Below are 227,429 nucleotides of genomic sequence, written 5' to 3' on the forward strand. Positions count from 1 at the left end.
CTTCTCTGCTCAACAAGGTGATGAGCGCGGCAGATGCCGCAGCCCTGATCCAGGACGGCATGACCGTCGGTATGAGCGGCTTTACCCGTGCAGGCGAAGCCAAGGCTGTGCCTCAGGCACTGGCCGAGCGCGCCAAAGTGTCTCCGCTGAAAATCAGCCTGATGACCGGCGCCAGCCTCGGCAATGACCTCGATAAACAATTGACCGAAGCCGGTGTGCTGTCCCGTCGCATGCCGTTTCAGGTCGACAGCACCCTGCGCAAAGCAATCAACGATGGCTCGGTGATGTTTATCGATCAGCATCTGTCCGACACCGTTGAGCAGTTACGTAACCGCCAGATCAAAGCCGTTGACCTGGCTGTGATCGAATGCGTGGCCATCACCGAAGAAGGGCATCTGATCCTGAGTACTTCGGTGGGCAACTCAGCCAGCTTCGCCATTCTGGCCAAAGAAGTGATCGTCGAGATCAACCTTGCTCAGCCACTTGAGCTGGAAGGCCTGCACGACATCTACATCCCAAGCTACCGTCCAACCCGCCTGCCGATCCCGGTACTGAAGCCTGACAGCCGCATCGGCAGCCACGCCGTGCAGATCGACCCGGCGAAGATCATCGGCATTGTGATCAGCAATCAACCTGACTCGCACTCGACAGTCCTGCCACCTGACGAAGAAACACAGGCTATCGCCAGCCACTTGGTGGAGTTTTTCAAAAGCGAAGTGCGCGCAGATCGGTTGACCAACAGCCTGATGCCACTTCAGGCAGGCATTGGCACCATCGCCAACGCAGTGATGCACGGTCTGCTGGACTCACCGTTCCATGACATGACCATGTACTCCGAAGTGCTTCAGGATTCGACATTTGACTTGTTCGACTCCGGCAAACTGATCTTTGCATCTGGCAGCTCCATCACCTTGTCTGCCGCCAAGCACGACGAAGTGTTCAACAAGCTGGAGCACTACAAGCCACAGCTGGTGCTGCGTCCACAGGAGATCTCAAACCATCCTGAGGTCATTCGCCGCCTGGGGATTATCGGCATCAACACCGCACTGGAATTCGACCTGTACGGCAACGTCAACTCCACCCACGTCTGCGGCACGCGGATGATGAATGGCATTGGCGGTTCGGGAGATTTTGCCCGTAACGCGCACTTGGCGATTTTTGTCACCAAGTCTATTGCCAAGGGCGGTGCGATCTCCAGCGTTGTGCCGATGGTCAGCCATGTCGATCACACTGAACATGACGTGGATATCCTGGTGACCGAGCAAGGCCTGGCTGACTTGCGCGGCCTGGCACCACGGGAGCGCGCACGGGTGATTATCGACAACTGTGTGCACCCGGATTATCGCGAAGCACTCAACGCCTACTTCGCGGCAGCCTGCAAAATAGGTGGTCACACTCCACACGTACTGCGCGAAGCACTCAGCTGGCACATCAATCTGGAAGAAACAGGGCGCATGCAGCCTCTCTGATTTTGGAGTGGGTAGCTGACAACGATTTTTTCGTGCTGTCAGCTACCCCAATGTTTCCCTTAAATCAGAAAACTGTACTGCTGTACCGGTCATTTCCAGGCTTTCAAATCGAAAAAACCCCCTGATTAGCACGAAAATGCGCCATTAAAGTGCGGACCAGTACAGTTACCCCAAATACGAACAAAACAGTCCCTATAAACAGTTAACTGGACCAGCACAATTGAAGTGAACTGTGTCTGGAGGGACTGGCCAAGAGGGAGGAAGATTGGCACCAGTCAAGCCACTATCTAAACCCGCCACAAGCGGAAGGAAGTCATCATGGAACGTACACTCAGTTCCGACCTGTTCTACGAAAATACCGCTTCAACCGCTAAAGCTGCATGGCCTCTTCGCGCTTTCGCCAACCTGATGCTTTGGCAGCGTCGCATCTCCAGCCGCCACCAACTGGCTCGTCTGGACGCACGTTTGCTGGCTGACGCCGGGATTAGCGAATCGCAACGTTACGAAGAGTTGAGCAAGCCGTTCTGGCGCTAAGCTAGCGCTCGCTGGTCTCAGACCATAGGTCTCCCTCCAGCAACCCGAATTGCTCCATACAAGACCCGTCGCAGGTAACTGCCGACGGGTTTTGTCATTTCAGAGATCCGGAATCAGGCTGAGAAACGAACGACCAGACAGTCTACAAGTACAGTTTGCAAATCACTTCAATCCACCGCTACAGTTGTTTTCTGCTTACTTCTCAACCACATAACACCCCCACAGAAGCGCCGATTGTCGCTAACTATGCACTGGAGCTGACGCAGGATGGTGCGTACAGCGCCGCTGCGATAGGCTTGGGCGTGCTTAGCTCACCTCTTTCAGTCATTGGAGTTCATCATGTCCCGCCTACGCCTACTTAGCGCTGTAGTCCTGCTGGCTGTCGCTACCGGCGCCAGCGCTTCGAGTTTTGTCGTCACCACCGATGCTGTAGTCCGCGCGCTCGATGCCTCCAGCAATGCAACGTCCAAAGTCTCGTCGTCGCTCAAGGATGACAAAATCGTTCTTGCGGCACGTGACGACGCGGCCAGTTTTGTCGCCAGCCAAGGTGACATCCGTGGTGTACACCTGGAAGGCGCCCTGGCGCATATCCGCCAACAGGCTCCTCAGCTCAGCGCCACCGATACTCAGCTGGCGCAAGCGATTCTGGCCCTCTAACGAGCGTCGTTCGAGGCTAATCGGCTAGCCCGCAACTGTCGGGCTGGCTCTGCTCCGGGCATTACGCTAGCCTTCGCCGCTCGAATTATTGGCTATTTCGACCCATGCGTTTTCTGTTGCTTCTGTTCGTTGCCCTGACTTGGAGTCTCCAGGCCCAGGCGTTTGACCTGACCACACAAAATCTGGTCGCCAGCGGATTTGTCACCAGCAAAGTGACCTCCGCCCCCTTCGACAATAAACTGATACTTGCCGCCCAGGATGATGCTGCAGCGTTTATAGCCAGTGATGGCCAACTGCGAGGAGCACAGCTTGAATCGGCGTTGGCTTTTTTACGTGAAGAGCACCGTCAGACCCAGCCAGAATTTCGTGCCAGTGATCTTGAACTGGCGCAGGCAATCCTCGTCCAATAATCATGTTGTATCTTTTGTATTCCGGAGACATTTCATGCGTACCCCGCTCATTGCTACCGCCCTCGGCCTCTTGTTGTTGGCCGGTGTAGCTCAAGCTCAAACTGTGAAGGCAACCAGTAACATTGTCGTCCGCGCCTTCGGCCGCAGTATTGATTTCACCTCTGACACCACCACCTCGACCCGCGACTCAAAAGTCGTGATCCAGGCCAAAGATGATGCTGCCAGCTACGTTGCCAGCAAAGGCGATATTCGCGGAGTGCAGCTTGAGGCCGCGTTCGACACCTTGCGTGCTCGCCTGCCTGAAGCCCGAGACGCCAGTGACCAAACGCTGGCCGAAGCCATTCTTGCTCTGTGAGGCGCCTCACAGGTTGGCTGCTGGCCTCAATGCTGTTGCTGGTCGGCAACAGCGCCGCAGCCGCATTGAGTCTGTCGCTCAACGCTGACAGACTCACTCCGGCGCAGCAACAAGCCAGCCAGACACTGCTCGATGAAGCCCTGCAGGCCTTGCCGCCGCGCTTTATCGAGCAACTGGACCGCCGTATCGACGTTCGTTGGTCTGCAGACCTGCCGAGCAACGCATACGGACAAGCGTCAGGTCCCTATCAGCTCGACTTGAACAGCAATCTGCTGGCCGGTCTGACCGATGGCTCAGCGGCCACCCAGAAAACCAATCGCCCCCACGGCACCGTGCGCCGGGAAATGCTCGCCACTGTGCTGCATGAACTTACCCATATCTATGATCGCGCCACGCTATGGCCGGGTGCCGAGCGTTCGCTGATCCTCAATTGCCAGCGTCAGGCCAATAGCCTGGGCAAGATTGGTTTGCCCGACCGCTGCCGTGGTCAAACGGCCCGGCGCTTCACCCTCAGCGACGATCCGAGGCTGCTCGACCTCGCCGGCTGGCAGCAATACGTCGGCCGCAGGGGCGAGCGTGAGGAACACAACCGCCAGGTCGCCCGTAGTCCGGACATCTACGAAATCAGCAACCCGCGTGAGTTCGTCGCGGTCAACATGGAGTATTTCCTCCTCGATCCGGACTACCCCTGCCGTCGTCCCGCGCTGTACGCGTACTACAAAGAACATTTCGACTGGGCCCCCTCAGCCAGGAGTGAGTGCCGGACGTCCTTCCCGTTCCTTAACGCCGGCAGCGACTTTGGCCGTCAACCTCTGGGCACAATCGACCCCGAGCGTGTGTACGCCGTCGACTACCTGCTGGCCGAGGCCAACCAGAACTGGGTCAGCCGCTGGGGTCATAGCATGTTGCGGCTGGTGATCTGCAAACCTGGACGCCCTCGTGGCCCGGATTGCCGTCTGGACCTGGATCAACACCTGGTGTTGTCTTACCGCGCCTTCGTCGGCGACGTGCAGCTTTCCAGTTGGGACGGTCTGACCGGCGTGTACCCGTCGCGCTTGTTCGTCCTGCCGCTGGGCCAGGTGATCGACGAATACACCAAGACCGAACTGCGCAGCCTGGCCTCGGTGCCGATGAATTTGTCCCGGCCGCAAATCAACGACCTGGTCGAGCACGCGGCCGAGATGCACTGGAGTTACGACGGCAACTACTACTTCATATCGAACAACTGCGCTGTGGAAACCCTGAAACTGCTGCGCAGTGGCACCGATGACCCACGCCTCAAAGGTCTGGACAGCATTATCCCCAATGGGCTGCTGGAAGTGCTCAATGCACGTGGATTGGCTGACACCAGCGTACTGAAAGACCCGCGAGAGGCATTGCGCCTAGGGTATCGTTTCGATTCCTATCGCGACCGCTATCAGGCGATGTTCGACGTGCTCAAAAAACAGTTGCCGATCAAACAGACCACGGTAGAAGACTGGTTGGGGGTGCCCTCCAAGGAGCGGCGTGAGTGGTTTGCCAGTGCCGATTTGCGCACCAGCGCAGCGATGCTGTTGCTGGAGCAAGCCAGCTTGCGTCGAGAACTGTTACTGGCCCAGGAGGAGGTCAAGCAACGCTACCTCAGTGCCAGGGAGCAGAAGGATGGCGGCGTCTCCAAGGCGACCGGCACCTTGCGGGAAATTCTCGCCAGCAGCGGCTTCCTCAGTCGCCCGGCAGAATTGCTCGACAGCGGCGGCTACGGCTTGCCCCAAGCCAGCGAATGGCAGCGCCTGGAAGACGAAAGCAGCCAGCGTCAGAAGCAATTGCAGCGTTTGACCGGTGATCTGGACAAAGAAGTCCGCGCATTGCTTGAACCCGAACGCGCCGCAGAAATCGCCGCCAACGAAGACAACCTCAAACAGATCAGCGACCACCTGCGCACGTTGCACAAGGCCGCAGGTGGGCTGGAACTGCCTTAGTCCTGCAACATAGGCGTTAAACCTACAACGACTCCTCACGCTCTTCGGGCAAATGCTCATCCAGATGCAACCACGGCAATCGATTGGCGGTCCAGATATGCCGAGCTGCCGGGGCCTGCTCCGGGTGATCCAGCGTGGCGACCGTGACGTCCATGCTGTCCGGCGTTTTGCGGGTGAACAACGCCAACTGTGCGCCGCAGTTGGCGCAGAAATAACGCACACAGGTCGGACCAGAGTCGTAAGACGCCGGGCTGCCCACCAGCCACTCGAACGACGTGAGCGGCACCGTAATCCAGGTCGTCACCAGCCCACCTGAAACCCGTCGGCAAATAGAACAGTGACAGTGGGCGATGTCCTGCAGCGGGGCGTTGAACTGATAACGCAGACTGCCGCAATGGCACCCACCGGTGTGAGACTGACTCATCAAGCGTGCTCCTTCTCAGATCACATGAAATTGAAACCCTTGTGGCACGCCACGGTTGCGTCTTCAACGAAACGGCAACGCGTCAGATGTTTGTTCGACGAAAGCTGGCTGAAAGCTTACCCCTTTAGGATCGCACCACCACCGGCAACAGACCGGTCAGCCAGGGCATGCGTTTTCAACGTCACCCGGCCCAGTAAACAACAATAAGCGTTAACAACCATGGTGATTCTCATGCCCTCTACTACCCCTCTCTTCGCACCATTCCCCCTTGTACTCCACGCGCCGCCCACCCAGCGCTGATTCGCTCGGTTCGCCTTCCTCACGTCGCGCTACATCTGGAGTATCTCTATGTTGACCTTCCTCGGCTTCGCCATGGTCGTCACGTTCATGTACCTGATCATGAGCAAACGCCTGTCAGCACTGATTGCGCTGATCCTTGTACCTATCGCATTTGCCTTGTTCGGTGGTTTCGCTACCGGCATCGGCCCGATGATGCTCGAAGGCATCACCAAGCTAGCGCCAACCGGCGTGATGTTGATGTTTGCCATCCTGTATTTCGCCTTGATGATCGACTCGGGCCTGTTCGACCCGGCAGTGCGCCTGATCCTCAGACTGGTCAAGGGCGATCCGGTCAAAGTCTCGGTGGGCACCGCCGTGCTGGCGCTGGTGGTGTCCCTCGACGGTGATGGCGCGACGACATACATGATCTGCGTGGCCGCCATGCTGCCGCTGTACGCCCGCGTGGGCATGAGCCCGCGCATCATGGCGGGCTTGATCATTCTGGCTGGCGGCGTGATGAACATGACCCCGTGGGGCGGCCCAACCGCGCGTGCTGCCAGTGCGCTGCATGTCGACCCTTCGGATATCTTCGTACCAATGATCCCGGCCATGCTGGCAGGTGTGGTGGCGATCCTGCTGATTGCTTATGCCTACGGTAAACGCGAGCGCGCTCGCCTGGGTGAACTGCACCTGTCGGACGATGACGTCGACCACAGCGAAATCAGCGTTTCGCAGTTCCCGGAAGCGCGCCGGCCCAAGTTGATCTGGTTCAACGGCGCCCTGACCCTGGCCCTGATGGCGGCCCTGATCGCCGGCCTGCTACCCCTGCCTGTGTTGTTCATGGTCGCGTTCAGTATTGCCATGATCGTCAACTACCCCTGCCTGCAAGCGCAGAAAGACCGCATCGCCGCACACGCGGGTAGCGTTCTAGCGGTGGTTGGGCTGATTTTTGCGGCAGGCATCTTCACCGGTATTCTGTCGGGCACCGGCATGGTCAACGCCATGTCCAAAAGCCTGTTGGCCGTCATCCCCGATGCCCTCGGCCCTTATCTGGCCGTCATCACCGCGCTGGTCAGCATGCCGTTCACATTTTTCATGTCAAACGATGCTTTTTATTACGGGGTGTTACCGATTCTCGCTGAGGCAGCCAGCCATTACGGCATTAGCCCAGTGGAAATGGCCCGTGCGTCTATCGTTGGCCAACCCGTGCATTTGCTCAGCCCGCTGGTGCCTTCAACCTACTTGTTAGTGGCACTGGCCGGCATCGAATTCGGTGACCATCAGCGCTTTACCTTGAAGTGGGCAGTGCTGGTCTGCCTGTGCATAATGTTTGCCGCCTTACTGATGGGGATTTTCCCGCTCTTCAGCAGTCTATAACGCACTCGATTCATCCCGTTGTTACCCCTCACCACCGGGGTTGGCCCGTGAGGCGGGGTAACATAGGGGTATTAACCGCATAAAGGAATACCTATGGAATGGCTGACCAACCCGGAAATCTGGGTTGCCTTTTTCACGCTGACTGCCCTGGAGATCGTCCTGGGCATCGACAACATCATCATGATCTCGATTCTGGTCAGCCGCATGCCCAAAGCCATGCAGCCGCGCACCCGAATTTTCGGCCTGGCGCTGGCCATGATCACGCGTATCCTGCTGTTACTGTCGATTGCCTGGGTCATGCGCCTTACCGCAGATCTGTTCGAGGTCTTCGGCAAGGGTTTTTCCGGCCGTGACCTGATCCTGTTCTTCGGTGGCCTGTTCCTGCTGTGGAAAAGCTCCCAAGAGATCTACCACGGCCTGGAAGGTGAAGACGAAGTCGTCGACGAGCCCAAAGGCAAGGGCGGCCAGTTCTTCTACACCATCATCCAGATCGCGATCATCGACATCGTGTTCTCCCTGGACTCGGTGATCACTGCGGTCGGCATGGTCTCTCACGTGCCCGTCATGATTGCTGCCATCGTCGTCGCCGTGCTGGTGATGATGGCGTGCGCAGGCGCCATCAGTAACTTCATAGACAAGCACCCATCACTGAAGATGCTGGCGCTGTCCTTCCTGACGGTGGTCGGTACCGTGCTGATTGCCGAATCGTTCGGCGTGCATGTACCTAAAGGCTACGTGTATTTCGCCATGGCGTTCTCGCTGGCGGTAGAAGCCATCAACATCAAGATGCGCACCGAAATGGCGAAAAAGAAGAAACAAAGCGAGCCGGTCAAACTGCGCAAGGACATCCCTGGTCAGTAACTGCACCGCTTGAAAACAAACGGGGCATTGAGTGCCCCGTTTTTTTATGAACTTTCAATCTACTGATTTATGACGGTTTTGTTTCAAGGCGCGTATTGCCTATGCGATGCTGGCGCCAAGGCCATAAGCCGACTAAAGCTTAGGTGAGCGCTAAAACGCTTCGGTTACATCGCTTCGTTCGCTACACGCTGCACTTTTAATCCTCACCCGGCTTGGGTGACCTCAGGGGGCCTTTGTATGCTAACCCTGCTCAATTTGCTTTCTGCCGTTGCCTTGCTGATCTGGGGCACGCACATCGTCCGTACCGGCATCCTCCGCGTATACGGCTCCCAATTGCGTCGCGTACTTAGCCAGAACATGTCCAGGCGCCCGTTGGCTTTCGTCGCCGGGATCCTCGTCACTGCGCTGGTGCAAAGCAGTAACGCCACGGCGATGCTTGTCACTTCCTTCGTCGGCCAAGGGCTAATGGCCTTAACCCCGGCACTGGCAATCATGCTCGGTGCGGACGTCGGCACCGCGCTGATGGCGCGGGTGCTGACGCTCGATTTGTCCTGGTTGTCGCCACTGCTGATTTTCCTCGGCGTGATCTTTTTTCTGTCGCGCAAGCAAACCCGAGCCGGGCAACTCGGGCGGGTGGGTATCGGCCTTGGCCTGATCATTCTGGCCCTGCAACTGATCGTCACGGCTGCGTCGCCCATTACCCAGGCAGCGGGCGTGAAGGTACTGTTCGCCTCATTGACCGGAGACCTCCTGCTCGACGCCCTCATCGGGGCAATGTTCGCGCTGATTTCCTACTCCAGCCTTGCTGCCGTGCTGTTAACTGCGACCCTGGCTGGCGCGGAAATCATCAGCCTGCCAGTCGCGATCGGTTTGGTGATCGGGGCAAATATCGGCAGCGGCCTGCTGGCATTCCTGAGTACCAGCATGCAAAACGTCGCCGGGCGCCAGGTTGCGCTTGGCAGCTTGCTGTACAAGCTGATCGGCCTGCTGCTGATCATTCCCATACTGGACCCGCTGGTGAAGTGGATGGATACGCTGAACTTCAGCGCCCAGAGCCTGGTGATCAGCTTCCACCTGACCTACAACACCCTGCGCTGCCTGCTGATGTTACCCAGCGTCAGCCCCATGGCCCGGGTGTGCACGTGGCTATTGCCTGAACGCCCCGACACCAACGGCGTGGCAAAACCCCGGCATCTGGACGCCACGGCGTTGGCAACGCCAAGCCTGGCGCTGACCAATGCCGTGCGCGAGACCCTACGCCTGGGCGATCTGGTCGAAAGCATGCTCGACGCCATGCACGGGGTGCTGCGCGGTACGCAAACGGCGGTCACCCTGGAAATGCGGCGCCTCAACGACGATGCCGAAGCGCTGTACAACGCGATCAAACTCTATCTGGCGCAGATGCCTCGGGAAGACCTGGGCGAGCAGGACAGCCGACGCTGGGCAGAAATTATCGAGCTGGCGATCAACCTCAAGCTGGCCAGCGATCTGATCGAACGCATGCTGCGCAAGGTCCAGCAACAGAAGACCTCGCAACGCCGCTCGTTCTCCGAGGTAGGCCTGGAAGAACTGACGGGGCTGCACAGTCAATTGCTGTTGAACTTGCGCCTTGGCCTGTCAGTCTTCGTCAGCGCCGACCCCGAAAGCGCCCGCCAATTATTGCGTGAGAAGCGCCGCTTCCGCGCTCAGGAGCGACGTCTGGCACATGCCCACGTCAGTCGCTTACAACGCAAAGTGGTGCAAAGTATCGAAACCAGCTCGCTGCACCTGGAGATGATTGGCGACATGAAACGGCTCAACTCGCTGTTCTGCAGCAGCGCCTATGCCGTCCTCGAAACCGCGGAAACGGGTGCACTGTCCAGCGAACCCTTGCCCGACCAACCAATGTGAACGACCTCGGCTCATTGAAGTCTGTTAAACATATCGGCCCGCAAGGAAGCTCGTTTTATGCGTTGTCTGCTGTTTGTTTGCCTGCTTCTGACTGCCAGCCCGTCAATAGCCTTCGACCGTTATCAAGTCGAAGGCTACGACCTGCCCAATGGCCTGCAATTACTGCTCAAGCCGGGCAATGAAAAAGGCCATGTCGCTATTCGACTGGTCGTCGGTATTGGCTTCGATGACTTCAATTGCGCCAACAAGGAATTACCGCACCTGCTTGAGCATCTTTTGTTCAGCGGTATTGATGATCAAGGGGAAGGGGGGCTTGAGGAGCGCATGCAGGCGCTGGGCGGTGAGTGGAACGCTTTCACCAGCAGTGCCGACACGACCTTTGTGATCGAAGCGCCCGCGAGAAACCAGCGTAAGGTTCTTGATTTGTTGATGGCCGTATTGACCCGCAGTCGCATCGATGAAAATGCCCTGAACACCGCCAAACGTATCGTCGAGCGCGAGGACGGCGGCCATTACTCGCACCTGCAACGCTGGCTCGATCATCAAGACCTCGGTCACAACGCCAGTAAACAACTGGCGGTCGAGTTGGGCCTCAAATGTGCCGAACGACCCGATGTCGAGTCGCTGACCCTCAAGCAGGTCGAGAAAATACGCAACAGTTGGTATGCCGCGAACAACATGACGCTGATTATCGTCGGCGATCTGGACCGGCTCCTGCCGGCCTATCTGGTGCGCACCTACGGCCAACTCATCGCAGCCGAACCGAGCGAACACATCCCGCTCGCGCACATCAGCCATACCGCAGAAACCGAACGCAGCCTGATAAAAGGCTGGGTGGGTGAGGGCGCGCGTCTGCACTGGTTTTTCCCTGAGCCGCAGCTTGAACAGCAGCACGATGAGACCTGGGAGCTGGTCAAAAGCTATCTGGATTGGGCGCTCTACCGCCAGTTGCGGCTCGAGCACAGCCTTTCTTACGGACCCTGGAGCGAACGGGAAGTCTTCGGCGACACCGGTTTTCTCAGCCTGAACGCGGACCTTGGCCGTGATGATGTCGATCAGGCAGAACGCGTAATGCGTGAATTGAGCGAGCACCTGCAAAAAGACGGGCTCGACCCCGCGACCTTCTCCCGCCTGCAACAGGCTGCCATCGACAAACAGGCGTGGGCTGCCCAGGGCAATAGCGCGCTGGCCGATTACTATTGGGGATCGTTGAACGACTACGAGGATGGGCACCTGACAGACCCAGCAAAGCAGATCAGGGCCGTCAGTCTCGATACCGCCAACCGGGCGATGCGTCAATTGCTCGCGCAGCCGGGCTATGTCCGCGTGGAAAAACCGTTGCTGGGTTACAACGGATTGTATGAGATGGTGGCGGGGACCCTTGTTTTGTTTACCCTGATGCTGTTGTTGTGGCGATACCGGGCGGTCCGCGCTCGCGAATGAATTCGCTGACGGGGATTGAGCCTGGAGTTTTCACACAGCCTGCACGGGGATGACCGCTAACCGAACAGCATTGGTATCCTGTCGAGGATTTTTCCTACATACACAGTGAACTGCCGAATGCCTGACTGGAACCATTACGTAACGCGAATACTGGATTTGATGAAGCGCTATCCAGGGTTGATTGCGCTCTTCGGTTTTGCTTCAGGTATCAGCAGCTTCATTTTGGTAGATCGTCAAGAAGCTCTGGCCACCTGGATTGCGGTCATCATGCTGGTCAGCTGGCTGTGGCTGATGTTCGAGAACAGCGTGATGCAGCTGTTCACTAAAATCTTCAAACGCGAAATTCCGCCGCCGCTGTTGCGCTATGGCACTCAGATGATCCACCAGGAAAGTCTGTTTTTCGTATTGCCGTTTTTCTTCATTACCACCACCTGGAACAGCGGCCAGCTGGTGTTCACCAGTCTACTGGGCGCGGCGGCACTGATTTCGATCACTGACCCGCTGTATTACAAATGGCTGGCGCCCAAGCGCTGGTTGTTTCTTGCGCTGCACACGCTGACCTTATTCGCCGCGCTGCTCACCGCGTTACCGATCATTCTGCACCTGACCACCGCCGAGAGTTACAAGCTGTCATTGGGTATCGCCATGCTGCTGTCATTTCCCAGCCTGGTGTCGAGCTTCCCGATCAACCATTGGCGGCGCGGCGTGTTATTACTGGCAGTGACGCTGGTTATCGGCGGCGCTGGCTGGTTTCTGCGTTCGTGGGTACCACCGGCGACCTTGTGGTTGACTGAAGTCGCGGTCAGCACTGATTTTGATAACCAGAACCGGACGCCGGGTGAAAGCCTGAAAGAGGTCAGCGCCCGCCAGGTACGCAACAGTGGGTTGTATGCCTACACCGCAATCAATGCACCGCGCGGGCTGGATGAACGGATTTACCATGTCTGGCGACAAAACGGTAAAGAGGTCGATCGAATCGCCCTGGATATCCACGGTGGGCGCAAGGAAGGCTATCGTGCCTGGACCCGCAAACAGAATTTCCCGGCCGACCCCACCGGGCGCTGGCAGGTGAGGGTGCTGACTGAAGATGGTCAGATGATCGGTGTGCTGCGGTTTCTCGTCACAGACACCGACCAGGCACCTGTCACGCACTCGGCTGGCGACCCTCTGGGTATAAAACCCTCAGCCGATGATCCAGCGCAATCCAATCCAGGGCAAACCTACTAAGCTCGGAGCTTATGACCACACCCTCTCTGGCCGGCAGTGCGCCGTCTTCGGCTGGCATCGCCCTCGTTGACACGTCGAGCAGCCCCCCGAGCCTGCGAATCTCGGGCGACTGGACGCTGGCACATTACCGCGACCTCAAGCAGCAGACGAGCGCGCTGTTCGGGCAGTACGACGCCACGACCCCCGTCGACCTGACTCTGCTGAGCGCCCTCGATACCGCAGGCGCTTCGTTGTTGGTGGAGTTGCTGGGCGCAGACCGGCTGGGACAACTGGCCGTGGACGCCCCGGAACTGCCAACCGCCAGCCGCGCCTTGCTGCAAACCATTCAGTCCTCGATGCATGATTTTTGTATACCTGCCAAAGAGCCGGAAGAGGCGGTGGGCATTCAGTTACTCATGCGCATTGGCAAGGCGGTGGATGCGGTTTGGCTGGACACCCTGCAACTGCTTGGTTTTGTTGGCCTGGTTCTAGAGACACTGGTGCTGAATTCATTTCGCCCAAAACGCTGGCGGATGACCTCGGTGATCTCGCACATCGAGCAGACCGGCCTTGATGCCGCGCCTATCGTGGCGCTGCTGACCTTCCTGGTCGGCGCCGTGGTGGCGTTCCTTGGCGCGACGGTACTGCAAAAATTCGGTGCCAGCATCTTTACCGTGGATCTGGTGGCGTTCTCTTTCCTGCGTGAGTTCGGCGTGTTGTTGACTGCGATCCTGATGGCCGGGCGAACGGCCAGTGCCTTCACCGCGCAAATCGGTTCGATGAAGGCCAACGAGGAAATAGACGCTATCCGTACCCTCGGTCTGAGCCCTGTCGAGCTGCTGGTGGTCCCTCGCGTATTGGCACTATTGGTTTCGCTGCCGATCCTGACCTTTCTCGCGATGCTCTCCGGGATTATCGGCGGTGCCGTGGTGTGTGCAGTGTCGCTGGATATATCGCCAGCGATGTTCCTCTCGCTACTGCAATCGGACATTAGCGTTCGGCACTTCCTGGTGGGTATGGTCAAGGCGCCATTCTTTGCCTTCCTGATCGCCTCCATTGGGTGCCTGGAAGGCTTCAAGGTCAGTGGCAGTGCCGAATCAGTCGGGGCTCACACCACATCCAGCGTGGTGCAGTCGATCTTTGTGGTCATCGTGCTGGATGCCGTGGCCGCGCTGTTCTTCATGGAGATGGGCTGGTGACCCCAATGACAAACCCTGTTGCAAGCCCGACCCCAAGTACGCCGCACGAAGTGGTGATTGAGGTGCGCGGCCTGTGCAACCGATTCGGTAGCCAGATCGTGCATGAGAATCTCGACTTGGACTTGCGGCGGGGCGAAATTCTGGCCGTGGTCGGAGGCTCGGGCAGCGGCAAGTCCGTATTGCTGCGCAGCATTGTCGGACTGCGGCGGCCGAACGAAGGCACGATTCGGGTATTTGGCCAAGACCTGCGACACCTGTCAGACAAACACCGCTCCCTGGTCGAGCGACGCTCCGGTGTACTGTTCCAGAAAGGCGCGTTGTTTTCTTCATTGACGGTGACCGAGAACGTCGCGCTGCCGCTGATCGAGAACGCAGGTCTGAGCCGCAATGACGCGGAACACTTGGCGAGCGTGAAACTGGCGCTGGCCGGACTGCCGTTGTCGGCCGCACACAAATACCCGGCGACGTTGTCTGGCGGCATGATCAAACGCGCCGCGCTGGCCAGGGCTCTGGCCCTGGACCCGGACATTTTGTTTCTCGACGAGCCGACTGCGGGTCTCGATCCGATTGGCGCCGCCTCGTTCGATCAATTGATCCTGACCCTGCGTGACGCGCTGGGCCTGAGCGTATTTCTAGTCACACACGATCTGGACACCCTCTACACCATCACTGATCGGGTCGCGGTGCTGGCGCAAAAGCGTGTATTAGTGGTCGATCAGATCGATAAAGTCGCCGCCACGAACGATGCCTGGATTCATGAATACTTCCATGGCCCGCGCGGCCGAGCGGCCTTTTCAGCCGCCACACAGCAGAACGAGGTCTAACGATGGAAACCCGTGCCCATCATGTGCTGATTGGCTTATTCACCGTGATAGTGGTCGCCGCAGCGCTGCTGTTCAGCCTGTGGCTGGCAAAATCCAGTGTCGACACCGAGTTCAAAGAGTATGAGGTTGTGTTCAACGAGGCCGTGACGGGCCTGTCGAACGGCAGTGGCGTGCAATACAGCGGAATCAAGGTCGGCGACGTGGCGCAGTTGCGCCTGGACCCAGAGGATCCGCGGCGAGTGCTGGCGCGGATCCGTATCGCGGGCGAAACCCCGATCAAGGAAGACACTCAAGCCAAACTGGCCCTGACCGGGATTACGGGCACCTCGATCATCCAGCTCAGTGGCGGCACGCCAGAAAGCCATGTATTGCGGGGCGTCGACGGTAAACTTCCTGTTATTTTCGCCAAGCCCTCGCCCATCGCCCGACTGCTGAACGACACCGGCGACCTGATGAGCGGCGTTAATGAATTGCTGCACAACGCCAACCAGATGTTCTCGCCCGACAACGCGAAAAGCCTCAGCCTGACCCTCCAGCATCTGGAACAAACCACCGGCGTCATCGCCGAGCAGCGCGACGATATACGCCAGGCCCTCAACCAACTGGCGCAGGTCGGTAAGCAAGCGAGTGCAACGCTGGAGCAAACCGCCTTGTTGATGCGCAACGCTAACGGCTTGCTCAACAATGACGGCAAACAGATGTTCAACAGCGCCGAACAGGCGATGAAATCCATCGAGCAAAGCAGCCTGACCATCAGCAACCTGCTCAAAAATAACCATGATTCGCTCGACAGCGGCATGCAAGGACTCAGCGAACTAGGCCCGGCCGTGCGCGAATTGCGCGACACGCTGACCTCGTTCCGGTTAATTTCCCGCCGCCTGGAAGCCAATCCGAGCGGTTACCTTCTGGGCCGCGACAAGAACAAGGAGTTCGAGCCATGAGGCTTGCCCATCACTCACTCGGTCGTTTCGCCGTTGCCGGAGCATTGTTGCTGTCGAGCGCGTGCTCGATCCTGCCACAAGCTGAACCGTCCGATGTCTACCGATTGACCACGTCGCAATCAGCACCGCAAGCCGCCCACGGAGCACCGCTTGCCTGGTCGCTAAGGGTGGCCCGACCCAGAGCCAGCGAGGCGCTGGACAGCCCGCGAATCGCCGTCGTGCCTCAGGGGGATCTGATCAGTAATTACAAGGGCGCGCGCTGGAGCGATCCGGCCCCGGTGGCACTGCGCAACCGACTGCTTGACGCCTTTACGCGCGATGGCCGCGTGCAGTCGCTCAGCACCGATGACAGTAACCTGCAGGCGGATTTTGAGTTGAGCGGCGAGCTACAGGCGTTCCAGAGCGAATACCATGGACAGGTCATCGACGTGGTCGTCCGTCTCGATGCGCGACTGGTCAGTGAGGACAAACGCATCGTCGCCAGCCGTCGTTTCGACGTACACCAACCCGTCACTGACAAACAGGTACCTTCGGTGGTGGCGGGTTTCAGTCAGGCCAGCGATACGCTAGCGGCGCAACTGGTGCAATGGACCCTTGAGCAGGGTCAAAAGCATTACGCCATGGCGCCGAAGAACCAGTAGCAAACGAGGATGGCCGCAACGACCCCAGCCAGTTCCGCCAGCAGTGCGCAACCCACCGCATGCCGCGCACGCTGGATACCGACAGACCCGAAGTAGACCGCCAGCACGTAGAAGGTGGTTTCAGTGCTGCCCTGAATCGTCGCGGCCACCAGCGCCGGAAAGCTGTCGACGCCCTGAGTCTGCATGGTCTCGATCAGCATCGCCCGTGCGGCGCTGCCAGAGAACGGTTTGACCATTGCAGTGGGCAGGGCATCGACGAAGCGGGAGTCTATCCCCACCCATTGCACCAGATGCCGAATGCCATCAAGGCCGAAATCCAGCGCACCTGACGCACGCAATACACCGACCGCGCAGAGCATCGCTACCAAATAGGGCAGTAGGTTCTTGGCGACATCGAAGCCTTCTTTCGCGCCCTCGACAAAGGCCTCGTACACCTTCACTTTCTTGAACGCGGCAATGAGCAGAAACACCATGATCAGGCCAAACAACGTCAAATTACCGAGGATCGACGACAGGCTTGCCAACGCGGTAGCCGACAGCCCGGCGAGCAGCGTCATGAAACCGCCCAGCAGCAGTGCACCGGGAATCAAATACGCCAGGACCACCGGGTCCCACAACCGCAAGCGTTGCATGAACGCTACCGACAGCAATCCGACCAGGCTGGAGGCGCTGGTCGCCAGCAAAATCGGCAAGAACACCAGCGTCGGATCCACCGCGCCTTGCTGAGCCCGGTACATAAAGATCGTCACCGGCATCAGGGTCAGGGACGAAGCGTTGAGCACAAGAAACAGAATCTGCGCGTTACTGGCCGTGGTCTTGCTGGGGTTCAGCTCTTGCAGCGCACGCATGGCCTTGAGACCAATAGGTGTGGCGGCGTTGTCCAGACCCAAGCCATTGGCAGCGAAGTTGAGGGTGATCAGCCCCAGCGCCGGATGACCAGGCGGGACGTCAGGCATCAGATGGCGGAACAACGGACCCAGTACCTTGGCCAGCCAATCGACGATCCCGGCCTTCTCCGCAATGCGCAGAAACCCTAACCAGAGGGTGAGGGTACCGAACAGCAGGATCATCACATCGACCGACAACTTGGCCATGGCGAAAATGCTTTCCACCATCGCTGCAAAGATCCCGGCATTCCCGCCAATCAGCCACTGCGCCAGCGCCGAGACCGCCGCCACCACAAAAAAGCCAAGCCATAGGCCATTGAGCATCAGTAAGTCCCTCAGAAGATGCGGCGATGATAGCGGCGACAGGGGTTAACAACAAATGGGGCTGGCCGTATTGCGGCAGGAACGTCAAAAAGACAAAACCCCGGAAATCCGGGGTTTGTCAGTGCGGCGCGTCAGTGATCAGTCAATGACGGTTTCACCCGCTGGCAGCGGCTCTTTGCTGCGCCAGTGCGGAAGGGAGTTCCAGTAGCGCTCGCCCTTGGCATCGTCATACATGCCTTCCCAGCGCGAGATCACCAACACCGCCAAGGCATTGCCGATCACGTTCAGCGCCGTACGGGCCATGTCCATGATCCGGTCGACACCGGCGATAAAGGCCAGACCTTCCAACGGAATACCCGCGCTACCCAACGTTGCCAGCAACACCACGAAGGACACGCCCGGCACGCCCGCGATCCCTTTGGACGTGACCATCAGGGTCAAGACCAGCATCAATTGCTGCCCTATCGACAGGTCAATGCCATAAAGCTGAGCAATGAAGATCGCCGCAATGCTCTGATACAGGGTCGAGCCATCAAGGTTGAACGAGTAGCCGGTTGGCACCACGAAGCTGCAAATAGCCTTGGGTGCGCCGTAGGCTTCCATCTTCTCGATCACACGCGGCAGCACGGTCTCGGAGCTGGCGGTGGAGTAGGCGAGGACCAGCTCATCTTTAAAGATGCGCATCAGCTTGATCACCGAGAACCCGAACAGGCGGGCAATCAGACCCAGCACCATGAAGGCAAAAAAAGCGATGGCGAAGTAAACCAGGATCACCAGCTTGGCCAGCGGCAGCAGGGACGCAAAACCGAAGTTAGCGACCGTGACCGCGATCAAGGCAAACACACCTATCGGGGCGTAGCTCATGATCATATGGGTAACTTTGAACATGCTTTCCGAGACGCCCTGAAACATCTTTACCAGCGGCTCACGCAGGTCTGATTGCAGGCTGGACAAGCCGAGGCCGAACAATACCGAGAAGAAGATGATCGGCAGCATGTCACCGCGAGCGATGGCGGCGAAGATGTTCGACGGGATCAGGTTGAGGATGGTCTCTATGAACGCATGCTCGTGCCGCACCTCGGAGGCCGTCTGCTGGTACTTGGAGATATCGACGGTGCCCAAGGTACTCATGTCGATGCCTGTGCCCGGATGGAACACATTGGCCAACACCAGGCCTACCAGAATGGCGATGGTAGTGACGACTTCGAAATAGAGAATGGTTTTGAGGCCGATGCGTCCCAGTTTTTTAGCATCACCCACACCCGCGATACCAACGATCAGTGAAGACACCACAATCGGGATCACGATCATCTTGATCAGGCGGATGAATATGTCACCCGCTGGTTGCAGAACGTTGCTGATCCACCAGGCTTTTTCAGCACTGAAATGGTTGAGCAGTGCCCCGATTGCAATCCCCAGAACCAGACCGATGAGGATCTGCCAGGCGAGGCTCAGCTTTGCCTTCTTCATGTCATTACCCTTATATCAAGTGGCGTGGACATCCCCCATCAAGGCATTTGACTTGGCTTTTTTTGAAGGCCGCATCGAGGACAAAGATGGCTTGAGGGCTGTCCAGTAGAAGGTTTCCGCAGTTGGGCGTCCCAGCTCTTTAGCAGGCGAAAAAGGGCGCAACTATTCCGAGGACAAGACGCGACGTCTAATGCCGTAAACGCCTACCTCATGCCGAATCGGCATGAGGTACGTCAAATGAAACCCAGGTTTCAGATTGAACAAGGTCATTTACGCGGCGGGAATAAATACCGTTTTTCGGCGCCAGACTGGCTAAAGCGTCGCCTGTAGCGAAAAGAGATTTAAAAATCCAACCCGGGGCATGAGCGAATAAAAAGGTAATTCGGTATTAAAGCGGGGGAGTTTTCTGCTGGAAATTTTTAGATCGATGGTCGAAAAATAAAGCGCTCGGCAAGTCCGCGAAATTCATTTCTGAATGAAAATCACGGACTTGCATCACAGCGCTCTCCTGATTAGACCCTGATTGTGTCGCGGCATACAGGCGTGAAAAAGCGCGTCAACCTCGACCGCGACGACCGAAGAAGAACGAAGCGACAAAAAGCACCAGGAACACGATAAAGAGAATCTTCGCGATACCCGTAGCGGTGCCAGCGATACCACCGAAGCCCAATACGGCAGCGACGATAGCAATGATCAAGAACGTGATTGCCCAACTCAACATGGTGATTCTCCTTACGTTGCGTTTTTTCTTGCGTATATTTCAGGCTTCCAGGACAACATGCCTAGAACACCCAGCTTTGTGGATGAGGTCGTTCACTGACAGAGGCTTCCCCCTCGACCGGTTGCAAGCTCAGGGCAACGTCTTTCGGGGCTGCGGCGCTCACGTTGGTGTAGGTGCTGCCGGTCATGAAAGGCTGTTTGATCTGATGCACATTCCGGTGACTGTCCCAACGCTCAAATTGTTGTCCGACAATCAAAGTGACGAGCAGCGCCAGGCTGACAAACAAACCCTGCTGAATAGGCAGAGGCGAAATACGCAGTTGAGCGATACGCGGGCTGTTCATCCTGAAACTCCTCCACCTGAGTGGCTGTTCGATCTTGTTGGGCGAGCGTACTGCTCAGCCTTTGTTACGTAACCTTCTGCAGCCTGCATGCCAGCTTCTTTATCTATAAAAAACCTTACTTATCAAGTATTTAAATAAATAACAGCCGCATACTTGCAAGCATCCTGCACGACGGCCCCATGGGCATCGTGCGTTCTGCACGATGGGACTAACCCGCCGTCCGGGTGATGACTTTCAACGCGTCGGCATCAACACCGCGTACGCCACGAATATTCCGCGCGATTTCGACCGCCAGTTGTTTTTCGGCGTAATTGGCGACCACACCGCTCAGGCTGACCATGCCATCCTTGGTATCGACTTTGATGTTCAATCCATCAAGGTTACGGCTGTAGATCAAACTGGATTTAACCTTGCTGGTAATCCAGAGATCGCTGATCACTTCGCCGGCGTTAGTTGCGCCAGGCTGGACCTTGGGCACCGAGGGGTCACTGGCACTCAGGCTGATCAGGTTATTAACCTCTGTCACCCCATCGGTGTTGCTCGCCAGCCTGCCAGCCAGCTCCTTGGCTTCGGCGCTTTGGGCCTGGCCTTTAAGCGTGACCACCCCGTCTTTGCTATCCACTTGAATACTCAGCGCCTGGGTCACGCTGTTCCACAGCAGTTTTGATTTCACCGTCGCGGTGAGTGTTGCATCTTCAAAACGCTGAGCGATTTTGGCTTTAGTGCCTGGCTCAGCAGCGACATTTGGGTCTACCTCCAGCTGGTTATCGACCTTGTCTATGCCTTTGGTGTCGAGCGCTATCTGTTCAGCCAACTCACGATCAACGTCATTTTCAACCTTGCCCTTGAGCACCGCAGTCCCTTTCTCGACCGTGACGTCGATCTTGAAAGGGCTCAAATGGCGGTTAAGAGCGAACGCGGTCCAGATCGAACCTTCCTGCCGCGCCTGGGTCAGCTGAGGAGCCAGATCTTCCTGAGCGGCCTGCGCAAACATAGGGGTCAACCCCAGTACTGCGGTCGTAGCGGTGGCCAGGGCAATCTTCTTCAGCGGGTGCATAACGATTCTCCATCAATGTCTGCGCAGGTTGTTTGTGACGATAGTCGCGGGAGTGTCGCAAGCCTCGTGCCAGCACGTTTGAGACGCTAAAACGCATATAAATCAGGCCGATGACGACATCACTAACAGATAGCTACCATGCAGACCGCCGAATCAAGCAGAATTAACCATGCAACTTGCCCGATTTTTCCGGGACTAACTAAGAACAGTCTTAAAGGAGCGTAGGAATATGGACACAGCCACTGAGCATCAAGGCCGTATTCTTTTAGTGGATGACGAGTCCGCGATCCTTCGCACCTTTCGCTATTGCCTTGAAGATGAAGGCTATACCGTCGCCACCGCCAACAGCGCGGCCCAGGCAGAGGCGTTGCTTCAGCGCCAGGTATTCGACCTGTGCTTTCTGGACCTGCGCCTGGGTGAAGACAATGGCTTGGACGTGCTGGCGCAAATGCGCATCCAGGCGCCGTGGATGCGCGTGGTGATCGTCACCGCCCACTCAGCCGTCGATACCGCCGTCGATGCGATTCAGGCGGGCGCGGCCGACTACCTGGTAAAACCTTGCAGCCCGGATCAACTGCGACTGGCCACCGCCAAGCAACTTGAAATCCGTCAACTGTCCGCGCGGCTCGAAGCGCTGGAAGGTGAAGTGCGCAAGCCCAAGGACGGCCTGGACTCTCACAGCCCGTCGATGATGGCCGTATTGGAAACCGCGCGTCAGGTCGCGAATACGGATGCGAACATCCTGATTCTCGGCGAGTCCGGCACTGGTAAAGGCGAGCTGGCGCGTGCGATTCACGCATGGAGCAAACGGGCGAAGAAGTCCTGCATCACGATCAACTGCCCCTCGCTGACCGCCGAACTGATGGAAAGCGAGCTGTTCGGCCATAGCCGTGGTGCATTTACCGGCGCCAGCGAAAGCACATTGGGCCGGGTCAACCAGGCCGATGGCGGCACCCTGTTCCTCGACGAGATCGGCGATTTCCCGCTGACGCTGCAACCTAAACTACTGCGTTTCATCCAGGACAAAGAGTACGAGCGCGTTGGCGACCCGGTCACGCGTCGAGCCGATGTGCGAATTCTGGCGGCAACCAACCTCAACCTTGAAGACATGGTGCGCGATGGCCGTTTTCGCGAAGACCTGTTGTATCGCTTAAACGTCATTACCCTGAATCTGCCGCCGCTGCGTGAACGTAGCGAAGATATTCTGGCCCTCGCCGACCGGTTTCTTGCCCGCTTCGTCAAGGAGTACGCCCGTCCCGGACGCGGTTTCAGCGAAGAGGCGCGGGCAGCCCTGCTCAATTATCGTTGGCCCGGCAACATTCGGGAACTGCGTAACGTGGTCGAACGGGCCAGCATCATTTGCCCTCAAGAACGCGTGGAGGTGAGTCATTTGGGGATGGCCGAGCAGCCGACCAATAACGCACCACGGATCGGCGCTGCGCTGAGCCTGGACGAATTGGAGAAAGCCCACATCGGCGCCGTTCTGGCGACCAGCGACACGCTTGACCAAGCCGCTAAAACCCTGGGTATCGATGCCTCGACGCTGTACCGCAAACGCAAGCAGTACACGCTATGAATCTCAATTCATGAAGTTCACGATGAAGTTGCGTACCCGGTTGTTCCTGAGCATTTCGGCGTTGATCACGGTCGCGCTGCTGGGACTGCTGCTCGGGCTCGTCAGCGTGATGCAGATGGCAAAAGCCCAGGAGTCGCTGGTCCAGCAAAACTTCATCACCCTCGACTTGGGCCTGAAGTTGCGCAAGAACCTCGGCGATCAATTGGTCATGATGCTCAAAGGACAGTCCGATAGAGCCGCCGTCTTGCAGGCTCGCCAGCAGTTTCAAGCGCTGTTGGCCCAAGGCATCGAAAACGAAGCGCAAAGCAATCTGCAAAACGGTTTTACTCAGGCCCGCATCGATTATCAGCGGTTTATTCAGGATTTCGAGCAATCGCAACGTCAACCCGCCGAGGTCCGCGATAATGTCGCGCTGACTAACAGTTTCGATGTCCTGCGCAACGGGTTGATCGACGCCCATAGGCAAGCACTGGAAAACATCAATCAAACCCAGAGTACGGCCCGAGAAAGGGCTCTCTGGATTGCCGCCCTGCTGGGATTGGTGGGCATTGCCGTCTTGTGTATCGGTTTTATTACCGCCCACGGTATTGCTCAGCGTTTCGGCGCACCTATCGAGGCACTGGCCAAGGCCGCCGACAATATCGGCCAAGGCAATTTCGAGGTCACGCTGCCGATTTCTTCGGCGGCGGAAATGAACCTGCTGACTCGACGTTTCGGGATCATGGCCGAAGCCTTGCGCCAGCATCAGGCGACGAATATCGATGAGCTGCTCGCGGGTCAGCAGCGCCTGCAAGCAGTGCTTGACAGCATCGATGACGGGTTGCTCATGATTGACCGGCAAGGCCGTCTGGAGCACCTTAATCCAGTAGCCCAACGCCAACTGGGCTGGGACGAAAACCGACTCGGTCAAGGGTTGGGCGAGGCCTTGCAGCGCCCTGAGCTGGACGAACAGCTGTACCTGACGCTGCGCGGCGGAAGTCTGGATCGTGTCCCCGACGACCTGGCCATTGAGGTCGATGGCGAGTCACGGCTGCTGACCTACAGTTTGACGCCCGTCAGCCATACCAAGGGCCATATCCTTGGCGCGGTGATGGTGCTGCGCGACGTGACCGAACAACGTGCATTCGAGCGGGTACGCAGCGAGTTCGTACTGCGCGCTTCCCATGAATTGCGCACCCCCGTGACCGGCATGCACATGGCGTTCGGCCTGCTTCAAGAGCGCGTGCACTTTGCCGCGGACTCGCGTGAAGCCGACCTGCTTAATACGGTCAATGAAGAAATGCAGCGTTTGATGCAGTTAATCAACGATCTACTGAATTTCTCGCGTTACCAGAATGGTCTGCAAAAACTCAGCCTCGCCCCCTGCGCCCTTGATGATCTGCTCGAGCTGGCGCGCCAGCGTTTCGCCGAACAAGCCGATGAGCAGAATATCGCGTTGCTGGTCGAGATTCAGGAGCCGCTCCCACGCGTGAACGCCGACAAGACGCAGCTTGAGCGCGTACTGGATAACCTGTTGGATAACGCGCTACGCCATACCCCGCAGAACGGGCTGATTCGCCTGCAGGCACGGCGCCACGGCGAGCGTGTCATCGTCAGCATCGAGGACAACGGTGAAGGCATCGCTTATGGGCAGCAAGGGCGGATTTTCGAACCCTTCGTTCAGGTCGGGCGCAAGAAAGGCGGGGCAGGGCTAGGTCTCGCACTGTGCAAGGAAATCGTGCAATTGCACGGTGGCCGGATGGGCGTCTATTCGCGACCGGGGCAGGGCACTCAGTTCTACATGGCATTGCCGATCTAGGCGTGAGGTCTCAGGCCTCATCATCGTTGCGGCGGGAGAGTGTTCGCCGCCCGCCGGTAACCAGTTCGGAAAATTTGGCTGCGCTCAATGGCCGCGCAAACAGCCAGCCCTGGCCATAGCTCACGCCTTCACTGCTGAGCAGCACGGCCTGCGCTTCTGACTCTATCCCTTCGGCGATCACGCGCAACTGCAGGGCGTGAGCCATGCGAATGATGTGCGGCGCGACACCGCTGCTCGCCGCATCGTGCCCTAGCGCGTCGATGAATGCCTTGTCGATTTTCAGGCAATCCACAGGCAGGGTTTGCAGGTACGCAAGGCTGCAATAACCGGTGCCAAAATCGTCGATCAATACCTGATGGCCGACGTCGCGCAGTGCTTGCAGGTGATCGCGTGCCACCACGACATCAATCAACCCGCGCTCGGTCACCTCGAACGCAATCTGACGCGCGGCCACCCGATGCAGCGTCAGCAATCTGGCCGCTACCCGACCAATGCGTGGGGCCATGACATCACATGCGGCCAGGTTCACCGAGATGTACAAATGCGGATTCGCGCGCAATAACTGGCCTAACTGTTCCAGTAATTGTTGAAGAACAAAGTCGGTGATTTGCCGAATCTGCCCGGTGTTCTCCGCCAGTGGAATGAACAGATCCGGGCTGGTCAAACTGCCATCCGGCCGACGCCAGCGCACCAAAGCCTCGGCACCGACGCAGCGGCGACTGTTGAGATCGAATATTGGCTGATAAAGCACCTGCAATTCGCCCCGACGCAACGCGCCATGAAGCTCGCCGCCCAACGACTGGCGCTGACGCACCAATTGCAACACCAATCCACCGATGCACAGCGCAATCAGGAGACTGGCCGGGATCAGCAACCACCAGGCACCCCTCGTTTGCGGCTGTAGCCCTGTGCGCGAAGTGATGAGTACAAGCTGGTATTCCGGGCTCTGCGTGGGCATCCGGTAAATAAGCTGAGTGGGGGTGGTGACCAAGGTTTGCAGGGTGTCGGCCGACCAGTCCGGTGTCGGTGGCCATGCCTGCGCAGGCCCCAACACCGGTATGGCCCTGGCGCCTTTATCAAGCACCACCAACAGACTGCCATCGACGGGCAGATCAACCACATCGGTGAGGTGCCCCCGAGAGGTCAACACCCGGAAATCGCCTCGTCCCAGCATCAACGCAGCCAGATTGTCATCGGGCTGGGCAGACGTATTGAGCCAATAGTCATAGGTAGGCCCGCGAATATCCGGAGCGCGCGGGGAATCGACCAGGTTTTGCCCCCCCCGACTCGAACACGGCTGCGACCCACCGACAAACGAGGCGTCATACACGAACCGATAGCTGACGCTGACCTGACGCAGCAGTTCCAGCATTTGCGGGCTACAGCTGCGCAAAGGCTGGGCCTCCAGCTGATCGAGACCTTCGCGCAATTGGCCGAACATTTGCTCCAGACGCACCAAAAAGCGCTCGCCCTGAGCATTCATCTGTTCTCTTTCATCCTGCCTGGCTTGATGCATGACCAAGCCAAAGCTGCCGACTAACAACAAGACAGCACTGATCAATGCCGCCAGTAAGGCCAGCAGCCAGGGACGAAAGATCAGAGTGCGTGCAGCAGCCATCGACATCAATGTCTATCCAAATGAATATCACTGAGGTATAGCAACAACTCAGAAAATAACCTGCCCTATCAGACGGGCCGGCTGTTTTTAGCGTTAATGATTGAGCACTTGCAGGATAGCTGCACTCTGCACATCCGGCTGACCATCGAATCGCTCCGGCCGATAGTGCATCTGGAACGCCGCTAACACGTGACGTGTAGCTACATCCAGCTCGCCCGTTTGGGGAGTCACATAACCCAGCTGCGCCAACTGCTGCTGAAACCAGGTAACGCTCGGCAGGTTGTCCATCATCGACGCCTGGCGCTGAGCCACCCTCTGTGCATCCGGCCAGATACCCAGCCCTTCATCCGCAAGACGCTTCCATGGAAACAATGGGCCCGGATCGAGCTTGCGCAGAGGAGCGATGTCGCTGTGTCCAATGATGTGTCGAGGATCGATGTTATTGCGTTTGACGATGTCTTTGAGCAATACGATCAACGCCTGGACCTGGCCCTCTGTATAGGGGTACCAAAGCCTGCCAGTGGGCGTATCGCGGAAACCCGGGTTGACTATTTCGATTCCGATGGAGCTGGAGTTGAGCCAGGTTCGGCCCTGCCACTCGCTTTCGCCGGCATGCCAGGCGCGAAGGTTTTCATCGACCAGTTTGTAGACCGTGGGGCGCGACTGATCGCCGATCAGGTAATGGCTGCTGACCTCGCCATGGGTCAATAGCGCCAAGGAACGCTCCAACGACGCATTGGTGTAGTGCACGATGACGAACTGGACCCGACTGTCATGGTTGGCGGAGGGGTGACTGGTGTCGAGCTTCGGACCACTGCTGGTGCACGCGGTCAGGAAGATGAACAAAACCAAAGCGGTGAGCAATTTCATGGAAGGTCGGAACACGCATAGGCAAGTAATGCAATAGCATAACGTAATGCTGACAAAACGCTTTAGTAAAGCAGCGTTACGCAATATTTAGTCATTACTCGACACGGGGCCTGTCAGCCGCATTCGATGCGGTTTCTGCCTTCATCCTTGGCGCGGTATAACGCTTCGTCCGCTCTCTTCAACACAAACTCGCTACGCTCACCCACCCCAAAAGCAGTGATCCCCACAGAAATGGTGACCGTTACCGGCTCGCCCTTGAAGTGAAACGGGCAGGCCTCGATGGCCCTGCGCAGCTTGTCCATCAACGCCACACCATCAGGCATGGGGGTATGCGGGATCAATAGAACAAACTCTTCACCGCCAAAACGGGCGATAAAGTCGCCGGGCCGCAGACGTTTGCGCAGTTCTGTGGCGATGATCTTCAGCACCTTGTCGCCCGCCAGGTGGCCGTAGTTGTCATTGATCCTTTTGAAGTAATCGAGATCAATCATCCCCAGCAGCAGCTCATTGCCATTTTTTTGCCGAAGACCGACCTCCTGCTCCAGCCGTTCACTCCAGGCGGCACGATTGGACAGGCCCGTCAGCGGATCGACCAAGGCTTTCTGCCGCTGCTCCTCAAGGTGCACGCGAAAGCCCTGAGCCTCTTGTTCCATGGTCGCGACCCGGTTCGCCAGGCCTTGCAGCCGTGCAGCGACTTCCTGCTCCCGCTCGTCATGCTGCTGCTGATGCTGATCCATCGTGCCCAGCAGGCCCTCCAGACGATTCTCTAGGACCTGCTTGAGGCTGTTCAGGTCGGCTGCGTCCTGCACGCTGCTTTGCAGGCCATCGACCTGTTCACGCAGCTCACTTTGCATGTCGCGGGCAACAGAGCAGCTGTCGGCCTGGCCCTCACTGGCGGCCTGCAAGCTGCTCTGAAATGACTCAAGCCGCTCGTTGAGTTGCTTGAGGTACACCTCGAACTCATGCTGTCCGCTGTCCGTGATCGCCAACATCAGCACGACCAGGTCATCTAGAAGCGGCAACAATTCGTACCAGTTCAGGCCCTTGGCCAAACGTTCTCGCATCGACTGTGCTTGAGGCTGGTGACGCTCCGGCAAGGTCAGGTCGTCAAGCAGGCCCAGCAGTGTTTCTTCAATATGTGTCGCCACAGAGCTGTAAGTTGGCTCTGGAGTAGCCGGGAGGTCGTAGGTGACGTCTTGCTCGACATTCTCTTGATCGAGCTGCGGCACGCTCTCAGCCACCGGCTCAGCGGCCAGCGCGCCGCTATCGACGGCGTCTGGAAGGCGCTCAGGCAGCGCGACTGGCAATTGCTCAATCAGCTCCGGTGCGACAAACACCTCTTCGACAACGAGCGCAACCTCTGCGGCAACTGGCGCCTCGGTTGGCGCACGGGCATCAAGGACTGCAGGCGCCGCGACCGTTGGCGTCGAGCTGACAGCCGCAGGCACTGGCACCGTTATCGCGGCAGGCTCAGGCGCCTCTTCTACCGGGTCATCAACACGCTGACCGGTTGCAGGAGCGGCAGGCACGGGTGAGGCGACCTGCACCACTTGAGCGTGCTCAGGGACCTTTGTGCTTTCAATCCGCGTTTCGGCAGGCAGCATCACCGACTCGACAGACGCCAATACCGAGCCCATCGCAGCCTCGGGCATCGGCTCCGTGCCGGTATTGGCAGCCTCGCGACCACCAAACAACCGCTGCAGGAGTCCCGGCCGTGAGTTTGTCTCTTCAGAGTTTTCCAGCAGGGTCAACGCTTTGCCCTGCAACGCGCTCAATTCGGCGAGCAACAGTGGCAGTTCACGCGCCTGAGAAACGCGCTCATCCAACTGCTTGGCAAAACTCTTGAGCGGGCGACTCACCTCTCGAGGCAAGGGCAGACTCTGCAACTGGGCAACTAATGAGTTCAAGGCCGTGCCCATCTGCCCGACTCTGGTTTCGCGGCGCTGCTCCGAATCGAGCACGGCTTTTTCCAGCCGGGGGAGAAGCGCGGCGAGGGCGGCATCCATGTCATCCTTGCGAACGACCTCACGCATTTCTTTCATGCAGTGATCAACGGCGCGATCACTGCCTTCAGCGGCCAGGCTGCTGCGCACCAGGCCACGCCGCAGCAGATCGAGTCGCGCATTCCAGCGATTTTCAAGCTTTTCCTGTTGTTCGAGACTTTTCAGGTACTTTTCTTTCCAGCGTTCTGCTTCTTCGCTCATCCAAGGGTTCCACGAAGAGGCGTGCTGGCCACAGGCAGCGAATCACCCGTTAACGATGCAGGCAGGCGGATCTCCACGGCAACGGGCAAATGGTCGGAGATGGGTTGAGCCAGGACCTGCACTCGCTCCAGCGTCAGGCTGGGGCTGAGCAAAATATGATCAAGACAGCGCTGAGGGCGCCAACTGGGGAACGTCGCTTCGATCTGCGGCGCCAACAGGCCCAAGTCCCGAAGCGGTGAGTTTTCCAGCAAGTCGGTGGCATGAGTGTTCATGTCGCCCATCAACACCTGGTGGCGATAATCACCAATCAACTCGCGAATGTAAGCCAGTTGCCGGGTGCGAACGCGTGCGCCCAGTGCCAGGTGCATCATCACCACGATCAATGCTTCCGGACCTTCGCCAAAACGGACCAGGATGGCCCCGCGCCCGGCAGGACCTGGCAACGGGTGATCTTCTATCGCCCACGGCCGCAAACGGCTGAGCACACCGTTGCTGTGCTGGCCAAAACGCCCGAGGTTACGATTGAGTTGCTGATACCAGTACGGGAAGGCCCCGAGCTGGGCAAGGTGTTCGACTTGATTGATATAACCTGATCGCAGGCTGCCACCATCGGCCTCCTGCAGCGCGACCAGATCGAAGTCGCCGAGCAGATCACCGATCTTTTGCAGGTTGCCTGCTCGCCCGGTATGCGGCAGCAGATGCTGCCACCCGCGCGTCAGGTAGTGCCGGTACCGCTCGGTGCTGATACCGACCTGAATGTTGAAGCTGAGCAAGCGCAACCGACCATCGGCCGGCAAGCCGCTTGTTTCCAGGTGGTCTTCGTTGACATGCGCATCGTGCCTGCCAACAACGCGTTCTGTTCCCCAGCGTCGCATGGCTAACGCCTCTTATTTGCCAGCAACAGCAGCGCGCTCTTTGGCGATCAACTGGTCGGCGACTTGCAATGTTTGCTCAGGACCGCCAGCAGAACCCAGGTCAAAGCGGTATTTGCCGTTGACGATCAGGGTTGGAACGCCAGTAATTTCATACTTCTTGGCCAGTTCTTTTGCTGCTGCGATTTGGCCCTTGATCGCGAAGGAGTTGAATGTGGCCAGGAACTTGTCCTTGTCAACGCCTTGAGTCGCGACGAATTCAGCCATTTCGTCTGGAGTGGTCAGTTTTTTGTGTTCTTTCTGGATGGCATTGAACACGGCAGAGTGAACCTTGTTTTCAACGCCCATGGACTGCAGGGTCAAAAACAATTGGCCGTGAGCGTCCCACGGGCCGCCGAACATGGCGGGGAGACGCACGAAGTGCACATCGGCAGGCAGTTTTTCTGCCCATGGGTTGATGGTCGGCTCGAAGGCATAGCAGTGTGGACAGCCGTACCAGAACATTTCAACTACTTCGATCTTGCCAGGCTCGGAAACAGGAACAGCGCTGCTCAGCTCGACATACTGTTTACCGGCTTCGATAGGCTCGGCAGCCTGAGCGGTCATCCCGAACAGGCTGGCGGTAACGAGAGCGGCGCTGAGAATCAAATTACGCATGCTTTACTCCTGGGCAAATAAAGTCGCCTTGGCGCGACCAGTGTTGGACCGGGCGGACAGGCTTGAGTTCGCTAGTGTAACGCTGGCAGCCACGAAAAAGGGCAGCCGTAGCCACCCTTTTTGACCCTGCGTCCATGCAGGAGAGCCTCAAATCATTGCGAAAAGTGTAAGCCGTTCGCAGACTGATCAGGCCGCGATCAATGCAGACCTTGAATGTAGGCCGACAGCGCTGCGATGTCCTTGTTGCTCAGCTTCGAAGCAATGGTACGCATTACCATGGTATCGCCGTCGTTGGTGCGATCACCTTCACGGAACGAGGTCAGCTGTTTTGCCACGTAAGTAGCGTGCTGACCACCCAGGTGCGGGAAGCCGGCAGCCACGTTACCTGCACCATTGGGTGAGTGGCAACCGAGGCAGGCAGGCATGCCCTGTTCCAGTTTACCGCCACGGAACAACGCTTCGCCTGCAGCAACCAACTTCGGATCAGCAGCACCTACGCTGCCTTTCTGGCTGGAGAAGTAAGCTGAAATATCAGCCAGGTCCTGGTCTTGCAGGTTGGTCAGCAGACCGGTCATTTCCAGGACCGTACGCTTACCATCCTTGATGTCATGCATTTGCTTGAGCAGATAGCGCTGCCCCTGACCTGCCAATTTCGGAAAGTTAGGCGCCATACTATTGCCGTCCGGGCCATGACAAGCGCCACACACAGCCGCTTTTGCCTGACCGGCAGCAGCGTCGCCAACAACACCGGTAACAGCACCGGCGGCCTGGGCCATACCAGAGATGCCCAAGGTCAACAGCAGACTCACGATTAATTTGTTCATCAGCTAATCCAACTACGGCTAAGGGTGAAAGAGTTATGTATCGGGGTTACTCGCTCATCCACTGGATGATTGCGCGGTAATCCTCGCTACTGCAGTCCATGCACAATCCACGCGGCGGCATTGCCTTGAAACCCTGGGTAACGTGTTGCACCAGCGTATCCATACCCTGCAACAGTCTAGGCGCCCAAACTGCCCGGTCGCCAGGTTTCGGCGCCATTGGCAGTTGACCGGCATGACAAGCCACGCAAGCACGGTTGTACATAGCTTCCGGATCCTGTGTAGCCTGAGCGCTGAAAAACGGCATCAAGACACCGGCAGCTAGCAGCCATTTCTTCATAAAACGACCTTTTCAGGGTTGGGAACGTGCTGCGTTCTAATGCGCAATTCAAACCACTCGTTCCCGTGAACTTCATCCTACGGTGGGACAAAGCGCACACAAAATCTGCGGCATTATATACTGGCGCTACTGAAACGGAAACGACACTGCTTGCCGCGCTCTTGCCGGCACCGCCCTCATCGGAAATCCCATGCAACTCAAGAACCCCATCCTCGGCCTGTGCCAACAGGCAACTTTCATGCTCAGCGCGGCCAAAGTCGATCAATGTCCCGACGACGAAGGCTTTGAAGTGGCCTTCGCAGGACGTTCCAACGCCGGTAAGTCGAGCGCACTGAACACCCTGACTCACGCCAGCCTGGCCCGTACATCGAAGACTCCAGGGCGTACACAGCTGCTGAACTTCTTTAGTCTCGACGATCATCGTCGCCTGGTGGACTTGCCCGGTTACGGCTACGCCAAGGTGCCAATCCCGCTTAAATTGCACTGGCAGCGTCACCTGGAAGCCTATTTAGGCAGCCGCGAAAGCCTCAAAGGTTTGATTCTGATGATGGATATCCGTCATCCAATGACCGATTTCGACCTGCTGATGCTCGATTGGTCCGTCGCCAGCCACATGCCTATGCATATTCTGCTGACCAAAGCCGACAAGCTGACGTACGGCGCAGCGAAAAATGCCCTGCTCAAAGTGCAGGCCGAAATTCATAAAGGCTGGGGCAATGCAGTGAGCATCCAGTTATTTTCAGCCCCTAAGCGCATGGGCCTGGAAGACGCCTACACTGTATTGGCGGGATGGATGGAGCTGGCGGACAAGGGTGCCGAGCCGTCTGCAACGTAAAATCGCAGGCAAAAAAAACCCCGGACTTCTTATGGGGAGGGGGAAGTTCGGGGTTTAAGATCCAGACCATTAGGGCGTGGTCCAGATATCTGCCAACACTTAACACAACATTAGGAGCTTGAAGGGCTTCACACCCATTCCCAATCTCTGACTGGGAATTCTCCGATTTAGTTCCTGAGCATCTAGATGCGGTTCGCTATAGCGGTGCTTCATTTCAGGAATAAGCTGAGAAACCGGGGCGAAACACCTGCTGGACTGCGACTTTAAGTCGCAGTCCAGGCACGTTTATTCAGCACAATCAGTGTGCTTCGTCCCAGTTGTTGCCAACACCTACTTCGACGAGTAGCGGCACATCGAGTTTAGCTGCCCCACTCATGTAGTGCCGAATCTCCTCACGCACCTGCTCAACGAGGTCTTCGCGCACTTCCAGCACCAATTCATCGTGGACCTGAAGAATAACCCTGGCATCCAGACCGGAGTCAGCCAGCCATCCATCGACCGCAATCATGGCTTTCTTGATAATGTCGGCTGCAGTGCCCTGCATAGGCGCATTGATCGCAGTACGCTCCGCACCTTTGCGCAAGGCCTGGTTCTTGGCATTGATATCCGGCAGATAGAGCCGACGGCCGAAAAGAGTTTCTACAAAGCCCTGCTCGGCCGCTTGCGCGCGCGTGCGCTCCATGTAATCCAGCACACCGGGATAGCGCGCAAAATAGCGGTCGATATACGCCTGCGACTGTTTGCGGTCGACACCGATCTGTTTCGCCAGACCAAACGCACTCATGCCGTAGATCAAACCGAAATTGATCGCCTTGGCCTTGCGGCGCATGTCGGTGGTGACGTCCTCCAACTCGACGCCAAACACTTCGGCAGCCGTCGCACGGTGCACATCCAGGTTGTTGCGGAAGGCATGCAGCAACCCTTCGTCCTTGGCCAGGTGCGCCATGATTCGCAGCTCGATCTGCGAATAGTCGGCGGCCAGCAGCTTGTAGCCCTTGGGCGCGACGAAAGCCTGACGAATCCGGCGCCCTTCGGCCGAGCGGATCGGGATGTTCTGCAGGTTAGGATCACTGGACGACAAGCGCCCGGTCGCCGCAACCGCTTGATGGTAGGACGTATGAACGCGCCCGGTGCGTGGGTTGATCTGCTCCGGCAAACGGTCGGTGTAGGTACTCTTCAGTTTGCTCATGGAGCGGTACTGCATCAGCACTTTAGGCAGCGGGTAATCCAGCTCAGCCAACTCGGCCAACACCGCTTCTGCGGTAGACGCCTGGCCTTTGGCCGTTTTGCTGAGGACCGGAAGACCGAGCTTTTCGTACAAAATGACCCCGAGCTGCTTGGGTGAGCCGAGGTTGAACTCCTCGCCGGCGATAGCAAACGCCTCTCGCTCCAGGGCGATCATTTTCTCGCCCAGTTCGACGCTCTGAATACCCAACAATTTGGCATCGACCAACGCACCCTGACGCTCTATTCGCGCCAACACCGGTACCAATGGCATTTCGATGTCGGTGAGTACCGGCACCAGGCTTGGTGTAAGGGCGAGCTTTTCCATCAGGGCTTCATGCAACCGCAGGGTTACATCCGCGTCTTCGGCGGCAAAGTGCGCGGCTTGCTCCAGCGCGATCTGATCGAAAGTCAGTTGTTTCACGCCCTTGCCGGCAATGTCTTGCAGGCTGGTGGTCGTGTGGCCCAGGTATTTGAGGGCCAGGCTGTCCATGTCGTGCCGGGTCGCAGTGGAGTCGAGCACATAGGATTCGAGCATGGTGTCGAACGCCAGGCCCCGCACGGTGATACCTTGGCGCTGATCACCGCCAATGGCGCAGTTGGCGAGGATGTTGATATCGAACTTGGCGTGCTGACCGACCTTGACCTTCCCGGGGTCCTCAAGCAGCGGCTGAAGCGCCCTGAGCACGGTGTCTCGATCCAATTGCTGGGGCACGCCCATGTATGAGTGGGTCAGCGGGATATAAGCCGCTTCGTTGGTCTTGACCGCAAACGACATGCCGACCAACTGCGCCTTTTGTGCGTCCGGACCGTTGCTCTTGGTGACGAAGGCAAACAGCTTGGCGTCGCTCAACTTCTTCAACCAGGCCTCGAACTGATCCTGTTCAAGAATGGTTTCGTAGCGCGCTTCGGTGACCACCGGCTCCTGTGCAACGACGATTTCCTCACCGGCGCGCTTGGCTTCGCGCTGCAATTCGTCAATCCAGCTTTTGAACTCCAGTTCGGTGTACAGCTCGACCAGCTTCTCGCGATCCGGTTCGCCGCAGTGCAGGGCGTCCAGCTCGACGTCCAATGGCACGTCGATTTTGATCGTCGCCAGCTCGTAGGACAGGAACGCCATGTCCTTGTGCTCTTCAAGCTTGGCCGACAGGGTTTTCGCGCCACGAATCGGCAGTGCGGCAACCTTGTCCAGGTTTGCGTACAGCTCGACAAGACCACCGCCGATACCGACCAACAGGCCGACCGCGGTTTTTTCGCCAACACCGGGCACGCCCGGAATGTTGTCGACTTTGTCCCCCATCAGCGCCAGATAATCGATGATGTGTTCAGGACCGACACCAAACTTCTCTTTCACGCCAGCCACATCCAGCACGCTACCGGTCATCGTATTGACCAAGGTAATGTGCCCATCGACCAGTTGCGCCATGTCCTTGTCGCCGGTAGAGATAATCACCGGGCGGTTGGCGGCCGCGCTGCTGCGGGCCAGCGTACCGATCACGTCATCGGCCTCGACGCCTTCGACGCAGAGCAGCGGGTAGCCCAGACCTTTGACGCAGGCGTGAAGCAAATCGACCTGCACCCGCAGATCGTCGGGCATGCTTGGGCGATTAGCCTTGTATTCGGCAAACAACGCATCGCGGAACGTGCCGCCTTTTGCGTCGAAAACCACGGCAAACGGGCTTTCAGGATACTGCCGACGCAGGCTTTTGAGCATGTTCAGCACACCCTTGACCGCCCCCGTAGGCAATCCCCTGGACGTAGCGAGTGGCGGTAGCGCGTGAAAGGCACGGTAAAGATATGAAGAACCGTCCACCAGGACGAGGGGTGCTTGGTTCATGAGCAAGATCAACCTTTTCAGCGGGGTCGGCGCTAGAATGCGAGGACCAATGACGACAAAAGGACAAGGTTATCATGCGCACAACAAATCGCCTGTTGCTGGCCAGCCTGTTGGCACTTTGCCCGCTGGTTGCAGTTGCTGCTGACACTGGGGCTCCTTCTGCGGATCCAGACGTTACCATCCGCACCGAAGGCGACAAAACCATTCAGGAATACCGCCAGAACGGGTTTCTTTACGCAATCAAGATCACACCCAAAGGCGGTAAACCGTACTTTCTAGTACGCTCCGATGGCACTCAGGCCAACTTCATTCGTTCGGACCAACCGGACATGCTGATTCCCGAATGGAAAATCTTCGAGTGGTAGTGCCTAACATTCACTTTGTTTACTGGCAGTCTTGACCATGTCCGTATTTACCCCCCTGGCTCGACCTGAGCTGGAAACGTTTCTCGCCCCTTATGGGCTTGGCCGTCTACATGATTTTCAGGGCATTGCTGCCGGCAGCGAGAACAGCAATTTCTTCGTCAGCCTGGAGCAGGGCGAGTTCGTCCTGACCCTGGTTGAGCGCGGGCCAGTCAAGGATCTACCGTTTTTCATCAAGCTGCTCGACGTACTGCACGACGCCAATCTGCCGGTGCCTTACGCCCTACGCACCACCGACGGCCACGCATTACGCGAGCTGGCGGGCAAGCCGGCACTGCTGCAGCCAAGGCTCCCGGGCAAACACGTTAGCGAACCGAACACCCAGCATTGCGTACAGATCGGCGAATTGCTGGGGCATTTGCATCTGGCCACGCATGAGCATGTGCTGGAGCGCAAGACTGATCGGGGGCTGGACTGGATGCAGGCCGAAGGCGCGACGTTGATGCCGCACCTGGACACGACGCAAAGCGCACTGCTGCAGGCGGCACTTGAAGAGTTCGAACGGCTCGCGCCGAGAATCATGGCCTTGCCACGCGCCAACCTGCACGCCGACCTGTTTCGCGACAACGCCTTGTTCGAAGGCACGCACTTGACCGGGCTGATCGATTTCTACAACGCCTGCTCCGGGCCAATGCTTTACGACCTGGCCATTGCCCTCAATGACTGGTGCTCTGAAGAAGACGGTCAGATCGACGGTGCGCGCGCCCGTGCCTTGCTCGGTGCCTACGCCGGTTTGCGTCCGTTCACCGCCGGCGAAGCCGAACTGTGGCCGACCATGCTGCGCGTAGCCTGCGTGCGTTTCTGGCTGTCACGCCTGATCGCGGCGGAATCCTTTGCCGGGCAGGACGTACTGATCCATGACCCTATGGAGTTTCAGCAACGTTTGGCCCAGCGCCAGCACGTGCATACGCCGCTGCCGTTCGCCCTGTAGTCAGCGGCGTACGCTTCACGAATGAGTTCGCTCTCAATCTGTGGGAGCGAACTCACTCGCCTGAAAAGCAATGACTCAGACACCGCCCCATCAAAGCGACTCCAGACACCCTGCCAAATCATTACCCAGCTTTTCCACCATCTGCTCATAACCCTGAGCGGTGGCAGGGGTGTAGCCGCCCAATCCATCGAGTTCCGCCAGTTTGACCGGCAGCCCCGCAGTCAGGGTTTCGGCCAGACGCGGACGCATCGGCGGCTCGCTGAACACGCAGGTCTTGCCCACTTCGCTCAACCGCGCGCGCATGGCGGCAACATGCTGCGCGCCGGGCTGCACTTCAGCGGCGACGCTGAACACCCCCGTATGCTTGAGACCGTAGGCATCCTCGAAGTAATCGAATGCTTCATGAAACACGAAGAACGGTTTTCCTGCGACGTCCGCAACCCGCGCCTTTACCCGCGCATCCATGGCGTCGAGGCGTTCATCGAACACCTTCACATTGCTTTTATAGCGCGCCGCGTTGGTGGGGTCGGCCGCACTTAAATCAGTGGCCATACGCGCAGCGATCACCCGCGCATTGACCGATGACAGCCATAAGTGGGCATCCAGACTGCCGGGGCGATGGTCGTGGTCATGCTCGGCGGGATCGGCAGCCTCATGGGACTGGCTGTCCGCCGCGAAGTGACGCAGGCGCAACTCCGGCAACGATTGCACCGTCACCACCGGCAGCGTTCGGCTTTGCAACACACGAGGCAGGAAGCTTTCCAGGTCTGGACCGATCCAATAAAACAAATCGACTTCACGCACGCGCCGTACGTCGGACGGGCGCAAGGCGTAGTTATGCGGCGACGCACCGGGCGGCAAGAGCACCTCTGGCGAGCCCACGCCGTCCTGCACCGCAGCGGCAATCAGCTGCAACGGCTTAATGCTGGTCAGCACCCGAACCTCGGCGTGAGCGGGGCTGATCACCAGCAAACTGGCACTTAAAGCAATAAAAATGGCAAAAAGACGGAACACGATGACCACTCAAGGAGGCAGGAACAGGTAACATAATAACGTCTCTCACAAAAGTCGTCGCCGCCCATGCTCAACACACCGCTGGCCAGTCGCCCCCATGATCACTCACATTGCGTGCACACAGCGCTCTCCGAGGCTGATGCGCTGTGCGCGAGCCAAGGTCTGCGCCTGACCGCTCTGCGTCGCCGCGTGCTGGAACTGGTCTGGCAGAGTCATAAACCGTTGGGCGCCTATGACATTCTCGCGGTCCTCAGTGAAGAAGACGGCCGCCGCGCCGCGCCGCCCACCGTGTACCGCGCGCTGGATTTCCTTCTGGAAAACGGCCTCGTCCACCGCATCGCATCGCTCAACGCCTTTACCGGCTGCAATCACCCGACGCACGCGCACCAGGGCCAGTTTCTGATCTGCCGGGAGTGCCATGCCGCTATCGAGCTGCAACACCCCGCCATCAGCAAGGCAATCATCGCCGCTGCGGCGGAGGTGGGTTTCACCGTAGAAGGGCAAACGGTCGAAATTGTTGGCCTGTGTTCGGGCTGCAAGGCGGCCTGATGAGCACTGCATTGATCCGTCTCGATCAGGTCACCGTTACGTTTGCCGGGCAAAACGTGCTGGAAAACATTCAGCTCAGCGTAAAACCGGGCGAAATCGTGACCCTGATCGGGCCTAACGGCGCAGGCAAGACCACGTTGGTGCGGGCGGTTCTGGGCCTGCTCAAACCGAACTCGGGCAGCGTCTGGCGCAAACCGAAGTTGCGTGTCGGCTACATGCCGCAAAAGCTGTATGTGGACCCCACATTACCCCTGTCGGTGCTGCGCTTTCTGCGACTGGTCCCCGGCGTTGACCGGCCACGAGCGCTGGCGGCGTTGATCGAAGTAGGTGCCGAGAAAGTCATCGACAGCCCGCTGCAAGGGATATCCGGCGGCGAGATGCAGCGCGTGCTGCTGGCCCGGGCATTATTGCGTGAACCCGAGTTGCTGGTCCTTGATGAGCCCGTGCAAGGTGTCGACGTGGCTGGCCAGACTGAGCTGTACAGCTTGATCACCCGCCTGCGCGACCGCTACGGCTGCGGCGTGCTGATGGTGTCCCATGACCTGCACCTGGTCATGAGCACCACCGACCAGGTAGTTTGCCTGAACCGGCATGTGTGCTGCTCAGGCCACCCGGAGCAAGTCAGCAACGATCCGGCGTTTGTCGAATTGTTCGGCAAAAACGCGCAAAGCCTGGCGATCTATCACCACCACCACGATCACGCCCATGACTTACACGGCGCAGTGGTCGAAGAGGCTGCATCAGCGCCCGGCACGCCCCCTACTCATGTCCACGGAGACAACTGCAAGCATGGCTGACTTTTTACTCTATGCCTTGCTCGCGGGTCTGGCGCTGGCAATAGTTGCAGGCCCTTTGGGTTCGTTCGTGGTCTGGCGGCGTATGGCTTATTTCGGCGACACCCTGTCCCATGCGGCCTTGCTCGGCGTGGCATTGGGCTTTGTGCTGGATATCAGCCCGGCGCTGGCGGTTACCGTCGGTTGCCTCCTGCTGGCGATCCTGTTGGTGACGCTGCAACAGCGCCAGGCGCTGGCATCGGACACGCTGCTGGGGATTCTCGCGCCCAGTACGTTGTCACTGGGGCTGGTAGTCCTCAGCTTCATGCACAACGTTCGTATTGACCTGATGGGTTATCTGTTTGGTGACCTGCTGGCGATCAGCCCCACCGATCTGGCCTGGATTATGGGCGGCAGCGCGGCGGTACTGACGCTGATCGTCGCCCTGTGGCGACCATTGCTGGCCATTACGGTGCATGAAGAACTGGCGACCGTCGAAGGCTTACCCGTCGCGGCCTTGCGCATGACATTGATGTTGCTGATCGCGATTGTGATTGCGGTGGCCATGAAAATCGTTGGTGTCCTGCTGATCACCTCGCTGCTGATCATTCCTGCCGCCGCCGCGCAACGCCACTCACGTTCCCCCGAGCAAATGGCTTTGGGCGCCAGTGCGCTTGGCGTGGTTGCAGTCTGTGGCGGGCTGGCCTTATCGTGGTTCAAAGACACCCCGGCTGGACCGTCTATAGTGGTATGCGCCGCCGCGTTGTTCTTGTTGAGTTTTGTCCTCCCCCGGCGAGCGGTGTAGACTTGCTCGTTTTTTGCGCAATTAGAGAATCGCAGGAATGAAGCTGTTCGCCTCCCGTTATCTGCTCCTTGCCGCATTTTCCATCCTGTTGGGCGCCTGCCAAAGTGCGCCGACAGTCGAAACGCCCGCGCCTGCCGCCGCGCCCACGGGCTTTGAGCAGCTTGAGCAAAGTATCGCCAGCAGCGAACTGGCCACCGCTGAAGACCAGTTGCAGGCTCTGCAAACGCAGATGCCAGACGACCCGCGCATCGAGCAGTACCAACACCAGTTGGCAGAGGCGTACTTGAAGCGCAGTCAAATCGTCCTGCAAAAGGGCGATGTGAACGCTGCGGCCACCGCATTGAGCCGCGCCCGAGCGCTCATGCCCAAGGCCCCGGCGCTCACTAGCGGCGTGAATGGTGCAATTACCCAGGCACGCAAAGCCGAACTGGAAAAAGCCGAAGCCGAGCTGAAAGCTGCGGAAGCCAAACGTATCGCGAAGGTAATCGACCCCACCGTCGAAAGCACCACCATCGCACTTAAAATCGGCGATATGACGCAGTTACGTCGCCAGTTTGACGCGATTGCCGCAGACGTGACCGCTTTCAACTGCCAAGTGATCCTGCAAGTGCCACGCACTGATGATTACCCATGGCTGGCAACCTTGCTGACCAAACGGGTCATCAAAATCAATCCTGATTTTGAATTACAGCTGGAGCGGCAGATCGATCGCAGCCAACCTGCGCATATCGTTCTCAAACCCGCGAAACTGTAGGAGCGCGCTTGCCCGCGAAGCGGTCCCAAAAACGCTGACGGTTTATGCGATTTTGCAAGCGCGCTCCTGGAGTTACAGTCGACCGTGTGTAATCACGCCGGAACAGCCTTGGTTTTAGGCTCACGCGCCCACACCCGATGCTGGGCCATCGCCGCGAAAAACGCCTTGAACGCCTTGCTGTCATTACCGCCAACCAGCAAGCCTTCATCAGCTGACAGATGCAGCACGTCCAGCAATTGTTTTGCTTCCCCATTCAACGCAATAGCCTTGAGGTGCTTGTAGGCCTCGAGCACGAAATGCAATGCCACGCCATTGGCGCTCAGTGCTTTCACCGACTCGGCCCCGCCCGCCACAAACACCGCGTCGAAAGCGATCGACGGCATGCCTTCCATAGAAGCGTCCACCGCGAGGTGCTTGCCATCCGCCGTGGTGACTGGCGCCGAGGTAGGGCCTAGCAGCCTGGCGTGCGCACCTTCGACTTCCAGGGCCTTCTTCAGCGCAGCGATGGCAGCACCATCGACGCCGTTGGCTGCAAGGATGGCCACTTTGCGCGAAACAATAGTGCCAGACAGCAAGTTGACCTGGCTCAGCGCAGGGGATTGAGTCACCGCCGCCGCCTTTCCGGGCACGGTACCGGCAGTCGGCGCAGGCAAACCGAGGTTTTGCGCCACGCGCGCGGCCAGCTCCAGGTCGATATTGGCCAGAATCTCATTCACCTGACGCTCACGAATCCAGGTGCGCTCCACCTTGCCCAACTCAAAGCTGTAGGCCGCGATGATGTGTTCTTTCTCATGGTCGCTCATGCTTTGGAAGAACAGGGTCGCTTGTGAAAAATGGTCGGCGAACGATTCACTACGACGACGAACCTTGTGCGCTTCGAGGCGCTCTGGATAGGTCTCGAAACCCCCATCCTGAGCCCCGGGCGGCGTCTCTTTCGGCCAGCCACCGTCAATGGAGTTAGGCTCGTAAGACGCGCGCCCCTTGTCGAGGGTGGTGCGATGTTGCGCGTCACGTTGCCCGTTGTGGTTGGGTGCGACAGGGCGGTTGATCGGAATCTCGTGGAAGTTCGGTCCGCCCAGACGGCTGATCTGCGTGTCGGTGTAGGAAAACAGTCGACCTTGCAGCAGCGGATCATTGGAGAAGTCGATGCCCGGCACGATATGCCCAGGGCAGAACGCAACCTGCTCGGTCTCGGCGAAAAAGTTGTCCGGGTTGCGGTTAAGCACCATTTTGCCCAACGGCGTCACCGGCACTAACTCCTCGGGGATGAGCTTGGTCGGGTCGAGCAGGTCGAAATCGAATGTATGCTCATCCTCCTCCGCGATAATCTGCACACCGAATTCCCATTCGGGGTAATCGCCGGTTTCAATCGACTCCCATAAGTCTCGACGGTGGAAGTCCGTGTCCTTGCCAGCCAGCTTCTGCGCCTCGTCCCAGAGCAGCGAGCACACGCCAAATTTGGGCTTCCAGTGGAATTTAACGAAGCTCGACTTACCGTCCGCGTTGATCAAGCGAAAGGTGTGGATGCCAAACCCCTGCATGGTCCGCAGGCTTTTCGGGATGGCCCGGTCGGACATCGTCCACAGCACCATATGCGCCGACTCCGGCACCAGCGAAACGAAATCCCAGAACGTATCGTGAGCGGAACCGCCCGTGGGCATTTCATTATGAGGCTCGGGTTTTACCGCGTGAACGAAGTCCGGGAACTTGATCGCGTCCTGAATGAAGAACACCGGCATGTTGTTGCCGACCAGATCGAAGTTGCCTTCATCGGTGTAAAACTTCACCGCAAATCCGCGCACGTCACGCACGGTATCGCCCGAGCCACGCGGCCCCTGGACGGTGGAAAATCGCGCGAACACTGGGGTCTTTTTCCCCGGGTCCTGGAGGAAACCGGCCTTGGTCAGGGCGGCATGGTTTTCATAGGTCTGGAAGTAACCGTGCGCCGCCGTGCCCCGCGCATGCACGATGCGCTCGGGAATGCGCTCATGGTCAAAGTGGGTGATTTTTTCACGCATGATGAAATCTTCAAGCAAGGACGGACCCCGATCACCGACCTTGAGCGTGTTCTGGTTATTGGAAATTTTTACGCCCTGATTGGTGCGTAGCGCCTGCTCGGTGGCATCGGAACGGAACGGCTCCAGGCTGTCCAGCTTGGCGTTGGTATTGCCACGGTCCAGGGTGTCAGTGCCTGCCAGCTGGCTGTGGCTGACATTGGAACTGGCGCGGGTCGTGGCAGTGGTTGTGGTCTTCTTGGTAGCCATCAGACTAAAACTCCTCGGTTGCGGGTGGCCCTGGCGCGGGTTGAATCGCGGGGCCTGATCGGCAAAACCTCTCCTGGTACGGCACTCAGGAAAATCGAGACGCTTAATTACTGACTGAGACTTAAAACAGCCGTTCCGTGTTTTTCATGACCTTTGGTCTAACCAACAGGCAAACCACTCCGATCTGCCGCCACCGACCCCGTTATTGCCGTTTCGCAGGTTTGCCATCAAATAAATGCTAAGAACCTCTGGCCGGACAGGCTAAAATGCGCGCCCGGCTTATCCAGCCGGTGTCCGCTGGTAGTAAGAACGCCTGAGCATCCGGCCACTTCCACCACCCTTTCTTACCGCGCCCCCACAAGGTTCGCTACGTGATCGAGTTTCATAACGTCCATAAAACCTATCGGGTCGCAGATCGGGAAATTCCCGCCCTGCACCCCACCAGCCTGCGTGTCGAAGACGGTCAGGTCTTCGGTCTGATTGGTCATTCTGGCGCGGGCAAAAGCACGTTGCTGCGCCTGATCAATCGCCTGGAAACCCCGAGTGGTGGGCAGATCATCGTCGACGGTGAAGATGTCACCGCGTTCGATGCCAACGCTCTGCGAGGCTTCCGGCAACAGGTCGGGATGATATTCCAGCACTTCAATCTGCTGTCCTCCAAGACCGTTGCCGATAACGTTGCCATGCCGCTGACCCTGGCCGGTGATATGTCACGCAGCCAGATCGATCAGCGCGTGGCCGAACTGCTTGAACGCGTCGGCCTGTCCGATCAGGCGAAGAAATACCCGACCCAGTTGTCTGGCGGCCAAAAGCAGCGGGTGGGTATTGCCCGTGCGCTGGCGACCAAACCGAAAATCCTGCTGTGCGATGAAGCCACCAGCGCCCTTGACCCGCAAACCACGGCATCGGTCCTGCAATTGCTGGCCGAGATCAATCGCGAGCTTAATCTGACCATTGTCCTGATCACCCACGAGATGGACGTGATCCGCCGCGTCTGCGACCACGTTGCCGTCATGGATGCCGGGAGGATCGTCGAGCAGGGCAGCGTGACGGATGTGTTCCTGCATCCCAAGCACCCGACCACCAAGCGTTTCGTGCAAGAAGACGAGCAAATCGACGAAGGTGAACTGCGCGATGATTTCGCCCATGTGCAGGGCCGCATCGTGCGCCTGACGTTCCAGGGTGATGCCACCTACGCACCGCTACTGGGCACTGTCGCCCGGGAGACCGGGGTCGATTACAGTATCCTCGCCGGGCGCATCGACCGAATCAAAGACACCCCCTATGGGCAACTGACCCTAGCCATTACCGGTGGCGACATGGAAGCAGCCTTCGCCCGCTTCACCGCCGCAGATGTTCACATGGAGGTGCTGCGTTGATGGATGCCCTGACCCACCTGTTTTCCAACGTCGACTGGTACGAAATCTGGATCGCCACGGGCGACACCCTGGTGATGCTCGGCGTGTCCCTGGCCTTTACTGTGCTCCTTGGGCTGCCGCTGGGCGTGTTGATGTTCCTGACCTCGCCGCGCCAGTTACTGGAGAACGACCGTCTGTATTCCGGCGTGGCATTGATCGTCAACCTGCTGCGGGCGTTGCCGTTCATCATTTTGCTGATCGTGATGATGCCACTGACCGAAATCATCACCGGCACATCGCTCGGGGTCCTCGGCACCTTGCCGCCACTGGTGGCGGGCGCCACGCCCTTCTTCGCTCGCCTGGTCGAGACCGCATTGAGGGAAGTGGATCGCGGCATCATCGAAGCGACCCAGGCCATGGGTGCCACCACTCGGCAAATCATCATCAAGGCACTGTTGCCAGAAGCGCGGCCCGGCATTCTGGCGGCCATAACCGTCACGGCTATCGCACTGGTGTCGTTCACCGCGATGGCCGGTGCAGTCGGTGCCGGAGGTCTGGGCGACCTGGCTATTCGCTATGGTTATCAACGCTTCCAGAACGATGTGATGTTTGTCACGGTCGTATTGTTATTGGTGCTGGTACAGATCCTGCAAACCATCGGCGACAAGCTGGTGACGCACTTCACCCACCGATAACAGCAATCGCTAAACACAATGGCGGGTCGCCGATCCGCCAAGGCCCGACCGGCCAGAGCCGTCCCGTCAGCAGGCGGCCGTTTCAACGGAGTTGGTGCATGAAAAAGCTACTCGCCGCATTGGCTGCAGTTGTTGCTCTGGGCGCGCACGCCGATGAAACTTTGACCGTCGGCGCCTCGGCTGTGCCCCATGCGGAGGTTCTTGAGTTCATCAAGCCGATGCTGGCCAAGGAAGGGATCGACCTGCAAATCAAGGTATTCAGCGACTACATCCAGCCCAATGCGCTGCTCGCGGATAAAAGCCTCGACGCGAACTTCTTCCAGCATCAGCCGGCCCTGAATGAGTTCAACAAAAGCAACGGCACCGACCTGATTGCCGTGACCAAGGTTCACGTCGAGCCCATGGGCGCTTACTCGAACGGCCTACTAAAAAAGATCGACGACCTGCCCGATGGCGCCAACATCGCCTTGCCCAACGAACCCGCCAACGAAGGTCGAGCCTTGCTGTTGCTGACCAAAGCCGGGCTGATCACGCTTAAAGATCCGGGCAACATCTTGTCAAAGCCTCAAGACATCGCCGAGAACCCGAAAAACCTGAAATTCCGCGAGCTGGAAGCGGCCACACTGCCGCGCGTGGTTACCCAGGTTGACCTGACGCTGCTCAACACCAACTACGCGATGAGCGTCAAACTGGACCCTGCCAAAGACGCGTTGCTCATCGAAGGCAGCGACTCGCCTTACGTGAACATCCTCGTAGCACGTCCGGAAAACAGAGACTCGATTGCCATGCAAAAACTGGTCGTCGCCTTGCACAGCCCGGAACTGAAGCAATTCATGCTGGAAAAATACCAGGGTGCAATCGTTCCGGCATTCTGATCAAACACCCCCACGCGCCATTAGCCTAGACTCAGGACACTTTCACTCCCTGAACGAGGATGCTTGTCATGGCGCTGCCCCCCTTCCACTTGGCGGTACCGGTCTATGACCTGGCGGCTGCCCGGCATTTCTACGGCGATGTATTCGGTTGCAGCGAAGGCCGCAGCAGCGAGCATTGGGTCGACTTCAATTTCTTCGGCCACCAGTTGGTGATTCACCACCAAGCAAAAAGCACGTCGCAGGAGCAAGCCCTGAGCAATCCGGTGGACGGCCATGATGTGCCCGTGCCGCATTTCGGCGTGGTGCTGGAATGGGATCAATGGGAAGCGCTGGCCGATCGACTCCAATCCCGGGAAACCGCGTTCGTTATCGAGCCATACATTCGCTTCAAGGGCCAGGTGGGCGAGCAGGCGACCATGTTCCTGCTCGACCCGTGTGGCAATGCGCTGGAGTTCAAAGCCTTCAAAGACATTGGCCAGTTGTTTGCCAAGTGATGTCGCCTTCATTCGCGAAACGGCCATCAGCGTCCGGTTACTCCCGGACCAACAACCCCGGCAATTGCGCGATCATTTTCTGGTTATTCAGCGGCGACCGGATAAACCCGCGCTGGGTGCCGTCCGGACCAAGCAGGGCGAGGTTGCCGCTGTGGTCGACGGTGTAGTTGGGCTTACTGGTGTCGGCAGGGATGAATGGAATGCTCACGGCGTTGGCGAGTTTCTGGATGTCGTCGACGGGCGCGGTCACGCCCTGGAACTCGGGGTCGAAGTAGCCCAGGTATTGCTTGAGCTGCTGCGGTGTATCGCGATTGGGGTCGACGCTGACCAATACGATTTGCAGCTTGCCCACAACGTCCTTGGGTAATTCGCTTTTGATCTGGCGCAGCTGGGCGAGCGTGGTTGGGCAGATATCCGGGCAAAAGGTATAGCCGAAAAACAGCATCGTCCATTTACCCTTCAACTCATTCATGACGACCGGCTTGCCATCCTGATTGGTCATCTTCACGTCAGGCAGACTGCGGCTGGTAGGTAGCAGGATGATGCCTGCATCAATCAGCGCCGTCGGATCGCCCTGTCCTCTGCCAGACAGCACCTTGTTGACGGTAAGGCCCAGGACCAACGCCACCAGGGCGACCAGAATAAAAACGGTTTTCTGAACTCGAGTCATAGATTCAACAATAAGTAGTGGTCGACAAGCAGCGCGATAAACAGCAGGAACAAGTAGTAAATAGAGTACTTGAAGGTGTTGATCGCCGCGTGCGGCTTACTGCCACGGTACAGCACCCAGGCCCATTGCAGAAAGCGCGCACCCAGCCCCAGGGCACACAGCAGGTACAGCATGCCGCTCATGTGAATCACGTAGGGCATGAGGCTGACCGCGAGCAGGACGAAGGTGTACAGCAGAATATGCACCTTGGTGTAATGCTCGCCGTGGGTGACGGGCAGCATCGGGATGTCTGCCTTGGCGTATTCCTCTTTGCGATGGATCGCCAGCGCCCAGAAGTGCGGCGGGGTCCAGGCGAAGATGATCAGCACCAGCAGCAGCGGTTCGGCGCTGACATGCCCGGTGATGGCAACCCAACCCAGCAGCGGCGGCGCGGCCCCGGCCAGGCCGCCGATCACAATATTCTGCGGTGTGGCGCGCTTCAAAAAGCCGGTGTAAATCACTGCATAGCCGAGCAACGAGGCCAGCGTCAGCCACGCCGTGAGCGGGTTGGTGAACGCCAACAGCAAGGCTTGCCCGGCCACCGCCAGCAGCAAGGCAAAGGTCATGGCCGACGCAGGTGACACGCGTCCTTCAGCGATTGGTCGCTTGTGGGTGCGTGCCATCACGGCATCAATGCGTCGATCCACCACGTGATTGACCACCGCCGCGCCGCCCGCGCAAAAAGCGATCCCCATGTTGCCAAACACCAGTACCGTCCAAGGCACTCCAGCGCGTGTGGCGAGGAACATGCCGACCAGTGAGGTGATCAGCATCAGCACCAACACTTTGGGCTTGGTCAGTTCGAGGTAGTCACGCCAAATGGCCTGGCTGTGTCGCTCGCTGATTAGAGTAGCCATGGCGTCTCTCCTTCTCGTTATTATTCTGTGCCAGGTTATTTGCCGGGTTGAAGCTGCCCGTGAGCCGATCCTTGCACTTCAAAGCGGTGTCGGCGTTTCGTCTTGGTCGCCCAACCAAGGGCTGAGCGTGTGCGGTAATTCACCAGGGTCAGGGTCAACATCAAGGCCGCACCACCAGCGTTATGGGCCACGGCAATCGGCAGCGGCAGATGAAAAATCACGTTGCTGATACCCAATCCCACCTGAGCCGCCAGGGCCAGCAAAACCAGAGAAGCCATGCCTTTGAGCCCGGCTCGCTGCAGTTGCCAGGCCAGCGCCAGCAGTACCAAGGTCACCACGACTGCGCCGACGCGATGCGTCAGGTGGATCGCGGTGCGGGCATCACTGTCCAGTTGCCCCCCCAGATAGTTCGGGCCTATGTGCTGCGTGAGGTGAAAGCCATTGGCGAAGTCTGCTTTGGGCCACCATTCGCCATGACAGGTGGGCAAGTCGATACAGGCCACTGCGGCATAGTTGGAGCTGACCCAGCCGCCGAGGGCGATTTGCCCAATCACCAGCACCAACCCCAACGCCGCCAGAAGGCGTAATCGAGAAGGTAGCTGCGGCAAGGGTGCAAAGGCCCCGGACAAACGCAGCGTCAGCAAAAACAGCAGGCTCAAGGTCGCGACGCCGCCGAGTAAATGCGCCGTAACCACCTGCGGCCATAGCTTGAGGGTCACCGTCCACATGCCAAACGCGGCCTGAGCGATGACCACGCAGAGCATCAGCAGCGGCAATTTCAGCGGCTGCCCACCGTTATGGCGACGACGCACGGCCTGGGCCGCCAGCGCCATGATCATCAGCGCCAGCGTGCCCGCGAAGTAACGGTGGACCATCTCGTTCCAGCCCTTGCGGGCTTCTACCGGTGCCTCGGGAAAGTGCAATTCGGCATGCGCCAGTTGCGTCTCGCCGTTGGGCACACTGATAAAACCGTAACAGCCAGGCCAGTCCGGACATCCCAACCCTGCGTGGGTCAGCCGGGTGTAGGCACCGAGCAACACCACAACCAGCGCAAGCAGCGTGGCAAACAAAGCGAGGCGAAATCCAGGTCTGGCCATGACGATGCCCTATCCGATGTTCGACAGTTTCAACAGTTGGCGTAGATCGTTGAGCAGGTCCTTGCCGTCGACCTTGGCGTCGTAACGCAGCACCAGGTTGCCGTGGGGATCGACGATCCAGAGGTGTGGCGCTTCAACGCCGGGTGCAAGGGTGTTGTACCGCGATAGATCCAGCGGATAGCGCTGCAACTGCGGGTATTCGCGCGTCAGCTTCGCCGAGTAATTGGCCTCCAGCGGTTGTGCGGTAGCCAGCGCATGGCTGGCGCGAGTCGCATCACGGCCAAGACCGATCTGGACCTGCCGCGCCAGATAGACCAGCTGTTGGCAATCTGCCGCACAGCCCTGCGGCGCACTGACCAGCAGTTGCCAACGGGGCTCGTCGGCCGGCACCCCGAGGTCGGCGCGACCTTGCCCGTTACCGATCAGCTCGCCGTGGTAGCTGCGGCCGTCCGGCACCCAGAACTGCAACTTGTACATGCCGGTCGCCAGAAGGATCGGGCCGAGGGCCACCAGCAACACCAGAATCAGTTGCAAACGTCCCTTGCGGCGACCCTGCGGCGCGCGTGTTTCAGACATGTTGAGTGGATTCATGGCCGCTCCCATGGTTTTTCTCCTTGGCGTTGTGTAATCCGAGGTACAGATAAAGGCCGAACAGCGCCGCCGCCATGGCGAACCACTGAACGGCGTAACCGAGGTGTTTTTCCGGGCCCATCGCCACCACCTGCCAATCGAGTTGATACGCAGCAACGCCCGGCTCAAGCCGCAATTCATCGGCATACCCCTGGCGTCCCAGTTCGGGCCAGAGCGTTGTCGGATCCACCGCCGTGACCAAACGCGGCCATGGGGCACCCACAGGGTCGGGCGCTAATTGGAAGGTGGCGCCAGACGGCACATACACCCAGGCGTTGAGGTTCAAGACTTGGCTGGGGGTGTTGAATACCGGCGGCGTGCGACGTTCCGGCCAAGGCAGCCAGCCACGATTGACCAGCAGCCACAACCCGCTGGCCTGATCGTGAAACGGTTGGATCAACTCGACACCGGGCCTGCCGCCACGGGTGCTGTTGTCCAGGAGCAGGGTGTGTTCGGCGTCGAACTGGCCGCGCAACTGCACGCGACGATAGGCGGGGTCGACTGTTTGTTCGAGGTGGGTGCCCGGCATCGGTTCAGCCGCGCGGCGCTCGGCGTAATGGGTCAGCAATACGCGTTTTTCCTCGCCTCGATCAAGCTGCCAGAAGCCGAGAAAAATCAGCAGCGGCAGTAACAGAAACACCACCACTGTCGGTGCCCGGCCAGGTTGGAAGCGCTTCATGACATGCCCCCATTGTGGGTAGCTATACTGCAATACATCGCCTATACCTCCCCCAACGTCATGGAGTTTCATCATGCTCAAAGCGGCGATTGTTCTACTGCTTATTGCCACGATGATCAGTCTATTCAGCGGCCTGTTCTTTCTAGTCAAAGACGACAGCGGTTCCACCCGAGTGGTAAGGGCCCTGACCGTGCGTGTCAGCCTGACCGCCATCACCGTCATCCTGATTGCGTGGGGCTTCTACAGTGGTCAATTGGTCTCTCACGTCAGCTGGTAAGCCTTGCCTCTACAAGACGTAGACAAAGACAAACAGGCCGATCCACACCACGTCGACAAAGTGCCAATACCAACTCGCCGCCTCGAAGCCGAATTGATGCTCGGCATCAAAGTGCCCGCGCATCACCCGCATCAACATCACAAACAGAATGATCGTGCCAATGGTGACGTGGGCCCCGTGAAACCCGGTGAGCATGAAGAAGGTTGCGCCATAAATGCCTGAGCCGAGGGTCAGCCCCAGCTCGTGATAGGCCTCGATGTATTCGGTAGCCTGCAACGCCAGAAAACCCAGCCCCAACAAGACCGTCAGTGCCAGCCAGATTTTCAGGGCGCCGCGATGGCCTTTTTTCAACGCATGGTGAGCGATGGTGACCGTGACACTGGAGCTGACCAGCAAAAGGGTGTTGATCAGCGGCAAATGCCACGGATTGATGATCTCTTTAGGACCCGGGAAAAGTTTTGGATCAGGGGTATTCATCAGCGGCCAGGCGTACTGGAAATTAGGCCAGAGCATGTGTGAGATGCCCTTGGAGCCCTCACCGCCCAGCCAGGGACCCGACAGGTTGCGCACGTAAAACAGGGCACCAAAGAAGGCGATAAAGAACATCACTTCAGAAAAAATGAACCAGCTCATACCCCAGCGGAACGAGCGATCCATCTGCGCACTGTACAGACCGCTGCGGCCTTCCTTGATCACGGCACCGAACCAGCCAAACAGCATGTAGGCCAGTAGCAGGCCGCCGACGAAAAAGATCAGTGGCCCGTGGGAATCAGGCCGTCCTGCCTTCATGTCGTTGAACCAAGTGCCCAGGCCGAACATCGTGACGAACATGCCAACCGTGGCGATGATCGGCCATTTGCTTTGCGCGGGAACGTAGTAATGCTCGTAAATTGCCATCTTATTGTTCTCCTTATCGGGCGCCCTGGATGAATCCAGGTCCTAACCGCCATTGCTTGCCACTTTTGCAGCCGGTGGTTGGCGAGCGGTGATATCGAACAGCGTGTAAGCGAGCGTCAGTTCTTTCTGGCTCTTGGGCAGGTCGCGATCAACGATGAATCGCACCGGCATTTCAATGCGTTCCCCCGGCTGCAGCACTTGCTGGGTGAAGCAAAAGCATTCGGTCTTGTGGAAGTAAACCGCGACGTCGCCCGGCGAAATGCTGGGGACAGCCTGCGCCGTCATCGGCTTGTTGGTCGGGTTATGGGCCACGAACAGCATCTCGTTGACCGCACCGGGATGCACAATCAGTTCCTCCGCCTTGGGGTAGAAGTCCCAAACCATGTCGACGTTGTTGCTCGAGACAAACTGCACCCGCACCTGACGATTCAGATCAACGACCTGCGACCCTTCATATTTATCGCCGGTCTTGCCGTTGATACCGAGCGTTTTGCACATCACGTCGTACAGCGGCACCAAAGCAAAACCGAAGGCGAACATCACGACCACCAGCAATAACAGGCGGATCACCAGGCGTTTGATCGAGCGCGCTTCGCTCATGTCATTTCACTTCCGGAGGTGTCGTGAAGGTGTGATAGGGCGCAGGCGAAGGAATACTCCACTCCAGGCCCTCAGCGCCGTCCCACGGTTTGGCCGGTGCTGGCGGACCACCACGAATGGTTTTGATCACGATGAACAGGAAGAAAAGCTGCGTCGCGCCAAAGGTGAAGGCACCGATGGACGACACCATGTTGAAGTTGGCGAACTGCAGGTTGTAGTCCGGAATCCGGCGCGGCATGCCCGCCAAACCAAGGAAGTGCATCGGGAAGAAGGCCATGTTCATGCCCACGAACGACAACCAGAAATGCAGCTTGCCGAGGGTTTCGTCATACATGTGCCCGGTCCATTTCGGCAGCCAGTAATAGGCCGACGCGAAGATCCCGAAGATCGCACCCGGCACCAGTACATAGTGGAAATGCGCGACCACGAAGTAGGTGTCCTGATACTGGAAGTCCGCCGGGGCTATCGCCAGCATGAGCCCGGAGAAACCGCCAATGGTAAATAGGATCACGAACGCCACCGCGAACAGCATCGGTGTCTCGAAGGTCAGCGACCCCTGCCACATGGTACTGACCCAGTTGAACACCTTGACCCCGGTGGGCACGGCGATCAGCAGGGTGGCATACATGAAGAACAACTCGCCCACCAGCGGGATACCGACCACGAACATGTGGTGGGCCCAGACGATGAACGACAGGAAGGCGATACTCGCCGTGGCATAAACCATCGACGTGTAGCCAAACAGCGGTTTGCGCGAGAAGGTCGGGATGATCGAGCTGACCGCGCCGAATGCCGGCAGGATCATGATGTACACCTCAGGGTGCCCGAAGAACCAGAACACGTGCTGGAACAACACCGGGTCACCGCCGCCCGCCGCACTGAAGAAGCTGGTGCCGAAGTGGATGTCCATCAACATCATGGTCACGCAACCTGCCAGCACCGGCATCACCGCAATCAACAGGAAGGCCGTGATCAGCCAGGTCCAGACGAACAGCGGCATTTTCATCAAGGTCATGCCGGGCGCACGCAGGTTGAGAATGGTCGCGATCACGTTGATCGCGCCCATGATCGAGCTGATGCCCATCAAGTGGATGGCGAAGATGAAGAAGGTCACGCTTTCCGGCGCGTAGGTGGTCGACAGCGGGGCGTAGAAGGTCCAGCCGAAGTTCGGCCCACCACCCGGCATGAACAGCGTCGACACCAGCAACAGGAACGCAGCCGGGAGCAACCAGAAACTGAAGTTGTTCATCCTCGGCAGGGCCATGTCCGGTGCGCCGATCATCAACGGGACCATCCAGTTGGCGAGGCCGACGAACGCGGGCATCACTGCACCGAACACCATCACCAGCCCGTGCATGGTGGTCATCTGGTTGAAGAAGGCCGGCTCGACGATTTGCAGACCCGGCTGGAACAGCTCGGCACGAATCACCATGGCGAAAGAGCCGCCCAGTAAAAACATGCAGAAGCTGAACCACAGGTACAGAGTGCCAATGTCTTTGTGGTTAGTCGTCAGCACCCAACGCATCAGGCCTTTTGCGGGGCCGTGAGCGTGGTCATCATGGCCGGCGTGGCCATGGTCATCGATCACTGCACTCATGTCCTGTCTCCTGCAAAACGGGGAGCGAAGCACGCCAGGGCGAAACGAGAGGAATAGGCAATTGAAGGGATCATTTGCTGTCCGCCTGTTTCAGAGCCAGCACGTCTTTGGGGGTGACCATGTCGCCTTTGCTGTTACCCCATGCATTACGCTCGTAGGTCACCACCGCCGCGATATCGACCTCGGAAAGCTGTTTGCCGAACGCCGCCATGGCCGTGCCTGGCCGACCATGGAAGACCGTGCTCAAGTGGTCTGCCTTAGGCCCGGTGGCCACCTTCGAGCCTTTCAGCGCCGGGAACATCGGTGGCAAACCCTGACCCTCGGCCTGGTGACACGCCACGCAGGTGGTGTGGTAGACCTTGTCGCCGCGGGCGACCAGCTCATCCAGTGTCCAGTCTTTGCTGGTCAGTTCTTTTAGTTTGACCGTCTCGGCTTTGCGTCCCGCCAGCCAGGTATCAAAATCGGCCTGGGACTTGGCCTCGACCACAATGGGCATGAAACCGTGGTCCTTGCCGCACAGTTCAGAGCACTGACCGCGATAGATGCCAGGCGTATCGACGCGGGTCCAGGCTTCGTTGACGAACCCCGGAATGGCATCGCGTTTAACCGCAAAGGCCGGCACCCACCAGGAGTGGATAACATCGGCTGCGGTCACCAAAAAGCGTATTTTCACACCCACCGGGACCACCAACGGTTCGTCGACTTCCAGCAGGTAATTTTCGCCCTTGGCTTCTTTGTTATGAATCTGAGCCGCCGGGGTCGCCAGGTTGCTGAAGAACTCGACGTCTTGCCCCAGGTATTTGTAATGCCATTTCCACTGATAACCGGTGATCTGAATATCAAGCGCCGACTCACTGGTGTCGTACATCTTGATCAGGGTTCTGGTCGCCGGAATGGCCATTACGATAAGGATCAGGAGGGGCACAATCGTCCAGAGAATTTCGACGGTCGTGCTCTCATGAAACTTGGCTGCCACCTGACCGGTGGAGCGACGGTGGACGATCATCGACCAGAACATGGCGCCAAATACCACAACGCCGATCACCACACAGATCCAGAAGATGGTCATGTGCAGGTCGAATACTTCGTGACTGACTACAGTCGCTCCCGGCGCCATATTCGTGGTCCAGGCGGCTTGTGCCTGGCTGAATACCGACCACAACAGGAGGCCCATCCAGACATGTGGATGTCGCATCATTGCGGGTTCCCCTTATCGTTCTTGTTATCCCGCCGGCTTTCACCTGCGGCCAAGGGAGCGACGGCCAAGAATGGGGACTTGGCGGTCGGGGCCAGGGCTGCAAATGCAGTCGGGCGTCACCAGCTAATCTTCCTTCAGCCCCGAGTATAGACAGCGACTCAGACCTCGCAATGCGATGTGGCGAAACTAGTTAGCTGGCTAAATTGTCGATTCGGGGCTATATCGGGCGCGAAATGTGTAACGCAATTGGACACGCCTTAGATCTCATTCACATAAATGTGAATTTGTTATGACAAATGCGTCTTATAAAATTTTATAAGCACGCTACCGTATGACTTCGTTTTCTTTTCAATCCTGCTTCACTGCTTTCAGGAGCCTTCATGAACACCGCCGCTTTGCGCGAGCAGATTCAACGTGCACATCAACACGAGGCCGAAACCGGCCAATTGTCACGTCAGCTGGAAACTCAATTGCCACACCTTCACCCTGCCATTCACCTGCCTGAACTGGACGCAAAGGGTGTTCTGACACGTTTTGTTGCAGCTTATATCGAGTTGGTTCCGGACTTGCTCGACGCCGCCCACGAGGTCGCGCTCGAAGCCGGTATCGAGGATCAAATCAAACCCGTATTGAAGATCGCCGAACACTTTTTTCTTCAGCCGCCGACAATCATGGACGGCCACGAGGGTCTGGACAGCCTGCTGGATGAAGCCTATCTGGCCCATCGTCTGGTCGAAGAAGTGAATGACCTCTACATCAAGCACTTCGGCCAACCGCTGATTCCATCGAATACCACCGTGGCCAGCGTGATTGCCCACCAGTTGATTGGCGAAGCGTTCGCCAATCAACTGGACGAAGCGGTCCATCATGCCGTAGACGAAATGCTCGACGATGAAAGCTTCGCGCTCGATTCCGTCGAAGCCTATCGCGACCGCCTGATCAGCCCGGACACCGAAGCCGCATGGAAGCGCTGGCCGTGTCTGTCGCGCCAGCTGGGCGTCGGGCTTGATCTAGAGCAAACCCGCGCCGTCTGACACCACGGCTTGCAGCGCACCGCCACACCGCGCACGACTCAGGCCGAACCAAGGCCTGCCGTTGTGCGCAATCTCCCCTCCAGTCGACGCTTAAGGCCACGAGGCTCGATGATCAACCGCGAGCCTGTGGCCGCATTGGCGCGTCCCCACTCTTCAAGCAGCTCAAGACACGAGTGGTCGATATAACTCAGGTTATTGAGCGGCACATGCACCGTGCTGCCGTGCGGAACGGTCCCCAGAATCCGGGTCAACATCGGGACTTTGAGAAAGGTCGCAGCGCCCATCAATCGCAACTCCATTTCCCCCTCGGCTTCGAGATCAACCAGACTGACCTTCAAACGCGATGCTTTCCAGGCCAGTTTGGCCAAGGTCATACCGAAACCGATCAACACTCCGGTCAACAGATCCGTAAAGATGATCGCCACTGCAGTTGCGGCGTAGGTGAACATCGGCATCCGGCCATAGCGACCCAGCCCGCGAAAGGCCTTGAGGTCGACCAGTTTCAACCCGGTATAGACCAGAACGCCCGCCAGGCTGGCGACCGGAATGCTTTGCAGCACACTGGACAGCAGCAACACGAAGGCCAATAACCAGACGCCGTGAAAAACCGCTGACAGCCGTGTACGAGCACCGGCCTGGACGTTGGCCGAGCTGCGCACAATGACCCCGGTCATCGGCAGGGCACCGAGCAAACCGCAGAGCATGTTGCCCACTCCTTGGGCGGTCAGTTCCCGGTCGAAATCCGAACGCGGGCCATTGTGCATGCGATCCACCGCAGCGGCGGACAACAACGTCTCGGCACTGGCGATAAATGCCACCGCGAAGGCCGCGATCAAAATACCCGGATCCGCCAGACTCAGCAGGTCGGCGGGGCGCAACCAGTCAATGGCCTCAGCAAGATTGGCCGGCACCTCGACGCGCTTGATTTGCAGGGCGAACGCCAGGCTGACAACGGTGGCAAGACCGACACCCAGCAACGCCCCTGGTACAAAGCGCAACGCCGTTGGTCGCCATTTGTCCCACAGCCACATCACCACAATCGTACCCAGCCCAAGCATCCCGGCCTGTAAGCCGGTGCCCGGTCCGATAGCCTGGATCAGGGTCGCGGGGAACCCGATCAGGTTATCCAGCCCGGACGGTTTGGGTCCGCCATCAAACATCACATGCACTTGAGACAGGACGATCAGCACGCCAATCCCGGCGAGCATGCCGTAGACCACCGCAGGCGCGGTGACCCGAAACCAGCAGCCAAGCTTGAAGCGCCCCGCCAAAACCTGCAGCAGACCCGCCAGAAGCAGGATCGGCCCCAACATCGCCATCCCGTGTTCGCGCACCACTTCAAAGACCAGGACCGCCAAACCGGCGGCCGGACCGCTGACCTGCAACGGCGAGCCGGCCAGCCAACCCACCACCAGACCACCGATAATGCCCGTGATCAGCCCTTTGGCAGGCGGCATGCCCGAGGCAATGGCAATACCCATGCACAAGGGCAGGGCGACGAGGAACACCACCACGGAAGCCAATAGCTCCCGAGGCAAAACGGATTTCAGTTCTGCAGTACCCATGACGACTCTCCGGGATTCTTCAGACGTAACAAGGCCCGCCAGCGCATAGAAAGCACTGCCGTTAAAGGCCCAAGAAGGATTTTATGAAAGTCAGCTGTGAATCAGACGCGAGCGTCTAAAACCGCGCTCTGGGTGTTGCCACCGGTATCGGATGGGTGCCGTCGAGCGGCAGAAACCGGTCTTGCGAGGCATCGTAAGCCAGGATTTCGCTGGTCTCGATGCTGTAGACCCAACCGTGGATGAACAAGTGACCACTGGCCATCTTCGACGCTACCGAAGGGTGCGTGCGCAAATGCTGCAACTGGGCGATGACGTTTTCCTGGGTCAACACGTGCATGCTTTCCTGTTCATTGGCGCAATGACAGTTGTCTTCGACCACCGTCTTGGCGACTTCGGCATGCCGCAGCCATGCCTTGACCGTGGGCATTTTCTCCAGAGTTTGAGGGTTGAGGACGGCGCGCATGGCGCCGCAATCGGAATGCCCGCAAATGATGATGTGCTGCACGCCCAAGGCGATGACCGCGTATTCAATGGCGGTGGAAACGCCGCCATTCATCTGACCGTAAGGCGGCACGACATTCCCGACGTTACGGGTAACGAACAGGTCGCCGGGGGCGCTTTGGGTGATCAGCTCGGGAACGATGCGTGAATCGGCGCAGGCGATGAACATGGCCCGAGGACGCTGAGCCGTGGCGAGCTTCTTAAAGAGTTCTTCCTGCTGCGGGAAGATCTCATGACGAAAATGCAAAAAACCGTCAACGATATGCTGAAGCGCTGCCTCGGCATTTTCCGTCTCTGGCGAGGCGCTGGCCGACGCAGCCGGAGGCTGTTTATCCATGTCACTCATGTCTGGTTCTCTCTGACGGATTGATGTGGATTTTCCTGCTGCTCCTGGAGCGCGACTGATCAGTCACTCCAGGGTCGACAGTAGCCGTCCAAGCTTAATTGAAACTTAATAAAACGCCCTAGGCCGAGGTTCCCGGGGCCAATGGGGACTGCCTCACTACAACAACGACATCTGCCCCCCTGGCGGACAAAACGCGTCGCAATCCAGATCAAAGCCTTCGCGCCGGTTCAGGCCCAACCGCTTGATCGCCACACTGTAACGCCGGGCCAGCAAATCGGCGAATGGTCCTTCACCGCGCATCCGTACGCCAAAACGACTGTCATACACCTCGCCGCCGCGACTCTGCCGAATCAGGCTCATGACATGCGCTGCCCGCTGTGGATAGTGCGCCTGAAGCCACTCCTCGAACAACGGGGCGACCTCCAGCGGTAAACGCAGCATCACGTAGCTTGCGCTCAATGCACCGGCCGCCTTGGCTTCAGCCAGCAAGCTTTCCAGCTCACTGTCGTTGATCATCGGGATCATGGGCGCGCACAACACGCCAACGGGAATGCCCGCCTCACGCATCACCCGAATCGCCCTCAGCCGCGCCTTGGGCGCCGCCGCACGAGGCTCAAGGATACGTTTGAGCTCATCATCAAGGGTCGTCAGGCTGATAAACACCGACACCAGCCGCTGCTTTGCCAACTCGGCGAGCAGATCAAGGTCACGCAGAATCAACGACCCCTTGGTGATGATCGTCACCGGATGACGATAGCGCAACAACACGTCCAGGGTCGCGCGGGTGATTTTGTATTCACGCTCAATCGGCTGATAAGGATCGGTATTGGACCCCAACGTGATCGGCGCGCATCGGTAGCCCGGCTTGGACAGTTGCTGCTCCAACACCGCAGCAGCGTTGGTCTTGGCGATCAGCTTGGTCTCGAAATCCAGCCCAGGCGACATGTCCCAATAGGCGTGGCTGGGCCGCGCATAACAATAAATGCAACCGTGCTCACAGCCGCGATAAGGATTGATGGAGCGGTCGAAAGGAATGTCCGGCGAGGTGTTGCGCGTAATAATGGTTTTCGCCGTCTCGCTACGCACCTCGGTGCCTTGGGTCCGCGGTACTTCCTGATACCAGCCGTCATCCTCCGCGACCGAACGGTTGGGCGCGAAGCGATTGTGTGGATTACTCGCGGTTCCGCGTCCGCGCGGGGGCAGAGCAGTGGGCATTAGGGTTCTCCGGATACTGTCTATGCATACAGTATCCGCGACCAACCCTTTTGCCTAGCGTCACCGGGCGAGCGGTCCCTCACACATTAATCAACCGGCCTTGCGGATGCTTGCGACATCCCCAGCCTTCACCGTTCCCGCCTGATTCCCCCAACTGCTGCGGATGAAGTTGACCACATCAGCCACTTCCTGATCCGACAGACGCCAGGCGTAGGCGGGCATGGTGAAGGTCGACGGCGCGGTATGGGTCGCCGCCAGCGTGCCGCCTTTGAGGACGATGTGAATCAACGAGGTCGCGTCTTCGGACTGCAACACCGGGTTGCCTGCCAGTGCCGGGAACACGCGGGTATAGCCGTGGCCATCGGTGCGGTGGCAGGCGGCGCAGTTATCGATGTAGACCGCAGCGCCGGCTTTGCTGTCATCGCCTTTCCACAGCGCTTTGGCGACCTGCTCATCGTATTGATGGGGCTGATCGTCAAGGTTGTTGGCAGGCAGGGTTTTCAGGTAACGGGCGATGGCGGTCAAATCTTCATCGCTCATGTATTGCATGCTGTGCACGATCACGTCGGTCATACCACCGAACACTGCGCTGCGGTCGCTGCGGCCGGTTTTGAGGAACTGAACCAGCTGCGCCTCGGACCAGCTCCCCAGGCCATCTTTATGATCGCCACGCAGGCTTTTGGCGATCCAGCCTTCAAGCGGTGCGCTGCCGGACAGGAATACGCTGCCTTCATTCGCGCTCAAGGCTTTTTCCTGCATGCTGATGGCCCGCGGTGTGTGGCACGCGCCGCAATGGCCAAGGCCTTCAACCAGGTACGCGCCACGACTGACCACTGCATCTTGCGCGACTGGTGCCCGATAGGCCTCGACCTTCGGCGCGAACATCCAGCGCCAGCCCGTCAACGGCCAGCGCATGCTCAATGGCCAGGGGATGTCGACGGCCTTGTTGTCCTGAACGACGGGCTCTACACCTTTCATGAAGTACGCGTACAACGCTTGCATGTCGGCTTCGGTCACTCGCGCATACGATGGATAGGGCATGGCGGGGTACAAGGTGCTGCCGCTTTTGGCGACACCCTGACGCACAGCGTTGTCAAAGTCCTCGAAGCTGTAGGCGGCTATGCCGGTCTTGTCCGGGGTGATGTTGGTCGAGTAAATCGTGCCAATGGGCGTTTCCATAGGCAGCCCACCGGCGAATGGCTTGCCATCCTTCGCGGTGTGGCAGGCCACGCAGTCACCGGCACGCGCCAGGTATTCGCCCTGTTTGATTAACCCCGAGTCCGGGTTATCAACAGCGAAAGCAGGGGCACCAAAACACAGGGCCAAGGTCGCGATAAGCAGATTTTTCATGATCATCGCTCCTTATGCCTGAACCAGCGGGCCTGGGTTTTTCAGGTACTGCTCGCGAATTGCCTTGGCCGACCAGTAGGTCAGCGCAGCCACCAGACCTGTCGGGTTATAACCAAGACCTTGTGGGAAAGCTGACGCCCCCGGGACGAAAACGTTATGCACGTCCCAGCTCTGCAGGTAGCGATTGATCACACTGGTTTTCGGGTCGGTGCCCATGATCGCGCCGCCGTTCAGGTGGGTGGTCTGGTAGGCAGCTGTGTTGAAGTGCTCGCCCACTTTTTTGCCCAACACGGCGATGGCTTTGGGGTTCATGGCTTCGGCAATTTTGCTCAGTTTCGAGACCATGAACTGGTTCATCTTGATGTCGTTTTCCTGCCAGTCGAAGGTCATGCGCAATAAAGGCTGGCCGTAGGCATCGTGGTAGGTCGGATCGAGATCCAGGTAGTTACCCCGGTAGGACTGATGCGCACCGTGAGCGTCCATCGACACCTGATGCGAATAAAAATCGGCGGTGGTGCGCTTCCAGGCGCTGCCCCAGGCCGGCGTACCCGGAGGGTTGGACGTACCGGCGATTGGCCGGCTGCCCGCCTGGTTGACCCACATCGGTGAGCCCCCGACGAAACCGTGCGGCCCGTGATCGAAGTTGTCCGCGTTGAAGTCATCAATCGCAACGCCCGCGCCACCCGCACCGATGAAGTTGTTGGTGTACACGTCTTTGTCGAAGAACGCCTTGATGGTTGCCATGTTCTGGTAGGCGAAGTTTTTGCCGACCACGCCTTCTCCGGTTTTCGGGTCGTAAGGCTTACCAATCCCGGAAAGCAGGAGCATGCGTACGTTATTAAACTGGAACGCACCGAGGATCACCAGATCGGCCGGCTGCTCGATTTCCCGGCCCTGCGCATCGACGTAAGTCACGCCGGTGGCCTTGGTTTTGCTGCTGTCGAGGTTGATTCGCAGTACATGGGAATTGGGCCGTAGCTCGAACGTCGGGGTCTGTTTGAGCGCGGGCAGAATATTCACGTTGGGTGAGGCTTTGGAATACATGTAGCACACGTACCCGCTGCAAAATCCGCAGAAATTGCACGGCCCCATCTGCGCGCCATAAGGGTTGGTGTAAGGCCCTGAGGTATTGGCCGAGGGCAGGTCATACGGCTTGTAGCCCGCGACGCCGGCAGCTGTATGAAACAGCTGCGCGGAGTAGGTTCTTTTCTGCGGCACCAGGGGGAAATGATCGGAGCGATCGGGCGCATATGGATTGCCACCTTTGCCCTGGCCGACATTCTCGCCCTTGACCGTCCACGCCTGACCGGAGGTGCCGAAGACTTTCTCGGCGAAGTCGAAGTGCGGCTCCAGCTCTTCATAGCTGACGCCGAAATCCTGAATGGTCATGTCCTTGGGGATAAAGCTTTTGCCATAGCGCTCTTCGTAATGACTGCGCATGCGAAGCTCGATTGGGTCGACCCGAAAATGCACGCCGGACCAATGCAAACCCGCGCCGCCCACACCATTGCCGGGCAGAAACGCACCGAGTTGGCGGTTAGGCAGGGCCACGTCATTGACGCTGTGACGGATGGTCACGGTTTCCTTGGAGATGTCCTGAAACAGCTTTTTGCGCACGCTGTAGGTCAGTTCGTCGATTACCTGAGGATAGTTACCGTCCGGGTAGGTGTCTTGCATCGGTCCGCGTTCAAGGGCGAGCACATTGAGCCCGGCCTCGGTGAGTTCCTTGGCCATGATTGCGCCGGTCCAACCAAAGCCGATGATCACTGCATCGACCTTCTTCATGATGGTTGCCATGCTCAAGCCCTCTCGCCGCGAATAGACACTGCCGGGAACGGGTAGGGCTCGTTGCGTTCGACCCAATCCATGAAATCGGCGCGAGCGCCTGGGAAACCGACCATGGTCCAGCCAACCAGGCCCTTATTGCCACCGTGGATCGGGTCGCAGAAAAAACCCTCCTTGGTGTTTTGCAGCAACAGATTGAAAAACAGACTCGGCGGCACGCTGTCGAACGTCGCCTTGCCTGCTTCCAGCTGCTTGAGTGCCTCGTCCTGCGCAGACGGGCTCAACTCGGCGAAGACCTTGCCGTATTGCTGTTTGCACCAGATGTCGCAGTCAGCGATGCCCAGACGGTAGATGTCCTTGGGCACCAGCTTGCTCTGCCAACCCATTTCCTTCGGCGCGTCGGCCACGAAAGGCCCTTGCATGAACCACAGTGCACCGCTGGCATACGGCGTGTTCATCTGCCGATCAATGTATTCCGGCGCACCGGCTTCCAGGGCGCCAGGACCTTGTTCGTCATCCGGAATCAGGCGCGCGACCGCCGCGTTGATGAAGGCCCATTCTTCAGCCGTGAAATAATTCGGCTCGTACACCCCATGACTGGCAGGGGCTTCGGGTGGCGGTGTGGCGGTGGTCACGACCGGTGGTTGGGCCAACACGACGCTACTGCCCAGACCGAAACCAGCACTGGCAACCGTCACCACGGGGATCAACGTCAGGGTTTTGCGCAGAAACTCACGCCGCGGATTGTCTTGCTCAGACATGGGAGACCTCATCTTGCGATCACGGTTAAGGAGCCGCTCTTGGACGGCCAGTCTTTTCGGGGCTGTTGGGTCGCACAGACAAGGTGTCACGACTTTGATTACAGAACACGCCGGCAAGCTTTAGTTACAAATGGTAGCAGGCTAACAATAAGAAAAATCGTTTCAGCATCAAAAATCAGATCATTCCGACAAATGAAATCGGTATCAGATTCGAAATAACCGTTCGTTTAGGCGAAAAAAGACCATTCCCGTCTCTGGCGAGCGGTTATGTTTTGGAGGGGATATCGGGGAAATACCTGCAGGAGGCCCCGCCCCGTCGTCGATAGCGCGGCGTCGACGATGGGATGGCATCTCCTGCAGGGGGAAACCAGCGATCTAGCTTGGATCAACCGGCTTTTTCAGCTTGGGATTAGGGAAAAACTGCACGCCCTGCACCTTTGGATCGGCCGCTTTTACCACTGGTTTGTTGACCCGCGTGCCGAGTTCTTTGGGCACGGACAGCCCCTGCTCGTTGAGGGTGTCGGAGTAACCGCAGCCCACACATTCGCGATGAGGGACGTCGTTCTCGCTCCACATCATCAACTTGTCAGGCTCGCTGCACGCCGGGCAGACAGCCCCGGCAATAAAGCGTCTTTTGGTGATCGTTACCGGTGCCTCAGTCATAGTGCCGCTCCCTCACTCAAGCCTGAATGGCGCAAGAGTGCGTCAATCGTCGGCTCACGTCCGCGGAAGTCGACGAACAGCACCATCGGCTCCTGTGAGCCGCCGCGCGCCAGAATCGCTTCGCGGAACGCGCGACCGGTGTCGGAGTTGAACACCCCTTCTTCCTCGAACTTCGAGAACGCATCGGCCGACAACACTTCAGCCCACTTATAGCTGTAGTAACCCGCCGCGTAACCGCCGGCAAAGATGTGCGCGAAGCTGTTGGGGAAGCGGTTATAGGCCGGCGGACGCATCACCGACACTTCATCGCGAATGCCCTCAAGCACTTGCAGCACACTGCGACCGTCGCCATGGGTGGCGTGCAGTTCGAAGTCGAACAGCGAGAATTCCAGCTGGCGAACCATCATCAGTCCGGACTGAAAGTTCTTCGCGGCGAGCATTTTTTCCAGCAAGTCCTGCGGCAGCGCATCGCCGGTTTCGTAATGCGCTGAAATCAGCGCCAGGCCTTCAGGCTCCCAGCACCAGTTCTCCATGAACTGGCTCGGCAACTCGACCGCGTCCCACGCCACGCCGTTGATACCCGACACGCCCGCGTGTTCGACGCGGGTCAGCAGGTGATGCAGGCCATGACCGAATTCGTGGAACAGGGTGGTCACTTCATCGTGGGTCAGCAGCGCAGGCTTGCCGCTTACCGCAGGGGTGAAGTTGCACACCAGGTTCGCCACCGGATTTTGCAGCAGACCTTTAGCCGTACGACGACGATCCCGTGCGCCGTCCATCCAGGCGCCGCCACGTTTGTTGGCGCGAGCATAGAGGTCGAAGAAGAAGCGTCCGACGTGTTGGCCGTTTTCTGTGATTTCGAACAGACGAACATCCGGGTGCCAGGTGTCAAAACCTGTTTGCTCGGCGATTTCAATGCCATACAGGCGCTGCACGATAGCAAACAGGCCGGTCAGCACTTTATCGATGGGGAAGTAAGCGCGCAGGGTTTCCTGGGAGACGCTGTAGCGTTGCTCACGGAGCTTTTCCCCGTAGAAACCGCTGTCCCAGCTTTGCAGGTCGGCGCAGCCTTGCTCGGCGGCATAGGCCTTGAGCTGTTGCAGGTCTTGAACGGCGAACGGCTTGCTGCGTTTGGCCAGATCGCGCAGGAAACTCAACACGTGATCGCTGGTCTCAGCCATTTTGGTCGCCAGGCTCAACTCGGAGAAGCTGGCAAAACCGAGCAGCTGGGCCAATTCACGGCGCAGGTCGAGGATGTCTTCCATGACCGGACCGTTGTCATTCTGACCGGCATTCGGGCCCTGATCGGAAGCTCGGGTGCAGTAGGCCGCGTAAATTTCTTCACGCAGGGCGCGGTCTTCGGCGTAAGTCATTACCGCGTAGTAGCTCGGGAATTCCAGGCTGATCAACCAGCCGTCGAGGTCCTTGGCCTTGGCTGCGGCGGCCATCTGCGCTTTGGCCGAGTCCGTTAGGCCGGCGAGGGCGGCTTCGTCGGTAACGTGCTTGGTCCACGCCTGCGTCGCATCGAGCAGTTGGTTGGAGAAGCGGCTGCCCAGCTCAGACAATTTGCTCTGCACTTCGGCATAACGCTGTTGCTGTGCAGGCGGCAAGTCGATACCCGACAGGCGGAAATCACGCAGCGAGTGTTCGAGAATGGTTTTCTGCGCCACGTCGAAGCTGGCGGCTTCCGAGCTGTTGGCCAATGCCTCGAAAGCCTGGAACAGTTCGCGGTTCTGGCCCATCTCGGTAGAGTAGGCACTCAACGCTGGCAGGCAAGACTCATAGGCCTCGCGCAATTCGGCGCTGTTGCACACGGCATTCAGGTGGCTGACCGGGCTCCAGGCCGCGCCCAGGCGGTCATTGAGCTCGTCCATGGCCAGGATCAGACCGGCCCAGGTCGGCTGTTTGCCCTGGGTAACGAGGATCTCGGCAATCGCGCTACGGTTGTCGGCAAGGATCTGGTCAATCGCCGGTTTGACGTGCTCGGCGCGGATCGCCGAGAAGGGTGGCAAGTCATACGGCTGCAAAAGAGGGTTGTTCGCGCTCACGGTTTAGCACCTTGGCTGGAAGAATCACTGGCACATCTTAATTACAATCGACGCTGACCGCAGCACTCAGACCCATCTATAAGTCTCAGAGAAGGAACCTATCGTGGCTATTCGCAAGTATCAGCACCACATTCCAGTGCTCGCCGAGCGCGCATTTGTCGACTATTCGGCGGTGGTGATCGGCGATGTAGAGATTGGCACCGACAGTTCGATCTGGCCGTTGACCGTAATTCGTGGCGACATGCACCGCATCCGCATCGGCGCGCGCACCAGCGTCCAGGATGGTTGCGTGCTGCATATTACCCATGCGGGCCCGTTCAACCCGGACGGCTTTCCCCTGCTGATTGGCGATGAAGTGACCATCGCCCATAAAGTCATGCTGCATGGCTGCACGGTCGGTAATCGCATCTTGATCGGCATGGGCAGCATCGTCATGGACGGTGCGGTGGTCGAGGACGAGGTGATCATCGGCGCTGGCAGCCTGGTACCGCCGGGCAAGCGATTGGAGAGCGGCTTTCTGTACGTTGGCAGCCCGGTGAAACAGGTGCGGGCGCTGACAGACAAAGAGCGCGCATTCTTCAGCTACAGCGCCAGCAACTACGTGAAGCTCAAGGATCAACACCTGGCCGAAGGTTACGATCAGCCGCTGTGAGCTGATCCCCTGTAGGAGCTGACTTGTCTGCGAATAAGCCCGGCACGGGCTTCCGACGGGTTTGGGTTTGACCCTGCCGCCATGATCGGGATCAAGGGGCAGCCGGTGGGCCGCGTTGAATGGTCTTCGCAGCTCCTACAGTCATGTGTCTGATCCCGCCAGCCTCCGCAACGCCGCCTTGCGCTGTTCCATCGGCAGCGCTCCCAGCTTTTCCACTGCGCCGTAGAACGCGGGCCAGTCACCGTTGACCTGCTTGAACAGCGCGGCAAATGCCTGCACCCACTGGTCGTAGAGTCCAAAGGGCAGCAGTTTGGCGTTGTTCATCGGCGCATTGATCCAGGGATCGAAGCGTTTATCGCCTGCCCACTGCGTATCGCGCATCTGCCGATAATCACGGCGCAACCGCTCGAACTCCGCCGCTTTGCGCTCACGCATCATCTCGGCCGCGAGTGGCTGATCGTACAGTGCCTTCAAGCGTTCCCGAGTATCCAGAACCAACTGAATAAACTGATCATTCTGTTTCGAGGCCGCCAGGCTTTGCGGGGCCAACCCTCGTGCCGCCCGCCATTGGCGGGCGCCTTCCTGCTCGACGAAGTTGGCATAGGACTCGTTGAACTCAGTGTCGTCCTTCACATAAAAACGCTGATGCGCCAGCTCGTGAAAAATCAACGCGGCCATGCGCTCATCACCCCGACTGAGCATCGAGCTAAGAATGGGATCGTCGAACCAGCCCAGCGTGGAATATGTTTCTACCCCACTGACGTAGACATCCATGCCTGCCTGACGCTGCAACGCGGCCTCGCCTCTGGCTGCGCCCTGGCTGTAATAACCGCGATACGCGACGCACCCGGCGACTGGAAAGCAATGGGTGACCGGGTCCAGCGAGAACGCCCCTGTCGCGAACACATTCCACACCACATAAGGTCGGCCGATATCGACATACAGGCGGTAGCTGGGGTTATCCGGCAGGTGCAGTTGATGGCTGGCGAAAGCCCGAGCCTGCTGCGATTTGATCAGATGCTCGCGCAATGCCGGGGCGCTATTGGGGTCGGCGATGACCTCGGCCACCGGTTCACGGGCATGCAGCAAGCGCCATTGACCGCTGGCCAGTTGGCTGTAGTAATCGATGCTGGAGCAGCCGCCAAGCAAGAACAACGTCAGTAGCGCAAAACCACGGCTGAGAAACAGCCTGTCGTGTCGAATCATGCTCCGGCCTTAATCTCTTATTGAATAAGCGTTATGCCGGACAGTCCGCCCCTGACGCAACTATCATTAACACGTGTTCGATCACGGAGCCTGCCATGCGCCAGCCATTATTGATATCTGCCCTGATTGCCCTCGCCGGGTGCGCCAGCCCTATGCCGCCTGCTGACCCGCAACAGGCGTGGGTCGAGATGTTCACCTACACCGGGAACCTGGTGATGGCCGACAAGCTCGACGGTAAGCGACTGGACGACGGGCGTTACTTTCAGGTGCCGCCCGGCAGCCACGAGTTGCAGATGCGGTATGACTACGAGATCTACGGCGGCGGGTTTGGCGGAATGTTCGAGAGCTCGCAACGGACGTGTTACATCGTCCTGCGTTATGACCACTTCGCCCCAGGGCAACGTTATCGTCTCGAAGGACGCTCGGCTGGCATCACCATCAGCGGCCGTTTGTATGACGCCCAGCGCCAGATGGTCGCCGAAGACCGCGAGGTCACCTGTCTGTGATCACTTGTCGTTCTTTTGGTAGATGATTTTTTTGCTGCCGCCCTCGCATGTGCCGACGACCATGTTCTGGTCATGCACTTCGTCATTGCTGACGATTTCCAGGGTGTAGGAACTCACATTATTGGCCTGGATTCGGGACTCGATCTCGGCCTTGAGTTCTTCGCAGGGTTTGACTGCCGCCAACACGCTGGTGGCCGATACGGTACAGATAACAGCTAAAACGAAACGTTTCATACTCGACTCCTTCGATACGGCGCACAGAGTACTGCGCTAACGCTGCAACGATCCATTCGACTTTCATTACGTCGGCCACGTGTGACGTCAATAGCGGCTGAATACGGAGGGCAGAGCGAGTGAACAGCCCGCACAGGCTGAGCTGTGCGGACCTAGTCGTGGCAACGAGGTCGATTAGCTGACCAGCGTTGCGTCCAGGGTGATTTTCGCGTTCAGCACTTTGGACACCGGGCAGCCTTCCTTGGCTTTCCTGGTCAGTTCGTCGAACTGCTGCTGCGTGGCGCCCGGGATCTTCGCTTTAAGGATCAGGTGCACGGCAGTGATGGAAAAACCTTCAGCCAATTGCTCCAGGGTCACTTGGGCTTCAGTATCGATGCTGTCGGCTTTCAGATTGGCTTCGCCGAGAATCATCGACAGCGCCATAGAGAAACAGCCCGCATGAGCCGCGCCAATCAGCTCCTCCGGATTGGTGCCCTTGCCGCCTTCGAAGCGCGCCTTGAAGCCGTAGGGTGCTTTGTTAAGGACATTGGTTTCGGTGGAGAGGCTACCAATACCGCTCTTCAGATCGCCTTCCCAATGTGCCGATGCTTTCTTGATAATGCTCATGGTCTCTCCTCATGACAGTGTGCGAGGGGGTTCGCACAGGGACTAAGGTTCTGAGGATGGCCGTCTCGATAAAGTTCAACTGCCGGTAAAACCTAGTAATTCAGTAGGACTTTTCCGGCCCAGCCATTGAATCTCAGATATCTGCCCACATTCTTTATAAATCAGGGTAGGTTTTGGTCATCCTCAGGCGTCATAGGCCAAGCCTGCACAACGCACTCCAGAGGCTATTTAGCGGCTTATGAAACGTTTAGCGGATATCAAAATCTCAACCCTCGATCTGGTGCCCGTGCGCCAGGATGCCGGCCCGGCGCAGTCTCTGCGTAATTCGCTGGATTTGGCGCAGCATGTTGAAAAACTCGGTTACAACCGTTTCTGGGTCGCTGAGCACCACAACATGGACGGCATCGCCAGCTCCGCGACAGCGGTGTTGCTCGGCTATCTGGCCGGTGGCACCTCGACGATTCGGGTCGGGGCGGGCGGGGTCATGCTGCCCAACCATGCACCGCTGATAATCGCAGAACAGTTCGGCACCCTCGCCAGCCTGTACCCGGGGCGGATCGACCTGGGCCTGGGCCGCGCACCAGGCTCCGATCAAATGACCGCTCGCGCCCTGCGTCGTGAGCGATCCGGCAGCGCCGACGATTTTCCTGAAGACGTCACCGAGCTTCTGCGCTATCTCGGACCGCGCACACCTGATCAAAAAGTGATCGCTGTGCCGGGTTCGGGCACTAACGTTCCGGTCTGGTTGCTGGGTTCCAGCTTGTTCAGCGCGCAACTGGCAGGGGAGCGCGGTCTGCCATATGCCTTTGCCTCACACTTTGCGCCGCGTTACATGCACGAAGCCATTCGCGTCTACCGCAATCATTTCAAGCCCTCGGCCTATTTGGAAAAGCCGTACGTCATGCTCGGCGTGCCATTGGTGGCTGCCGATACCGACGAACATGCGGATTACCTGGCAACCTCGGTCTATCAGCGGATTCTGGCGTTGATGCGCGGCCAAAGCCTGATGCAGCGTCCACCGGTCGACACCATGGACGCCCTATGGTTACCCCATGAGCGCGAAGCGGTCGCGAGTTTCCTCGGCCTGGCGATGGTCGGCGGCCCGCAGAAAATCCGCGCCAAACTGGATGTGCTGCTGGAACAGACCCAAGCCGATGAGTTGATCTTCACCTGCGACCTGTATGAACACACGGATCGACTGCGCTCGTATGAGATTCTGGCGCAAACCGTGCTGGGCTGAGGCTCACCCAAAAAAAGAGTGGCGAAAACCCCGTCACTGGACATAAAAAACCGACGCCATGTGCGTCGGTTTTTTATGAAACAGCGATAAGTCAGCCGCGTTTGTACACGATTTCCTTGGTACCGCGTTCACAGGTACCGACTACTTTCCCGTCGGCCGCACTGCCTTTGGCGACGACTTCCAACGTGTAGGTCGAGGCGCCCTTTGCCTTGATCTTCGCGTCGATTTCCGACTTCAAATCATCACAGGACTTGCCAGCTGCCATCGCAGTTCCCGCAATGCTTAACAAACCAACTGCCAGTAGAATTTTCTTCATTGGTCACACTCCCTCGTTAAATTAACCAGGTTGAAAAACAACCCAAGTCCTTGACCGCGCCAACCGTTTCTAGACAGCGGGTTCTCTTGTGTGTAGCGGAAATTATGGCAATCGGCCAGTGCGAAAGTTCAGCGCAGTCAGCTATTCTCAATCCGGAAGCCGACGTTCAGGGTGACCTGATAGTGTGCAACCTTGCCCTCTCTGATGTGCCCTCGGGTTTCCAGCACTTCGAACCACTCCATGTGCTTGATGCTCTTATTGGCTTCAGCGATTGCATTATTGATGGCGTCTTCAATCGTTGTGGACGATGAGCCGACTAACTCGACTTTCTTGTAGGTATGGTGATCAGTCATGACGGTTCTCCTGAAGGTGTCGATAAGAGCGTAGCAGTGAAATTGCACCTTACTCCCTGAGCGAAAATCATCTGAAACGTTAATACGCACCGCACTTTCCTCAAACCCCGCAGTCGGAAAGAACACACGCCTCTCATCAATGCAGGAGATCCACCATGGCCAACACTTCTTTACGTAAAGCCTCGTTGCAAAGCATGGAAGCCGAGATCGAAAGCCTTCTCAAGTCCCTTGAGAGCCTTAAGTCCGACGCCTCGGAAGAGTCGCACAAAACCCTGAAAGCCTTGAAAGCCAACGCCGAAAGCGCACTGAGCCATTCACGCCACCTGCTCAGTGATGTGTATGAAGACGTCAAGGAAAAGACCCGCGAAACCGGTGTCGCTACCCGTGATTACGCTCAAGAACACCCGTGGACCACCGCAGGTGTGGCCGTAGGCGCTGTCGGTCTGCTGGCAGCTTACCTATTGTGCAAACGCACTCACTGATCAGCCGCTGGCAGCACGCTCAAGCTCAGTCTTGAGCCACTGCGCCAACTGCTGAGCACGCCCGTCTGCGGCGCGTTTAGGTACCCATAACGCCAGCTGCGCCGGGGTTTCACTGAAACCCCAAGGCGCAGCCAGGCGTCCGGCGCGCAAATCATCGGCGACCAGGGGTTCCGGGGCAATGGCGATGCCCAGCCCGGCGACGGCTGCCTCCAGCAAATAATACAAATGCTCGAAACCCTGCCCGTAATGCAAGGCAGCAGGCTCGATGCCGTTTTGTTGTGCCCAAAGAGGCCAGGCTTGCGGACGCGACGTCGTTTGCAGCAACGCCTCACTCAGCAGCGCTTGAGCTGGTGCCTGGCGCAGGTGCTCGAAACGCGCAAACCGTGGGCTGAGGACCGGGCCGATACGCTCGCTGGCCAGTTCATAGACCTGCATGTCCACAGGCCATGGTGGCTCGGCGAAGATCAGCAACGCGTCCAGACCCGGTCGACGCGGGTCTAGATCGCCTTCGCCCGCCGACAAGTGCAGACGAAGATCCGGCAGTTCGGCATTCAGTCGGCCCAGGCGCGGGATAAACCAGCGTGCCAGCAGGCTGCCCGAACAGCCGAGAACGAAAGGCGCATCAGCCTTATCGTGGGTCAGCTCCGCACACACGGTACGCAACCGCTCAAACGCCTCGGCACTGGCATCACGCAAACGAATGCCGGCATCTGTGAGTTTAAGGCCGCGCCCATCCTTGACGAACAAGGCCAGCCCCAGATGCTCTTCAAGCACTTTAAGCTGGCGACTGACCGCCCCGTGGGTGACGTGCAGCTGCTCGGCAGCCTGACTGACGCTGTTCAAGCGCGCCGCCGCTTCGAAAGCGCGCAGGGCGTTGAGGGGAGGGAGATCGCGGCTCATGGTATCTGTGAGTTTTCCTGACAGGTTGCGTTGATCTTATCGGTTTTCATTGATGCTCGTGCTGGTTAAAGTGAGCTCATTGCCTGATTGGCTAATCCTTTTCTTCAAACCACCTGGAGGTCCCATGACCCAGACTAACTTCAGCAGCGGCCCTGATGCCAATGGCCTGTTTGGCTCATTCGGCGGCCGCTACGTGGCTGAAACCCTGATGCCACTGGTACTCGACCTGAACCGCGAGTACGAAGCCGCCAAGATTGATCCTGAATTCATCGAGCAACTGGCCTATTTCCAGCGCGACTACATCGGCCGTCCAAACCCGCTGTATTTCGCGGAACGCCTGACCGAGTATTGCGGCGGCGCGAAAATCTACTTCAAGCGCGAAGAGCTGAACCACACCGGCGCGCACAAGATCAACAACTGTATTGGTCAGGTGTTGCTGGCCAAGCGCATGGGCAAGAAACGCCTGATCGCTGAAACCGGTGCTGGCATGCATGGCGTGGCTACCGCCACCGTCGCTGCCCGCTTCGGTCTGCCGTGCGTGATTTATATGGGCGCCACCGACATCGAGCGTCAACAGGCCAACGTGTTCCGCATGAGGCTGTTGGGCGCGGAAATCGTCCCGGTCACCTCCGGCACCGGCACCCTGAAAGACGCCATGAACGAAGCCCTTCGCGACTGGGTGACCAATGTCGACGACACCTTCTACATGATCGGTACCGTGGCTGGTCCACACCCGTACCCGGCGATGGTGCGCGACTTTCAGTCGATCATCGGCAAAGAAACCAAAGTACAACTGCAGGAAAAAGAGGGCCGCCTGCCAGACAGCCTTATCGCATGTGTCGGTGGCGGTTCCAACGCCATGGGCCTGTTCCACTCGTTCCTCAATGATGCCAGCGTCAAACTCATCGGCGTCGAAGCCGGTGGTCACGGGGTTCATACCGGCAAGCACGCCGCCAGCCTGAACGGCGGTGTTCCCGGCGTATTGCACGGCAATCGCACCTATCTGCTCCAGGATGCCGACGGCCAGATCACCGACGCGCACTCGATTTCAGCTGGCCTGGATTACCCTGGCATTGGCCCTGAGCACGCTTACCTGCATGAAGTGAAGCGCGTTGAGTACGTCAGCATCACGGATGACGAAGCCCTCGAAGCCTTCCACCACTGCTGCCTCCTGGAGGGCATCATCCCCGCTCTGGAGACCGCGCACGCCTTGGCCGAAGCCATGAAACGTGCAAGCAACCTGCGCGATGACCACTTGATGGTGGTCTGCCTCTCGGGCCGTGGCGATAAAGACATGCAAACCGTGATGGACCATATGGCCGCCGATGCCAAGACTCAGGAGAAACTGGTATGAGCCGCCTGGAACAACGCTTTGCCGAGCTGAAAACCGAAGGCCGTGCGGCACTGGTGACCTTCGTCACCGCCGGCGACCCTGGCTACGATGCATCGCTGGCCATTCTTAAAGGCCTGCCAGCAGCGGGTGCCGATGTGATTGAGTTGGGCATGCCGTTCACCGATCCAATGGCCGACGGCGTGGCGATCCAGCTGGCGACCCTGCGCGCACTGGACGCTGGGCAGACACTGGCGAAAACCCTGAAAATGGTTGGCGAATTCCGCGTCAATGACCAGACCACCCCGATCGTGCTGATGGGTTACTACAACCCGATCCACCGCTTTGGCGTCGAAGCGTTCGTCGCTCAAGCCAAAGAAGTCGGGGTCGACGGTTTGATCATCGTCGACCTGCCACCAGAGCATGACACCGAACTGGCAACCCCGGCCCAGGCCGCAGGCATCGATTTCATTCGCCTGACCACACCGACCACCGATGACGCGCGCCTGCCACGCGTGCTGGAACGCAGCTCCGGCTTCGTTTACTACGTGTCGGTCGCGGGTGTCACCGGGGCCGGTTCCGCGACCTCGGATCAAGTTAAAACCGCCATCGAACGTCTGCGTCGCCACACCGATCTGCCAATCAGCGTCGGTTTCGGTATCCGTACTCCAGAGCAGGCGGCCGCGATTGCCAGACTGGCTGACGGCGTTGTAGTGGGTTCGGCACTGGTGGACAAGATCGCCACCGCCGCGTCACCGAAGCAGGCAATCGACGACGTGTTGAGCCTGTGCTCGGCCTTGGCCGAAGGCGTGCGCAAGGCCCGTGTCAAGTAAGAGTAAAGATTGGGTGAGCGAGGAATTTAAACCTCGGCAGACACACCAAGTAACAAGCGAAAGGGGTTTAGAGCCGATGGCTTAAACCCCTTTTTGCTGACCGAATTTCGAGGAACGAGAAATGAAACTGCCAACCCGTTTGATTGCAGGCCTGGGTATCTTGATGATCAGTGCCAGCCCGTTGTTGCATGCTGATGAACGCGATCAGCGTGGCGGCCAGGATGGCGGCCGTCAGGGCGAAAATCACCAAGGCAATGGCAACCAGGAAAATCGCGGCCACGATGAGCGCCATGATCGTCGTGACGATCATGGCCCACGTCGCCCGCCAGAAAATTTTGACGAGGCGCGACGGTCCTTTCATGATCACCGCGAATTCATCGGTCGTGGCCAACCTCTGCCTCCAGGCTTCCGTATTGAGCGCGGCCGTCCACTGCCCTACGGCTACGGCGAGCGCCTGGACCCGCGCGCGATTGAGCAATTGCCGCGTTACGACGGTTACGAATGGCGTCGAGTGGGCCCCGACATAGTGTTGATCGCGCTGACCACCGGGGTGATCTACACCATCCTTGAGGGCGTGCTGAACTGATTGATTCTCTGCAGGAGCCAACCCGACTGCGCGTCCCGGTTTCTCCTGCAGATTCGTCACGCTGACTAACCCTCTTACCGCTTGAACATCGAAACGTCCAGATCCCGAACCGCCCCCATCCAGATCGCATGCTCCGTGTGGTCCGCCAGGTCATCGCCCGTCAGCGGGTGCAGCAACACCACCAACCCCTTGCGATTAAGCGCCAGCCAGAGCACCACATCCGCCAACTGGGCGTGATCAAACGCCAGCTGGCAGCTCCAGTTCGGGTGCGGACCTACCGGTTTTTCATGCATCCGCCCCATCTTTACCCCAAAACGCCGCGCAACCTCTTCGCACAATGCACGGGCCTGATCGATGGTCTGCTCGTCGAAATAAACGTGGGCGTGGTAGCCCTCAACACCGTGCATTGCTCAATCTCCAAATAACCGCTGCGCGGACGCGAACTGCTGCGGGATAAAAAGGGTCAGAACCTTAGAGAGACGTTATCCACAGACAAGGATTACTCGCTATGAAAAATGCCGAAACTCCGGTTCTGAAACTGGTTTTGTACGGTGCCATCAGCAGTTTTGGCAGCGCCTTGATGGCAGAATTCCTGCGGCGCCAGCATGAAGTCATCGCCATTCTCGATGATTTGAACGCCTTGGCGCCGCGTCCGGGATTGCGCACCAAAGTCGGCAACCTGTTCGACGCCGAGCGCGTCAGTCAAAGCGTAGCTGGCTGCTCGGCGGTCATTTGCCTGCTGGACGCCCACGTATTGCCCGTGGGCAGCGGTGAAACGCGACCCGCGATAACGCCGGGGCCAGTAGATCAAATCAGCGCCACCCAGAACTTGATCCAAGGCATGCAACGCATGGGTATCAAGCGACTGGTGCTGGCGGGCAACTTCGCCGTGCTTGACGAGGCGCCTGAAACTGACGAGCAACAGCGAAACGCGGCGGAAACCATCGTCGAGTTATTGCGCGACAGTGACCTGGACTGGACGTTGGTCAACGCTCCCCAAGGCGTACTCGGGCTGAGCATCGAGCACTTTAGCCAGATCAGCGACACCCTTGAACCGGGCCTGGCCGAACCCCTGGAGCGGCTGGCTCGAGTGGCCGCAGGCATCGCGGATGAATTGCTCTTGAACCTGCATGTGCGAGAGCACGTGAATTTTGTGTGCTAAATGAAATGTGTAGACGACTGCCGGATCACACCGCAATCGAGGGCAACGGCCTGCCCGTCAGCAAGTCCCCACTCTGCGCCTGCTCGGTCGCCAGCCAGTCGACGAATTGCTGCACCAGTTGCACTCGCCGTTTTCGCTGGGGCAGTACGACGTAATAACCGTGGGCCGAGATGGCGGTGGCGGCGATGGGGCGACAGAGCAGCCCTTGCTCCAGCAGCGCATCGACCAGATGCCGCCAACCGATGGCCACGCCCTGACCGGCAATTGCAGCCTGGATCAGCAGGGTGTAATTGTCGAAGCGCAATTGGCCGGGGGCAGGTGCCTGCTGAATATTCAGCGCACGAAACACGCCGCTCCAGTCGAACCAATTGCTGCTGCCTTCGCCCCGCAAGTGCAGCAGTGGAAGCTCCAGCAGCGCATCAGTGGGCAAGGGCAGGGAACGCCCGGCCAGCAATTGCGGGCTGCACACCGGGAACACTTCTTCGCTGAACAACCAACGGCTTTCACCCTGCTTGAAACGCCCATCGCCGAACAGCACCGCGACGTCGACATCGGCGCGCAACATGTTGTAACTACGCTCACTGGTGACCAAGCTGACGTCCACATCCGGATTGGCCTGGTGAAACCGATGCAGACGCGGCATCAACCAATAGGCGGCAAACGCAAAGTCCGTGGCGACCTGCAGCACCTCATGTTGGCGCTGGGCGGTGACGGCATTTAGCCCGCCCTCGATGGACTGCAACCCGGCTTGCACATAACCGAACAGCACCTCGCCCGCCTCTGTCAGCTCGATGCCCCGATAGATGCGGTCGAACAACCGTGTAGCAAGCTGTTCTTCCAGGCGTTTTATTTGCTGGCTGACGGCAGGCTGCGTGGTGCCCAGCTCAACAGCCGCCGCGGTAAAGCTGCGCTGTCTCGCGGCGGCCTCAAAAGCACGCAGCAGATCCAGTGAAAGATCACCAAGAGCTTCATACATAAGCTGAGCTTATCCTAGGTATTGTTTTGCATGGGCTTTACCACTAAACCTGTGGGTCGCATCCTCAAGCGCAGCACTCTCGCATAAATATCCACTATGGAATGCCGCGAATACATGAAGCGCAAGAACATTCTTTTCATCATGGCCGATCAAATGGCCGCGCCGATGTTGCCGTTTTACGCCTCATCTCCTATCAAAATGCCCAATCTGAGCCACCTCGCCGCCGAAGGCGTGGTATTCGATGCTGCCTATTGCAACAGTCCGCTGTGCGCGCCCTCGCGTTTCACCCTGGTCAGCGGCCAACTGCCGAGCAAGATCGGCGCCTATGACAACGCCGCTGATTTCCCGGCCGATGTACCGACCTATGCCCATTACCTGCGTCGCCTCGGCTATAAGACCGCGCTGTCCGGCAAGATGCACTTTTGCGGGCCGGACCAGTTACACGGCTATGAAGAACGCCTGACCAGCGACATTTACCCGGCTGACTATGGCTGGTCAGTGAACTGGGACGAGCCGGATGTGCGGCCAAGCTGGTATCACAACATGTCGTCGGTGCTGCAAGCCGGTCCCTGCGTGCGCACCAATCAGCTGGATTTCGACGAAGAGGTGGTGTTCAAGGCCCAGCAATATTTGTTCGATCACATCCGCGAAGAGGGTGATCAGCCGTTCTGCCTGACCGTGTCCATGACCCACCCTCACGACCCGTACACCATCCCGAAAACCTTCTGGGACATGTACCGCGACGAAGACATCCCGCTGCCGCGACCGCATGCCGATCAAGCCGGGCAAGACCCGCACTCGCAACGTCTGCTCAAGGTCTACGACCTGTGGGACAAGCCGATGCCTGTGGATAAGATTCGCGATGCGCGCCGCGCCTATTTCGGGGCGTGCAGTTACATCGATAGCAATGTCGGCAAGCTCCTGCAAACCCTCGAAGACACCGGTCTGGCCGACGACACCATTATCGTGTTCTCGGGCGACCACGGCGACATGCTGGGCGAGCGCGGCCTCTGGTACAAAATGCACTGGTTCGAGATGTCAGCCCGCGTACCACTGCTGGTCTACGCGCCGGGGCAGTTCACGGCGGGTCGGGTCAGCGCTGCGGTGTCCACCGCCGACTTACTGCCAACCTTCGTTGCGCTGGCCGAGGGCGAACTGGAAGCCGGCCTGCCGTTAGACGGTCGCTCACTGGTCCCCCATTTGCGGGGTGAGCCGGGGCATGACGAAGTGTTTGGCGAATACATGGCCGAAGGCACGATCGGTCCGTTGATGATGATTCGACGTGGCGCCTATAAATTCATCTATTCGGAACAGGACCCTTGCCTGCTGTTTGATGTGAACAATGATCCGCAAGAACGCGAAGAGCTGAGCCAGTCACCGGCGCATCAGCAACTGTTCGCTGATTTTCTGGCCGAAGCACGGGCCAAGTGGGACATACCGGCGATCCACCAACAAGTGCTCGCCAGTCAACGTCGGCGGCGCTTTGTCGCGCAGTCGTTGGCCATCGGCAAGCTGAAGAGCTGGGATCACCAGCCGCTGGTAGACGCCAGTCAGCAATACATGCGTAACCACATCGACCTTGATGACTTGGAACGCAAAGCACGTTATCCACAACCCTAACCCTGCCAAGACTAAAAAAACCAAAGGGGCACACTCATGATGAAGTTATCCACAACACTTGCGGTCGGTTTCATGGCATTGGGCAGCGTTTCCGCTTATGCCGAGCAGAGTTGCAGCACGGTAAAAATGGCGGATCCGGGCTGGAGCGATATCGCCGCGACCAACGCCATCGCCAGCGTCTTGCTGGACGGCATGGGTTACAAGGCCAAGGTCGACACGCTCGCGGTACCGATTGCATACGGTGGGCTCAAGGATGGCCAGGTGGATGTCTTCCTCGGCAACTGGATGCCTGCGCAACAAGGCTTTTACGACAAGTTCGTGGCCAATGGCGATGTCACACAGTTGGCCAAGAACCTGGACGGCACCGAATTCACCCTCGCCGTGCCGGACTATGTCTGGGACGCGGGTGTGCATAACTTTGCCGACCTGAACAAGTTTGCCGACAAGTTCGGCAAGAAGCTGTATGGCATCGGCTCCGGCGCACCGGCCAACCTGTCGCTGCAATCGATCATCAAAAAGAACGAATTCGACCTGGGCCAGTGGAAACTGGTTGAGTCCAGTGAGCAGGCGATGTTGGCTGAAGTCAGTCGCAACGTGAAGAAACAAAGCTTCGTGGTGTTCCTCGGCTGGACCCCGCACCCGATGAACGTGCAGCTGAAAATGCACTACCTCAAAGGTGGCGAGGCTTATTTCGGTGACACCGGCAGCGTTTATACCCTGACCCGCAAGGGCTACAGCCAGGCCTGTCCGAACGTAGGCAAGTTGCTGACCAACCTGAGCTTCACCCAGGAAATGGAGAACAGCATCATGGCCGAGGTGGTTAACAAGAAAATCACCAACACTGAAGCGGCCAAGGCCTGGATCAAAGCCAACCCGGCAGTCCTGGATAAATGGCTCGACGGGGTGAAAACCCTCGACGAGAAGGATGCACTGACGGCGGTAAAAGCCACGCTTTAAAGCCCTTTGGGCTTATCGCGGGCAAGCGCGCTTCTACAGTAGATCGCATTTCCCTGTAGAAGCGCGCAGCGGTCACCTTCACTTGCGCCCACATCGCTAAAACCTCACCCTTACGCCTCTGCAAAATTACCGAGAGTTTCATGGGTTGGCTCAATCGCCACAAATTTTTGCCGTTCCTCGAATGGCTGCCCCGGCAGACCCGCGCCAGCGTCGGTCGTGATGCCGTGGTGGGGCTGAGCGGAGCGATTCTAGCGCTGCCGCAATCCATCGCTTACGCCCTGATCGCCGGCTTGCCGCCTGAATACGGTCTGTACGCGGCCATCGTTCCGGTGCTGATCGCCTGCCTGTGGGGCTCGTCGTGGCACTTGATCTGCGGCCCCACCGCGGCGATCTCTATCGTGCTGTACGCCAGCATCAGTCCCATGGCGGCTCCGGGCAGCCAGGACTACATCACCTTGATCCTGTTGCTAACCTTTCTCGCCGGGATCTTTCAATGGCTGCTGGGGCTGCTGCGCTTTGGCGCTGTGGTGAACTTCGTTTCACATTCGGTGGTGCTGGGCTTTACCTTGGGCGCCGCCGTGGTGATTGCGTTGGGGCAACTGCCTAATTTGTTCGGCCTGGAACTCAGCGGCCAGACTACCGCGCTTCGAAGCCTGATGACGCTGCTTGAGCATCGGGGCGAGATCGACCACCCCTCGTTGATGCTAGGCGCCATAACCCTGGGCCTGGGCGCGTTTCTGAAATACCTGGTGCCCCGTTGGCCGACGCTACTGATCACCCTGGTGGCCGGGAGTGTGTTGGTCTGGCTGTGGCCCGCGATGTTCGGCCACGTTAAGTTGGTCAGCGCCTTCGTTGGGCATTTGCCGCCGTTCAGTGCATTACCACTGGACCTGGAGCTGGCTCTGAAACTCCTGCCCAGTGCCGTGGCAGTAGGCATGCTCGGGCTGGTCACCAGCTTGTCGATTGCCCGCTCGCTGTCCGCACGCTCGCAACAATTGCTCAACGCCAATCAAGAACTTCGCGCCCAAGGCCTGTCCAACATGGTGGGCGCCTTGTTCTCGGGCTATCTGTCCTCCGGCTCCTTTACTCGATCAGGCCTGAGTTACGAAGGCGGCGCTCGCTCGCCATTGGCCGGGGTATTTTCGGCGCTGTGGGTGGCGTTGTTCGCGGTGGCCGGGGCGTCGTTGATCGCACACATCCCGATCCCGAGCATGGCAGCATCGATCCTGTTGATCTGCTGGGGATTGGTCGACCATCGCGGCATTCGCTCGCTGTTCCGCGTCAGTCATCCAGAGTTCCTGGTGATGGCACTGACCTGCCTGGCGACCCTGTTGCTGGAGCTGCAAACGGCGATTTACGCGGGCGTGCTGGCGTCGCTGTTCTTCTACCTCAAGCGCACCTCACAACCACGGGTCCAGCAGTGGCGCGATGGCGACGACGATATCCTGCGGGTCGGCGGCTCGATCTTTTTCGGCGCCAGCCATTACCTGCAAGTCATTCTGCAACGCAGTAAGGGGCCGCGCGTGGTGATCGATGCGCAACACATCAACTTCATCGATTATTCAGGCGTTGAAATGCTCCATCAGGAAGCCCGCCGCCTGCGTGCCCATGGCCGCAGCCTGACCCTCAGGCGCGCCCGGCCCCAAGTGATCGAGGAACTGCGCAAGCTCGAAGGACCAGAGAAATGCCCGATTCTGTTCGAGGATTAACGGTGACCGGGCGGGCGCCCAGGCATCAGGCGCTGGCCAACTGCCGTCGTAACTCAGCCAGCACAGGCCCCGTATCCGGGCGAACGCCGCGCCATAGATAGAACGCCTCCGCAGCCTGCTCGGCGAGCATGCCCAGACCGTCCAGCACGTGGGCCGCGCCGTGCTCGGTGGCCCAGCGGCAGAATGGCGTCGGCTCTTTGCCGTACATCATGTCGTAGCAGACGGTGTGACCCGGCAGAATTAGGCTTGGCGAAATCGGCGGCAGCTCACCCGCGAGGCTGGCGGAAGTGGCATTGATGATCAGGTCTACCGGCTCTGCCAGCCAACTGAAACCAGCGGCGGACACCGGCCCCAGGTCGGCGAATTGATGGGCCAGCAACTCGGCTTTTTCCACGGTGCGATTGGCGATCACCACCGCCAGCGGTTTTTCAGCCAGCAGCGGCTCCAGCGCACCCCGTACCGCACCACCCGCGCCGAGCAGAAGGATGCGTTTGCCCTGCAAGCTGACGCCGGCATTTACCTTCAAATCCCGCACCAACCCCGCGCCATCGGTGTTATCGCCGAGCAGTCGACCATCGGCCCCCTTACGCAACGTGTTCACGGCACCCGCACGCTGTGCGCGCTCGGTCAGGCTGTCGGCCAAGCGAAAGGCCTGCTCCTTGAACGGCACGGTGACGTTGGCGCCCTGGCCGTGCTCAAAGAACGCCTGAGCGCAGCCGATGAAATCGTCCAGCGGCGCCAGCAAGGTGCTGTAATCGAGCTGCTGACCGGTCTGCTCGGCGAACAGACGATGGATCAACGGCGATTTGCTGTGGCCGATGGGGTTACCGAAAACGACGTAGCGGTCCATGGGGATTCCTGAATTTTGACCCGGTATCAGGCCTGCGCCAACCAATCGCGATCCTGCAAGAAATACTCGGTCAGACGGGCTTCTTCGGTGCCGGGCTCGGCTTTCCAGTCGTAGCCCCAGCGCACGTGCGGCGGCAGTGACATGAGGATCGACTCGGTACGCCCACCTGATTGCAGGCCGAACAGTGTGCCACGGTCGTAGACCAGATTGAACTCGACGTAGCGGCCGCGACGAAACTCCTGAAACTCCCGCTGTTGCGCGGTATACGCCGTGGCCTTGCGGCGCTGAACGATCGGCAGATAGGCCTCGATGTAGGCATCGCCAATCGCGCGCAGGAAGGCGAAGCTGGTGTCGAAATCCCACTCGTTCAGGTCATCGAAAAACAAACCGCCAATACCGCGTGGTTCGTTGCGATGTTTGATGTGGAAGTAGGTGTCGCACCATGCCTTGTAGCGCGGATAGACATCGATCCCAAACGGCGCACAGGCCTGCTCGGCGACACGGTGCCAATGCACACAGTCTTCTTCTACCCCGTAATACGGCGTCAGGTCGAAACCGCCGCCGAACCACCAGACCGGCTCTTCGCCTTCTTTTTCGGCGATGAAAAAACGCACGTTGGCGTGTGAAGTCGGTACATGCGGGTTGTGTGGGTGGATCACCAGCGACACGCCCAACGCCTCAAAACCTCGCCCGGCCAACTCGGGCCGATGGGCGCTGGCTGACGGTGGCAGGCCGGTGCCGAATACGTGGGAGAAGTTAACCCCACCTTTTTCGATCACTCCGCCATTCTCGATGACTCGGGTACGCCCACCGCCGCCAGCCGGGCGAGTCCAGGCATCTTCGACGAAGCGGGCGCTGCCATTTTCGGCTTCCAATGCGTTGCAAATCCGGTCTTGCAGGTCAAGCAGGTAGGCTTTAACGGCCTCGGTGCGGGTAGTCATCGGGTCACCTTGAAACATCACTGAGCCACCGGGGTTACGGGGGGTGGCAAATTGGCGCGTAGCATACCACCGGCGTTATGGCCGCCGCAGTTGACGAAGATCAAGGGAGAGCGTTCGATGGCCCTTTTCGTAGTAGTCTTTTTCCGTATTTTTTGTTTCCACTCATCACCGGAGATGAACAGATGGCAAAGCGTATCCAATTCAGCACCGTGGGTGGCCCTGAAGTCCTTGAGTATGTGGACTTCGAACCTGCCGAACCGGGCCCACAGCAGGTCTGCGTGCGCAACAAGGCGATTGGCCTCAATTTCATCGACACCTATTTCCGCAGCGGGCTGTATCCGGCGCCATCCATGCCGTCAGGCCTGGGGACCGAAGGGGCGGGTGTGGTTGAAGCGGTCGGCAGCGAAGTCAGCCAGTTCAAGGTCGGCGACCGCGTGGCATACGGCGTTGGTCCACTGGGTGCATACAGTGACATCCACGTGATTCCCGCCGCGAATCTGGTGAAGTTGCCGGAGTCAATCAGCTTCGAAGACGCTGCAGCGGTGATGCTTAAAGGCCTGACCGTGCAATATCTGCTGCGTCAGACGTATGCGGTGAAGAGTGGTGAAACGGTGCTGTTCCATGCCGCTGCTGGCGGCGTCGGTTCGCTGGCTTGCCAATGGGCCAAGGCCCTGGGTGTGAAACTGATCGGGACTGTCAGTTCGCCGGAAAAAGCCGCTCATGCCAAGGCACTCGGTGCATGGGCGACCATCGATTACAGCAAAGAAGACGTGGTCAAACGGGTTCTGGAATTAACCGACGGCAAGAAATGCCCGGTGGTATACGACGGTGTGGGGCAAGACACGTGGCTAACGTCGCTCGATTGCGTGGCGCCGCGCGGTTTGTTGGTCAGCTTCGGCAATGCATCAGGGCCCGTGGCCGGGGTTAACCTGGGAATTCTCGCGCAGAAAGGCTCGCTGTACGTCACTCGCCCAACACTGGCTACTTACGCCAACCCCGAAAACCTGCAACGCATGGCCGACGAGCTGTTCGCGATGCTTACCAGCGGCAAGGTCAAGGTGGGTGACGTCCAGCGCTACGCCTTGAAAGACGCAGCCAAGGCGCAAACCGAGCTCAGCGCCCGGCGCACCACAGGCTCAACGATTCTGATTCCATAAGCCCAAAACCCTAGCCTGGACGAACAACCTCGCCGGTCGCCAGGTCACGGATCAGACTGGGGTGCTTGCGCCCACCCAGCAGGCCGCCGAGCACCCAGTCGATGTCCCCACGGAAATACTGCTCAACCCGAATACGCGTCCGGGCAGCCGGACGCCCGAGCGGGTTGGCGGATGTCGAGATCAGCGGTCCGACCAGCGAACACAGTTCACGCACCTGCGGGTGATCGCTGACGCGCAATGCCACCGTGTCGTGAATACCAGTGATCCATTCGGGCAGCAGGTTCTGATGCGGCACCAGCCAGGTATTGGGGCCTGGCCAAGTGCTGGCCATACGATCGATCCAGACTTCAGGAAAGTCCTCCATGAGAAAGTCGAACTGGCGGATGTTGTCGGCCACCAGAATCAGGCCTTTGTCCACAGGACGGGATTTGATTGCCAGCAACCGATACACCGCCTCTTCATTCCAGGGATCACAGCCCAGCCCCCATACCGCCTCGGTTGGGTAGGCAATCACCGCACCGGCTCGAATCTCTCGTGCGGCTTGCTGCACACGCCAACTGCTGACCATTGTTCTCTCTCCGGGTAAACGCTACGGGCAGTTTAACCTCAGCGCGCATGGCCAAACCATCGTCCTGCCTCACTGCTGATGCGCCCATCCAGTTCCAGCTCGGTCAACGCTGCTAATACTTTTGGCAACGGCCAGCCGCTCGACAGTGCCAACCCTTCGCTGGTGTGTGGCGCAGCATGCAACAAATCAAGCAGGGGATGTCTGGCAGCGGTTGTTGACGGCAAGGGCGCGATAGAGGCGGCCGCAGGGCTGGCAATGTTCTGCCAACCGCGCAGGGTTTCAAGAATGTGTTCGACGGTTTCGACCAGCACCGCACCGTCACGAATCAGTTGATGACACCCGCGGGCACCGGGGTGATGAATCGAGCCTGGAATCGCGTACACCTCGCGGCCCTGTTCCGCTGCCAGCCGTGCGGTGATCAACGAACCGCTGGCGACGCTGGCCTCGACCACCAACACACCCAGCGACAATCCACTGATGATTCGATTGCGGCGTGGGAAGTTGCTCGCCTGCGGCCCGGCGTCCAGAGGGAACTCGGAAACCACGGCACTGCCTTGGGCACTCATGGTCGCTGCCAACTGACGATGGCGCTGTGGATAAAAATTTTCGATGCCCGTGCCCAAGACGCCAATTGTCTGCCCACCAACGTCCAAAGCACCTTGATGCGCGGCACCATCGATACCCAGCGCGAGGCCGCTGGTGATGACAAAACCGGCGCCCGCCAGGCTTCGGGCAAAGGCTGTGGCCGTATCCAGTCCAGGCTTGGAAGCGCGTCGACTGCCGACCATTCCCAACTGCGGACGCTCAAGAATGCTCGGGTCACCGGCCACAAACAGCAACGGCGGTGCATCGGCAATTTCAGCCAGCAGTGCAGGGTAGGTGGGGTCGTCCCACATCAGTAAATGCTGACCGGGACGCTCAAGCCAAGCCAAAGCAGCACTGGCGCCATCGCGGACTTGTGGGCTGCGCCGGGCTTCGGCGCTGGCGCTTGGCAAGCCCAAGGCACGCCAGGCGCTGGCAGGAGCGCTGAGTGCGGCCGACGCCGAACCAAAGGCATTGATTAGCTTATGAAAGCGTTTTGGCCCCACCTCAGGCAGACGATGCACACGTAAGCGCGCTTCAAGTTCGGCAGGTGAGGACGCAGCAGTATCGAACAGCGGCATAGATCTTCCTTGATCTGTAGCGCCCCGTTAACAGCCGGACAACCTGTGGATAACTCTGTTAGTAACTATTTGATAAGTTCATGTCCGGTGGACAGACATGACCCTATTTCGACACATAGCTTTACGGGTTCCGCACCTTGTCCATGACCGCTAAAGAACGCGTGGCATTGAGTACCAAACCATAGCTGAGCTTTTCATAAGTGCGAAAAACCATCACCAATCCCGCGCGCTCATCCGGGACCTTCACTTGCTCACCCGTCACCCGATCACGAACGACTTCGCCGGTCTTGTAAATAGCCAGCACATTGCCTTCGGCCAGCCCATCGCTCTTACCCCGATCCAGCGTCACCACATCGAGTTCACCGATCTGGGTCACTCCGCGCGGCACATCGATGATCAGGCCGTTAACTTCGGTCTGAGGTGAGCTGGGCATGAAAGTCGAGTTGATTGGCCGCTCTTCGCTGATGAATAGCCGGTCGCCGAGACGCACTTCCTGGGTCGAACGCTGCAACACCAGGGTCGCGACATCGCCTTCGTGGGCAACGATTTCACCGCTGCCGATGTCATCGGCGTTAATCCCGAGAAACTGCCCGGTCAACGGGTCCGTGTAGGTTTTGCCCTGACGGAAGAGGTTATAGGCGGTGTGCTCAGGGTCTAATTTGCCCCGCGCGTAGATCCGGTCACCCATGCCGCTGAGCACGCGTTCGGCGTTACCGGCGACGATGTACGGGGCTTTCTGGAAATCGGCGGGGTCATCGATGATGCGGTTGTTGAGCAGAAAACTATTGATCGCGGCCAGCGGAATGCTTGGGATCGCTTCGGCCATCGGCGTGGTACGAATCCGGGGCGACAGCTTGATGGTGCCACGTGAAGCACCACGGTTGAGTACCATCCGCGGCTGGCCATCGACATACACCAGGGACAATAAGTCGCCCGGGTAGATCAGGTCAGGGTTGGCGATCTGCGGATTGGCCTTCCATATCTCCTTCCACTTCCATGGCTCGCGCAAAAATTTGCCGGAAATGTCCCAAAGCGTGTCACCTTGGACGACGGTGTAATTCTGTGGATGTCCTTCCCTGAGCTGCACTTGCGCCTGACAAAGGCCGGTAGAGGCCAACAGCAGCAGGGCGAGTAGTGATTTCCTCATGCGGTGAATCCCTTTATCATATGGCTTCGCGTGAAACACTAAGAGCCCCAGAGGCTCAGGTTTTGCAAGGTTGCCAGCTCTAACCGGCGAAACCCGGCAGCCGATTTTGGACTTTACCCTACAAGTGCAGCTCTAACGTATATGGCTATTTTAAACATCCTCGAATTTCCCGATTCGCGCCTGCGCACCATCGCCAAACCTGTGGCAGTGGTAGACGACGGCATTCGCCAGTTGGTCGACGACATGTTTGAAACCATGTACGAAGCGCCAGGCATTGGTTTGGCTGCAACTCAGGTCAACGTGCACAAGCGTGTCGTGGTCATGGACCTTAGCGAAGATCGTAGCGATCCACGGGTGTTCATCAACCCCGAGTTCGACATCCTGACCGACGAGGTGGAGCAGTATCAAGAAGGCTGCCTCTCAGTGCCAGGCTTCTATGAAAACGTCGACCGCCCACAGAAAGTCAAAATCAGGGCTCTAGGCCGGGACGGTCAGCCCTATGAGCTGATCGCAGAGGGTTTGCTGGCGGTGTGTGTCCAGCATGAATGCGATCACCTGAACGGCAAGTTATTTGTCGATTACCTGTCCACCCTCAAGCGCGACAGGATCAAGAAGAAGCTGGAAAAACTGCACAAGCAGAACGCTTGATCCGATTCAAATCCTTCAACCTGTAGGCGCTGACTTGTCTGCGAACCAGGCAACATGGTCCACATCAGGCACACCGGGTTGCGGCCTTCGCGGGCAAGCCCGCTCCTACACGTCTGTGTATTTCCTTTATCGAGAAGCCCATGACTGAGCCACTGCGCATCGTCTTCGCCGGCACCCCGGAATTTGCCGCCGAACACCTCAAGGCTTTGCTCGCCAGCCCCCATCAAGTGATTGCGGTCTACACCCAACCTGATCGCCCGGCTGGCCGTGGGCAAAAGCTGATGCCGAGCCCGGTCAAACAGCTGGCTGAGCAGCACGGTGTCGCCGTATTGCAACCGCCAACCCTGCGTGATGCTGGCGCTCAAGCTGAGCTGGCCGCGCTCAAGCCCGACTTGCTGGTGGTGGTCGCCTATGGCCTGATCCTGCCGCAAGTGGTGCTCGATATTCCCCGCCTGGGCTGCATCAACAGCCACGCTTCGCTGCTGCCACGCTGGCGTGGTGCCGCACCGATTCAGCGTGCGGTAGAAGCCGGCGATGCCGAGAGCGGCGTGACGGTAATGCGTATGGAAGCAGGCCTGGACACCGGGCCAATGCTGCTCAAAGTCACGACCCCGATCACTGCCGAGGACACCGGTGGCAGCCTGCATGACCGGCTCGCCGAGCTCGGCCCGCCCGCAGTGATTCAAGCCATCGCCGGGCTGGCCGATGGCACGTTGCAGGGTGAAGTCCAAGACGACACCCTGGCGACCTACGCTCACAAGCTGAACAAAGACGAAGCGCGCGTCGACTGGAGCCGTCCGGCTATTGAGCTGGAGCGTCTGGTGCGGGCGTTCAATCCTTGGCCGATCTGCCACAGCACACTCAATGGCGAAGCCCTGAAAGTGCTGGCAGCCAGTCTCGACGACGGGCAGGGCGCACCGGGTGAAATCCTCGGCGCCAGCAAGGACGGCTTGATTGTCGCCTGCGGCCAACAGGCCTTGCGCCTGACGCGCCTGCAATTGCCGGGGGGCAAAGCGCTGAACTTCGCGGACCTGTTCAACAGCCGTCGTGAGAAATTCGCTGTTGGCACGGTGCTGGGTGTCATTGCGCCCGAGCAGACGGTGCACGGCCAATGAACCCGCGTCTCGCTGCCGCCAAAGCATTGGCCGCCGTCCTCAATGGCAAAGCCTCGCTGAACAGTTCGCTGCCCACCCAGCTGGATAAAGTCGAGGTCCGTGATCGCGGTTTGACTCAAGACCTGGCCTTCGGTACTGCTCGCTGGCAGCCACGACTGTCCGCACTGGCGGCAAAACTCCTGCAAAAGCCCTTCAAAAGCGTCGATGCCGATGTCGAGGCATTGTTGTTGGTCGGCCTCTATCAGTTGCTCTACACGCGCATCCCGGCCCACGCCGCCATCGGTGAAACAGTCGGGTGCGCCGACAAGCTGAAAAAGCCTTGGGCCAAGGCGTTGCTGAATGCCGTACTGCGTCGCGCCCAACGGGAAAGCGAAGCACTTCTGGCCGAGCTGGAACATGACCCCGTGGTCCGCACTGCGCACCCACGCTGGCTACAAAAAGCGTTGAAGGCGTATTGGCCAGAGCAGTGGGAAGCGATCTGCGCGGCCAACAATGCCCATCCGCCGATGATCCTGCGGGTCAATCGCCGTCACCACAGCCGCGATACGTACCTGCAGATGCTGCAAAACGTCGGGATCGAAGCCCACGCCTGCGTCTTCAGCCAGGACGGTATTGTGCTGAACGAACCGTGCGATGTGCGCACCCTGCCTGGCTTCGCCGAAGGCTGGATCAGCGTGCAGGACGAAGCCGCGCAATTGGCTGCCGACCTGCTGCAATTGGTCCCCGGCCAACGCGTACTCGACGCGTGCTGCGCCCCTGGCGGCAAAACCTGCCATCTGCTGGAAGTACAGCCATTGCTCGCAGGTGTGGTCGCGGTGGATCTGGAGGCCAAACGCCTGGTCCGCGTCCGGGAAAACCTTGATCGCCTGGGCCTGAACGCCGAGCTGATCGCTGCCGATGCCCGTGACACAGGCCAATGGTGGGACCGTAAACCGTTCCAACGCATCCTGCTCGATGCGCCGTGTTCGGCGACGGGCGTGATCCGTCGCCACCCGGATATCAAGCTCACGCGTCAGGCTGACGACATTCCCGCGCTCGCCACGCTCCAGGGCGAATTGCTCGACGCGCTTTGGCCGACGCTGGAAGTCGGCGGCATCCTGCTGTACGCCACCTGCTCGACGCTGCCGATGGAAAACACCGAAGTAATCGAGGCGTTCCTGGCTCGCACACCCGGCGCGCGCGAACTGGACATCGCCGGTCAGCTCGGGCAACAGCCGCCCGGCCTGAAACAACCGCACGGTCGCCAGCTGCTTGCCCAGGAAGGCGGCCACGATGGCTTCTACTATGCCAAGCTGATCAAGATCGCGGCTGTGTAATGCCGGATCCTGTAGGAGCTGGCTTGCCTGCGATAAGGTCGGCACGACCTTCCTCCGGTGGTGAATCCAATATTTTCCCGACTGCTACGCATACGCAGCCGATCACGGCGGGGGCGCGTAGCTGCAAGCGCGCTCCTGCATCGGGTTTGCCGTGCTAACTCGTTTCAAGGAGTGAACGATGAAAATCATCATCCTCGGCGCAGGACAGGTCGGCGGTACGCTGGCTGAACATTTGGCCGGTGAAGCGAATGACATCACCGTGGTCGACACCGACGCCGATCGCTTGCGTGATCTGGGCGATCGCCTTGATATCCGTACCGTTCAGGGCCGCGGTTCGTTCCCCACGGTGCTGCGTCAGGCCGGCGCGGATGATGCCGATATGTTGGTGGCGGTGACCAACAGCGACGAGACCAACATGCTCGCCTGTCAGGTTGCTTACACCCTGTTCAAGACCCCGACCAAAATCGCCCGCGTGCGCGAAGCGGCCTACCTGACCCGTGCCGGTCTGTTCAATAACGACGCGATCCCCGTGGACGTGCTGATCAGTCCGGAACAGGTGGTGACCAACTACATCAAGCGCCTGATCGAATACCCCGGCGCGCTGCAAGTGATCGATTTTGCTGGCGGCAAGGCCCAGTTGGTGGCGGTCAAGGCGTACTACGGCGGGCCGCTGGTCGGCCAACAGCTGCGTCAGTTGCGCGAACACATGCCTAACGTCGACACCCGGGTCGCCGCGATTTTCCGCCGTGACCGGCCGATAGCCCCCCAAGGCGATACCGTCATTGAAGTGGATGACGAGGTGTTCTTCATCGCGGCCAAAGCGAACATTCGCGCCGTCATGAGCGAGATGCGCCGCCTGGATGAAAGTTACAAACGCATCGTCATCGCGGGCGGCGGGCATATCGGTGAACGGCTGGCCGAAGCCATCGAAAGTCGCTATCAGGTCAAGATCATCGAGATGAACCCGGCCCGCTGTCGCTACCTTTCGGAAACCCTGGATAACACCGTGGTCCTGCTGGGCAGCGCGTCGGACCGGGATTTACTGCTGGAAGAAAACATCGCCGAAGTCGATCTGTTCCTGGCGCTGACCAACGATGACGAGGCCAATATCATGTCCTCGCTGTTGGCCAAACGCCTCGGCGCACGCAAAGTGATGACCATCATCAACAACCCGGCGTATGTGGATCTGGTACAGGGCGGCGAGATCGATATCGCGATCAGCCCGCAACTGGCGACTATCGGCACCTTGCTGACTCACGTTCGCCGTGGCGACATTGTCAGCGTGCATTCATTGCGTCGTGGTGCAGCCGAAGCCATTGAAGCCGTCGCCCATGGTGATGCCAGGTCGAGCAAGGTCATCGGTCGCGCCATCCGTGACATCACACTGCCGCCAGGCACTACCATCGGCGCAATCATTCGCGCCGAAGAAGTGCTGATCGCCCACGACATCACGGTGATCAAGTCCGGCGACCACGTGATTCTGTTCCTTGTGGATAAAAAATATATCCGCGACGTAGAGCGGCTGTTTCAGGTCGGCTTGAGCTTTTTTTAATCAGCGGCACCGATCAATTGGAAAGGCCGGTACGGGACAATCCCATGATCGAATCACTGGAAAGTGGTTGCCAAGACTGTGGATAACTTCAATTGCAGCAGTTATCCACAGCTGGCAGCCTTCAATACCAGCGCTTTTCGCCCGGTGGACGCTTTTTGAAACGCTTCATCGTCCACATGTACTGGCTGGGGTAAGCCCGCACGTACTTCTCGACAACCTGACTCATGGCCGCCGCGGACGTTTGCGTGTCAGTGCTGTACATCGCCTCGGGGGCCGCTTCGAGGATCACCTTGTAACCGGAACCATCGGCCAGACGGATCGCATGCAGAAAAACGCCCACTGCTTTACCTCCGGCCAACATGTTGGGCACAAACTTGCTGGTCAACGCCTGGGTCGCGCAGAAGGGCACGAACACACCTGCAGACTCAGCGGGCTCGGGATCTGCCGGAATACCCACTGAACCGCCTTTGCGCACTTCCTTGATAACGCTGAGGATGCCTTCTTTGGTCGAGGCCGCCACGCGATTGCCCAGTTGCACACGCTGTTTGCGCAGCAGATCGTCCACCGCCTTGAGTTTCGGCGGCCGGTAAAAAATGATCGGTTTGCACTGGCTGCAATAGAAGTGGTTAAGCACTTCCCAGTTGCCCAAGTGGCTGGTGATGCCAACCACGCCCTTGCCTGAGGCCAGCGCGGCTTCCAGCACTTCAAGCCCTTCGACTTCACGCACCAGATCGATTGATTTCTGAGCGGGCCAGATCCAGGCGCAGGCGCTTTCGGTGAACGTCTTGCCGATGTCCATGAGACTGCGGCCAACCAGACTCTCACGTTCGCCAGCGTCCAGCTCAGGGAAACACTTGGACAGGTTGATACGCGCTATTTCGCGCGAACGGTTGGGCAGTTTCCACATCAACCAGCCGATGGACGTACCGACCCACTGCACCACTCGCCATGGCAACAGGGCAAATAGCCGCAAAAGCCCGACCAAAAGGGCGCCTTTGAACTTATCCACAGATCACTCCCGAATTCGCAAGGCCGCTATTGTAACCATCAGCGGCTCAAGACGGCGTATCGATCACACTCAAGGGTGTGATCCATGACCATGCCTGCGGCCTGCATGAAGGCGTAGCAAATCGTGGGTCCGACAAACGTGAAGCCAGCTTTTTTCAGGGCTTTGCTCATCGCTTCAGCTTCAGGAGTGACGGCCGGAACCTGGCTGCGACCCTCGAAGTGATTGATTTTTGGCTGCCCGTCCACAAACGACCAAAGCCATTCCACCGGGTCTTCCAGGGCTTGCCAGGCCTGCGCGTTACGCCGGGCGGCATTGAGTTTGAGGCGGTTGCGAATGATGCCGGGGTCGAGCATCAGCGCTTCGATTTCAGCGTCGCTCATCTGCGCCACGCGCTGCACATCGAAGCCGAACAAGACTTCACGATAGCGTGCGCGTTTCTTTAAAATCGTGATCCAGGAAAGACCGGCCTGGAACCCTTCGAGCAATAGCAACTCGAAGAGTTTCTGCGCATCGCGCAACGGCACGCCCCACTCTTGATCGTGATAAGCGATGTATAGCGGATCTTCGTTGCACCAAAAGCAGCGTGGCATAAGGCTCCAAGGGTGGAGGTGCGGCCGAATCGGGTATACTCCCGCTCTTTAAATCGCAGCCCCAGCACAGGTGAATTTCGTGAGCCAGCCTACGCCAGCCGTGCGTACCTTCCAAGACTTGATCCTCGCCCTTCAACAATACTGGGCCGAGCAAGGTTGTGTGGTGCTTCAGCCCTACGATATGGAAGTCGGCGCCGGCACATTCCATACCGCTACGTTTCTGCGCGCCATCGGCCCGGAAACCTGGAACGCCGCTTATGTGCAGCCCAGCCGACGCCCGACTGATGGCCGCTACGGCGAAAACCCGAACCGCTTGCAGCATTACTACCAATTCCAGGTGGTATTGAAGCCTAACCCGGACAACTTCCAGGAGCTGTACCTCGGCTCCCTGAAGCACGTTGGCCTTGATCCACTCGTGCATGACATTCGTTTCGTCGAAGACAACTGGGAATCGCCAACGCTTGGCGCCTGGGGTCTGGGATGGGAAGTCTGGCTCAATGGCATGGAAGTCACCCAGTTCACCTACTTCCAGCAAGCAGGCGGCATTGAGTGCTACCCGGTGACCGGTGAAATCACCTACGGTCTGGAACGCCTGGCCATGTACCTGCAAGGTGTGGATTCGGTCTATGACCTGGTCTGGACCGACGGCCCGTTCGGCAAAGTGACCTACGGCGATGTGTTCCACCAGAACGAGGTCGAGCAATCGACTTACAACTTCGAACACGCCAACGTTGAGAAACTGTTTGAACTGTTTGATTTCTATGAGAGCGAAGCCAGTCGCCTGATTGAGCTCCAGCTGCCATTACCAAGCTACGAAATGGTCCTCAAGGCCTCGCACACCTTCAACCTGCTGGATGCACGTCGGGCGATTTCGGTCACCGCGCGTCAGCAGTACATCCTGCGGGTACGGACGTTGGCCCGTTCGGTAGCGCAGAGCTATCTGCAAGCCCGAGCCAAGCTGGGCTTCCCGATGGCACCCCCCGATTTACGTGATGAAGTGTTGGCTAAGCTGGAGGCTGCACAATGAGTGCTCGAGATTTCCTGGTTGAATTGGGCACCGAAGAACTGCCACCCAAAGCCCTTGGCGCTCTGGGTGACGCGTTCCTCGCGGGCATCGAAAAAGGCTTGCAGGCCGCTGGCCTCAGCTACAGCGCCAAACAGGTCTACGCTGCGCCGCGTCGTCTGGCCGTACTGATTACCCAACTCGCTACGCAACAAGCGGATCGCAGCGTCAACCTCGACGGTCCACCACGCCAGGCCGCCTTCGATGCTGAAGGCAATCCGACTCAAGCCGCACTGGGCTTCGCCAAGAAGTGCGGCGTAGAACTGAGCGAGATCGATCAGAGCGGGCCGAAGTTGCGGTTCAGTCAGAACATCGTCGGCAAGCCGACGACGAGTCTGCTACCAACCATCGTTGAAGACTCTCTGAACGACCTACCGATCCCCAAGCGCATGCGCTGGGGTGCGCGCAAAGAAGAGTTCGTGCGTCCAACCCAATGGCTGGTCATGCTGTTTGGCGATCAAGTGGTCGATTGCACCATCCTTGCTCAGACCGCAGGCCGTGACTCCCGTGGTCACCGTTTCCATCACCCGGAAAGCGTGCGCATCACTTCGCCTGCCAACTACCTGCAAGACTTGCGTGGCGCCCACGTATTGGCTGACTTCGCCGAGCGTCGTGAGCTGATCAGCAAGCGCGTCGCCGAACTGGCAACACTGCAGGAAGGCACCGCGATTGTGCCGCCAAGCCTGCTCGATGAAGTCACCGCGCTGGTCGAATGGCCTGTGCCGCTGGTGTGCTCGTTCGAAGAACGCTTCCTCGACGTGCCGCAAGAAGCACTGATCATTACCATGCAGGACAACCAGAAGTATTTCTGCCTGCTGGATGCCGACGGTAAGTTGCTGCCACGCTTCATCACCGTGGCCAACATTGAGAGCAAAGACCCGGCGCAAATCATTTCCGGCAACGAAAAAGTGGTTCGCCCACGGTTGACCGACGCCGAATTCTTCTTCAAGCAAGACAAGAAGCAGAAGCTAGAAACCTTCAATCTGCGCCTACAAAACGTAGTGTTCCAGGCCCAGTTAGGCAGTGTTTTCGATAAAGCCGAGCGCGTATCGAAACTGGCTGCCTTCATCGCCCCCCGCATTGGTGGCGATGCCAAGCGCGCAACACGTGCAGGTTTGCTGTCCAAGTGCGATCTGGCGACCGAGATGGTCGGCGAATTCCCTGAAATGCAGGGTGTTGCCGGTTATTACTACGCCTTGGCCGACGGCGAGCCTGAAGACGTCGCACTGGCACTGAACGAGCAATACATGCCTCGTGGTGCTGGCGCCGAACTGCCAACCACTCTGACCGGTGCAGCCGTCGCCATGGCCGACAAGCTCGACACGCTGGTCGGCATCTTCGGTATCGGCATGTTGCCCACCGGCAGCAAAGACCCGTATGCACTGCGCCGCGCTGCGTTGGGCGTGCTGCGGATCCTGATCGACAAGAAGCTGGACCTCGATCTGGTGCAGACCGTGACCTTCGCCGTGACTCAGTTCGGTGCGAAGATCAAACCCGCCGGCCTGGCCGAACAAGTGCTGGAGTTCATCTTCGACCGCCTGCGTGCGCGTTACGAAGATGAAGGTGTCGAAGTCGCTACGTATCTGTCGGTACGGGCTCTGCAACCGGCTTCAGCCCTTGATTTCGATCAGCGGGTTCAAGCGGTGCAAGCCTTCCGCAAGCTGCCTGAAGCTTCCGCGTTGGCGGCGGTGAACAAGCGTGTGTCGAACCTGTTGAGCAAGGCGCAAGGCAATATCGCCAGCACCGTCGAACCTAAATACTTCGATAACGCGCACGAGTTTTCGTTGTACTCGGCGATTCAGCAAGCGGACCAAGCGGTGCAACCGATGGCCGCAGCGCGTCAGTACAGTGAAGCACTGGCTCGTTTGGCTGCGTTGCGCGAGCCAGTCGATGCGTTCTTCGAAGCCGTGATGGTCAATGCTGAAGATGCCAGCGTACGCGCCAATCGTTATGCCTTGCTGGCTCGCTTACGCGGCCTGTTCCTGGGCGTTGCCGACATTTCGCTGCTGGGATGATGTTGAAGGGGCAAGGCTTGAAGCTGCTGATTCTGGACCGGGACGGGGTAATCAATCATGACTCCGACGCTTACATCAAGTCGGTGGAGGAGTGGATTCCCCTTCCGGGCTCGATCGAGGCTATTGCACGCCTGAGCAAGGCCGGCTGGACGGTGGCCGTCGCCACTAACCAGTCCGGCGTTGCCCGCGGGTTTTACGATGTCGCCACACTCGAAGCCATGCACGCGCGCTTGCGCCATCTGGTGGCAGAGCAGGGTGGTGAAGTCGGCCTGATCGTTTTTTGTCCACACGGTCCGGATGAAGGCTGCGATTGCCGCAAACCAAAACCGGGCATGCTCAAAGCGATTGCCCATCATTACGCGGTAGATCTGGCGGGCATCTGGTTTGTTGGCGATAGTAAGGGTGACTTGGAGGCGGCGCTGGCCGTCGACTCTCAACCAGTTTTGGTAAAGACCGGTAAAGGTCTCAAAACAATGGGGAACCCTTTGCCCCCAGGCACTCTGGTTTTTGACGATCTGGCGGCGGTTGCCGCAGAACTTATCCACACTTGTAAATAGACGGGCATCGCCCGCAACGGTAAAAGCTCCTATGTCGATCATGCAGGCAATCAGAACCTTCTTCTTTTACCTGCTGTTGTGCACCACTTCTCTTCTGTGGTGCACACTGAGTTTCTTTGTCGCCCCGTTTTTGCCTTTCCGCGCCCGCTACCGTTTTATCAACGTGTACTGGTGCCGCTGTGCGTTGTGGCTGACGCGGGTGTTTTTGAACATTCATGTCGAAGTAAAAGGTCAGGAAAATATCCCGCTACAGCCCTGTGTGATTCTGTCCAATCACCAGAGCACCTGGGAAACCTTCTTCCTCTCGGCGCACTTCGAACCTCTGAGCCAGGTGCTCAAGCGTGAGCTGTTGTACGTCCCGTTCTTCGGTTGGGCGATGGCGATGCTACGGCCGATTGCGATCAACCGTGACAATCCAAAAGCGGCACTCAAGCATGTCGCCAAAAGAGGCCATGAACTGCTCAAGGATGGCGTATGGGTGTTGATCTTTCCGGAAGGTACTCGCGTTCCTTTTGGACAGATTGGTAAGTTCTCCCGAGGTGGCACAGCGCTGGCCGTGAATGCAAACCTGCCGGTGCTGCCCATTGCACACAACGCAGGCAAGTACTGGCCAAAAGAAGGTTGGGCGAAAAAGCCGGGCACCATTGAGTTAGTTATTGGCGAACCTATGTATGCCGAGGGCACGGGCCCACGCGCCATCGCAGCGCTTAATGACCGGGTCGCGGCCTGGAATGAAGCAACGCAACGCGCTATGGGGTCAGTGGTTGCACCAGCACCGAGCGAAGAGAATGCGGTTGTTTAGGATCTGTGGATAACCTGTGCACCATTTTTGCAATCCTTTAAAAAAATCGCGCCAACTTATTAATTTATATACTTATTTCTTAAGCTGATTAATGAGCAAAAAAAGTGCATAAGTTTTCAGGATTGTGACGAAGCCGGCCCATGAGGCCGGCTTTTTTTATGACCGATTACATCGTATTTCACTCAGGCCATGCCTGTTGAGAATGAGGTAATGATTGATCAAAAAACATCTATTAATCTCTTACAAGTAGTCAAATACTTGACTTTATTTTGTTTTTCCACTGTCTTAGTCAGTGATTTGACAATGCCATTGCTTAGTGTATGGTTTCTTTGAGTTCCGCCAATAATGTCATGAAGTAACCGTGTTTTACCTTGGGTTGCAGGGGAGGAATATGAGTGCGTTAGGTGATCTGCCGTGGGCTTGTCTGACTTTTTATCCGTGGCTTTCAACCCATTCATTTTTTGATCGTTATAACCCACTGAGTGATTATTCTTACGGTTCCCCGGTACAGGAAATGAACACATCTCAGTGCTTCATTCTCGACATTAAAAGCTTATTGCACAGGGCAGCCCAGGAGTAAGTCGTGCGACTGATGCGTACCTGTGGGGTTCTTTGGAAGCGGCTGAAGGAGCACCCGTTGTCGCGAATCGGGCCGGGCCTCATTACCGGTGTGGCGGACGACGACCCAAGTGGTATTGCTACGTACTCCCAGGCTGGCGCGCAATTTGGCCTTGATATGCTGTGGACGATGCCCGTGGCCTATCCTTTGATGGCCGCCATTCAATCGATGTGTGCGAACATCGGCCGAGTTACAGGGAAAGGACTCGCTGCCAATATCAAGGATGCGTTCCCGCCCATCGTACTTCCGTGCGTTTTGTGTCTACTGCTCGTGGCCAACACCTTGAATATTGCCGCAGATGTCGCTGCCATGGGCGAGGTTGCGGAACTGGTTTCTGGCGTCAACCGGCACCTCATGACTGCTTTTTTTGTGTCCGTGACGATCCTGCTGCAGCTGTTCGTTCCTTATCACCGTTACGTCTTCATCTTGAAGTGGCTGACGGTCTCGCTATTGGCCTACGCCGCCGTATTGTTTACGGTTCATGTTCCCTGGGGGCAGGTCGCAACACACACGTTCTGGCCCCAAATCACCCTGGACTCGAGCACTGCTGCCATGGTCGTCGGGGTTTTCGGCACGACCATCAGTCCATACCTTTTTTTCTGGCAGGCCTCAGAAGAAGTTGAGGACATGGAAGCACACTCAAGCAGCATGCCACTCCTGCGCGATGCGCCCTCCGCCGCACCGGAACTCCGACGCATCCAATGGGATACCTGGAGCGGCATGCTCTACTCCAATCTCACCGCCTACTTCATCATTCTTGCGACCGCCGTTACGCTCCACGTGTCTGGCGTTACCGACATCAACACGGCAGCGCAGGCAGCAAGTGCTCTGCGACCGCTCGCCGGTGACTTTGCCTACATGCTCTTCGCGCTTGGCATTCTCGGTGTCGGCATGATCGGCGTGCCTGTGTTGGCGGGCTCTGGAGCCTATGCTCTTTCCGAAGCCATGGGCTGGAGGAAGGGCCTCGAACGAAAAGTGAATGATGCGCGTGGGTTCTACGCCATCATCTCCATCAGCGTACTTGCCGGACTCGGCATCCAGTATTCGCCAATCAGTCCAATGAAGGCGTTGTTCTGGAGCGCTGTCATCAACGGTCTGGTCGCCGTGCCCCTGATGGTTGTCATTCTCCTCCTGGTTTCGAAGAAATCTGTAATGGGTGCTTTTACAGCAAGCCGACCTCTGCTCATCCTCGGCTGGATAGCAACGGCAGTCATGGGAGCGGCAGCCGTTGGAATGTTCATCCCCGGTTAAATTTTCGTTATAAAAAAGCCAACGCTAAGCGTTGTGCTGGTGTGACGGGCGATTTTTGCCCAGCTTGCACTGAGTGTGTTTTGAACGCAGTGGAGTCGAATAGTGTCATGAACTAAATGTGTGCTTTCTCGAAATTTGTCAACGTGGCCATTACTGATCCTGGCTTTTGAATCGCCCTTAGTTTCGTAGACGCTTTCAAGCGGCTGCTTCATGCCGAGGTTGTGTGAAAACACTTTCGAGCAATCGCAGCGTCCTAAAACGGAGCGATTTTCTTGCTTATTCGCACAATGATCGGAAATCCGGTTAAACGAAAGCCCCTGAATCTCTCATTCAGGGGCTTTTATTTGGTACTTACTGCGCCAGATGCAGCAACAGGAAATCAATGAACGCCCTCGATTTGTGGGGCAAATGCGGGCTGTTGGGAAACACCACGTTGACGGATTGCGAGGGCAACGAATAATCGGGCAACAGGCGAATCAACCGCTCGCTGACAATGTCGTCCTTGACCACCCACGCGGGTAGCACCGAGACGCCCAGCGACGACAACGTCATGGAGCGGATAGCCGTGGAAGAATTGGATTCAAACTGATTGATCCCGCTGATCTCGACAGTCCCCAAGTGCGGATGGCGCAACGTCCACTGGGTCGGTGCCTGCAGGTTGTTGTTGGCGATCCACGGCACCGAATTCAGGTCCTGAGGAGTTTGCACCGGGTGACGCGCAAGAAACGTCTCGGTCGCCACCAGGACAATTTCATAATCCGCCAGTTTACGGCTCTTGAAAGCCGAGTCCGCCAAACTGCCTAAACGGATAACGAGGTCTAACTTTTCCGCCACCAGATCATTGAGTGACACGTTAAAGTTATAACAGAGTTTTATTTCCGGATAGCGCTCTATAAATTGCGGTATCAACGGAAGAATATAAGCCTCGCCGTATTCACTGGTGGAACTGAAGCGCAACTTGCCGGACACCCGATTATGCCCTTTTAATACATTATCGAAGGCGTTATCGATGTCCGCGACAATACCTTTGAATGCTTCATAAAAGTCCTGACCGATTTCGGTGAGGGATAGATTTCGGGTATTTCTAATCAACAACGTCGCTGACAGCACGTCCTCCAGCGCCTTGACATGCAGGCTGGCCATGGCTTTGCTGATGCTCAGGTAATTGGCAGCCTTGGTGTAAGAACCAAAATCGACCACGGCCAGGAATGTCTGGACCCGATTAAGATGAGTGTGCATAGCAATAGGGCTCACTGTTAAATCCCGTCAAACATTGTTTCAAGGATAGTCGTATCGACAGTTCAAGTCGACCGCCCCTATGCTTTGCGGCAAAGGGGAAACAACATGACCTATCGCTACAAAGTTGCACTAATATTCCTGATCGGCTTTTTTATAGACTGCATTAACATCTTTATGTCGGCGGTCGCATTACCGAGTATATCGGCGGCGCTGCACGTAAGTACTTCAGACGTTGCCTGGGTGGCTAACGCTTATATTCTGGGGCTGACACTGATCATCCCGGTCAGCACCTGGCTGGCCGGTCGTTTTGGCAATCGGGAAATCCTCACCGCCTCGATGATCGTGTTCACAGCCTCCGTGTGGATGTGTGGGCTGGCCAACAGTTTCAACGAGCTGGTGATCTGGCGCTTCGTCCAGGGGATTGGCGGCGGCCTGTTGATTCCTGTCGGCCAGGCGTTGACGTTCAACCTGTTCAAGGGTGAGCAGCGCGCGAAAATATCCACGTTGGTCATGGCCGTTGCCCTGATAGCGCCAGCCATTTCACCGACGATCGGCGGCGTCATCGTCGACAGCAGCTCCTGGCGCTGGGTATTCTACAGCAACATTCCGTTCTCGCTGATCGCGGCGTTGCTGTCCTGGTTCTGGATCAACGAAGCGCGACCGACGAGTTTGCCTAGACCGGACATCAAGGGCTTGCTGCTGGTTAGCGCTGCACTCGGCAGCCTGCTGATGGGTATGTCGTTGTATGGCGGCGACTCTCCGGCACTGGTGGCTGCCTTCTTCGTCATGGCCGGCGTTACGTTCGTCGTGCTGTACGGGCTGCACTACCGCACCTGCAAAAATCCGATCATTGAACTGAGCCTGCTCAAAAGCAAAAAACTCAGCACCTCCATCTTTATCTATTACGCGATTCCCGGTGTGTTCACGGGGGTCAACTTGATGAGCATCTTCTTCCTGCAAAATACCCTGCACTTCAGCGCCCGACTGACAGGGATGTTCATGATCCTGTACGCCATCGGCGCATTCATCGCGATGCTAATCTGTGGCCGGGTCTATAACCGGATGGGCGCCAAGCGGCTGTTTGCCCTCGGCATGCTGTTGCACAGCGCCGGCATCGCCACCTTGTTACTGGTGAACGATCCCTCAGACCTTTTGGTGATTGTCATCGCCTACAGCTTGATGGGGGTCGGCGGCGGCATCGGTGCCAACACCGCACAAACCACGTCATTGATGGACTTTGAGGGCGGCGACACCCACAAGGCCAGTGTCATCTGGAACATCAACCGACAGATGTCATTCAGCATCGGCGCCGCCCTCTTCCTGATGGTTTTCAACCTGCTCTTGAAGCATTTCGATACCACCCAGGCCTACCACGCGACTTTCGCCATCGCCGCACTGGTGGGCCTGTTTCCACTCTTTCAACTGAGTCAGTTGAACACTCAAAAGGACTGTCATGCACAACAAAATAGTTGAACAGGCACACCACAGCATTCATCACGTGCACGAGTTGATCCACACCCTGTTCACCGACGCAAACGGTAACGGGCAGGCCGCGCTCGAGCCGCTGATGTCGGCATTCGCCGAGCACTTCACCATGGTCACCACCTCGGCTGCCATCGTCAGCCGGGCGACGATCGAACAGATGTTCAGGGGTGCAGTCGGCGCCAAGCCAGGCCTGGAGATCGTCATCAGCGATCTGCAGACGGTCTGGCAGGAAGGCCACAGCGTGGCGATCCGCTACAAGGAAACCCATCGCCTCGACCAGCGCGAAAGCTCAAGGGTTTCGGTGGCGATCATTGGCCTGCATCACCGCAACGCCCAATGGATCTACCTGCATGAAACGCCGCTAAGCCAGGAAAGCTGATTCTCGTATGAACTACACAATCACTGATTGCCGAATGCTCTCAGCCTCTATCAAAGAAATCACCGTCAGCCCGATAGCACCGGGGTGCGCGGCGCTGGAAGCGGGCGCGCATTTCAAAACCTGACATCATTGAATCGAAGCGCCCACCTGCACTATTTCGCCAGGAGCGACGATGACGCGGCCTATGCCTTGCCAATGCAGGCACTGCTGCAGGAACGCTTGCACTTGCCCTTCTCCAGTCAGCCCGAGGGCCGTCGCTCTGTCAGCCAGGTGCTGGCCGATCTGGCACCACACTGTTGCGGCTGACCGTGAATTGATCTAGTAACAGCTGTCCTGCCGGCTGAAAACAGCCCCAAGTGTTCAGCTGCTCCCACTCAGCTTTCGAGCAAGAGCACATGGGTCATAAAATGTGGAATCAGCAGCCCGCCCTAGATTAAATTGCAATCGGCAGGGTGAGTCAGTTGTCAATCAGCGCCGACAGTCGAGTTAACGAATAACGTTTTGGATAGGGATTCCTCTCTGTCTTTTCTTATAAAAATCATCGACGTTATAAAGCTGAATCGCTTATCCAAAATCTATCAAACGCGCAGATACAAAAAAGCCAACGCTGAATAAGCGTTGGCTTTTTTGTGTAGCGTGATTCAACTATTTGTGAGAATTCTCATTTATTTTGAGAACCTAAAGCCCCTTAGAAATCGAGGTTTGACACCGCCAGGGCATTTCGTTCGATGAAGTCACGACGTGGTTCTACCGCGTCGCCCATCAGGGTGTTGAAGATCTGGTCAGCACCAATGGCATCTTCAATCGTGACCTTGAGCATCCGACGTACGCTTGGGTCCATGGTGGTTTCCCAAAGTTGATCCGGGTTCATTTCACCCAGACCTTTATAGCGCTGGATGGTATGGCGTTTGGTGCTTTCCGCCATCAACCAGGCAAGGGCTTCCTTGAACTCATTGACCGGCTTCTTGCGTTCGCCGCGTTGTACGTAAGCGCCTTCTTCAAGCAAGGTGCTTATTTGCGCGCCCAGAGCCGTCACGGTTTTATAATCGTTACTGCCGAAGAAGTCGCGGTTGAAGGTCACGTAATTGGACAACCCGTGAGAGATCAATTCAACCTCTGGCAGCCAGACGTTACGTTCACGATCTTCACGCAGGCTGGCTTTGTAGACCAGACCTGACTTCTCACCGACGCGCAAACGCGCATCAAACAGCGCCAACCATGCCTGCATGCCCGCGTGGTCAGAAAGCTGCTCAAGCGAAATTGGCGGCAGGTAAACGAAATGCTCGGTCAGTTCCTGAGGATACAAACGCGACAAGCGCTTGAGCGTCTTCATGACCATACGGAAATCGTTGACCAGACGCTCCAGCGCCTCACCCGAGATCCCTGGAGCCGATTCATTGAGGTGCAGGCTGGCATCTTCCAGAGCCGACTGGGTCATGTACTCTTCCATGGCCTCGTCGTCTTTGATGTATTGCTCTTGCTTGCCTTTCTTCACTTTGTACAACGGCGGTTGAGCGATGTAGATGTAGCCACGCTCGATCAACTCAGGCAGTTGACGGAAGAAAAAGGTCAACAGCAACGTACGGATGTGCGAACCGTCGACGTCAGCATCGGTCATGATGATGATGTTGTGATAGCGCAGCTTGGCGATGTTGTACTCATCGCGGCCAATACCGCAGCCCAGCGCTGTGATCAAGGTGCCCACTTCTTGCGAAGAGATCATCTTGTCAAAACGCGCTTTCTCTACGTTGAGGATCTTGCCTTTAAGCGGCAGGATCGCCTGAGTCTTACGGTTGCGTCCCTGCTTGGCGGAGCCACCAGCAGAGTCACCTTCCACAAGATACAGTTCGGAAAGGGCAGGGTCTTTTTCCTGGCAGTCAGCGAGCTTGCCTGGCAGACCGGCGATATCCAGCGCACCTTTACGACGAGTCATCTCACGGGCTTTACGAGCCGCTTCACGGGCGCGCGCAGCATCAATCATTTTGCCGACAACCGCTCTTGCTTCGCCCGGGTTTTCCAGGAGGAAGTCGGAGAAGTGTTTACCCATTTCCTGTTCGACCGCAGTTTTCACTTCGGACGAAACCAACTTGTCTTTGGTTTGCGAGCTGAACTTTGGATCTGGCACTTTGACCGAAATAATTGCGGTCAAACCTTCACGTGCATCGTCACCGGTGGTGGCAACTTTATGCTTCTTCGCCAGACCTTCCTGTTCGATGTAAGTGTTCAGATTCCGCGTCAGAGCCGAGCGAAAACCTACCAGGTGAGTACCGCCGTCACGCTGAGGAATATTGTTGGTAAAGCACAACAGATTCTCGTTGAAGCTATCGTTCCACTGCAAAGCAATCTCGACAGCAATGCCATCATCGCGCTGGATGTTGAAGTGGAATACCTGGTTCACTGGAGTCTTGTTAGTGTTCAGATACTCAACGAACGCGCGCAAACCGCCCTCGTATTTGAACAGCTCTTCTTTGCCGCTGCGCTCGTCTTTGAGGACGATGCCCACGCCAGAGTTGAGGAATGAGAGTTCTCGAATACGCTTGGCCAGGATATCCCAGCTGAAGTGAATATTCTTGAAGGTCAGGTCGGATGGCTTGAAGTGAATCTCGGTACCGGTTGAATCACTTTCGCCAACGATACGCATGGGTTCCTGTGGAACACCATGGATATAAGTCTGTTCCCAAACCTTGCCGCTACGACGTACGGTCAGCAGCAACAATTCGGAAAGGGCGTTTACCACTGAAACGCCTACACCGTGCAGGCCGCCAGATACTTTGTAAGAGTTATCATCGAACTTACCGCCAGCATGCAGCACGGTCATGATGACCTCAGCTGCCGAAATGCCTTCTTCTTTGTGCACGTCTACCGGAATACCGCGACCGTTGTCGCGGACGGTGATCGATTCATCAGGGTGGATAACGATGCTGATTTCGTCGCAATGGCCAGCCAAAGCTTCGTCGATCGAGTTATCGACCACCTCGAACACCATGTGGTGTAGACCGCTGCCATCGTCGGTGTCACCGATATACATACCGGGACGCTTGCGTACGGCATCTAGCCCTTTCAGCACTTTAATGCTGGAGGAGTCGTACGTTTGATTTTCGCTCATGCCTTCACTCCCGGTGGTCGTGGGTCTGGGTGATACGGCCTTGTTCCACGTGGAACAAAGCGACTGGCGTTTCCGTCTGCCAGCCTTCCCTCAATAATTCATGGTCTACACAGGTGATAAACACTTGGCAGCGTAAGTCTTCTAACAAGCGACAAAGCGCGCGGCGATGATGCTCGTCCAGTTCAGACGGCAAATCGTCCACCAGATAAATACATTGGCCGCGCCGTGCCTGGCTGACCAAATGGCCTTGAGCAATGCGCAGAGCGCAGACCACTAACTTCTGCTGGCCACGAGATAAAATTTCAGCGGCATTATGAGCGCCCAATCTAAGGCGCAAATCAGCTCGTTGCGGTCCGGCCTGGGTATGCCCCATTTGCTGGTCGCGGTGTAGGGAAGACGCGAGCACTGTACTCAGCTCTTTCTCCTTGTCCCAACCGCGGTAATAGCTCAGGGTTAAACCTTCAAGTTCAACCAACTCGCTCAAGGTTTTTTCAAAAACTGGCTTTAGAGCCTTGATGTAGGCTCGACGATATTCATCGATGTCAGCGCTGGCCAGGCATAACTCCCGGTCCCAAGCCGCTTGTGAAGCGACGTCAAGTGTACCATGCCGCAGCCATGAGTTCCGCTGCCGCAGGGCCTTCTGCAAGCGTTGCCACGTCGACATAAAGCGAGGTTCCACGTGGAACACTCCCCAATCGAGGAACTGACGTCGGATCTTGGGAGCACCTTCAAGGAGTCGAAAGCTGTCGGGGTTAATCAGTTGCAGAGGTAACGCTTCAGCCAGCTGTGCTGCACTTCGCGCATTCTGCCCGTCGATACGGATCTGAAACTCCCCCTGGCGATCCCGCGACACACCCAGACTGCTGTGCCCACCTTGAGCGAGTTCAACCTGACCAAAAACCGTGCAGGCGGGTTGCTCGTACTGAATCACGGGCAGCAATCGTGCGCTGCGAAATGAGCGAGCAAGACCGAGCAAATAAATGGCTTCCAGTACACTGGTTTTGCCACTGCCATTCGCGCCGTGAAGGATATTTATGCGGGGGGAAGGGGAGAGCGTCACCGGGTGCAAATTGCGCACCCCGGTGACAGAGACGCGGCTGAGGGACATCTAGGCTCTGCTGGACATTGGGAGTTACAGACGCATCGGCATAACGACGTAAGCGGAATCATCGTTATCCGATTCCTGCACCAGCGCGCTGCTGTTGGAGTCAGACAAAATCAGACGCACTTGCTCAGTTGTCATCACGCCCAACACGTCGAGCAGATAACTCACGTTGAAACCAATTTCCAGTGGGCCGCCGTTGTAATCGACGCCGACTTCTTCTTCTGCCTCTTCCTGCTCAGGGTTGTTCGCCTGAATCTTCAATTGACCATTGGCCAACTGCAAACGGATACCACGATACTTTTCGTTGGACAGAATCGCCGTGCGGCTGAACGCTTCACGCAATGCCTGACGATCACCCAATACCAACTTATCGCCACCTTTAGGCAGAACGCGTTCGTAATCAGGGAACTTGCCATCGACCAGTTTCGAGGTGAAGGTGAACTCGCCTGTGGTAGCACGGATATGATGCTGGCCCAGGACGATGCTCACAATCCCATCCTGCTCAGTCAGCAGTCGCGCCAGTTCAAGGATGCCCTTACGCGGCACGATCACTTGATGACGATCAACTTGCTCGATCTCGGCCGTCATGGAGCACATTGCCAGACGGTGACCATCAGTTGCGACGGCACGTAGCACGCCAGCGTGCACTTCGAGCAACATACCGTTGAGGTAATAACGAACGTCCTGCTGCGCCATGGCGAAGCTGGTGCGCTCGATCAAACGGCGCAACTTGCTCTGCACCAGATTGAACGTCAGCGACCCAGGACCTTCTTCCACTGTTGGGAAGTCATTGGCAGGCAATGTGGACAAAGTAAAACGGCTGCGTCCCGCTTTTACCACCAATTTCTGCTCATCGACTTTGATATCGATCAACGCATCATTGGGCAGACTTTTGCAAATATCCATGAGTTTGCGCGCAGGAACAGTGATCTCGCCTGGCTCGGCGGGCTCTTCCAACTGAACACGGCCTACCAGCTCGACTTCCAAGTCGGTACCCGTCAGCGATAACTGCTGGCCTTCTACAACCAATAGCACGTTGGATAACACTGGCAAGGTCTGTCGGCGTTCAACGACGCCGGCGACCAGTTGCAGAGGTTTCAACAAGGCTTCGCGTTGAATGGTGAAGTGCATGGTCTAGTCCCTTGCCTTAATAAGCTGCGCTGGTGTCATCAGGTCGTGAGTGTCCGCAGCAGGTTCTTGTAGTCCTCGCGAATATCCGCGTCGGATTCCTTAAGCTCGTTGATTTTTCGGCATGCATGCAAAACGGTCGTATGGTCGCGTCCGCCAAACACATCGCCAATCTCAGGCAAGCTGTGGTTGGTCAATTCTTTGGACAACGCCATCGCGACTTGTCGAGGACGTGCAACCGAACGTGAGCGTCGTTTGGAAAGCAGGTCAGAAATTTTGATCTTGTAGTACTCAGCCACGGTGCGCTGAATGTTATCCACACTGACCAATTTGTCTTGCAACGCCAACAAATCTTTCAGCGATTCACGAATCAATTCGATCGTGATATCGCGTCCCATAAAGTGCGAGTGAGCGATCACCCGCTTCAGGGCACCTTCGAGCTCTCGTACGTTGGAACGAATACGTTGCGCAATGAAAAAGGCAGCGTCATGGGGCAGATCAACTTTCGCCTGATCCGCTTTTTTCATCAAGATTGCCACGCGGGTCTCAAGCTCCGGTGGCTCAACGGCCACCGTCAACCCCCAGCCAAACCGAGATTTCAACCGTTCTTCAAGGCCTTCAATTTCTTTCGGGTAACGGTCGCTGGTCAAGATGACCTGCTGACCACCTTCAAGCAAGGCGTTGAACGTATGGAAAAACTCTTCCTGGGAACGCTCTTTGCGGGCGAAAAATTGAATGTCATCGATCAGCAACGCATCAACTGAACGATAAAAACGCTTGAACTCGTTGATGGCATTGAGCTGCAGCGCTTTCACCATGTCAGCCACAAAGCGCTCCGAATGCAGGTACACAACCTTGGCATTCGGGTTCTTCTTTAATAGATGGTTACCCACAGCATGCATCAAGTGGGTTTTACCCAGACCCACCCCACCATAAAGGAACAATGGGTTGTAACCATGCTTAGGGTTATCCGCAACCTGCCAGGCCGCCGCGCGGGCCAGCTGGTTGGATTTACCCTCGACGAAATTCTCGAAGGTAAAGGTCCGGTTCAAGTAGCTGGTGTGCTTGAGTGCGCCCTCGACCTGAACGGTACGCTGCTCGGCACGCGCCGGCGCCAGCTGAGAGCTAGCGCCAGCCATGGGGTCAAAGCTCGCACGCGAAGGCTCATCGCTGACCGCAATCGTTTGGCTAGGCGCTGGCGAAGAGGTCTGCTGAACCGGCAACGCGGCAACCTGATTGACCGTAACAGCATGGGACGCCGCAGCAGCCAATGGTGCATTGGGAGCTGCACGCGGAGCAGAGCTGCGTTTGCTGCCTATTAATAAGGAAAGCGCAGGCGCGAGTCCTTGCCCATGCTCACCGAGCAGTTCAAGCAAGCGCCCCAGGTATTTTTCGTTGACCCAATCGAGAACGAAACGGTTCGGTGCATAGACACGCAACTCGTCGCCTTCGGCTTCGACCTGTAGCGGACGGATCCAAGTGTTGAATTGCTGGGCAGGCAGCTCATCGCGCAAAAGCTCCACGCACTGCTGCCAAAGTTCCACTGACACGGATATCCCCTAAGTTGAAAGCCGGTGAGGCAAAAACAGCCGCCATTGTAACGATCAGCGCCCGACTTATCCACATGTAGGTTGCTCTGAGATCACGATGAATCAAGGCCTTATCCAGAAATTACGCGACCAACGGCGTGCGCATAAGCTCTGTGGATAAGCGTGCTTCAGCCCATTGCATAAGTCAGGTCTGAACTCTGTGGATAACCTGCCTGTGGATAAGAGGCCATTCCATGCACAGCTTATCCGACAGTGCAGCACAGGTAGAGCACCGTTTCTCAACCGTATTATCATCCTCTGTACACATTGATTTTAAAGGGCTATAGGCGGTTATCCACAGAAGATGCCTTCCCTAGCTTTTATAAGCATTACAAAAGAGCTTTAAATACTTTCCTTCTTTATTTCTATATTTGATCACAAGGTAGGTCCTGGTTTCTCAGACAAAAACGGCACGCCTGAGAAAAAGGCTGTTGAGAAGTAAATGAAGGAAACGCTGGTTGGAAATTGACCTAGAGGCTTGCTTTCTCTAGAATCCCCGGTCTCTTAAAACGGGGGCCATTCCGGCCCGTTGTGGACGAACCAGGTAACACGCCATGAAACGTACTTTCCAACCCAGCACCATCAAGCGCGCTCGCACTCACGGTTTCCGTGCTCGCATGGCCACCAAAAACGGTCGTGCAGTCCTGTCGCGTCGTCGCGCCAAGGGCCGTAAGCGTTTGGCAGTTTGATAACTCGGCACAGGTGGTGAGTCGAGACTTCAGTCGGGAAAAGCGTCTTCTGACACCCCGACACTTCAAGGCAGTCTTTGACTCCCCCACCGGCAAGGTTCCGGGGAAAAATCTCTTGCTCCTTGCGCGCAACAACGACTTGGATCACCCCCGTTTGGGGTTAGTGATCGGTAAGAAGAGCGTAAAGCTCTCCGTTGAGCGCAATCGCTTGAAACGCCTAATGCGCGAGTCCTTTCGCCTGCACCAAGATGATTTGGTCGGCTGGGATATCGTAATCGTCGCGCGCAAAGGTTTGGGTGAGATAGAAAACCCCGAATTGATTCAGCATTTCGGCAAACTCTGGAAACGTTTGGCACGCAGCCGACCAGCTCCAGAAGTTAAAACCGAAACTGTAGGGGTAGACAGTCCAGATGCGTAAACTGGCACTCGTTCCGATCCAGTTCTATCGCTATGCCATTAGCCCGCTAATGGCCAGCCACTGTCGTTTCTACCCCAGTTGTTCCTGCTACGCGTATGAAGCCATCGAAAATCATGGCCTTCTACGCGGTGGCTGGCTGGCCTTTCGTCGTTTAGGTCGCTGTCATCCGTGGAATGCCGGTGGTTTTGACCCGGTTCCACCCGTTCCTACCTCCCGTTCCTCTTCGATGGCCGAGTAATCATGGATATAAAACGCACGATCCTGATCGTCGCCCTGGCAATCGTGACTTATGCCGGGGTCCTGAAATGGAACCAGGACTATGGTCAGGCTGCCCTGCCGACTCAGAGTGTTGCTGCCAGTACCACCGCTTCGGGTATACCGGATACGGCGACTGGTTCGAATGCTTCTGCAAGTGCCGATGTTCCGAGCGCCAACACTGACGCCGCTGCTCCGACTGAAACACAAGTCGCCATCAGTAAAGATCTCATCCAGGTAAAAACGGATGTGCTCAATCTGGAGATCGACCCGGTAGGTGGTGATGTCGCACAGTTGCGGTTGCCCCTTTATCCACGACGCCAAGACCATCCGGAGATTGCGTTCCAGCTGTTCGATAACGGCGGCGAGCGGACTTATCTGGCACAAAGCGGGCTGACAGGTACCAACGGTCCGGATGCTCGTGCATCAGGTCGGCCTGTTTACACCAGCGTACAAAAGACTTATCAACTGGCCGATGGTCAGAATGAACTGGTCGTTGACCTGAAGTTCACAGATGCCGGCGTCAATTACATCAAGCGCTTTACCTTCAAGCGCGGCCTGTACGATCTGGGTGTCACCTACCTGATCGACAACCAGAGCGGTCAGCCATGGGCTGGTAATCTGTTTGCACAACTCAAGCGTGACTCGAGTGGCGATCCGTCTTCGACCACCGCGACCGGTACGGCGACTTATTTGGGCGCCGCATTGGGTACACCTGCTGAACCCTACAAAAAAGTGTCGATGAAAGACATCGACAAAGCCGCGCTAAAAGAAACCGTTCAAGGTGGCTGGGTAGCCTGGTTGCAGCACTACTTCGTGACTGCCTGGATTCCGAACAAGAACGACAGCAATGTCATGCAGACGCGTAAAGACAGCCAAGGCAACTACATCATCGGCTTCACTGGCCCTGTTTTGACCGTTGCTAGCGGTGCAACCGCTCAAACCAGTGCCACTCTGTACGCGGGTCCAAAAAGCCAAGCGGTGCTCAAAGAGTTATCCCCAGGTCTGGAACTGACTGTCGATTACGGCATTCTCTGGTTCATTGCCCAACCGATCTTCTGGCTGCTGCAACATATCCACAGCCTGGTCAGTAACTGGGGTTTCTCAATTATCCTGCTGACCATGCTGATCAAAGGGATTTTCTTCCCTCTGTCGGCAGCCAGCTACAAATCCATGGCCCGCATGCGTGCCGTCGCACCGAAACTCGCGGCGTTGAAAGAACAGCATGGCGATGACCGGCAGAAAATGTCGCAAGCTATGATGGAGCTGTACAAGAAAGAGAAGATCAACCCGTTGGGTGGTTGCTTGCCGATTCTTGTGCAAATGCCGGTCTTCCTCTCGCTGTACTGGGTTCTCCTGGAAAGCGTGGAAATGCGTCAGGCTCCATTCATGCTTTGGATCACTGACCTTTCGATCAAGGATCCGTTCTTCATCCTGCCTATCGTCATGGGCGCGACGATGTTTATCCAGCAGCGTCTGAACCCGACTCCGCCGGACCCGATGCAAGCAAAAGTAATGAAGCTGATGCCAATCATCTTCACCTTCTTCTTCCTCTGGTTCCCTGCAGGTCTGGTGCTGTACTGGGTAGTCAACAACTGCCTGTCGATCTCGCAGCAGTGGTACATCACACGTAAGATCGAAGCCGCTACCAAGAAAGCGGAAGCTTGATCTAACCTGTTAGTAAGTCATGCAAAGCGCCCCCTCGTGGGGCGTTTTGCTATCCGCTATTTGCCTAGAGAGCCTGGCCATGAACGTCCCTCGTGAAACCATAGCTGCGATTGCAACCGCCCAAGGCCGAGGTGGTGTGGGCATCGTGCGCATATCGGGCCCATTGGCAAGCAGTGCAGCGCAAGCAATCATCGGTCGTGAGCCAACACCGCGTTATGCCCATTACGGCCCGTTCAGCGATGAGACGGGGCAGGTGATCGATGAAGGCATTGCTCTGTATTTTCCTGGTCCGAACTCATTCACTGGCGAAGACGTGCTCGAACTTCAGGGACACGGCGGTCCCATCGTGCTGGATATGTTGCTGCAGCGCTGCCTGCAATTGGGCAGCCGGCTAGCTCGACCTGGGGAATTCAGCGAACGCGCGTTTCTCAATGACAAGCTCGATCTGGCGCAGGCTGAAGCGATAGCAGACTTGATCGAAGCCAGTTCCGCTCAAGCGGCACGTAATGCGCTGCGTTCTTTGCAAGGCGCCTTTTCCCGGCGTGTGGATAACTTGACGGAAAAACTGATCAATCTGCGGATCTATGTCGAGGCTGCTATCGACTTCCCCGAAGAGGAAATCGACTTTCTTGCCGATGGCCATGTGTTGAGCATGCTCGATTCGGTGCGCGAAGAGTTATCCACAGTCTTGCGTGAGGCCGGGCAAGGTGCGCTGCTGCGTGACGGCATGACGGTCGTTATTGCGGGCAGACCCAACGCTGGCAAATCGAGCTTGTTGAACGCGTTGGCCGGCAGAGAAGCAGCCATTGTTACCGAGATAGCGGGAACTACCCGGGATATCTTGCGCGAACATATCCACATCGATGGCATGCCGTTGCATGTGGTCGATACAGCCGGGTTGCGTGATACCGACGACAAGGTCGAGAAAATTGGCGTGGAACGGGCGTTAAAGGCGATTGGTGAGGCTGATAGGGTCTTGCTGGTCGTGGATGCGACTGCACCTGAAGCGAATGACCCGTTTGCCTTATGGCCTGAGTTTCTTGAACAGCGGCCAGATCCGGCGAAGGTCACGCTGATTCGTAACAAAGCTGACTTGAGCGGTGATCCCGTCATCCTGGAGCGCAACATCGATGGCCACGTGACGATCAGCCTGAGCGCAATGGCCGCTGGTGAAGGTCTGGAACTGCTGCGCAACCATTTAAAAGAGTGCATGGGCTACGAGCAAACCTCTGAAAGCAGCTTCAGCGCTCGCAGGCGACATCTGGAAGCATTACGTCATGCCAGCACGTCGCTTGAGCACGGCCGTGCTCAATTGACCCTTGCCGGTGCCGGTGAGCTCCTCGCTGAAGATTTGCGTCAGGCACAACAGGCCCTGGGCGAGATTACTGGCGCTTTCAGCTCAGACGACCTGCTGGGGCGAATTTTTTCCAGTTTCTGTATCGGTAAATAACACTCCCTGCTTCACAGGAATGCGCTTGCCCGCGATAGCTGTGTACTGACACCACGCATCAAAGGATCGCTGGCAAGCCCGTTCCAACAACCAACCCCGCCGCTCATTTATCCAACTGAACAGAAATACTCTGGCCTCGGTTGCCTACCTGTACCTTTTTTTTAACAAGCAGCCTGCTTTTTTGTGGATTAAGCCCTGTGAATAACTGCCCCTCAGCTCGGTTGATAAGTAGGCCTAAAAACAGAGGATAAAGCGCCCTGTGGACAAGTACCTGTTTAATCCACAGGCTTAAACCACTTATCCAAGGGCCTCACAGGCACATGACCACAGACTTTTGAATCGCTGTACATATTGAATATAAAGGCCTGTAAGATTTTATCCACAGAAATGTAGCTCAGTAGAAATAAACATAAAAACAAAGATTTATAAATTTCTTTCTTTTTAATTTCTATATCTGCCAGTCATCCACAGCTGGTTAAATTTTGTGCACGAAGGTTCCTTCGTGGGGGGGAAGTCCCTATACTTGCCGACTGCCCTGATTTCCCATTCCTATTTCTCAAGAGCAGGCACGAGGTGCGTGGTGCAATTCCCTTCCCGTTTTGAAGTGATCGTCATCGGCGGCGGTCATGCCGGTACCGAGGCCGCACTGGCGTCGGCACGCATGGGTGCCAAAACCCTGCTGCTCACGCACAACGTGGAAACCCTCGGCCAGATGAGCTGCAACCCCGCAATTGGCGGCATCGGCAAAAGCCACTTGGTCAAGGAAATCGATGCCCTTGGCGGCGCCATGGCGATTGCCACCGACAAAGGCGGCATCCAGTTCCGTGTGTTGAACAGCCGTAAAGGTCCAGCCGTTCGCGCTACTCGCGCTCAAGCCGACCGCGTGCTGTACAAGGCGGCTGTTCGCGAAATCCTCGAGAATCAGCCCAACCTGTGGATATTTCAGCAAGCCTGCGATGACCTGATCGTTGAACAAGATCAAGTTCACGGTGTAGTGACACAGATGGGTCTGCGTTTCCTGGCCGACTCGGTTGTTTTGACGACAGGGACCTTTCTCGGTGGACTTATCCACATCGGGATGCAGAACTATTCCGGTGGGCGTGCGGGCGATCCGCCATCAATTGCCTTGGCTCAACGGTTACGTGAGTTACCGTTACGGGTAGGTCGCTTGAAAACCGGTACGCCGCCACGCATCGATGGCCGTTCGGTGGATTTCTCGGTGATGACCGAGCAACCAGGCGATACGCCTATTCCCGTCATGTCGTTCATGGGGTCCAAAGAGCAGCATCCTGCGCAAGTCAGCTGCTGGATCACCCATACCAACGCCCGGACGCATGAAATCATCGCGGCCAACCTTGATCGCTCGCCCATGTATTCCGGGGTGATCGAGGGTATTGGTCCACGTTATTGCCCATCGATTGAAGATAAGATTCACCGCTTTGCCGACAAGGAAAGTCATCAGGTCTTCATCGAACCCGAAGGACTGACCACCCACGAGCTCTATCCGAACGGCATCTCCACTTCACTGCCTTTCGATGTTCAGTTGCAGATCGTGCGGTCTATTCGCGGGATGGAAAACGTCCATATCGTTCGTCCTGGCTACGCCATCGAATACGATTATTTCGATCCTCGTGATTTGAAATACAGTCTGGAAACGAAAGTAATTGGCGGCCTGTTTTTCGCAGGGCAGATCAACGGTACGACAGGCTACGAAGAAGCCGCTGCCCAAGGTTTGCTTGCGGGTGCCAATGCCGCACTCCGCGCCCAAGGCAAAGACAGCTGGTGCCCGCGGCGCGACGAGGCGTACATCGGTGTACTGGTCGACGACCTGATTACCTTGGGAACGCAAGAACCCTACCGGATGTTCACTTCTCGAGCCGAATACCGGTTGATCCTGCGTGAAGACAACGCTGACTTGCGCCTGACCGAGAAAGGCCGTGAGCTGGGACTGGTCGACGATGCGCGTTGGGCGGCTTTCTGCACCAAACGTGAAAGCATCGAGCTGGAAGAACAGCGCCTGAAAAGCACGTGGGTACGCCCTGGCACCGAGCAGGGAGATGCTATCTCCGCGCATTTCGGCACGCCGCTGACCCACGAATACAATTTGCTCAACCTGCTGACACGTCCGGAAATCGATTACGCCAGTCTGGTAGCGATTACCGGTGATGGGTGTAGCGATCCACAGGTCGCCGAGCAGGTTGAAATCAAGACCAAATACGCCGGTTATATCGACCGTCAGCAGGACGAAATCGCCCGGCTGCGCGCCAGCGAAGACACCAAATTGCCAGAAGACATCGACTACGTTGGTATTTCCGGCCTGTCGAAGGAAATCCAGAGCAAGCTGGGGATAACTCGTCCGGAGACCCTCGGGCAGGCCTCGCGGATTCCTGGCGTCACCCCGGCGGCGATCTCGCTGTTGATGATCCATTTGAAAAAACGCGGCGCGGGCCGTCAGTTGGAGCAAAGCGCTTGAGTTCTATGGTCACCCCGCAACATGCCGAAGAGTTATCCCGAGGTGCCCAGCAACTCGGTGTCGACTTGAGCGACAGCCAACACAGCCAGTTACTGGCTTATCTGGCGCTGTTGATCAAGTGGAACAAGGCTTACAACCTCACGGCTGTACGCGACCCGGATGAAATGGTCTCGCGGCATTTGCTCGACAGCCTCAGCGTAGTGCCCTTCATCGCCGGCGATCGCTGGCTTGATGTAGGCAGCGGTGGCGGAATGCCCGGTATTCCGTTGGCGATCCTATTTCCTGAAATGAAAGTCACAGTGCTCGACAGCAACGGCAAAAAAACCCGTTTTTTGACTCAAGTGAAACTCGAGCTGAAGCTGGATAACCTGGAAGTTATCCACAGCCGTGTGGAAGCGTTCAAACCTGAGCTACCCTTCACCGGAATCGTTTCCCGAGCGTTCAGCAGTCTGGAAGACTTTACTGAGTGGACCCGGCACCTGGGCGACACGGATACGCGATGGTTGGCGATGAAAGGGCTGCATCCCGCCGATGAGCTGGTAGCATTGCCGACAGATTTTCACCTCGATAGCGCACAAGCCTTGACCGTTCCAGGTTGCCAGGGCCAACGTCATCTGCTGATACTGCGCCGCACGGCATGATTGGGAACACAAGCAAGAATGGCTAAGGTATTCGCGATAGCGAACCAAAAAGGTGGTGTGGGTAAAACCACCACCTGTATCAACCTCGCAGCGTCACTGGTCGCGACCAAGCGCCGTGTGTTGTTGATCGATCTCGACCCGCAGGGCAACGCCACGATGGGCAGCGGTGTGGATAAACACGCGCTTGAGTATTCGGTTTATGACCTACTGATCGGCGAATGCGATCTGGCCCAGGCCATGCAGTTCTCCGAACACGGCGGGTATCAGTTGCTGCCAGCCAACCGTGATCTGACGGCGGCCGAAGTGGTTCTGCTGGACATGCAGTTGAAGGAAAGTCGTCTGCGCAACGCTCTGGCGCCTATTCGCGAGAATTACGATTACATCCTCATCGACTGTCCTCCGTCGTTGTCGATGCTTACCTTGAACGCTCTGGTTGCCGCTGACGGGGTCATTATCCCCATGCAGTGTGAGTACTTTGCGCTCGAAGGGCTGAGCGACCTTGTGGATAACATCAAGCGCATCGCCGAGCTGCTCAACCCGCAGCTAAAGATCGAAGGCTTGCTGCGCACCATGTACGACCCGCGACTGAGTTTGATCAACGATGTTTCCGATCAGCTCAAAGAGCATTTCGGGGAACAGCTCTACGACACGGTCATCCCACGTAATATCCGTCTGGCTGAAGCACCGAGTTTTGGCATGCCGGCGCTGACGTATGACAAAACATCGCGTGGCGCCTTGGCCTACCTTGCCTTGGCTGGTGAGATGGTTCGCCGTCAACGTCGCAACTCGCGCACCGCTCAGGCAAATTAAGGAATCCGCATGGCCGTTAAGAAACGAGGTCTCGGACGTGGGCTGGACGCGCTCCTAAGCAGTCCGACCGTCAGTGCGCTGGAAGAACAGGCTGTTCAGGCCGATCAACGTGAACTGCAGCATTTGCCACTGGACCTGATCCAGCGCGGTAAATACCAGCCACGCCGCGACATGGACCCCCAGGCGCTTGAAGAGCTTGCTCTGTCGATCAAAGCCCAAGGCGTCATGCAGCCAATCGTGGTGCGTCCGATTGCCGACAAGCGCTTTGAAATCATTGCAGGTGAACGTCGCTGGCGTGCCGCCCAGCAGGCAGGGCTGGAAACTATTCCAGCCATGGTCCGCGATGTGCCCGATGAAACGGCTATCGCCATGGCATTGATCGAGAACATTCAGCGCGAAGACCTCAATCCTGTCGAGGAGGCGGTCGCTTTACAGCGTCTCCAGCAGGAATTCCAACTAACTCAGCAGCAAGTCGCGGATGCGGTGGGTAAGTCGCGCGTTACTGTGGCCAACCTGCTGCGTTTGATTTCTTTGCCTGAAGTCATCAAAACCATGCTGTCCCACGGCGACCTGGAAATGGGCCATGCGCGTGCATTGCTCGGTTTGCCCGAAGAACAGCAGGTTGAAGGGGCGCGACATGTTGTCGCACGCGGCCTTACTGTGCGCCAGACTGAAGCATTGGTTCGCCAGTGGTTGAGTGGCAAACCAGCCTCTGCCGGGTCCTCTGAACCGGTCAAATCCGACCCCGATATTAGTCGCCTGGAACAGCGCCTGGCCGAGCGCCTAGGCTCTGCGGTGCAGATTCGCCACGGTCAGAAGGGAAAAGGACAGTTAGTGATTCGCTATAATTCACTGGATGAGTTGCAGGGTGTCCTTGCTCACATTCGCTGAAACAATTGCTTTGTAGCGTGTAGTCGGAAATCACTACCTAACAGTTGAATAGGGGGTAAAGCGCCCCTATACTCTGCGCGCATTTTGTCGGCACAAATGATGCCAAGTTATTGATTTTGGCGGCCGGCATTCGAGGAGCAGTTGTGATGGAAAGCCGCACGCAAAACCGCCTGCCGTTCCATCGCTTGGCGGTTTTTCCGGTACTGCTGGCTCAATGTGTAGTCCTGCTGCTGGCAGCTTTGGCGCTGTGGCAGTGGCACGGAGTCGTAGCTGGGTACTCAGGCCTTTGCGGAGGTTTGATAGCTTGGCTGCCCAATTTGTATTTTGCTCATAAGGCGTTCCGGTTTTCCGGTGCTAGAGCAGCGCAAGCCATAGTCCGGTCTTTTTATGCCGGCGAGGCTGGCAAACTGATTTTGACGGCAGCGTTTTTTGCGCTGACCTTTGTAGGTGTGAAGCCACTGGCGCCGCTGGCTGTATTCGGCGTGTTCATGTTGACCCAGTCGGTCAGCTGGTTTGCTCCCCTGCTTATGAGAACAAGACTTTCGAGACCTTAGGGCGTTTGAGGCAACCATGGCAGCAGAAACCGCTTCGGGCTATATCCAGCACCACTTGCAGAACCTGACCTTTGGTCAATTGCCAACCGGCGGTTGGGGCTTTGCCCACTCCGCAGCTCAAGCCAAAGAAATGGGCTTCTGGGCTTTCCACGTCGATACCCTCGGCTGGTCGGTAGCATTGGGTTTGATCTTCGTATTGATTTTCCGCATGGCGGCTAAAAAGGCGACCTCTGGTCAGCCGGGCGCCCTGCAGAACTTCGTCGAGGTCCTGGTGGAATTCGTTGATGGCAGCGTAAAAGACAGTTTCCACGGTCGTAGCCCTGTCATTGCGCCATTGGCACTGACCATTTTCGTCTGGGTGTTCATGATGAACGCCGTCGACCTTGTACCGGTCGACTGGATTCCGAAACTGGCTGTCCTGATCACTGGCGACTCGCACATTCCGTTCCGTGCGGTATCGACGACAGATCCTAACGCGACCCTGGGCATGGCCTTGTCGGTGTTCGCGCTGATCATTTTTTACAGCATCAAGATCAAGGGCATCGGCGGTTTCGTCGGCGAAATGACCCTGCACCCATTCGGCAGCAAGAACATTTTTGTTCAGGCGTTGTTGATTCCGGTGAACTTCCTGCTTGAATTCGTGACGCTGATTGCCAAACCAATTTCGTTGGCACTGCGACTGTTCGGCAACATGTACGCTGGCGAGCTGGTCTTCATCCTGATCGCGGTTATGTTCGGCAGCGGTCTGCTCTGGCTCAGTGGCCTGGGTGTTGTGCTGCAATGGGCGTGGGCAGTTTTCCACATCCTGATCATCACCCTGCAAGCGTTCATCTTCATGATGCTGACCATCGTCTACCTTTCGATGGCTCACGAAGAGAACCATTAAGACTCGCCTGGCGTGTCTGATGACCCTCTTGCGTTGGTGAGAGGGTGCCCGGAAGGGCTGCTGTAAAAACGATTTTGCTTTACCGCTTTAATCTAAAAACCTAACCAATACGACGTAAAAGTCGGGAGGAAAGATGGAAACTGTAGTTGGTCTAACCGCTATCGCTGTTGCACTGTTGATCGGCCTGGGCGCACTGGGTACCGCAATTGGTTTCGGCCTGTTGGGCGGTAAATTCCTGGAAGGCGCAGCTCGCCAACCAGAGATGGTCCCAATGCTTCAAGTTAAAATGTTCATCGTCGCTGGTCTGCTCGACGCCGTGACCATGATCGGTGTTGGTATCGCTCTGTTCTTCACCTTTGCGAACCCCTTCGTTGGTCAACTGGCTCACTAATTACTCGGTTTTTCGAGTTGAGCAAGTGTGATGGACAACGAACGAGCGAGGTGTTGGCGTGAACATTAATGCAACCCTGATTGGCCAGTCCGTTGCGTTCTTCATTTTTGTACTGTTCTGCATGAAGTTCGTATGGCCTCCGGTCATCGCGGCTTTGCACGAACGTCAGAAGAAGATCGCGGATGGATTGGACGCTGCTAGCCGAGCAACTCGTGACCTGGAGTTGGCCCAAGATAAAGTGGGTCAGCAACTGCGCGATGCTAAAGCTCAGGCAGCTGAAATCATTGAGCAAGCAAAGAAACGCGGTAATCAGATTATCGATGAAGCCCGTGAACAGGCTGTTGTCGAAGCTGACCGTGTGAAGGCTCAGGCTCGGACCGAGATCGAGCAGGAACTGAACGGCGTCAAAGACGCGCTACGCGCCCAATTGGGCAGCCTGGCAGTCAACGGTGCCGAGAAGATCCTGGGTGCCACAATCGATCAAAACGCGCACGCGGAGCTGGTTAATAAACTGGCTGCTGAAATTTAAGCGAGGGCGATCATGGCAGAACTGACCACGTTGGCCCGACCTTACGCTAAGGCAGCCTTTGAGCACGCCCAGGCCCACCAGCAACTGGCCAATTGGTCAGCCATGCTCGGCTTGGCTGCAGCTGTGTCGCAAAACGACACAATGCAGCGCGTACTCAAGGCCCCGCGACTGACGAGCGCAGATAAGGCCACCACTTTTATCGAAGTGTGTGGCGACAAGTTTGATGTAAAAGTACAGAACTTCATTCATATCGTTGCCGAAAACGACCGTCTCCCGCTATTGCCGGAGATCGCCGCACTGTTCGACCTGTACAAGGCTGAGCAGGAAAAATCGGTTGATGTGGACGTCACCAGTGCTTTTGCATTGAACGAAGAACAGCAAGACAAACTCGCCAAGGTTCTCAGTGCACGGCTCGGCCGGGAAGTGCGCCTGCACGCTGCGGAGGATGCCACCCTTATAGGTGGTGTCATCATCCGCGCCGGCGACCTGGTTATCGATGGCTCAGTTCGTGGCAAACTCGCGCAACTGGCCGAAGCATTGAAATCTTGAGTTTGAAGGGGCAGCAGAGCAATGCAGCAACTCAATCCTTCCGAAATAAGTGAAATTATCAAGGGTCGCATCGACAAGCTCGATGTAACCTCCCAAGCCCGTAACGAAGGCACTGTCGTCAGCGTATCTGACGGCATCGTGCGGATTCACGGTCTGGCCGACGTCATGTACGGCGAGATGATCGAGTTTCCGGGCGGCGTCTTCGGTATGGCGCTTAACCTTGAGCAAGACTCTGTAGGTGCTGTGGTATTGGGCGCTTACACGACTCTGGCTGAAGGCATGAGCGCCAAGTGCACAGGCCGCATCCTCGAAGTTCCGGTTGGTCCGGAACTGCTGGGTCGCGTAGTCGACGCACTGGGTAACCCAGTTGACGGCAAAGGCCCTCTGAACAACGTCCTCACCGACGCTGTCGAGAAGGTTGCTCCGGGTGTGATCTGGCGTAAGTCGGTAGATCAGCCTGTGCAGACTGGCTACAAGGCTGTAGATGCCATGATCCCTGTCGGCCGTGGCCAGCGCGAGCTGATCATCGGCGACCGTCAGATCGGTAAAACCGCTCTGGCGATCGATGCGATCATCAATCAGAAAAACAGCGGCATCTTCTGCGTCTACGTGGCAATTGGTCAGAAACAATCGACCATCGCCAACGTGGTTCGCAAACTCGAAGAGAACGGCGCGTTGGCTAACACCATCGTCGTTGCTGCCAGTGCTTCCGAATCTGCTGCGTTGCAGTTCCTTGCTCCGTACTCCGGCTGCACCATGGGCGAATACTTCCGTGACCGCGGTGAAGACGCGCTGATCGTTTATGACGATCTGTCCAAGCAAGCAGTGGCTTACCGCCAGATTTCCCTGCTGCTTCGTCGTCCACCAGGCCGTGAAGCTTACCCAGGTGACGTGTTCTATCTCCACTCCCGTCTGTTGGAACGCGCATCGCGTGTTTCCGTAGAATACGTAGAGAAGTTCACTAACGGTGCAGTAACCGGCAAAACCGGTTCCTTGACCGCACTGCCGATCATCGAAACCCAGGCTGGCGACGTTTCCGCGTTCGTTCCGACCAACGTGATTTCGATCACCGACGGTCAGATCTTCCTGGAATCGGCCATGTTCAACTCCGGGATTCGTCCTGCTGTGAACGCCGGTGTTTCGGTATCCCGTGTGGGTGGTGCCGCTCAGACCAAGATCATCAAGAAGCTTTCCGGTGGTATCCGTACCGCTCTGGCTCAGTACCGTGAATTGGCGGCATTCGCCCAGTTCGCTTCTGACCTGGACGAAGCCACTCGCAAGCAGCTTGAGCATGGTCAGCGCGTTACCGAGCTGATGAAGCAAAAGCAATACGCGCCGATGTCTATCGCTGATATGTCGTTGTCCCTGTATGCCGCTGAACGTGGCTTCCTGGTGGACATCGAGATTCCAAAAATCGGCAGCTTCGAGCAGGCTCTGATTGCTTACTTCAACCGCGATCTCGCCGATTTGATGGCGAAGATCAACGTGAAGGGTGACTTCAATGACGAAATCGACGCTGGCCTCAAAGCCGGTATCGAGAAGTTCAAGGCCACCCAAACCTGGTAAGCCGCAGCGGGGGCCGAGAGGCTCCCGCTTGCTAACCTGATAGGTGTTACATGGCAGGCGCAAAAGAGATTCGCAGTAAGATTGCGAGCATCAAAAGCACGCAAAAGATCACCAGCGCCATGGAAAAAGTGGCGGTCAGCAAAATGCGCAAGGCTCAAATGCGTATGTCCGCTAGCCGTCCTTACGCGGAGCGCATCCGCCAGGTAATCGGACATCTGGCCAACGCCAACCCGGAATACCGCCACCCGTTCATGATCGATCGCGAAGTAAAGCGTGTTGGTTATGTCGTTGTGAGCAGTGACCGTGGTCTGTGTGGCGGCTTGAATACCAACCTGTTCAAGGCTTTGGTCAAGGACATGGCGGTAAACCGTGAAAACGGCGTAGAGATCGATCTGTGCGTGGTCGGCAGCAAAGGTGCGGCATTCTTCCGCAACTTCGGCGGTAACGTCGTCGCTGCGATCAGCCACTTGGGCGAAGAGCCGTCGATCAATGACTTGATCGGCAGCGTCAAGGTGATGCTGGATGCCTATCTGGATGGCCGTATTGATCGCCTGTCCGTGGTATCCAACAAGTTCATCAACACCATGACGCAACAGCCAGCGGTGGAGCAGTTGATTCCGCTGGTGGCAACCCCGGATCAAGGACTCAAGCACCACTGGGACTATCTCTACGAACCCGACGCCAAAGAGCTGCTTGACGGCCTGATGGTGCGCTACGTGGAGTCGCAGGTGTACCAGGCGGTGGTCGAGAACAGCGCAGCTGAACAAGCCGCGCGGATGATCGCAATGAAGAACGCCACTGATAACGCCGGTGATTTGATCAGCGATTTGCAACTGGTCTACAACAAGGCGCGTCAGGCTGCGATCACCCAAGAGATCTCGGAAATCGTCGGCGGCGCTGCCGCGGTTTAACGGTTCAAATATTCAGAGGATCCAGCTAATGAGTAGCGGACGTATCGTTCAAATCATCGGCGCCGTGATCGACGTGGAATTCCCACGCGAAAACGTACCGAGCATCTACAACGCGCTGTTGGTACAAAGCGCGGCCGGGACCACCCTTGAAGTTCAGCAGCAGCTGGGCGACGGCGTGGTCCGCACCATTGCGATGGGTTCCACCGAAGGCTTGAAGCGCGGTCTGGAAGTCAAAGACACTGGCGCAGCCATCTCCGTACCTGTCGGTAAAGCGACCTTGGGCCGGATCATGGACGTTCTGGGCAACCCGATCGACGAAGCTGGCCCGATCGACACCGAAGAGCGCTGGGGCATTCACCGTCCTGCGCCAACCTTCGCGGAACAGGCAGGCGGCAACGACCTGCTGGAAACCGGCATCAAGGTTATCGACCTGATCTGCCCGTTCGCCAAAGGCGGTAAAGTCGGTTTGTTCGGTGGTGCCGGTGTAGGCAAAACCGTAAACATGATGGAACTGATCCGTAACATCGCCATGGAACACAGCGGTTATTCCGTGTTCGCTGGTGTGGGCGAGCGTACCCGTGAGGGTAACGACTTTTACCACGAGATGAAGGACTCCAGCGTTCTCGACAAAGTGGCGCTGGTATACGGTCAGATGAACGAGCCGCCGGGTAACCGTCTGCGCGTAGCACTGACCGGCCTGACCATGGCCGAGAAGTTCCGTGACGAAGGTAACGACGTTCTGTTGTTCGTCGACAATATCTATCGTTACACCCTGGCCGGTACTGAAGTATCCGCACTGCTGGGCCGTATGCCTTCCGCAGTAGGTTACCAGCCGACTCTGGCTGAAGAGATGGGCACGCTGCAAGAGCGCATCACTTCCACCAAAAACGGTTCGATCACCTCGATCCAAGCGGTATACGTACCTGCGGATGACTTGACTGACCCGTCGCCTGCGACCACCTTCGCCCACTTGGACGCCACCGTCGTACTGTCCCGTGACATCGCCTCTCTGGGTATCTACCCAGCGGTCGATCCACTGGACTCGACTTCGCGCCAGCTGGACCCGAACGTTATCGGCCAGGATCACTACGACACCGCTCGTGGCGTTCAGTACGTGTTGCAGCGTTACAAAGAACTGAAGGACATCATTGCGATCCTGGGTATGGACGAGCTGTCGGAAGTCGACAAGCAGTTGGTAAACCGTGCTCGTAAGATCCAGCGCTTCTTGTCGCAGCCGTTCTTCGTGGCTGAAGTCTTCACCGGTGCATCGGGTAAATACGTTTCCCTGAAAGACACCATTGCTGGCTTCAAAGGCATCCTCAACGGTGACTACGACCACCTGCCAGAACAAGCGTTCTACATGGTAGGCGGCATCGAAGAAGCGATCGAGAAAGCCAAAAAACTGTAATCCCGGCGCCCGGCAACGGGCGCTAATCAGGTTGAGGCAAGCAAATGGCTATGACAGTCCATTGCGATATCGTTAGCGCGGAAGGAGAAATTTTCTCCGGTCTGGTCGAGATGGTGATTGCGCACGGCAACCTGGGTGATATTGGTATCGCTCCAGGCCACGCGCCGCTGATCACTGATCTGAAGCCAGGTCCGATCCGCTTGATCAAACAGGGCGGGGAAGCTGAGGTGTACTACATCTCAGGCGGTTTCCTCGAGGTTCAGCCGAACATGGTCAAGGTACTTGCCGACACCGTGCAACGTGCTGCCGACCTGGACGAAGCCTCCGCTCAGCTGGCTGTTAAGGCTGCTGAGAAGGCGCTGCATGAAAGAGGCGCAGATTTCGATTATGGCTCTGCGGCCGCACGTCTGGCCGAGGCTGCAGCTCAGCTGCGCACGATTCAGCAAATTCGCAAAAAGTTTGGCGGTTAATCCCGTCTGCTTTCTGCGCGATTGAGAAAAAGGGTAGCCTCGGCTACCCTTTTTCTTTTTTTGAAAATCACCCCTGGTCACAGCCGCTGACCACCCAGGATTGGTAGCCAGTCATGTCACTCGATATCGTTATTCTCGCCGCAGGCCAGGGCACTCGCATGCGTTCCGCGCTGCCCAAGGTGCTTCATCCGGTGGCCGGGGATTCCATGCTCGGCCATGTTATCCACAGCGCCCGTCAACTTAATCCACAGAGCATCCATGTGGTGATCGGTCACGGCGCCGATATCGTTCGTGAACGTTTGGCCGCAGATGACTTGAACTTTATTTTGCAGGATAAGCAGCTGGGCACCGGCCACGCCGTTGCTCAGGCGCTGCCTGAGTTGACTGCCGAGAACGTTCTGATCCTGTATGGCGACGTACCGTTGATCGAAGTAGAAACCTTGCAACGCCTGCTGAAAAAGGTCAGCGCCGAGCAGTTGGGCTTGCTGACGGTCAATCTTGCCGATCCCACTGGCTATGGTCGCATCGTGCGTGATGAACAACAGCGAGTCAGTGCCATCATCGAGCATAAGGATGCGACCGAGGCGCAGAAAGCCATCACTGAAGGCAATACCGGTATTCTCGCGGTGCCTGGCAAGCGACTGGCAGACTGGCTGGGTCGCCTGTCGAATAACAATGCGCAGGGCGAGTATTACCTGACCGACGTCATTGCCATGGCCGTGAACGATGGCCTGGTGGTTGCCACTGAGCAGCCTCTGGATGCCATGGAAGTCCAGGGTGCTAATGATCGCAAGCAACTGGCCGAGCTGGAGCGTCATTACCAGCAACGGGAGGCTCGGCGGCTCATGTCTCTGGGGGTGACCTTGCGCGATCCCGCACGTTTCGACGTGCGAGGCGACGTCAGCGTGGGTCGCGACGTTCTGATTGATATCAATGTGATCCTCGAAGGGCGTGTCGTCATCGAAGACGATGTGGTCATTGGCCCGAATTGTGTGATCAAAAACAGCACCCTGCGCAAAGGCTCGATCATCAAAGCCAACAGCCATATCGATGGGGCAGTCTTGGGGGAGGGCAGCGATGTCGGTCCGTTTGCTCGTCTTCGCCCAGGCAGCGTGCTGGATGCGCGCGCGCATGTGGGTAACTTTGTCGAGCTGAAGAACGCGCATTTGGGTGAAGCCGCGAAGGTCGGGCATTTGACTTACCTTGGCGATGCCGAAGTCGGGGCGCGAACCAACATCGGCGCTGGCACCATTACCTGCAACTACGACGGCGCGAACAAACACAGGACCGTGTTGGGGGAGGACGTATTCATAGGTTCCAATAACTCCTTGGTTGCACCTGTGGATATCTCATCCGGCGCCACCACGGCGGCGGGCTCCACCATCACTCAAGACGTTGCTGAAAAACAGTTGGCAATCGGCCGTGCACGTCAGCGCAATATTGATGGGTGGAAGCGACCGGTAAAAATCAAATAACCCTGTAGGAGCTGGCTTGTTTGCTAAGGCCGCAACTCGGTGTGCCTGAAGGACCACCTTGCCTGGTTCGCAGATAAGCCAGCGCTTACAGTTATCCACAGGTGAAATGTTATCCACTGTATTTTTCAGCTTGACGGAAATACGCTAATAGGTTTTGATTGCTTTCGTTTTCTTTCGAATCGAAACTTAAGCTGTCATGTCGAAACGTAATACCCCCCAGCGTCGTCACAATATTCTGGCCTTGCTCAACGAGCAGGGCGAAGTCAGTGTCGACGAATTGGCGAAACGCTTCGAGATCTCGGAGGTGACGATTCGAAAGGATCTTGGCGCGCTTGAAAACAATGGTTTGCTGTTGCGTCGTTATGGCGGTGCCGTCACCATGCCGCAGGAGCTGATAGGCGATAGTTGCCAGCCCGTGTCGAAGTACAAGCAAGCCATCGCTCGCGCTGCGGCATCATGCATTAGCGAGCATGCGCGCATCATCGTCGACAGTGGCAGTACCGCCGCCGCGTTGATTCCTGAGTTGGGCCGACAACCTGGCCTGGTGGTGATGACTAACTCGCTGCACGTTGCGATAGCCCTGAGCGAACTTGAACATGAACCGGTGTTACTCATGACGGGTGGCACATGGGATCCTCATTCCGAATCCTTCCAGGGACAGGTCGCTGAGCAGGTGTTGCGCTCATACGATTTTGATCAGTTGTTCATTGGTGCCGATGGTATTGATTTGAGCCGCGGGACTACGACGTTCAACGAGCTGTTGGGTTTGAGCAGAGTCATGGCGGAGGTCGCGCGCGAAGTCGTCGTGATGGTCGAAGCCGATAAAATAGGTCGCAAAATTCCTAACCTGGAGCTGCCCTGGAGCAGCATCCATACCCTTATTACCGATGATCGTTTACCCACCGAGGTACGCGAACAGATTCAAGCCCGGGGCATAACCTTGATTTGCGCCGCCGTTTGCTAGGAGAGAACCATGTGTGGAATCGTCGGCGCCGTTGCTGAGCGCAATATTACTGCCATTTTGCTCGAAGGCCTGAAACGCCTTGAGTACCGTGGCTACGACAGCGCAGGCGTCGCTATTTTCAGCAATGCCGGGAAGCTGGAACGTTGCCGTCGTTCGGGCAAGGTTGTTGAGTTGGAGCAAGCCCTTGCTGGCGAGCCGTTGGTTGGCCGTTTGGGTATCGCTCACACCCGCTGGGCAACCCATGGCGCCCCGTGCGAGCGTAATGCCCACCCGCATTTCTCCGCTGATGAGGTGGCGGTCGTGCACAACGGCATTATCGAGAACCACGAAGAGCTGCGCGAGCGCTTGAAAGGGCTGGGTTACGTCTTCACGTCGGACACCGACACCGAAGTCATCGTCCACCTCCTGCACCACAAGCTCAAAGACTGTGGCGACCTGACCGTCGCGCTGAAAGCCGCTGTCAAGGAATTGCACGGTGCTTACGGTCTGGCCGTGATCAGTGCCAAACAGCCTGACCGCTTACTCGCCGCCCGCAGTGGTAGCCCGTTGGTGATTGGTCTGGGTCTGGGCGAGAACTTCCTGGCATCCGATCAGCTTGCTTTACGGCAGGTGACTGACCGTTTCATGTACCTGGAGGAAGGCGATATCGCCGAAATCCATCGTGACAGCGTGCAGATCTGGACCCTGGATGGTCTGCCAGTCGAGCGTGAAGTCGTGCAATATCGTGAAGACGCCGAAGCCGCGGATAAGGGCAAGTTCCGTCACTTCATGCTCAAGGAAATCCACGAACAACCTAAAGTCGTGCAGCGCACCCTGGAAGGCCGACTCGGTCAACAGCAAGTGTTGGTGCAGGCGTTCGGTCCGCAAGCTGCTGAATTGTTCGCCAAAGTACGTAATGTGCAAATCGTCGCCTGCGGCACCAGCTACCACGCCGGTATGGTGGCGCGTTATTGGTTAGAAGGTTTGGCTGGTATCCCGTGCCAGGTCGAAGTGGCCAGCGAATTCCGCTACCGCAAAGTAGTGGTGCAGCCTGACACGCTGTTCGTGTCGATCTCGCAGTCGGGCGAAACCGCGGACACCCTCGCGGCCTTGCGTAACGCGAAAGAACTGGGCTTCCTTGGCAGCCTCGCCATTTGCAACGTGAGCATCAGCTCACTGGTGCGTGAGTCCGACTTGACCCTGCTGACCCAGGCCGGTCCGGAAATCGGCGTTGCCTCCACCAAAGCCTTCACCACGCAATTGGTTGCCCTGCTGCTGCTGACCCTGGCGCTTGGACAGGTCAAAGGTACTCTTGAGGACGGCGTTGAAGCTGAACTGGTTGAAGAGCTGCGCCGCCTGCCGACCCGTCTGGGTGAAGCGTTGGCCATGGACAGCACCGTCGAAAAAGTCGCAGAGCTGTTTGCTGAGAAGCACCACACCTTGTTCCTTGGCCGTGGCGCGCAGTTCCCGGTGGCCATGGAAGGTGCGCTCAAGCTCAAAGAGATCTCTTACATTCACGCGGAAGCTTATCCTGCCGGCGAACTCAAACACGGCCCGTTGGCACTGGTCGACAGCGACATGCCGGTCGTGACCGTCGCACCCAACAACGAGTTGCTGGAAAAACTCAAATCCAACCTGCAAGAAGTCCGTGCACGCGGCGGTGAATTGATCGTCTTCGCTGATGAGCACGCCGGTATGAGCAACGGCGTAGGCACCCACGTCATCGCCATGCCGCATATCGTCGACACCCTGGCGCCGATTCTCTACACCATCCCGCTGCAACTGCTGTCCTACTACGTGGCCGTACTCAAAGGCACAGACGTCGACCAGCCGCGCAACCTCGCTAAATCAGTGACTGTGGAATAAGTTATCCACAGGTGGATAAACCGTGGTTATAGACAATAAAAACTGTCGCTGAGTAAAAAACTGTCGCACTAGGAGGAATGACGCGCGGACGTCCCTCCTGGCGCTCACAGCAACCTCTTAGTTTGCAATTGAAAGACTGTCGCAGAACGCTGATCTTGTTCTGATCAGCGCTCATCTTCCGGATGTTGCTCCCTTGGGGGCAGTACACCTTCCCCGCACATCTTTGCCAAGATTTGGCCCCAATAGCCCGAATTTTCATTCGGGCGCGGGCGGCTGGACTGAGCGCGAGCACTCATCTCATACCCAAACGTGCACGATGCCACCGGCACAAAGAAAAGTACCAGACGAAAGTGCATCGTGATATTGATCAGTTTAATAGCATCACGTTGTATTAGTGATAAAAGTCATTGTTACGGCTAGAACAAACAGTGCCTGAATATAATATTAAACGTTATTTAGGCCATTTAATAATCTCTAGTTTCCGACTTACATGAGGGAAACTTCCTACAAACTTTTGCGAGCTTAAATGTGCGAAGTTTGAGGTAAGAAACCGGCCACTATTCTCTCAGACGTTTCTGTAAGGCGCGGTGGCGTTTTCCTACATACGCAGAGACTGTCTCCTCTTAAGATCGCCGCCATTGTCCGAGGTAGCTGATTATGGTGTGCGATAAAAGGATTGTGCTCTGCACGCCCGCATGGAGTTGGTTTAGCGCACCTGCATTAGGTACTCATGCATTGATGTGCGTTCCGTATTGTGCAGACAGTGCGTGCCTCGGATGACTTACTCGCTTGAGTTGTCTGCCCGTTACCTGGATCTTGCCAGGACCCCCATCTCCAAGGAGCACTTCGCCGGGGATGATATTCGTTTTTCCAACGAATACGAGGCGGTGGAAAGTGAGCTGGGCAAGGCCCATTCGCTGCATGAGAACAGCCGAATCGACTGGCAAAAAATCCTTGATGACAGCGAGTTGATCTTGCGTGATCACTCCAAAGACCTGCGTGTGGCGGTTTGGCTGGCGTGGGCACTGTACCAAAAAAATTCGTTTGCAGGCTTATTGGCGGGGTTCGGCCTGCTTCATCACCTTTGCAAAGACCACTGGGAGTGCTTGCACCCGCTCAAATCGCGTACCCGCGTAGCCGCCTTCAATTGGTTGTTGCCGCGTCTTGAGCAGGTGTTGGCAGAGAGCGTGCCGATTAAAGAGCAGTTGTCCCTGTTCAGGCGTCTGGTTGAACACTTTGAGGGCCTGGATGCCCTGCTGACGCTGCAGTTGGGCAATGACGCCCCGTTGTTGTTGCCAATCCGGCGACGACTGGCAGCCATGGTGCAGCGCGCAGCGAGTAACCAGCCTGAGCCAGGGGCGATGGGCGCGGCGCTCGCCCAGGTGAAACAGGCGGCCACTCAACTCTTCACCCCGGGTTCGCCCATCGACAATGAAAAGGACGCGCAAAAAGCCCTGCGTGTGCAGCAGGAAAATGCACGGCCTTTGTGCGCCTGGTGGCTACGCCAGAAAGCCACCGACCTTCGTGCCTTACGCCTCAATCGGACCCTGTTGTGGCTGACGATTGAGGCGCTCCCGGAGCGTAACGCCGAACACATCACCGTCTTGCGCGGGCTGCCGGCGGACAGGCTGAAAAGCTATCAGGAGCGCCTGGATCAAGGGCAGTACGCCGATTTACTGGTCGATCTGGAGGCCAGCCTTGCTGTTTCTCCGTTCTGGTTCGACGGCCAACGCATGGTGTGGGAGTGCCTGCAGCGGCTCAATGCCGATTTGGCCATGCGCGAGGTCGAGGTTCAGCTTTCGCTATTGCTGCAGCGTTTGCCGGGAATAGTCGACCTGCGCTTTCACGACGGTGTGCCGTTCGCGGATGACGCTACACGTAGCTGGATCAGCGCCCATGTGTTGGTTCATCTGCAAGTGGTCGATGCGCCCGGCGCGCTGCAAAGCGATAACACTCAAGCCGTCTGGGAAGACGCCTTGCAAGACGTATTGCCCGTTTTGCGCCGGGATGGTCTCAAGGCTGCCGTGCAGATTCTCAAGCAGGGCTTGCAGAGCGCTCAAGGTGGAAGGGTACGTTTTTTCTGGCAATTGAGCCTCGCTCGACTGTGTTACCAGGCCAAGAAGTACGAACTGGCCAAGACCCAGCTTGAGACTCTCGATCAGCAATTACGGGATGCCGGCCTTGATGCCTGGGAGCCCGACCTTGCGCTGCAAGTGCTGCACCTCCTGTATAGCTGCTGCGAACTGTTGCCGCAAAACCAAGTGGTGCGAGAGCGCAAGGAAGATGTTTACCACCGGTTGTGCCACCTCGATCTTGAAGTAGTACTTCCCTAGGCCCTCGGGTCATAACCGCAAGGAGAAACGCCATGGCCAAAGAAGGCTCGGTTGCCCCTAAAGAACGCATCAACGTCACCTTTAAACCCGCGCTTGGCAATGCTCAAGAAGAAATCGAGCTGCCGCTGAAGCTGCTGGTACTGGGTGATTTCACCCAGCAAGCGGATGAACGCAAAGTCGAGGATCGCAAGCCGATCAGCATCGACAAAAACAACTTTGACGACGTGCTGGCCAACCAAAAACTGCGCCTGACGCTGAGCGTACCCAATCGTCTTCAGGATGAGGGCTGCACCGATGAGCTGGCGATCAACCTCAAGGTCGGCTCGATGAAAGATTTCGGCCCGGCCAACCTGATCGAGCAGATTCCAGAGTTGAAAAAACTGATGGAGCTGCGGGATGCGCTTGTGGCCCTCAAAGGTCCGCTGGGTAATGCGCCAGCTTTCCGAAAGGCTATCGAAGGTGTACTCGCCGACGATGAAGCGCGTGCCCGTGTTCTGGGTGAACTGAGCATGAATGCCGCCGCTACGCCGGACGCTTGAGACCTCATCAGCAAAGGAAGCCATCTCTATGAGCACTAAAGCTGCACAGCAAAAAAGTACTGAACTACTCGAAGGCGGCATCCTCGACCGCATCATTGCCGAGACTAGACTCAGCCCCAACGATGATGCCTACTCAATCGCCAAGCGCGGTGTCTCGGCCTTCATCGAAGAGTTGCTCAAGCCGCAGAACAACGGCGAGCCTGTAAAGAAAGCCATGGTTGACCGCATGATCGCCGAGATCGATGCCAAGCTCAGCTGCCAGATGGACGAGATTCTGCACCACTCGGAATTCCAGGCGCTGGAAGCTTCATGGCGTGGTCTGCAGTTGTTGGTTGAGCGCACCAACTTCCGTGAAAACATCAAGATCCAGGTGCTTAACGTTTCCAAGCAAGATCTGTTGGACGATTTTGAAGACTCGCCGGAAGTTATGCAGTCGGGCCTTTACAAGCATGTTTATACCGCTGAATACGGTCAGTTCGGTGGCGAGCCCGTAGGCGCAATCATCGCCAACTACTTCTTCTCGCCAAGTTCGCCCGACGTCAAAACCATGCAGTATGTTTCCAGCATTGCGTGTATGGCACACGCGCCGTTTATTGCGGCTGCGGGCCCGAAGTTTTTCGGTCTGGAAAGTTTTACCGGCTTACCTGATCTGAAAGACCTGAAAGATCACTTCGGAGGTCCGCAATTCGCCAAATGGCAAAGTTTCCGGCAACAGGAAGATGCGCGTTATGTTGGCCTGACTGTGCCGCGCTTCCTGCTGCGTAATCCTTACGACCCTGAAGAAAATCCGGTGAAGACCTTTGTCTACAAAGAAAATGTCGCCACCAGTCACGAACACTATTTGTGGGGCAACACGGCCTACACGTTCGCGACCAAGTTGACCGACAGCTTCGCCAAGTTCCGCTGGTGCCCGAACATCATCGGCCCACAGAGCGGAGGGGCGGTTGAAGATTTACCGCTGCATCACTTCCACAGCATGGGCGAAATCGAAACCAAAATTCCAACCGAAGTATTGGTCTCTGACCGTCGTGAATACGAGTTGGCGGAAGAAGGTTTTATTTCCCTGACCATGCGCAAGGGCAGTGACAACGCTGCGTTCTTCTCGGCCAGTTCGGTGCAGAAACCGAAGTTTTTTGGCAACAGTGAAGAAGACAAAACTGCCGAGCTGAATTACAAACTGGGCACCCAGCTGCCTTATATGTTCATCATCAATCGTCTGGCGCACTACCTCAAAGTGCTGCAACGCGAACAACTGGGCTCCTGGAAGGAACGTACCGACCTTGAGCAAGAGTTGAACAAATGGATTCGCCAGTACGTCGCAGACCAAGAAAACCCTAGTTCTGAAGTCCGTGGCCGCCGTCCGCTGCGCTCCGCAAAAATCGTCGTCAGCGACGTTGAAGGCGAGCCTGGCTGGTATCGCGTCAGCTTGAACGTGCGCCCGCACTTTAAATACATGGGGGCGGATTTCACCTTGTCGCTGGTTGGCAAGTTGGACAAAGAGTAAGCGGAGCAACGTCATGACGGCATACGGCAGCCTTTTCGAGCGCCTTGGCGGCGACACGCGTAAGCGAAGTGAATCAAGTCGCGAGGATTGCGCCATGGACTCGGTGGCTGCCCACTTGGCAAAAATGCTCAGTACTCGTGCAGGCAGCGTACAGACGCTTCCCGACTACGGGCTGCCGGACCTGAACAATATGAGCTTGAGCCTGCATGAGTCCTTGAGTCAGGCCGGCTCGGCCATAGAGGGTTTCGTGAGCGCGTATGAGCCGCGTCTGGCCGATGTGAAAGTCCATTCTCTTCCGAACGAGAACGACCCCTTAAGACTGGCATTCACCATCGAGGGTTTGCTCGAAGTAAATGGCATCAAGCGCCTGGTGAGTTTTGCCGCGCGCCTGAACAGCAACGGACAGGTCACGGTTAAGTAGCAAGCCTCCCTTGTTATCAGCGAAAGCGCGTGTTCCACGTGGAACATTTTTTATCTGAAGCGGCACTGTCGCACCCGAAAAAATCAACCACGCAGTGTGCGTGCAGGAAGGTTATCGCCCGTGTCGTTTAATCAGTACTACCAAAGCGAACTGAACGCACTGCGTCAGTTGGGCGGTGCTTTCGCTGAACGTAACCCTGCGTTGGCGCCTTTTCTTGGGCAGAGCGGGTGTGATCCCGATGTGGAACGTCTACTTGAGGGTTTTGCGTTTCTTACGGGGCGTCTGCGACAGAAACTCGATGATGAGCTGCCCGAGCTGACCCATTCGTTGATGTACCTGTTGTGGCCGAACTACATGCGCCCGTTGCCGGCGTTCAGCATGTTGCAGTTCGACCCCTTGAAGCAGGCGGGTCCGGCACTTTTGGCTGAACGCAATATGCATGTTGAAAGTCAGTCTCTTGATGGTGTGGTGTGTGGTTTCAGCACGTGTTATGCCACCGAGGTATCGGCCCTGCAATTGGGTGCTTTGAATTATTCGGAAAATGGCGACGGCGCCCTGCTGACGCTGCGGCTGGATATGACGTGTGACGGGCATCTTGGCGAGCTCGATCTAAGCCGTCTTCGTCTGCACTTTGCCGGTGACCGCTACATCAGCCAGACGCTTCATCTCAGCCTGCTGCGTCATCTGGACAGCATTGAGGTGATTCCGTTGGACGCTAAACATGAGCACATGAAAGGTGTGGATCTAGGCAACACGTTGTCATTCCTATTGCCAAGTGAAAACGTCCAGCCCGTCGGGTTTGCCGAAGATGAGGCATTGATTCCTTACCCGCTGAACACCTTTCGCGGTTACCGCTATTTGCAGGAATATTTTGCGTTCCAGGACAAGTTTCTGTTCGTTGACCTGTCCGGGCTGGGTGTTCTCGGACGTATCCCTGAAGACACGCTCAAGCGCGCGCGGAGTGTCTTGCTGCGTTTCACCATCAATAAAAACGGCATGCAGCGCCAGCGCCCGACGCTGAATAACGTGAAGCTGTATTGCACGCCCATCGCCAATCTGTTCAAGCACCATGCGTCGCCGATCAGGTTTGATGGCAGGGAGGACGAGTACCTGTTGCTACCCGATGAAAAGAATCGGGGGAACTACGGTGTGTTTTCCGTGGATAGCGTGAGCGCCAGTCAAAAGGGTGAAGCTGATGCGAAGGTGTTCGTGCCGTTCGAGTCCTTCGAGCACGACCCAAGTTTCGACGCGTTACAGGCCCGCCCGCATTACAGCGTTCGGCAGCGTCAATCATTGCTGCACGAGGGGTTGGACACGTTCCTGCGTTTTGGCCTTCATGACCCTGACAGTACTGACACGGTGTCCATCGAACTGACCTGCACCAATCAGAATTTGCCACGTCAGCTCAAGAAAGGGGATATCTGCGTGGCGGCTTCAGGTGCGCGTGAGTCCCTGACTTTTCGCAATATCCTCAGCCCGACGTCGAGTTATCCACCCCCCCTGAATAGCGACTTCTTGTGGAAGTTGATCAGCAACATGTCGCTGAACTACGTGTCCCTTGTCAACGTCAACGCGCTCAAGGTGATTCTCGAAACCTACGACCTGCCGCGCTATTACGACCAACAGGCTCGTAATGCCAGCAAAACCCGTCTTAACGCCCTGAAGTCCATCAGCCATCAACCCGTTGACCGTCTACATCGCGGCTTGCCTCTGCGCGGTTTGCGCACGGAACTGATCATCGACCCTCAGGGCTACGTCGGCGAAGGCGATTTGTTCCTCTTCGCTTCGGTGCTCAACGAGTTCTTCGCGCTCTATGCCAGCCTCAATTCGTACCACGAACTACACGTGAAAAGCACACAGGGTGAGGAGTACCAATGGACACCACGAATGGGTCTGCAGCCCCTGCTTTAAGCGGGTTGAGCAAGGCCATACGCGAGTATTCGATCTTCCAGGCGGTGCCGCAGATCATGGCGCGGTTGCGTCAATCCAACGCCCCGATGAATGACGAGCAGCTGTATGACCTGCTGGAATTTCAGGCCAACCCAAGCTTTGGCTTTCCTGGCAGCGATATAGACCGCGTGCAGTTTTTTGAAGAGCACGGGGTGATGCGGGCGCGCCTGCGTCTTAACTTGATCAGCCTGATGGGGGCGGGCTCGCCGCTGCCCGCCTTCTATGGCGAGCAAGCTCTAGGGGACCGCGAAGAGGGCAATTCGACGCGCGATTTCCTCGACCTTTTTCATCATCGCTTGCAACGTTTGCTGCTACCGATCTGGCGCAAATATCGCTATCAAGCGCGTTTCGAAAGCAAAGCGCAGGACCCGTTTTCGGCACAGCTTTTCGCCTTGATCGGGCTGGGTGGTGAGGCTATTCGCGAAGCCAGGGAGCTGAACTGGAAACGGTTGCTGCCTTACCTGGGCCTGCTCAGCCTGCGTGCTCATTCGGCAGCGCTGATCGAGGCCGTGCTGCGGTACTACTTCAAGCACGCCGAACTGGTTATTGAACAGTGCATCGAGCGCACGGTGCAGATTCTCGAAGAGCAGCGTAATCGTCTGGGAACCGCCAATAGCCGGCTGGGCGAGGACCTTGTGCTGGGCGAGCGAGTGCGCGATTGCGGCGGCAAGTTTCGCGTGCACATCCGCGAACTGAGTTGGCAGAGCTTTCACGACTTTCTCCCCATTGGCACGGGCTATCAGCCGTTATGCGCGCTGGTGCGTTTCACCCTGCGAGACCCGCTTGATTACGACATTCGACTGGTACTGCGTCATGAAGAAATTCGTGAGCTGCGCCTCGACCCGCAGAACGACTGTCGTCTTGGCTGGACCAGCTGGCTCGGACGCGAACGCGCCGACGGCATCGTCACCCTCGGCAGCAAAATCCATTAAGGACGCCTGATTTTGATCAACGTAGACCTGCAACAACTAATTCAGGCGCTCGACGCCGAAACCCGCCGCGACCTGGAAGGTTCTGCCGAGCGTTGTGTGGCTCGTGGCGGTAGCAAAATCCTGGTCGAAGACCTGCTGCTCGCGCTACTTGAGCGACCGCAGGGGTTGTTGGCGCGAGCACTGTTGGATGCACAGGTCGATGCCGGTGAGCTGGCTGCTGCATTGCAACCGCGAGTCGAGCACAGCGCTTCGCGCAATCCGGTGTTTGCGCCCGAGTTGGTGCAATGGCTGCAAGACGCCTTACTGGTTGCCAATCTGGAACTGGGCCAGAGCCAGGTGGCCCAGTCCGCGTTGATTCTGGCGCTGCTGCGTAACCCGATGCGTTACGCCGGCAGTCGTTATCAGGCACTGCTGGCCACGTTGGACGGTGATCGCCTGAGGGACTTTGCGTTGTCAGAAAAAGCCGAGCCGGACGCTGCCGGTAAACCCGCTGTAACAGGTGAGTCGCTGCTCGCACGTTTTACTCACAACCTGACTCAACAAGCCCGCGACGGGAAGCTAGATCCGGTGCTGTGTCGCGATGGGGCTATCCGCCAGATGATCGACATTCTGGCCCGTCGGCGGAAAAACAATCCCATTGTGGTGGGTGAAGCGGGGGTCGGCAAAACCGCCATCGTTGAGGGGCTGGCCTTGCGCATTGCGCGGGGCGAAGTGCCGCAGGCGCTCAAGGGCGTCGAATTGCTGTCGCTGGACATGGGCTTGCTGCAAGCCGGTGCCAGCGTCAAAGGTGAGTTCGAACGGCGCTTGAAAGGCGTGATCGATGAAGTAAAAGCATCACCCAAACCGATCACCCTGTTTATTGATGAGGCCCACACCTTGATCGGTGCGGGAGGCCAGGCGGGAGGTTCGGACGCCGCCAACCTGCTCAAGCCGGCGCTGGCCCGGGGAGAGTTACGCACCATCGCTGCGACCACCTGGGCCGAGTATAAAAAATATTTTGAAAAAGACCCGGCATTGGCGCGGCGTTTCCAGCCAGTGCAGCTGCATGAGCCTACGGTCAGTGAGGCGATCACTATTCTGCGTGGCCTGGCACCGATTTATGAAAAGAGCCACGGCATCTATCTGCGTGACGATGCGGTCGTGGCAGCGGCCGAATTGTCGGCGCGGTATCTCTCGGGTCGACTGCTGCCGGACAAGGCTGTTGATGTGCTCGACACCGCGTGTGCCAGGGTGCGCATCAGCCTCGCCGCCGCGCCGGAATGTCTGGAGCGGGTGCGCAGCGAGTTGGCCGAAGGAGGGCGCCAACGTATTGCGTTGCGTCGGGATGCCGAGGCAGGACTGCTGATCGATCAAGACGCATTGAGCGTATTGGAAGAGCGTCTTGAAGAAGCCGAGCGCGAACAACAAACACTGGAAAAAAGTTGGGGTGAACAACGGCAGCTCGCGGAACGCCTACTTGAGCTACGTCAGCAAGTGGCCCAGGCGCGCTCCGTTGAAAACGATGAAGTCGGTGCAACCACTGAGGATGCAGCAGCCGGGCTGCTGGCCCTTGAAGCCGAATTGCAGGCAACCCATCGCACGCTGATTGAGGCGCAAGCGCTGGAACGACTGGTGAGTTTTGAGGTGTGCCCGCGACAGGTTGCCGAAGTGATCAGCGCCTGGACGGGCGTGCCTCTGGCGCAAATGGCGCGCGAACACAATGCCAGGGTTGCCAGCTTCGCCATCGATTTGCGCGCGCGTATTCGGGGGCAAGAGCAGGCGGTGCATGCACTGGATCGTTCGATGCGCGCTACCGCGGCCGGGCTGAATAAACCGGATGCGCCGGTCGGGGTCTTTCTGTTGGTCGGTCCTAGCGGCGTGGGTAAAACCGAAACCGCGCTGGTGCTGGCGGACTTACTGTACGGCGGCGAGCGTTTTCTCACCACCATCAACATGTCCGAATTTCAGGAAAAGCACACCGTTTCCCGGTTGATCGGTGCGCCACCTGGCTATGTCGGTTATGGCGAAGGCGGCATGCTCACCGAAGCGGTTCGGCAGAAGCCGTACTCGGTGGTGCTGCTCGACGAGGTCGAAAAAGCCGATCCCGACGTCCTGAATCTCTTCTACCAAATCTTCGACAAGGGCATCGCCAATGACGGCGAGGGGCGCGAAATCGACTTTCGCAATACGCTGATCCTGATGACCTCGAACCTGGCCAGCGAGCGTATCAATGCGCTCTGCAGCAACGGTAATCGTCCCACTGCCGAAGCGCTGGAAGAAGCCATCCGCCCGGTGCTCAGCCAGCACTTCAAACCGGCACTGCTGGCGCGAATGCGAGTGGTGCCTTACTACCCGGTCAGTGGCCCGGTATTGCGCGAACTGATCGAGATCAAACTGCAACGTCTGGCCGAGCGTCTGACGCGACGCCGATTGGATTTCAGCCATTGCCAGGCGCTGGTCGATCATCTTGCCGAGCGCTGCACCCAGAGCGATAGCGGCGCGCGCCTGATCGACTACTTGCTCGATTCCCACGTGCTGCCACTGATTGCCGACCGGCTGCTCGACGCCATGGCTGCTGGAGAAACGCTCAAGCGGGTGCACGCCACTCTCGATGAGCAAGGCGCTGTCGTGTGCGAGTTTGCGTGAGGTGGACGTGATGTTCACACATGTGCCGCAACCCTTGCGTTTCGCTCAGGCGCTGTTGGCGCAGTTTACCCATCTGTCCCGGGCTGACGATGGGGCGACGTTGCTTGGCGATTTCGTGCGTGCGTCCGCCGAGCTCAGCGCGTGTGAACTCAGCCAGTTGTATCTGCTGGATGCCACGCATACCCGCCTCATTCTGAATGCCGAATATTGGCAGGGACTTTTACAGCCAAGAGCCGCCACGAGCCTGCCTGCGGATTACGATGGCGAGCAGTTGCTGCAATACGCGTTGTGCCAGAACAAAGTGGTCAGCCTGTGTGAGTTGAATGCCAGCCTGCACGAGACCGATTTTCTGCCACCAGGCGCAAAGCCCTGGAAATCGCTGCTGTGCGTACCCCTGCTCGATCAACACAAGGCCGTCAGCGGATTGCTGGTCTGCGCGAGCCGTGATCATCGCGAACTCGCGGGATTCGCCGATTCGCTGGGTCAACTGGGTGCGTTCGCCCTAGGGCAGATGCGCCTGCTGCAGCCATCGCGCCGATCACCCGGCGCGCCGCCTTCTTCGGTCGACGTGGTGCCGGTCGCCAGTGGCTACGGACTGATCGGTAAAAGTCCTGCCATGCGCCAGACCTGCAAGCTGATCGGCAAGGTGCTGAATAACCCTTATACCGTGCTGCTCATGGGCGAAACCGGTACCGGCAAGGAAGTCGTGGCGCGCGCCATTCATGACAGCGGGTCGCGGAGCTCCAAGGCATTCATTGTGCAGAATTGCGCGGCGTTTCCTGAGAGCTTGCTGGAAAGCGAGCTGTTCGGTTACCGCAAAGGTGCCTTCACCGGCGCTGACCGTGACCGCATGGGCCTGTTCGATGCCGCTGATGGCGGGACCCTGTTGCTCGATGAGATTGGCGACATGCCCCTGTCGCTGCAAGCCAAGCTTTTACGTGTGCTGCAAGAAGGCGAGATCCGCCCGTTGGGTTCCAACGACACGCACAAAATCGACGTGCGCATCATCGCCGCGACTCATTGCGATCTTATTGCACGGGTGGCCGATGGTCGCTTTCGCGAAGACCTGTATTACCGCCTGGCGCAATTTCCCATTGAGCTGCCAGCGCTTCGGGACCGTGGCGGTGATGCGCTGGATCTCGCGCGGCATTTTGCCCGTCAGGCCTGCACCTTTCTCAAGCTCGATCAGTTGGACTGGTCCGATGCCGCGCTCGACCACCTGTGTGGCTACGCCTTCCCCGGCAATGTCCGTGAACTGAAGGGGCTCGTCGAGCGCGCCATCCTGTTGTGCGAAGGCGATGAGTTACTGCCCGAGCACTTTGCCCTGCGGCGTGCGCTGGAGCCTGCTGACAGTGGGCTGAACCTGCGCGCACGCCTGAGCCAGATCGAACGCGGCTTGTTGCTCGATTGCCTGCGCAAGACCGATGGCAATCAAACCATCGCCGCCCGCCAACTGGGACTGCCACGACGCACCCTGCTGTATCGCATGGCTCGTTTGAATATTCGCGCTTGCGATGTGGGGAGTTGAGCCGCGCATGTCGATCCCGTTTTCACACCCATCCCGTTCCCTTGCAGCTCTGCCTGCACTCACTCATGGAGACCCTCTGATGTCTGTTCGTCACTGGCCGGCTGTCTTGCTGGCGCTGCTCGTTTCAAGTGCCCTTGGCGGCTGTAGCGGCAACTACAAATTCAACGACGACACCTATCGTCCCCTGGGTGACCCGCATGTGGTCAATCGCGGCAAGTGACCGCAAGGAGAGCAGCACAATGGAACTGGTTCTGGAAATACTAAACAGCGAACAGTCGGACCCTTCGCAGGTGAACCGCAAAGTGTTCACGGTGGCGGGCGGTTCGATTGGCCGCAGAGGGCACTCCGGCTGGGTGATTATCGACTCCACTAGCCAAGTGTCTCGCCAACATGCGCTGGTCAGCTATTGCGGCAGCCATTTTTGCCTGACCGACCTCAGCACCAACGGTACCTGGGACAACACCAGTGGCGAGCGGATGAAGCACGGGGATGAACAGCGCATCGTCGACGGTGGTGAGTACCATTTGGGCCGGTTCAAAATCCGGGCGCAGGTGCTGCGCGATTTGGTCGAGCCGGCCGCCGAGGTCAGCCTTCCGACACCACTGTCGGGCAGCGGGATGACCATTCCCGAGGATGCCTATTTCGGGGAGATGCCAATGGCTTCTGTGGATCAACCAGTCGCCTCGAACATGCCCGTGCTAGAACCGCAGCAGTGCGCGGACTACGCGCCCATCGAGAGGGAGCACGTGCGGACCCCGACGTTGGTGGCGCCGGCTGCTGAGCCCATTCCCGAGCCGCCACCGGCACCACCACCAGCACGTCAGGGCGAAGCGTTCTGGCAACAATTTGCCCAGGCGCTAGGCATCGACATCGATGATCTGGACCCGGAGGGCAGAGAAGCCTTGGCGGTCAACACTGCGCGACTGTTCAAGCAGTGTGTGGGCGGCTTGCAGCAGAGTTTGCGCACCCGCAGCGAGCTGAAAAACGAACTGCGCCTGGCACTGACCACTGGGCAGTACACCCACAAAAATCCGCTCAAGCATGCCGTGAATGCCAGCGAAGCCGTGAACAGTTTGCTGCTCGCCAGCAAGCCGCAGTTAAGCGCGGAACAGGCGATCAGTCGGACGTTTCATGACCTGCAAGCGCACCAGGTGGCTTTGCTCAGCGCCAGCCGCGCGGCCCTGCGCAGCACCCTGGAGCATTTCGCGCCGCAGCACCTGACCCTGCGTTTCGAGCGTGATGGACACAACCCGCTGTTTGCCACAGCCGGCAGCCAGTGGCGCGCATATGGCCGTTATCACCAGGCATTGAGCCAGGACGATGACTGGAGCGAACGCCTGTTGGCGCGCGACTTTGCCCAAGCCTACGAAGAACAGGTCCGGCTGGTCGACAGTCTTCACACCGATTACCAAGGATGATGCGCATGTCCAGTTTGAATATGTCCCGTTTCAAAACTCTGGCCGCCATGGCGACCCTGTTGCTCCTGGCGGGGTGCTCGACGCTGTCGCCGTATTCCAAACTGACCAAGCTGGATTTAAAGCTGACGGCCAGTGACCAACTCAACCCCGACCTCCACGGTCGACCCTCGCCGATTGTGCTGCGCTTGCTGGAGTTGAAGAACCCGGTGGCGTTCGAGAATGGCGATTTTTTCAGCTTGTATGAACGGCCCAAGGAATCGCTGGCGCCCGATTGGGTGGCCGGTGAAGAGCTGGAGTTACGGCCGGGCGAAAGCATCGACCTCAAGCTCAGCGTCGACAGTGGCAGCCGCTATGTCGGCGTGCTGGCGGCCTACCGTGACCTGCCAGAAACCAAATGGCGCTATGTGATCCAGCTGTCGCCGACCGAGCGGACCTACGCCGAGCTGCGCCTGGATCAGGCCGGTATCCACAACGCGCTTAATCCACTCGCCACGGCAGGAGACTGACCATGAACGCCCATAAAGTGATTTGGCGCGAAGGCATGCTTCTGCGCCCACAGCACTTCCAGCACAACGACCGTTATTACGACCACCAGATGAAAACCCGCACCCAGTTGCTGGGGCGTTACATGTGGGGGTTTCTTGAGCTGGAGATCGAGGTAGAACCTTTAAAAATCGGCAAGCTGGTACTCAGTCGCGCAAGCGGCATTCTCCCCGACGGAAGCTTGTTTAACCTGGAGGGTCTTATCGAGCCGCTGATGGTGCAAGTGCCGCAGAACATCGGCAAAACCGCGGTCTACCTCGGGCTGCCGCTGATGACAGGCAACTACATCGAAGCCCGAGAGGAGACAGATAAAGACGTGCTGGCGCGCTACACCATCTACGACATGTCGATTGCCAATTCAAATGCCGGGGAGGGCATTGAAAGTCAGGTGCACTGCGGCCGACCGAATTTTTGTTTGCTGCTGGGCGAGCAACAAAGCGATCAGGTTTTTGTAACGCTGAAGGTGGGAGAGATCACTGATTGCACGGAGGATGGCGGGGTCACGATGAATGACAGTTACTCGCCGACGGTCATTCATTCCAAGGCTTCGAAGTATTTGCTGAGACGTTTGGACGAAGTGATCCGGTTGGTGGACACCCGTTGTGCGGCCTTGGCCGAGCGCCTGAGCTCCAACGGCAAGATGGGCGGCTCTGAGGTGGGTGATTTTATGCTCATGCAGATGATGAACCGGACGCAGTTGATCCTGCTTCATTACAAAGATCTGCAACACGTTCACCCCGAGGAGTTGTACCGCATGCTGCTGACGGTGGTGGGTGAGTTATCGACTTTCGCCAGCGCCAACAGGCGCGTACCCGTGACGCTCAACTATAGACACAGCGATCTGAGCCTGAGCTTTGAGGCGCTGTTGAATGTTTTCCGCCAATTGATGGCGATGGTGCTTGAAGAACATGCGACGCCGCTGCCGATCACTGCCCGCGATTACGGTGTTCAGGTCGCAATAATCGCCGACCACCAACATTTCGACAGCTCGACCTTCGTGCTGGTAGCCGGTGCCCATTGCACGGCTGAAGAACTGCGCAATCGCCTGCCTGCCCAGCTCAAGATCGGCACGGTTGAAACCATCCGCAATCTGGTCAATTTACACCTGCCGGGTTTCAAGCTCAGACCGCTGCCCGTCGCCCCCCGGGAACTCGCGTTTCACGCCGATAAGGCCTATTTCATTCTTGATCTGGACACCGAGGAATCGGCGCAACTGAAGAAGTCCGGTGGTTTTGCGTTCCATGTGTCTAGCGAAATCGCTGCCCTTGAACTCGATTTTTGGGCGATCAAGAAATGAGTGATCTAACGACAGATAAACAACTCGGCGCGGATGACTTAACTGTTTTCAACGGTGCATCTGGCCCCGGCCCTGGCATAGAGCCTCTGACGGGTGCGACAGCTTCGACCCAGACCCAGGATCTGGAAGCCCAAAAAAACCAATCCGCCCAAAGCCATTCGCTCCACACCTACAGCGCAAGTATTAACCCGCTGGTCGCCGCAGCCGCTCATGTGCTGTCGGCCGTTGCGGGGCTCAAAAAACTGGACAAGAAGGCCAGCCTCGAAACCCTACACAGCACGTTGTTGGCTGACCTAAAGGGGTATCAAGCACATGCTGCAAAGCTCGGCGCCGAGCGTCATCTGCTGAATGACGCGTCCTATGTGCTCTGTACCTTTGTCGATGAGGCGGTGCTGCAAACCAAGGCAGGCGAGGGCAGTACATGGTCCAAGACGACCCTGCTGAACGAGTTTCACCAGAAAACCTCTGGGGGTGAAGCGTTCTTCGAGATATTGACCCGTTACAGCGTCAACCCGGTCAAGCACTTGCACCTGCTTGAACTGATGTACCTATGTATGGCGTTGGGGTTCAGGGGTAAATACGGCGTCGATGGCCAGGAAAAGACCGAATTGGAAGACATCCGCGATGGCCTCTACCGAACCATTCGCCACCTGCGCGGCGACGTTCCGCGTGAGCTGTCGCCCCATTGGCATGGCCTCCAGGACAAGCGCCGAAACCTGGTGCGCATCGTCCCGTGGTGGTTGGTCGTCCTGTTCACCCTGATGTGTCTGGCGGTCATGTATTCCGGGTTCGCCTGGGTACTGAGCGAACAGCGCGAGACTGTTCTTGAACCTTACCGTCAGCTTGATGCTGCAACGACTCAAACGCCGTTGCAGGGCAGGGAAGCACGATGAAAATATTCTTTAAAAAGCTGGCGACCTTCCTCGGAAAGACGTGGGTCTGGACGCTGTTGCTGGTCCTGTTGGCCGCGCTTGCAGTGTGGTTTCTGGGGCCGCTGCTGGCCGTTGACGATTACAAGTTCTGGGAAGACGCGAGCGCTCGTTTGCTGAGCATCAGCGCGCTGTTTCTGGCATGGGGTCTGTTCGTCGTTTTTGAAAGCTGGCGGAGCACACAGCGTAAACAGGAAGCCGAAGGAAGCGAGGCTGGCAACGCCCGTCTGAAGCTTGAGCAGGACATCGCGAATAAAGATAAGCGGCTGCGCAAACTGTTCAAAAAAGCGCTTCGAACCCTGAAAACCGCCAGCCTGTATCGCGGACGCAGCGAGCGCTGGCGCAACGATTTGCCGTGGTATTTGTTGATCGGCCCGGAGAAGAGCGGCAAGAGCAGCCTGCTGAAACACTCGGGTCTGGAGTTTCCACTTAACGAAGTCGACACCAAGGCAGAGCCGAGCCCAACGTTTTACGAATGGTACTTCGGTGAACAGGGTGTGTTGATTGATACCGGTGGATCCGCTCTGGATTCGAAGGACGATGCTGACCAACACACCTGGAAAACCCTCCTCAATCTACTGCGCATGCGTCGCCGAAACCGACCACTCAATGGGGTCATCATTACGGTTCCAGCCGAGCTGTTGGGTCGCAAAAAAAGCGATGGGCCGGATGAACTAAAGCGTCTCTCAACGACATTGCGCAGCCGCCTGAAGGATATTCGTCAGCAACTACGCGTTGATCTGCCGGTGTACCTGGTGCTCAGCAAAGCGGATGAGATTGCGGGCTTCGAGGTGTTTTTCGATCAGCTCACAAAACAGGAGAGCGATCAGGTGTTGGGTGCGAGCTTTGCCGATGATCAGAACGGCAATGATCTCAAGGTGTTGCGCCAGGAATTTGAAGCACTGCTGCAACGCCTCAATAGCCAGGTGATCACGCGCATGCATCAGGAGCGTGTGCCTGAGAGAAGTGCCGTTATTCTCGATTTCCCGCATAAATTGGGCGCGATTGGCCCAGGCCTGTGCGAGTTCGTGAAGGACACATTGGGCGGCAATCGCTACCAAAGTGCCAGCCGACTTCGTGGCTTCTATCTGACCAGCGCCACTCAGTCAGGCGTCCCGCTCAAGGGCGCAGGAAAAAGCGACGCGGCATTTCCGCTATTCACCGGCTCGGCCCGCTTCATCAATCACCTGCTAAGCCGAGTGATCTTCCCCGAAGCCGAACTCGCGGGCCTCAACAAGCGCGAGCGCCGCCGTATCCACTGGGGTCAGCGTGCGTTGTACGTGACGGCATTTTCTGCGCTGGGAGTATGCGGTCTGCTCTGGGCCCTTGGCTTTTCTGCCAACCACAGCCGTCTTGAACAACTGCGAGAGTTCGCGCAAAACCTGACTAAACAGCACGCCGAGTTGGGGCCTCAAGATGACGCCATGGCGGCGCTTCAGCTGTTGGACACGGGCTACGCTGCAAGTCGCGTATTCCCTGCGCTCAGTGATGTGCAGTTGCATGAACGCAACGGGCTTTATCAGGGCGAGCCGAGTTACCCGGTGCTCGACGATGCCTACCAGCGTGAATTGAAAGAACAGCTGTTGCCACGCGTCGCCCGCACCCTTGAAGCGCAAGTACGCGCCAACATGAACGACCGCGAACGGCTGTTGGGCAGCCTGCGCGCCTACCTGATGCTCAACCTCACCGAGCGCCGTGATTCGACTTGGCTCAAGGAATGGGTTGCAGCCGATTGGTCGCTGCGCTACATCGGCAACGCCCCGGTGCAGAACGGCTTGAACGAGCATTTCAGTCGCCTGCTCACACACGGATTTGTCTATCCACTTAACGACGGTTTGGTGGCCCAGGCACGTCAGGTCCTGCGGGCCGAATCGCAATCCGCTGTGGTGTATCGCGCCCTGCGTGAACAAGCCCACAGCTTGCCGGAATACCGCCTCAGCCAGCACCTCGGCCCACAAGGCGCGTTGTTCAGCGGCACCGATTACCTGATTCCTGGCTTCTATACCCAACGCGGTTATCAGCAATTTTTCACCACCCAGGGTGCGAGTCTGGTGAACGAAATCCTGCGGGATAACTGGGTACTGGGTGAAAGCACCGGCATCAGCGGCATGGACTTGCGGCGCTTGATGGTCGAACTGGAGCAGCTGTATTTCCGTGACTACGCCAACCATTGGGGCGAAGCCATCGGCCAAATGGGTTTGCAGCCATTCAGCAGCGCGGGCGAGGGTGCTAGTCAACTTGCTGGCCTGACTGCCGCCAATTCACCGCTGCTGCAACTGTTGGTGGAAGTACGCGACAACACCCGTTTCCCGGACCTCAGCGAAAGCACCGAGCAACTGGCCGAAGCGGTCGGCGATGCGGGCGGAAAATTGGGCGCCATAGGCAAAGTCGCCGCTGCGGCAGCCGGTAAGGCGCAAGGCACACTCGCCAAAAGTCTGCCGGACACTGCAAAGAAATCCATGCAGCGCCGTTTCGAACCGTTGCATCAACTGCTGGACGCCAACAACGGTCCGGCAGCAGAGCTGATGCCAACCCTGCAAGCGCTCAACGATCTGCAATTGCAGGTCGCGAGCCTGGCGCGTTCCAGTCAGCCGGAACAGGCGGCTTACGAAATGGCGAAGCTGCGCATGAGCGGCCAGCGTGATGCGCTGAATAGCCTGCGCGGTGCAACCAGCCGTTTGCCACGCCCCATCAGTGGCTGGCTGGACGTGTTGGCCGAAGACACCTGGATGCTGGTGCTCGACGACACCTATCAGTACCTGAATCAGCGTTATCAGACGGAACTGCACGCGTTCTACAGCAAGGCGCTGCATCAGCGTTATCCGTTCAATGCCCACAGCACCAGCGACGTCGCCATCAGCGATTTCCGCGAGTTCTTCAAGGCCCAAGGCGTTGCGGATCGATTCTTCGACACCTACATGCGGCCCTTCGTCAGTGGCAGCGCGGGCAACTACCGTCTGCGCAGCATCGACGGCCGCAGCTTGCCGATGTCTCGTCTGTACCTGGCGCAAATGGGCCACGTGCAGGTCATCCGTCAAAGCTTCTTTGCGCATAACTCGAACGAGCCACAGGTGCAATTCAAGCTTGAGCCCTACACCCTGGACCCAACCGTGAGCCGTGCCGAATTCCGATTCGGCAATCAGCAGATGGACTACCGCCACGGTCCGATTGTGCCGATGTCGTTCAGTTGGCCAACTGACGCCGAAGACGGGCGCACGAGTCTGGTGCTGGAAAAAATGGTCGGTCGCCCGGTGGGCATCGAGAAAAATACCGGCCCGTGGTCGTTGTTCCGCCTGTTCGATCTGATGCAAACCGAATACCTGAAAGGCCGCGATGTGATGGTGCTCAAGGCCGATGTGGGTGGCCTGCGCGCCAACTACCTGTTGCTCAGTCAGCGCTCGCCGAACCCGTTCGACGTCGAAGCCTTACGCAGCTTCCGTCTGCCGGCGCAGCTCTGATGGGGCCGGCCAACCCTTGGCGCAGTGTGGCGCGTACCGACACCGGCAAGGTGCGGGCGCGCAACGAGGACGCGTTTCTTGACTGTCCGCAGCACGGATTGTGGGCGGTCGCCGATGGCATGGGCGGTTATCAGTGTGGCGATGTCGCCAGCCAGATGATTATCACCCACCTCGCCGAACTGCCCGAGGAGGGCAGCTTCGACGAGCGTGTGATTGCCGTGCGTAAGTGTCTGCACTGGCTCAATCGACGAATGAGTCAGGAGTTGACCATCACCCCGGATCGCCGCGACAGCATCATGGGCAGTACGGTGGTGGCACTGTTGATCGACGGCACACGCGGCGCCTGTGTCTGGGCGGGTGACAGCCGTTGCTACCTGCTGCGCGAGGGTCGTCTGCATCAATTGACCCGCGATCACTCGCTGCTGGAGCAACTGATCGACGAGCAAAAAATGACGCCCGAACAAGCCAGCCAATCCCCCAACGCCCGCGCACTGACCCGCGCCATAGGTGCCACCGACCAGCTGAAGCTGGAAGTGCTGGAGTTGGAGGTGTGTTCGGGCGATGTGTTTTTGCTGTGCAGTGACGGGTTTTATCAGGGCCTCGACAACGAAATGGTGCGCGAAGCCATGAGTCTTGAATCGCTGCACACGCTGTTCGACGAAGTACGGTGTGGCAGCGCTCGGGACAACCTGACCGCCGTGGTGATCAGCCAATGACCGAGCCCCTGCCACCGCTGCCCGACGTGCTGGCTGGCCGTTATCGCATTGAGCGTTTGCTGGGTGCCGGTGGCATGGGCACGGTCTATCGGGCGCGGGATTTATTGCATGAGCAGTTCGGTGAAACTGGCGCCGAGATAGCCGTGAAAATCCTCGGCGAAGCGTTCGCAGAAACGCCGGATGCCAACGCGTTGCTGTACAGCGAGTTCGCGTTGACCCGACACCTGCGCCACCCCGGCGTGATGCAGATGTTTGATTTCGACGTGGACTCGGCCTGTGGGCGGGCCTTTATCACCATGGAGCTGATGCAAGGTCTGCCGCTGGACCGCTTGCTGTGCGAACGGCCACTCGGCGTACCCTGGATCGAACTGCGCGATATCGCCATCGAATTGCTGGACGCCCTGGCGCATGCCCATGGCCGAGGCGTGCTGCACGGTGACTTGAAGCCCAGCAACGTGATGCTCACCGAAGACGGCGTGCGCCTGTTCGACTTTGGCCTCGGGCAGGCCATGGACGGCGTCCTTCCAGGGCTGCCGACCCTGAGCCGCGAGCGCATCAAGGCCTGGACACCTAACTACGCGGCCCCCGAGTTACTCGAAGGCGGCCCCTTGTCGATGAGCACCGATGTTTACGCTGTCGCCTGTGTGCTGTTCGAACTGGCGGGCGGCAAACATCCTTTCCAGCGACTGACGGGCGTCGAAGCCCGCGAGAAAAAACTGGACCGAAAACTGAAAAAGCCCAAACACCTGCCCAAAACCTGCTGGCCGGCCCTGCGAACCGCGCTGGCGCTGAACCCGAAAAAACGCACGATAGATGCCGCTGCATTACGCGATTTTTTCCGAGCCGCACCTCCCGCCAAATCCTGGCGCTGGTTCTAATCCCGGCAAGCCTGCTCTTATCAAGCAAGCAATAACCGTTTGAAATAGAACATTACTTGTAGATACCGTCTTGCCCCTCACCGCGCAAGCGCAAATTGTGAGTTAAACCCAAACCTGCCGGAAGCCCGTACCGGGCTTATTCGCAGACAAGTCAGCTCCTACGGACGAGTGCGTTCCATTATGGGAGCAGGCTTGCAACTACGCGTCCCGCTGCGAAGCGGTCATCAACTTACCCCGCTACCCAATGCTCCCTTCACCTGATCCAACAACCCCATCTTCGATTCATCGGGCAACGTGTCGAGCAGGTCCTTAACCTTCGCCAAAGCCTTCGCCGTTTCCGTGGCCTTGAGCAGTTTTTGCAACTCAGGCGTGGTCGCGGTTTCTGCGCTGAGGGCCGGCGGTGTGGGCAAGGCCTTCACCATTTTCAGCATATCGCCAGGGTCTTTGCTGAACGCCCGAATGTTGTCGAGATTGTCCAGCATCGGCAGGGCGATGCCCGTGACAGAATCAAACGCGCTGACTTGCGGAAAGCCCACCTTGCCGCGAAACACGGGGATGCCCAGCGATGGAATCAGCAGACCCACCAGATAACGCGGGTCGTGGCGCTTGATGCTCAAACCGACACTGGCCACCGCAATACCCACCCCAATCACTTGCCCGGCCCTCGCCACCGGCGACAGGGACTTGTTGGATTCGGTGTCGAAAAAGATGCAGCGGTAGCGGAAGTAATCACTGAACACTTCGCGCTCGCCCAAGGCCGTTGAGTTCATGAACCAGGCGCGTGAATCGTGGACCTGTTCGTCGAAAAAGTCGGTGAGCGTGCGAGCGGTGTCGGTCAGGGGCTCGGCGGTTTTTAAGTCATAGAGCGCCAGGTAAGCCTGGTTACCAAAGGTGCGCAGGTCACGGTATTCCTGGGCTTCATCCTGCTCGTTGGTCAGGTATATCAACCCCCCGAACAGCAGATGAGGAATGGTCGCCCAACTGATGGCGTCACCGGCCAACGCCAGCGACCAGTTGCTCGGGTCATAGTCACGACCGAATTCGATCATGGCCCTGTCCATCTGGCGCTGATCGAGCGTGGGTTCAAAGGCTTTATGGGTATTAAAGTCGATGGGTTGTGCCGCGCCGACGCGTTGTTCATAACCCTGTTTGAGCGCCCGATATTCCTGATGCGTTGCCAGCGTGCTGCCTGACAATTCCTTGAGCGGTTGGCCCTCATGGCTGGCCTTGTTCTCGGCCAGTTGTCGCTCATGCAGCGCTTTAAGGGCATCCCATTCCTCCTGGGTCATGTCCTTGCCGTTGACATGCTGGTAGGCGGAGGTTGTCCTGAAGTGATAGCTGCCATAACGATTGATCCGCCACCCCGTCAACAGCGCCTGCTCACCGGCCAAGGCGCCTTCCAGCGGGCCGGTTTTGTGGTGGGCGAGCCAGGTGTTGAAACGGAGGGTGAGGGTTTCGGAGATGTCGAAGGCGATTTCTGTTTCTTCCGCCATTGCCAGCCACGGCCAGACCTGTCTCTGTTCGTCGCTGAGCACGTCTTTCGGAGCCTGTAACGGTGCACCTACGGCATAAGCTTCGGCGTACATATGCTGCAACGGAATCTGCGACATCACGTCCTGAGGGCCACCCAGCGACTTGCCCTGATCGCCCGGCGAATACCCACCACCGACATCGGAGTGCATGCCGGGGTACAGGTATTCGACCGTGTTGGCGCGGTAGGTCGAAGGGCAACTCGGGTCATCGGGGGTGTTCTTGCGCCGAATCGAGTCCACCGGGAAACAGGTGCGTTGCTCATGGGCCGCGACCAGATGCACGCAGCGCTCCAGAAATTTCTCCGAGTCCGACAGGCGCATGGAGTCATCGGCCCACCCCATATGGCCCTCGGCGAACGGCATCGCGTAGGCCATGCCGGTGGAGGCCACGGTGTCGAACAGGCCCAGGAAGGCAATGCAGATCGGCAGGCCGGCAAACAGGTAACAGGTTTCACCCTCGACCTCGACTTGGGTCAGACTCTCCAGCCAGGTGGCAAAGGTCCGGGCTTCGGCGGCGCCCCGGGAAAAGCCGTACACGTACAGGCGCAGGCCGATGATCCGCGGCTGGGTCTTGCGCGCATGCACGTAGTCGACCTTTTTTTGCAGGGCCAGCAACGGCGCGTGCAGGGCCTCTCGCCGACGGCTGTCACCACTCTTGAGCAACGTCGCGCCGAGCATTTCTTCAGTGAACGAGGTGCCCATTTTTTGCACCAGCTCGTAGGCTGCATCCACGGTCAGCGGGTCTTCGCCGCAGGCCCGACCCACCGCATCCAGCAGGCGCGTAATGCCCCAATTGATCCGGTTCTCACCGCCGACCGCGCCGATCAGCCCCAGATCTCGTGGTTCGAACTCGCCAATTTCCTTGAACTCGGTGCCGACCCCTTGCATGTAATAGGCGTAAAACCCGCTTGTGTTCGCCCGGGTCTGCTCTGTGCCTTGGTCAGCACCGACGCTGGCGTGGTAAAGCCGCGCGACGTTGCTGGTGCTCGGGGGTTGACCGAGTTTGTCCGAGGGTTCGTGGTTGTTGGTGCCGTCGAAACACAGGGTGATGTTCAGCACATTGATGCACGGCGCGCCGGAATAGGTTTCACCCGCCGCCTTGGCGGCCCGTTTAGCCGCATAGGCCGCCAACAGTTTGGGCCGATACTGTGTGCGGTAGTTAAGCGCCACATCCTCGGACGTGCGCGGCAGCAGCCCCTCTGTTGGGAACGGCTGGGTCGGCGTTAAAGGCGCCGGGGCCGGGCGTTGAGAACCTGAATTCAAGGTAATGGACATACGGCAGGGACTTCCATTTTGAGGGGGTAGTTGTAGGGGTGATCAGGCATGCCGAGATAGGTAGGGCCCGCAGAGATCTTTACCTGGTCGCAGGGCAGGAAATGCGCAGTGATTGCACCCAGCTTTTCATACGGTGCCACCTCCACGACGGCGCGATGGCGGGTGTATTTGGATCGGTGTTCTTTCATTCGTGCACGCCACGCATCAGAAAACGGGGGGACACCCCAATACCGTGACGCACCGACATTCGGATCCTTCTCCCACTCCACCACCACGGTCAGGCCGGGATGCCACTGGCGCGGCAGGCTCACGCAGCAGTTCTGGCTGCCGCCCCCGCCGTAAGGGCCGATGTTCGGCCCGCCGCCGCCGTTGACGATGAAGTAATTGATCGCCGCCGAGGTATGGCTGTACCCCTCGATGGGAATACCGAGGCGCTCGGGCAGAGATTGGCTGCACGCTTGCAGCGCAAGGCAGGCGAACGCAGCCGCCACCCAAAGCGCTGGCCTTCGGCGTGGGGCGCCAGGGTTTAAGGTGCGGGACATTTGGCAGGGACTTCCATTTTAAGGGGGTAGTTGTAGGGATGATTGGGGCGACCGTGGTAGCTGGGACTGGCGGCGACCTTGACTTGATCGCAAGGCAGAAAGTGCACATTGACCAACCCGAGTTGCTCATACGGCGCCACCTCCACGACGGCGCGATGGCGGGTGTTGTTGAGCTTCTCTTTCTTCATTCGCGCGCGCCACGCATCAGTAAACGGGGGTTCAGGCCATTTGCCGTAGGCGTGCGGCGTCGGATCCTTCTCCCACTCCACCACCACGGTCAGGCCGGGGTGCCACTGGCGGGGCAGGCTCACGCAGCAGTTCTGCTTGCCGCCCCCGCCGTAAGGCCCGATGTTCGGCCCGCCGTTGCCGTTGACCATGAAGTAGTTGATCGCCGCCGAGGTATGGCTGTAGCCCTCGATAGGCGCGCCAAGTCGGTCGGGCAATGATTGGCTGCACGCTTGAAGCGCAAGGCAGGTCAGCGCAGCCGCCACCCAAAGTGCTGACCTTCGGCGTGAGGCGCCAGGGTTTAGGGTGCGGGACATACGGCAGGGACTTCCATTTTCATTGGGTAGTTGTAGGGGTGATTTGGGCGACCGTGGTAGCTAGGACTGGCGGCCACCTTGACTTGATCGCAAGGCAGAAAGTGCACATTGACCAACCCGAGTTGCTCATACGGCGCCACCTCCACGACGGCGCGATGGCGGGTGTATTTGGATTGGTGTTCTCTTGCGGCCTTTCGCCAAGCATCTGAGTAGCGAGGTTTGGGCCAGTTAACTGAGTCACCGGTATTCGGATCCTTCTCCCACTCCACCACCACGGTCAGGCCGGGGCGCCACTTGCGCGGCATGCTCACGCAGCAGTTCTGCTTGCCGCCCCCGCCGTAAGGGCCGATGTTCGGCCCGCCATTGCCGTTGACCATGAAGTAATTGATCGCCGCCGAGGTGTGGCTGTACCCCTCGATGGGCGCGCCGAGCCGGTCGGGCAGTGATTGGCTGCACGCTTGCAGCGCAAGGCAGGCCAGCAGGCAAAGCGCGAGCGGGCGCCTCATGCCAAACCACCGTTCTGCGGCAGGTCTTCGGGCAGGTGTCGGGCCAGCCACTCGATCATAAATGCCCGGTGTTCCTCGCCTTTAAGGCGGCGGTCACTGGCGGCGAGGTGCCCCAAATAAAGCAGGGAGACTCGTTGTTCCTTGCCGACCCGGTAGTTTCGTTTCGACAGACCGTGGGTTTTCTCCCATTGCTCGGCATCACTCCACATGCACACGGACTCGACCTGAAACGCGTCCATCATCAAGGCCGTACGGGGGCGGGTAAATTCGTGAAAGGGGAGGTTATAGCCACCGATGATCTGCGCTTTGTGATCGCGATCGGTCCAGTGCCAACTGATGACGGGGGCATGGAAGTCGCGAGCCGCGTCTTCGATAAACACGCCACTGATGTGCTTGAACAACCGGTTGTCGTAGTAACGCAGGATGCCGCTCTTGGCGCCTTTGTCCCAATGCGCCTGGGTGTAATAACGCAGGTGCTCACTCAACGCGTCGAACGGCCAGGGGCTTAACAGCGACAGCACGCGGGACTCGCGTTCGAACGCCCTGACAAACGCGCCCAGCCAGTTCATTTGGGCCGTATGTGCCCAGAACACGCGAACATGCACAGGGCCTTGTGCGGCCAGTGCGTGTTCAGGCGTGCCCTCAAGCAACGGGGTGTGCAAGGGCGGCGGGTCGAGTTCGGCCAGCCGTTGCAGCAAGGGGTAATCCAGCAACGTGGCGTTGATGATCATGTCGAGGTGGTCGAGGCTTGCTGCGTCGGCGTGTTGTTTCAGGTCGCGCAGACACGCGGGGATTTCAAAGTCCATGGTGGGGTCCCGAAGTTGGTAGGTAAAAGAACTGGAGCATTAGCGGGTCGCAAAGCCCTCGAGTTCGTCTTGAGCCGCCTGCAAGCACTCTTCACACACCGCTGGCTCCGGCAGCACCTCAACGGGCTCCGGTTCGTGCTCCCAGGAAAATTCCGGCAACGACGGCGACAGCGCCATCAATCGGCCGGCGGCTTCTTGTGCGCTTTCGCCGGGCAGTTGTGGCCGTTGAATCGCGGGCGGGGTGCCGGGGATGGGGGCACCGCCGACGGTGATCAGGCTGCTGCTGAAAATCCCGGCCGGGGTGAACACCAGGTGCTGGCCTGCGCCCTTGAGCGTGAGAAAACCCTGGGCATCGATGGCCACGTTGATACCCGATTGCAGGTGCAGATCCTGCCCGGCGCGGATGACGGCGGCGTGTGCGACCTGGGTGTAGCTGCTGCCCGCGATGTTCAGCGAGTCGTCGGCGTTGAGCTGGGTTTTGCGCAGGCCATGGGTGGTGTGGTGTTCTTCGGCGTGGTATTCGCTGTAGGCGTTGGCTTTGATGGTGGTGTGCTGTTCGTTATCCACCTCAAGGGTGTGGTCGTTGCGGGCGAGGGTCAGGAAGTCGCGTTGGGCGTGCAGGTAGATGCGTTCTTTGCCCTTGCGATCCTCAATGTGAACTTCATTTCCACCCCCTCCGCCGGGATAGGAAAGTGATTTGAATACGCTGCGGGTTTTATTGGCGGGCAGCGGGTAAGGCACGGTGTTGGCCTTGTTGAACAGGTAACCGGTGAGCATCGGCGAGTCGGGATCGCCTTCGTCATAGCCGATCACCACTTCCATGCCGACCCGTGGAATGACGCTGCTGCCGTAGCCACTGCCCGCCCAGCCAGTGACCACGCGCACCCAGCAGCTGCTGAGTTCGTCGGTTGAGCCGGACCGGTCCCACCGGAAACGAACTTTGACCCGGCCGTATTCGTCGCAGTAAATCTCTTCATCCTTGGGGCCGCAGACCGTGGCGGTCTGGCTGACCAGTACCACGGGCTTGGGGTGATCCAGTGGCGGTCGATAAATCACGTGCTCAGGGGTGGCGGTGAAGGTGTTCTGATAGCCCTGGGCAAAACCGTCCTCGGCCTCGGGGGCCGTGCTGTTAAGGGCTTCCATCACTTGCGGAGCCCGGCCACGGTGAGTGAGGTGATTGAGCAGCCAGTGAGTGTTCCAGTCCTTGCGCGGATGGTCCTCAAGGGCAAACAAGTGGCCGCTGAGCAGCATCGGCTGGTCGCTTGCCCCGCGCGCCACGCACGCGTTCAATTGGAGTCTTTCCAGCGATTTACGCGCAACCTGCCGCCCGTGGTCTGCGGTTTTGAAATACGCGGGGTAGGTGAAGTTTTCCAACTCCTGAAAGTGATCCCACGCCTCGCGATCATCGCCTCTGGAGGCTGATTCCAGAGGACGGCTCGATGTTTCAAAGTCGTAGTGACGGCGGGTGACCCGCGAGGTTCTGCCTTTGATCCCCACGCTGAACGACTTAACGGCCACGGTCTCGGCGTTCATGCCGTTGTCGGGTACATACACCGTGGACTCAGGCAGACGATTGAACCGGTCCTGGTGGTCAGCGAAGACCAGGATGTGGCTGTTTTGACTGTGTTCGAAGCGAAAACTGAGGCCTTCTTCCTCGCACAAGCGTTGTACGAAATACAAGTCGCTCTCTTTGTACTGGGTGCAATAGTTCCGGGGCTCATAGTGTCGGGCATCCAGCTCGAAGCGATAGCGATCCGAGAGGATGCCGTGCTCTTCCAGCACCTGGGCGATGATTTGTTTCACTGTCTTTTTTTGAAAGATGCGCTGGTTGGTCCGGTGCTCAAGGTAAAACAGCTGTGGCACCAGTTTCAGGTGGTAATGGGTGGCTTTCCAGTGGGTTTGGCCTTGAACGAACTCGTGGATCAGGCCATGAAAGCCATAACCCTTTTTACCGCCGAGGGAGAGGAACGCGGACTTATGCAGATAGTCATTCAGGTCCAGCGCCGGGCGGTCACCGACCAGTTCAATATCGAAACAAAATGGCTGGTTTAACCCTTCCTGCCCCGTGAATTGAAGAACCTGCAGGTTGTAATCCCGCTTTAGCCTGGCAATGGTCAGGCTAAAGTCTGGCTGATTAGCTAATGTCGGCATTCCGCTGTCCTGGCTTTTGTAAGGAGAGTTGTCCAAGGCATGTTCGGTGAAAGGTTTTTTATCGTCTGTAGGCCAAATCCTTGCCGTGTTGCAGGAAAGGTCTGAAATGTTGACCCATAAAAAAACCGCTGTTCGTGAGAACGGCGGTTTTGGGGTGGCGGGGGGGATATTTGAATGGAATAGAAACAATAAAGTTGGCGCTGGCATTCGATAGCGATGCAGTGGAATCCGTTAGACACAGCGCTCTAACTCGCCTCCCTTCAGCCTTTCCTGGCCGAAACCGGTTGATTCCTGACCAGCGCTGACTCGACCAAAGCCTGTGCTGTTTCCAGCAAGTGGACGGCGGCCAGGGCCAGTTTGCGAAGGGTGTTTCTGGAGGACGGCAGGGGTTAATAACGCCATGCCCTCCAGCTTCAATGGATTTTTCCGTACCCAAAAAAATGCCCGCACAGACGTTTCGGTCTGCCGGGCATTTTTGGCGGAGCTGGATTAACTCAAATCGAACGGCTGAGCGCTCAGCGCTTGGACACCACGCTTGGCGTGCCCAATCGGATGATTTTCGGAAAGTCGCTCAGGGTCACTGACGCACTGCACCCGGAGGCATTGCAGGCCCAAGGCTCGCCGCTGTCATGCAGGCCTTTGCCGGGTTCTGCGGTGTCGATGAGTTGAACGTTGCCTTTGAGTTGGGTGCTGCTGAGCACGTTTTTCTGCCGTGATCGGCTGGCTGTCCAGGCGACGACGACGCGCTCCGGGCCTTTGTGGAAGTTGAGCAGGTAGACGTCGTCGGCCTGGACGCTGGCGTCGGCGTCGTAGGTGTATTCGCGCAGTATCGGGCTGATGGCCTTGAGGACGCTGTAAGCGGGTTTTGGCTGGAGGTCCGGTCGCAGCAGGCCGAAGTTATGTTCTTGTTCGCCTTTGTCCTGGCCGTCGTTGAGCAGGTCATACCACCACATCCCTTTGATATTGGGGATGGTCCGCGCCAGGAAATAGCTGCGCGCAAGGTAGGACGATTGTTTGGCTTCACTGATCCCGCAGTTGCCTTGGTGGCTGGGCCAGCTCATTTCGGTCAGGTAAATCGGGACCGCTTTTTTGGCACGGTCACGCACCTGGGCTTCGTAGCCCCGCATCCAGTTGGCCCAGCTTTCAGGGGTGTTGCGCGCCATGCTCATGCAATGCACGTAAGGGTGCAGGGACAGACCGTCCACCTCGTTCAGCGTCCCGGCATCGATCAAGCGATCAACGAAGCCGTCGAGCATGCCTTTGGATGTCACGGCGCCGGCGAGTACTTTTGCATGTGGATTGTTTTTGTGAACCCATGGGACGACGCTTTTGGCCAGCGCGGCATAGTCGGCGCTCAACGCCGGGTCTTTCGTGCCTTCCATGTCCCACTCGTTCCAGACTTCGTAAAAATCGACTCTGCTCCCAAACCGGCGGCTCACGAAATCGATGTAGTTATGGTAGGCGGCTTTGACGTTGGGCGTGCGCGGCTTGGCACCGTCGTAGGGAACGGCGCCGTAACCAAAAATCAGCATGGTGCTCAACTGCAGGTTTCTGGCGCCGTTAAGGTACGTTTCCCACGACGGAAGAATACGCAGCTGATTGCGCGCAGGTTCGGCGGTCGACCAGAAGGCATCGTCGCGCACGGACGTGATGCCAGCGTCTGCAGCGGATTGCAGGGCGCGTTTCTGTAGGGTTTGGGATTCCATCAAGTGGGTGCCAACCCCCACGATGAAGACGTCTTCGGCGCGGGTTGTGTTGGTGAGCAGCAGGCCCATAAGGCATACGAAAATACTGAGGCGAAGGTTTGTTTTCATTGGGCTTCTCAACGCTGGTCGGGCAGGGCTGACGACAGGGTGTCGAGGGGGGGCGTGAGCGCCAGTGCGGGGCTGGCGTGGTCTTGGGGGCTGAGTGTGCGGTTGAGTGTGTGACCGATTGCCAGCCCCAGAAACAGGTTGGACATGGTGACCTCGAACATGTCCGTGGTCCAACTGATCACACAGATGCAAAAGGTGACGGCCAATAGCGCGCGGTCCATACGGGTTGTCGAGTAATCACGCAGCAGGAACAGTAGCGGCAGTTGCAGCATGTACAGCAACACCCCCGCGAAGCCGAAAATAGCCCACAGGTAAACGGCGGTGTTGTCCGATGTGCCGAGCATATCGGCATGGGGCACAGGGGACACAAAAACAGCACTGCCGAACATACCGAAACCCACGCCCAGCCAGCTCCAGCCCTCATTGGCGATCAGGATGATCAGATGTGGCCAGGTATTGACCAGGCGATCATAAAACGAGGCCAGGCCTCCGCCACTGTTGCTGCTGGCCGCATTGGGGTCAAAGTCATGTAGCACCCCCATGGCGGGCAAAATCACGCCCATCGACACGGCGATCACGAAAATCCATGCGCTGGTCCAGCGGTAGCGAATGAGGGCCAGCAGCCCCAGGGTGCATAGAAAGGCCACGGTTGGGGTTTTGCTGGTGGTCAGGAGAATGCTGAAAAACGCTACGACACACACCGTGGCGAACAACATCCGGGAGCGGATGAACATCAGCAGATAAAGACTGAAGATCGCAATCGTGATCGACAATACGTTGGACACACGAGCAAACCCGGCGAGTCGATCGACGTCGTCTGCAGTCCACGCACGGTTGGCACTCAGCTCAATCGATCCGAGTTGGTAGGTGTAACCCTTCCAGGGCACCGTGGTGTATTTATCCAGAAGAACCCCGACCACCGAGGCGACCAGGCACAGGGCGACACACTTGCCTAACAGGCTTCTTTGATTGATCAGGTGCTCGCTGCAGACTATCGCGAACAGGAACGGGCTGATGGCGAACAGGCTGAAACCTACATTGTTCAGGCTGGCGCCGTGGAGGAGGGCCAGTTGACTGGATAACAGCAGTAACAACAACCCGATCCAGAATAGGCGCGAGGTTTTGAAGGTCAGTAGCTCCAGCGCGAAGAGCACGGCACACCCCATTTTAGGCAGGTACAGCAGCGTCGAAATCCCCGCCATATCGAAGTAATAGCGTAGGGCGCCGGAGAAGGTTTCGACCACGATCAGGCTGATGGCCACCCAGATGACCAATGTCGATTTATTGAATGAAAGAATCGAAGGCTTTTCAGTTGAGGCGGAAGGGGAGTTCGACATCATGTTTTGCTGCCCTCTGAAGCGCGTAGATAAAGGATGTTTGTTCGCCATCGCGCACGGCAAAGCTACCGCCTATAGAACAGCCACTAATGGGGGTTCAATCGAGGACGGAGGGCGTGATGTGAGAGGCAATTAGCGGTATATCAACGTCACTTGCGAACGCTGTCAAATCAATTCGTCAATCTTTTAACGGAAGACCTTTGCCTGTGATTTCTTGTAATCCCAAGTTATTGAAATATATAGGTGATGAAAAATTGACGTGGTTTTTTAGTGCATCAACAAGCCAGAACCAGGGGAGCTCTATGGCTCTAAAACTTTACATACCTGTAAAGAAGGCTGACGCTTTTGCACGCGCCAGCCTTAAACCCCGCCCTTGGTTACTTAGTTATAGCGGCGTTTGTCGGCTGCGGGAGGGAAATACTGATAAAGCCAGGTTTCACTCAGTGTCCGGTCATGGGTGCGAATGAACAGACGCAGTTCGACCGGCGCGACCGAGTCGCTGTTGGGGTACCAGTCGAACGTTATGCGGTAGCCTTTGATGTCCGGGATCAGCAGCACATTGAAGTCTTTCACTTCGCCGCTGGATACCGTGATCACTGGTTCGATACCTGTGCCTTCGGCCAGTCTTTCCAGACCTCCGCCGGTGAAGTCGACGGCAAAGCGACGGGCCCAGACTTCCGGGTAATGCTCGCCTGGAGCCCAACCTTCGATGAAGCCGCCCATGCCTGAGCGGGTAGCGTGCACGCGGGCCAACGGGGTGCCAACGGGTGGCAGGGCGCTCCAGTAGAGTTTGTAGCCGAAGTTGAGCGAAGTTCCTGCGGTGACGGGGGCTTTCGGTGTCCAGAAGGCCACAATGTTGTCCAGCGTCTCGCCGGTGGTGGGGATTTCCAGCAGGTCGATAGAGCCTTCGCCCCACGCGGTAGTCGGCTCGACCCACAGGCTCGGCCGGCGGCTGTACCAGTCCACCGTGTCCTGATAGCTGGAGAATTCGTGATCGGTCTGTACCAGGCCGAAGCCTTTGGGGTCTTTGTCGGCAAAGGCGTTGAATTGCAGGGTGGCCGGGTTGTTCAGCGGGCGGCAGATCCACTCGCCGTTGCCACGCCACATAGCCAGACGGTCGGAGTCGTGGATCTCGGGATGAATGGTGTCGCACATTCGCCGTTCATGGGTGCCGCAGCTGAACATGCTGGTCATCGCCGCGATCCCCAACTGCTCGATGGCTTGCCGCGCATTGATGTGCGCGTCGATGGCCATGACCACCTGACTGGCCTGGCAATCGATGTCGAAGCGATAGGCGCCTGTCGCGCTGGGGGAGTCCAGCAGGGCGTAGACGACGAAGCGGGTATGGTCCTTGGTCGGTGTTTCAAACCAGAACTTGGTGAAGTTGGGGAATTCTTCCTTGCGCTTGGCATAGGTGTCGATGGCCAGGCCGCGAGCGGAGAGGCCGTACTGCCCGGAGCTGTCGACGGCACGAAAGTAGCTGGCGCCGAGGAATGACAAAACGTCGTGAGTCGCAATTTCCGGTGCCTTGAACAACTTGAAGCCGGCAAACCCCAGATCGCCCTTGAGCTGGGCCTTATCCACGCCGCTGCTTTCGTAGTTGAACAGCTGCGGGCGGAAGTGCACCTCGCGCGCCTCCTTGGTTTGAGGGTCGACGCTGTACATGCGCACGGGCTGTTTGAAGCCCATGCCCACATGGAAAAACTGCACATCCAGTTGACCCTTGATGTCGTTCCACAGTGAGTGCGCGGGATCGTACTGGATGGCGTTGAATTGCTGTGGGGTCATCTTCGCCAAGGTCGGCGGCAATTGTTGGCTGGTATCGACGAAGGGGTTGCCGGCCAGTTGCTTGGCATGAGCTTGCAGGGCCTCGAAATCGAAATGCTCGATCTCGCCGTCGGCCGTGGCTGCCATGGCGCGTGCGGCAAACAGCCCGGCAGCGGGCAAGCCGGTATAGGCCGCCAGGGCCAACGATGCTTTCAGAAGATTCCTGCGATTCATAAAGGTGAAGCCTCTCAGGTGATGCTGTGCCGCCCTGCACATACGCGTGGGAAATGCGCCCGATCAAGCCCTCGGTCGCATGGAACTGCCCATTACTAGATAACAAAGTGGGCCGCTGGTTCGCGAAATGGGTGAAAAAATCGATATCGGTTTATCAGGAGGCGATATTAATGGATGGATATTTCTTGAGAAAGTCGGTTTCGAGGTGCCAAGGGCATAGCCGTTGCCCCTCAATTATTTGCTCAATTGAATGGCAGCGTCATCGTTACTCATGGGCTAACTTCTGGATAACGGAGGACGTGTAGACGGCCTGCGGAAAACCATTCTGATCACGTTAAGCAGTTGAATGATGACCGAAATATGATTAGGGCGACGCGTGAAGGTCAAGCCAGCGTGTCCGCAAAAGGTGCAATCGGTCGACAAAAATCCCGAGATTTCTGTTATATCGTAACGTTCATGGAGCATTGCCCGGCAACACGCTGCCAGGGTCGATGCAAAGGGCGGTTTTTGATGGGCAGTTTGTCTTCACTATTGAACAAGGTCTGGAGTGTCGATGCGGGTTGATCTGGATGTTGAAAGTGTGGGCCTTGATGGCTTGCCGCGCTTTCAAAGAGCCGAGTTTCACGCCCGACGTTTGTTGCGGCTGGCTTATGGCCTGGCAGGCTTGGGGTTGTTGGCCTTTATCCTGGCGTTGTTTGTCATGCTTTTTTCATCCACTTCATTGTGGTCGGCAGTGCTGGTCAACAACGCTGCAGCCCTGTGGTTGGTGGTCGCGGGTTTGCAGTCGGCTTACTGGTGTGCCCGTTGGCGCGCGCAGACCCTGGTCGCGGAGCGGGGCGCGGGCGTCGTCGGGCAACCCCCTGAAGAGGAAGAATCGGCTCCGGCACAAGCACCCGGCTGGTACGAGCGCTTGCTCGGCCGGATTAGCGGCAGTGGCTCGTCGCTGCTGACCCAGGTTGGTTTGCCAACGTTGTGGCTTGGCGGCTGGGCGCTGCTGGTGATGTTTGCGGTAAAGATGGTCTGGAACTTGAACCTTGTCGGTTCGAACCTTGGGCCGACGGGCAACGTGGCGGGGGGGATCAGCCTCCTGCTGGCTTTCGGGCTGCTGGTGCTGGAGCGCCAGTTGAGCCATGAGCTGACGGCTGAATGGCCTGAAGCCGAGTCATTGGCACAACTGACGCGGGTGGCGATTGCCTGCCTGCTGCTCAGTGCGCTGTGCCTGTTCTTCTCGACGCCCGACCGCATCTGGCCGGCGCGGCTTGCCGTGCTGATGGGTCTATTACCCGGTCTGGTGGCGCTGGAGTTGCTGCTGCGTGCATTGACGTCCTTGTTCAGCCCGCGCAACGAACGTATCGAGCCGCGCCTGTTGGCCCAGAGTTTTATGGCTGGCCTGCTGCGCTGGCCGCCGCAGCCGTTGCTGGCCTTGCAGAATGAACTGCACAATCGATTCGGCATCGATCTGCGTCAAATTTGGGCGTTTACCTACATGCGCCGCGCCTTTTTGCCGGTTATGGGAGTGGTGGTGGCGCTCGGCTGGACGCTGACCGGTGTGCATGAAATTCCCATGCAGGGGCGCGGCATCTACGAGCGTTTTGGCAAGCCGGTGGAGGTGTTCGGCCCTGGGTTGCACGCGGGCTTGCCATGGCCATTCGGTCGGGTGCTGGCGGTGGAAAACGGCGTGGTGCATGAGCTGGCAACCAGTGTCACCGAGGGCAACGCTGCCGAACAGGTTCGTGAGCCTGCCGAAGGCCCGGCTCCGCTGAGCGCCAATCGCTTGTGGGATGCGAGCCATATCAATGAAAATTCTCAGGTGATCGCCAGCCGCACGGGTGACCCGTCCGGCACGGGGTCCTCTGCGCAGAAGCAGAGCTTCCAGATCGTCAACATGGACGTGCGATTCGTTTATCGCATTGGCCTGACGGATCAGGCGGCGATGGCGGCGACCTATAACAGTGCCGACGTGCCGACGCTGATTCGCAGCACGGCGAGCCGGGTGTTGGTGCATGATTTTGCCTCGCGTACCCTCGATCAGTTACTCGGCGAGCAGCGCGCTACGCTGTCTGCCGATATTGGTAATGCGGTGCAAGCGGATCTGAGGACGCTGGACAGCGGCGTGGAAATTCTCGCGACCGTGGTCGAGTCGATTCATCCGCCAGCCGGTGCGGCCAATGCCTACCATGGCGTGCAAGCCGCACAAATCAGTGCTCAGGCGTTGATTTCCCGAGAGCGCGGTGCCGCCAGCGAGCAGTCCAATCTGGCGCAACTCAATGCCAGCGTGGCGCAAGACCAGGCCACCGCCGGTGCGCGCGAGGTGCTGGCCACGGCGCAGGGGGCGGACTTGCGCTTTAGCGCTGAACGCCAGGCGTATGCCCACGCCGGTCAGGCATTTTTGCTGGAGCAATACCTGACCCAGCTGAGCCAGGGTTTGGCCCACGCCAAGTTGCTGGTTCTCGATCATCGACTGGGCGGCGACACTGCGCCGACCATTGATTTACGCACGTTCACGCTACCGGCAGACCCAACGGCGCCGCGTAAAGCCGTTCATTAAGGAGTCATCCCTTGAGTCTGTTTCACTCCCATGATCACCACGGCCATCAAGACCATCAGAATCACGCTGGCCACGACCATGGCCACGCGGGACATCACCACGGTCATCATCATGGCGATGCCTCGGCGGCAGCCGGGTTCCCGTGGCGTCGAAGCGCATTGGCAGCGCTGCTCATCGCGTTTGCCGTGGCCGCCGCGAGCCTGGTGCAAGTGCGCTCGGGCGAAGCCACCGTTATCACGCGCTTCGGCAACCCCTCCCGCGTGTTGCTCGAGCCGGGCCTGAGCTGGCGCTGGCCAGCACCGTTCGAGGCGACCATTCCGGTGGATCTTCGCCTGCGCACCACCTCCAGTGGTTTGCAGGATGTCGGTACCCGCGATGGCCTGCGTATCATCGTTCAGGCCTATGTGGCCTGGCAGGTTCAGGGCGACCCGGACAACGTGCAGCGCTTCATGCGCGCGGTGCAGAACCAGCCGGACGAAGCCGCACGGCAGATCCGCACGTTTGTCGGCTCGGCGCTGGAAACCACGGCCAGCAGCTTCGATCTGGCCAGCCTGGTCAATACCGACGCCAGCCAGGTACGGATCGCCGACTTTGAAAACCAGTTGCGCCAACAGATCGATCAGCAATTGCTCACTACTTACGGCGTCCGCGTCTTGCAGGTGGGTATCGAGCGTCTGACCCTGCCGTCCGTGACCCTGAATGCGACGGTAGACCGGATGCGCGCCGAGCGGGAAACCATTGCCACCGAGCGTACGGCCGTGGGCAAGCGTGAAGCGGCGCAGATCCGTGCGGCCGCCGAGCGTGATGCGCGCATCGTCGAAGCAGACGCGACGGTCAAAGCTGCTGACATCGAAGCGCAATCGCGCGTCGAAGCGGCGCAAATCTACGGCCGTGCCTACGCGGGTTCGCCGCAGCTGTACAACTTGCTGCGCTCGCTGGACACCTTGGGCACGGTAGTGACGCCGGGCACCAAGCTGATCCTGCGCACCGACGCGGCGCCGTTCCGCGTGCTGGTCGACGGCCCGCCGACGCTGGATGGCAAAAGCGGATCGCAACCATGAGTGACGTTACGCCTCAACGCCCGCCCGTCAACAGCCCCTGGCTGCAGGCGAGCCGTCTGGCGTTTCTCGGTTTGTATGCCGTCACGGTGTTGGCCGCGCTAGGCTGGGCGCTGTCGAATGTGCGCCAGATCGATCCGCAGAATCGCGCCGTGGTCATGCGTTTCGGGGCGCTGGAACGCATCCAGAACGCCGGACTGCTCACGGCATGGCCGCAACCTTTCGAGCAGGTGGTGTTGTTGCCCTCTGCGGACCGGGTGATCGAGCGCCGGGTCGAAACGCTACTGCGATCCAGGCTGGCCCTTGATGCTGATCGGGTCGCCAGTTTCGCCACACCGATGAGCGATGCGCTGTCTGGCTCCGGCTTTTTGTTGACCGGTGATGCTGGCGTCGTACAACTCGATGTGACGGCGTACTACAAAGTGACGGACCCGTATGCCTTCGTGTTGCAGGGCGAGCATGTTCTGCCTGCATTGGATCGACTGGTGAATCGCAGTGCTGTGGCACTGACCGCTGCCCGCGATCTGGACACGATTCTGGTGGCCCGGCCAGAGATGGTCAGCCCCGACAGCAAGGCCGCTGAACGCCGTGAGCGTTTGCGTGGCGATCTGGTTCATGGCATCAACCAGCGCTTGGCCGATCTGGCCGCGACCGGCGTCGGGCTGGGTATCGAAGTCGCTCGGGTCGATGTGCAGTCAAGTCTGCCCACGACAGCGGTCGCGGCTTTTAACGCCGTTCTTACGGCCAGTCAGAAAGCGGATCAGGCGGTGGCCAACGCACGTACCGACGCAGAAAAGCTCACCCAGACCGCGACGCAACAGTCTGACCGCACCTTGCAAGTGGCCCATGCCCAGGCCACCGAACGCCTGGCCAAAGCACAGACCGACACGGCAACGGTCACCAGCCTGACGCAGTCGATTCATGACAAAAGCGACCCGGGTCTACTGTTACGGATTTATCGTGAGCGTCTGCCAAAAATTCTCGGCCAGGCAGGCTCGGTGACCACCGTCGACCCCCATGACGATTCCCGCCTGATCATTCAGGGAGCAGAACAATGAGTGCCCACGCAGCCACTGAGCCCGCGGTCAGCATGCTGACCGGTTCGGAACAACGCAGTGCGGCCCGACAATTGACCCTGGCGATGCTTGCCCTGGGTTTGCTCGGTCTGGGCCTGGTCTGGCGTTTTGTTGCGCCCGAACAGACCGGTGTCAGTCAGGTACTGCTGGGCGTGGCGTCGTTGCTGGTCGCGGTGCCGGTGGTCAGTGCCGGTTGGCACAGCCTGCGTTACCCAAGCCTGCACGGCATCACTGACCAGTTGATCGCGCTGGCGATGCTAGGTGCCTGGGCCACCGGCGATCTGATGACCGCCGCCTTGTTGCCGATCATCATGATCTTCGGCCATGTGCTGGAAGAGCGCAGCGTCATCGGTTCGCAGGAAGCCATTCAATCCCTGGGCCTGCTGACCCGCAGCCAGGCGCGGTTGATTGACGCCGATGGCACGGTTCGCGAAGTGGATAACTCAACCTTGGTCGCCGGCGATCAGGTTGAGGTGCGGGCGGGTGATCGGGTCCCGGCCGATGGCGTGGTGCGCTCCGGGCAAGCCAGTCTTGATACCGCACCGATCACCGGCGAGTCGGTGCCCCTGGAGGCCAAGGTCGGCATGGACGTGTTCGGCGGCGCGATCAACCTTGATGGCCTGTTGCGGATCGAGGTTACGCGTATTGGCAATGAATCAACGTTAGGAAAAGTGATCGCGCTGATGCAAAGCGCCGAGCGCTCCAAGCCACCGATTACTCGTCTGCTGGAGCGCTATGCCGGCAGTTACATGGTCTTGGTGTTGATGATCGCGGCCGTGACCTGGTTCATTACCAACGACGCGCAAGCGATGCTGGCGGTGCTGGTCGCCGCGTGCCCTTGCGCGCTGGTGCTATCAGCCCCTGCGACGGCGATTGCCGGGATCGCGGTGGCAGCTCGGCATGGAATTTTGATTCGTAGCTCGGCCTTTCTCGAAGAGTTGGCGGACCTGACCTCTCTTGTGGTGGATAAGACGGGCACGCTGACCTATGGCAGCTTGCGCTTGCAGTCCGTCGAAGCGGCATCGACTCCGCAGAACTACGTGTTGCCATTGGCTGCCAGCCTCGGCTCGGCCAGCAGTCACCCGGTCAGCCGCGCGTTGGCTGGGTTGGTGGACAAAGATCAGTTGTTGGCGCTGACCGACATTCGTGAACGTCAGGGCTTGGGCGTGGTGGCGCGAACCGAGCATGGCGAAGCCGCATTGGGCCGCCCTGAGCTGTTCGATGCGTTGGGCATTAGCACGTCACCGGTACCGACGCATGATGGCCCGATTGCCGGGCTCGCGGTCGACGGTGTTTTCCTCGCCTGGTTGTTGCTGGCCGACAGTCTCAAGCCGGAAGCCCGCCAGGCGCTCGCCGAGTTGCGTGAGCTGGGGCTGGGTCGACAACTGTTGTTGACCGGCGACCGTCAAAGTGTGGCCGACAGCCTGGCCTGCGAAGTGGGTATCAGTGATATCGAGGCCCAGGCGTTGCCTGAAGACAAACTCAATCGGGTCATGGGTGAAATCAGGAGCGGCTTTCGGCCCATGGTGGTGGGCGATGGCATCAACGATTCGCTGGCGCTCAAAGCCGGCGTGGTAGGGGTTGCGATGGGCGCGGGCGGCGCGGACATCGCGCTGGCTTCGGCTGACATCGTGTTGATCGGCAGTGACCTGCGTCGCTTGGGCACCTGCGTGCGCTTGAGCCGCCAATGCCGGCAGACATTGCACGTCAACGTCATCATCGGTCTGGGCTGGACGCTGGCCATCGTGGCCCTTGCCGCTTTCGGTTTGCTGGGTGCGGAAGGGGCGATGATTGCCGCCGTGCTGCATAATCTCAGCACCCTGTTAGTCCTTGGCAATGCAGGTCGTTTGCTGCGTTTTCAGGAGCCGTTGTTGAAACTGGAAATCAAGCCACAGGCCTGAATATCCGACCCTTTAGCCGAGAGTGCCGAGCCAGACCTCTCGGTTAAGTATAAAAATCAGCTTGAGCTTTGAAGAACTCTGTTACAGATTAGGGGTCATTCTTACAGTGGGTAATCCATTGAAGGCTGGAGTTTGGCTCGCAACATCGGGTTAAAGGCGGTTGACCCAACGCTTCATGGCATCGTCAGAAGCTATAAAGCCAATAGCTGTGCAGCCCCATCGCTTGGGCTGCTGATGGACTACTCTTTTCCTGCGCTTCTGGATAAGGGGGTTACTACATGCTCGCGCAACTTCCATCAGCCCTGCAAAATTTGCACCTGCCACTGCGGCTGAAACTGTGGGACGGCCATGAGCTTGATCTTGGTCCGGCGCCCAGCGTCACCATTGTGGTGAAAGATCCGCAACTGGTGTCGCAATTCACTCATCCCAGCCTGGACTTGCTCGGTGGCGCCTTCGTTGAGGGCCGACTGGAGTTGCTAGGGTCAATCCGCGAAGTTATCCGGGTTTGCGATGAGTTGAGTCAAGCGCTGCTGGATGAGGATGACAGCGACCAGCCCGTGCGCTCAGAGCACGATAAAGCCACCGATGCGGCATCGATTTCTTACCATTACGACCTGTCCAACGCGTTTTACCAGCTCTGGCTTGACCGCGAGATGGTCTACTCTTGCGCCTATTTCAAGACCGGCGCAGAGACCCTCGAACAAGCGCAGCAGGACAAATTTCATCACCTGTGCCGCAAGTTGCGTTTGCAGCCGGGTGAATACCTGCTGGATGTCGGGTGCGGTTGGGGCGGGCTGTCGCGGTTTGCTGCGCGCGAGTACGGGGTAAAGGTATTTGGCATCACCCTGAGTCGCGAGCAATTGGCCTTGGCCCGTGAGCGGGTCGAAGCGGAAGGCTTGCAGGACCAGGTTGAGCTGCAATTGCTGGACTACCGCGATCTGCCTCAGGACGGTCGCTTCGATAAAATCGTCAGCGTGGGCATGTTCGAACATGTCGGTCACGCCAATCTGGAGCTGTATGCCAAGCGCTTGTTTGGTGCGGTCCGCGAAGGCGGCTTGGTCATGAACCATGGCATCACCGCCAAGCACACCGATGGCCGTCCAGTGGGACGTGGCGCGGGCAATTTTATCGAGCGTTATGTCTTTCCGAATGGCGAGTTGCCGCACGTGTCGATGATCAGCGCTTACCTCAGTGAAGCGGGTCTGGAGATCATCGACGTCGAAAGCCTGCGCCTGCATTACGCTCGGACACTTGAACACTGGAGCGAGCGTCTGGAAAGCCGGCTGGAGGAGGCTGCGACCATGGTTCCAGAGCAAATCTTACGCATCTGGCGTTTGTACCTGGCCGGCTGTGCGTATGCGTTTGCCAAGGGCTGGATCAATCTGCATCAGATTCTGGCCGTCAAACCGTATGCCGACGGCAGCCTTGATTTGCCCATGACGCGGGCTGATATCTACCGTTGATCGCGTGATTCAGGGACAGTCGCTACGGGGTTTCGTGACCCCGGAACGACATCAGCGCTTAGAGAATGGGCGAGATCAGGCGCGCAATGCGCATGCCGAGCTGCTGCAGACGATGCGTTTGCTTTCTCTCCTCCAGGGCGATTTCATGGGCGAGGGCGAAGTCGTCATTGAGCATCTTCTCCACTTCGCTGGCGAAGTCACTGTCGACCGTCAACAGCATCAGTTCGAAATTCAGCCTGAACGAACGGTTATCCAGGTTTGCGCTGCCGATGGCGGTGATCTCGCTGTCCACCAACACCACCTTCTGATGCAAGAAGCCCGGCTCATAGCGGAAGATGCGTACCCCTGCGCGCACGGCCTCGAACGCGAACAGGCTGGAGGCGGCGTAGACCACGTAATGGTCAGGACGCGATGGCAATAGAATCCGCACATCGACACCGCGCATTACCGCCAGGCGCAACGCGGCAAACACGGCTTCATCGGGAATGAAATAGGGGCTGGTGATCCACACCCGTTCCATGGCGGAATGGATGGCTTCGACGAAAAACAGTGAGCAGGTTTCCTGAGCGTCCGCCGGGCCTGTGGCCAGTACTTGGCAGAGCACGCCATTTTCGGGATAGGTGTCGGGCAGGATCAAGGGTGGTAACTGCCGAGTGGCCCAAAACCAGTCTTCGGCGAACGATTCCTGCAAGCAGGCGACCACGGGACCGATTACCTGCACATGGGTGTCTCGCCAAGGGGCTAGCGGTGGTTGTTTGCCCAGGTATTCATCGCCCACATTGTGCCCGCCAACAAAGCCACGCAGACCATCCACCACCACGATTTTGCGGTGGTTGCGGAAGTTCACCTGAAAGCGATTAAGCCAGCCGCTACGGGTGGCGAAGGCCTTGATCTGCACCCCGCCGTCGCGCAGGGTGGTGCTGTAGGAATTGGGTAACGCGTGACTGCCGATCCCGTCGTAGAGGACATGGACGGCCACACCTTCGGCGGCCTTTTCCAGAAGCAACGCTTGCAGGCGTCGACCCAGATCGTCGTCATGAATGATAAAAAACTGAATCAGAATCGCTTGTCTGGCGTGGCGAATAGCCTCGAAGATCGCGGCGAACGTGGCTTCACCATTGATCAGCAGCTTTACCTCGTTGTTCGCCAGGCACGGCATACGTCCGAGCTTGGGCATGGCCCGTAGTGAGGCATAAGCGCTACTGCGCCGGGCGGTGACGGCTTCTTCGATCCAGGGCCGCCAATTCAGATCGCCGATGGCCGCGTGCATCTCCCGGTTAGCTTGGCGACGGGCTTTGATGTAAGCATCAAATGAGCTACGGCCGAAGACCAGATAAGGAATGAGGGCTACGTAGGGGATGAATAACAGCGGCATGGCCCAGGCTATCGAGCCTTGGGCGGTGCGTACGGTAAGCAGTGCATGGATGGCAGCAATAAGGCCTAGCAGATGAGTGAAAGCGATCAAGTAGCCGAAGAAGTGCGGGCTGTGGTAATCCATGTGCAACCTTGCTTTAAACTTTTTAGGTCTCTAACAGACCACAGCCCGTCGGGATTGTCGCTATTTTATTCGGCATGCAACTGGTAGGCGCTTGCGTCGTCTAACGCTCATCGTCAGGCTGGAGCTAATCCGGTCATTTTCATATTCAGGAATTTTTCAGATGAACAAACGCGTTTTGGCTTTGCTGTTTTGTCTGGCTGCACCGATCGCTCAAGCGCAGATGTTGCAGCCAGGGTTGTGGGAACTGACGTCGAGCAATATGCAGGTAGACGGCCAGCCGTTGCCTGACCTGCAGCTGATGCTTGCCCAGTTGAACAACCTGCCGCCCGAGCAGCGAGCGATGATGGAACAGATGATGCAAAAGCAGGGCGTGACGCTGGGCGGGAAGGGCGTGCGAGTCTGCCTGACTCAGGACCAGGTCAAGACTGACAATATCCCGCTGACAGACCCCAAATCTGGTTGCAACCAACAGGTCACCGACCGCAACGGCAAGACGTGGAAGTTCCGCTTCAGCTGCCCCAAAGCGCAAGGTACAGGGGTAGCCCAGTTCGCCAGTGATCGCGAGTTCAGCACTAAAGTCGTGGGTACCTTCAACGCCACAGGCGCTCAGCAAAACGGCAGCATGGACACCCGTGCCGTTTGGCTGGGTCAGCAGTGCGGGACGGTTAAACCGCGGACTTGATTCCTCGCTGCCAGCGGCTCCGGGCGACAGCATCGTGTGCATGCAGGCTTTCGGCGTGAATGACTTTCAGGTTGAAACCCTTGATGTCCGGGACCTGACTCAGTGCCAGATGGAGCCGTCGCGCAGCATCTTCACAGAACATCAAATTCTGCCCGTTGGCCAAGGCAAACGCTTGCTCATCGGCGCGTTTGACCGCCGTTTGCACTGCAGTGCCAAGGGCGGTCTCGACGTGATCAATAAGTTGGATTAGCGGAAGTTCGTTCACGTGCACGTCCAGCTGAACATCAAGCTGGGCGCTACTGCGCTGACTGTGTGGGGTGGCAACAATGCCCTGGCTCGTACCGAGCCATGTCAGTACATCCGCATGCTCCAGCGGCCGATTGGCGAAGTCAGAGATGAATTGCGCCTGAATCAGCTGCCTGGCAAGGGCGGCAGAGCATGGGCAGGTCGAGGAATAGCTGACGTCGAATGTTAGTTCCACGTGGAACACTCCATGCTCCAGCCGAGCAAAAATCCCTACCGGATAAGACTTCCAACCGGCCAACGGGCTGATCAATGCCGGGCGTTTCAGCAGCAAATGGCTGTGAATGCGCACAGAGGCACTGGCAGACAGACCGTGGTGCGAGTCGAGAAATTGCTGAAGAACCCGGTGCAGTAATGCGGGTGTGAGGTCTTCTTCATCGAGCATCTCCAGCGCCAGGTACAACCGTGACATATGGATGCCTCGCACTTCCCCATCGTCGAGGCTCACGCCTGCATCCGCTGTGGCGTTCACTCGCTGGCCATTAAACACAATTGGCAGGGCGATGCCGCACATGCCGACCCAATCCAGTGGTAAGGCTTGGCGTGATGCTTGGGAGGCGATATCCGGCAGAGTCAGCGCGTTCATTGAAGGTCCGTCGTCAGGGTGGAAATGTCATGTTATATTATAACTACAAAGTCGACGATGCCTTTTTTGAGCGCGTACGCTACCTGATGAGGAACACCTGATGCCTGACCGTCTACCCGTTACTGTGTTGTCCGGATTTCTCGGGGCTGGCAAAAGCACGTTGCTCAATTACGTGCTGCGCAACCGCGAAAGCATGCGCGTGGCCGTGATCGTTAATGACATGAGCGAAATAAACATCGATGGCAGCGAGGTTCAGCGCGATGTGAGCCTGAACCGTGCCGAAGAAAAACTGATCGAAATGAGCAATGGCTGCATCTGCTGCACCTTGCGCGAGGACTTGCTCGAAGAGGTCAGTCGTTTGGCGCGGGACGGCCGTTTTGACTATTTATTGATCGAATCCACCGGGATTTCCGAGCCGTTGCCCGTGGCTGAAACGTTCACCTTCCGTGATGAGCAAGGCAAAAGCCTGGCCGACATGGCGCGCCTGGACACCATGGTCACCGTGGTCGACGGCATCAATTTTCTGATCGACTACCAGGCCGCCGAGAGCCTGGCGACTCGTGGTGAGACCCTGGGCGAGGATGACGAACGTTCGATCACCGATTTACTGATCGAGCAGGTCGAATTTGCCGATGTCATTCTGATCAGCAAAATCGACCTGATCAGTTCCAGCGAACGTCTGGAGCTGATCGCGATACTTGAGCGGCTCAATCCCCAGGCGGAAATCATTCCTATGGTGATGGGGCAAATTCCGCTGAAAAAAGTGCTGAACACGGGTCGTTTCGACTTCGAGCGCGCCTCGCAGGCGCCGGGTTGGCTCAAGGAGTTACGCGGCGAACATACGCCCGAAACCGAGGAGTACGGCATTGCCTCGACGGCTTACCGTGCCCGTCGACCCTTTCATCCACAGCGCTTTTTCGACTTCATCAACCGTGAGTGGATCAACGGCAAATTGCTGCGCTCCAAAGGCTTTTTCTGGCTGGCGAGCAAGCATCAGGACGCGGGCAGTTGGTCCCAGGCGGGCGGCTTGATGCGTTACGGTTTTGCCGGTCGCTGGTGGCGCTTCGTGCCCAAACAGGAATGGCCGCAGGACCCGGAAAGCACCGCTGCGATCATGGAAAACTGGACCGCCGAGACTGGTGATTGCCGTCAGGAACTGGTGTTTATCGGGCAGCACATCAACTTCGCGCGGCTCACCGATGAGTTGGACAGCTGCCTGCTGACCGATGCGGAAATGACCAGCGGCGTAGACAGTTGGGCGCTGTTGGCGGATCCGTTCGGACCATGGCACGACGAGGTGGCACCTTAAGGGGCAAGCCACTGGCCCTGGCTCTGCCCCTCACAAAACGGCTTAAGGTAGTGCGCATCGCTGGCGACGCCGTAATAGTGAATGTTCTGGTGATAGGGCATATTGGCGACTTGAGCATTGCTGCACACGCCGAAAGCGCCGGCGGGGCATTGATCGACGTATTCCACTTCGGTTTTCTGCCCGGCCAGTTGTGGTTGGCAAAAACCGTCGTGAAACAGCTTCGCCGGGATGTTGCGATTTTCCTGGCAGACTTTGACGTCGAGTCGTTCGGCGTGGCTGTGTACGACGCATGCCTCGGCCCATGCCTCGCTCGATGTTATCAACAACAGTGTTGCCAGCCAGATCGCGCGCATTGATTGTCCCTGTAACCGTCACTCTGAAGAATTGGCCCCATGCTGCAGAACATCCCCACCCATGTCATCGCCGGTCCGTTGGGCGCGGGCAAGACCAGTCTGATCAAGCAATTGTTGGCGCAAAAGCCTGCCAACGAGCGCTGGGCGATCTTGATCAATGAGTTCGGCCAGATCGGCCTGGATGCTGCGCTGTTGACCACGGCTGACGATGGTATCGCACTTGGCGAAGTGGCCGGTGGCTGCTTGTGCTGCGTCAATGGCGCGCCGTTTCAAGTTGGGCTGGGGCGCCTGTTGCGTAAGGCGCGGCCGGATCGACTGCTGATCGAGCCCTCCGGGTTGGGCCACCCGGCGCAACTGATGGAGCAGCTGCGTGAGCCGCCTTGGGAAGGGGTCCTGGCTGTTCAGCCGTGTGTGCTGGTGCTTGATGCGACCGCGATGGTGGCCGGTCAGCCTTTGCCTGACAGTCAGCAAGCAGCCTTGGGCGATGCCGGTTTGTTGGTGATGAACAAGTCCGCACTGCTCGACGTTGTCGCCCGCGAGGCGCTGGCCCGGCGCTTGCCGGACCGTCCGTTGTACTGGACCGAACAAGCGGCTTTGCCGTTATCCGAGTTGCCGGGCATTGGTGCGCAAGCCTCTGCGGCTGTGGATAACTTTGTTGCTCCCAAGGGTTTGGCGCAATTGCCTGCGATCTGGACCGACCCACGTCAGCCGATCTGCTTGAGCCAAGGCCAGGCGGAAGGCTGGAGTATTGGTTGGCGCTGGCATCCGAGCCAGCAATTCGAGCTGATGCGCGTGCAGCAGTGGCTCAATAGCCTGGATTGGCGACGGGCCAAGCTGGTTATCCACAGCAACGCGGGTTGGTTGTCCGGTAATGCGCTGGATGGTGCGGCCATTCATTGGCAAAACAGTGAATGGCGCCGCGATTCACGGCTGGAACTGATATTCACCGCGCCTCAGGACGAGGCCGCGTTGCAAGCGGGACTGGCTGTCTGCTTGCTCTAAAGCGAGTTATCCACAACGGGGAACCGTTATACCGACGGGCTCATTGTTTCCGCTTATTGTGTTCCTGACGCCATTGACTCATCTCGATCACATTGGCGCTGGGTGGCGGAGTTTTGATTTCGAACGGGTAGGGCGCCAGCTCAATGAGTGCGGTGTGTGCGCCGAACATGGTGATGGTGCCGGGGTGGCGTTGCTCGCCGGTGACGGTGAATTCGAAGTTATACACACGGGCCAGGCGCTTTCTGCCGTTGGCATCGCGGGCGAACGTTATACGCCGTAGAGCGACATTGCCGTCCAGCAGCTCGACGTCGAGTTTGGCACAGTGTTGCTTGACTCGCGCCAGTGCTCGCTCGCGCAAACCATGGGAATGCCACAGCCAGGCGCCGCCCGTGGCCAGCAGCATCAGCACAAAAAGGTTGCCCAAGGTCAGCATGAAAAAGTGCTCCAACAAAGAACGTCCAGCTTAACTGGGTCTGACGATTTACAGCCATACCGTGCAGCTTAAATTTCATCCCTGTTGCTTTCTTTGCTTGCGGTCCGCTCGATGCGTGCGCGTCGAGCGGACCCGGTGGGCGCTTAAGGCGCTTCGTCCTTGATGTCCTGATAGCGTTTTTCCAGCTCCTGACGAATCTGCCGCCGTTGCTTGGCCTGGAGGAAGCGACGTTTGTCTTCACTATTGGCCGGTTCCAGTGGAGGTACGGCAGCGGGTTTGCGCTCGTCGTCTATCGCCACCATGGTGAAAAAGCAGCTGTTAGTGTGGCGCACCGAACGTTCGCGGATGTTCTCGGTGACGACTTTGATCCCCACTTCCATCGAGGTATTGCCGGTGTAGTTGACTGACGCAAGGAAGGTCACCAACTCGCCAACGTGGATCGGTTCACGAAAGATCACCTGGTCCACTGACAGGGTTACCACATAACGCCCGGCATAACGGCTGGCGCAGGCATAAGCGACCTCATCGAGGTACTTGAGCAGGGTGCCGCCATGCACGTTGCCAGAGAAGTTGGCCATGTCCGGGGTCATCAATACAGTCATCGACAGCTGGGTGTTTCCGGGTTCCATAGCGTGCTCACAGGGTGGGTGTGTCAGAAGTGCACCTATGCTGGTGCTCGCGTTCTTGTAGATCAGTTATCCGGACGCTGGCGGACCCGCCGCCGTCACGCCGAAGCGCCCATCTGTTTCCATATATTGCACCGACTTTCTCCGTAGAGGTGCGGTGTTAACCTGCAAAAAGCCTTGGTCGCGGGTACTTCCTACATTGGAGTCGGGTTTTTCAGCGCATAAAAAAGGAGTTTCACGCCATGCATGCCATCAGTTTTATCCAGGACCTGGCGGTAATCATGCTGGTCGCCGGCGTCGTAACGGTCCTTTTTCATCGTCTGAAACAGCCCGTGGTCCTGGGCTATATCGTTGCCGGTTTCATTATCGGCCCGCACACACCGCCGTTCGGCCTGATCCACGACGAGGATACAATCAAGACCTTGGCCGAGCTGGGTGTTATTTTCCTGATGTTCTGTCTGGGCCTGGAATTCAGCCTGCGCAAGCTGTTCAAGGTCGGTGCCACGGCCTTTATCGCGGCTTTTCTGGAAATCGTGCTGATGATCTGGATCGGCTACGAAATCGGGCGTTTCTTCAACTGGAACGCCATGGACTCGCTGTTTCTCGGGGCGATTCTGGCGATTTCTTCAACCACCATCATCGTCAAAGCGTTGAACGACCTGAAGATGAAAAATCAGCGTTTTGCCCAGCTGATTTTTGGGATCCTGATCGTCGAAGACATTCTCGGTATTGGCATTATTGCCTTGCTGTCCGGCATCGCGGTCAGCGGCTCCGTGAGTTCCGGCGAGGTATTTTCCACCGTCGGCAAGCTGTCGCTGTTTATGGTTGTAGCGCTGGTGATCGGTATTCTTCTGGTCCCGCGCCTGTTGGCGTATGTGGCTAGATTTGAAAGCAATGAAATGCTTTTGGTGACGGTACTCGGTCTGTGTTTCGGATTTTGCCTACTGGTGGCCAAGCTTGAATACAGCATGGTGCTGGGCGCTTTTCTGATTGGTGCGATCATGGCGGAATCGCGGCAGTTGCTGAAAATAGAGCAGCTGATTGAACCTGTTCGCGACATGTTCAGTGCAATTTTCTTCGTTGCCATCGGTTTGATGATCGACCCGAAAATCCTTCTCGATTACGCCTGGCCGATCGCCGTGATCAGTGTCGCTGTGGTGCTGGGCAAGATGCTGTCGTGTGGCCTGGGTGCCTTTATCGCCGGGAATGATGGGCGCACGTCCTTGCGGGTTGGCATGGGTTTGTCGCAAATCGGCGAGTTCTCTTTCATCATCGCCGCCCTCGGCATGACGTTGCAGGTCACCAGCGATTTTCTCTATCCGGTGGCAGTGGCGGTATCGGTGATCACCACCTTGCTGACGCCTTACCTGATCCGCTCGGCGGACCCTTTATCGATGAAGCTCGCGGCAATGATGCCTAAGCGTATCGCGCGGGTCTTCGGGCTGTATGGGGAATGGCTGCGCAGTATCCAGCCACAGGGGCAGGGCGCGTTGCTGGCGTCGATGATCCGCAGGATTTTGTTGCAGGTCGGGGTCAATCTGGCGCTGGTGGTGGCGATTTTCTTCTGTGGCGGTTACTTCGCCGAGGGCATTGGCGGTTATTTGAGCGACTGGCCCCGCGATGACAGCCAACACAAGGCGTTGATCTGGGGTGTTTCGTTGCTGGTGTCGCTGCCGTTTTTGATCGCGGCCTACCGCAAGCTCAAGGCGCTTTCGATGTTGTTGGCCGAGATGAGCGTTAAGCCCGCCATGGCCGGACGCCACACCGAACGCGTGCGTCGGGTGATCGCAGAAGTGATCCCTTTGCTGTCGATGTTGGTGATTTTCCTGCTGCTGGCTGCGCTGTCGGCGAGCATCCTGCCGACTAACGAATTACTGCTGGTGATTGGGGTGGTGGCCACTATCGTTGCCGCGGTGTTGTGGCGCTGGTGCATCCGTGTACATACGCGGATGCAGATCGCTTTGCTGGAAACCTTGGGTAACCATCAGGAGCCGCCCGAGCATTGAGGCGACTCCTTTCAGCGCCGCAGTGTGCGGCGCTGAGTTGCACGTCTCAGCTTTCCAGCCAGACATCCCGGGCCCAGTGCCAGACTGACTCCCAGCTTTCTTCGGTCACCAGTTCTTCTTCCGCGGACCACAGCACGACAGTGCCGTCTTCTTCGACGCAGTAATAGTCATCGCCGTTCTGACAGATCGGGATCAACTCGCGAGGCACGCCCAGATCCCACGCCGTTGCGGCAACCTCGGGCAGGTAGGTATGGGACTGCGGGTCCATGACGGTCACAGGTTCCAGGCTGCCATACACCACGTCGCTGACAGTCAGCAAAAACTCTTTGAAGACGAAGGGAATGTTGATGAACAGCTGTTCTTCGATCTCGACCAGATCATCATCTTCGGGCAACTCAAGGGGTACGGGTACCCGCTCGTTTTTTTCACGCAGTTCTTCAATAACTTCTTCCACGGCCTGGATCCTCTAACTTGATGGCGCGGGTTATACAGTAGCGTAAGGTTTTCTCAAAACAACGGTTGCCCAAAAAAAAACAAAACCCCGGTTATCCGGGGTTTTGCTTATCGGTGCAATTCGCTTGCGAGCACTGCCGAGCGTCAGCCGTTCTGGCGGATACCGGCGACCAGCCAAGGCTGGTTGTCACCCTGCGGACGTTCCATGTTCCAGCTTTCGCTGAACACTTCACCTTGGTCGAAGCGCGAAGTTTTGGACACGCCGGAGAAGGTCAAGGTCGCCACGGTTTTATCCGAGCGATCATCCAGGCCATCAAGCTGCACGGTCAGGTTGTCGATGAAGGTCGATTGGAAGCCATCACCCAGGTCTGCACGTTCCTTCTTGAGGAACTGGAGCATTTGTGGGGTGACGAATTCGGCAATCTTGTCCATTTCGTTGGCATCCCAGTGCTGTTGCAGCGACTGGAAGTGGCTGCGAGCGGCTTCGAGGAAGCGTTGTTCATTGAACCAGGCCGGTGCATTGATCACCGGAGCTGCAACCGGGGCTGCAGACGAGCCGCCGAAAACCGATGGCTGAGCCGGTTGCTCGAGGGTTTCACGCTGGAACGGCGCATGACCGGCAGGGGACATGTGCTCTTGTTGCTTGCGTCGACGCGCGGCGATGAACCGGAAGATCACGAAGCCGATGACTGCGATGATCAGGATGTCGAAGAACTGCATGCCCTGGAAGCCGCCGCCCATGAACATCGAGGCGAGCAGGCCGCCTGCCGCGAGGCCAGCCAACGGGCCGAGCCAGCGAGAAGCACCGCCAGCAGCAGCGGCAGCAGGGCGACCAGCGGCGTTAGGCGCAGCCGACGGAGAGGCCGGCGCAGCTTGACGGGATTGATGGCTGGGCGCCGAGCCGAAGCTCTTGCCGCCACCGAAGCGCGCTGCGTTGGCTTCGAGGCTCATTGTGAGCCCGATGCACAGCGCCAGAGCGATGCTTAGAAAACGTTGCATAAAGGAATTCCCATTTATGGATTGCACGCGCGCCATGTTGCACAGGAGAAATGACAATGGCTAGCGCCTAAATGTTTCTGGCTTTTGCTTGGGCCTATAACAGGCTCACAAAGAGTGGCCTGTAGGGCATATCTCTGCAGCCTCAGATATTGAGGCTGATCCTACATGTTCAGTGGCTCAGATCGCTTCCAGCTTGGCGTAGCCCATCATCAGCCATTTGCTGCCTTCTGAGAAGTTAACTTGCACCCGTGCCTGAGCGCCGGCACCTTCGAAATTGAGGATCACTCCTTCGCCAAACACCGAATGCTGAACCCGCTGTCCGAGGCTGAACTCGGTTTCCGGGATGCCGGTGCCATTGAACAGGCTGCTTGTGCCCATGTTCTGCGTGCCGCCGAACGGACGGCTGACGCTGTTGGACAGGCGCACCTCTTGAATCAGGGGTGGCGGAATCTCCCGGACGAAGCGCGAGACCTTATTGCGCGTCTCGCTGCCATATAAGCGACGGGTTTCAGCATACGTCATCACCAGTTTCTGCATGGCGCGGGTAATGCCGACATACGCCAGTCGCCGTTCTTCTTCAAGACGCCCGGGCTCTTCCAGGCTCATCTTGTGGGGGAACAGGCCTTCTTCCATGCCCACCAGGAACACGTGGGGGAATTCCAGGCCCTTGGCGCTGTGCAGCGTCATCAATTGCACGCTGTCTTCATGTTCATCGGCCTGAGTATCGCCCGACTCCAGCGACGCATGGCCAAGGAACCCGGCCAGCGGTGACAGCTCGGCGTCTTCTTCGGCATTCTCGAAGTTGCGCGCGGCGCTGACCAATTCCTCAAGGTTTTCTACCCGAGCCTGGCCTTTTTCGCCTTTCTCTTCCTTGTGGTAGGTGATCAACCCGGACTGCTCGATCACGGTTTGGGTCATCAGATGCAGGGGCATCTCCATGACTTTCGCGGTCAGATTCTCGATCAGCTCGACAAATCCACCCAGCGCTCCGGCTGCGCGGCCGGTCAGGCCTTTATTGGCGATCAGCTGGCGCATCGCTTCCCACATCGACACGTCGGCGTGACGGGCATGTTCGCGAATGGCTTCGACCGTTTTTTCGCCGATGCCGCGTGCCGGGACGTTGATCACCCGTTCCAGCGCGGCGTCGTTGCCGCGACCGTCGAGCAAGCGTAGGTAGGCCATGGCGTTCTTGATCTCGGCGCGCTCGAAGAAGCGCTGACCACCATAGATCCGGTAAGGAATCCGCTCGCGCAATAACGCTTCTTCAAGCACCCGCGATTGAGCGTTGGAGCGGTAGAGGATCGCGATGTCGCTGCGCATCAGGCCGGTCTTTAATGCGCTTTCGATGGTTTGGACCACGTAGCGCGCTTCGTCGTGTTCGTTGAACGCGGCGAACAGATTGATCGGTTCGCCATCACCGCCATCGGTCCACAGCTCTTTACCCAGGCGCCCGCTGTTGTTGACGATCAGGGCGTTGGCGGCCTTGAGAATGCTGGCGGTGGAGCGGTAGTTCTGCTCCAGACGGATGGTTTCGGCGTCAGGGAAGTCAGACGAGTACTGATGAATGTTCTCGATTTTGGCGCCGCGCCAGCCGTAAATCGATTGATCGTCATCGCCGACCACCATCAAGCTGTCGCCGCCCTGGGCCAGTAACCGTAGCCAGGCGTATTGCACGGCGTTGGTGTCCTGGAACTCGTCGACCAGTACATGCCGGAAGCGGCGCTGGTAGTGCGCCAGCAGGCCGGGATTGTCGCGCCACAGGTCCAGGGCGCGCAGTAGCAGCTCGGAGAAGTCGATGACCCCTGCGCGCTGGCAGGCGGCCTCGTAGGCTTCGTAGATCGATTTCATGGTGGCCAGGAACAGATCGCCGCTGGCCTGAATATGCTTGGGCCGCAGGCCTTCGTCTTTCTGTCCGTTGATGAACCACTGCGCCTGACGTACCGGCCAGCGCTGCTCGTCCAGCCCCAGTTCGCGGATCACTCGTTTGACCAAGCGTTGCTGGTCATCACTGTCGAGGATCTGGAAGCTCTGGTTCAGTCCGGCTTCCTGCCAGTGCGCCCGCAGCAAGCGGTGCGCCAGGCCGTGGAAGGTACCGACCCACATGCCAGCCGGGTTGATCCCCATCAACTGTTCGATGCGGTGACGCATCTCGGCCGCAGCCTTGTTGGTGAAGGTTACCGAGAGGATCGAGTGTGGCGAGGCATGCTCGACCTGGATCAACCAGGCGATGCGATGCACCAGCACACGGGTTTTGCCGGAGCCAGCACCGGCGAGTACCAACTGACGACCCACGGAGGCAGCTACGGCCTGACGTTGGGCATCGTTGAGGGAGTTCAGCAGAAGGGAGAGATCATCGCGCATCGACGCATTCTAGGGTGCTGGGCTATGTCGGGCAAACCAAGCTTTGCTTAAGCCGATAAATGCCCTATCGATGACGACCGGTAAGTCAGGGCTGCACGCATGGCAGGCCGTGCCCGGGAGGTTTGAAAACAGCCCTGTGGAGCGGCCTCTTTGCGGTTTTTATGAGTCAAGGGAGTTTGGTCTGTCGAGCGGCTTGTGTATGCTCCGTCGACGTTTGGGCTCCACCATTATAAGAACACTGCCTATGACCTCCAGTCTCAGCTCCTCGGGTGCCTCAACCGCATCAGGTCGAGTTATCCGCGAGCAATTTGCCACTCAGATTGCGGTGGAACGCACACGTTTGCTTTACCAGGGTTCGCTGTTGCCCACCCTGTTCATGTTACTCAACGGTCTGGTCTGCGCCTGGTTGCTCTGGAGCCCGCAGCGTTATCTGCTGGTCGGCGTTTGGCTGGGGTGGCTGACGACGCTGGTGGGTTTACGCGTCATCCAGGTCGCGGCGTTTAACGCCGCGCCATTGTTGCGCCAGGCGCAGCCGATCTGGCGTGGGATGTTTTTGCTGGGTGCAGGCGTCAGCGGCCTGACCCTCGCCAGCGCGGCAATCGCCTTGGTCCCGGTGGATAGCTTTCAGCAGCAAGCCTGGGTGTTTGGCTTGATCGGTGCCGCGACGCTGTCGGCCAGTATTGCTTACGCGGTGAGTATCCCGGCGTTTCTGACCTTTACCTTGTCGTGCCTGTTGCCCCCGATCACCTTTCTTTTTTTGCATGGCGATGAGCAGCATGGCTGGGGCTGGCTTGGCCTGATATTACTGGTGGCGCTGATTGTCGTGGCCCTGCAGGTTAATCGCTTGATCCGTCAGGGGTTGGTTCAGCGCTTTCAGAATCAGGCGCTGATTGAGCATCTGCAGCAGGCACAGGCCCACGATGAGCAGCTCAACCATGAGTTGGCGCGGGAGATCGAACAGCGACGCAAGGCCGAGCGGGAATTGCGCGAGGCCCAGGTCGGGCTCAAAGCCCGAGTCGTCCAGCGCAGCCTTGAGCTGGATGAGGCCAATCAGGCGCTGAGCAAGAGTGAGGAGAGGCTGGCGCTGGCGCTTGAGGCCAGTGAGCTGGGCCTGTGGGACTGGAACTTGCAAACCGATGAAGTCCACCACACGCAGATCAAAGCATTGTTCGGTCTGGAACCGGAACACGTGACCGCCATGCTCAGCCACCTTAAGCCACGCATACATCGCGAAGACTTGCCGTTGATGCAACTCGCGATGATTGACCATCTGAAGGGGCATACGGACGACTATAAAGTTGCCTATCGCTTCCGGCATGGTGACGGGCGCTGGGTTTGGATCGAGGACCGTGGCCGCGCCGTGGAGCGCAGCAGCGATGGCCGGGTGATTCGCATGCTCGGTACCCGCCGCGACATCAGCGCCAGTAAACAGCTGGAAGAACAGCGCCGTTTGGCCGCCACGGTCTTCGAAGCCGCAAGCGAAGGCATTGTCATTCTTGATCCGAAATACACCCTGCTGGCGGTCAATCGGGCGTTCAGCCGAGTGACCGGCTACCCGCAGGAAGACATGAAGGGCTGCAAGGTCACTGAGCTGGCGTGCAGCCGCGATGCCCGGCGCCATTTTCAAGCGATCCATGAATCGCTGGAGCAAACCGATAGCTGGCAGGGCGAACTGGTTGAGACTCGCAAAAATGGCGAGCTGTATCCGCAATGGCTCCAATTGAACGTAGTGCGCGATGTGCGGGGTAATGTAAGCCACATTGTCGGCTTCTTCGCCGACCTGTCGGCAAGGCGCGAATTCGAAGAACGTATGCGCTATTTGAAGCACTACGATGAGTTGACCGGCCTGGCCAACCGCTCGTTGTTCAAGGAGCGCTTGCGTGAAGCCAGCCAGCGCGTGCGACAGGGCGGTAGAAGCCTGGCGTTGCTGCACATCAATCTGGATCGCTTCAAGCTGCTCAATGACAGCCTGGGCCACGAAGTCGCCGATCAACTGTTGAGGCAAGTGGCGCGGCGTCTTACCAGCGCATTGCCCGAGGCCGACACCATCGCGCGGTTATCCGGTGATGAGTTTGCGGTGTTATTCGATGCCTACGGCAACCTGTCCAGCCTGGCACGGGTCACCAGCCGCCTGCTGGCCAAATTACGGCAGCCTCTTTCGGTGGCCGGGCATGAGTTGGTGGTCAGCGCGTCAGTGGGCATCAGCCTGTTGCCAGACTCGGCCCGAGAGATCTCGGCGCTGGTCAGTCAGTCGAACATGGCCATGCAGCATGCCAAACATCTGGGCGGCAATAATTTTCAGTTCTATACCGAGAACCTGCAAGCCAGCACGCTGGAGCGTCTGCAACTGGAAAATCAGCTGCGCAAGGCGCTCGACGAGAATCAGCTGCAGGTGTTCTACCAGCCCAAGCTGTGTCTGGCGACCGGCCGTTTGAACGCGGCTGAGGCGCTGGTGCGCTGGCTGCACCCGACGATGGGCATGGTGCCGCCAGGGGACTTTATCGGGCTGGCGGAAGAGACCGGGCTGATCGGGCCGATTGGTGAATTCGTGTTACGTCAGGCCTGTTGGCAGGCGTGTGAATGGCAGCGCCAGGGGCTGGAGCCGATCAGGGTGTCAGTCAACCTTTCGGTCCATCAATTGCGTCAGGGCAAGTTGGTCAGTCTGGTCCGCCAAGTGCTTGAGGAAACCGGCTTGGCACCGCGCTACCTTGAGCTGGAATTGACTGAGAGTCAGCTGCTCGACGGCGTGGAGCACATCATCGCAACGTTCCATCAGCTGCATGAGTTGGGCGTGAAACTGGCCATCGACGACTTCGGCACTGGCTATTCGTCGTTGAGTTACCTGAAACGCTTCCCCGTGGATTACGTGAAAATCGACCAGGCGTTCATTCGTGGCTTGGGCGAAGGCACCGAAGACGCAGCCATCACCCGCGCTATCATCGCCATGGCCCATAGCCTGGAATTGAAAGTCGTCGCCGAAGGTGTGGAAAACGAGGCACAACTGAACTTCCTCAAAGCTCACGAGTGCGACGAAGTGCAGGGCTACCTTATCAGCCGTCCGGTGGATGCAGAGGCTGCGACACGGTTGTTGCGTGAGCATGGGCAGCAGACGTGGTCCCCTCCGGGCTGACGTGTCTGCGAAGGCCGCAATTCGGTGTGCCTGACGGACTGCTTTGCCTGATTCGCAGGCATGCCCGCGCTGGCATGATGAGGGCGGCGGAAAGGTTGCAGATCGTCAAACCGAGCTCGTTTAGCTGGGCGGGCCGCAGGGCATGTAGTATAACTACAAGCATGCTACATCCCGCCCAAGCCTTACTAGCCGAGTCCAGCCCTTTGAACCTGTTGCACCACATCGCCCAGTCACGCCATCTGCTGCGTAAGTCGGAACTCAAGGTTGCCGACCACGTGCTGCTTGACCCTGCGGCTGTAATGCACAGCTCCATGGCTGACCTCGCGCACAACGTGGGTATCAGCGAGCCCACCATCGTCCGCTTTTGCCGTGCCATTGGCTGTACCGGCTTTCAGGATTTGAAGCTCAAACTGGCGCAAAGCCTGGCCGCTGGTGCCAGCTTTGGTCAGTTCGCGATCCACGAAGATGATTCGGTTGCCGATTACAGCCTGAAAATCTTCGACACCACCCTGCACACGTTGATGGAGGTTCGTGAGCATCTCGATCCCCACGCGTTGCAGTTGGCGGTGACGGCGATGGCGTCGGCCCAGCGCGTAGAGTTCTACGGTTTTGGCGCATCCGGCGCGGTGGCGGCGGATGCGCAGCACAAGTTCTTCCGCTTGCTGCTGACGGCTGCGGCGTACTCCGACCCGCACATGCAGGCCATGTCGGCGGTGACACTCAAGCCCACCGACGTGGCGATCTGCATCTCCCAATCCGGACGCTCCAAAGACCTGCTGATCACTGCAAATCTGGTCCGTGAAAGTGGTGCCACGCTGGTGACCTTGTGTCCGAGCCAGACGCCATTGGCAGAGTTGGCGAGCATCAATCTGGCGATTGATGTTCACGAAGATACCGAAATCTATACGCCGCTGACCTCGCGTATTGCCCACCTGGTGGTGATCGATGTGCTGGCGATGGGCGTTGCCATGGCGCGTGGCCCGAGTCTGGTCAACCATCTTAAAAGCGTTAAACGCAGTCTGCGCAGCCTTCGCTTGTCGCCCAAGTCAGTCAAGGCGCTCGACGACTGATTGCTGGGCGTCTCGCCTTCGCAACAGCGCAAAGCTTCATCGTCCTGTCATCTTATCGCCGTGCAACCGTCATTGACGGCGATCATGCTCAAGCTCCCGCAAACGCAATGGGAGACAGGATATGCCTCGGCACTACGATGACTCGCAGCAGCAGCGCGCCACCAGCGCTACCTCCGCTAATACGTCCAAAAACACCCGGCGACAGCAGGAAGATCAGCGACGCATGGAATTCCGTCGTGCGATCGAAAGCTACTCTGAGCAGCGCAAACTGGCGCAGAAGCTTTCCGACTATTTCGAGGTGGGTGATATTGGCGAGTTTGGCTCACTTAATGTGTGGCAGACGGCCTCGGAAGGCTCCCGTCGAAACGCTCAGCAAGCTGGCTGATCTGCGCGCGTTCGGTGCGGATGAATGCAAGAAAGGCATGCGCGACCGGCGACAGCCGTTTGGCCTTGGCTTGCACCACGCACCAGCTGCGGTACAGCGGCAATTCGGCCACCGGAAGCTCGCGCAGCGTCCCGGTGGCCAGCTCTAGGTTCAGAGCATGGCGAGTCAACAACGCCACGCCAAGACCGGCCACCACGCATTCGCGTTGAGCTTCAGCCGAAGAAACCTCAAGGGTTTGGGTGAAGTGCACGCGCTTCTCCTTGAAATACTCCTCGCAGGCTCTGCGCGTGCCTGAACCGGCTTCGCGGATCAGCAAGGGGTAGGGTTCAAGGTCCTTCAGGGTCAATTTCTCGACCTGACACAGCGGATGATCCGACGGCGCCACCGCGACGATCGGGTTGTTGAGGAAGGGCATGAACTCCAGGCCCATGTCCTGCGGCACCATCGACATAATCGCCAGATCATCACGGTTATCCGACAGGCGCTTGATCACCTGCGCGCGATTGACCACCGTCAGGTTCAGCATCACTTCGGGGTGCTGGCGCTTAAACGCGGCAAACAGATGCGGCACGAAGTATTTGGCGCTGGATTCGATGGCCAGTTTGAGTTGCCCTTGCAGCGAGCCCTGCATGTCCGACAGCTGCATATCCAGGTTTTCCAGACGCCCAAAAATGTCTCTGCTGGCGGCTTGTAGCGCTTCGGCGGCCTCCGTCATGTACAGTTTTTTGCCGACATACTCGAACAGCGGCTGGCCAATCAGCTCTTCCAACTGACGAATTTGTAGGCTGACGGCCGGTTGTGTGAGGGCCATTTCATCGGCGGCGCGGCTATAAGACTTCAGGTCACAGACTTCGTTGAACGTCCGCAATTGACGCAATGTCATACGCATCAATGACTTACGCATAGCTGACCCCCTCTGAAGATGGTTGAAAAACCAACTATAAGGTTTTACTTATGCATATCCCAACTTTTATTGATTTTTGTTAATCCTTCTTCAGGCATAGGGTAGCTATCACAATGTGGCCGCACGTAACACGCGGTTACACGCCGACCGGCCCAGCCGGTTCGTCTGTTCTAACGGTCGAGGAAACGCCAGTGATAACAAAAATCCTGATCGCCAACCGCGGTGAAATTGCTGTCCGGATCGTGCGCGCCTGCGCCGAGATGGGCATTCGCTCGGTTGCGGTCTATTCCGACGCCGACCGTCATGCCTTGCATGTCAAACGGGCTGACGAAGCGCACAGCATTGGTGCTGAACCACTCGCCGGTTATTTGAACCCACGCAAGCTGGTTAATCTCGCGGTAGAAACCGGTTGTGATGCTTTGCATCCCGGTTATGGTTTCCTTTCGGAAAACGCCGAACTGGCGGACATCTGCGCCGAACGTGGAATCAAATTCATCGGGCCGTCGGCAGAAGTCATCCGTCGCATGGGTGATAAGACCGAAGCACGCCGCAGCATGATCAAGGCCGGTGTACCGGTGACACCTGGCACTGAAGGCAACGTCGCCGATATCGCTGAAGCGCTGGTCGAAGGCGAGCGCATTGGTTACCCGGTGATGCTCAAAGCCACGTCTGGCGGCGGTGGTCGGGGTATCCGCCGCTGCAACAGCCGTGAAGAACTGGAGCAGGCGTTCCCTCGGGTGATCTCGGAAGCGACCAAGGCGTTTGGTTCTGCGGAAGTGTTTCTCGAAAAATGCATCGTCAATCCCAAGCACATCGAAGCGCAGATCCTCGGTGACAGCTTTGGCAACGTCGTGCATCTGTTCGAACGCGATTGCTCGATCCAGCGCCGTAACCAGAAGCTGATCGAAATCGCCCCCAGCCCGCAACTGACCCCGGAACAGCGCGCCTACATCGGCGACCTGTCGGTGCGCGCGGCCAAGGCTGTGGGTTATGAGAACGCTGGCACCGTGGAGTTCCTGCTCGCCGAGGGCGAGGTGTACTTCATGGAGATGAACACTCGGGTGCAGGTGGAACACACCATCACCGAAGAAATCACCGGTATCGATATCGTCCGTGAGCAGATCCGCATCGCCTCCGGCCTGCCGCTCTCGGTCAAGCAGGAAGACATTATTCACCGTGGCTTCGCCCTGCAATTCCGGATCAATGCCGAAGACCCGAAAAACAATTTCCTGCCGAGTTTCGGCAAGATCACCCGTTATTACGCGCCCGGCGGTCCTGGCGTGCGTACCGACACGGCAATCTACACCGGCTACACCATCCCGCCGTATTACGACTCGATGTGCCTGAAGCTGATCGTCTGGGCGCTGACGTGGGAAGAGGCCATGGACCGTGGCTTGCGCGCCCTGGACGACATGCGTCTGCAAGGGGTCAAGACCACCGCCGCGTACTACCAGGAAATCCTGCGTAACCCGGAATTCCGTAGCGGTCAGTTCAATACGAGCTTTGTTGAAAGCCATCCCGAACTGACCAACTACTCGATCAAGCGCAAACCCGAAGAGCTGGCTTTGGCCATCGCCGCCGCCATTGCCGCCCACGCAGGCCTGTGAGGAATACAACAATGAGCAAAAAAATCTTTGTAACCGACACCATCCTGCGTGATGCCCACCAGTCGCTGCTCGCAACCCGCATGCGTACTGAAGACATGCTGCCAATCTGCGACAAGCTCGACAAAGTCGGCTACTGGTCGCTGGAAGTCTGGGGCGGCGCCACGTTCGACGCCTGCGTTCGCTTTTTGAAGGAAGACCCGTGGGAGCGTCTGCGTCAGCTTCGCGCGGCGTTGCCCAACACCCGTCTGCAAATGCTCCTGCGCGGCCAGAACCTGCTGGGCTACCGTCACTACAGCGATGATGTGGTGCGTGCGTTCGTCGCCAAGGCGGCGGTCAATGGTATCGACGTGTTCCGCATTTTTGATGCGATGAACGACGTGCGCAACCTGCGTGTCTCCATCGAAGCGGTCAAGGCGGCGGGCAAGCACGCCCAAGGCACTATCGCTTACACCACCAGCCCGGTTCACACGATTGACGCTTTCGTGGCTCAGGCCAGACAAATGGAAGCCATGGGCTGCGACTCGGTCGCGATCAAGGACATGGCAGGCCTGCTGACACCGTATGCCACGGGCGAGCTGGTCAAGGCGCTGAAGACGGAGCTGTCGCTGCCGGTGTTCATCCACTCCCACGACACCGCTGGCCTGGCCGCGATGTGTCAGCTCAAGGCGATTGAAAACGGCGCCGATCACATCGACACCGCGATCTCCAGCTTCGCGTGGGGCACTAGCCATCCGGGTACCGAGTCGATGGTTGCTGCGCTCAAGGGCAGCGAATTCGACACCGGTTTGAGCCTGGAGCTGTTGCAGGAAATCGGCCTGTACTTCTACGCCGTGCGTAAGAAATATCACCAGTTCGAAAGCGAATTCACCTCGGTCGACACGCGTGTGCAGGTCAATCAGGTGCCAGGCGGGATGATTTCCAACCTCGCCAACCAGCTCAAAGAGCAGGGCGCTCTGAACCGCATGGGCGAAGTACTCGCCGAAATCCCTCGTGTGCGTAAAGACCTCGGCTATCCGCCGCTGGTGACCCCGACGTCGCAGATCGTCGGCACTCAGGCGTTTTTCAACGTGCTGGCTGGCGAGCGCTACAAAACCATCACCAACGAAGTGAAGCTCTACCTGCAAGGCGGCTACGGCAAGGCGCCAGGTCTGGTGGATGAAGCGCTGCGTCGTCAGGCCATCGGTAACGAAGAGCTGATCGATGTGCGTCCAGCTGACTTGCTCAAGCCGGAGATGGCCAGGCTGCGTCTGGAAATCGGCGCGGTGGCCAAGTCTGAAGAAGACGTGCTGACGTACGCCATGTTCCCGGACATTGGACGCAAATTCCTCGAAGAGCGCGAAGCCGGCACCCTGACCCCTGAAGTGTTGCTGCCGATCCCTGACGCGGGTGGCGTGAGCAGGGCGGGCGGCGAGGGTGTACCGACCGAGTTCGTGATCGATGTGCACGGCGAAAGCTACCGCGTCGACATCACTGGCGTCGGCGTCAAAGCCGAGGGCAAGCGTCATTTCTACCTGACCATCGACGGCATGCCGGAAGAAGTGGTGTTCGAGCCCCTCAACGAATTCGTCGGTGGCGGTATCGGCAAGCGCGCGCAGGCCAGCTCGCCGGGCCATGTCAGCACCACCATGCCGGGCAATATCGTGGATGTCTTGGTCAAGGAAGGCGACATCGTCAAAGCCGGCCAGGCTGTACTGATCAGCGAAGCGATGAAAATGGAGACCGAGGTACAAGCCTCCATCGCCGGCAAGGTCTTCGCGATCCACGTGGCCAAAGGCGACCGGGTCAACCCGGGCGAAATCCTGATTGAGATCCTGGTCGAAATCGAGGGCTGATTCGATACGCGTTTAACGGTTTACTCTGGGGGGAGCACATGTGGCTCCCCTTTTTTTTCGGCTTTTTTTACTGACCGGGTTGGTTTCACTTGCCCGCAATGAGCTTTCACCGTTCCCGGAAGCTCTCCAGCGTTCTCACTTGCTGCCCATCCCGGAAGTTATCCACCGCCAGCCAGCTTTCAAACGCTGCCTGGAGTGCCAGCCATTCGTTATCGGTGATCGAGTACCAGGTGGTGTCGCGGTTCCGGTCTTTGATGACCATGTGCTGACGGAACGTGCCTTCAAAGGTGAAGCCGAAGCGCTCAGCGGCTCGTTTGGAGCGCTGATTATCGTCGTTACATTTCCACTCCAGGCGCCGATTGCCCAGAGCAAACGCGGCCTTGGCCAACAAGTAAATCGTCTCGGTACCCTTGGGCGTGCGCTGCATGGCGGCGCCAAACGTGACATGACCGATTTCGATCCGGCCATGGGCGGGGACGATGGACATCAGGCTCAGGCAGCCGTCGACAATGCCTGTCTGCTGATTGACCACGCTGTAGAACCACGGATCAGTGTCGGCGGCGTGGCGACTCAGCCATGCATCGAATTCGCTTCGCTCAAAAAACGGCCCATAGGGCAAATAGTCCCACAGCGCCGGGTCCGAGGTTGGGCCTTGGAGTGCAGTCCATAGATCGTCGCCGTGGCGCACAGGGTCGAGTTTTTCCAGGCGGATGAAGCGGCCATGCAGCGTGCTTTTGTCCGGGAGCGTCGCGGGTTGCCAGTGCAGTTCAGTGGTGGGCATGAGCAGGTTCCAGTCCTAGAGTGCTTTGCGAAATTGGATGAAGCCAGGACGTTCGGCGATGCGTTCATACAGCTGAATCGCCCTGGCATTGGTTTCGTGGGTCAACCAATGAACCTTGTCACAACCGGCTTCACGCGCCGTGGTGTAGACGAATTCGATCAACTGTCGTCCGACGCCGGTGCCGCGCTGCTCCGGCACTACGATCAAGTCCTGCAGGTAACAGGCATTTTTGATGCTCCAGTTGGAGCGATGGTAGATGAAGTGGACCATGCCGACGGCTTTGCCATCGTTCCAGGCCAGCGCGGCATGGGTCGGCTCGCTGGGGTCGAGAATGCGCTGCCAGGTGCTTTCAGTGACGCTGTCGGCGAGTTCAGTGTTGTAAAACTTCAGGTACGCCTTCCACAGCGGTAGCCATGCAGTGTGATCGTTCGGGGTGACAGAGCGGATCTGAATAGCGGTCACAGGTTTCTCCTTAGCGCATCAATCGGGCGATTTCGTTGTCATTGGGCGCGGAGCTCGCGGCAAGGCCATCACGCACGCCGGCAATATCGGGAGCGTTGCGGTTCTGGGTGAGCTTGCGTTTGCCTTCCAGTCGGCTGATAGGCACTGCAAAACCGACGATAGCGCCGAGCATCTTGTCGATGTAGTCGGCAGGTGCGTCCTCCAGCGTCCAGGGTTTGGCGCGACCTGCTTCATGCTTCTCTGTCAGCGCGCGAACCAGATCGCGCAGGCGATGGGCGTCATGAAACACCTCGGCAGGCCCGTAAGCGTGGACCGCGAGGTAATTCCAGGTCGGGACCGCTTGGCCGTGTTCAGCCTTGCTCGGGTAAAACGACGGACTGACGTAAGCGTCCGGGCCAGGGAAAATCAGCAAGGCCTCGGTGCCGCTCTCCATCTCCTGCCATTGCGGGTTGGCTTTGGCCAAGTGCCCATGCAGGGTTCCATAAGGCCCTTGCTCAGGGCTGAGCAACAGCGGGATGTGGTTGGCCAGGAGACCGCGTGCGCCATGGGTCACGAGAATGCCCAAGCGCGTGCCTTCGATTTGCTGATGAAGGGTTGAAAGGTCGTCTTCGTTGAATGCGCGAGGTATGTACATAAAGCTTTTCCTTGGCTGATGGCTAAATCCTAGGCAGGCTATTGGTTGGTTGTAAGAGCCATTCCACGTCAATTTAGTAGGGCCAATGTCATGTCCGCCAGCGCGCTGTCTTTTCCGTTCAACCCTGCGGGTATCGAACTTGATCGTCGTCGCGGGCTAAGCCGGCAGCTGTATCAACTCTTGCGCCAGCGGATTCTCGACGGTGGTCTGAGCAGTGGCACGCGTCTGCCGGCTACTCGCGACCTGGCGACGTCGCTGTCCATTTCGCGCAACAGCGTGATGCGCGCCTATGACCAGCTCTACGCCGAGGGTTTCATCGAAGGCCGTATCGGGGATGGCACTTACGTTGCGCAATTACCGACAAAGCCGAGTGCAACGAAGCGCACATCAAATTACTTATCCACAAAACCATCCACAGGGTTGTTAACAGGCTTACCCACAGGTTTATCCACAAACACACCCGAAATGCCTGGTTTTTTACCCAATAAAGTTATCCACAGCCCAGCGCTCAACCTTCTGCAACAGCATCATTTACCCCAGCCAAAGGGCGATGCGCCGCGAGCCTTTCGGGTCGGTGTGCCAGCGTTTGACCTGTTCCCGTTCGGTGTTTGGGGTAAGTTACACGCGGCTTTCTGGCGAAAGCCGGATCTTGGGACGCTGGGGTACGGCGAGCCGGCCGGGGATTGGCGCCTGCGTGAATTGATTTCAGCGTATTTGCGCAGTTCGCGTGGTCTGCACTGCAGCGCTGAGCAAATAGTGATCACCAGTGGCGCACAGCAAGCGATCAGCCTTTGTGCACAGCTGCTGTTGGCGCCGGGTGATGCGGTCGCGGTGGAGAATCCCGGCTACCGCGCGGCCGGTCATGCGTTTGCCATCGCCGGTGCGCGCTTGCACGGTATCGCAGTGGATAACGAGGGCATGCAGTGCACTTCGCTGTCGCAAGGTGATTACACACTGGCCTACGTCACCCCGTCGCACCAATACCCCACGGGCGTGACGATGAGCCTGGCACGGCGCCTGGAGTTGTTGGCCTGGGCCGAGCGCACCCAAGGCTGGATCGTCGAGGACGATTACGACGGCGAGTACCGTTATAGCGGTGCGCCCCTGGCGCCCTTGGCGGCACTGGATCGGCACGGGCGTGTTTTGTATGTCGGCACCTTTGGCAAGATCGCCTTTCCGGCGTTGCGCTTGGGGTATCTGGTGCTGCCGTTGGGATTGGTGAGTGCGTTCGGTCAACGGCGGGCGTTGGACATGCGGCACTCCGAAGTCAGTACGCAGGCTGTAATGGCTGAATTCATTGCTGCCGGGCATTTCCAGCGACACATCCGGCGCATGCGCCGTGCGGCTCTGAGTCGTCGCGATGCGCTGTTGGCAGGCTGGCCTGAAGACGTGCCTGGGTGCGGGGCGATGCCCAAAGTGGTGGCGGGGCTGCATGTCGCCGTGCCCGTGGACAGCCTGGCGCGCGAGCGTGAACTGGTGGCCAAGGCTGCAGGTGTAGGCGTCGAAATCAACCCGCTGAGCGACTATTGGTTGCCAGACTCAAGCGCGCCCGTGGATAACCGGGCAGGCTTGGTATTGGGGTTTGCGGCGGTGCCTGAACCCGGTATTCACGAGGCGCTGGCCAAGTTGCGGCACGCCTGGAAGGCGTAAGTTCGACAAGCCTTACGTGCTTCCTGTATGCGAATGGTGTGATGCTGTATGTCAGCCATACCGCATCACGAGCAAGCCCGCTCCAGCATCAGGTCCCCGACTTGATCTTGGTCCAGGCGCGTGTACGCGCCCGCTCCGCATCGTGCGTCAGGGGTTGCAGGGTGTAGAGGGTTTTCATCGCCGCTTCGGTCGGGTACAGATTCGGGTTGTTGCGAATCGCCGGATCGACCAGCTCAGTGGCGTCCTTGTTCGGGTTCGGGTAGCCGACAAAATCACTGATCGGCGCGATCACCTTCGGTTGCAGCAGGTAGTTGATGAAGGTGTAGGCGTCTTCAGGGTCTTTGGCGCCTTTAGGGATGGCGAGCATGTCGAACCAGATCGGGGCACCTTCTTTAGGCAGGCGCATGTCGACGACCACGCCGTTCTTGGCTTCTTTGGCGCGGTTGGCCGCTTGCGAGAAGCTGCCCGAGTACCCGACGGCCACGCAGATGTCGCCATTTGCGATATCCGCCATGTACTTCGATGAATGGAAGTAGGTGATATACGGACGGATCTTCAGCATCAGTGCTTCGGCTTTGGCGTAGTCGGCCGGTTTGGTGCTGTTTGGCGGCAAGCCCAAGTGCTGCAAGGCCAGCGGCATGATTTCAGACGGTGAGTCGAGCAGGGCCACGCCACACTGTTTGAGTTTGCTGATGTTCTCTTCCTTGAAGATCAGGTCCCAGCTGTCGACCGGTGCATTGTCACCCAGCGCGGCCTTGACCTTGTCCGGGTTGAAGCCGATCAGGATGGTGCCGTACATGTAGGGCACCGCGAATTTATTGCCCGGGTCGTTGGCTTCCAGGAGTTTCATCAGCTTGGGGTCGAGGTGCGGCCAGTTCGGCAATTTGCTGCGGTCCAGCGGCTGGAATACCCCGGCCTCGATCTGCTTGGCCAGGAACACGTTGGACGGTACGACCACGTCATACCCGGAGTTGCCGGTCAGCAGCTTGGCTTCCAGCGCCTCGTTGGTGTCGAAAATGTCGTAAATCAGTTTGGTCTTGGTGTCTTTCTGGAAGTCCACCAGCGTCTGCGGGGTGATGTAGTCGAACCAGTTGTAAACGCGCAGCGTGCGTTGCTCTTCGGCCTGGACCGCGCCGCAGAGCAGGGAAGCACACAGGGCGGGTGCAATAAGACGTTTGAGTCTGTTCATTGTTATCTTCCTGATAAGTCGGTGGGGTCAGGCGCTTTCGAAACCTTCCAGCACATTCACGGCATTGATGCCGATTTCTTCGACGGCATAACCGCCCTCCATCACGAACAGCGTCGGCAAGCCGAGACGGGCGATGCGCTCACCCATGCGCAGGTAGTCCGGGCTGTCGAGCTTGAACGTCGAGATGGGATCGTCCTTGAACGTGTCGACACCGAGGGAAATCACCAGCACGTCCGGGGCGTAGGCCTCGATTTGCTTGCAGGCCTGTTCCAGCGCAGCGCTCCAGTGGTCCCAGTCGCTGCCAGCGGCCAGCGGGTAGTTGAAGTTGAAACCTTCGCCCGGCCCCTCGCCATGCTCGTCGGCGTAACCGAGGAAGAAGGGAAACTCGGCTTCAGGATGGCCGTGGATCGAGGTAAAGAGCACATCGTTGCGTGAGTAGAAGATCGATTGAGTGCCGTTGCCGTGATGGTAATCGACATCGAGAATCGCCACTTTCTGCCGGCCCTGATCGAGAAATGCCTGAGCGGCGATGGCGGCGTTATTCAGGTAGCAGTAACCGCCCATCAAATCGCCAGCGGCGTGATGGCCGGGTGGTCGGCACAATGCGAACGCGCTACGAGCGCCATTTTCGACGGCGGCCTGAGCGGTCAGAGCGACTTGCGCTGCGCTATAGGCGGCTTGCCAGGTGCCCGCGGTAATCGGTGCGCCGGCATCGAAGCTGTAATAACCCAACTGACCCAACAGGTTGGCAGGAATTACTTCGCGCAAGGTTCGCGCAGGCCAGGTGAAGGGCAGCAAGTCGCCTTCATGGTTCAACTCGGCCCAGCGTTGCCATGCGCCCTGGAAAAACGTCAGGTACGCCTCACTGTGAATGCGCTTCAGCGGTTCAAGACCAGCGTCACGCGGCGTCTCGACCGGACCAAGGTGGCGTGCCTGTACGCGTTGCAGGATGTGATCGGCGCGCGAGGGCATTTCAAAGCAGGGCATCAGTTGCCCGTCTATCAGTTCGCAGCGACCGTGGTGCAAGTGATGATCATCCGAGTAGATCGTCAGCATCTTCTTATTCTCCCCTAGGGCTGTGGCTGTGCCTCATTCTTGCGGTGCGCGGCGGATCAGTGAACGACGGCAACGGCCAAAAGGGGATAAATATGGCCAATAACACTGACCGGATATCGCCTCTTATTGAGGCGTCACGCCCTAAACCGAGGCGAGGGTGCAAACAGCATCAGAATCGGAAGTGGCTGGGCGCGACGCCGCTCCAGCGCAGGAAGGCGTGACGAAAGCTCGCGGTCTCGCTGAAGCCCAGTTCCTCGGCAATGCGGTGGATGGGTAACCGGGCCTCATGCAGCAAGTGCTTGGCTCGCTCGAAGCGTAGCTCGTCGAGCAATTGTTGGTAGCTGCTACCCAGTGCCTGCAAGTGCCGGCGCAACGTGCGCTCCGAGCAGTTCATCTGTTGCGCCAGACCGCCGAGGCCGGGTGCGCAGCTAAGTTGGGCGGCGAGCAATTGGCGGATGCGTTCGAGCCAGGCCTGGCGACCTGTGAACTCGATATTTTGCCGGCGACAGCGTGCGTGCATGTCGCGATGGGTGATCGGGTCTGCCAGCGGCAACGGCTGTTCAAGCCAGCGTTTGTCAAAGGCGAAGGCGTGATCATACAAGGGGGCGTTGAACTGCAACGGGCAGGCAAAGCTTTCGTGATAGCTGGCGGTGTAATCAGGGGCGTCGTGGGCGAAACGTGCGCTGAGTAATGGCAGGGGCTTGCCGAGCAAGTCATCGCAAATGACTTTCAGCGAGGCCAGGCACAGCTCGGCGTTAAAAACCGCCAGCGATTCACTGTCGCGGTAATCGCTGGCGCTTAGCCAGACGCGGTCGCCATCGTCATGCAGGCGCAGTTCGAACAGTGTTCCCAAGAGCGCCGGATACATCAGCGCCAGGCGCAAGGCGTCACCTAAGGTGGCACTCGTGAGCAGGGCGTAACCGAGGACACCATAGGATGACACGTGCATGCGCCGTCCCAACTCCAGGCCGATTTCCTTGCGCAGTGCAACGGCATTGGCGCAGACCTGCATTTCCTGGTGGGTGGCGATACGAATATCGGGCCTGCCCAAGTCCGCAGCAGTGATCCCGCTGCCTGCCAGCAGCGCATCGCCGGACAAACCTTCAGCCTCGAAGGTGCTGAGTACCAGCGACACGGCATTGAGGGTGGTGAGATGGGAATGCAGCATGAGCGAATTCCGGCGGTGGGTAACAACCGGGAGTGGAGCAAGTTGTATGCCGCGCCCTAATGGGCGCGCGCTTGCCCGCGAAGGCGGCCTGACGGTTATCGCAACTCCCCACACACATCCAGCTCAACCAGGCGTCGTACTTCATCTTGCGCAAGCCCTGCGCCCAACAACGCATGGAGTTTGCCGAACGCGGCTTCGCGGGTCATGCCGCCGCCGGACAGTACGCCAACCCCGCGCAGACGACTGCCGGCTTCGTAGATGTCCAGTTCGACGCCGCCTTCATGACACTGAGTGATGGCAACCACGCAGATGCCGCGTTGCCGGGCGCGTTGCAGGCTGGCGAGGAATGCCGGGTTGTCGCTCGGGCCCGTGCCGCTGCCGAAGCATTCCAGGACCAGCGCCTGAATCCCGCTGTCGAGTAAACCATCCAGATGTTGCGCACTGATGCCGGGAAACAAGGGCAGCGCGGCGACGTTGGCGATGCTTTTCGGCTGACGGTAATCCAGTGCAGCGGGCACAGACTGCGCCGACTTACCCTCCCGCGAGCGCTGCAACGCGGCGAACGGATGACGACCAAAGCTGCGAATTTTTGCGCAGCGGGTCGGTGCCAGTAGCTCGCCATGGAAGTACAGCTGCACGCCCGGCGCCAAGCCTTGGCCCAGGGCAAGCAGGGCGCCGTTGAGGTTTTCCCAGGCATCACTGTTCTCGACGCCAGCGGGCAGCATCGAACCGGTGAACAGCACGGGTGCGCTCAGCCCGAGCAACTGAAAGCTCATCGCCGCCGCGCTGTAGGCCAGGGTGTCAGTGCCGTGCAGGATCAATACCGCGTCGCAGCCATCGACATCCACGGCCTCGATCACCGCTTCACGCAGACGCTGCCAGTAGGTGGGGGTCATGTTGGCGCTGTCGATCAACGGCAGTAGTTCGCGAAACCGCCAGTTCGGTACCTTCAGTTCTGGTTGGGCAGCCAGTTGCTCGGCCATCCGCGCCTCGAATCCCGAAGCCGGAGCCAGCCCGTTGGCGCTGGCCTGCATGCCGATGGTGCCGCCGGTGTAGAGCACCATGACCTGCTGAGCGGGTGGCGGGGTTTCGCGATTCATGGCACTTCTCCTTTGGGTGATCGGCCAAGGCTATGGCGTGTCTAGTGAAAAGTAAAAACAAGCTGGCAAAAAAAAGGGCCTGAAGAGTGATCTTCGGGCCCTCAAAAGGGAGAGAGGTGTCTAGTCTCTCAGCCTGGTGAGCGTGTTGCTGCCTGGGGCTGAAGGTCAGGCCTTCAATGGCACCAAGCGTGGCGCAATCATGTTTTCCGGGCGCAGGATGTCGGCGAGCATGGCGTCGTCGAGCAAGCCTTCTTCGCGCACCAGTTCCAGTACGCCACGGCCGCTTTCCAGAGCGATGCGGGCGATACGGGTGGCGTTTTCATAACCGATGTATGGGTTCAGGGCGGTGACCAGGCCGATCGAGTGCTCGACCAGTTCGCGGCAGCGTGCTTCGTTGGCGGTGATGCCGACGATGCAATGCTCGCGCAGCATATCCATGGCGCGTTGCAGCAGGCGGATCGAGTCGAAAATCTTGTAAGCGATCAGCGGCTCCATCACGTTCAGCTGCAATTGACCCCCTTCTGCGGCGATGGTCAGTGCCAGGTCGTTGCCGATGATCTGGAAAGCCACTTGGTTGACCGCTTCCGGGATAACCGGGTTGACCTTGCCGGGCATGATCGAGCTGCCTGGCTGACGTGCTGGCAGGTTGATTTCATTGATGCCGGTACGTGGGCCGCTGGACAGCAGGCGCAGGTCGTTGCAGATTTTCGACAGCTTGACCGCAGTACGCTTGAGCATCCCGGAGAACAGGACGAAGGCGCCCATGTCGGACGTGGCTTCGATCAGGTCGGCGGCAGGTACCAGCGGTTGACCGCTGATGAGCGCCAGACGCGATACGGCCAGGTGCTGGTAGCGGGGGTCGGCGTTGATGCCGGTGCCGATGGCGGTGCCGCCCAGGTTCACTTCGGTCAGCAGTTCCGGAGCGAGGCTGCGCAGACGATTGAGGTCTTCGCTCAAGGTGGTGGCGAAGGCCCGGAACTCTTGACCGAGGGTCATCGGCACGGCGTCCTGCAACTGGGTACGGCCCATTTTCAGAACGTGGTTGAATTCCTGGCCCTTGGCGGCGAATGCCTGAATCAGGCTGTCGAGGCTGGCGAGCAGGGCGTCGTGACCGAGCAGCAGGCCCAGACGGATTGCCGTCGGGTAAGCGTCGTTGGTCGACTGCGCCATGTTCACGTCATTGTTCGGGTGCAGGTATTGGTACTCGCCCTTGCTGTGGCCCATGGCCTCCAGCGCGATGTTGGCGATGACTTCGTTGGCATTCATGTTGGTTGAAGTGCCAGCGCCGCCTTGAATCATGTCCACCACGAACTGCTCGTGGAAATCGCCGCGAACCAAACGGGCGCAGGCTTCGCTGATGGCAGCGTGCTTGGCTTCGCTGAGGTGACCGAGTTCGCGGTTAGCGTCAGCGGCGGCTTGCTTGACCATGGCCAGGGCCACGACCAGCTTCGGGTAATGCGAAATCGGAACGCCGGAGAGACGGAAGTTGTTCACCGCCCGCAGGGTCTGGATGCCGTAGTACGCTTCAGCGGGTACTTCAAGGACGCCAAGCAGGTCTTTTTCGATGCGCAATGATGCAGCGGAGGACATGATAGAGATAGTCTCAAGAAAGGCACGGATAATGCCGGAACGCCGCTGATGCTAGGCTTGTGGGCAATTTTGGGCTAATGCTGTTAAGCGCTGGCCTATGCACAAACGGCATAATGTCGATGTGACGTTACGATTGTGACGAGCGTATGAACAAGATGTAGTTGCTTTTTTGCAGGTGCGGGGCGGGTCGTTGCAAGTCCGTCCCTGCCGTGATTGGAGGACGTGATGAACCTGGAAAGTAAATGGCTGGAGGACTTCAGTGCCCTGGCCGCCACCCGCAGTTTTTCCCAGGCGGCCGAGCGTCGCTTCGTGACGCAACCTGCTTTCAGCCGCCGGATTCGCAGCCTTGAGTCGGCACTGGGCCTGACGTTGGTCAATCGCTCGCGCACGCCCATCGAGCTGACGGCTGCCGGACAACTGTTTCTGGTAACCGCGCGCACCGTCGTCGAGCAGCTTGGCGAGGTGCTGCGTCATCTGCATCACCTGGAGGGCGGGCAGGGCGAAGTCATGCAAGTCGCGGCGGCGCACTCTTTGGCCTTGGGTTTTTTCCCGCGCTGGATTGCCCAGCTGCGTAACGAAGGGCTGAACATTGCCACCCGGCTGGTGGCGACCAACGTTGGCGATGCGGTACATGCGTTGCGTGAGGGCGGTTGCGATCTGATGCTGGCGTTCTACGACCCGGATGCGGCGCTGCAGATGGACGCTGAAATTTTCCCCTCGCTGCACCTTGGGCATACGGAGATGTTGCCCATCTGCGCGGCAGACGCCAACGGCCAACCGTTATTCGACCTTGAAGGCGATGCCAGTGTGCCGTTGCTCGCCTACAGCGCCGGAGCATTTCTGGGGCGCTCGGTGAACCTGCTGCTGCGTCAGCGCAGCTTGCGCTTCACTACGGTCTACGAAACAGCCATGGCGGACAGCCTGAAAAGCATGGCGCTCGAAGGCCTGGGCATCGCCTGGGTGCCGCAGCTCAGCGTGCGTGCTGAACTGGCGCGGGGTGAGTTGGTGGTGTGTGGTGGCCCACAATGGCATGTGCCGCTGGAAATTCGTTTGTACCGTTGTGCGTTGGTACGCAAGGCCAACGTGCGGTTGTTGTGGCGCAAGCTGGAAGGCGGTGCGGCACAGGGTGCGTCTTGAGTGCTTAAGGCGATTCGCTCAAATAAGCGGCGATGGCTTCTTTGTTTTTGTCGCTGTAGTGGTAACAGTTCGCTCTTACGTTGATGCGGGTCGGGAATATATTGGTTTCACACCACCAACTGCCTTTGAATAAAACTTCTGAGTGCTCATGCGTCCCGCCGAGCAGATGACCTATTTCATGCGCGGCGGCAGAGTAACTGCCCAGCGATGCAATGCCTGCGTAACTCTTGTCTCTGGCGACACCCAAAGTCATCCCGTTTATTTTTTCGTGTGTTAACAGCAAATACTTGGTTCTGCTGTTCATGGGCAGATTGTTTTTGTCGATGTAGTCATTCACTTCTCGTTGCCAGCCGTCCAGTATTTTTGTCAGGTTTTCACCTTGATACGGGTATTGGGTTATGGGCGCGACGTTCTGTATGAAGTCTATGTACACCCTGCGCCGGGTGAAGCTTTCAAGGTCCTTGCGCAGCCACGAGAAGTAGTCTTTAGCGATATTTTCGCGTTCAGCTTGTGGGATATCGTCGTGCAGAAATACATAGAAGTAGAGCGGAGTTTTCGTGAATTTCTCATCAGCGGAAGCCGGTGGAATGATGATCGTAAGCAGGGTGCTTAGTGTTAAAGCGAGTGTTCTTAAATGAATGAGCATGGGCGATCTCGATGGCGATAGTTTTCGTTGATTAATGTCCGTACTGGATGACGGGGTCTGCCCGGAACTGTGTTTGCTTCAGACATGAAAGCAGCTAAGCCGAAACGGTTGCGATTTGTTAGTTGCTGTTGGCGTCACCTAAAGTAGTAAGTTGCGTACAGAAGATGTAGGACCTTTTGCCATGAAGGATTTCGGTCGCGGGTGCCGTGTGCAGACCTCGCCAGGGCCCTGCGGACAGATGGTCACCAAGGGGGCTGTCTTCCCTGTGCTTTACGGTATACTGCGCGGCCTTTGGCCGGTTCGACCGGCCATAATTCGTACAGCAAGCCACGCCGGTTCTCCCGCGTGGCTTGTTTGTTTTTTGACGCGCCTGCGGGCGTCCAATAGAAGAGGCACGACGATGAGCGCACTGGTTGGCGTGATCATGGGCTCCAAGTCCGATTGGTCCACCCTTAGCCACACCGCCGATATGCTGGAAAAGCTAGGCATCCCTTACGAAGTCAAAGTGGTGTCAGCCCACCGGACGCCGGATTTGCTGTTCCAGTACGCCGAACAGGCTGAAGCCCGTGGCATTGAAGTGATCATTGCCGGTGCTGGCGGTGCGGCTCATTTGCCAGGTATGTGTGCGGCCAAGACTCATCTGCCCGTGCTGGGCGTGCCCGTACAGTCGTCGATGTTGTCGGGCGTTGATTCCCTGCTCTCTATCGTGCAGATGCCTGCCGGGATTCCTGTGGCGACCTTGGCTATCGGCAAAGCGGGCGCAATCAACGCCGCATTGTTGTCGGCCAGTATCCTCGGCGCCAAGCACCCGCAATTCCATGCAGTGCTGAAGAAATTCCGCGCTGAGCAGACAGACAGCGTCCTGGACAATCCAGACCCACGCGACGCCTGAGGTTTTTCCATGAAGATCGGTGTAATCGGTGGCGGCCAGTTGGGTCGCATGTTGGCTCTGGCAGGGACCCCGCTAGGCATGAGTTTCGCTTTTCTCGACCCGGCGCCGGATGCCTGTGCCGCTGCGTTGGGCGAACATCTGCGTGCCGATTACGGCGATCAGGATCATCTGCGCCAGTTGGCCGATGAAGTCGATCTGGTGACCTTCGAATTCGAAAGTGTGCCAGCAGAAACCGTGGCGTTCCTGTCGCAGTTCGTGCCGGTTTATCCAAGTGCCGAAGCGCTGCGGATTGCCCGTGATCGCTGGTTCGAAAAGAGCATGTTCAAGGACCTCGGCATTCCAACGCCTACCTTCGCTGATATCCAGTCGCAAGCCGATCTGGACGCCGCAGTGGCCAGCATTGGTCTGCCTGCCGTGCTGAAAACCCGCACCCTCGGTTATGACGGCAAGGGCCAGAAAGTACTGCGTACAGCGGCTGATGTGGTCGGCACGTTTGCTGAGTTGGGCAGTGTTGCCTGTTTGCTGGAAGGTTTCGTGCCCTTCACGGGTGAAGTGTCGCTGATTGCCGTGCGCGGCCGCGATGGCGAAACGCGCTTCTATCCGCTGGTGCACAACACCCACGAAAATGGGGTTTTGCGTCTGTCGATTGCCAGCACCGCGCATCCGCTGCAAGCGCTGGCTGAGGATTACGCCGGTCGCGTACTCAAGCAACTCGATTATGTCGGCGTGCTGGGGTTCGAGTTCTTTGAAGTCGATGGCGGTTTGAAGGCCAACGAGATTGCACCCCGTGTGCATAACTCGGGGCATTGGACCACCGAAGGCGCCGAGTGCAGCCAGTTCGAAAACCACCTGCGGGCGGTGGCGGGTTTGCCGTTGGGCTCCACTGCCAAGGTCGGCGAAAGCGCCATGCTCAACTTCATCGGTGAAGTGCCGGCTGTGGACAAGGTCGTCGCCATCGATGACTGCCATCTGCATCACTACGGCAAGGCGTTCAAGGTTGGGCGCAAAGTGGGTCACGCCACCTTGCGCTGTGCTGATCGCGCCACCCTTGATCGGCAGATCAAAAAAGTCGAAGCGCTGATCAAGCTGTAATAGCTGCAATAGACGCATGTGGAACCAATCCTGCCAGCGGTTCTCTGATGACAGGACGCTAATGCCGTCATCAGGCCTTGGTTCGTCCAATTAATACAGAGGAAAAGGCATGGGTATTATCGGAACCATTTTTATCGGTTTGATCGTGGGCTTGCTGGCTCGCTTCCTCAAGCCAGGCGATGACAGCATGGGTTGGATCATGACCATTGTGCTGGGTATCGGGGGCTCGCTGGCTGCGACCTACGGGGGTCAGGCGCTGGGCATTTATCAGGCAGGCCAGGGCGCGGGTTTCCTCGGCGCATTGGTGGGTGCGGTGGTGCTGCTGGTGCTTTACGGCATGATCAAAAAAGACTGACAGTTATTCATCGGCTCTCTGCGCTATTGCTGCGCAGAGAGCTAGTGAGACCACATACATTGCCGAGCTCTCCCATGCGCCGTCTCCTCCTTATAGCGCTGCTGTTGGCTTCCGGGCTGGCCCGCGCCGAGCTGCCAGAAACCGATTGGCTCGAGCTGATGCCCAAGTCGGATCAAAAAGCCCTCGAGGCCATGCCTGAAATCGATCACAACTCCCCGGAAGCGCAGGGGACGTTCGATAGCAAAGGCGGTTTGAAGCAGAGCAAAGGCTTGCCTGCCGTGATGTACTCGGCCAAGACCGTACCCGCCATGAATGGCAAAAATATCCGTCTTGGTGGTTATCCCGTGCCGCTGGAAACAGACGCGAAAGGCCGCAGTACCCTGTTCTTCCTCGTGCCATATCCGGGCGCATGCATCCATGTGCCGCCGCCGCCACCCAATCAACTGGTGCTGGTGCGTTATCCAAAAGGCCTGAAGCTGGACGATATCTACACGCCGCTGTGGGTGATCGGCACGCTGAAGGTCGAGGCGGTCAGCAATAACATGGCCGATGCGGCCTACGCGCTGGATGCTTCGAAGGTCCGCGTCGTGGTCGAAGCGGACCTGTAGCGGTTACGCTTCCGGCAACGCCGCCAGCGGCTCGGCCCAGATGCTGACACTCAGGGTGTGCATGGCATCTGGCGCCAACGTGACGACATCGGACAGGACGTTGGCGGTCTCGACACAAACCATGTGCTGCCAGCCGTCTTCGGCCATGTCGCTTAAGGTCCTGGTCTTGTCGACCCACGGATTCCACAGCACCGCTGACTTTGAGCCGCTGGTCATGATCTGAATCCGTCGCTGCCAGCCCGGATCGACGATGCTCAGATGGTGCGGTGTGTCCAGGTAAACGCGGTCCGTCTCGGCCGTGAAATGCAGGTCGCCGTCCTGCCGATGCTCGTCTTCCCAGTTTTTCAATGTGTCCAGGTAACGCGAGCCGTCCAGGCCTTCGACGTGGACCTGTCGTGCATCGCTGACCGCGAAATAACTGTGCAATGCCTGGCTGAAGGTAACGTCTTCGGTGCCAGCGTTGTAGCTGAGCAGGCTGACATGCAACTGCTCGTCCAGACGAATGCTCAGTTTGAGGGCGACGTTATGCGGCCAACCAGGCAAATGACCTTCAGCCTGCGGCAATACGAATTCGGCGAGTAACGCGTCGCCATCATTGCCAATGCCCAGCAATTCCCAGTCTAGTACCCGGACTTCGCCGTGGGCGTTGGCCGGTTCGCTGCTGTTGCGCATCGCCTGTACGCTGGCAGGGTTGCGCTCCAGATTGCCAAACCAGGGCCAGCAAATCGGAATACCGGCGCGGATCGGCTTGCCTTGTTTGAAGACAGCTTTGTCGTTTAGCCAGATCAGTGGCGGCTCGCCGTCCACTTGGTAGCTGAGGATGTGCGCGCCTTGCTGGGCGACGAGTAACTCGGCCTGACCGTGGCGGATGCGCCAGCAGTTGAGCTCACCGAGTTTGACGGATTCGACATGGGGCGTTGGCATGCGGGGGTGCTCACTCAAGTACAGTGATAAAAGTAGACCGTGCGACAGTCAACGATTTTACCCCAGCAGACCGATACCCAGGCTTATCGCCGTGCCGGTACCGAGCGAGTGCGGCCGCTACCATCGATGGCGACGAACACAAACACCGCTTCGGTGACTTTGCGCCATTCGCTGGACAGTGGGTCATCGCTCCATACTTCGACCATCATCTGGATCGAGCTGCGGCCGATGTCCAGGGCCTGGGTATAGAAGGACAATTGCGCGCCGACTGCGACCGGGATCAGGAATGCCATGCGATCAATGGCTACGGTCGCAACGCGGCCGCCAGCGACTTTACTGGCCATGGCAGTTCCCGCCAAGTCCATTTGCGAGACCAGCCAGCCGCCGAAAATATCGCCGAAACCATTGGTTTCGCGGGGCAAAGCAGTAATTTGCAATGCAAGGTCGCCCTGCGGTATCGGATCTTCTTGTTCGAGTTCAATCATGCCTAGGGTGCCTCGACCCATGACTCTTTAATGTTTTGGTGCGGTTAACAGGCCTCAGTGAAAACGATGTTCATGAACAAATTGCGTTCATCCGCTTTCAGCGATGCCTTAAGGGGAAACTCTGCGAAAGCGGCTGGATTGGGCTCAGCGGCGATTTCGCACAGCAACCCGGAGTACGCTGGATTGTCTCTTACGGTCTGCGAGTATATCGATCGATGGACCATGCGACGACCACTCGGTTCTCATTTTGACTGCGTAAAGCGCCTGACTGTGTGCTTTTTAGAGAATTTGCTATCGTGCCGGACCCGATCGACTCTGTACTTTTCGCTATAAGGGCAATTTTGATGCCCATGTCAGCGTTTTCCTTAGTGAGGAAGTGTGCAAGCCGTCAAGCCTCAGCCAGCGTTGCTGATGCTCAGCAATCCCAAGAGAAGCCCTTGCCATGTCCACTGTGTCCTCAAGTACCGTGCAGCCCTCGCGCCCGCTGACCCGCAGCGACTATAAGACCTTGTCGCTTTCTGCCTTGGGCGGAGCGTTGGAGTTTTACGACTTCATCATTTTCGTGTTTTTTGCCACTGTGGTCGGCAAGTTGTTTTTCCCTGCGGATATGCCTGAGTGGCTGCGACTGATGCAGACCTTCGGTATTTTTGCTGCCGGTTACCTGGCGCGACCGCTGGGTGGCATCGTTATGGCGCACTTCGGCGACCTTTTGGGGCGCAAGAAAATGTTCACCCTGAGCATTTTCATGATGGCCGTACCGACCCTGATCATGGGCTTGTTGCCGACGTACGCGCAGATTGGCCTGTGGGCGCCGATTCTGCTGCTGTTGATGCGGGTTATTCAGGGTGCGGCGATTGGCGGTGAGGTGCCTGGCGCCTGGGTATTTGTGTCCGAGCATGTGCCGCCGCGCAGCATTGGCTACGCGTGCGGCACCCTGACCGCCGGCCTGACCTCGGGCATTTTGCTGGGTTCGCTGGTCGCCACCCTGATCAATAGCCTCTACAGCGCTGAGGAGATGCTCGATTACGCATGGCGGATTCCGTTTTTGCTTGGGGGCGTATTTGGTCTGCTGTCTGTTTACCTGCGCCGCTGGCTGCATGAAACGCCGGTTTTCGCCGAGCTGCAGCTGCGCAAGGCGCTGGCCGAAGAGGTGCCGCTCAAGGCCGTGTTGCGCGACCATCGCGGGGCGATCCTGTTATCGATGCTATTGACCTGGCTGTTGTCGGCTGGCGTCATCGTCGTGATCCTGATGACCCCAACGGTATTGCAAACGGTTTACGGCTTCTCCCCCGCGACGGCGCTGAAGGCCAATAGTCTGGCGATTGTCTGCCTGAGCCTGGGCTGTGTCGGCGCGGGTTCTCTGGCGGATCGCTTTGGCGCTGGCTGGGTGTTTATCCTCGGTTGCCTGGCGTTGCTTGTCAGTTCATGGACGTTCTATCACAGCCTTTTGGCGCACCCCGACTGGCTGTTTCCGTTGTACGCCGTCACCGGGTTATTTGTCGGCGTCATCGGTGCGGTGCCGTTCGTCATGGTCCAGGCCTTTCCGGCAGCCGTGCGGTTCTCGGGACTGTCGTTCTCGTACAACCTGGCGTACGCGATATTTGGCGGTCTGACGCCGATGGTGGTGACCCTCATGCTCAAGACCAGTCCAATGGGGCCGGCCTGGTACGTGGCAGCCCTCTGCGTCATGGGCATGCTGATTGGCATCCATTTGTTGCGCAAGCAACGCTGAGTGTTGAATCGCCTTGCCTGCTGGGCGAATGCCGCCGCCCCCTCCTGAACTGAACGGCTATCATTGAAAGTCGATGATGGCCTTTCATCTAATTGTCACATTGCTTTCATAGAGTGTTCACACGGCCCTTAGATACTTGGCGTCGATCCAATACCTATCCAATTTTGCTAGGAGCAAGGCATGAGACTTAAGCGATTGATGGCGGCTCTGACTTTCGTCGCCGCAGGCGTTGCCACCGCCACTGCGGTTGCTGCTGTTGACCCAGCTATTCCAGGCTATACCAAGACCACCGGTGTCTCGGGTAACCTGTCCAGTGTCGGCTCCGATACCCTGGCAAACTTGATGACCTTGTGGGCTGAGGCTTACAAAAAAGAATACCCAAGCGTGAACATTCAGATTCAAGCAGCCGGTTCGGCCACCGCACCACCTGCGTTGACTGAGGGCACCTCGAACCTGGGCCCGATGAGCCGCAAAATGAAAGACACCGAATTGGCGGCTTTCGAGCAGAAGTACGGCTACAAGCCAACTGCAATCCCGGTCGCGGTCGATGCCTTGGCTATTTTTGTACATAAAGACAACCCGATTCAGCACCTGACCATGGAACAAGTGGACGCGATCTTCTCCGCGACCCGTCTGTGTGGCGCCAAAGCCGAAGCCAAAACATGGGGTGATGTTGGCGTGACCGGCGACCTGGCTGGCAAACCGATCCAACTGTTCGGTCGTAACTCGGTATCCGGCACTTACGGCTACTTCAAAGAAGAAGCCCTGTGCAAAGGCGACTTCCGCGCTAACGTTAACGAACAGCCAGGTTCTGCTTCGGTTGTAAGCTCGATCAGCAGCTCGTTGAACGGCATCGGTTACTCAGGTATCGGCTACAAAACGTCCAGCGTGAAGACGGTTGCCCTGTCCAAGAAAGGCAGCACTGAATTCATCGAAGACAGCGAAGAAAACGCACTGAACGGCAAATACCCACTGTCGCGCTTCCTGTTCATCTACGTGAACAAAGCGCCGAACAAGCCTCTGGCACCGCTGGAAGCCGAGTTCGTGAAAATGGTCCTGTCTAAACAGGGTCAAGAAGTCGTGATCAAAGACGGTTACATCCCGTTGCCAGCCAAGGTTGCTGCAAAAGCACTGGCTGACCTGGGCTTGCAGGAAGGCGCTGCTAAGTAAGGGTTGACGCGGGGCACGCACTTTTTGCCCCGATCTCAATACCTGAGCGGGACCTGATTCAACGGGGTCCCGCTACTAATTTCGTAGTCCGCTGCCAGTACTTTTGGGCTGCGGATTTTTTGCGTCACCGCATTGTCATGTTTTTGTAATAAAGGACCGCTAGGGTGAGCGCATGAATGATCTGGCCAATTCCACCATGACTCAAAATTCCCCTCCCGAGCGAATTGACTTCAATACGCCCGAGCTCAAGCGAAAACGCCGTATACGCGCGTTTAAAGACCGTCTGACCCAGTGGTATGTACTGGTCGGTGGCCTGGCAGTGCTGGCCGCTATTACGCTGATTTTCTTCTATCTTGCTTACGTGGTCGCGCCCTTGTTCCAAGGTGCGAAACTGACCACCGAGAAGGCGCTCAATCCGGCCTGGATGCAGGATGCGGGCAAGCCACTGATGATTGCCATCGAAGAGCAGAACAAGGTTGGCCTGCGAGTATCCGACAAGGGTGAAGCGCTGTTCTTCCGCATCGACGACGGGACCGAGCTCAAGCATGTCGCCTTGCCGATTCCGACGGGCACGACTGTGACGGCTATCGGTAAAGATCAGCCAGGCAGCCCGTTGATGGTGCTGGGTCTGTCCAACGGTCAGGCACTGGTGTTCAAACACAACTACCTGATCACCTACCCGGGCAACGTCAAGACCATCAGTCCGACCATCACGTATCCATTTGGCGAAGCGGCGCTGAGCCTGGACGAACAAGGCCGGCCCTTGGAGCACGTCAGCCTCAACGCCAGCGACAAAGTCCTGATGGTAGCGGGTTCCACCGGCTCGCAATTGCATGTGCTCTCCTTGTCCCAGGAAGAAAACATGATGACCGGGGAGACCACCAGCGAGTTGACCCGCATCGAACTGCCGCACATGACCGAAGTGGTCAAGGCAATCTTTATCGATCCGCGCCAGCAGTGGCTGTACGTGATCAACGGTCGCGCTCAGGCCGACGTCTTCAGCTTGCGTGATCGCAGCCTCAACGGCCGCTACAAACTGCTGGAAGACGGTAACGCTGAAGTCTCCGCCAGTACGCAATTGGTCGGCGGTGTGTCGCTGATTATCGGCAGCACCACGGGCGGTCTGGCTCAGTGGTTCATGGCCCGCGATACCGACGGCGAGTTGCGCCTGGAGCACATCCGTGACTTCCAGATGGGCACCACGCCGATCGTACAAATCACCGGCGAAGAGCGCCGTAAAGGCTTCGTCGCCCTCGACGCTTCCGGCAAGCTCGGGGTGTTCCATAGCACCGCGCATCGCACGCTGTTGGTCGATCAGGTGGCTCAGGGCCCAGGTGTCATGGGACTGTCGCCACGTGCTGACGAGGTCATCGTCGAAGAGGGCGGCAAGTTGCTGCCAATGAGCCTGCGCAACCCGCACCCGGAAGTTTCGTGGAGCGCGCTGTGGAGCAAGGTCTGGTACGAAAACTACGACGGACCGAAGTACGTCTGGCAGTCCACTGCGTCGAGCACTGACTTCGAGCCCAAGCTGAGCCTCGCGCCATTGACCTACGGCACCTTGAAAGCGGCGTTCTACGCGATGCTGCTGGCGGCGCCCCTGGCGATTGCCGCTGCGATCTACACCGCTTACTTCATGGCCCCGGGCATGCGCCGCAAGGTCAAGCCGGTGATCGAACTGATGGAAGCGATGCCGACAGTGATTCTCGGCTTTTTCGCTGGCCTGTTTCTGGCGCCGTATCTGGAAGGGCATTTGCCGGGGATCTTCAGCCTGTTGCTGCTGACACCGATTGGTATTCTGTTGGCGGGCTTTATCTGGAGCCGCTTGCCTGAGTCATTCCGGCTGCGAGTGCCGGATGGTTGGGAAGCCGCGATCCTGATACCTGTGGTGTTGCTGGTGGGCTGGTTGTCGTTGGGCATGAGCCCGTATATGGAAACCTGGTTCTTCGGCGGCGACATGCGCATGTGGATCACCAACGACCTGGGCATTACCTATGATCAGCGCAACGCACTGGTGGTCGGGCTGGCCATGGGTTTCGCAGTGATTCCGAACATCTACTCCATCGCTGAAGACGCCGTATTCAGCGTGCCGCGCGGTCTGACTCTGGGCTCGCTGGCCCTGGGTGCGACGCCATGGCAGACCATGACGCGGGTGGTGATCCTCACCGCCAGCCCTGGCATTTTCTCGGCCTTGATGATCGGCATGGGCCGCGCTGTCGGCGAGACCATGATCGTGCTGATGGCCACCGGTAATACACCGATCATGGACATGAACCTGTTCGAAGGCATGCGTACTCTGGCGGCGAACGTCGCGGTTGAGATGCCAGAGTCCGAAGTCGGCGGCAGCCATTATCGAGTGCTGTTCCTGGCAGCGCTGGTGCTGCTGATGTTCACCTTCGTGATGAACACCTTAGCGGAGCTGATTCGTCAGCGTCTGCGCAAGAAATATTCGTCTCTCTAAGGAAGGTAGAAGTCTGTGAAACAGAACTCCCTCAAGAGTTGGTTCAAGAGCGGTGCCCCTGGCGTCTGGATGAGCGCGGGCGCTGTGTCCATCGCGGTGATCATGACTCTGGGCTTGCTGACAGTGATCGCCGTCCGTGGCTTGGGTCACTTCTGGCCGGCTGATGTGGTGCGCGCGCAGTACAACGTGCCCAATCAGACTAACCATGTATTGATCGGTGAAGTGGTACAGGCCGAGGAAGTACCTCGCGTTCGCCTCAAGGGTGCGGGCTTGCCGGTACCCGATGTGGGTCCGGAGTTCATGACTCGCGAGCTGTTCAAGGTCGGTAACCGTGATACCAACCCAAGCGATTTCACCTGGGTTGTCGGCGAATGGCTGACGGAACAGAGCAAACCTGCCGAGCTGATGACCCTGGAGCGACGTGAGTGGGGTAACTACTACGGCTATCTGGTCAACCTCAAGGAAGACGGCAAAGTCATCGCCGAAGGTGAAGCAGCCTGGCCGATTCTTCAAGAGCGAATCAAGCGCGTCGAAACCCTGGCCAGTGAGCTTGGCAGGCTCGAGAAAAAAGACATTGGTGCCATCAACCATGGCATCGAGCGTCTGCGTCTGCACAAACGCAAACTGGAACTCGACGGCAAGCTCGATGCTGCCGCTCAAGCGGACATGGACAGCGAGCGCGCCGAACTGGACGCTCGTTACCAAGCGATTGAAGGGCGACTGGGCTCGTTGCATGAGGCATTCAATCGCGACAGCCTGACAGCCCGCGATGCCAACGGCACCGAAGTGGTGATCAGCGTTGGCAAAGTGGTTCACGCTTACCAACCGAATGCCATGAGCACTTTTACCAAGCTTGGTTTCTACTTCAAGAAATTGTGGGAGTTCCTCAGCGAAGACCCGCGTGAAGCCAACACCGAAGGCGGGATCTTCCCGGCGATTTTCGGCACTGTGATGATGACCTTGATCATGGCCATGATCGTCACTCCGTTCGGCGTTCTGGCTGCGGTGTACCTGCGAGAGTACGCACGGCAAGGCCCGGTCACCCGGTTGATCCGTATCGCGGTGAATAACCTGGCCGGGGTGCCGGCGATTGTGTACGGGGTATTCGGTCTGGGTTTCTTTGTTTACGTGCTCGGCGGTTCGGTGGATCGGCTGTTCTTCCCTGAAGCCTTGCCAGCGCCGACCTTCGGCACGCCAGGCTTGCTCTGGGCGTCTCTGACCCTCGCACTGCTGGCCGTTCCCGTGGTGATCGTTGCCACCGAAGAAGGCTTGGCGCGTATTCCGCGTACCGTTCGCGAGGGCTCGCTGGCACTCGGCGCAACCAAGGCTGAAACCCTATGGAAGATCGTGCTGCCCATGGCCAGCCCGGCGATGATGACCGGGATGATTCTGGCGGTCGCCCGTGCTGCCGGTGAAGTGGCGCCGTTGATGCTGGTGGGTGTAGTGAAACTGGCGCCGTCGCTGCCGGTGGACGGCAACTACCCGTACCTGCACCTTGACCAGAAGATCATGCACTTGGGCTTCCATATTTATGACGTCGGCTTCCAGAGCCCGAACGTCGAAGCCGCGCGGCCGCTGGTGTACGCCACGGCGCTGCTGCTGGTACTGGTGATCGCCTTGCTCAACCTGTCTGCGGTGGCCATTCGTAACCACCTGCGCGAGAAGTACAAAGCGCTGGATAGCTGATTTGAAGAGCGCCGCCCACTCATGCGAGGAGGGCGGTTCGATGAAACGAATTGTTAGCGTATGGAGTAACCCTATGCAGCACGAAACCCATACCCATGGCATCAACATGTCCGCCCTGGGACGCGATAAGCAAGGCCTGAATCTGGCGAATGAAACCGTTGCGCTCGAAGTGCCGGGTCTGAGCCTGTTCTACGGCGACAAGCAGGCGTTGTTCGACGTCAGCATGAACATCCCGAAACAACGCGTGACCGCCTTTATCGGCCCGTCCGGCTGCGGCAAGTCAACCTTGTTGCGCACGTTCAACCGGATGAACGACCTGGTTGATGGCTGCCGTGTGGAAGGCGCCATCAACCTGTACGGCCACGACATCTATCGCAAGGGCGAAGACGTGGCTGAACTGCGTCGCCGCGTCGGCATGGTGTTCCAGAAGCCCAACCCGTTCCCGAAAACCATCTATGAAAACGTGGTGTACGGGCTACGTATTCAGGGCATCAACAAAAAACGTGTGCTCGATGAAGCGGTCGAGTGGGCGCTCAAGGGTGCGGCACTGTGGGAGGAGGTCAAAGACCGCCTGCACGAGTCGGCACTGGGACTGTCCGGTGGTCAGCAGCAACGTTTGGTGATCGCACGTACCATCGCTGTGGAGCCGGAAGTCCTGCTGCTTGATGAGCCGTGCTCGGCACTTGATCCGATCTCGACGCTGAAAGTCGAAGAGCTGATCTACGAGCTGAAAGCCAAGTACACCATTGTCATCGTGACCCACAACATGCAACAGGCGGCGCGGGTCTCCGACTACACCGCCTTTATGTACATGGGCAAACTGGTCGAGTTCGGTGATACCGACACGCTGTTCACCAACCCGGCGAAAAAACAGACAGAAGACTACATCACCGGTCGTTACGGCTAGGGCCTGGCTCGTTGGCCCTGAAGTACTGCTGCGGTCTCGTAGTTAACTGGACGTTCCAAGGACAATAAGCATGATCGATAAAGACAGCCTTACTCATCACATCTCCCAGCAGTTCAACGCCGAACTGGAGGAAGTGCGCAGCCATCTGCTGGCAATGGGCGGCTTGGTCGAGAAACAGGTCAACGATGCGGTGACCTCGTTGATCGAAGCCGACTCGGGCCTGGCCCAGCAGGTTCGTGACATCGACGACCAGATCAACCACATGGAACGCAACATTGATGAAGAATGTCTGCGTATTCTTGCGCGTCGTCAGCCAGCGGCCTCCGACCTACGTTTGATCATCAGCATTTCCAAGTCTGTGATCGATCTGGAGCGCATCGGTGATGAGTCCACCAAAATTGCCAAGCGCGCCATTCAGCTGTGTGAAGAAGGCGAATCGCCGCGTGGTTACGTTGAAGTGCGGCATATCGGCGATCAGGTGCGCAACATGGTCCGTGATGCACTTGATGCGTTCGCTCGCTTCGATGCCGATCTGGCGCTGTCCGTGGCCCAGTACGACAAGACCATCGACCGCGAATACAAAACCGCGCTGCGCGAGCTGGTCACGTACATGATGGAAGACCCGCGTTCTATCTCGCGGGTGTTGAGCGTGATTTGGGTGCTGCGTTCGCTGGAACGTATCGGCGACCATGCCCGTAATATTTCGGAGCTGGTCATCTATCTGGTGCGCGGTACCGACGTCCGCCATATGGGCCTCAAGCGCATGAGGGAAGAAGTGCAGGGCGTCATTGACGATAGCGCTAATGTTCTGGTCAAACCTGACGATAAATAAGACTGCCTGCAAAAAAACGCCCGGCTCATTGTCGGGCGTTTTCGTTACGGGCTTTGAGTTCAAGCCGCCCGCGAACGAAAAGTCCTGGCGTCGTTAATCGGTTTAGCAATTGGCCATCAACCAGCGCTATGCTTGTCGGGATTTTAAAGGAAAGATCAATGAGTAAAGTCAGTGTACTGGTGGTGGATGACGCGCCATTTATTCGCGATCTGGTGAAAAAAGGTTTACGTAACTACTTTCCCGGCATTCACATCGAAGACGCCGTCAACGGTCGCAAGGCTCAGGTCTTGCTGGAGCGTCAGGCGTTCGATCTGGTGTTATGCGACTGGGAAATGCCGGAGATGTCCGGTCTGGAACTGCTGACCTGGTGCCGTGGGCAGGACAACCTCAAGGCCTTGCCGTTCATCATGGTCACCAGCCGTGGTGACAAGGAAAACGTGGTCCAGGCGATCCAGGCCGGTGTCACCGACTTTATTGGCAAGCCGTTCACCAATGAGCAGCTGCTGACCAAGGTCAAGAAGGCGCTGGCCAGAGTCGGCAAGCTCGACACCCTGTTGGCCAGCGCGCCAACCAAGATGAACTCGGCGTTCGGTAACGATTCCCTCAGCGCCCTGACCGGTGGCAAGGCGGAAGTGGTCAGGCCGGCCGCTGCGCCAGCTACCGGGCCGAAAGCGGCGCCGTTGATCAACTCGTCTGCCCGGGCCTCTGCGCCTGCTGCTGCGCCAGCCCTTGGCGGCCGCGGTCAAGGCCAATTGCGGTTGCCCAGTGGTAACCAGCAATGCGTGATCAAGGCGCTGAGCCTCAAGGAAGCGCTGCTGGTGGTGCGTCGCGGTGACGTCCTGCCACAGGTGCTCGACAGCGCCGTACTCGACCTTGAACAAGGCGAGAACGCCGAAGTCGCCCGTCTCAACGGCTACCTACACGCCATCGTCGCCTACGAACCCAAACCCGACAGCGATTGGCTGCAACTGACCTTCCGCTTTGTCGACCAGGACGCACAGAAACTCGACTACGTCTCCCGCCTGATCGCCCGCGGCACGGCGCAAAAGCACTTCGTACCGGGGGGTTGATCCCTGAGCGTCAGCACCTTCGCAGGCTTGCCTGCGAAGGTGCTGACGCGGTTTGTCTGATTTCCCTGCCTCTTTGCTACTGATTGATACCGCCACCCCCAAATGGCGGCAAATCGCTGCTACGCTCTCCCTGCCTCCCACTGCCCAGATATCAATCACGATGCTCGAGCGCTGCTTACTCCTGTGTGCTCTGTTGCTGACCGCGCAATCGTCGGTGGCGGTGACCATCTATAAATTCACCGATGCCAATGGCGTGGTCTCGTTTACCGACAGGCCAACGGCGGGTGCTACGGTGGTGGTGCCTCGCGAGCGGATCGTCGAGCACCTTGAAAAACAGGTGCATCTGAACATCAAAAAGGACAAGGGCGTGCACAGCCTGTTTGTGCGCAACGATTCGTATGCGCCTGTCGAGGTGGAGTTGCAGGTCACGGCGCTGAAGAATGTGCTGGGCACCACGGGGCAGCCGATCCACCGTGTCATTCCCGCCCGCAGCGCTGTGCGTCTGGCCGTGCTCAGTCCCCGGCAGGCGGGCAAGGCGCTGAGTTACACGCCCAAGCTGCGCTACTCGCTGGGCGACCCTGGGCGTCAGCCTCAGGGTTACAGTTACCCGCTGCCTTGGCAGGGCGGGCCTTTTCGCTTGAGCCAGGGTCCCAATGGCGCCTTCAGCCACTTTGGTATTAAAAGCCGTTACGCGATGGACATTGCCATGCCCGAAGGCACGCCAATCATTGCCGCTCGGGCGGGGACGGTGGTTAAAACCGAGAATGGTCAATCGGGCCACGGTGCGGACCCTTCAGGTAATTTTGTCCGGATACTGCACGACGACGGCACCATGGGTGTCTATTTACACCTGATGCGTGGCTCGGTGAGCGTCAAGGAAGGTCAGCGCGTCGTTGTCGGCAGCGCGCTGGCGCGTTCCGGCAATACCGGTAACAGCAGCGGGCCCCATCTGCATTTCGTGGTGCAGCGTAACGGTGGGCTGGGGCTGGAGTCGATTCCCTATCGGTTCGCGGAGCGCGTCGACAGCCTGCCGAATTTTGCGGTAGGCGGGAACTGAGGCGGTCCGGAACACCCCTATCACGAATGAACTCGTTCCCACACAGACCGCACAGTAGATTGCGTCATCACGTGGGAACGAATGGGCCTTTCCAGGTCAATCGAGCTTGAGCACCTTGGCCAGGACGATTTTCGGCCCTTTCATCTTCTTGATGATGATGCGCAGGCCTTCGACTTCCAGCACTTCCTCTTCTTCGGGCACCCGCTTCAGGGTCTCGTAGATCAATCCGGCGAGTGTCTCCGCGTCGATGTGGTCCAGATCGATACCCAGCAGGCGCTCGATCTTGAACAGCGGCGTATCGCCCCGCACCAGCAGCTTGCCGGGTTGGTAGGCAAGAATGCCGCGTTCGGCCTTGCGGTGTTCGTCTTGGATATCGCCGACCAATACTTCCAGCACGTCTTCCATGGTCAGGTAACCGATGACTTTGCCGTCGGCCTCCTCAACCAGTGCGAAGTGCGCGCCACCCTTGCGGAACTGCTCCAGCAGGCGTGACAGGGGCATGTGTTTGGATACGCGCTCCAATGGCCGGGTCAGCTCGGAGAGGTTGAACGACGCGGGGATATGGTCCAGCGCGGCCAGTTCCAGCAACAAGTCCTTGATGTGCAGCAGGCCGACGAATTCGCCACGCTCTGCATCGTAGACCGGGTAGCGGCTGAATTTGTGACGGCGGAACAGGGCCAGGATTTCCTTGAGCGGTGCATTGCAGTCGAGGGTCACCAGGTCTTCGCGGGAATTGGCCCAATCGACCACCTCCAGTTCGCCCATTTCGACGGCGGAGGCCAGCACGCGCATGCCTTGATCGCTCGGGTCCTGGCCTCGGCTCGAATGCAGAATCAGCTTCAGTTCTTCACGGCTGTATTGATGATCGTGATGCGGGCCGGGTTCGCCTTGGCCAGCGATGCGCAGGATGCCGTTGGCGCTGGCGTTGAGCAGGTAAATCGCCGGGTACATGGTCCAATAGAACATATACAGCGGCACGGCCGTCCATAACGACAACAGCTCGGGTTTGCGGATCGCCCAGGATTTGGGGGCCAGCTCGCCGACGACGATGTGCAGGTAAGAGATGATGAAAAACGCACTGAAGAACGATATGCCCTTGATCAATTCCGGCGACTGTACGCCGACCATGTCCAGCAGCGGTGCCAACAAGTGGGCAAACGCAGGCTCACCGACCCAGCCAAGGCCGAGGGAGGCGAGGGTGATACCCAACTGGCAAGCTGAAAGATAGGCGTCCAGCTGACTGTGGACCGTGCGCAGGATATGACCGCGCCAGCCGTTTTTAACGGCGATGGATTCGACCTTGGTCGAGCGCAGCTTGACCATGGCGAACTCGGCGGCAACGAAAAAGCCGTTGAGCAGAACCAGGACCATTGCAAAAAGAATCATGCCGAAATCGGCAAAAAGTGAGGCTAGGTTATAACTAGGGGAAGGGTCCATGGTGGAGTTTTAAAGGTTCCGTATTATCGAGGGGGTTGCCGCAGCCAAAGTGGCGAGCATAAGAGCGCAATGTAGCGGCTACCGGCCAGCTTGCCTAGGGTTTGCTCAGAGCTTGATCTCTTGGGCAGGGGCAAAATGGCAGGTAAAACTGCTGCCTTTGCCCAGCACGCTGCTGATATCCAGTGTGCCTCGATGGCGTAACAGCACGTGCTTGACGATGGCCAGGCCAAGCCCTGTGCCACCGGTATTGGACGCTCGGCTGGAGTCGACGCGGTAGAACCGTTCGGTCAGGCGCGGCAGATGCTTGGCCTCGATGCCGGGGCCTGAATCCTGTACGCGCAAGTGTGCGCCTTGCTCGTCGCCCCACCAGCGGATGTGGATTGCGCCTTCGGCCGGGGTGTATTTCACCGCATTGAACACCAGATTGGAAAACGCACTGCGCAGTTCGGGCTCGCTGCCCTTGAGTCCGAGTGTGCTGTCGATTTCCAGAGTGATGCGCTGGTTGCGCTGCCCGGACAACGCTTGGGCGTCATTTTTGATGGTCTGCAACAGCGTTGGTACGAGGACCGGCTGGTTGCCCGATGGATAGTCGGTGGCTTCTAGTTTGGCCAGCAACAGCAAGTCATTGAGCAGGGTTTGCATACGCGCGCCCTGCTGTTGCATCTGCTGCAGAGCACGAGTCCAGCGCGGGTTTATCTCTTCAACGTTATCGAGCAAGGTTTCCAGATAGCCACAGATCACCGTCAGTGGCGTGCGTAGCTCATGAGAGACGTTGGCGACGAAGTCTTTGCGCATCTGCTCAAGCTGATGAAGGCGGGTCACATCGCGGACCAGCATCAGGTGTTCGTTATTGCCATAGCGGGTGATGAGCAGCTGCACGCGCACGCGATCATTGATCGGCGAGGGGATCTCCAGCGGCTCAAGGTAATTGTTCTGCTCGAAGTATTCTTTGAAGCGTGGATGACGCACTAGGTTGGTGACAGGCTGACCGCTGTCTTGCGGGGTTTTCAGGCCGAGCAAGGTTTCCGCCGCGCGGTTCCACCATTCCAGGTTGCCGTCGCTGTCGAGCATGATCACTGCGTCTTTGAGGGCCGCAGTGGACTCCTGAACGCGGTCGATCACCGCTTGCAATCGGCCACGAACGCGTTGGTCACGGCGTTGCAGCTGATAAATGCTGTCGAACACGTCGCCCCACAAGCCATAACCGTCAGGCGGCGGCTCGTCGGGTTTATGCTGGCGTAGCCACTGGTGCAGGCGCAGTAATTGTTTGAGTGTCCATGTCAGGTAAACCGCCAGCCCAATCGCCAGGCTCCAGCCGTAATAACCGCTGACCAAACCGATCACCAAGCAGGCGGTCACCAATAGCAGCATGTGACGGATCAGGGTGCCATGCCAGTTTTGGTTCAATTCAAACGCATCCTTGTCGAGTGGGCGGTCAATCAGGCCTGTCAGCAGCCGACGCGCTAAGACGCGCGGGATCAGCTCTTGGTGGAAAAACGGTAGCCCGTGCCGCGAACAGTTTGAACCAGATTCTCGTAGGCGTCGCCGAGGGCTTTTCGCAGACGCCGGATATGTACGTCTACGGTGCGCTCTTCGACATACACATTGCCGCCCCACACCTGATCGAGCAATTGGCCGCGGGTGTAGGCGCGTTCCTGGTGGGTCATGAAAAATTGCAGCAAACGGTATTCGGTCGGGCCCATTTCTGCGGGCTTGCCGTCGATGGTGACGCGGTGACTGATCGGATCGAGTAACAGGCCGCCCACTTCAATTGGTGCTTCGACATCGCTCGGCCCGGCGCGGCGTAACACCGCCTTGAGGCGTGCGACAAGTTCGCGGGGTGAGAACGGCTTGGTGATGTAGTCGTCGGCACCGACTTCCAGGCCCTGGATCTTGTTGTCCTCTTCACCTTTGGCGGTGAGCATGATGATCGGGATGTCGCCGGTCAGCTCATCTCGCTTGAGTCTGCGGGCCAATTCGATGCCCGAGGTGCCAGGCAGCATCCAGTCGAGCAAAATCAGGTCCGGTTTGCGGTCAACGATGATGGCATGGGCTTGCTGGGAGTTTTCGGCTTCCATGCAATCGTAGCCGGCCATTTCCAACGCAACGGCGATCATTTCGCGAATAGGCGCTTCGTCGTCAACTATCAGAATGCTCCTGCCAGCCATGCTCTGTCCTCTTGTCATTTAACTGTCTTGAGTCGCATTAGATAACGGAATTATTGCAGTCGTGTGACAGCTTGGGAGTGGCCAGTATGCCTGCGTATTTTGAGTCTAAGCTTAGAGTTCGCTCTTAAAACAAAAGAGGATGTATCTAAAATGGCTAAAATCTCGAAAACCTTGCTTGGCTTGCTTACCGCGGCGGTACTGGCTTCGTCCGGGATGGCGTTCGCTGCCGACCCTGCCATGGTCAAGAACGGAATGATGGTCGATCAGAAGGGAATGACGCTGTATACCTTCGACAAGGACGCTAACGGTAAATCAATGTGCAATGGCTCGTGCGCTGAAAGCTGGCCACCCCTGATGGCGCCTGCCGACGGCAAAGCGGCTGGCGAGTGGACAACGATCAAGCGCGATGATGGCACGATGCAATGGGCCTATGACGGCAAACCGCTCTACACCTTCAAAATGGACAAAAAGGCGGGAGACATGATGGGCGACGGCAAAATGGACATGTGGCACGCCGCCAAGCATTAAGCGCCTGGCAGTTGCGTTAGCCGTCTGCTTGAACGCTGACGGTTAACGCAGTGCATAGTCGGCGACGATGCCGACAAAAATGGCCAACCCCGCCCAATGATTATGCAGAAACGCTTTGAAACAGCGTTGCGGCTCACGATTGCGTGTGTACCAGAACTCCCAGACAAAGCACCCAGCGGCCACCAGCAGACCTGCGTGGAAGCACGTGCCCAGCTCAAAGCGTGACCCGGCCAGCAGCAGACAGCCCAGCGCCAGGCCCTGCAAACTGAGAATGATCACGCGGTCGGCATCGCCGAACAGCACCGCTGTGGATTTGACCCCGATTCTCAGGTCGTCTTCGCGGTCGGTCATCGCGTAGTAGGTGTCGTAGCCCACAGTCCACAGCAGATTAGCGATGTACAGCAACCAGGCCGCTGCCGGCAGGTCGCCGGTCTCGGCGGTGAACGCCATCGGCATGCCCCACGAAAACGCTGCGCCCAGCACCACCTGCGGGTAGTAGGTGTAGCGTTTCATGAAGGGGTAGCACGCCGCCAGTGCCAAGCCGCCGAACGACAGCCAGACGGTCAGCGAGTTGGTGAGCAACACCAGGAGAAAACTCAAGCCCACCAGTACCGCGAACAACACCAGCGCTTCACGCGAGCGGACCTTGCCGCTGACCAGCGGGCGCTGCTCGGTGCGTTTTACGTGGCCGTCGACTTTACGGTCGGCGAAGTCATTGATCACGCAACCGGCGGCACGCATCAGAATCACGCCGATCACGAAAATCAGCAGATTGCTCAAAGACGGCACGCCCTTGGCCGCGATCCACAGCGCCCACAGGGTCGGCCACAGCAGCAGGTAAATGCCGATGGGCTTGTCGATGCGGGTCAGCTGGATAAAGTCCCAGGCCCGTGGATTCAGGCGGTTCAGCGATTTAAGCAGGCTCAGGTACATCAATGATGCTCCGTAACAACGGGCCCGGCGACTTCAGTCGCGTGCCACAGATTCGGCAGAAAGACCTCAGCCACCAACAAGCTCAAGGCGCCACGGCTGAAACATGAGCGTCGACCCCACAAGCCTTCGACAGCATCATCAGCGGGCAGCCACGCGCCGGGGTAGTGGCACACCTCGAGGGCGCCGCGCTCGAACGCCGCGTCGCAAAACAGCAACTCGCCCAGTGACCGCGTGCCCAGCTCATCCATGTTCAATCCGCCTTCCAGCAGGGCGCTTTGTGCCGCGACGCTACGGGCAAAGACCCACTTTTGGGCATTGCCGCGCAAATACACCTCGCGCACCCAGCCAAGGCTTTGAGCGGGCAAGTCCAGTGCTGCACATTCGTCCGCACGCAGGGTTTGCCAGCCCTCGAACAGGGGGGTCACGCTGAAACTATTGGCAGAAAGGCGAGTTAGGCGGCGGGTCAGCGAGTCCTGATTGAATAGCCAATCGAGGGTCACAGAATCGGGTAACTCCATCAGCTGATTTTGCTGGAGCCAGTCAGGGGCAACAAGAAGAAGGCGTTGGTGGGACACGGTGGGTAATTATTGGCAACAGTCGAAGTGGCGAGCTTAGCATGTTTGATTGCTGGGCCTGACCCCTGAGGACCGCCCTGTTGCGTCGATCGCGCTTGCATCTGAGCGCACCGATCAGTACAAAACGCCCTGAGCCTGGCGGCAATCGAGTTACCCATCGACCGCTTGGGCCAGGACAGCCTGAGAACCGAGAGTATTTACCGATGAAGAAGTGGCAGTGCATTGTGTGTGGCTTGATCTATAACGAGGCCGACGGCTGGCCGGACGATGGCATCGCGCCGGGAACCCGCTGGGAAGATGTGCCCGCGGACTGGCTATGCCCGGACTGTGGTGTGGGCAAAATGGATTTTGAAATGATCGAAATCGGCTGATCTG

207 protein-coding genes and 1 pseudogene (1 of these 208 running past the window's edge) are annotated in these 227,429 nt (G+C 58.0%); 121 read left to right on the plus strand and 87 right to left on the minus strand.

The genetic code is table 11. The features are described from left to right. The 6 genes from ACVBEG_RS23815 to ACVBEG_RS23840 form a co-directional block, all read left to right on the plus strand. A protein-coding gene (locus ACVBEG_RS23815) for an acetyl-CoA hydrolase/transferase family protein (RefSeq protein ID WP_322177212.1) crosses the window boundary here: on the plus strand, positions 1-1,469 show its 3' portion. It extends 25 nt beyond the left edge of the window; only the last 1,469 of its 1,494 coding nucleotides appear in the window; the start codon falls outside the window, past its left edge; its stop codon occupies positions 1,467-1,469. 318 nt (positions 1,470-1,787) lie between these two features. Continuing rightward, a complete protein-coding gene (locus ACVBEG_RS23820; protein WP_219063263.1) occupies positions 1,788-2,003 on the plus strand; it encodes a DUF1127 domain-containing protein in 216 nt (71 codons plus the stop codon). A 339-nt stretch (positions 2,004-2,342) separates the two neighbouring features. Beyond that, entirely contained in the window at positions 2,343-2,660 is a 318-nt protein-coding gene (locus ACVBEG_RS23825) for a DUF2388 domain-containing protein (protein ID WP_322177211.1), read from the plus strand. Between the two features lie 104 nt (positions 2,661-2,764). Continuing rightward, positions 2,765-3,070: a DUF2388 domain-containing protein gene (locus ACVBEG_RS23830; RefSeq protein ID WP_322177210.1), complete on the plus strand. Its 306-nt coding sequence runs from the start codon at positions 2,765-2,767 to the stop codon at positions 3,068-3,070. A 34-nt stretch (positions 3,071-3,104) separates the two neighbouring features. Continuing rightward, positions 3,105-3,425 (plus strand): DUF2388 domain-containing protein, encoded by a 321-nt coding sequence (locus tag ACVBEG_RS23835; protein ID WP_322177209.1) that lies wholly within the window; start codon positions 3,105-3,107, stop codon positions 3,423-3,425. Beyond that, positions 3,422-5,383, plus strand: a complete 1,962-nt coding sequence (locus ACVBEG_RS23840) for a DUF7844 domain-containing protein (RefSeq protein ID WP_322177208.1) — start codon at positions 3,422-3,424, stop codon at positions 5,381-5,383. Before ACVBEG_RS23835 ends, ACVBEG_RS23840 begins: the two co-directional genes overlap by 4 nt. Positions 5,384-5,405: 22 nt before the next feature. On the opposite strand, the gene ACVBEG_RS23845 is transcribed toward ACVBEG_RS23840, so the two are convergent. Beyond that, complete coding sequence (locus tag ACVBEG_RS23845; protein ID WP_322177207.1) at positions 5,406-5,807, minus strand: GFA family protein; 402 nt, start codon at positions 5,805-5,807, stop codon at positions 5,406-5,408. A gap of 348 nt (positions 5,808-6,155) precedes the next feature. On the opposite strand from ACVBEG_RS23845, the gene ACVBEG_RS23850 reads away from it, so the two are divergent. The 9 genes from ACVBEG_RS23850 (at position 6,156) to ACVBEG_RS23890 (ending at position 16,468) form a co-directional block, all read left to right on the plus strand. Then, positions 6,156-7,463, plus strand: coding sequence for a CitMHS family transporter (locus ACVBEG_RS23850; protein ID WP_322177206.1), 1,308 nt, complete (start codon positions 6,156-6,158; stop codon positions 7,461-7,463). Positions 7,464-7,556: 93 nt separating this feature from the next. Then, complete coding sequence (locus ACVBEG_RS23855; RefSeq protein WP_322177205.1) at positions 7,557-8,324, plus strand: TerC family protein; 768 nt, start codon at positions 7,557-7,559, stop codon at positions 8,322-8,324. 237 nt (positions 8,325-8,561) lie between these two features. Next, positions 8,562-10,214, plus strand: a complete 1,653-nt coding sequence (locus tag ACVBEG_RS23860) for a Na/Pi cotransporter family protein (protein WP_322177204.1) — start codon at positions 8,562-8,564, stop codon at positions 10,212-10,214. A gap of 57 nt (positions 10,215-10,271) precedes the next feature. Next, positions 10,272-11,657 carry a M16 family metallopeptidase gene (locus tag ACVBEG_RS23865; protein WP_322177203.1) on the plus strand — a complete coding sequence of 462 codons (1,386 nt, stop codon included), beginning with the start codon at positions 10,272-10,274 and terminating at the stop codon, positions 11,655-11,657. A 117-nt stretch (positions 11,658-11,774) separates the two neighbouring features. Next, positions 11,775-12,884, plus strand: coding sequence for a DUF5924 family protein (locus ACVBEG_RS23870; RefSeq protein WP_322218770.1), 1,110 nt, complete (start codon positions 11,775-11,777; stop codon positions 12,882-12,884). A gap of 11 nt (positions 12,885-12,895) precedes the next feature. Next, positions 12,896-14,062 carry an ABC transporter permease gene (locus ACVBEG_RS23875; protein ID WP_322177201.1) on the plus strand — a complete coding sequence of 389 codons (1,167 nt, stop codon included), beginning with the start codon at positions 12,896-12,898 and terminating at the stop codon, positions 14,060-14,062. A 5-nt stretch (positions 14,063-14,067) separates the two neighbouring features. Further along, positions 14,068-14,886 (plus strand): ABC transporter ATP-binding protein, encoded by an 819-nt coding sequence (locus ACVBEG_RS23880; RefSeq protein ID WP_447108358.1) that lies wholly within the window; start codon positions 14,068-14,070, stop codon positions 14,884-14,886. A gap of 2 nt (positions 14,887-14,888) precedes the next feature. Then, positions 14,889-15,827, plus strand: coding sequence for an MlaD family protein (locus ACVBEG_RS23885; RefSeq protein ID WP_322177200.1), 939 nt, complete (start codon positions 14,889-14,891; stop codon positions 15,825-15,827). Next, positions 15,824-16,468 (plus strand): ABC-type transport auxiliary lipoprotein family protein, encoded by a 645-nt coding sequence (locus ACVBEG_RS23890; RefSeq protein ID WP_322177199.1) that lies wholly within the window; start codon positions 15,824-15,826, stop codon positions 16,466-16,468. Before ACVBEG_RS23885 ends, ACVBEG_RS23890 begins: the two co-directional genes overlap by 4 nt. On the opposite strand, the gene ACVBEG_RS23895 is transcribed toward ACVBEG_RS23890, so the two are convergent. The 5 genes from ACVBEG_RS23895 to ACVBEG_RS23915 all read right to left on the minus strand — a co-directional run bounded on the left by ACVBEG_RS23895 (position 16,441) and on the right by ACVBEG_RS23915 (position 21,270). Beyond that, positions 16,441-17,679 (minus strand): nucleoside recognition domain-containing protein, encoded by a 1,239-nt coding sequence (locus tag ACVBEG_RS23895; protein ID WP_447108359.1) that lies wholly within the window; start codon positions 17,677-17,679, stop codon positions 16,441-16,443. The genes ACVBEG_RS23890 and ACVBEG_RS23895 overlap by 28 nt on opposite strands. 138 nt (positions 17,680-17,817) lie before the next feature. After that, complete coding sequence (gene gltP, locus ACVBEG_RS23900; RefSeq protein WP_219063277.1) at positions 17,818-19,149, minus strand: glutamate/aspartate:proton symporter GltP; 1,332 nt, start codon at positions 19,147-19,149, stop codon at positions 17,818-17,820. 556 nt (positions 19,150-19,705) lie between these two features. Further along, on the minus strand, positions 19,706-19,870 hold the full coding sequence (locus ACVBEG_RS23905) for a DUF1328 domain-containing protein (protein WP_322177197.1): 165 nt from the start codon (positions 19,868-19,870) through the stop codon (positions 19,706-19,708). Between the two features lie 61 nt (positions 19,871-19,931). Continuing rightward, a complete protein-coding gene (locus ACVBEG_RS23910; protein WP_322177196.1) occupies positions 19,932-20,213 on the minus strand; it encodes a hypothetical protein in 282 nt (93 codons plus the stop codon). Between the two features lie 208 nt (positions 20,214-20,421). Beyond that, on the minus strand, positions 20,422-21,270 hold the full coding sequence (locus tag ACVBEG_RS23915; protein ID WP_322218760.1) for a BON domain-containing protein: 849 nt from the start codon (positions 21,268-21,270) through the stop codon (positions 20,422-20,424). A 229-nt stretch (positions 21,271-21,499) separates the two neighbouring features. Between ACVBEG_RS23915 and algB the strand changes: the two genes are divergently transcribed. Both algB and ACVBEG_RS23925 read left to right on the plus strand, forming a co-directional pair. After that, complete coding sequence (gene algB, locus ACVBEG_RS23920) at positions 21,500-22,846, plus strand: sigma-54-dependent response regulator transcription factor AlgB (RefSeq protein WP_322177194.1); 1,347 nt, start codon at positions 21,500-21,502, stop codon at positions 22,844-22,846. Between the two features lie 10 nt (positions 22,847-22,856). After that, positions 22,857-24,644, plus strand: a complete 1,788-nt coding sequence (locus tag ACVBEG_RS23925) for a KinB sensor domain-containing domain (protein WP_322177193.1) — start codon at positions 22,857-22,859, stop codon at positions 24,642-24,644. Positions 24,645-24,654: 10 nt separating this feature from the next. Here the strand turns inward: ACVBEG_RS23925 and ACVBEG_RS23930 are convergent, their stop codons facing one another. The 7 genes from ACVBEG_RS23930 to ACVBEG_RS23960 form a co-directional block, all read right to left on the minus strand. Next, positions 24,655-26,268: an EAL domain-containing protein gene (locus ACVBEG_RS23930; RefSeq protein WP_407074611.1), complete on the minus strand. Its 1,614-nt coding sequence runs from the start codon at positions 26,266-26,268 to the stop codon at positions 24,655-24,657. An 87-nt stretch (positions 26,269-26,355) separates the two neighbouring features. Further along, complete coding sequence (locus ACVBEG_RS23935; RefSeq protein ID WP_322177192.1) at positions 26,356-27,132, minus strand: N-acetylmuramoyl-L-alanine amidase; 777 nt, start codon at positions 27,130-27,132, stop codon at positions 26,356-26,358. Between the two features lie 113 nt (positions 27,133-27,245). Next, on the minus strand, positions 27,246-29,336 hold the full coding sequence (locus tag ACVBEG_RS23940; protein WP_447108360.1) for a diguanylate cyclase: 2,091 nt from the start codon (positions 29,334-29,336) through the stop codon (positions 27,246-27,248). Continuing rightward, entirely contained in the window at positions 29,333-30,211 is an 879-nt protein-coding gene (locus tag ACVBEG_RS23945; RefSeq protein ID WP_322177190.1) for an endonuclease/exonuclease/phosphatase family protein, read from the minus strand. Before ACVBEG_RS23945 ends, ACVBEG_RS23940 begins: the two co-directional genes overlap by 4 nt. A 12-nt stretch (positions 30,212-30,223) precedes the next feature. Continuing rightward, positions 30,224-30,865: a thiol:disulfide interchange protein DsbA gene (gene dsbA, locus ACVBEG_RS23950; RefSeq protein ID WP_322177189.1), complete on the minus strand. Its 642-nt coding sequence runs from the start codon at positions 30,863-30,865 to the stop codon at positions 30,224-30,226. Between the two features lie 197 nt (positions 30,866-31,062). Then, positions 31,063-31,689 (minus strand): c-type cytochrome, encoded by a 627-nt coding sequence (locus ACVBEG_RS23955; RefSeq protein ID WP_322177188.1) that lies wholly within the window; start codon positions 31,687-31,689, stop codon positions 31,063-31,065. Between the two features lie 46 nt (positions 31,690-31,735). Then, positions 31,736-32,026, minus strand: coding sequence for a c-type cytochrome (locus tag ACVBEG_RS23960; protein ID WP_322177187.1), 291 nt, complete (start codon positions 32,024-32,026; stop codon positions 31,736-31,738). A gap of 190 nt (positions 32,027-32,216) precedes the next feature. On the opposite strand from ACVBEG_RS23960, the gene yihA reads away from it, so the two are divergent. After that, positions 32,217-32,861 (plus strand): ribosome biogenesis GTP-binding protein YihA/YsxC, encoded by a 645-nt coding sequence (yihA, locus tag ACVBEG_RS23965; protein ID WP_322177186.1) that lies wholly within the window; start codon positions 32,217-32,219, stop codon positions 32,859-32,861. Positions 32,862-33,159: 298 nt separating this feature from the next. Here the strand turns inward: yihA and polA are convergent, their stop codons facing one another. Next, the gene (gene polA / locus ACVBEG_RS23970; RefSeq protein ID WP_447108361.1) at positions 33,160-35,922 is read right to left on the minus strand and encodes a DNA polymerase I; all 2,763 of its coding nucleotides are present in this window, start codon (positions 35,920-35,922) and stop codon (positions 33,160-33,162) included. A 74-nt stretch (positions 35,923-35,996) separates the two neighbouring features. Here polA and ACVBEG_RS23975 point away from each other — a divergent pair, with 74 nt between their 5' ends. Both ACVBEG_RS23975 and ACVBEG_RS23980 read left to right on the plus strand, forming a co-directional pair. Next, complete coding sequence (locus tag ACVBEG_RS23975; protein ID WP_322177184.1) at positions 35,997-36,287, plus strand: DUF2782 domain-containing protein; 291 nt, start codon at positions 35,997-35,999, stop codon at positions 36,285-36,287. 37 nt (positions 36,288-36,324) lie between these two features. Continuing rightward, positions 36,325-37,275: a homoserine kinase gene (locus ACVBEG_RS23980; protein WP_322218757.1), complete on the plus strand. Its 951-nt coding sequence runs from the start codon at positions 36,325-36,327 to the stop codon at positions 37,273-37,275. Positions 37,276-37,365: 90 nt separating this feature from the next. Here ACVBEG_RS23980 and ACVBEG_RS23985 read toward each other — a convergent pair whose 3' ends face one another. Continuing rightward, positions 37,366-38,289 carry a zinc ABC transporter substrate-binding protein gene (locus ACVBEG_RS23985; RefSeq protein WP_322177182.1) on the minus strand — a complete coding sequence of 308 codons (924 nt, stop codon included), beginning with the start codon at positions 38,287-38,289 and terminating at the stop codon, positions 37,366-37,368. Between the two features lie 66 nt (positions 38,290-38,355). Between ACVBEG_RS23985 and zur the strand changes: the two genes are divergently transcribed. From zur to ACVBEG_RS24005, 4 genes are read left to right on the plus strand one after another with little or no spacing between them, the layout of a single operon-like run. Next, on the plus strand, positions 38,356-38,838 hold the full coding sequence (gene zur, locus ACVBEG_RS23990; protein WP_322177181.1) for a zinc uptake transcriptional repressor Zur: 483 nt from the start codon (positions 38,356-38,358) through the stop codon (positions 38,836-38,838). Further along, on the plus strand, positions 38,838-39,635 hold the full coding sequence (gene znuC, locus ACVBEG_RS23995) for a zinc ABC transporter ATP-binding protein ZnuC (protein WP_322177180.1): 798 nt from the start codon (positions 38,838-38,840) through the stop codon (positions 39,633-39,635). Before zur ends, znuC begins: the two co-directional genes overlap by 1 nt. After that, complete coding sequence (znuB, locus tag ACVBEG_RS24000) at positions 39,628-40,416, plus strand: zinc ABC transporter permease subunit ZnuB (RefSeq protein WP_322177179.1); 789 nt, start codon at positions 39,628-39,630, stop codon at positions 40,414-40,416. The genes znuC and znuB overlap by 8 nt, the downstream gene beginning before the upstream one ends. Before the next feature lie 37 nt (positions 40,417-40,453). Beyond that, positions 40,454-41,170 (plus strand): PA5502 family lipoprotein, encoded by a 717-nt coding sequence (locus ACVBEG_RS24005; protein WP_322177178.1) that lies wholly within the window; start codon positions 40,454-40,456, stop codon positions 41,168-41,170. A gap of 92 nt (positions 41,171-41,262) precedes the next feature. On the opposite strand, the gene katE is transcribed toward ACVBEG_RS24005, so the two are convergent. Further along, complete coding sequence (gene katE, locus ACVBEG_RS24010; RefSeq protein WP_447108487.1) at positions 41,263-43,542, minus strand: catalase HPII; 2,280 nt, start codon at positions 43,540-43,542, stop codon at positions 41,263-41,265. 263 nt (positions 43,543-43,805) lie between these two features. Between katE and ACVBEG_RS24015 the strand changes: the two genes are divergently transcribed. From ACVBEG_RS24015 to ACVBEG_RS24030, 4 genes are all read left to right on the plus strand, one after another. Then, positions 43,806-44,813 (plus strand): methionine ABC transporter ATP-binding protein, encoded by a 1,008-nt coding sequence (locus ACVBEG_RS24015; protein ID WP_219063298.1) that lies wholly within the window; start codon positions 43,806-43,808, stop codon positions 44,811-44,813. Continuing rightward, positions 44,813-45,487 (plus strand): methionine ABC transporter permease, encoded by a 675-nt coding sequence (locus ACVBEG_RS24020; protein ID WP_322177176.1) that lies wholly within the window; start codon positions 44,813-44,815, stop codon positions 45,485-45,487. Before ACVBEG_RS24015 ends, ACVBEG_RS24020 begins: the two co-directional genes overlap by 1 nt. A gap of 98 nt (positions 45,488-45,585) precedes the next feature. Continuing rightward, positions 45,586-46,362 (plus strand): MetQ/NlpA family ABC transporter substrate-binding protein, encoded by a 777-nt coding sequence (locus ACVBEG_RS24025; RefSeq protein ID WP_322218746.1) that lies wholly within the window; start codon positions 45,586-45,588, stop codon positions 46,360-46,362. A 68-nt stretch (positions 46,363-46,430) separates the two neighbouring features. Beyond that, positions 46,431-46,856, plus strand: coding sequence for a VOC family protein (locus ACVBEG_RS24030; RefSeq protein ID WP_322177174.1), 426 nt, complete (start codon positions 46,431-46,433; stop codon positions 46,854-46,856). Positions 46,857-46,893: 37 nt separating this feature from the next. Here ACVBEG_RS24030 and ACVBEG_RS24035 read toward each other — a convergent pair whose 3' ends face one another. From ACVBEG_RS24035 to ACVBEG_RS24055, 5 genes are read right to left on the minus strand one after another with little or no spacing between them, the layout of a single operon-like run. Continuing rightward, a complete protein-coding gene (locus ACVBEG_RS24035; protein WP_322177173.1) occupies positions 46,894-47,526 on the minus strand; it encodes an SCO family protein in 633 nt (210 codons plus the stop codon). Then, entirely contained in the window at positions 47,523-48,422 is a 900-nt protein-coding gene (gene cyoE, locus ACVBEG_RS24040; protein WP_322177172.1) for a heme o synthase, read from the minus strand. Before cyoE ends, ACVBEG_RS24035 begins: the two co-directional genes overlap by 4 nt. A gap of 35 nt (positions 48,423-48,457) precedes the next feature. Then, on the minus strand, positions 48,458-49,519 hold the full coding sequence (locus ACVBEG_RS24045; RefSeq protein ID WP_416194646.1) for a COX15/CtaA family protein: 1,062 nt from the start codon (positions 49,517-49,519) through the stop codon (positions 48,458-48,460). A gap of 9 nt (positions 49,520-49,528) precedes the next feature. Further along, the gene (locus tag ACVBEG_RS24050; RefSeq protein ID WP_322177171.1) at positions 49,529-50,122 is read right to left on the minus strand and encodes a hypothetical protein; all 594 of its coding nucleotides are present in this window, start codon (positions 50,120-50,122) and stop codon (positions 49,529-49,531) included. Then, on the minus strand, positions 50,088-50,828 hold the full coding sequence (locus ACVBEG_RS24055) for an SURF1 family protein (protein WP_447108362.1): 741 nt from the start codon (positions 50,826-50,828) through the stop codon (positions 50,088-50,090). The genes ACVBEG_RS24050 and ACVBEG_RS24055 overlap by 35 nt, the downstream gene beginning before the upstream one ends. Before the next feature lie 73 nt (positions 50,829-50,901). Here ACVBEG_RS24055 and ACVBEG_RS24060 point away from each other — a divergent pair, with 73 nt between their 5' ends. Further along, positions 50,902-51,105 (plus strand): twin transmembrane helix small protein, encoded by a 204-nt coding sequence (locus ACVBEG_RS24060; protein WP_322177169.1) that lies wholly within the window; start codon positions 50,902-50,904, stop codon positions 51,103-51,105. 9 nt (positions 51,106-51,114) lie between these two features. On the opposite strand, the gene ACVBEG_RS24065 is transcribed toward ACVBEG_RS24060, so the two are convergent. The 4 genes from ACVBEG_RS24065 to coxB all read right to left on the minus strand — a co-directional run bounded on the left by ACVBEG_RS24065 (position 51,115) and on the right by coxB (position 55,397). Next, positions 51,115-52,002: a cytochrome c oxidase subunit 3 gene (locus ACVBEG_RS24065; RefSeq protein ID WP_322177168.1), complete on the minus strand. Its 888-nt coding sequence runs from the start codon at positions 52,000-52,002 to the stop codon at positions 51,115-51,117. Between the two features lie 42 nt (positions 52,003-52,044). Next, complete coding sequence (locus ACVBEG_RS24070) at positions 52,045-52,602, minus strand: cytochrome c oxidase assembly protein (RefSeq protein ID WP_322177167.1); 558 nt, start codon at positions 52,600-52,602, stop codon at positions 52,045-52,047. A 1-nt stretch (position 52,603) separates the two neighbouring features. Continuing rightward, positions 52,604-54,199, minus strand: coding sequence for a cytochrome c oxidase subunit I (gene ctaD, locus ACVBEG_RS24075; protein WP_322177166.1), 1,596 nt, complete (start codon positions 54,197-54,199; stop codon positions 52,604-52,606). 70 nt (positions 54,200-54,269) lie between these two features. Then, a complete protein-coding gene (gene coxB, locus ACVBEG_RS24080) occupies positions 54,270-55,397 on the minus strand; it encodes a cytochrome c oxidase subunit II (RefSeq protein ID WP_322177165.1) in 1,128 nt (375 codons plus the stop codon). A 380-nt stretch (positions 55,398-55,777) separates the two neighbouring features. Here coxB and ACVBEG_RS24085 point away from each other — a divergent pair, with 380 nt between their 5' ends. After that, the gene (locus tag ACVBEG_RS24085; RefSeq protein WP_322177164.1) at positions 55,778-56,431 is read left to right on the plus strand and encodes a hypothetical protein; all 654 of its coding nucleotides are present in this window, start codon (positions 55,778-55,780) and stop codon (positions 56,429-56,431) included. Between the two features lie 38 nt (positions 56,432-56,469). On the opposite strand, the gene ACVBEG_RS24090 is transcribed toward ACVBEG_RS24085, so the two are convergent. The 8 genes from ACVBEG_RS24090 to prlC form a co-directional block, all read right to left on the minus strand. After that, positions 56,470-57,996, minus strand: a complete 1,527-nt coding sequence (locus tag ACVBEG_RS24090; RefSeq protein WP_330201298.1) for a SulP family inorganic anion transporter — start codon at positions 57,994-57,996, stop codon at positions 56,470-56,472. Positions 57,997-58,111: 115 nt separating this feature from the next. Next, entirely contained in the window at positions 58,112-58,843 is a 732-nt protein-coding gene (locus ACVBEG_RS24095; RefSeq protein WP_322177162.1) for a carbonic anhydrase, read from the minus strand. A 156-nt stretch (positions 58,844-58,999) separates the two neighbouring features. Next, positions 59,000-60,058: a PA0069 family radical SAM protein gene (locus ACVBEG_RS24100; protein WP_322218737.1), complete on the minus strand. Its 1,059-nt coding sequence runs from the start codon at positions 60,056-60,058 to the stop codon at positions 59,000-59,002. Between the two features lie 90 nt (positions 60,059-60,148). After that, positions 60,149-61,408: a cytochrome c gene (locus ACVBEG_RS24105; protein ID WP_322177160.1), complete on the minus strand. Its 1,260-nt coding sequence runs from the start codon at positions 61,406-61,408 to the stop codon at positions 60,149-60,151. 12 nt (positions 61,409-61,420) lie between these two features. After that, complete coding sequence (locus ACVBEG_RS24110; protein ID WP_322177159.1) at positions 61,421-63,205, minus strand: GMC family oxidoreductase; 1,785 nt, start codon at positions 63,203-63,205, stop codon at positions 61,421-61,423. Between the two features lie 2 nt (positions 63,206-63,207). Further along, positions 63,208-63,954: a gluconate 2-dehydrogenase subunit 3 family protein gene (locus ACVBEG_RS24115; protein WP_322177158.1), complete on the minus strand. Its 747-nt coding sequence runs from the start codon at positions 63,952-63,954 to the stop codon at positions 63,208-63,210. A 375-nt stretch (positions 63,955-64,329) separates the two neighbouring features. Further along, positions 64,330-64,617 carry a YheV family putative zinc ribbon protein gene (locus ACVBEG_RS24120; protein ID WP_322177157.1) on the minus strand — a complete coding sequence of 96 codons (288 nt, stop codon included), beginning with the start codon at positions 64,615-64,617 and terminating at the stop codon, positions 64,330-64,332. After that, on the minus strand, positions 64,614-66,665 hold the full coding sequence (gene prlC / locus ACVBEG_RS24125) for an oligopeptidase A (RefSeq protein ID WP_447108363.1): 2,052 nt from the start codon (positions 66,663-66,665) through the stop codon (positions 64,614-64,616). Before prlC ends, ACVBEG_RS24120 begins: the two co-directional genes overlap by 4 nt. Before the next feature lie 103 nt (positions 66,666-66,768). Here prlC and ACVBEG_RS24130 point away from each other — a divergent pair, with 103 nt between their 5' ends. Next, entirely contained in the window at positions 66,769-67,317 is a 549-nt protein-coding gene (locus tag ACVBEG_RS24130) for a gamma carbonic anhydrase family protein (RefSeq protein WP_447108364.1), read from the plus strand. Between the two features lie 141 nt (positions 67,318-67,458). On the opposite strand, the gene ACVBEG_RS24135 is transcribed toward ACVBEG_RS24130, so the two are convergent. Beyond that, positions 67,459-68,523 carry an aminopeptidase gene (locus ACVBEG_RS24135; protein ID WP_447108365.1) on the minus strand — a complete coding sequence of 355 codons (1,065 nt, stop codon included), beginning with the start codon at positions 68,521-68,523 and terminating at the stop codon, positions 67,459-67,461. Between the two features lie 95 nt (positions 68,524-68,618). Here ACVBEG_RS24135 and ACVBEG_RS24140 point away from each other — a divergent pair, with 95 nt between their 5' ends. After that, positions 68,619-69,029: a PA0061/PA0062 family lipoprotein gene (locus tag ACVBEG_RS24140; RefSeq protein WP_322177153.1), complete on the plus strand. Its 411-nt coding sequence runs from the start codon at positions 68,619-68,621 to the stop codon at positions 69,027-69,029. Here ACVBEG_RS24140 and ACVBEG_RS24145 read toward each other — a convergent pair whose 3' ends face one another. Both ACVBEG_RS24145 and ACVBEG_RS24150 read right to left on the minus strand, forming a co-directional pair. Then, positions 69,030-69,263 carry a DUF1161 domain-containing protein gene (locus ACVBEG_RS24145; RefSeq protein WP_219063326.1) on the minus strand — a complete coding sequence of 78 codons (234 nt, stop codon included), beginning with the start codon at positions 69,261-69,263 and terminating at the stop codon, positions 69,030-69,032. Between the two features lie 174 nt (positions 69,264-69,437). Next, complete coding sequence (locus ACVBEG_RS24150) at positions 69,438-69,869, minus strand: OsmC family protein (protein ID WP_322177152.1); 432 nt, start codon at positions 69,867-69,869, stop codon at positions 69,438-69,440. A 238-nt stretch (positions 69,870-70,107) separates the two neighbouring features. Here ACVBEG_RS24150 and ACVBEG_RS24155 point away from each other — a divergent pair, with 238 nt between their 5' ends. Further along, a complete protein-coding gene (locus ACVBEG_RS24155) occupies positions 70,108-71,109 on the plus strand; it encodes an LLM class flavin-dependent oxidoreductase (protein ID WP_322218725.1) in 1,002 nt (333 codons plus the stop codon). A 91-nt stretch (positions 71,110-71,200) separates the two neighbouring features. On the opposite strand, the gene ACVBEG_RS24160 is transcribed toward ACVBEG_RS24155, so the two are convergent. Next, positions 71,201-71,425 carry a DUF1161 domain-containing protein gene (locus ACVBEG_RS24160; RefSeq protein WP_322177150.1) on the minus strand — a complete coding sequence of 75 codons (225 nt, stop codon included), beginning with the start codon at positions 71,423-71,425 and terminating at the stop codon, positions 71,201-71,203. A 137-nt stretch (positions 71,426-71,562) separates the two neighbouring features. Beyond that, a complete protein-coding gene (locus ACVBEG_RS24165; RefSeq protein ID WP_322177149.1) occupies positions 71,563-71,778 on the minus strand; it encodes a dodecin in 216 nt (71 codons plus the stop codon). Between the two features lie 155 nt (positions 71,779-71,933). Here ACVBEG_RS24165 and ACVBEG_RS24170 point away from each other — a divergent pair, with 155 nt between their 5' ends. Further along, the gene (locus ACVBEG_RS24170) at positions 71,934-72,260 is read left to right on the plus strand and encodes a DUF883 family protein (protein WP_322177148.1); all 327 of its coding nucleotides are present in this window, start codon (positions 71,934-71,936) and stop codon (positions 72,258-72,260) included. On the opposite strand, the gene ACVBEG_RS24175 is transcribed toward ACVBEG_RS24170, so the two are convergent. Further along, a complete protein-coding gene (locus tag ACVBEG_RS24175) occupies positions 72,261-73,160 on the minus strand; it encodes a LysR family transcriptional regulator (RefSeq protein WP_330201295.1) in 900 nt (299 codons plus the stop codon). Positions 73,161-73,284: 124 nt separating this feature from the next. Between ACVBEG_RS24175 and trpB the strand changes: the two genes are divergently transcribed. The 3 genes from trpB (at position 73,285) to ACVBEG_RS24190 (ending at position 75,909) form a co-directional block, all read left to right on the plus strand. Next, a complete protein-coding gene (gene trpB / locus ACVBEG_RS24180; RefSeq protein WP_322177147.1) occupies positions 73,285-74,514 on the plus strand; it encodes a tryptophan synthase subunit beta in 1,230 nt (409 codons plus the stop codon). Continuing rightward, positions 74,511-75,323, plus strand: a complete 813-nt coding sequence (gene trpA / locus ACVBEG_RS24185; protein WP_322177146.1) for a tryptophan synthase subunit alpha — start codon at positions 74,511-74,513, stop codon at positions 75,321-75,323. The genes trpB and trpA overlap by 4 nt, the downstream gene beginning before the upstream one ends. Positions 75,324-75,444: 121 nt before the next feature. Beyond that, positions 75,445-75,909 (plus strand): anti-virulence regulator CigR family protein, encoded by a 465-nt coding sequence (locus ACVBEG_RS24190; RefSeq protein ID WP_330201294.1) that lies wholly within the window; start codon positions 75,445-75,447, stop codon positions 75,907-75,909. 74 nt (positions 75,910-75,983) lie between these two features. Here the strand turns inward: ACVBEG_RS24190 and ACVBEG_RS24195 are convergent, their stop codons facing one another. Further along, positions 75,984-76,316 carry a DOPA 4,5-dioxygenase family protein gene (locus tag ACVBEG_RS24195; protein WP_322177144.1) on the minus strand — a complete coding sequence of 111 codons (333 nt, stop codon included), beginning with the start codon at positions 76,314-76,316 and terminating at the stop codon, positions 75,984-75,986. Between the two features lie 101 nt (positions 76,317-76,417). Here ACVBEG_RS24195 and ACVBEG_RS24200 point away from each other — a divergent pair, with 101 nt between their 5' ends. Continuing rightward, positions 76,418-77,071, plus strand: coding sequence for an NAD(P)-dependent oxidoreductase (locus ACVBEG_RS24200; protein ID WP_322177143.1), 654 nt, complete (start codon positions 76,418-76,420; stop codon positions 77,069-77,071). A gap of 25 nt (positions 77,072-77,096) precedes the next feature. Here the strand turns inward: ACVBEG_RS24200 and ACVBEG_RS24205 are convergent, their stop codons facing one another. Then, on the minus strand, positions 77,097-78,047 hold the full coding sequence (locus ACVBEG_RS24205; RefSeq protein WP_447108366.1) for a choline sulfate utilization transcriptional regulator: 951 nt from the start codon (positions 78,045-78,047) through the stop codon (positions 77,097-77,099). A 114-nt stretch (positions 78,048-78,161) separates the two neighbouring features. Between ACVBEG_RS24205 and betC the strand changes: the two genes are divergently transcribed. The 3 genes from betC to ACVBEG_RS24220 all read left to right on the plus strand — a co-directional run bounded on the left by betC (position 78,162) and on the right by ACVBEG_RS24220 (position 82,333). Beyond that, complete coding sequence (gene betC / locus ACVBEG_RS24210; protein WP_322177141.1) at positions 78,162-79,667, plus strand: choline-sulfatase; 1,506 nt, start codon at positions 78,162-78,164, stop codon at positions 79,665-79,667. Between the two features lie 36 nt (positions 79,668-79,703). Continuing rightward, positions 79,704-80,624, plus strand: a complete 921-nt coding sequence (gene choX, locus ACVBEG_RS24215; protein ID WP_322177140.1) for a choline ABC transporter substrate-binding protein — start codon at positions 79,704-79,706, stop codon at positions 80,622-80,624. Between the two features lie 140 nt (positions 80,625-80,764). Further along, positions 80,765-82,333, plus strand: a complete 1,569-nt coding sequence (locus ACVBEG_RS24220) for a SulP family inorganic anion transporter (RefSeq protein WP_322177139.1) — start codon at positions 80,765-80,767, stop codon at positions 82,331-82,333. Positions 82,334-82,358: 25 nt separating this feature from the next. On the opposite strand, the gene aroE is transcribed toward ACVBEG_RS24220, so the two are convergent. After that, positions 82,359-83,183, minus strand: a complete 825-nt coding sequence (gene aroE, locus ACVBEG_RS24225; protein ID WP_322177138.1) for a shikimate dehydrogenase — start codon at positions 83,181-83,183, stop codon at positions 82,359-82,361. A gap of 26 nt (positions 83,184-83,209) precedes the next feature. After that, positions 83,210-84,124 (minus strand): oxygen-dependent coproporphyrinogen oxidase, encoded by a 915-nt coding sequence (gene hemF / locus ACVBEG_RS24230; RefSeq protein WP_447108367.1) that lies wholly within the window; start codon positions 84,122-84,124, stop codon positions 83,210-83,212. Positions 84,125-84,306: 182 nt separating this feature from the next. Here hemF and ACVBEG_RS24235 point away from each other — a divergent pair, with 182 nt between their 5' ends. Next, on the plus strand, positions 84,307-85,281 hold the full coding sequence (locus ACVBEG_RS24235; protein ID WP_322177136.1) for an NADPH:quinone reductase: 975 nt from the start codon (positions 84,307-84,309) through the stop codon (positions 85,279-85,281). Between the two features lie 10 nt (positions 85,282-85,291). On the opposite strand, the gene ACVBEG_RS24240 is transcribed toward ACVBEG_RS24235, so the two are convergent. From ACVBEG_RS24240 to ACVBEG_RS24250, 3 genes are all read right to left on the minus strand, one after another. After that, on the minus strand, positions 85,292-85,849 hold the full coding sequence (locus ACVBEG_RS24240; protein WP_330201290.1) for an L-threonylcarbamoyladenylate synthase: 558 nt from the start codon (positions 85,847-85,849) through the stop codon (positions 85,292-85,294). 38 nt (positions 85,850-85,887) lie between these two features. After that, a complete protein-coding gene (dprA, locus tag ACVBEG_RS24245) occupies positions 85,888-87,012 on the minus strand; it encodes a DNA-processing protein DprA (protein ID WP_447108368.1) in 1,125 nt (374 codons plus the stop codon). A 121-nt stretch (positions 87,013-87,133) separates the two neighbouring features. Beyond that, on the minus strand, positions 87,134-88,159 hold the full coding sequence (locus ACVBEG_RS24250) for a LysM peptidoglycan-binding domain-containing protein (protein ID WP_322177133.1): 1,026 nt from the start codon (positions 88,157-88,159) through the stop codon (positions 87,134-87,136). 141 nt (positions 88,160-88,300) lie between these two features. Between ACVBEG_RS24250 and def the strand changes: the two genes are divergently transcribed. The 4 genes from def (at position 88,301) to trkA (ending at position 92,790) form a co-directional block, all read left to right on the plus strand. Further along, on the plus strand, positions 88,301-88,807 hold the full coding sequence (gene def / locus ACVBEG_RS24255; RefSeq protein WP_322177132.1) for a peptide deformylase: 507 nt from the start codon (positions 88,301-88,303) through the stop codon (positions 88,805-88,807). Positions 88,808-88,947: 140 nt separating this feature from the next. Next, positions 88,948-89,922, plus strand: coding sequence for a methionyl-tRNA formyltransferase (gene fmt, locus ACVBEG_RS24260; RefSeq protein ID WP_322177131.1), 975 nt, complete (start codon positions 88,948-88,950; stop codon positions 89,920-89,922). After that, positions 89,919-91,238 (plus strand): 16S rRNA (cytosine(967)-C(5))-methyltransferase RsmB, encoded by a 1,320-nt coding sequence (gene rsmB / locus ACVBEG_RS24265; RefSeq protein WP_322177130.1) that lies wholly within the window; start codon positions 89,919-89,921, stop codon positions 91,236-91,238. Before fmt ends, rsmB begins: the two co-directional genes overlap by 4 nt. A 178-nt stretch (positions 91,239-91,416) precedes the next feature. Continuing rightward, entirely contained in the window at positions 91,417-92,790 is a 1,374-nt protein-coding gene (gene trkA / locus ACVBEG_RS24270) for a Trk system potassium transporter TrkA (RefSeq protein WP_219063351.1), read from the plus strand. 121 nt (positions 92,791-92,911) lie between these two features. Here trkA and ACVBEG_RS24275 read toward each other — a convergent pair whose 3' ends face one another. After that, positions 92,912-93,799: a lysophospholipid acyltransferase gene (locus ACVBEG_RS24275; protein WP_322218715.1), complete on the minus strand. Its 888-nt coding sequence runs from the start codon at positions 93,797-93,799 to the stop codon at positions 92,912-92,914. A gap of 38 nt (positions 93,800-93,837) precedes the next feature. Then, complete coding sequence (locus ACVBEG_RS24280; protein ID WP_322177127.1) at positions 93,838-94,389, minus strand: DNA-3-methyladenine glycosylase I; 552 nt, start codon at positions 94,387-94,389, stop codon at positions 93,838-93,840. Between the two features lie 79 nt (positions 94,390-94,468). Here ACVBEG_RS24280 and glyQ point away from each other — a divergent pair, with 79 nt between their 5' ends. The 5 genes from glyQ to ACVBEG_RS24305 all read left to right on the plus strand — a co-directional run bounded on the left by glyQ (position 94,469) and on the right by ACVBEG_RS24305 (position 100,696). Beyond that, entirely contained in the window at positions 94,469-95,416 is a 948-nt protein-coding gene (glyQ, locus tag ACVBEG_RS24285; RefSeq protein ID WP_219063354.1) for a glycine--tRNA ligase subunit alpha, read from the plus strand. After that, the gene (gene glyS, locus ACVBEG_RS24290; protein WP_322177126.1) at positions 95,413-97,467 is read left to right on the plus strand and encodes a glycine--tRNA ligase subunit beta; all 2,055 of its coding nucleotides are present in this window, start codon (positions 95,413-95,415) and stop codon (positions 97,465-97,467) included. The genes glyQ and glyS overlap by 4 nt, the downstream gene beginning before the upstream one ends. Continuing rightward, the gene (gene gmhB, locus ACVBEG_RS24295) at positions 97,467-98,024 is read left to right on the plus strand and encodes a D-glycero-beta-D-manno-heptose 1,7-bisphosphate 7-phosphatase (protein WP_323565628.1); all 558 of its coding nucleotides are present in this window, start codon (positions 97,467-97,469) and stop codon (positions 98,022-98,024) included. Before glyS ends, gmhB begins: the two co-directional genes overlap by 1 nt. A 31-nt stretch (positions 98,025-98,055) precedes the next feature. Next, positions 98,056-98,826 (plus strand): lysophospholipid acyltransferase family protein, encoded by a 771-nt coding sequence (locus ACVBEG_RS24300; protein WP_322177124.1) that lies wholly within the window; start codon positions 98,056-98,058, stop codon positions 98,824-98,826. 592 nt (positions 98,827-99,418) lie between these two features. After that, entirely contained in the window at positions 99,419-100,696 is a 1,278-nt protein-coding gene (locus tag ACVBEG_RS24305) for an NRAMP family divalent metal transporter (protein WP_322182963.1), read from the plus strand. A 351-nt stretch (positions 100,697-101,047) separates the two neighbouring features. Here the strand turns inward: ACVBEG_RS24305 and ACVBEG_RS24310 are convergent, their stop codons facing one another. Further along, positions 101,048-101,935 (minus strand): LysR family transcriptional regulator, encoded by an 888-nt coding sequence (locus ACVBEG_RS24310; protein WP_447108369.1) that lies wholly within the window; start codon positions 101,933-101,935, stop codon positions 101,048-101,050. 105 nt (positions 101,936-102,040) lie between these two features. Here ACVBEG_RS24310 and ACVBEG_RS24315 point away from each other — a divergent pair, with 105 nt between their 5' ends. From ACVBEG_RS24315 to ACVBEG_RS24325, 3 genes are all read left to right on the plus strand, one after another. Further along, the gene (locus ACVBEG_RS24315) at positions 102,041-103,408 is read left to right on the plus strand and encodes an MFS transporter (protein WP_322218704.1); all 1,368 of its coding nucleotides are present in this window, start codon (positions 102,041-102,043) and stop codon (positions 103,406-103,408) included. Beyond that, a complete protein-coding gene (locus tag ACVBEG_RS24320; protein WP_322177120.1) occupies positions 103,389-103,799 on the plus strand; it encodes a DUF4440 domain-containing protein in 411 nt (136 codons plus the stop codon). The genes ACVBEG_RS24315 and ACVBEG_RS24320 overlap by 20 nt, the downstream gene beginning before the upstream one ends. 129 nt (positions 103,800-103,928) lie before the next feature. Beyond that, positions 103,929-104,105 (plus strand): hypothetical protein, encoded by a 177-nt coding sequence (locus ACVBEG_RS24325; protein ID WP_322218702.1) that lies wholly within the window; start codon positions 103,929-103,931, stop codon positions 104,103-104,105. 382 nt (positions 104,106-104,487) lie between these two features. On the opposite strand, the gene gyrB is transcribed toward ACVBEG_RS24325, so the two are convergent. From gyrB to dnaA, 4 genes are read right to left on the minus strand one after another with little or no spacing between them, the layout of a single operon-like run. After that, on the minus strand, positions 104,488-106,905 hold the full coding sequence (gyrB, locus tag ACVBEG_RS24330) for a DNA topoisomerase (ATP-hydrolyzing) subunit B (RefSeq protein WP_322177117.1): 2,418 nt from the start codon (positions 106,903-106,905) through the stop codon (positions 104,488-104,490). A gap of 4 nt (positions 106,906-106,909) precedes the next feature. After that, a complete protein-coding gene (recF, locus tag ACVBEG_RS24335; protein ID WP_219063378.1) occupies positions 106,910-108,013 on the minus strand; it encodes a DNA replication/repair protein RecF in 1,104 nt (367 codons plus the stop codon). Between the two features lie 24 nt (positions 108,014-108,037). Beyond that, complete coding sequence (dnaN, locus tag ACVBEG_RS24340; RefSeq protein WP_322177116.1) at positions 108,038-109,141, minus strand: DNA polymerase III subunit beta; 1,104 nt, start codon at positions 109,139-109,141, stop codon at positions 108,038-108,040. 38 nt (positions 109,142-109,179) lie between these two features. Beyond that, positions 109,180-110,688: a chromosomal replication initiator protein DnaA gene (gene dnaA / locus ACVBEG_RS24345; RefSeq protein ID WP_330201280.1), complete on the minus strand. Its 1,509-nt coding sequence runs from the start codon at positions 110,686-110,688 to the stop codon at positions 109,180-109,182. A gap of 593 nt (positions 110,689-111,281) precedes the next feature. On the opposite strand from dnaA, the gene rpmH reads away from it, so the two are divergent. From rpmH to ACVBEG_RS24530, 37 genes and pseudogenes are all read left to right on the plus strand, one after another. After that, on the plus strand, positions 111,282-111,416 hold the full coding sequence (gene rpmH, locus ACVBEG_RS24350; RefSeq protein ID WP_002551315.1) for a 50S ribosomal protein L34: 135 nt from the start codon (positions 111,282-111,284) through the stop codon (positions 111,414-111,416). Positions 111,417-111,432: 16 nt separating this feature from the next. Beyond that, complete coding sequence (gene rnpA, locus ACVBEG_RS24355; RefSeq protein WP_322177114.1) at positions 111,433-111,834, plus strand: ribonuclease P protein component; 402 nt, start codon at positions 111,433-111,435, stop codon at positions 111,832-111,834. Continuing rightward, positions 111,827-112,072 (plus strand): membrane protein insertion efficiency factor YidD, encoded by a 246-nt coding sequence (gene yidD, locus ACVBEG_RS24360; RefSeq protein ID WP_219063382.1) that lies wholly within the window; start codon positions 111,827-111,829, stop codon positions 112,070-112,072. The genes rnpA and yidD overlap by 8 nt, the downstream gene beginning before the upstream one ends. A 2-nt stretch (positions 112,073-112,074) precedes the next feature. Continuing rightward, positions 112,075-113,757 (plus strand): membrane protein insertase YidC, encoded by a 1,683-nt coding sequence (gene yidC, locus ACVBEG_RS24365; protein WP_322177113.1) that lies wholly within the window; start codon positions 112,075-112,077, stop codon positions 113,755-113,757. A 79-nt stretch (positions 113,758-113,836) separates the two neighbouring features. Next, entirely contained in the window at positions 113,837-115,207 is a 1,371-nt protein-coding gene (gene mnmE, locus ACVBEG_RS24370) for a tRNA uridine-5-carboxymethylaminomethyl(34) synthesis GTPase MnmE (RefSeq protein ID WP_322177112.1), read from the plus strand. Positions 115,208-115,787: 580 nt separating this feature from the next. Next, a complete protein-coding gene (mnmG, locus tag ACVBEG_RS24375) occupies positions 115,788-117,680 on the plus strand; it encodes a tRNA uridine-5-carboxymethylaminomethyl(34) synthesis enzyme MnmG (protein WP_447108370.1) in 1,893 nt (630 codons plus the stop codon). A gap of 5 nt (positions 117,681-117,685) precedes the next feature. Further along, positions 117,686-118,321 carry a 16S rRNA (guanine(527)-N(7))-methyltransferase RsmG gene (gene rsmG, locus ACVBEG_RS24380; protein ID WP_322278481.1) on the plus strand — a complete coding sequence of 212 codons (636 nt, stop codon included), beginning with the start codon at positions 117,686-117,688 and terminating at the stop codon, positions 118,319-118,321. Between the two features lie 18 nt (positions 118,322-118,339). Next, entirely contained in the window at positions 118,340-119,131 is a 792-nt protein-coding gene (locus tag ACVBEG_RS24385; protein WP_219063386.1) for a ParA family protein, read from the plus strand. A gap of 9 nt (positions 119,132-119,140) precedes the next feature. Further along, on the plus strand, positions 119,141-120,022 hold the full coding sequence (locus ACVBEG_RS24390) for a ParB/RepB/Spo0J family partition protein (RefSeq protein ID WP_322177110.1): 882 nt from the start codon (positions 119,141-119,143) through the stop codon (positions 120,020-120,022). 146 nt (positions 120,023-120,168) lie between these two features. Continuing rightward, positions 120,169-120,576 carry a F0F1 ATP synthase subunit I gene (locus ACVBEG_RS24395; protein ID WP_219063388.1) on the plus strand — a complete coding sequence of 136 codons (408 nt, stop codon included), beginning with the start codon at positions 120,169-120,171 and terminating at the stop codon, positions 120,574-120,576. 16 nt (positions 120,577-120,592) lie between these two features. Next, positions 120,593-121,462, plus strand: coding sequence for a F0F1 ATP synthase subunit A (gene atpB / locus ACVBEG_RS24400; protein WP_322218696.1), 870 nt, complete (start codon positions 120,593-120,595; stop codon positions 121,460-121,462). A 133-nt stretch (positions 121,463-121,595) separates the two neighbouring features. After that, positions 121,596-121,853, plus strand: coding sequence for a F0F1 ATP synthase subunit C (atpE, locus tag ACVBEG_RS24405; RefSeq protein ID WP_019694395.1), 258 nt, complete (start codon positions 121,596-121,598; stop codon positions 121,851-121,853). Between the two features lie 58 nt (positions 121,854-121,911). After that, on the plus strand, positions 121,912-122,382 hold the full coding sequence (locus tag ACVBEG_RS24410) for a F0F1 ATP synthase subunit B (protein ID WP_322177108.1): 471 nt from the start codon (positions 121,912-121,914) through the stop codon (positions 122,380-122,382). Positions 122,383-122,394: 12 nt separating this feature from the next. Further along, complete coding sequence (locus tag ACVBEG_RS24415; protein WP_322177107.1) at positions 122,395-122,931, plus strand: F0F1 ATP synthase subunit delta; 537 nt, start codon at positions 122,395-122,397, stop codon at positions 122,929-122,931. 21 nt (positions 122,932-122,952) lie between these two features. Continuing rightward, complete coding sequence (gene atpA / locus ACVBEG_RS24420; protein ID WP_322177106.1) at positions 122,953-124,497, plus strand: F0F1 ATP synthase subunit alpha; 1,545 nt, start codon at positions 122,953-122,955, stop codon at positions 124,495-124,497. A 50-nt stretch (positions 124,498-124,547) separates the two neighbouring features. Further along, on the plus strand, positions 124,548-125,408 hold the full coding sequence (gene atpG / locus ACVBEG_RS24425; protein WP_322177105.1) for a F0F1 ATP synthase subunit gamma: 861 nt from the start codon (positions 124,548-124,550) through the stop codon (positions 125,406-125,408). Positions 125,409-125,436: 28 nt separating this feature from the next. Beyond that, on the plus strand, positions 125,437-126,816 hold the full coding sequence (atpD, locus tag ACVBEG_RS24430; protein WP_322177104.1) for a F0F1 ATP synthase subunit beta: 1,380 nt from the start codon (positions 125,437-125,439) through the stop codon (positions 126,814-126,816). Positions 126,817-126,860: 44 nt separating this feature from the next. Next, a complete protein-coding gene (locus tag ACVBEG_RS24435; RefSeq protein ID WP_219063395.1) occupies positions 126,861-127,286 on the plus strand; it encodes a F0F1 ATP synthase subunit epsilon in 426 nt (141 codons plus the stop codon). Between the two features lie 113 nt (positions 127,287-127,399). Beyond that, complete coding sequence (glmU, locus tag ACVBEG_RS24440) at positions 127,400-128,761, plus strand: bifunctional UDP-N-acetylglucosamine diphosphorylase/glucosamine-1-phosphate N-acetyltransferase GlmU (RefSeq protein ID WP_322218691.1); 1,362 nt, start codon at positions 127,400-127,402, stop codon at positions 128,759-128,761. A 196-nt stretch (positions 128,762-128,957) separates the two neighbouring features. Next, positions 128,958-129,725 (plus strand): DeoR/GlpR family DNA-binding transcription regulator, encoded by a 768-nt coding sequence (locus tag ACVBEG_RS24445; RefSeq protein WP_322177102.1) that lies wholly within the window; start codon positions 128,958-128,960, stop codon positions 129,723-129,725. Positions 129,726-129,734: 9 nt separating this feature from the next. Continuing rightward, positions 129,735-131,570 (plus strand): glutamine--fructose-6-phosphate transaminase (isomerizing), encoded by a 1,836-nt coding sequence (gene glmS / locus ACVBEG_RS24450; RefSeq protein WP_322177101.1) that lies wholly within the window; start codon positions 129,735-129,737, stop codon positions 131,568-131,570. A 776-nt stretch (positions 131,571-132,346) separates the two neighbouring features. Continuing rightward, complete coding sequence (tssA, locus tag ACVBEG_RS24455; RefSeq protein ID WP_330201278.1) at positions 132,347-133,903, plus strand: type VI secretion system protein TssA; 1,557 nt, start codon at positions 132,347-132,349, stop codon at positions 133,901-133,903. A gap of 32 nt (positions 133,904-133,935) precedes the next feature. Beyond that, positions 133,936-134,442 (plus strand): type VI secretion system contractile sheath small subunit, encoded by a 507-nt coding sequence (gene tssB / locus ACVBEG_RS24460; RefSeq protein WP_322218684.1) that lies wholly within the window; start codon positions 133,936-133,938, stop codon positions 134,440-134,442. Between the two features lie 28 nt (positions 134,443-134,470). Then, complete coding sequence (tssC, locus tag ACVBEG_RS24465) at positions 134,471-135,946, plus strand: type VI secretion system contractile sheath large subunit (protein WP_322177078.1); 1,476 nt, start codon at positions 134,471-134,473, stop codon at positions 135,944-135,946. 13 nt (positions 135,947-135,959) lie between these two features. After that, positions 135,960-136,367 (plus strand): type VI secretion system baseplate subunit TssE, encoded by a 408-nt coding sequence (tssE, locus tag ACVBEG_RS24470; protein ID WP_323565631.1) that lies wholly within the window; start codon positions 135,960-135,962, stop codon positions 136,365-136,367. A gap of 120 nt (positions 136,368-136,487) precedes the next feature. Beyond that, complete coding sequence (gene tssF / locus ACVBEG_RS24475; RefSeq protein WP_322218680.1) at positions 136,488-138,278, plus strand: type VI secretion system baseplate subunit TssF; 1,791 nt, start codon at positions 136,488-136,490, stop codon at positions 138,276-138,278. Continuing rightward, a complete protein-coding gene (gene tssG, locus ACVBEG_RS24480) occupies positions 138,242-139,249 on the plus strand; it encodes a type VI secretion system baseplate subunit TssG (protein WP_322177077.1) in 1,008 nt (335 codons plus the stop codon). The genes tssF and tssG overlap by 37 nt, the downstream gene beginning before the upstream one ends. Before the next feature lie 12 nt (positions 139,250-139,261). Then, positions 139,262-141,874: a type VI secretion system ATPase TssH gene (tssH, locus tag ACVBEG_RS24485; RefSeq protein WP_407074613.1), complete on the plus strand. Its 2,613-nt coding sequence runs from the start codon at positions 139,262-139,264 to the stop codon at positions 141,872-141,874. A 10-nt stretch (positions 141,875-141,884) separates the two neighbouring features. After that, positions 141,885-143,402, plus strand: a complete 1,518-nt coding sequence (locus ACVBEG_RS24490) for a sigma-54 interaction domain-containing protein (protein WP_322177076.1) — start codon at positions 141,885-141,887, stop codon at positions 143,400-143,402. A 79-nt stretch (positions 143,403-143,481) separates the two neighbouring features. Beyond that, entirely contained in the window at positions 143,482-143,622 is a 141-nt protein-coding gene (locus ACVBEG_RS24495; RefSeq protein ID WP_322218678.1) for a type VI secretion protein, read from the plus strand. A gap of 19 nt (positions 143,623-143,641) precedes the next feature. Then, positions 143,642-144,820 carry a type VI secretion system-associated FHA domain protein TagH gene (tagH, locus tag ACVBEG_RS24500; RefSeq protein WP_322177074.1) on the plus strand — a complete coding sequence of 393 codons (1,179 nt, stop codon included), beginning with the start codon at positions 143,642-143,644 and terminating at the stop codon, positions 144,818-144,820. Positions 144,821-144,825: 5 nt separating this feature from the next. Then, positions 144,826-145,326: a type VI secretion system lipoprotein TssJ gene (tssJ, locus tag ACVBEG_RS24505; RefSeq protein ID WP_322177073.1), complete on the plus strand. Its 501-nt coding sequence runs from the start codon at positions 144,826-144,828 to the stop codon at positions 145,324-145,326. Between the two features lie 2 nt (positions 145,327-145,328). Further along, positions 145,329-146,660, plus strand: a complete 1,332-nt coding sequence (tssK, locus tag ACVBEG_RS24510) for a type VI secretion system baseplate subunit TssK (protein ID WP_447108371.1) — start codon at positions 145,329-145,331, stop codon at positions 146,658-146,660. Further along, complete coding sequence (icmH, locus tag ACVBEG_RS24515) at positions 146,657-147,553, plus strand: type IVB secretion system protein IcmH/DotU (RefSeq protein ID WP_322177071.1); 897 nt, start codon at positions 146,657-146,659, stop codon at positions 147,551-147,553. Before tssK ends, icmH begins: the two co-directional genes overlap by 4 nt. Further along, positions 147,550-151,047, plus strand: a complete 3,498-nt coding sequence (gene tssM / locus ACVBEG_RS24520; RefSeq protein ID WP_447108372.1) for a type VI secretion system membrane subunit TssM — start codon at positions 147,550-147,552, stop codon at positions 151,045-151,047. Before icmH ends, tssM begins: the two co-directional genes overlap by 4 nt. Beyond that, a complete protein-coding gene (locus ACVBEG_RS24525; RefSeq protein ID WP_447108373.1) occupies positions 151,047-151,763 on the plus strand; it encodes a PP2C family protein-serine/threonine phosphatase in 717 nt (238 codons plus the stop codon). The genes tssM and ACVBEG_RS24525 overlap by 1 nt, the downstream gene beginning before the upstream one ends. A gap of 14 nt (positions 151,764-151,777) precedes the next feature. Beyond that, positions 151,778-152,641: pseudogene (locus tag ACVBEG_RS24530) on the plus strand (serine/threonine-protein kinase); the annotation flags it as partial. 224 nt (positions 152,642-152,865) lie between these two features. Here ACVBEG_RS24530 and ACVBEG_RS24535 read toward each other — a convergent pair. The 9 genes from ACVBEG_RS24535 to ACVBEG_RS24575 form a co-directional block, all read right to left on the minus strand. Continuing rightward, on the minus strand, positions 152,866-155,448 hold the full coding sequence (locus ACVBEG_RS24535; RefSeq protein ID WP_447108374.1) for a T6SS phospholipase effector Tle1-like catalytic domain-containing protein: 2,583 nt from the start codon (positions 155,446-155,448) through the stop codon (positions 152,866-152,868). Then, positions 155,433-155,990 (minus strand): DUF3304 domain-containing protein, encoded by a 558-nt coding sequence (locus tag ACVBEG_RS24540; protein ID WP_447108375.1) that lies wholly within the window; start codon positions 155,988-155,990, stop codon positions 155,433-155,435. The genes ACVBEG_RS24535 and ACVBEG_RS24540 overlap by 16 nt, the downstream gene beginning before the upstream one ends. Then, the gene (locus ACVBEG_RS24545; RefSeq protein WP_447108376.1) at positions 155,975-156,532 is read right to left on the minus strand and encodes a DUF3304 domain-containing protein; all 558 of its coding nucleotides are present in this window, start codon (positions 156,530-156,532) and stop codon (positions 155,975-155,977) included. Before ACVBEG_RS24545 ends, ACVBEG_RS24540 begins: the two co-directional genes overlap by 16 nt. Continuing rightward, on the minus strand, positions 156,517-157,038 hold the full coding sequence (locus ACVBEG_RS24550; RefSeq protein WP_323566051.1) for a DUF3304 domain-containing protein: 522 nt from the start codon (positions 157,036-157,038) through the stop codon (positions 156,517-156,519). Before ACVBEG_RS24550 ends, ACVBEG_RS24545 begins: the two co-directional genes overlap by 16 nt. Beyond that, positions 157,035-157,844, minus strand: coding sequence for a DUF4123 domain-containing protein (locus ACVBEG_RS24555; RefSeq protein WP_447108377.1), 810 nt, complete (start codon positions 157,842-157,844; stop codon positions 157,035-157,037). Before ACVBEG_RS24555 ends, ACVBEG_RS24550 begins: the two co-directional genes overlap by 4 nt. Positions 157,845-157,883: 39 nt before the next feature. Further along, positions 157,884-159,995, minus strand: coding sequence for a type VI secretion system tip protein TssI/VgrG (tssI, locus tag ACVBEG_RS24560; RefSeq protein WP_447108378.1), 2,112 nt, complete (start codon positions 159,993-159,995; stop codon positions 157,884-157,886). A 515-nt stretch (positions 159,996-160,510) separates the two neighbouring features. Continuing rightward, positions 160,511-161,809 carry a hypothetical protein gene (locus ACVBEG_RS24565; RefSeq protein WP_322177062.1) on the minus strand — a complete coding sequence of 433 codons (1,299 nt, stop codon included), beginning with the start codon at positions 161,807-161,809 and terminating at the stop codon, positions 160,511-160,513. Positions 161,810-161,817: 8 nt separating this feature from the next. Beyond that, entirely contained in the window at positions 161,818-163,149 is a 1,332-nt protein-coding gene (locus ACVBEG_RS24570; RefSeq protein ID WP_407074661.1) for an O-antigen ligase family protein, read from the minus strand. A gap of 378 nt (positions 163,150-163,527) precedes the next feature. Further along, positions 163,528-165,147 (minus strand): glucan biosynthesis protein D, encoded by a 1,620-nt coding sequence (locus tag ACVBEG_RS24575; protein ID WP_322177060.1) that lies wholly within the window; start codon positions 165,145-165,147, stop codon positions 163,528-163,530. 553 nt (positions 165,148-165,700) lie between these two features. Here ACVBEG_RS24575 and hflK (ACVBEG_RS24580) point away from each other — a divergent pair. From hflK (ACVBEG_RS24580) to cfaB, 5 genes are all read left to right on the plus strand, one after another. Further along, on the plus strand, positions 165,701-167,695 hold the full coding sequence (gene hflK / locus ACVBEG_RS24580) for a protease modulator HflK (protein ID WP_447108379.1): 1,995 nt from the start codon (positions 165,701-165,703) through the stop codon (positions 167,693-167,695). A gap of 11 nt (positions 167,696-167,706) precedes the next feature. Continuing rightward, positions 167,707-168,756, plus strand: coding sequence for a protease modulator HflC (hflC, locus tag ACVBEG_RS24585; protein ID WP_447108380.1), 1,050 nt, complete (start codon positions 167,707-167,709; stop codon positions 168,754-168,756). Beyond that, positions 168,753-169,811, plus strand: a complete 1,059-nt coding sequence (gene hflK, locus ACVBEG_RS24590; RefSeq protein ID WP_322218639.1) for a protease modulator HflK — start codon at positions 168,753-168,755, stop codon at positions 169,809-169,811. The genes hflC and hflK (ACVBEG_RS24590) overlap by 4 nt, the downstream gene beginning before the upstream one ends. Beyond that, the gene (locus ACVBEG_RS24595; RefSeq protein WP_323566054.1) at positions 169,808-171,730 is read left to right on the plus strand and encodes a cation-translocating P-type ATPase; all 1,923 of its coding nucleotides are present in this window, start codon (positions 169,808-169,810) and stop codon (positions 171,728-171,730) included. The genes hflK (ACVBEG_RS24590) and ACVBEG_RS24595 overlap by 4 nt, the downstream gene beginning before the upstream one ends. Positions 171,731-172,008: 278 nt before the next feature. Next, a complete protein-coding gene (gene cfaB / locus ACVBEG_RS24600) occupies positions 172,009-173,193 on the plus strand; it encodes a C17 cyclopropane fatty acid synthase CfaB (protein WP_323566055.1) in 1,185 nt (394 codons plus the stop codon). Between the two features lie 58 nt (positions 173,194-173,251). Here cfaB and cls read toward each other — a convergent pair whose 3' ends face one another. Further along, the gene (cls, locus tag ACVBEG_RS24605; protein ID WP_322218632.1) at positions 173,252-174,691 is read right to left on the minus strand and encodes a cardiolipin synthase; all 1,440 of its coding nucleotides are present in this window, start codon (positions 174,689-174,691) and stop codon (positions 173,252-173,254) included. 160 nt (positions 174,692-174,851) lie between these two features. Here cls and ACVBEG_RS24610 point away from each other — a divergent pair, with 160 nt between their 5' ends. After that, positions 174,852-175,373, plus strand: a complete 522-nt coding sequence (locus ACVBEG_RS24610; protein ID WP_447108381.1) for a DUF3617 domain-containing protein — start codon at positions 174,852-174,854, stop codon at positions 175,371-175,373. On the opposite strand, the gene folE2 is transcribed toward ACVBEG_RS24610, so the two are convergent. After that, complete coding sequence (gene folE2 / locus ACVBEG_RS24615) at positions 175,357-176,262, minus strand: GTP cyclohydrolase FolE2 (protein WP_322177053.1); 906 nt, start codon at positions 176,260-176,262, stop codon at positions 175,357-175,359. The genes ACVBEG_RS24610 and folE2 overlap by 17 nt on opposite strands. A gap of 100 nt (positions 176,263-176,362) precedes the next feature. On the opposite strand from folE2, the gene zigA reads away from it, so the two are divergent. Next, positions 176,363-177,571 carry a zinc metallochaperone GTPase ZigA gene (zigA, locus tag ACVBEG_RS24620; RefSeq protein WP_322177052.1) on the plus strand — a complete coding sequence of 403 codons (1,209 nt, stop codon included), beginning with the start codon at positions 176,363-176,365 and terminating at the stop codon, positions 177,569-177,571. Here the strand turns inward: zigA and ACVBEG_RS24625 are convergent. Beyond that, positions 177,568-177,924, minus strand: coding sequence for an NADH:ubiquinone oxidoreductase (locus ACVBEG_RS24625; protein ID WP_322177051.1), 357 nt, complete (start codon positions 177,922-177,924; stop codon positions 177,568-177,570). The genes zigA and ACVBEG_RS24625 overlap by 4 nt on opposite strands. A gap of 39 nt (positions 177,925-177,963) precedes the next feature. Between ACVBEG_RS24625 and ACVBEG_RS24630 the strand changes: the two genes are divergently transcribed. Next, the gene (locus ACVBEG_RS24630) at positions 177,964-178,926 is read left to right on the plus strand and encodes a CobW family GTP-binding protein (protein ID WP_322177050.1); all 963 of its coding nucleotides are present in this window, start codon (positions 177,964-177,966) and stop codon (positions 178,924-178,926) included. Positions 178,927-178,966: 40 nt separating this feature from the next. Here the strand turns inward: ACVBEG_RS24630 and ACVBEG_RS24635 are convergent, their stop codons facing one another. Both ACVBEG_RS24635 and ACVBEG_RS24640 read right to left on the minus strand, forming a co-directional pair. Continuing rightward, on the minus strand, positions 178,967-179,359 hold the full coding sequence (locus ACVBEG_RS24635) for a DUF3301 domain-containing protein (protein ID WP_322177049.1): 393 nt from the start codon (positions 179,357-179,359) through the stop codon (positions 178,967-178,969). A 143-nt stretch (positions 179,360-179,502) separates the two neighbouring features. Then, on the minus strand, positions 179,503-179,988 hold the full coding sequence (locus ACVBEG_RS24640; protein WP_322177048.1) for an acyl-CoA thioesterase: 486 nt from the start codon (positions 179,986-179,988) through the stop codon (positions 179,503-179,505). 239 nt (positions 179,989-180,227) lie between these two features. Here ACVBEG_RS24640 and ACVBEG_RS24645 point away from each other — a divergent pair, with 239 nt between their 5' ends. Then, positions 180,228-181,991: a cation:proton antiporter gene (locus ACVBEG_RS24645; RefSeq protein ID WP_322218626.1), complete on the plus strand. Its 1,764-nt coding sequence runs from the start codon at positions 180,228-180,230 to the stop codon at positions 181,989-181,991. 46 nt (positions 181,992-182,037) lie between these two features. Here ACVBEG_RS24645 and ACVBEG_RS24650 read toward each other — a convergent pair whose 3' ends face one another. From ACVBEG_RS24650 to uvrD, 3 genes are all read right to left on the minus strand, one after another. After that, complete coding sequence (locus tag ACVBEG_RS24650; protein WP_322218623.1) at positions 182,038-182,445, minus strand: SMI1/KNR4 family protein; 408 nt, start codon at positions 182,443-182,445, stop codon at positions 182,038-182,040. 143 nt (positions 182,446-182,588) lie between these two features. Next, on the minus strand, positions 182,589-183,443 hold the full coding sequence (locus ACVBEG_RS24655) for a Tim44 domain-containing protein (RefSeq protein WP_322177046.1): 855 nt from the start codon (positions 183,441-183,443) through the stop codon (positions 182,589-182,591). Positions 183,444-183,620: 177 nt separating this feature from the next. Then, positions 183,621-185,804 carry a DNA helicase II gene (uvrD, locus tag ACVBEG_RS24660; RefSeq protein ID WP_323569324.1) on the minus strand — a complete coding sequence of 728 codons (2,184 nt, stop codon included), beginning with the start codon at positions 185,802-185,804 and terminating at the stop codon, positions 183,621-183,623. Between the two features lie 244 nt (positions 185,805-186,048). Between uvrD and ACVBEG_RS24665 the strand changes: the two genes are divergently transcribed. The 3 genes from ACVBEG_RS24665 (at position 186,049) to ACVBEG_RS24675 (ending at position 190,389) form a co-directional block, all read left to right on the plus strand. Beyond that, the gene (locus ACVBEG_RS24665; RefSeq protein ID WP_322177044.1) at positions 186,049-188,934 is read left to right on the plus strand and encodes an EAL domain-containing protein; all 2,886 of its coding nucleotides are present in this window, start codon (positions 186,049-186,051) and stop codon (positions 188,932-188,934) included. Between the two features lie 203 nt (positions 188,935-189,137). Beyond that, the gene (gene hexR, locus ACVBEG_RS24670) at positions 189,138-190,004 is read left to right on the plus strand and encodes a transcriptional regulator HexR (protein ID WP_322182953.1); all 867 of its coding nucleotides are present in this window, start codon (positions 189,138-189,140) and stop codon (positions 190,002-190,004) included. Between the two features lie 223 nt (positions 190,005-190,227). Then, positions 190,228-190,389, plus strand: a complete 162-nt coding sequence (locus tag ACVBEG_RS24675) for a PA3496 family putative envelope integrity protein (RefSeq protein ID WP_407074662.1) — start codon at positions 190,228-190,230, stop codon at positions 190,387-190,389. On the opposite strand, the gene ACVBEG_RS24680 is transcribed toward ACVBEG_RS24675, so the two are convergent. After that, positions 190,331-191,293, minus strand: coding sequence for a LysR family transcriptional regulator (locus ACVBEG_RS24680; RefSeq protein ID WP_447108382.1), 963 nt, complete (start codon positions 191,291-191,293; stop codon positions 190,331-190,333). The two genes, ACVBEG_RS24675 and ACVBEG_RS24680, sit on opposite strands and share 59 nt — an antisense overlap. A gap of 191 nt (positions 191,294-191,484) precedes the next feature. Here ACVBEG_RS24680 and ACVBEG_RS24685 point away from each other — a divergent pair, with 191 nt between their 5' ends. Both ACVBEG_RS24685 and oadA read left to right on the plus strand, forming a co-directional pair. Further along, on the plus strand, positions 191,485-192,900 hold the full coding sequence (locus tag ACVBEG_RS24685) for an acetyl-CoA carboxylase biotin carboxylase subunit (protein ID WP_219064594.1): 1,416 nt from the start codon (positions 191,485-191,487) through the stop codon (positions 192,898-192,900). A gap of 11 nt (positions 192,901-192,911) precedes the next feature. After that, complete coding sequence (gene oadA / locus ACVBEG_RS24690; RefSeq protein WP_322177042.1) at positions 192,912-194,732, plus strand: sodium-extruding oxaloacetate decarboxylase subunit alpha; 1,821 nt, start codon at positions 192,912-192,914, stop codon at positions 194,730-194,732. A gap of 106 nt (positions 194,733-194,838) precedes the next feature. On the opposite strand, the gene ACVBEG_RS24695 is transcribed toward oadA, so the two are convergent. From ACVBEG_RS24695 to ACVBEG_RS24705, 3 genes are read right to left on the minus strand one after another with little or no spacing between them, the layout of a single operon-like run. Then, complete coding sequence (locus ACVBEG_RS24695) at positions 194,839-195,513, minus strand: GNAT family N-acetyltransferase (protein WP_322177041.1); 675 nt, start codon at positions 195,511-195,513, stop codon at positions 194,839-194,841. Between the two features lie 15 nt (positions 195,514-195,528). Further along, positions 195,529-195,975 (minus strand): GNAT family N-acetyltransferase, encoded by a 447-nt coding sequence (locus ACVBEG_RS24700; RefSeq protein ID WP_322177040.1) that lies wholly within the window; start codon positions 195,973-195,975, stop codon positions 195,529-195,531. Between the two features lie 10 nt (positions 195,976-195,985). Further along, on the minus strand, positions 195,986-196,609 hold the full coding sequence (locus ACVBEG_RS24705) for an FMN-binding negative transcriptional regulator (protein ID WP_322177039.1): 624 nt from the start codon (positions 196,607-196,609) through the stop codon (positions 195,986-195,988). Between the two features lie 90 nt (positions 196,610-196,699). Here ACVBEG_RS24705 and pdxR point away from each other — a divergent pair, with 90 nt between their 5' ends. Next, on the plus strand, positions 196,700-198,259 hold the full coding sequence (pdxR, locus tag ACVBEG_RS24710) for a MocR-like pyridoxine biosynthesis transcription factor PdxR (RefSeq protein WP_322177038.1): 1,560 nt from the start codon (positions 196,700-196,702) through the stop codon (positions 198,257-198,259). A gap of 88 nt (positions 198,260-198,347) precedes the next feature. Here pdxR and ACVBEG_RS24715 read toward each other — a convergent pair whose 3' ends face one another. The 5 genes from ACVBEG_RS24715 to aspA all read right to left on the minus strand — a co-directional run bounded on the left by ACVBEG_RS24715 (position 198,348) and on the right by aspA (position 204,362). Then, positions 198,348-199,448 (minus strand): polyamine ABC transporter substrate-binding protein, encoded by a 1,101-nt coding sequence (locus tag ACVBEG_RS24715; protein WP_322177037.1) that lies wholly within the window; start codon positions 199,446-199,448, stop codon positions 198,348-198,350. Between the two features lie 27 nt (positions 199,449-199,475). Further along, complete coding sequence (locus tag ACVBEG_RS24720) at positions 199,476-200,504, minus strand: histone deacetylase family protein (protein ID WP_322218608.1); 1,029 nt, start codon at positions 200,502-200,504, stop codon at positions 199,476-199,478. A 169-nt stretch (positions 200,505-200,673) separates the two neighbouring features. Continuing rightward, positions 200,674-201,672 carry an AraC family transcriptional regulator gene (locus ACVBEG_RS24725; protein WP_322218605.1) on the minus strand — a complete coding sequence of 333 codons (999 nt, stop codon included), beginning with the start codon at positions 201,670-201,672 and terminating at the stop codon, positions 200,674-200,676. Between the two features lie 95 nt (positions 201,673-201,767). Beyond that, complete coding sequence (locus ACVBEG_RS24730) at positions 201,768-202,772, minus strand: asparaginase (RefSeq protein ID WP_447108383.1); 1,005 nt, start codon at positions 202,770-202,772, stop codon at positions 201,768-201,770. A 165-nt stretch (positions 202,773-202,937) separates the two neighbouring features. Next, positions 202,938-204,362, minus strand: a complete 1,425-nt coding sequence (gene aspA / locus ACVBEG_RS24735) for an aspartate ammonia-lyase (protein ID WP_322177033.1) — start codon at positions 204,360-204,362, stop codon at positions 202,938-202,940. A gap of 225 nt (positions 204,363-204,587) precedes the next feature. Between aspA and ACVBEG_RS24740 the strand changes: the two genes are divergently transcribed. Then, on the plus strand, positions 204,588-205,499 hold the full coding sequence (locus ACVBEG_RS24740; protein ID WP_322177032.1) for a LysR substrate-binding domain-containing protein: 912 nt from the start codon (positions 204,588-204,590) through the stop codon (positions 205,497-205,499). Between the two features lie 4 nt (positions 205,500-205,503). On the opposite strand, the gene ACVBEG_RS24745 is transcribed toward ACVBEG_RS24740, so the two are convergent. Further along, positions 205,504-206,145, minus strand: a complete 642-nt coding sequence (locus ACVBEG_RS24745) for a hypothetical protein (RefSeq protein ID WP_322177031.1) — start codon at positions 206,143-206,145, stop codon at positions 205,504-205,506. Positions 206,146-206,545: 400 nt separating this feature from the next. Between ACVBEG_RS24745 and purE the strand changes: the two genes are divergently transcribed. The 4 genes from purE to ACVBEG_RS24765 all read left to right on the plus strand — a co-directional run bounded on the left by purE (position 206,546) and on the right by ACVBEG_RS24765 (position 209,092). Beyond that, complete coding sequence (purE, locus tag ACVBEG_RS24750; protein ID WP_219063090.1) at positions 206,546-207,037, plus strand: 5-(carboxyamino)imidazole ribonucleotide mutase; 492 nt, start codon at positions 206,546-206,548, stop codon at positions 207,035-207,037. 9 nt (positions 207,038-207,046) lie between these two features. Then, positions 207,047-208,129 (plus strand): 5-(carboxyamino)imidazole ribonucleotide synthase, encoded by a 1,083-nt coding sequence (locus ACVBEG_RS24755; protein ID WP_322177030.1) that lies wholly within the window; start codon positions 207,047-207,049, stop codon positions 208,127-208,129. Between the two features lie 109 nt (positions 208,130-208,238). Further along, positions 208,239-208,484: a GlsB/YeaQ/YmgE family stress response membrane protein gene (locus ACVBEG_RS24760; RefSeq protein WP_322177029.1), complete on the plus strand. Its 246-nt coding sequence runs from the start codon at positions 208,239-208,241 to the stop codon at positions 208,482-208,484. A 74-nt stretch (positions 208,485-208,558) separates the two neighbouring features. Further along, complete coding sequence (locus ACVBEG_RS24765; protein ID WP_322177028.1) at positions 208,559-209,092, plus strand: DUF3299 domain-containing protein; 534 nt, start codon at positions 208,559-208,561, stop codon at positions 209,090-209,092. Between the two features lie 3 nt (positions 209,093-209,095). Here the strand turns inward: ACVBEG_RS24765 and ACVBEG_RS24770 are convergent, their stop codons facing one another. Both ACVBEG_RS24770 and ACVBEG_RS24775 read right to left on the minus strand, forming a co-directional pair. Next, positions 209,096-210,016 carry a D-hexose-6-phosphate mutarotase gene (locus tag ACVBEG_RS24770; protein ID WP_322177027.1) on the minus strand — a complete coding sequence of 307 codons (921 nt, stop codon included), beginning with the start codon at positions 210,014-210,016 and terminating at the stop codon, positions 209,096-209,098. A gap of 83 nt (positions 210,017-210,099) precedes the next feature. Further along, positions 210,100-210,501, minus strand: a complete 402-nt coding sequence (locus ACVBEG_RS24775) for an acyl-CoA thioesterase (RefSeq protein WP_322177026.1) — start codon at positions 210,499-210,501, stop codon at positions 210,100-210,102. A gap of 442 nt (positions 210,502-210,943) precedes the next feature. Between ACVBEG_RS24775 and ACVBEG_RS24780 the strand changes: the two genes are divergently transcribed. The 8 genes from ACVBEG_RS24780 to ACVBEG_RS24815 all read left to right on the plus strand — a co-directional run bounded on the left by ACVBEG_RS24780 (position 210,944) and on the right by ACVBEG_RS24815 (position 221,413). Further along, positions 210,944-212,233 (plus strand): MFS transporter, encoded by a 1,290-nt coding sequence (locus ACVBEG_RS24780; RefSeq protein ID WP_322177025.1) that lies wholly within the window; start codon positions 210,944-210,946, stop codon positions 212,231-212,233. A gap of 180 nt (positions 212,234-212,413) precedes the next feature. After that, positions 212,414-213,403, plus strand: coding sequence for a phosphate ABC transporter substrate-binding protein PstS family protein (locus ACVBEG_RS24785; RefSeq protein ID WP_219063083.1), 990 nt, complete (start codon positions 212,414-212,416; stop codon positions 213,401-213,403). Positions 213,404-213,575: 172 nt separating this feature from the next. Continuing rightward, the gene (locus tag ACVBEG_RS24790; RefSeq protein WP_330200932.1) at positions 213,576-215,861 is read left to right on the plus strand and encodes an ABC transporter permease subunit; all 2,286 of its coding nucleotides are present in this window, start codon (positions 213,576-213,578) and stop codon (positions 215,859-215,861) included. 69 nt (positions 215,862-215,930) lie between these two features. After that, a complete protein-coding gene (gene pstA / locus ACVBEG_RS24795) occupies positions 215,931-217,547 on the plus strand; it encodes a phosphate ABC transporter permease PstA (protein WP_447108488.1) in 1,617 nt (538 codons plus the stop codon). A 73-nt stretch (positions 217,548-217,620) separates the two neighbouring features. Further along, positions 217,621-218,454, plus strand: a complete 834-nt coding sequence (gene pstB, locus ACVBEG_RS24800; RefSeq protein ID WP_219063106.1) for a phosphate ABC transporter ATP-binding protein PstB — start codon at positions 217,621-217,623, stop codon at positions 218,452-218,454. Positions 218,455-218,524: 70 nt separating this feature from the next. After that, complete coding sequence (gene phoU, locus ACVBEG_RS24805) at positions 218,525-219,286, plus strand: phosphate signaling complex protein PhoU (protein ID WP_447108384.1); 762 nt, start codon at positions 218,525-218,527, stop codon at positions 219,284-219,286. Between the two features lie 158 nt (positions 219,287-219,444). Continuing rightward, complete coding sequence (locus ACVBEG_RS24810; RefSeq protein ID WP_322218593.1) at positions 219,445-220,356, plus strand: response regulator; 912 nt, start codon at positions 219,445-219,447, stop codon at positions 220,354-220,356. A gap of 160 nt (positions 220,357-220,516) precedes the next feature. After that, a complete protein-coding gene (locus tag ACVBEG_RS24815; RefSeq protein ID WP_322182949.1) occupies positions 220,517-221,413 on the plus strand; it encodes a peptidoglycan DD-metalloendopeptidase family protein in 897 nt (298 codons plus the stop codon). Positions 221,414-221,509: 96 nt separating this feature from the next. On the opposite strand, the gene ACVBEG_RS24820 is transcribed toward ACVBEG_RS24815, so the two are convergent. The 3 genes from ACVBEG_RS24820 to phoB all read right to left on the minus strand — a co-directional run bounded on the left by ACVBEG_RS24820 (position 221,510) and on the right by phoB (position 225,018). After that, complete coding sequence (locus tag ACVBEG_RS24820; protein ID WP_322177021.1) at positions 221,510-222,850, minus strand: hemolysin family protein; 1,341 nt, start codon at positions 222,848-222,850, stop codon at positions 221,510-221,512. Positions 222,851-222,955: 105 nt separating this feature from the next. Continuing rightward, the gene (gene phoR, locus ACVBEG_RS24825; RefSeq protein WP_322182947.1) at positions 222,956-224,221 is read right to left on the minus strand and encodes a phosphate regulon sensor histidine kinase PhoR; all 1,266 of its coding nucleotides are present in this window, start codon (positions 224,219-224,221) and stop codon (positions 222,956-222,958) included. Between the two features lie 107 nt (positions 224,222-224,328). Then, complete coding sequence (gene phoB / locus ACVBEG_RS24830; protein ID WP_219063077.1) at positions 224,329-225,018, minus strand: phosphate regulon transcriptional regulator PhoB; 690 nt, start codon at positions 225,016-225,018, stop codon at positions 224,329-224,331. A gap of 150 nt (positions 225,019-225,168) precedes the next feature. Between phoB and ACVBEG_RS24835 the strand changes: the two genes are divergently transcribed. After that, positions 225,169-225,546 (plus strand): COG4315 family predicted lipoprotein, encoded by a 378-nt coding sequence (locus ACVBEG_RS24835; protein WP_322218590.1) that lies wholly within the window; start codon positions 225,169-225,171, stop codon positions 225,544-225,546. 42 nt (positions 225,547-225,588) lie between these two features. On the opposite strand, the gene ubiA is transcribed toward ACVBEG_RS24835, so the two are convergent. Together ubiA and ACVBEG_RS24845 are read right to left on the minus strand one after the other, a co-directional pair. Continuing rightward, positions 225,589-226,479, minus strand: a complete 891-nt coding sequence (gene ubiA / locus ACVBEG_RS24840; RefSeq protein ID WP_447108385.1) for a 4-hydroxybenzoate octaprenyltransferase — start codon at positions 226,477-226,479, stop codon at positions 225,589-225,591. Next, positions 226,479-227,054 (minus strand): chorismate--pyruvate lyase family protein, encoded by a 576-nt coding sequence (locus tag ACVBEG_RS24845; protein ID WP_322218584.1) that lies wholly within the window; start codon positions 227,052-227,054, stop codon positions 226,479-226,481. The genes ubiA and ACVBEG_RS24845 overlap by 1 nt, the downstream gene beginning before the upstream one ends. A gap of 203 nt (positions 227,055-227,257) precedes the next feature. On the opposite strand from ACVBEG_RS24845, the gene ACVBEG_RS24850 reads away from it, so the two are divergent. Beyond that, positions 227,258-227,425, plus strand: coding sequence for a rubredoxin (locus tag ACVBEG_RS24850; protein ID WP_017528588.1), 168 nt, complete (start codon positions 227,258-227,260; stop codon positions 227,423-227,425). Positions 227,426-227,429 lie beyond the last annotated feature (4 nt).

It is taken from the genome of Pseudomonas sp. GG8, assembly GCF_052976945.1.

Excerpts from the sequence above, each read along its gene's own strand:
- ACVBEG_RS23820 (WP_219063263.1), top strand. The coding sequence starts at position 1,788 with ATGGAACGTACACTCAGTTCCGACCTGTTCTACGAAAATACCGCTTCA.
- ACVBEG_RS23825 (WP_322177211.1), top strand. The coding sequence starts at position 2,343 with ATGTCCCGCCTACGCCTACTTAGCGCTGTAGTCCTGCTGGCTGTCGCT.
- ACVBEG_RS23830 (WP_322177210.1), top strand. The coding sequence starts at position 2,765 with ATGCGTTTTCTGTTGCTTCTGTTCGTTGCCCTGACTTGGAGTCTCCAG.
- ACVBEG_RS23835 (WP_322177209.1), top strand. The coding sequence starts at position 3,105 with ATGCGTACCCCGCTCATTGCTACCGCCCTCGGCCTCTTGTTGTTGGCC.
- ACVBEG_RS23845 (WP_322177207.1), bottom strand. The coding sequence starts at position 5,807 with ATGAGTCAGTCTCACACCGGTGGGTGCCATTGCGGCAGTCTGCGTTAT.
- ACVBEG_RS23850 (WP_322177206.1), top strand. The coding sequence starts at position 6,156 with ATGTTGACCTTCCTCGGCTTCGCCATGGTCGTCACGTTCATGTACCTG.
- ACVBEG_RS23855 (WP_322177205.1), top strand. The coding sequence starts at position 7,557 with ATGGAATGGCTGACCAACCCGGAAATCTGGGTTGCCTTTTTCACGCTG.
- ACVBEG_RS23860 (WP_322177204.1), top strand. The coding sequence starts at position 8,562 with ATGCTAACCCTGCTCAATTTGCTTTCTGCCGTTGCCTTGCTGATCTGG.
- ACVBEG_RS23865 (WP_322177203.1), top strand. The coding sequence starts at position 10,272 with ATGCGTTGTCTGCTGTTTGTTTGCCTGCTTCTGACTGCCAGCCCGTCA.
- ACVBEG_RS23870 (WP_322218770.1), top strand. The coding sequence starts at position 11,775 with ATGCCTGACTGGAACCATTACGTAACGCGAATACTGGATTTGATGAAG.
- ACVBEG_RS23875 (WP_322177201.1), top strand. The coding sequence starts at position 12,896 with ATGACCACACCCTCTCTGGCCGGCAGTGCGCCGTCTTCGGCTGGCATC.
- ACVBEG_RS23880 (WP_447108358.1), top strand. The coding sequence starts at position 14,068 with ATGACAAACCCTGTTGCAAGCCCGACCCCAAGTACGCCGCACGAAGTG.
- ACVBEG_RS23885 (WP_322177200.1), top strand. The coding sequence starts at position 14,889 with ATGGAAACCCGTGCCCATCATGTGCTGATTGGCTTATTCACCGTGATA.
- ACVBEG_RS23890 (WP_322177199.1), top strand. The coding sequence starts at position 15,824 with ATGAGGCTTGCCCATCACTCACTCGGTCGTTTCGCCGTTGCCGGAGCA.
- ACVBEG_RS23895 (WP_447108359.1), bottom strand. The coding sequence starts at position 17,679 with ATGCTCAATGGCCTATGGCTTGGCTTTTTTGTGGTGGCGGCGGTCTCG.
- gltP (WP_219063277.1), bottom strand. The coding sequence starts at position 19,149 with ATGAAGAAGGCAAAGCTGAGCCTCGCCTGGCAGATCCTCATCGGTCTG.
- ACVBEG_RS23905 (WP_322177197.1), bottom strand. The coding sequence starts at position 19,870 with ATGTTGAGTTGGGCAATCACGTTCTTGATCATTGCTATCGTCGCTGCC.
- ACVBEG_RS23910 (WP_322177196.1), bottom strand. The coding sequence starts at position 20,213 with ATGAACAGCCCGCGTATCGCTCAACTGCGTATTTCGCCTCTGCCTATT.
- ACVBEG_RS23915 (WP_322218760.1), bottom strand. The coding sequence starts at position 21,270 with ATGCACCCGCTGAAGAAGATTGCCCTGGCCACCGCTACGACCGCAGTA.
- algB (WP_322177194.1), top strand. The coding sequence starts at position 21,500 with ATGGACACAGCCACTGAGCATCAAGGCCGTATTCTTTTAGTGGATGAC.
- ACVBEG_RS23925 (WP_322177193.1), top strand. The coding sequence starts at position 22,857 with ATGAAGTTCACGATGAAGTTGCGTACCCGGTTGTTCCTGAGCATTTCG.
- ACVBEG_RS23930 (WP_407074611.1), bottom strand. The coding sequence starts at position 26,268 with ATGTCGATGGCTGCTGCACGCACTCTGATCTTTCGTCCCTGGCTGCTG.
- ACVBEG_RS23935 (WP_322177192.1), bottom strand. The coding sequence starts at position 27,132 with ATGAAATTGCTCACCGCTTTGGTTTTGTTCATCTTCCTGACCGCGTGC.
- ACVBEG_RS23940 (WP_447108360.1), bottom strand. The coding sequence starts at position 29,336 with ATGAGCGAAGAAGCAGAACGCTGGAAAGAAAAGTACCTGAAAAGTCTC.
- ACVBEG_RS23945 (WP_322177190.1), bottom strand. The coding sequence starts at position 30,211 with ATGCGACGCTGGGGAACAGAACGCGTTGTTGGCAGGCACGATGCGCAT.
- dsbA (WP_322177189.1), bottom strand. The coding sequence starts at position 30,865 with ATGCGTAATTTGATTCTCAGCGCCGCTCTCGTTACCGCCAGCCTGTTC.
- ACVBEG_RS23955 (WP_322177188.1), bottom strand. The coding sequence starts at position 31,689 with ATGAACAAATTAATCGTGAGTCTGCTGTTGACCTTGGGCATCTCTGGT.
- ACVBEG_RS23960 (WP_322177187.1), bottom strand. The coding sequence starts at position 32,026 with ATGAAGAAATGGCTGCTAGCTGCCGGTGTCTTGATGCCGTTTTTCAGC.
- yihA (WP_322177186.1), top strand. The coding sequence starts at position 32,217 with ATGCAACTCAAGAACCCCATCCTCGGCCTGTGCCAACAGGCAACTTTC.
- polA (WP_447108361.1), bottom strand. The coding sequence starts at position 35,922 with ATGAACCAAGCACCCCTCGTCCTGGTGGACGGTTCTTCATATCTTTAC.
- ACVBEG_RS23975 (WP_322177184.1), top strand. The coding sequence starts at position 35,997 with ATGCGCACAACAAATCGCCTGTTGCTGGCCAGCCTGTTGGCACTTTGC.
- ACVBEG_RS23980 (WP_322218757.1), top strand. The coding sequence starts at position 36,325 with ATGTCCGTATTTACCCCCCTGGCTCGACCTGAGCTGGAAACGTTTCTC.
- zur (WP_322177181.1), top strand. The coding sequence starts at position 38,356 with ATGCTCAACACACCGCTGGCCAGTCGCCCCCATGATCACTCACATTGC.
- znuC (WP_322177180.1), top strand. The coding sequence starts at position 38,838 with ATGAGCACTGCATTGATCCGTCTCGATCAGGTCACCGTTACGTTTGCC.
- znuB (WP_322177179.1), top strand. The coding sequence starts at position 39,628 with ATGGCTGACTTTTTACTCTATGCCTTGCTCGCGGGTCTGGCGCTGGCA.
- ACVBEG_RS24005 (WP_322177178.1), top strand. The coding sequence starts at position 40,454 with ATGAAGCTGTTCGCCTCCCGTTATCTGCTCCTTGCCGCATTTTCCATC.
- ACVBEG_RS24020 (WP_322177176.1), top strand. The coding sequence starts at position 44,813 with ATGGATGCCCTGACCCACCTGTTTTCCAACGTCGACTGGTACGAAATC.
- ACVBEG_RS24025 (WP_322218746.1), top strand. The coding sequence starts at position 45,586 with ATGAAAAAGCTACTCGCCGCATTGGCTGCAGTTGTTGCTCTGGGCGCG.
- ACVBEG_RS24030 (WP_322177174.1), top strand. The coding sequence starts at position 46,431 with ATGGCGCTGCCCCCCTTCCACTTGGCGGTACCGGTCTATGACCTGGCG.
- ACVBEG_RS24035 (WP_322177173.1), bottom strand. The coding sequence starts at position 47,526 with ATGACTCGAGTTCAGAAAACCGTTTTTATTCTGGTCGCCCTGGTGGCG.
- cyoE (WP_322177172.1), bottom strand. The coding sequence starts at position 48,422 with ATGGCTACTCTAATCAGCGAGCGACACAGCCAGGCCATTTGGCGTGAC.
- ACVBEG_RS24045 (WP_416194646.1), bottom strand. The coding sequence starts at position 49,519 with ATGGCCAGACCTGGATTTCGCCTCGCTTTGTTTGCCACGCTGCTTGCG.
- ACVBEG_RS24050 (WP_322177171.1), bottom strand. The coding sequence starts at position 50,122 with ATGGGAGCGGCCATGAATCCACTCAACATGTCTGAAACACGCGCGCCG.
- ACVBEG_RS24055 (WP_447108362.1), bottom strand. The coding sequence starts at position 50,828 with ATGAAGCGCTTCCAACCTGGCCGGGCACCGACAGTGGTGGTGTTTCTG.
- ACVBEG_RS24060 (WP_322177169.1), top strand. The coding sequence starts at position 50,902 with ATGCTCAAAGCGGCGATTGTTCTACTGCTTATTGCCACGATGATCAGT.
- ACVBEG_RS24065 (WP_322177168.1), bottom strand. The coding sequence starts at position 52,002 with ATGGCAATTTACGAGCATTACTACGTTCCCGCGCAAAGCAAATGGCCG.
- ACVBEG_RS24070 (WP_322177167.1), bottom strand. The coding sequence starts at position 52,602 with ATGAGCGAAGCGCGCTCGATCAAACGCCTGGTGATCCGCCTGTTATTG.
- ctaD (WP_322177166.1), bottom strand. The coding sequence starts at position 54,199 with ATGAGTGCAGTGATCGATGACCATGGCCACGCCGGCCATGATGACCAC.
- coxB (WP_322177165.1), bottom strand. The coding sequence starts at position 55,397 with ATGATGCGACATCCACATGTCTGGATGGGCCTCCTGTTGTGGTCGGTA.
- ACVBEG_RS24085 (WP_322177164.1), top strand. The coding sequence starts at position 55,778 with ATGAACACCGCCGCTTTGCGCGAGCAGATTCAACGTGCACATCAACAC.
- ACVBEG_RS24090 (WP_330201298.1), bottom strand. The coding sequence starts at position 57,996 with ATGGGTACTGCAGAACTGAAATCCGTTTTGCCTCGGGAGCTATTGGCT.
- ACVBEG_RS24095 (WP_322177162.1), bottom strand. The coding sequence starts at position 58,843 with ATGAGTGACATGGATAAACAGCCTCCGGCTGCGTCGGCCAGCGCCTCG.
- ACVBEG_RS24100 (WP_322218737.1), bottom strand. The coding sequence starts at position 60,058 with ATGCCCACTGCTCTGCCCCCGCGCGGACGCGGAACCGCGAGTAATCCA.
- ACVBEG_RS24105 (WP_322177160.1), bottom strand. The coding sequence starts at position 61,408 with ATGAAAAATCTGCTTATCGCGACCTTGGCCCTGTGTTTTGGTGCCCCT.
- ACVBEG_RS24110 (WP_322177159.1), bottom strand. The coding sequence starts at position 63,205 with ATGGCAACCATCATGAAGAAGGTCGATGCAGTGATCATCGGCTTTGGT.
- ACVBEG_RS24115 (WP_322177158.1), bottom strand. The coding sequence starts at position 63,954 with ATGTCTGAGCAAGACAATCCGCGGCGTGAGTTTCTGCGCAAAACCCTG.
- ACVBEG_RS24120 (WP_322177157.1), bottom strand. The coding sequence starts at position 64,617 with ATGACTGAGGCACCGGTAACGATCACCAAAAGACGCTTTATTGCCGGG.
- ACVBEG_RS24135 (WP_447108365.1), bottom strand. The coding sequence starts at position 68,523 with ATGATTCGACACGACAGGCTGTTTCTCAGCCGTGGTTTTGCGCTACTG.
- ACVBEG_RS24140 (WP_322177153.1), top strand. The coding sequence starts at position 68,619 with ATGCGCCAGCCATTATTGATATCTGCCCTGATTGCCCTCGCCGGGTGC.
- ACVBEG_RS24145 (WP_219063326.1), bottom strand. The coding sequence starts at position 69,263 with ATGAAACGTTTCGTTTTAGCTGTTATCTGTACCGTATCGGCCACCAGC.
- ACVBEG_RS24150 (WP_322177152.1), bottom strand. The coding sequence starts at position 69,869 with ATGAGCATTATCAAGAAAGCATCGGCACATTGGGAAGGCGATCTGAAG.
- ACVBEG_RS24155 (WP_322218725.1), top strand. The coding sequence starts at position 70,108 with ATGAAACGTTTAGCGGATATCAAAATCTCAACCCTCGATCTGGTGCCC.
- ACVBEG_RS24160 (WP_322177150.1), bottom strand. The coding sequence starts at position 71,425 with ATGAAGAAAATTCTACTGGCAGTTGGTTTGTTAAGCATTGCGGGAACT.
- ACVBEG_RS24165 (WP_322177149.1), bottom strand. The coding sequence starts at position 71,778 with ATGACTGATCACCATACCTACAAGAAAGTCGAGTTAGTCGGCTCATCG.
- ACVBEG_RS24170 (WP_322177148.1), top strand. The coding sequence starts at position 71,934 with ATGGCCAACACTTCTTTACGTAAAGCCTCGTTGCAAAGCATGGAAGCC.
- ACVBEG_RS24175 (WP_330201295.1), bottom strand. The coding sequence starts at position 73,160 with ATGAGCCGCGATCTCCCTCCCCTCAACGCCCTGCGCGCTTTCGAAGCG.
- trpB (WP_322177147.1), top strand. The coding sequence starts at position 73,285 with ATGACCCAGACTAACTTCAGCAGCGGCCCTGATGCCAATGGCCTGTTT.
- trpA (WP_322177146.1), top strand. The coding sequence starts at position 74,511 with ATGAGCCGCCTGGAACAACGCTTTGCCGAGCTGAAAACCGAAGGCCGT.
- ACVBEG_RS24190 (WP_330201294.1), top strand. The coding sequence starts at position 75,445 with ATGAAACTGCCAACCCGTTTGATTGCAGGCCTGGGTATCTTGATGATC.
- ACVBEG_RS24195 (WP_322177144.1), bottom strand. The coding sequence starts at position 76,316 with ATGCACGGTGTTGAGGGCTACCACGCCCACGTTTATTTCGACGAGCAG.
- ACVBEG_RS24200 (WP_322177143.1), top strand. The coding sequence starts at position 76,418 with ATGAAAAATGCCGAAACTCCGGTTCTGAAACTGGTTTTGTACGGTGCC.
- ACVBEG_RS24205 (WP_447108366.1), bottom strand. The coding sequence starts at position 78,047 with ATGTATGAAGCTCTTGGTGATCTTTCACTGGATCTGCTGCGTGCTTTT.
- betC (WP_322177141.1), top strand. The coding sequence starts at position 78,162 with ATGAAGCGCAAGAACATTCTTTTCATCATGGCCGATCAAATGGCCGCG.
- choX (WP_322177140.1), top strand. The coding sequence starts at position 79,704 with ATGATGAAGTTATCCACAACACTTGCGGTCGGTTTCATGGCATTGGGC.
- ACVBEG_RS24220 (WP_322177139.1), top strand. The coding sequence starts at position 80,765 with ATGGGTTGGCTCAATCGCCACAAATTTTTGCCGTTCCTCGAATGGCTG.
- aroE (WP_322177138.1), bottom strand. The coding sequence starts at position 83,183 with ATGGACCGCTACGTCGTTTTCGGTAACCCCATCGGCCACAGCAAATCG.
- hemF (WP_447108367.1), bottom strand. The coding sequence starts at position 84,124 with ATGACTACCCGCACCGAGGCCGTTAAAGCCTACCTGCTTGACCTGCAA.
- ACVBEG_RS24235 (WP_322177136.1), top strand. The coding sequence starts at position 84,307 with ATGGCAAAGCGTATCCAATTCAGCACCGTGGGTGGCCCTGAAGTCCTT.
- ACVBEG_RS24240 (WP_330201290.1), bottom strand. The coding sequence starts at position 85,849 with ATGGTCAGCAGTTGGCGTGTGCAGCAAGCCGCACGAGAGATTCGAGCC.
- dprA (WP_447108368.1), bottom strand. The coding sequence starts at position 87,012 with ATGCCGCTGTTCGATACTGCTGCGTCCTCACCTGCCGAACTTGAAGCG.
- ACVBEG_RS24250 (WP_322177133.1), bottom strand. The coding sequence starts at position 88,159 with ATGAGGAAATCACTACTCGCCCTGCTGCTGTTGGCCTCTACCGGCCTT.
- def (WP_322177132.1), top strand. The coding sequence starts at position 88,301 with ATGGCTATTTTAAACATCCTCGAATTTCCCGATTCGCGCCTGCGCACC.
- fmt (WP_322177131.1), top strand. The coding sequence starts at position 88,948 with ATGACTGAGCCACTGCGCATCGTCTTCGCCGGCACCCCGGAATTTGCC.
- rsmB (WP_322177130.1), top strand. The coding sequence starts at position 89,919 with ATGAACCCGCGTCTCGCTGCCGCCAAAGCATTGGCCGCCGTCCTCAAT.
- trkA (WP_219063351.1), top strand. The coding sequence starts at position 91,417 with ATGAAAATCATCATCCTCGGCGCAGGACAGGTCGGCGGTACGCTGGCT.
- ACVBEG_RS24280 (WP_322177127.1), bottom strand. The coding sequence starts at position 94,389 with ATGCCACGCTGCTTTTGGTGCAACGAAGATCCGCTATACATCGCTTAT.
- glyS (WP_322177126.1), top strand. The coding sequence starts at position 95,413 with ATGAGTGCTCGAGATTTCCTGGTTGAATTGGGCACCGAAGAACTGCCA.
- gmhB (WP_323565628.1), top strand. The coding sequence starts at position 97,467 with ATGTTGAAGGGGCAAGGCTTGAAGCTGCTGATTCTGGACCGGGACGGG.
- ACVBEG_RS24300 (WP_322177124.1), top strand. The coding sequence starts at position 98,056 with ATGTCGATCATGCAGGCAATCAGAACCTTCTTCTTTTACCTGCTGTTG.
- ACVBEG_RS24305 (WP_322182963.1), top strand. The coding sequence starts at position 99,419 with ATGCGTACCTGTGGGGTTCTTTGGAAGCGGCTGAAGGAGCACCCGTTG.
- ACVBEG_RS24310 (WP_447108369.1), bottom strand. The coding sequence starts at position 101,935 with ATGCACACTCATCTTAATCGGGTCCAGACATTCCTGGCCGTGGTCGAT.
- ACVBEG_RS24315 (WP_322218704.1), top strand. The coding sequence starts at position 102,041 with ATGACCTATCGCTACAAAGTTGCACTAATATTCCTGATCGGCTTTTTT.
- ACVBEG_RS24320 (WP_322177120.1), top strand. The coding sequence starts at position 103,389 with ATGCACAACAAAATAGTTGAACAGGCACACCACAGCATTCATCACGTG.
- gyrB (WP_322177117.1), bottom strand. The coding sequence starts at position 106,905 with ATGAGCGAAAATCAAACGTACGACTCCTCCAGCATTAAAGTGCTGAAA.
- recF (WP_219063378.1), bottom strand. The coding sequence starts at position 108,013 with ATGTCCCTCAGCCGCGTCTCTGTCACCGGGGTGCGCAATTTGCACCCG.
- dnaN (WP_322177116.1), bottom strand. The coding sequence starts at position 109,141 with ATGCACTTCACCATTCAACGCGAAGCCTTGTTGAAACCTCTGCAACTG.
- rpmH (WP_002551315.1), top strand. The coding sequence starts at position 111,282 with ATGAAACGTACTTTCCAACCCAGCACCATCAAGCGCGCTCGCACTCAC.
- yidD (WP_219063382.1), top strand. The coding sequence starts at position 111,827 with ATGCGTAAACTGGCACTCGTTCCGATCCAGTTCTATCGCTATGCCATT.
- yidC (WP_322177113.1), top strand. The coding sequence starts at position 112,075 with ATGGATATAAAACGCACGATCCTGATCGTCGCCCTGGCAATCGTGACT.
- mnmE (WP_322177112.1), top strand. The coding sequence starts at position 113,837 with ATGAACGTCCCTCGTGAAACCATAGCTGCGATTGCAACCGCCCAAGGC.
- rsmG (WP_322278481.1), top strand. The coding sequence starts at position 117,686 with ATGGTCACCCCGCAACATGCCGAAGAGTTATCCCGAGGTGCCCAGCAA.
- ACVBEG_RS24385 (WP_219063386.1), top strand. The coding sequence starts at position 118,340 with ATGGCTAAGGTATTCGCGATAGCGAACCAAAAAGGTGGTGTGGGTAAA.
- ACVBEG_RS24390 (WP_322177110.1), top strand. The coding sequence starts at position 119,141 with ATGGCCGTTAAGAAACGAGGTCTCGGACGTGGGCTGGACGCGCTCCTA.
- ACVBEG_RS24395 (WP_219063388.1), top strand. The coding sequence starts at position 120,169 with ATGGAAAGCCGCACGCAAAACCGCCTGCCGTTCCATCGCTTGGCGGTT.
- atpB (WP_322218696.1), top strand. The coding sequence starts at position 120,593 with ATGGCAGCAGAAACCGCTTCGGGCTATATCCAGCACCACTTGCAGAAC.
- atpE (WP_019694395.1), top strand. The coding sequence starts at position 121,596 with ATGGAAACTGTAGTTGGTCTAACCGCTATCGCTGTTGCACTGTTGATC.
- ACVBEG_RS24415 (WP_322177107.1), top strand. The coding sequence starts at position 122,395 with ATGGCAGAACTGACCACGTTGGCCCGACCTTACGCTAAGGCAGCCTTT.
- atpA (WP_322177106.1), top strand. The coding sequence starts at position 122,953 with ATGCAGCAACTCAATCCTTCCGAAATAAGTGAAATTATCAAGGGTCGC.
- atpG (WP_322177105.1), top strand. The coding sequence starts at position 124,548 with ATGGCAGGCGCAAAAGAGATTCGCAGTAAGATTGCGAGCATCAAAAGC.
- atpD (WP_322177104.1), top strand. The coding sequence starts at position 125,437 with ATGAGTAGCGGACGTATCGTTCAAATCATCGGCGCCGTGATCGACGTG.
- ACVBEG_RS24435 (WP_219063395.1), top strand. The coding sequence starts at position 126,861 with ATGGCTATGACAGTCCATTGCGATATCGTTAGCGCGGAAGGAGAAATT.
- glmU (WP_322218691.1), top strand. The coding sequence starts at position 127,400 with ATGTCACTCGATATCGTTATTCTCGCCGCAGGCCAGGGCACTCGCATG.
- ACVBEG_RS24445 (WP_322177102.1), top strand. The coding sequence starts at position 128,958 with ATGTCGAAACGTAATACCCCCCAGCGTCGTCACAATATTCTGGCCTTG.
- glmS (WP_322177101.1), top strand. The coding sequence starts at position 129,735 with ATGTGTGGAATCGTCGGCGCCGTTGCTGAGCGCAATATTACTGCCATT.
- tssA (WP_330201278.1), top strand. The coding sequence starts at position 132,347 with ATGACTTACTCGCTTGAGTTGTCTGCCCGTTACCTGGATCTTGCCAGG.
- tssB (WP_322218684.1), top strand. The coding sequence starts at position 133,936 with ATGGCCAAAGAAGGCTCGGTTGCCCCTAAAGAACGCATCAACGTCACC.
- tssC (WP_322177078.1), top strand. The coding sequence starts at position 134,471 with ATGAGCACTAAAGCTGCACAGCAAAAAAGTACTGAACTACTCGAAGGC.
- tssE (WP_323565631.1), top strand. The coding sequence starts at position 135,960 with ATGACGGCATACGGCAGCCTTTTCGAGCGCCTTGGCGGCGACACGCGT.
- tssG (WP_322177077.1), top strand. The coding sequence starts at position 138,242 with ATGGACACCACGAATGGGTCTGCAGCCCCTGCTTTAAGCGGGTTGAGC.
- ACVBEG_RS24490 (WP_322177076.1), top strand. The coding sequence starts at position 141,885 with ATGTTCACACATGTGCCGCAACCCTTGCGTTTCGCTCAGGCGCTGTTG.
- ACVBEG_RS24495 (WP_322218678.1), top strand. The coding sequence starts at position 143,482 with ATGTCTGTTCGTCACTGGCCGGCTGTCTTGCTGGCGCTGCTCGTTTCA.
- tagH (WP_322177074.1), top strand. The coding sequence starts at position 143,642 with ATGGAACTGGTTCTGGAAATACTAAACAGCGAACAGTCGGACCCTTCG.
- tssJ (WP_322177073.1), top strand. The coding sequence starts at position 144,826 with ATGTCCAGTTTGAATATGTCCCGTTTCAAAACTCTGGCCGCCATGGCG.
- tssK (WP_447108371.1), top strand. The coding sequence starts at position 145,329 with ATGAACGCCCATAAAGTGATTTGGCGCGAAGGCATGCTTCTGCGCCCA.
- icmH (WP_322177071.1), top strand. The coding sequence starts at position 146,657 with ATGAGTGATCTAACGACAGATAAACAACTCGGCGCGGATGACTTAACT.
- tssM (WP_447108372.1), top strand. The coding sequence starts at position 147,550 with ATGAAAATATTCTTTAAAAAGCTGGCGACCTTCCTCGGAAAGACGTGG.
- ACVBEG_RS24525 (WP_447108373.1), top strand. The coding sequence starts at position 151,047 with ATGGGGCCGGCCAACCCTTGGCGCAGTGTGGCGCGTACCGACACCGGC.
- ACVBEG_RS24535 (WP_447108374.1), bottom strand. The coding sequence starts at position 155,448 with ATGTCCATTACCTTGAATTCAGGTTCTCAACGCCCGGCCCCGGCGCCT.
- ACVBEG_RS24540 (WP_447108375.1), bottom strand. The coding sequence starts at position 155,990 with ATGTCCCGCACCTTAAACCCTGGCGCCCCACGCCGAAGGCCAGCGCTT.
- ACVBEG_RS24545 (WP_447108376.1), bottom strand. The coding sequence starts at position 156,532 with ATGTCCCGCACCCTAAACCCTGGCGCCTCACGCCGAAGGTCAGCACTT.
- ACVBEG_RS24550 (WP_323566051.1), bottom strand. The coding sequence starts at position 157,038 with ATGAGGCGCCCGCTCGCGCTTTGCCTGCTGGCCTGCCTTGCGCTGCAA.
- ACVBEG_RS24555 (WP_447108377.1), bottom strand. The coding sequence starts at position 157,844 with ATGGACTTTGAAATCCCCGCGTGTCTGCGCGACCTGAAACAACACGCC.
- tssI (WP_447108378.1), bottom strand. The coding sequence starts at position 159,995 with ATGCCGACATTAGCTAATCAGCCAGACTTTAGCCTGACCATTGCCAGG.
- ACVBEG_RS24565 (WP_322177062.1), bottom strand. The coding sequence starts at position 161,809 with ATGAAAACAAACCTTCGCCTCAGTATTTTCGTATGCCTTATGGGCCTG.
- ACVBEG_RS24570 (WP_407074661.1), bottom strand. The coding sequence starts at position 163,149 with ATGATGTCGAACTCCCCTTCCGCCTCAACTGAAAAGCCTTCGATTCTT.
- ACVBEG_RS24575 (WP_322177060.1), bottom strand. The coding sequence starts at position 165,147 with ATGAATCGCAGGAATCTTCTGAAAGCATCGTTGGCCCTGGCGGCCTAT.
- hflK (WP_447108379.1), top strand. The coding sequence starts at position 165,701 with ATGCGGGTTGATCTGGATGTTGAAAGTGTGGGCCTTGATGGCTTGCCG.
- hflK (WP_322218639.1), top strand. The coding sequence starts at position 168,753 with ATGAGTGACGTTACGCCTCAACGCCCGCCCGTCAACAGCCCCTGGCTG.
- ACVBEG_RS24595 (WP_323566054.1), top strand. The coding sequence starts at position 169,808 with ATGAGTGCCCACGCAGCCACTGAGCCCGCGGTCAGCATGCTGACCGGT.
- cfaB (WP_323566055.1), top strand. The coding sequence starts at position 172,009 with ATGCTCGCGCAACTTCCATCAGCCCTGCAAAATTTGCACCTGCCACTG.
- cls (WP_322218632.1), bottom strand. The coding sequence starts at position 174,691 with ATGGATTACCACAGCCCGCACTTCTTCGGCTACTTGATCGCTTTCACT.
- ACVBEG_RS24610 (WP_447108381.1), top strand. The coding sequence starts at position 174,852 with ATGAACAAACGCGTTTTGGCTTTGCTGTTTTGTCTGGCTGCACCGATC.
- folE2 (WP_322177053.1), bottom strand. The coding sequence starts at position 176,262 with ATGAACGCGCTGACTCTGCCGGATATCGCCTCCCAAGCATCACGCCAA.
- zigA (WP_322177052.1), top strand. The coding sequence starts at position 176,363 with ATGCCTGACCGTCTACCCGTTACTGTGTTGTCCGGATTTCTCGGGGCT.
- ACVBEG_RS24625 (WP_322177051.1), bottom strand. The coding sequence starts at position 177,924 with ATGCGCGCGATCTGGCTGGCAACACTGTTGTTGATAACATCGAGCGAG.
- ACVBEG_RS24630 (WP_322177050.1), top strand. The coding sequence starts at position 177,964 with ATGCTGCAGAACATCCCCACCCATGTCATCGCCGGTCCGTTGGGCGCG.
- ACVBEG_RS24635 (WP_322177049.1), bottom strand. The coding sequence starts at position 179,359 with ATGCTGACCTTGGGCAACCTTTTTGTGCTGATGCTGCTGGCCACGGGC.
- ACVBEG_RS24640 (WP_322177048.1), bottom strand. The coding sequence starts at position 179,988 with ATGGAACCCGGAAACACCCAGCTGTCGATGACTGTATTGATGACCCCG.
- ACVBEG_RS24645 (WP_322218626.1), top strand. The coding sequence starts at position 180,228 with ATGCATGCCATCAGTTTTATCCAGGACCTGGCGGTAATCATGCTGGTC.
- ACVBEG_RS24655 (WP_322177046.1), bottom strand. The coding sequence starts at position 183,443 with ATGCAACGTTTTCTAAGCATCGCTCTGGCGCTGTGCATCGGGCTCACA.
- uvrD (WP_323569324.1), bottom strand. The coding sequence starts at position 185,804 with ATGCGCGATGATCTCTCCCTTCTGCTGAACTCCCTCAACGATGCCCAA.
- ACVBEG_RS24665 (WP_322177044.1), top strand. The coding sequence starts at position 186,049 with ATGACCTCCAGTCTCAGCTCCTCGGGTGCCTCAACCGCATCAGGTCGA.
- ACVBEG_RS24675 (WP_407074662.1), top strand. The coding sequence starts at position 190,228 with ATGGAATTCCGTCGTGCGATCGAAAGCTACTCTGAGCAGCGCAAACTG.
- ACVBEG_RS24680 (WP_447108382.1), bottom strand. The coding sequence starts at position 191,293 with ATGCGTAAGTCATTGATGCGTATGACATTGCGTCAATTGCGGACGTTC.
- oadA (WP_322177042.1), top strand. The coding sequence starts at position 192,912 with ATGAGCAAAAAAATCTTTGTAACCGACACCATCCTGCGTGATGCCCAC.
- ACVBEG_RS24695 (WP_322177041.1), bottom strand. The coding sequence starts at position 195,513 with ATGCCCACCACTGAACTGCACTGGCAACCCGCGACGCTCCCGGACAAA.
- ACVBEG_RS24705 (WP_322177039.1), bottom strand. The coding sequence starts at position 196,609 with ATGTACATACCTCGCGCATTCAACGAAGACGACCTTTCAACCCTTCAT.
- pdxR (WP_322177038.1), top strand. The coding sequence starts at position 196,700 with ATGTCCGCCAGCGCGCTGTCTTTTCCGTTCAACCCTGCGGGTATCGAA.
- ACVBEG_RS24715 (WP_322177037.1), bottom strand. The coding sequence starts at position 199,448 with ATGAACAGACTCAAACGTCTTATTGCACCCGCCCTGTGTGCTTCCCTG.
- ACVBEG_RS24720 (WP_322218608.1), bottom strand. The coding sequence starts at position 200,504 with ATGCTGACGATCTACTCGGATGATCATCACTTGCACCACGGTCGCTGC.
- ACVBEG_RS24725 (WP_322218605.1), bottom strand. The coding sequence starts at position 201,672 with ATGCTGCATTCCCATCTCACCACCCTCAATGCCGTGTCGCTGGTACTC.
- ACVBEG_RS24730 (WP_447108383.1), bottom strand. The coding sequence starts at position 202,772 with ATGAATCGCGAAACCCCGCCACCCGCTCAGCAGGTCATGGTGCTCTAC.
- aspA (WP_322177033.1), bottom strand. The coding sequence starts at position 204,362 with ATGTCCTCCGCTGCATCATTGCGCATCGAAAAAGACCTGCTTGGCGTC.
- ACVBEG_RS24740 (WP_322177032.1), top strand. The coding sequence starts at position 204,588 with ATGAACCTGGAAAGTAAATGGCTGGAGGACTTCAGTGCCCTGGCCGCC.
- ACVBEG_RS24745 (WP_322177031.1), bottom strand. The coding sequence starts at position 206,145 with ATGCTCATTCATTTAAGAACACTCGCTTTAACACTAAGCACCCTGCTT.
- purE (WP_219063090.1), top strand. The coding sequence starts at position 206,546 with ATGAGCGCACTGGTTGGCGTGATCATGGGCTCCAAGTCCGATTGGTCC.
- ACVBEG_RS24755 (WP_322177030.1), top strand. The coding sequence starts at position 207,047 with ATGAAGATCGGTGTAATCGGTGGCGGCCAGTTGGGTCGCATGTTGGCT.
- ACVBEG_RS24760 (WP_322177029.1), top strand. The coding sequence starts at position 208,239 with ATGGGTATTATCGGAACCATTTTTATCGGTTTGATCGTGGGCTTGCTG.
- ACVBEG_RS24765 (WP_322177028.1), top strand. The coding sequence starts at position 208,559 with ATGCGCCGTCTCCTCCTTATAGCGCTGCTGTTGGCTTCCGGGCTGGCC.
- ACVBEG_RS24770 (WP_322177027.1), bottom strand. The coding sequence starts at position 210,016 with ATGCCAACGCCCCATGTCGAATCCGTCAAACTCGGTGAGCTCAACTGC.
- ACVBEG_RS24775 (WP_322177026.1), bottom strand. The coding sequence starts at position 210,501 with ATGATTGAACTCGAACAAGAAGATCCGATACCGCAGGGCGACCTTGCA.
- ACVBEG_RS24780 (WP_322177025.1), top strand. The coding sequence starts at position 210,944 with ATGTCCACTGTGTCCTCAAGTACCGTGCAGCCCTCGCGCCCGCTGACC.
- ACVBEG_RS24785 (WP_219063083.1), top strand. The coding sequence starts at position 212,414 with ATGAGACTTAAGCGATTGATGGCGGCTCTGACTTTCGTCGCCGCAGGC.
- ACVBEG_RS24790 (WP_330200932.1), top strand. The coding sequence starts at position 213,576 with ATGAATGATCTGGCCAATTCCACCATGACTCAAAATTCCCCTCCCGAG.
- pstA (WP_447108488.1), top strand. The coding sequence starts at position 215,931 with ATGAGCGCGGGCGCTGTGTCCATCGCGGTGATCATGACTCTGGGCTTG.
- pstB (WP_219063106.1), top strand. The coding sequence starts at position 217,621 with ATGCAGCACGAAACCCATACCCATGGCATCAACATGTCCGCCCTGGGA.
- phoU (WP_447108384.1), top strand. The coding sequence starts at position 218,525 with ATGATCGATAAAGACAGCCTTACTCATCACATCTCCCAGCAGTTCAAC.
- ACVBEG_RS24810 (WP_322218593.1), top strand. The coding sequence starts at position 219,445 with ATGAGTAAAGTCAGTGTACTGGTGGTGGATGACGCGCCATTTATTCGC.
- ACVBEG_RS24815 (WP_322182949.1), top strand. The coding sequence starts at position 220,517 with ATGCTCGAGCGCTGCTTACTCCTGTGTGCTCTGTTGCTGACCGCGCAA.
- ACVBEG_RS24820 (WP_322177021.1), bottom strand. The coding sequence starts at position 222,850 with ATGGACCCTTCCCCTAGTTATAACCTAGCCTCACTTTTTGCCGATTTC.
- phoR (WP_322182947.1), bottom strand. The coding sequence starts at position 224,221 with ATGCTGCTATTGGTGACCGCCTGCTTGGTGATCGGTTTGGTCAGCGGT.
- phoB (WP_219063077.1), bottom strand. The coding sequence starts at position 225,018 with ATGGCTGGCAGGAGCATTCTGATAGTTGACGACGAAGCGCCTATTCGC.
- ACVBEG_RS24835 (WP_322218590.1), top strand. The coding sequence starts at position 225,169 with ATGGCTAAAATCTCGAAAACCTTGCTTGGCTTGCTTACCGCGGCGGTA.
- ubiA (WP_447108385.1), bottom strand. The coding sequence starts at position 226,479 with ATGTACCTGAGCCTGCTTAAATCGCTGAACCGCCTGAATCCACGGGCC.
- ACVBEG_RS24850 (WP_017528588.1), top strand. The coding sequence starts at position 227,258 with ATGAAGAAGTGGCAGTGCATTGTGTGTGGCTTGATCTATAACGAGGCC.